Annotated in this window: 203 protein-coding genes and 3 pseudogenes (1 of these 206 cut by a window edge); 96 read left to right on the forward strand and 110 right to left on the reverse strand. The window is 60.3% G+C overall.

Translation table 11 applies throughout. The annotated features are described in order from the left end of the window. The 4 genes from AAE029_RS09885 to AAE029_RS09900 all read left to right on the forward strand — a co-directional run. Positions 1–1215, forward strand: the 3' portion of a protein-coding gene (locus tag AAE029_RS09885; protein ID WP_371072653.1) for an FGGY-family carbohydrate kinase. The gene continues 342 nt to the left of window position 1, outside the view; 1215 of the gene's 1557 nt are visible here — the last part of the coding sequence; the start codon falls outside the window, past its left edge; it ends in the stop codon at positions 1213–1215. Positions 1216–1393: 178 nt separating this feature from the next. Beyond that, positions 1394–2380 carry a substrate-binding domain-containing protein gene (locus AAE029_RS09890; protein ID WP_371072854.1) on the forward strand — a complete coding sequence of 329 codons (987 nt, stop codon included), beginning with the start codon at positions 1394–1396 and terminating at the stop codon, positions 2378–2380. Positions 2381–2617: 237 nt separating this feature from the next. Continuing rightward, the gene (locus AAE029_RS09895) at positions 2618–3604 is read left to right on the forward strand and encodes an ABC transporter permease (protein WP_371072654.1); all 987 of its coding nucleotides are present in this window, start codon (positions 2618–2620) and stop codon (positions 3602–3604) included. Then, entirely contained in the window at positions 3604–4401 is a 798-nt protein-coding gene (locus AAE029_RS09900; RefSeq protein ID WP_371072655.1) for an ATP-binding cassette domain-containing protein, read from the forward strand. The genes AAE029_RS09895 and AAE029_RS09900 overlap by 1 nt, the downstream gene beginning before the upstream one ends. A 49-nt stretch (positions 4402–4450) precedes the next feature. Here the strand turns inward: AAE029_RS09900 and AAE029_RS09905 are convergent, their stop codons facing one another. The 13 genes from AAE029_RS09905 to AAE029_RS09965 all read right to left on the reverse strand — a co-directional run bounded on the left by AAE029_RS09905 (position 4451) and on the right by AAE029_RS09965 (position 19531). After that, positions 4451–5533, reverse strand: coding sequence for a siderophore-interacting protein (locus AAE029_RS09905; RefSeq protein WP_371072656.1), 1083 nt, complete (start codon positions 5531–5533; stop codon positions 4451–4453). A gap of 138 nt (positions 5534–5671) precedes the next feature. Continuing rightward, positions 5672–6877 carry an ABC transporter substrate-binding protein gene (locus AAE029_RS09910; RefSeq protein WP_371072657.1) on the reverse strand — a complete coding sequence of 402 codons (1206 nt, stop codon included), beginning with the start codon at positions 6875–6877 and terminating at the stop codon, positions 5672–5674. 4 nt (positions 6878–6881) lie between these two features. Then, positions 6882–9323, reverse strand: coding sequence for a TonB-dependent siderophore receptor (locus tag AAE029_RS09915; RefSeq protein ID WP_371072658.1), 2442 nt, complete (start codon positions 9321–9323; stop codon positions 6882–6884). A gap of 168 nt (positions 9324–9491) precedes the next feature. After that, positions 9492–10505 carry a FecR domain-containing protein gene (locus AAE029_RS09920; protein ID WP_371072659.1) on the reverse strand — a complete coding sequence of 338 codons (1014 nt, stop codon included), beginning with the start codon at positions 10503–10505 and terminating at the stop codon, positions 9492–9494. A 167-nt stretch (positions 10506–10672) separates the two neighbouring features. Continuing rightward, positions 10673–11188, reverse strand: a complete 516-nt coding sequence (locus AAE029_RS09925; RefSeq protein ID WP_371072660.1) for an RNA polymerase sigma factor — start codon at positions 11186–11188, stop codon at positions 10673–10675. 369 nt (positions 11189–11557) lie between these two features. Further along, entirely contained in the window at positions 11558–12841 is a 1284-nt protein-coding gene (locus AAE029_RS09930; protein ID WP_371072661.1) for an FtsX-like permease family protein, read from the reverse strand. Beyond that, on the reverse strand, positions 12838–13524 hold the full coding sequence (locus tag AAE029_RS09935) for an ABC transporter ATP-binding protein (protein WP_371072662.1): 687 nt from the start codon (positions 13522–13524) through the stop codon (positions 12838–12840). Before AAE029_RS09935 ends, AAE029_RS09930 begins: the two co-directional genes overlap by 4 nt. Before the next feature lie 3 nt (positions 13525–13527). Continuing rightward, a complete protein-coding gene (locus tag AAE029_RS09940; protein WP_371072663.1) occupies positions 13528–13992 on the reverse strand; it encodes a hypothetical protein in 465 nt (154 codons plus the stop codon). A 158-nt stretch (positions 13993–14150) separates the two neighbouring features. Further along, a complete protein-coding gene (locus AAE029_RS09945) occupies positions 14151–15905 on the reverse strand; it encodes an alkaline phosphatase (protein WP_371072664.1) in 1755 nt (584 codons plus the stop codon). 306 nt (positions 15906–16211) lie between these two features. After that, entirely contained in the window at positions 16212–17240 is a 1029-nt protein-coding gene (locus AAE029_RS09950) for an aldo/keto reductase (protein ID WP_371072665.1), read from the reverse strand. 17 nt (positions 17241–17257) lie between these two features. Further along, positions 17258–18016 (reverse strand): 2-keto-4-pentenoate hydratase, encoded by a 759-nt coding sequence (locus AAE029_RS09955; protein WP_371072666.1) that lies wholly within the window; start codon positions 18014–18016, stop codon positions 17258–17260. 197 nt (positions 18017–18213) lie between these two features. After that, on the reverse strand, positions 18214–18465 hold the full coding sequence (locus AAE029_RS09960) for a hypothetical protein (protein WP_371072667.1): 252 nt from the start codon (positions 18463–18465) through the stop codon (positions 18214–18216). Positions 18466–18661: 196 nt separating this feature from the next. Further along, positions 18662–19531, reverse strand: a complete 870-nt coding sequence (locus AAE029_RS09965; protein ID WP_371072668.1) for a helix-turn-helix domain-containing protein — start codon at positions 19529–19531, stop codon at positions 18662–18664. A gap of 173 nt (positions 19532–19704) precedes the next feature. On the opposite strand from AAE029_RS09965, the gene AAE029_RS09970 reads away from it, so the two are divergent. Beyond that, the gene (locus tag AAE029_RS09970; protein ID WP_371072669.1) at positions 19705–20592 is read left to right on the forward strand and encodes a DMT family transporter; all 888 of its coding nucleotides are present in this window, start codon (positions 19705–19707) and stop codon (positions 20590–20592) included. Here the strand turns inward: AAE029_RS09970 and AAE029_RS09975 are convergent. Next, positions 20493–21419, reverse strand: a complete 927-nt coding sequence (locus AAE029_RS09975; protein WP_371072670.1) for a helix-turn-helix domain-containing protein — start codon at positions 21417–21419, stop codon at positions 20493–20495. The two genes, AAE029_RS09970 and AAE029_RS09975, sit on opposite strands and share 100 nt — an antisense overlap. A gap of 98 nt (positions 21420–21517) precedes the next feature. Here AAE029_RS09975 and AAE029_RS09980 point away from each other — a divergent pair, with 98 nt between their 5' ends. Further along, positions 21518–22096: a LysE family translocator gene (locus AAE029_RS09980; RefSeq protein ID WP_371072671.1), complete on the forward strand. Its 579-nt coding sequence runs from the start codon at positions 21518–21520 to the stop codon at positions 22094–22096. A gap of 237 nt (positions 22097–22333) precedes the next feature. Continuing rightward, a complete protein-coding gene (gene dinB / locus AAE029_RS09985) occupies positions 22334–23425 on the forward strand; it encodes a DNA polymerase IV (protein ID WP_371072672.1) in 1092 nt (363 codons plus the stop codon). A 347-nt stretch (positions 23426–23772) separates the two neighbouring features. Here dinB and AAE029_RS09990 read toward each other — a convergent pair whose 3' ends face one another. From AAE029_RS09990 to AAE029_RS10005, 4 genes are all read right to left on the reverse strand, one after another. Beyond that, positions 23773–23919, reverse strand: a complete 147-nt coding sequence (locus tag AAE029_RS09990) for a DUF1127 domain-containing protein (RefSeq protein WP_371072673.1) — start codon at positions 23917–23919, stop codon at positions 23773–23775. A gap of 239 nt (positions 23920–24158) precedes the next feature. Beyond that, positions 24159–25115: an NAD-dependent epimerase/dehydratase family protein gene (locus tag AAE029_RS09995; protein WP_371072674.1), complete on the reverse strand. Its 957-nt coding sequence runs from the start codon at positions 25113–25115 to the stop codon at positions 24159–24161. Positions 25116–25595: 480 nt separating this feature from the next. Next, positions 25596–26063, reverse strand: coding sequence for a phage regulatory CII family protein (locus tag AAE029_RS10000; protein WP_371072675.1), 468 nt, complete (start codon positions 26061–26063; stop codon positions 25596–25598). Between the two features lie 484 nt (positions 26064–26547). Next, positions 26548–27399 (reverse strand): alpha/beta fold hydrolase, encoded by an 852-nt coding sequence (locus AAE029_RS10005; protein ID WP_371072676.1) that lies wholly within the window; start codon positions 27397–27399, stop codon positions 26548–26550. 280 nt (positions 27400–27679) lie between these two features. Here AAE029_RS10005 and AAE029_RS10010 point away from each other — a divergent pair, with 280 nt between their 5' ends. The 5 genes from AAE029_RS10010 to AAE029_RS10030 all read left to right on the forward strand — a co-directional run bounded on the left by AAE029_RS10010 (position 27680) and on the right by AAE029_RS10030 (position 32615). Continuing rightward, a complete protein-coding gene (locus AAE029_RS10010) occupies positions 27680–29620 on the forward strand; it encodes a BTAD domain-containing putative transcriptional regulator (protein WP_371072677.1) in 1941 nt (646 codons plus the stop codon). 92 nt (positions 29621–29712) lie between these two features. Then, entirely contained in the window at positions 29713–29874 is a 162-nt protein-coding gene (locus AAE029_RS10015; protein WP_371072678.1) for a hypothetical protein, read from the forward strand. A gap of 458 nt (positions 29875–30332) precedes the next feature. Continuing rightward, positions 30333–31619, forward strand: a complete 1287-nt coding sequence (locus AAE029_RS10020; RefSeq protein ID WP_371072855.1) for a YcaO-like family protein — start codon at positions 30333–30335, stop codon at positions 31617–31619. Further along, complete coding sequence (locus AAE029_RS10025; RefSeq protein WP_371072679.1) at positions 31616–32365, forward strand: TfuA-like protein; 750 nt, start codon at positions 31616–31618, stop codon at positions 32363–32365. Before AAE029_RS10020 ends, AAE029_RS10025 begins: the two co-directional genes overlap by 4 nt. Next, complete coding sequence (locus AAE029_RS10030; RefSeq protein WP_371072680.1) at positions 32352–32615, forward strand: hypothetical protein; 264 nt, start codon at positions 32352–32354, stop codon at positions 32613–32615. Before AAE029_RS10025 ends, AAE029_RS10030 begins: the two co-directional genes overlap by 14 nt. Here the strand turns inward: AAE029_RS10030 and AAE029_RS10035 are convergent. The 10 genes from AAE029_RS10035 to AAE029_RS10080 form a co-directional block, all read right to left on the reverse strand. After that, a complete protein-coding gene (locus AAE029_RS10035; RefSeq protein WP_371072681.1) occupies positions 32600–33022 on the reverse strand; it encodes a helix-turn-helix domain-containing protein in 423 nt (140 codons plus the stop codon). The two genes, AAE029_RS10030 and AAE029_RS10035, sit on opposite strands and share 16 nt — an antisense overlap. Positions 33023–33411: 389 nt before the next feature. Beyond that, the gene (locus AAE029_RS10040) at positions 33412–34176 is read right to left on the reverse strand and encodes an SDR family NAD(P)-dependent oxidoreductase (protein WP_371072682.1); all 765 of its coding nucleotides are present in this window, start codon (positions 34174–34176) and stop codon (positions 33412–33414) included. Then, positions 34173–35897, reverse strand: a complete 1725-nt coding sequence (locus AAE029_RS10045) for an SMP-30/gluconolactonase/LRE family protein (RefSeq protein WP_371072683.1) — start codon at positions 35895–35897, stop codon at positions 34173–34175. Before AAE029_RS10045 ends, AAE029_RS10040 begins: the two co-directional genes overlap by 4 nt. Next, the gene (locus tag AAE029_RS10050) at positions 35876–36856 is read right to left on the reverse strand and encodes an NAD-dependent epimerase/dehydratase family protein (protein ID WP_371072684.1); all 981 of its coding nucleotides are present in this window, start codon (positions 36854–36856) and stop codon (positions 35876–35878) included. Before AAE029_RS10050 ends, AAE029_RS10045 begins: the two co-directional genes overlap by 22 nt. Before the next feature lies 1 nt (position 36857). After that, positions 36858–37976 (reverse strand): ABC transporter ATP-binding protein, encoded by a 1119-nt coding sequence (locus tag AAE029_RS10055; protein ID WP_371072685.1) that lies wholly within the window; start codon positions 37974–37976, stop codon positions 36858–36860. 3 nt (positions 37977–37979) lie between these two features. After that, entirely contained in the window at positions 37980–38810 is an 831-nt protein-coding gene (locus tag AAE029_RS10060) for a carbohydrate ABC transporter permease (RefSeq protein WP_371072686.1), read from the reverse strand. A gap of 10 nt (positions 38811–38820) precedes the next feature. Further along, positions 38821–39729 (reverse strand): carbohydrate ABC transporter permease, encoded by a 909-nt coding sequence (locus tag AAE029_RS10065; RefSeq protein ID WP_371072687.1) that lies wholly within the window; start codon positions 39727–39729, stop codon positions 38821–38823. A gap of 84 nt (positions 39730–39813) precedes the next feature. After that, the gene (locus AAE029_RS10070; protein ID WP_371072688.1) at positions 39814–41085 is read right to left on the reverse strand and encodes a sugar ABC transporter substrate-binding protein; all 1272 of its coding nucleotides are present in this window, start codon (positions 41083–41085) and stop codon (positions 39814–39816) included. Positions 41086–41125: 40 nt separating this feature from the next. After that, positions 41126–42295 carry a mandelate racemase/muconate lactonizing enzyme family protein gene (locus AAE029_RS10075; RefSeq protein WP_371072689.1) on the reverse strand — a complete coding sequence of 390 codons (1170 nt, stop codon included), beginning with the start codon at positions 42293–42295 and terminating at the stop codon, positions 41126–41128. Then, positions 42292–42486 carry a hypothetical protein gene (locus AAE029_RS10080; protein ID WP_371072690.1) on the reverse strand — a complete coding sequence of 65 codons (195 nt, stop codon included), beginning with the start codon at positions 42484–42486 and terminating at the stop codon, positions 42292–42294. Before AAE029_RS10080 ends, AAE029_RS10075 begins: the two co-directional genes overlap by 4 nt. On the opposite strand from AAE029_RS10080, the gene AAE029_RS10085 reads away from it, so the two are divergent. Continuing rightward, on the forward strand, positions 42485–43201 hold the full coding sequence (locus tag AAE029_RS10085) for a 2-dehydro-3-deoxygalactonokinase (RefSeq protein WP_371072691.1): 717 nt from the start codon (positions 42485–42487) through the stop codon (positions 43199–43201). The genes AAE029_RS10080 and AAE029_RS10085 overlap by 2 nt on opposite strands. A gap of 275 nt (positions 43202–43476) precedes the next feature. On the opposite strand, the gene AAE029_RS10090 is transcribed toward AAE029_RS10085, so the two are convergent. Continuing rightward, on the reverse strand, positions 43477–43869 hold the full coding sequence (locus AAE029_RS10090; protein WP_371072692.1) for a hypothetical protein: 393 nt from the start codon (positions 43867–43869) through the stop codon (positions 43477–43479). 442 nt (positions 43870–44311) lie between these two features. Between AAE029_RS10090 and AAE029_RS10095 the strand changes: the two genes are divergently transcribed. The 3 genes from AAE029_RS10095 (at position 44312) to AAE029_RS10105 (ending at position 45806) form a co-directional block, all read left to right on the forward strand. Next, entirely contained in the window at positions 44312–44554 is a 243-nt protein-coding gene (locus AAE029_RS10095; protein ID WP_371072693.1) for a hypothetical protein, read from the forward strand. Positions 44555–44669: 115 nt separating this feature from the next. Further along, entirely contained in the window at positions 44670–44831 is a 162-nt protein-coding gene (locus AAE029_RS10100) for a hypothetical protein (protein WP_371072694.1), read from the forward strand. 36 nt (positions 44832–44867) lie between these two features. Next, a complete protein-coding gene (locus AAE029_RS10105; protein ID WP_371072695.1) occupies positions 44868–45806 on the forward strand; it encodes an NADP-dependent oxidoreductase in 939 nt (312 codons plus the stop codon). Between the two features lie 74 nt (positions 45807–45880). Here the strand turns inward: AAE029_RS10105 and AAE029_RS10110 are convergent, their stop codons facing one another. The 4 genes from AAE029_RS10110 to ltnD are packed head-to-tail and all read right to left on the reverse strand — an operon-like array spanning position 45881 to position 49482. Then, positions 45881–46645: a hydroxypyruvate isomerase family protein gene (locus AAE029_RS10110; RefSeq protein WP_371072696.1), complete on the reverse strand. Its 765-nt coding sequence runs from the start codon at positions 46643–46645 to the stop codon at positions 45881–45883. 1 nt (position 46646) lies between these two features. Next, positions 46647–47297, reverse strand: a complete 651-nt coding sequence (gene otnC / locus AAE029_RS10115; RefSeq protein WP_371072697.1) for a 3-oxo-tetronate 4-phosphate decarboxylase — start codon at positions 47295–47297, stop codon at positions 46647–46649. Beyond that, positions 47294–48568 (reverse strand): 3-oxo-tetronate kinase, encoded by a 1275-nt coding sequence (gene otnK / locus AAE029_RS10120; protein WP_371072698.1) that lies wholly within the window; start codon positions 48566–48568, stop codon positions 47294–47296. Before otnK ends, otnC begins: the two co-directional genes overlap by 4 nt. A gap of 5 nt (positions 48569–48573) precedes the next feature. Beyond that, the gene (ltnD, locus tag AAE029_RS10125; RefSeq protein ID WP_371072699.1) at positions 48574–49482 is read right to left on the reverse strand and encodes an L-threonate dehydrogenase; all 909 of its coding nucleotides are present in this window, start codon (positions 49480–49482) and stop codon (positions 48574–48576) included. A 161-nt stretch (positions 49483–49643) separates the two neighbouring features. Between ltnD and AAE029_RS10130 the strand changes: the two genes are divergently transcribed. After that, positions 49644–50672 carry a LacI family DNA-binding transcriptional regulator gene (locus AAE029_RS10130; RefSeq protein WP_371072700.1) on the forward strand — a complete coding sequence of 343 codons (1029 nt, stop codon included), beginning with the start codon at positions 49644–49646 and terminating at the stop codon, positions 50670–50672. 96 nt (positions 50673–50768) lie between these two features. On the opposite strand, the gene AAE029_RS10135 is transcribed toward AAE029_RS10130, so the two are convergent. Continuing rightward, positions 50769–51443 (reverse strand): GntR family transcriptional regulator, encoded by a 675-nt coding sequence (locus tag AAE029_RS10135; protein ID WP_371072701.1) that lies wholly within the window; start codon positions 51441–51443, stop codon positions 50769–50771. 133 nt (positions 51444–51576) lie between these two features. Between AAE029_RS10135 and AAE029_RS10140 the strand changes: the two genes are divergently transcribed. Genes AAE029_RS10140 through AAE029_RS10160 form a run of 5 tightly spaced genes read left to right on the forward strand, consistent with a single transcriptional unit; the run spans position 51577 to position 57189 of the window. Continuing rightward, positions 51577–52608 carry a 4-hydroxythreonine-4-phosphate dehydrogenase PdxA gene (locus AAE029_RS10140; RefSeq protein WP_371072856.1) on the forward strand — a complete coding sequence of 344 codons (1032 nt, stop codon included), beginning with the start codon at positions 51577–51579 and terminating at the stop codon, positions 52606–52608. Positions 52609–52664: 56 nt separating this feature from the next. After that, positions 52665–53648, forward strand: coding sequence for a Bug family tripartite tricarboxylate transporter substrate binding protein (locus AAE029_RS10145; RefSeq protein ID WP_371072702.1), 984 nt, complete (start codon positions 52665–52667; stop codon positions 53646–53648). 26 nt (positions 53649–53674) lie between these two features. After that, the gene (locus tag AAE029_RS10150) at positions 53675–54175 is read left to right on the forward strand and encodes a tripartite tricarboxylate transporter TctB family protein (protein ID WP_371072703.1); all 501 of its coding nucleotides are present in this window, start codon (positions 53675–53677) and stop codon (positions 54173–54175) included. A gap of 53 nt (positions 54176–54228) precedes the next feature. Continuing rightward, positions 54229–55755: a tripartite tricarboxylate transporter permease gene (locus AAE029_RS10155; RefSeq protein ID WP_371072704.1), complete on the forward strand. Its 1527-nt coding sequence runs from the start codon at positions 54229–54231 to the stop codon at positions 55753–55755. Positions 55756–55767: 12 nt separating this feature from the next. After that, the gene (locus AAE029_RS10160; protein WP_371072705.1) at positions 55768–57189 is read left to right on the forward strand and encodes a flagellar biosynthesis protein FlgA; all 1422 of its coding nucleotides are present in this window, start codon (positions 55768–55770) and stop codon (positions 57187–57189) included. Positions 57190–57355: 166 nt separating this feature from the next. On the opposite strand, the gene AAE029_RS10165 is transcribed toward AAE029_RS10160, so the two are convergent. The 3 genes from AAE029_RS10165 to AAE029_RS10175 form a co-directional block, all read right to left on the reverse strand. Further along, the gene (locus AAE029_RS10165) at positions 57356–58015 is read right to left on the reverse strand and encodes a DUF2161 domain-containing phosphodiesterase (RefSeq protein ID WP_371072706.1); all 660 of its coding nucleotides are present in this window, start codon (positions 58013–58015) and stop codon (positions 57356–57358) included. 156 nt (positions 58016–58171) lie between these two features. Continuing rightward, a complete protein-coding gene (locus AAE029_RS10170; protein ID WP_371072707.1) occupies positions 58172–59137 on the reverse strand; it encodes a DUF4037 domain-containing protein in 966 nt (321 codons plus the stop codon). Positions 59138–59550: 413 nt separating this feature from the next. Next, on the reverse strand, positions 59551–59886 hold the full coding sequence (locus AAE029_RS10175) for a hypothetical protein (protein ID WP_371072708.1): 336 nt from the start codon (positions 59884–59886) through the stop codon (positions 59551–59553). 127 nt (positions 59887–60013) lie between these two features. Between AAE029_RS10175 and AAE029_RS10180 the strand changes: the two genes are divergently transcribed. Both AAE029_RS10180 and AAE029_RS10185 read left to right on the forward strand, forming a co-directional pair. Beyond that, on the forward strand, positions 60014–60436 hold the full coding sequence (locus AAE029_RS10180) for a helix-turn-helix domain-containing protein (protein ID WP_371072709.1): 423 nt from the start codon (positions 60014–60016) through the stop codon (positions 60434–60436). After that, positions 60433–61305, forward strand: a complete 873-nt coding sequence (locus tag AAE029_RS10185; RefSeq protein WP_371072710.1) for an alpha/beta fold hydrolase — start codon at positions 60433–60435, stop codon at positions 61303–61305. The genes AAE029_RS10180 and AAE029_RS10185 overlap by 4 nt, the downstream gene beginning before the upstream one ends. A gap of 160 nt (positions 61306–61465) precedes the next feature. Here AAE029_RS10185 and AAE029_RS10190 read toward each other — a convergent pair whose 3' ends face one another. The 7 genes from AAE029_RS10190 to AAE029_RS10220 form a co-directional block, all read right to left on the reverse strand. Next, the gene (locus AAE029_RS10190; protein WP_371072711.1) at positions 61466–62377 is read right to left on the reverse strand and encodes a nucleoside hydrolase; all 912 of its coding nucleotides are present in this window, start codon (positions 62375–62377) and stop codon (positions 61466–61468) included. 3 nt (positions 62378–62380) lie between these two features. Next, positions 62381–63439 carry an ABC transporter ATP-binding protein gene (locus tag AAE029_RS10195; RefSeq protein WP_371072712.1) on the reverse strand — a complete coding sequence of 353 codons (1059 nt, stop codon included), beginning with the start codon at positions 63437–63439 and terminating at the stop codon, positions 62381–62383. A 49-nt stretch (positions 63440–63488) separates the two neighbouring features. Then, entirely contained in the window at positions 63489–65225 is a 1737-nt protein-coding gene (locus tag AAE029_RS10200) for an ABC transporter permease subunit (RefSeq protein ID WP_371072713.1), read from the reverse strand. 119 nt (positions 65226–65344) lie between these two features. Continuing rightward, a complete protein-coding gene (locus AAE029_RS10205) occupies positions 65345–66415 on the reverse strand; it encodes an ABC transporter substrate-binding protein (RefSeq protein ID WP_371072714.1) in 1071 nt (356 codons plus the stop codon). A 66-nt stretch (positions 66416–66481) separates the two neighbouring features. Continuing rightward, positions 66482–67687: an acetylornithine deacetylase gene (gene argE / locus AAE029_RS10210; protein ID WP_371072715.1), complete on the reverse strand. Its 1206-nt coding sequence runs from the start codon at positions 67685–67687 to the stop codon at positions 66482–66484. Continuing rightward, on the reverse strand, positions 67684–70026 hold the full coding sequence (locus AAE029_RS10215) for a glycoside hydrolase family 3 C-terminal domain-containing protein (protein ID WP_371072716.1): 2343 nt from the start codon (positions 70024–70026) through the stop codon (positions 67684–67686). The genes argE and AAE029_RS10215 overlap by 4 nt, the downstream gene beginning before the upstream one ends. A gap of 274 nt (positions 70027–70300) precedes the next feature. Continuing rightward, a complete protein-coding gene (locus AAE029_RS10220) occupies positions 70301–71254 on the reverse strand; it encodes a LysR family transcriptional regulator (RefSeq protein WP_371072717.1) in 954 nt (317 codons plus the stop codon). Positions 71255–71574: 320 nt separating this feature from the next. Between AAE029_RS10220 and AAE029_RS10225 the strand changes: the two genes are divergently transcribed. From AAE029_RS10225 to AAE029_RS10235, 3 genes are all read left to right on the forward strand, one after another. Next, the gene (locus tag AAE029_RS10225) at positions 71575–72825 is read left to right on the forward strand and encodes a flavin-containing monooxygenase (RefSeq protein ID WP_371072718.1); all 1251 of its coding nucleotides are present in this window, start codon (positions 71575–71577) and stop codon (positions 72823–72825) included. A gap of 58 nt (positions 72826–72883) precedes the next feature. Further along, positions 72884–73297, forward strand: coding sequence for a RidA family protein (locus AAE029_RS10230; protein ID WP_371072719.1), 414 nt, complete (start codon positions 72884–72886; stop codon positions 73295–73297). A 77-nt stretch (positions 73298–73374) separates the two neighbouring features. Next, on the forward strand, positions 73375–74052 hold the full coding sequence (locus AAE029_RS10235; protein ID WP_371072720.1) for a DUF1028 domain-containing protein: 678 nt from the start codon (positions 73375–73377) through the stop codon (positions 74050–74052). 48 nt (positions 74053–74100) lie between these two features. On the opposite strand, the gene AAE029_RS10240 is transcribed toward AAE029_RS10235, so the two are convergent. Together AAE029_RS10240 and AAE029_RS10245 are read right to left on the reverse strand one after the other, a co-directional pair. Next, complete coding sequence (locus tag AAE029_RS10240; RefSeq protein WP_371072863.1) at positions 74101–74250, reverse strand: hypothetical protein; 150 nt, start codon at positions 74248–74250, stop codon at positions 74101–74103. A gap of 49 nt (positions 74251–74299) precedes the next feature. After that, positions 74300–74368: pseudogene (locus AAE029_RS10245) on the reverse strand (hypothetical protein); the annotation flags it as partial. A 192-nt stretch (positions 74369–74560) separates the two neighbouring features. Between AAE029_RS10245 and AAE029_RS10250 the strand changes: the two are divergent. From AAE029_RS10250 to AAE029_RS10280, 7 genes are all read left to right on the forward strand, one after another. Then, the gene (locus AAE029_RS10250) at positions 74561–75622 is read left to right on the forward strand and encodes an ABC transporter ATP-binding protein (RefSeq protein ID WP_371072721.1); all 1062 of its coding nucleotides are present in this window, start codon (positions 74561–74563) and stop codon (positions 75620–75622) included. Positions 75623–75707: 85 nt separating this feature from the next. Next, positions 75708–76754, forward strand: a complete 1047-nt coding sequence (locus tag AAE029_RS10255; protein WP_371072722.1) for an extracellular solute-binding protein — start codon at positions 75708–75710, stop codon at positions 76752–76754. Positions 76755–76760: 6 nt separating this feature from the next. Further along, positions 76761–78485, forward strand: coding sequence for an ABC transporter permease (locus AAE029_RS10260; protein WP_371072723.1), 1725 nt, complete (start codon positions 76761–76763; stop codon positions 78483–78485). Positions 78486–78598: 113 nt separating this feature from the next. Further along, the gene (locus tag AAE029_RS10265; RefSeq protein ID WP_371072724.1) at positions 78599–79312 is read left to right on the forward strand and encodes an FCD domain-containing protein; all 714 of its coding nucleotides are present in this window, start codon (positions 78599–78601) and stop codon (positions 79310–79312) included. Positions 79313–79462: 150 nt separating this feature from the next. Next, positions 79463–80878: an MmgE/PrpD family protein gene (locus tag AAE029_RS10270; protein ID WP_371072725.1), complete on the forward strand. Its 1416-nt coding sequence runs from the start codon at positions 79463–79465 to the stop codon at positions 80876–80878. A gap of 15 nt (positions 80879–80893) precedes the next feature. Next, the gene (locus AAE029_RS10275; RefSeq protein WP_371072726.1) at positions 80894–81991 is read left to right on the forward strand and encodes an AbrB family transcriptional regulator; all 1098 of its coding nucleotides are present in this window, start codon (positions 80894–80896) and stop codon (positions 81989–81991) included. Between the two features lie 44 nt (positions 81992–82035). Further along, positions 82036–83109, forward strand: coding sequence for an isocitrate/isopropylmalate dehydrogenase family protein (locus AAE029_RS10280; protein WP_371072727.1), 1074 nt, complete (start codon positions 82036–82038; stop codon positions 83107–83109). A gap of 45 nt (positions 83110–83154) precedes the next feature. Here AAE029_RS10280 and AAE029_RS10285 read toward each other — a convergent pair whose 3' ends face one another. Beyond that, positions 83155–84114, reverse strand: a complete 960-nt coding sequence (locus AAE029_RS10285; protein ID WP_371072728.1) for an alpha/beta fold hydrolase — start codon at positions 84112–84114, stop codon at positions 83155–83157. 111 nt (positions 84115–84225) lie between these two features. Between AAE029_RS10285 and AAE029_RS10290 the strand changes: the two genes are divergently transcribed. Continuing rightward, complete coding sequence (locus AAE029_RS10290) at positions 84226–85338, forward strand: tartrate dehydrogenase (protein WP_371072729.1); 1113 nt, start codon at positions 84226–84228, stop codon at positions 85336–85338. Further along, complete coding sequence (locus AAE029_RS10295; RefSeq protein WP_371072730.1) at positions 85335–86360, forward strand: PdxA family protein; 1026 nt, start codon at positions 85335–85337, stop codon at positions 86358–86360. Before AAE029_RS10290 ends, AAE029_RS10295 begins: the two co-directional genes overlap by 4 nt. A gap of 113 nt (positions 86361–86473) precedes the next feature. Here AAE029_RS10295 and AAE029_RS10300 read toward each other — a convergent pair whose 3' ends face one another. The 7 genes from AAE029_RS10300 to AAE029_RS10330 form a co-directional block, all read right to left on the reverse strand. Then, positions 86474–87229, reverse strand: coding sequence for an SDR family NAD(P)-dependent oxidoreductase (locus AAE029_RS10300; RefSeq protein WP_371072731.1), 756 nt, complete (start codon positions 87227–87229; stop codon positions 86474–86476). Further along, complete coding sequence (locus AAE029_RS10305) at positions 87226–88611, reverse strand: MmgE/PrpD family protein (protein WP_371072732.1); 1386 nt, start codon at positions 88609–88611, stop codon at positions 87226–87228. The genes AAE029_RS10300 and AAE029_RS10305 overlap by 4 nt, the downstream gene beginning before the upstream one ends. Further along, positions 88608–90104, reverse strand: coding sequence for a tripartite tricarboxylate transporter permease (locus tag AAE029_RS10310; RefSeq protein ID WP_371072733.1), 1497 nt, complete (start codon positions 90102–90104; stop codon positions 88608–88610). Before AAE029_RS10310 ends, AAE029_RS10305 begins: the two co-directional genes overlap by 4 nt. Beyond that, entirely contained in the window at positions 90104–90589 is a 486-nt protein-coding gene (locus AAE029_RS10315; protein WP_371072734.1) for a tripartite tricarboxylate transporter TctB family protein, read from the reverse strand. Before AAE029_RS10315 ends, AAE029_RS10310 begins: the two co-directional genes overlap by 1 nt. 73 nt (positions 90590–90662) lie before the next feature. Continuing rightward, positions 90663–91631: a tripartite tricarboxylate transporter substrate binding protein gene (locus AAE029_RS10320; RefSeq protein WP_371072735.1), complete on the reverse strand. Its 969-nt coding sequence runs from the start codon at positions 91629–91631 to the stop codon at positions 90663–90665. A gap of 55 nt (positions 91632–91686) precedes the next feature. Then, positions 91687–93123: an MmgE/PrpD family protein gene (locus AAE029_RS10325; protein ID WP_371072736.1), complete on the reverse strand. Its 1437-nt coding sequence runs from the start codon at positions 93121–93123 to the stop codon at positions 91687–91689. Positions 93124–93127: 4 nt separating this feature from the next. Continuing rightward, positions 93128–93814 carry an FCD domain-containing protein gene (locus tag AAE029_RS10330; protein WP_371072737.1) on the reverse strand — a complete coding sequence of 229 codons (687 nt, stop codon included), beginning with the start codon at positions 93812–93814 and terminating at the stop codon, positions 93128–93130. A gap of 262 nt (positions 93815–94076) precedes the next feature. On the opposite strand from AAE029_RS10330, the gene AAE029_RS10335 reads away from it, so the two are divergent. Next, positions 94077–94301: a hypothetical protein gene (locus AAE029_RS10335; protein ID WP_371072738.1), complete on the forward strand. Its 225-nt coding sequence runs from the start codon at positions 94077–94079 to the stop codon at positions 94299–94301. Positions 94302–94342: 41 nt separating this feature from the next. On the opposite strand, the gene AAE029_RS10340 is transcribed toward AAE029_RS10335, so the two are convergent. Beyond that, positions 94343–95455, reverse strand: a complete 1113-nt coding sequence (locus tag AAE029_RS10340; protein ID WP_371072739.1) for a glycosyltransferase — start codon at positions 95453–95455, stop codon at positions 94343–94345. A 7-nt stretch (positions 95456–95462) separates the two neighbouring features. After that, a complete protein-coding gene (locus AAE029_RS10345; RefSeq protein ID WP_371072740.1) occupies positions 95463–96980 on the reverse strand; it encodes a GumC family protein in 1518 nt (505 codons plus the stop codon). A 160-nt stretch (positions 96981–97140) separates the two neighbouring features. On the opposite strand from AAE029_RS10345, the gene AAE029_RS10350 reads away from it, so the two are divergent. Continuing rightward, positions 97141–98442: a VpsF family polysaccharide biosynthesis protein gene (locus AAE029_RS10350; protein ID WP_371072741.1), complete on the forward strand. Its 1302-nt coding sequence runs from the start codon at positions 97141–97143 to the stop codon at positions 98440–98442. Positions 98443–98481: 39 nt separating this feature from the next. Here AAE029_RS10350 and AAE029_RS10355 read toward each other — a convergent pair whose 3' ends face one another. After that, positions 98482–99837: a hypothetical protein gene (locus AAE029_RS10355; RefSeq protein ID WP_371072742.1), complete on the reverse strand. Its 1356-nt coding sequence runs from the start codon at positions 99835–99837 to the stop codon at positions 98482–98484. A gap of 291 nt (positions 99838–100128) precedes the next feature. On the opposite strand from AAE029_RS10355, the gene wecB reads away from it, so the two are divergent. From wecB to AAE029_RS10370, 3 genes are read left to right on the forward strand one after another with little or no spacing between them, the layout of a single operon-like run. Next, entirely contained in the window at positions 100129–101283 is a 1155-nt protein-coding gene (wecB, locus tag AAE029_RS10360) for a non-hydrolyzing UDP-N-acetylglucosamine 2-epimerase (protein WP_371072743.1), read from the forward strand. Continuing rightward, complete coding sequence (gene wecC / locus AAE029_RS10365; RefSeq protein WP_371072744.1) at positions 101276–102598, forward strand: UDP-N-acetyl-D-mannosamine dehydrogenase; 1323 nt, start codon at positions 101276–101278, stop codon at positions 102596–102598. The genes wecB and wecC overlap by 8 nt, the downstream gene beginning before the upstream one ends. Further along, the gene (locus tag AAE029_RS10370) at positions 102595–103386 is read left to right on the forward strand and encodes a WecB/TagA/CpsF family glycosyltransferase (RefSeq protein ID WP_371072745.1); all 792 of its coding nucleotides are present in this window, start codon (positions 102595–102597) and stop codon (positions 103384–103386) included. The genes wecC and AAE029_RS10370 overlap by 4 nt, the downstream gene beginning before the upstream one ends. Before the next feature lie 81 nt (positions 103387–103467). On the opposite strand, the gene AAE029_RS10375 is transcribed toward AAE029_RS10370, so the two are convergent. After that, the gene (locus AAE029_RS10375) at positions 103468–104910 is read right to left on the reverse strand and encodes a lipopolysaccharide biosynthesis protein (protein ID WP_371072746.1); all 1443 of its coding nucleotides are present in this window, start codon (positions 104908–104910) and stop codon (positions 103468–103470) included. Between the two features lie 160 nt (positions 104911–105070). Between AAE029_RS10375 and AAE029_RS10380 the strand changes: the two genes are divergently transcribed. After that, on the forward strand, positions 105071–106273 hold the full coding sequence (locus AAE029_RS10380) for a glycosyltransferase family 4 protein (protein WP_371072747.1): 1203 nt from the start codon (positions 105071–105073) through the stop codon (positions 106271–106273). 24 nt (positions 106274–106297) lie between these two features. Further along, positions 106298–107743: a hypothetical protein gene (locus AAE029_RS10385; RefSeq protein WP_371072748.1), complete on the forward strand. Its 1446-nt coding sequence runs from the start codon at positions 106298–106300 to the stop codon at positions 107741–107743. Here AAE029_RS10385 and AAE029_RS10390 read toward each other — a convergent pair. Beyond that, a complete protein-coding gene (locus AAE029_RS10390; protein WP_371072749.1) occupies positions 107682–108962 on the reverse strand; it encodes a glycoside hydrolase family 5 protein in 1281 nt (426 codons plus the stop codon). The two genes, AAE029_RS10385 and AAE029_RS10390, sit on opposite strands and share 62 nt — an antisense overlap. 115 nt (positions 108963–109077) lie before the next feature. Between AAE029_RS10390 and AAE029_RS10395 the strand changes: the two genes are divergently transcribed. The 3 genes from AAE029_RS10395 to AAE029_RS10405 all read left to right on the forward strand — a co-directional run bounded on the left by AAE029_RS10395 (position 109078) and on the right by AAE029_RS10405 (position 113250). Further along, positions 109078–110988, forward strand: a complete 1911-nt coding sequence (locus AAE029_RS10395) for a heparinase II/III-family protein (protein WP_371072750.1) — start codon at positions 109078–109080, stop codon at positions 110986–110988. Between the two features lie 142 nt (positions 110989–111130). Further along, positions 111131–112123: a sterol desaturase family protein gene (locus AAE029_RS10400; protein WP_371072751.1), complete on the forward strand. Its 993-nt coding sequence runs from the start codon at positions 111131–111133 to the stop codon at positions 112121–112123. Then, complete coding sequence (locus AAE029_RS10405) at positions 112120–113250, forward strand: GNAT family N-acetyltransferase (protein ID WP_371072752.1); 1131 nt, start codon at positions 112120–112122, stop codon at positions 113248–113250. The genes AAE029_RS10400 and AAE029_RS10405 overlap by 4 nt, the downstream gene beginning before the upstream one ends. 149 nt (positions 113251–113399) lie before the next feature. Here AAE029_RS10405 and hmpA read toward each other — a convergent pair whose 3' ends face one another. After that, a complete protein-coding gene (gene hmpA, locus AAE029_RS10410) occupies positions 113400–114614 on the reverse strand; it encodes an NO-inducible flavohemoprotein (protein ID WP_371072753.1) in 1215 nt (404 codons plus the stop codon). A gap of 217 nt (positions 114615–114831) precedes the next feature. After that, positions 114832–115302, reverse strand: a complete 471-nt coding sequence (locus AAE029_RS10415; protein WP_371072754.1) for a group III truncated hemoglobin — start codon at positions 115300–115302, stop codon at positions 114832–114834. 120 nt (positions 115303–115422) lie between these two features. Between AAE029_RS10415 and AAE029_RS10420 the strand changes: the two genes are divergently transcribed. After that, on the forward strand, positions 115423–115842 hold the full coding sequence (locus AAE029_RS10420) for an Rrf2 family transcriptional regulator (RefSeq protein ID WP_371072857.1): 420 nt from the start codon (positions 115423–115425) through the stop codon (positions 115840–115842). A gap of 149 nt (positions 115843–115991) precedes the next feature. Here AAE029_RS10420 and AAE029_RS10425 read toward each other — a convergent pair whose 3' ends face one another. After that, the gene (locus AAE029_RS10425) at positions 115992–116678 is read right to left on the reverse strand and encodes a hypothetical protein (protein WP_371072755.1); all 687 of its coding nucleotides are present in this window, start codon (positions 116676–116678) and stop codon (positions 115992–115994) included. Between the two features lie 851 nt (positions 116679–117529). Here AAE029_RS10425 and arr point away from each other — a divergent pair. The 4 genes from arr (at position 117530) to repC (ending at position 123206) form a co-directional block, all read left to right on the forward strand. Continuing rightward, entirely contained in the window at positions 117530–117943 is a 414-nt protein-coding gene (gene arr / locus AAE029_RS10430; protein WP_371072858.1) for an NAD(+)--rifampin ADP-ribosyltransferase, read from the forward strand. A gap of 1555 nt (positions 117944–119498) precedes the next feature. After that, a complete protein-coding gene (repA, locus tag AAE029_RS10435) occupies positions 119499–120716 on the forward strand; it encodes a plasmid partitioning protein RepA (protein WP_371072756.1) in 1218 nt (405 codons plus the stop codon). Beyond that, on the forward strand, positions 120713–121702 hold the full coding sequence (gene repB, locus AAE029_RS10440; protein ID WP_371072757.1) for a plasmid partitioning protein RepB: 990 nt from the start codon (positions 120713–120715) through the stop codon (positions 121700–121702). Before repA ends, repB begins: the two co-directional genes overlap by 4 nt. Before the next feature lie 199 nt (positions 121703–121901). Then, complete coding sequence (repC, locus tag AAE029_RS10445) at positions 121902–123206, forward strand: plasmid replication protein RepC (protein WP_371072758.1); 1305 nt, start codon at positions 121902–121904, stop codon at positions 123204–123206. Between the two features lie 581 nt (positions 123207–123787). On the opposite strand, the gene AAE029_RS10450 is transcribed toward repC, so the two are convergent. Continuing rightward, complete coding sequence (locus tag AAE029_RS10450) at positions 123788–124225, reverse strand: PPC domain-containing DNA-binding protein (protein ID WP_371072759.1); 438 nt, start codon at positions 124223–124225, stop codon at positions 123788–123790. 172 nt (positions 124226–124397) lie between these two features. Here AAE029_RS10450 and AAE029_RS10455 point away from each other — a divergent pair, with 172 nt between their 5' ends. After that, positions 124398–124580, forward strand: coding sequence for a hypothetical protein (locus tag AAE029_RS10455; RefSeq protein WP_371072760.1), 183 nt, complete (start codon positions 124398–124400; stop codon positions 124578–124580). Positions 124581–124673: 93 nt separating this feature from the next. Here the strand turns inward: AAE029_RS10455 and AAE029_RS10460 are convergent, their stop codons facing one another. The 3 genes from AAE029_RS10460 to AAE029_RS10470 form a co-directional block, all read right to left on the reverse strand. After that, positions 124674–125900 carry an RNA polymerase sigma factor gene (locus AAE029_RS10460; protein ID WP_371072761.1) on the reverse strand — a complete coding sequence of 409 codons (1227 nt, stop codon included), beginning with the start codon at positions 125898–125900 and terminating at the stop codon, positions 124674–124676. Between the two features lie 182 nt (positions 125901–126082). Continuing rightward, on the reverse strand, positions 126083–126442 hold the full coding sequence (locus AAE029_RS10465; RefSeq protein WP_371072762.1) for a YciI family protein: 360 nt from the start codon (positions 126440–126442) through the stop codon (positions 126083–126085). A gap of 10 nt (positions 126443–126452) precedes the next feature. Next, positions 126453–126809: a YciI family protein gene (locus AAE029_RS10470; protein WP_371072763.1), complete on the reverse strand. Its 357-nt coding sequence runs from the start codon at positions 126807–126809 to the stop codon at positions 126453–126455. Between the two features lie 153 nt (positions 126810–126962). On the opposite strand from AAE029_RS10470, the gene AAE029_RS10475 reads away from it, so the two are divergent. Next, positions 126963–127136 (forward strand): hypothetical protein, encoded by a 174-nt coding sequence (locus AAE029_RS10475; protein WP_371072764.1) that lies wholly within the window; start codon positions 126963–126965, stop codon positions 127134–127136. Between the two features lie 39 nt (positions 127137–127175). On the opposite strand, the gene AAE029_RS10480 is transcribed toward AAE029_RS10475, so the two are convergent. The 4 genes from AAE029_RS10480 to AAE029_RS10495 form a co-directional block, all read right to left on the reverse strand. Then, positions 127176–127940 carry a FadR/GntR family transcriptional regulator gene (locus AAE029_RS10480; RefSeq protein ID WP_371072859.1) on the reverse strand — a complete coding sequence of 255 codons (765 nt, stop codon included), beginning with the start codon at positions 127938–127940 and terminating at the stop codon, positions 127176–127178. A gap of 91 nt (positions 127941–128031) precedes the next feature. After that, positions 128032–129312, reverse strand: coding sequence for a TRAP transporter large permease (locus tag AAE029_RS10485; RefSeq protein WP_371072765.1), 1281 nt, complete (start codon positions 129310–129312; stop codon positions 128032–128034). A gap of 4 nt (positions 129313–129316) precedes the next feature. Beyond that, positions 129317–129832: a TRAP transporter small permease gene (locus AAE029_RS10490; RefSeq protein ID WP_371072766.1), complete on the reverse strand. Its 516-nt coding sequence runs from the start codon at positions 129830–129832 to the stop codon at positions 129317–129319. Between the two features lie 65 nt (positions 129833–129897). Next, entirely contained in the window at positions 129898–130875 is a 978-nt protein-coding gene (locus tag AAE029_RS10495) for a TRAP transporter substrate-binding protein (RefSeq protein ID WP_371072767.1), read from the reverse strand. A 349-nt stretch (positions 130876–131224) separates the two neighbouring features. Between AAE029_RS10495 and kduI the strand changes: the two genes are divergently transcribed. The 6 genes from kduI to AAE029_RS10525 all read left to right on the forward strand — a co-directional run bounded on the left by kduI (position 131225) and on the right by AAE029_RS10525 (position 135240). Continuing rightward, positions 131225–132067: a 5-dehydro-4-deoxy-D-glucuronate isomerase gene (gene kduI / locus AAE029_RS10500; protein WP_371072768.1), complete on the forward strand. Its 843-nt coding sequence runs from the start codon at positions 131225–131227 to the stop codon at positions 132065–132067. Positions 132068–132077: 10 nt separating this feature from the next. Continuing rightward, positions 132078–132416, forward strand: a complete 339-nt coding sequence (locus AAE029_RS10505; RefSeq protein WP_371072769.1) for a cupin domain-containing protein — start codon at positions 132078–132080, stop codon at positions 132414–132416. Between the two features lie 14 nt (positions 132417–132430). Then, entirely contained in the window at positions 132431–133189 is a 759-nt protein-coding gene (kduD, locus tag AAE029_RS10510) for a 2-dehydro-3-deoxy-D-gluconate 5-dehydrogenase KduD (protein ID WP_371072770.1), read from the forward strand. A gap of 70 nt (positions 133190–133259) precedes the next feature. Continuing rightward, positions 133260–133628 (forward strand): ArsR/SmtB family transcription factor, encoded by a 369-nt coding sequence (locus AAE029_RS10515; RefSeq protein ID WP_371072771.1) that lies wholly within the window; start codon positions 133260–133262, stop codon positions 133626–133628. A gap of 28 nt (positions 133629–133656) precedes the next feature. Beyond that, on the forward strand, positions 133657–134112 hold the full coding sequence (locus AAE029_RS10520) for an SRPBCC domain-containing protein (protein WP_371072772.1): 456 nt from the start codon (positions 133657–133659) through the stop codon (positions 134110–134112). 168 nt (positions 134113–134280) lie between these two features. Further along, positions 134281–135240, forward strand: coding sequence for a GlxA family transcriptional regulator (locus AAE029_RS10525; RefSeq protein ID WP_371072773.1), 960 nt, complete (start codon positions 134281–134283; stop codon positions 135238–135240). Between the two features lie 74 nt (positions 135241–135314). Here the strand turns inward: AAE029_RS10525 and AAE029_RS10530 are convergent, their stop codons facing one another. The 9 genes from AAE029_RS10530 to AAE029_RS10570 all read right to left on the reverse strand — a co-directional run bounded on the left by AAE029_RS10530 (position 135315) and on the right by AAE029_RS10570 (position 146317). Continuing rightward, entirely contained in the window at positions 135315–135965 is a 651-nt protein-coding gene (locus AAE029_RS10530) for an HD domain-containing protein (protein WP_371072774.1), read from the reverse strand. 8 nt (positions 135966–135973) lie between these two features. Further along, positions 135974–137428: a catalase gene (locus AAE029_RS10535; protein ID WP_371072775.1), complete on the reverse strand. Its 1455-nt coding sequence runs from the start codon at positions 137426–137428 to the stop codon at positions 135974–135976. Positions 137429–137705: 277 nt separating this feature from the next. Beyond that, positions 137706–138503: an ABC transporter permease gene (locus AAE029_RS10540; RefSeq protein ID WP_371072860.1), complete on the reverse strand. Its 798-nt coding sequence runs from the start codon at positions 138501–138503 to the stop codon at positions 137706–137708. 110 nt (positions 138504–138613) lie between these two features. Then, positions 138614–139549, reverse strand: a complete 936-nt coding sequence (locus AAE029_RS10545; protein ID WP_371072776.1) for an ABC transporter permease — start codon at positions 139547–139549, stop codon at positions 138614–138616. Between the two features lies 1 nt (position 139550). Continuing rightward, the gene (locus tag AAE029_RS10550; RefSeq protein ID WP_371072777.1) at positions 139551–141041 is read right to left on the reverse strand and encodes a dipeptide ABC transporter ATP-binding protein; all 1491 of its coding nucleotides are present in this window, start codon (positions 141039–141041) and stop codon (positions 139551–139553) included. Between the two features lie 16 nt (positions 141042–141057). Then, positions 141058–141912 (reverse strand): metallophosphoesterase family protein, encoded by an 855-nt coding sequence (locus tag AAE029_RS10555; RefSeq protein ID WP_371072778.1) that lies wholly within the window; start codon positions 141910–141912, stop codon positions 141058–141060. A 55-nt stretch (positions 141913–141967) separates the two neighbouring features. Then, complete coding sequence (locus AAE029_RS10560; RefSeq protein WP_371072779.1) at positions 141968–143614, reverse strand: ABC transporter substrate-binding protein; 1647 nt, start codon at positions 143612–143614, stop codon at positions 141968–141970. Between the two features lie 323 nt (positions 143615–143937). Then, positions 143938–145479, reverse strand: a complete 1542-nt coding sequence (locus AAE029_RS10565; protein WP_371072780.1) for an alkaline phosphatase family protein — start codon at positions 145477–145479, stop codon at positions 143938–143940. Further along, positions 145466–146317 (reverse strand): DeoR/GlpR family DNA-binding transcription regulator, encoded by an 852-nt coding sequence (locus tag AAE029_RS10570; RefSeq protein ID WP_371072781.1) that lies wholly within the window; start codon positions 146315–146317, stop codon positions 145466–145468. Before AAE029_RS10570 ends, AAE029_RS10565 begins: the two co-directional genes overlap by 14 nt. Before the next feature lie 384 nt (positions 146318–146701). On the opposite strand from AAE029_RS10570, the gene AAE029_RS10575 reads away from it, so the two are divergent. The 4 genes from AAE029_RS10575 to AAE029_RS10590 all read left to right on the forward strand — a co-directional run bounded on the left by AAE029_RS10575 (position 146702) and on the right by AAE029_RS10590 (position 150932). After that, positions 146702–147691: an ATP-binding cassette domain-containing protein gene (locus AAE029_RS10575; protein ID WP_371072782.1), complete on the forward strand. Its 990-nt coding sequence runs from the start codon at positions 146702–146704 to the stop codon at positions 147689–147691. 3 nt (positions 147692–147694) lie between these two features. Beyond that, a complete protein-coding gene (locus AAE029_RS10580; protein WP_371072783.1) occupies positions 147695–148483 on the forward strand; it encodes an ABC transporter permease in 789 nt (262 codons plus the stop codon). Continuing rightward, on the forward strand, positions 148484–149287 hold the full coding sequence (locus AAE029_RS10585) for an ABC transporter permease (RefSeq protein ID WP_371072784.1): 804 nt from the start codon (positions 148484–148486) through the stop codon (positions 149285–149287). Between the two features lie 130 nt (positions 149288–149417). Further along, positions 149418–150932 (forward strand): malonyl-CoA synthase, encoded by a 1515-nt coding sequence (locus AAE029_RS10590; RefSeq protein WP_371072785.1) that lies wholly within the window; start codon positions 149418–149420, stop codon positions 150930–150932. A 549-nt stretch (positions 150933–151481) separates the two neighbouring features. On the opposite strand, the gene AAE029_RS10595 is transcribed toward AAE029_RS10590, so the two are convergent. The 3 genes from AAE029_RS10595 to AAE029_RS10605 all read right to left on the reverse strand — a co-directional run bounded on the left by AAE029_RS10595 (position 151482) and on the right by AAE029_RS10605 (position 154521). Further along, positions 151482–152513 (reverse strand): peptidoglycan -binding protein, encoded by a 1032-nt coding sequence (locus AAE029_RS10595; RefSeq protein WP_371072786.1) that lies wholly within the window; start codon positions 152511–152513, stop codon positions 151482–151484. Between the two features lie 3 nt (positions 152514–152516). Next, positions 152517–153575: a flagellar motor protein MotA gene (locus AAE029_RS10600; RefSeq protein ID WP_371072787.1), complete on the reverse strand. Its 1059-nt coding sequence runs from the start codon at positions 153573–153575 to the stop codon at positions 152517–152519. A 145-nt stretch (positions 153576–153720) separates the two neighbouring features. Then, entirely contained in the window at positions 153721–154521 is an 801-nt protein-coding gene (locus tag AAE029_RS10605) for an inositol monophosphatase family protein (RefSeq protein ID WP_371072788.1), read from the reverse strand. A 207-nt stretch (positions 154522–154728) separates the two neighbouring features. Between AAE029_RS10605 and AAE029_RS10610 the strand changes: the two genes are divergently transcribed. Both AAE029_RS10610 and AAE029_RS10615 read left to right on the forward strand, forming a co-directional pair. Then, the gene (locus AAE029_RS10610) at positions 154729–155307 is read left to right on the forward strand and encodes a TetR/AcrR family transcriptional regulator (protein WP_371072789.1); all 579 of its coding nucleotides are present in this window, start codon (positions 154729–154731) and stop codon (positions 155305–155307) included. Between the two features lie 91 nt (positions 155308–155398). Beyond that, positions 155399–156139, forward strand: a complete 741-nt coding sequence (locus tag AAE029_RS10615; RefSeq protein WP_371072790.1) for a 3-oxoacyl-ACP reductase family protein — start codon at positions 155399–155401, stop codon at positions 156137–156139. 61 nt (positions 156140–156200) lie between these two features. Here AAE029_RS10615 and AAE029_RS10620 read toward each other — a convergent pair whose 3' ends face one another. From AAE029_RS10620 to AAE029_RS10665, 10 genes are all read right to left on the reverse strand, one after another. Beyond that, positions 156201–157292 (reverse strand): chemotaxis response regulator protein-glutamate methylesterase, encoded by a 1092-nt coding sequence (locus AAE029_RS10620; protein WP_371072791.1) that lies wholly within the window; start codon positions 157290–157292, stop codon positions 156201–156203. A 117-nt stretch (positions 157293–157409) separates the two neighbouring features. Next, positions 157410–158264 (reverse strand): protein-glutamate O-methyltransferase CheR, encoded by an 855-nt coding sequence (locus tag AAE029_RS10625; protein WP_371072792.1) that lies wholly within the window; start codon positions 158262–158264, stop codon positions 157410–157412. An 18-nt stretch (positions 158265–158282) separates the two neighbouring features. After that, positions 158283–158759 carry a chemotaxis protein CheW gene (locus AAE029_RS10630; protein WP_371072793.1) on the reverse strand — a complete coding sequence of 159 codons (477 nt, stop codon included), beginning with the start codon at positions 158757–158759 and terminating at the stop codon, positions 158283–158285. 3 nt (positions 158760–158762) lie between these two features. Next, entirely contained in the window at positions 158763–160550 is a 1788-nt protein-coding gene (locus AAE029_RS10635; protein WP_371072794.1) for a methyl-accepting chemotaxis protein, read from the reverse strand. Positions 160551–160750: 200 nt separating this feature from the next. After that, a complete protein-coding gene (locus tag AAE029_RS10640; protein ID WP_371072795.1) occupies positions 160751–162673 on the reverse strand; it encodes a methyl-accepting chemotaxis protein in 1923 nt (640 codons plus the stop codon). A gap of 212 nt (positions 162674–162885) precedes the next feature. Then, a complete protein-coding gene (locus AAE029_RS10645; RefSeq protein ID WP_371072796.1) occupies positions 162886–164610 on the reverse strand; it encodes a methyl-accepting chemotaxis protein in 1725 nt (574 codons plus the stop codon). Positions 164611–164636: 26 nt separating this feature from the next. Then, positions 164637–165146 (reverse strand): chemotaxis protein CheW, encoded by a 510-nt coding sequence (locus AAE029_RS10650; protein ID WP_371072797.1) that lies wholly within the window; start codon positions 165144–165146, stop codon positions 164637–164639. Further along, positions 165143–167206 (reverse strand): chemotaxis protein CheA, encoded by a 2064-nt coding sequence (locus AAE029_RS10655; RefSeq protein ID WP_371072798.1) that lies wholly within the window; start codon positions 167204–167206, stop codon positions 165143–165145. The genes AAE029_RS10650 and AAE029_RS10655 overlap by 4 nt, the downstream gene beginning before the upstream one ends. Further along, positions 167203–167571 carry a response regulator gene (locus AAE029_RS10660; protein ID WP_371072799.1) on the reverse strand — a complete coding sequence of 123 codons (369 nt, stop codon included), beginning with the start codon at positions 167569–167571 and terminating at the stop codon, positions 167203–167205. The genes AAE029_RS10655 and AAE029_RS10660 overlap by 4 nt, the downstream gene beginning before the upstream one ends. Beyond that, on the reverse strand, positions 167568–167897 hold the full coding sequence (locus AAE029_RS10665; protein WP_371072800.1) for an STAS domain-containing protein: 330 nt from the start codon (positions 167895–167897) through the stop codon (positions 167568–167570). Before AAE029_RS10665 ends, AAE029_RS10660 begins: the two co-directional genes overlap by 4 nt. Positions 167898–168260: 363 nt before the next feature. Between AAE029_RS10665 and AAE029_RS10670 the strand changes: the two genes are divergently transcribed. Then, a complete protein-coding gene (locus AAE029_RS10670; RefSeq protein WP_371072801.1) occupies positions 168261–169976 on the forward strand; it encodes a chemotaxis protein in 1716 nt (571 codons plus the stop codon). Between the two features lie 61 nt (positions 169977–170037). Here AAE029_RS10670 and AAE029_RS10675 read toward each other — a convergent pair whose 3' ends face one another. The 4 genes from AAE029_RS10675 to AAE029_RS10690 all read right to left on the reverse strand — a co-directional run bounded on the left by AAE029_RS10675 (position 170038) and on the right by AAE029_RS10690 (position 173101). After that, positions 170038–170391, reverse strand: coding sequence for a DUF1428 domain-containing protein (locus tag AAE029_RS10675; protein ID WP_371072802.1), 354 nt, complete (start codon positions 170389–170391; stop codon positions 170038–170040). Between the two features lie 134 nt (positions 170392–170525). Beyond that, positions 170526–171026 carry a YidB family protein gene (locus AAE029_RS10680; RefSeq protein WP_371072803.1) on the reverse strand — a complete coding sequence of 167 codons (501 nt, stop codon included), beginning with the start codon at positions 171024–171026 and terminating at the stop codon, positions 170526–170528. Between the two features lie 271 nt (positions 171027–171297). Beyond that, a complete protein-coding gene (locus tag AAE029_RS10685; RefSeq protein ID WP_371072804.1) occupies positions 171298–172437 on the reverse strand; it encodes a tetratricopeptide repeat protein in 1140 nt (379 codons plus the stop codon). A 10-nt stretch (positions 172438–172447) separates the two neighbouring features. Beyond that, on the reverse strand, positions 172448–173101 hold the full coding sequence (locus AAE029_RS10690; RefSeq protein ID WP_371072805.1) for a thiamine phosphate synthase: 654 nt from the start codon (positions 173099–173101) through the stop codon (positions 172448–172450). Between the two features lie 209 nt (positions 173102–173310). Between AAE029_RS10690 and AAE029_RS10695 the strand changes: the two genes are divergently transcribed. Both AAE029_RS10695 and AAE029_RS10700 read left to right on the forward strand, forming a co-directional pair. Next, positions 173311–174078 (forward strand): sulfite exporter TauE/SafE family protein, encoded by a 768-nt coding sequence (locus AAE029_RS10695; RefSeq protein WP_371072806.1) that lies wholly within the window; start codon positions 173311–173313, stop codon positions 174076–174078. A gap of 202 nt (positions 174079–174280) precedes the next feature. Continuing rightward, on the forward strand, positions 174281–174541 hold the full coding sequence (locus AAE029_RS10700) for an ArsR/SmtB family transcription factor (RefSeq protein ID WP_371072807.1): 261 nt from the start codon (positions 174281–174283) through the stop codon (positions 174539–174541). A 174-nt stretch (positions 174542–174715) separates the two neighbouring features. Here the strand turns inward: AAE029_RS10700 and AAE029_RS10705 are convergent, their stop codons facing one another. Continuing rightward, a complete protein-coding gene (locus AAE029_RS10705; RefSeq protein WP_371072861.1) occupies positions 174716–174883 on the reverse strand; it encodes a YdcH family protein in 168 nt (55 codons plus the stop codon). Here AAE029_RS10705 and AAE029_RS10710 point away from each other — a divergent pair. The 10 genes from AAE029_RS10710 (at position 174817) to AAE029_RS10755 (ending at position 183273) form a co-directional block, all read left to right on the forward strand. Next, positions 174817–174963, forward strand: a complete 147-nt coding sequence (locus tag AAE029_RS10710) for a hypothetical protein (RefSeq protein WP_371072864.1) — start codon at positions 174817–174819, stop codon at positions 174961–174963. The two genes, AAE029_RS10705 and AAE029_RS10710, sit on opposite strands and share 67 nt — an antisense overlap. A gap of 155 nt (positions 174964–175118) precedes the next feature. Beyond that, complete coding sequence (locus AAE029_RS10715) at positions 175119–175322, forward strand: YdcH family protein (RefSeq protein WP_371072808.1); 204 nt, start codon at positions 175119–175121, stop codon at positions 175320–175322. A 23-nt stretch (positions 175323–175345) separates the two neighbouring features. Then, positions 175346–175843: a 5-(carboxyamino)imidazole ribonucleotide mutase gene (gene purE / locus AAE029_RS10720; protein ID WP_371072809.1), complete on the forward strand. Its 498-nt coding sequence runs from the start codon at positions 175346–175348 to the stop codon at positions 175841–175843. Further along, complete coding sequence (locus AAE029_RS10725) at positions 175840–176916, forward strand: 5-(carboxyamino)imidazole ribonucleotide synthase (RefSeq protein ID WP_371072810.1); 1077 nt, start codon at positions 175840–175842, stop codon at positions 176914–176916. The genes purE and AAE029_RS10725 overlap by 4 nt, the downstream gene beginning before the upstream one ends. 200 nt (positions 176917–177116) lie before the next feature. Then, complete coding sequence (gene ykgO / locus AAE029_RS10730) at positions 177117–177242, forward strand: type B 50S ribosomal protein L36 (protein WP_007826467.1); 126 nt, start codon at positions 177117–177119, stop codon at positions 177240–177242. A gap of 111 nt (positions 177243–177353) precedes the next feature. Next, complete coding sequence (locus tag AAE029_RS10735) at positions 177354–177968, forward strand: hypothetical protein (protein ID WP_371072811.1); 615 nt, start codon at positions 177354–177356, stop codon at positions 177966–177968. A gap of 67 nt (positions 177969–178035) precedes the next feature. Further along, on the forward strand, positions 178036–179100 hold the full coding sequence (locus AAE029_RS10740; protein ID WP_371072812.1) for an alpha/beta fold hydrolase: 1065 nt from the start codon (positions 178036–178038) through the stop codon (positions 179098–179100). A 175-nt stretch (positions 179101–179275) separates the two neighbouring features. Continuing rightward, complete coding sequence (gene ggt / locus AAE029_RS10745; RefSeq protein WP_371072813.1) at positions 179276–181021, forward strand: gamma-glutamyltransferase; 1746 nt, start codon at positions 179276–179278, stop codon at positions 181019–181021. 111 nt (positions 181022–181132) lie between these two features. Beyond that, a complete protein-coding gene (locus AAE029_RS10750) occupies positions 181133–182275 on the forward strand; it encodes a helix-turn-helix domain-containing protein (RefSeq protein ID WP_371072814.1) in 1143 nt (380 codons plus the stop codon). Positions 182276–182301: 26 nt separating this feature from the next. Further along, positions 182302–183273 (forward strand): threonine/serine dehydratase, encoded by a 972-nt coding sequence (locus AAE029_RS10755; protein ID WP_371072815.1) that lies wholly within the window; start codon positions 182302–182304, stop codon positions 183271–183273. A gap of 112 nt (positions 183274–183385) precedes the next feature. Here the strand turns inward: AAE029_RS10755 and AAE029_RS10760 are convergent. Further along, a pseudogene (locus AAE029_RS10760) lies at positions 183386–184152 on the reverse strand (alpha/beta hydrolase family protein). Between the two features lie 248 nt (positions 184153–184400). Here AAE029_RS10760 and AAE029_RS10765 point away from each other — a divergent pair. Continuing rightward, complete coding sequence (locus AAE029_RS10765; RefSeq protein ID WP_371072816.1) at positions 184401–184772, forward strand: VOC family protein; 372 nt, start codon at positions 184401–184403, stop codon at positions 184770–184772. An 87-nt stretch (positions 184773–184859) separates the two neighbouring features. Here the strand turns inward: AAE029_RS10765 and AAE029_RS10770 are convergent, their stop codons facing one another. Both AAE029_RS10770 and AAE029_RS10775 read right to left on the reverse strand, forming a co-directional pair. Beyond that, positions 184860–185240 carry a pentapeptide repeat-containing protein gene (locus AAE029_RS10770; RefSeq protein WP_188822279.1) on the reverse strand — a complete coding sequence of 127 codons (381 nt, stop codon included), beginning with the start codon at positions 185238–185240 and terminating at the stop codon, positions 184860–184862. A 251-nt stretch (positions 185241–185491) separates the two neighbouring features. Beyond that, positions 185492–186331 (reverse strand): SDR family NAD(P)-dependent oxidoreductase, encoded by an 840-nt coding sequence (locus tag AAE029_RS10775; RefSeq protein ID WP_371072817.1) that lies wholly within the window; start codon positions 186329–186331, stop codon positions 185492–185494. A gap of 128 nt (positions 186332–186459) precedes the next feature. Here AAE029_RS10775 and AAE029_RS10780 point away from each other — a divergent pair, with 128 nt between their 5' ends. Then, positions 186460–187407, forward strand: coding sequence for a GlxA family transcriptional regulator (locus AAE029_RS10780; RefSeq protein ID WP_371072818.1), 948 nt, complete (start codon positions 186460–186462; stop codon positions 187405–187407). An 834-nt stretch (positions 187408–188241) separates the two neighbouring features. Here the strand turns inward: AAE029_RS10780 and AAE029_RS10785 are convergent. Both AAE029_RS10785 and AAE029_RS10790 read right to left on the reverse strand, forming a co-directional pair. Continuing rightward, positions 188242–189060 (reverse strand): phytanoyl-CoA dioxygenase family protein, encoded by an 819-nt coding sequence (locus AAE029_RS10785; protein WP_371072819.1) that lies wholly within the window; start codon positions 189058–189060, stop codon positions 188242–188244. 254 nt (positions 189061–189314) lie between these two features. Then, entirely contained in the window at positions 189315–190283 is a 969-nt protein-coding gene (locus AAE029_RS10790) for a LysR substrate-binding domain-containing protein (RefSeq protein ID WP_371072820.1), read from the reverse strand. A 118-nt stretch (positions 190284–190401) separates the two neighbouring features. Between AAE029_RS10790 and AAE029_RS10795 the strand changes: the two genes are divergently transcribed. From AAE029_RS10795 to AAE029_RS10805, 3 genes are read left to right on the forward strand one after another with little or no spacing between them, the layout of a single operon-like run. Further along, positions 190402–190818 carry a tautomerase family protein gene (locus AAE029_RS10795; RefSeq protein ID WP_371072821.1) on the forward strand — a complete coding sequence of 139 codons (417 nt, stop codon included), beginning with the start codon at positions 190402–190404 and terminating at the stop codon, positions 190816–190818. Then, positions 190818–191222, forward strand: a complete 405-nt coding sequence (locus AAE029_RS10800) for a cupin domain-containing protein (RefSeq protein ID WP_371072822.1) — start codon at positions 190818–190820, stop codon at positions 191220–191222. Before AAE029_RS10795 ends, AAE029_RS10800 begins: the two co-directional genes overlap by 1 nt. Continuing rightward, complete coding sequence (locus AAE029_RS10805) at positions 191219–191773, forward strand: DUF4865 family protein (RefSeq protein WP_371072823.1); 555 nt, start codon at positions 191219–191221, stop codon at positions 191771–191773. Before AAE029_RS10800 ends, AAE029_RS10805 begins: the two co-directional genes overlap by 4 nt. A 51-nt stretch (positions 191774–191824) precedes the next feature. Here the strand turns inward: AAE029_RS10805 and pyk are convergent, their stop codons facing one another. Continuing rightward, entirely contained in the window at positions 191825–193264 is a 1440-nt protein-coding gene (gene pyk / locus AAE029_RS10810; RefSeq protein WP_371072824.1) for a pyruvate kinase, read from the reverse strand. Further along, positions 193264–193740 (reverse strand): DUF1036 domain-containing protein, encoded by a 477-nt coding sequence (locus AAE029_RS10815; RefSeq protein WP_371072825.1) that lies wholly within the window; start codon positions 193738–193740, stop codon positions 193264–193266. Before AAE029_RS10815 ends, pyk begins: the two co-directional genes overlap by 1 nt. 209 nt (positions 193741–193949) lie before the next feature. Between AAE029_RS10815 and AAE029_RS10820 the strand changes: the two genes are divergently transcribed. The 4 genes from AAE029_RS10820 to AAE029_RS10835 all read left to right on the forward strand — a co-directional run bounded on the left by AAE029_RS10820 (position 193950) and on the right by AAE029_RS10835 (position 196169). Next, positions 193950–194741 (forward strand): N-formylglutamate amidohydrolase, encoded by a 792-nt coding sequence (locus AAE029_RS10820; RefSeq protein WP_371072826.1) that lies wholly within the window; start codon positions 193950–193952, stop codon positions 194739–194741. A 13-nt stretch (positions 194742–194754) separates the two neighbouring features. After that, the gene (locus AAE029_RS10825) at positions 194755–195060 is read left to right on the forward strand and encodes a DUF1244 domain-containing protein (RefSeq protein ID WP_371072827.1); all 306 of its coding nucleotides are present in this window, start codon (positions 194755–194757) and stop codon (positions 195058–195060) included. A 90-nt stretch (positions 195061–195150) separates the two neighbouring features. Next, positions 195151–195417: a DUF2312 domain-containing protein gene (locus AAE029_RS10830; protein ID WP_371072828.1), complete on the forward strand. Its 267-nt coding sequence runs from the start codon at positions 195151–195153 to the stop codon at positions 195415–195417. Between the two features lie 176 nt (positions 195418–195593). Beyond that, a complete protein-coding gene (locus tag AAE029_RS10835; protein WP_371072829.1) occupies positions 195594–196169 on the forward strand; it encodes a GNAT family N-acetyltransferase in 576 nt (191 codons plus the stop codon). A 37-nt stretch (positions 196170–196206) separates the two neighbouring features. Here the strand turns inward: AAE029_RS10835 and AAE029_RS10840 are convergent, their stop codons facing one another. After that, positions 196207–196731 (reverse strand): DinB family protein, encoded by a 525-nt coding sequence (locus AAE029_RS10840; RefSeq protein WP_371072830.1) that lies wholly within the window; start codon positions 196729–196731, stop codon positions 196207–196209. 101 nt (positions 196732–196832) lie between these two features. On the opposite strand from AAE029_RS10840, the gene AAE029_RS10845 reads away from it, so the two are divergent. Continuing rightward, positions 196833–197438 carry a TetR/AcrR family transcriptional regulator gene (locus AAE029_RS10845; RefSeq protein WP_371072831.1) on the forward strand — a complete coding sequence of 202 codons (606 nt, stop codon included), beginning with the start codon at positions 196833–196835 and terminating at the stop codon, positions 197436–197438. Between the two features lie 16 nt (positions 197439–197454). Here the strand turns inward: AAE029_RS10845 and AAE029_RS10850 are convergent. After that, positions 197455–198089, reverse strand: a pseudogene (locus tag AAE029_RS10850) (bleomycin resistance protein). Positions 198090–198325: 236 nt separating this feature from the next. Between AAE029_RS10850 and AAE029_RS10855 the strand changes: the two are divergent. From AAE029_RS10855 to AAE029_RS10870, 4 genes are read left to right on the forward strand one after another with little or no spacing between them, the layout of a single operon-like run. After that, positions 198326–199435 carry an efflux RND transporter periplasmic adaptor subunit gene (locus AAE029_RS10855; RefSeq protein ID WP_371072832.1) on the forward strand — a complete coding sequence of 370 codons (1110 nt, stop codon included), beginning with the start codon at positions 198326–198328 and terminating at the stop codon, positions 199433–199435. After that, positions 199432–200139, forward strand: a complete 708-nt coding sequence (locus AAE029_RS10860; RefSeq protein WP_371072833.1) for an ABC transporter ATP-binding protein — start codon at positions 199432–199434, stop codon at positions 200137–200139. Before AAE029_RS10855 ends, AAE029_RS10860 begins: the two co-directional genes overlap by 4 nt. Continuing rightward, positions 200139–201281 (forward strand): ABC transporter permease, encoded by a 1143-nt coding sequence (locus AAE029_RS10865; RefSeq protein ID WP_371072834.1) that lies wholly within the window; start codon positions 200139–200141, stop codon positions 201279–201281. The genes AAE029_RS10860 and AAE029_RS10865 overlap by 1 nt, the downstream gene beginning before the upstream one ends. Before the next feature lie 4 nt (positions 201282–201285). Continuing rightward, positions 201286–202488 carry an ABC transporter permease gene (locus AAE029_RS10870; RefSeq protein ID WP_371072835.1) on the forward strand — a complete coding sequence of 401 codons (1203 nt, stop codon included), beginning with the start codon at positions 201286–201288 and terminating at the stop codon, positions 202486–202488. A gap of 37 nt (positions 202489–202525) precedes the next feature. Here the strand turns inward: AAE029_RS10870 and AAE029_RS10875 are convergent, their stop codons facing one another. After that, positions 202526–203257, reverse strand: coding sequence for a metallophosphoesterase (locus AAE029_RS10875; RefSeq protein WP_371072836.1), 732 nt, complete (start codon positions 203255–203257; stop codon positions 202526–202528). A gap of 71 nt (positions 203258–203328) precedes the next feature. Beyond that, a complete protein-coding gene (locus AAE029_RS10880; protein ID WP_371072862.1) occupies positions 203329–203736 on the reverse strand; it encodes a VOC family protein in 408 nt (135 codons plus the stop codon). Between the two features lie 241 nt (positions 203737–203977). Between AAE029_RS10880 and AAE029_RS10885 the strand changes: the two genes are divergently transcribed. Together AAE029_RS10885 and AAE029_RS10890 are read left to right on the forward strand one after the other, a co-directional pair. Then, positions 203978–204505, forward strand: a complete 528-nt coding sequence (locus AAE029_RS10885; protein ID WP_371072837.1) for an MOSC domain-containing protein — start codon at positions 203978–203980, stop codon at positions 204503–204505. 522 nt (positions 204506–205027) lie between these two features. After that, positions 205028–206293, forward strand: coding sequence for an adenylate/guanylate cyclase domain-containing protein (locus AAE029_RS10890; protein WP_371072838.1), 1266 nt, complete (start codon positions 205028–205030; stop codon positions 206291–206293). A 228-nt stretch (positions 206294–206521) separates the two neighbouring features. On the opposite strand, the gene AAE029_RS10895 is transcribed toward AAE029_RS10890, so the two are convergent. Beyond that, positions 206522–207262, reverse strand: a complete 741-nt coding sequence (locus AAE029_RS10895) for a metallophosphoesterase (protein ID WP_371072839.1) — start codon at positions 207260–207262, stop codon at positions 206522–206524. A 379-nt stretch (positions 207263–207641) separates the two neighbouring features. Between AAE029_RS10895 and AAE029_RS10900 the strand changes: the two genes are divergently transcribed. Further along, positions 207642–209522, forward strand: coding sequence for an ABC transporter ATP-binding protein (locus tag AAE029_RS10900; protein WP_371072840.1), 1881 nt, complete (start codon positions 207642–207644; stop codon positions 209520–209522). A gap of 15 nt (positions 209523–209537) precedes the next feature. On the opposite strand, the gene AAE029_RS10905 is transcribed toward AAE029_RS10900, so the two are convergent. Then, on the reverse strand, positions 209538–210524 hold the full coding sequence (locus tag AAE029_RS10905) for a phosphotransferase family protein (RefSeq protein ID WP_371072841.1): 987 nt from the start codon (positions 210522–210524) through the stop codon (positions 209538–209540). Positions 210525–210609: 85 nt separating this feature from the next. Between AAE029_RS10905 and AAE029_RS10910 the strand changes: the two genes are divergently transcribed. Beyond that, positions 210610–211041: a nuclear transport factor 2 family protein gene (locus AAE029_RS10910; protein WP_371072842.1), complete on the forward strand. Its 432-nt coding sequence runs from the start codon at positions 210610–210612 to the stop codon at positions 211039–211041. Positions 211042–211271 lie beyond the last annotated feature (230 nt).

Raw genomic sequence — 211271 nt, forward strand, 5'->3', positions numbered from 1 at the left:
AAGCTGTGGAAGCACAATGCACAGGCTTATGCGGACGAGATCAATGCCCGACCACACTCTTTTCTCGACAATTTCGGCGGGCGCGTCTCCGGCGAATGGCTGCTTGCCAAGGCCGCTCAGATCGCCACGGAAGCACCCGCGATCTGGGCCGCGACGGAGCGCTTCATCGAGGGTGGCGACTGGGTGGTCTGGCAACTGACCGGCGCCGAAGCACGGGGGCTGGGTTTCGCAGCCTACAAGGCGCAGTACTTCGCCGCGGCGGGCTATCCCCCGGGGCTGGTCGACGGTCTCGATCGCCGCCTCACGACGCCGATACCGGTCGGTCTGGCGGCCGGCACGCTTTCGCAGGCATGGCGGACGCGGACAGGCATTCAGGGCCAGGCGGCAATCGCCGTCGCAGTAATCGATTCCCATGTCATGCTCCCGGCGATCGGAGCGACGACCGCCGGCTGCTTCGTGGGCGCGCTCGGCACCTCGGCGGCCTACCTTTATCTGAGCGCCGAACATCGGCCTCTTCCACCCGGCATCGAAGGCGTGGCATTCGACGGCTCCATGCGCGGTCTCTGGTGCTACGAGTCCGGCCAGGCAAGCTTTGGGGATACGCTTGCGTGGTTCGTCAGGACCTTCCCGCGCGGCTCAGATACGGCAGAAAGCTTCCGCGCTTACAACGAGGAGGCCGCCAGGCTTGCGCCGGCTTCAGGCCGTCTCGTCGCGCTGGACTGGTGGGGCGGCAACCGCGTTCCGCTCGCCGACGGCAATCTGACCGGGCTTCTGACCGGTCTGACGCGCGAGACCACGGCCGCCGAAATCTACCTCGCGCTCACGGAAGCCCTGTGCTTCGGTACGCGCACGGTGTTCGATCTCTTTCTGGATAACGGTATCGAGCCTGAGCGCGTACTTATGAGCAGTGGTCTCGCGCGGGCCAATCCTCTGGTGATCCAGATCATGGCCGACGTCCTCGACCGTCCGATCGAGGTGCCCGACATTCTGAATGCCACCGCGGTCGGCGCCGCCATTCACGGCGCAGTCGCGAGCGGAATCGTGGCCGATTATACCGAGGGCGCGAGACGGTTCGGTGCACGCAGGATCGAACGCGCGCTCCCACGCCCGGCTCAGGCAGAGGCTTATAGATCCGCCTACGGCATTTATCGCGATCTCTGCCGACAGAAGCCACTCCAGCATGCGATGCACGACTTGCGCCGCCTGGGGAGCTAGCGAGGCATTTTGGACAAAATTATACAAAAGAAACTTTATTATCATTTGACATTATCCAAAAGAGATGACCTAATCCCAGTCGGCCTTTGAGGAGAGGCTGAGCCGCAGCAAGGCAGAAGGCTGCGGTATCGTCGAATTTGGGAGGGTATTCATGTCGTTTCATCGCAATCGCATATCCGTGCGCTCCATCAGTCTAAATGCCGGCATCAGCGCGCTCGGCCTCATGCTTGGCGTCGTCTTCGGCGCCGGCTCCGCTTCGGCGGAAGATGTCATTGTCGGCCTCGTCACCAAGACGGAAGTCAATCCCTTCTTCGTCAAGATGCGCCAGGCCGCCGAAGCCCGTGCCAAGGAAAAGGGCGTGAAGCTGATTGCGCGCGCAGGCAAGTTCGACGGCGACAATGAAGGCCAGGTCGCCGCGATCGAGGACCTGATCAGCGCCGGTGCCAAAGGCATTCTTGTGACGCCGAACAATTCGTCCGGCATGCTCGACATCATCAAGAAGGCCCGTGAGGGGGGCGTTCTGGTCATCGCCCTCGATACGGCGACAGATCCAGCCGATGCCGTCGACGCGACCTTTGCGACGGACAATTTCGAAGCCGGCGTCAAGCAGGGCGCCTATGCCCGCAAGGCCATGGGTGACAAGAAGGCCGTGATCGCCATGCTCGACGGCACGCCGGGCGGTACGGTCGACACGTTCCGGCACAACGGCTACCTGAAGGGCTTCGGTATTGCCGAGGGTGACCCGTCCATCGCCGGCGCGGCCATCACCAACGGCGCCCAGGACAAGGGCCAGGTCGGCATGGAGAACCTGCTCTCCAAGAACGGCGACATCAACGCCGTCTACACGATCAATGAGCCGGCGGCGGCCGGCGCCTATGCGGCGCTGAAGTCCTTCGGCAAGGAAAGCGACGTCATGCTGACCTCGATCGACGGCGGCTGCGCCGGCGTTCGCGACGTCAAGGATGGCAAGATCGCCGCGACCGTCATGCAGTTCCCCTACAAGATGGCCTCGATGGGCGTCGATGCCGTGGCCGAATACGCCGCCTCCGGCAAGAAACCGAGCGGCTTCGTCAACACGGGCTCGTTCCTGATCACGGACAAGCCGGTGGACGGATTGGAGTCCAAGGACACCGCCTGGGGCCTTGAAAACTGCTGGGGGGACTGATCTCCTACCTCCCGAGCGGGATCATGAACGGCCACGGCATCTTCGCGAAAGCGCAGAGACCGTCCGGACATGATCCCCACCGGGTGCTCCACAGGTCGACACGACCTGTTTTGTGCAGTCCCGGAAGGCAAGATGGCTTTTCGGAACCGTGCTGAGGCACCAAAGATGTTCGTTGGGCTAAACAGTCGGCAGAAGTGACCGGCCGGCCCCGCGGAGACCGTGAGGCATGAGGTTTTCATGAACACAGCGACTGTTTCCTCGCCTCAGGCCTCGCCGAGCCTGAAGGCCCGTATTCTCGGCCCACCGTCCGTCGGACCGTTTCTGGTCCTTATCGGCTTCTGCGTGGTCTTCGCGCTGACCAATCCGCGCTTTCTGGCGACCCAGAATATCTCCATCATCCTGCAACAGACGATCATTGTCGGCACGCTGGCAATCGGTCAGACACTGGTGATCCTGACGGCGGGAATCGACCTCGCCGTCGGTGCCATCTGCGTGCTCGGCACGATCGTCGCCGGCAAGCTCGTCAATCTCGGATACGATCCGGTGCTCTCCATGAGCTTTGCCATCCTGCTGTGCACGTTGTCAGGTCTCGCCGCCGGCGGACTCATCAGCGGGTTGCGCCTGCCTCCCTTCATCGTCACGCTCGGCATTCTCGGCATCCTGACGGCGGCGCTCCGTCTCATTTCGCAAGGCGGCGCCTTCGCGGTTCGCGATCCTTTCCTCGCCTGGACGGGCAATACGATAAGGCTCAGCGGCTTCGTGCTCACCTACGGCGTGCTTATCATGCTCGCGCTCTACGCCATCGTCTGGTATTTCCTGAACCAGACCAAATGGGGGCGCCACGTCTACGCGATCGGTAACAATCCTGAAGCGTCGCGCCTCGTCGGCATTCCGGTCCGCCGCCACCTGCTTTCCGTCTATCTTCTTGCGGGCTTCATCTACGGCATCGCTGCCTGGCTCGCGCTTGGCCGCATTCCGAATGCGGACCCCAATGCGATGCAGACGGCGAACCTCGATTCCATCACGGCCGTCGTCATCGGCGGCACCAGCCTGTTTGGCGGCCGCGGCGGCCTCATCGGCACGCTGATCGGCGCCCTCATCGTCGGCGTGCTGCGCAACGGCCTGACGCTCGCCGGCATCGATCCGCTCTGGCAGGACCTAGTCACCGGTATCCTTGTCATTATCGCCGTCGCCCTCGACCAGTTGTCGCGGAGGAGGAACTGATGTCCGTCGATCGTCATCCGATGCAGACGACCGTCAGTGGCACGTCGCCTGTGGTTCTCGAAGCCCGCAACCTGGTCAAGACCTACGGTCATGTGACAGCTCTCGACGGTGTCGACTTCGAACTGCGCGCCGGTGAGATCCTCGCCGTCGTCGGCGACAATGGCGCGGGAAAAAGCACCCTGATCAAGGCCCTGACCGGGGCGGTGCACCCGACCAGCGGCGAAATCCTGCTCGACGGTGCGCCTGTCCATTTCAAGGGGCCACTCGAGGCTCGCCATGCCGGCATCGAGACGGTCTATCAGGACCTGGCCATGGCGCCTGCCCTCGATATCGCCTCCAACCTCTTCCTCGGCCGCGAGCTGCGATGCGAAGGAATTCTCGGCAGGGTCTTCCGCAGGCTCGACAAGAGGCGGATGCGCAACGAGGCGCAGCGCGCCATGAGCGACTTGAAGTTCCGCCTGCCTTCCATCAGCAACGCCGTCGAAGCGCTCTCAGGCGGCCAGAGGCAGGGCGTCGCCGTCGCCCGCGCGGCGCTCTTCGCCCGCAAGCTCGTTATCATGGATGAGCCGACGGCAGCACTCGGTGTGCGCGAGACCGGGCAGGTGCTGGAGCTCATCCGCTCCATTCGCGACCGGGGCCTCCCCGTCGTGCTGATCAGCCACAATATGCCGAACGTCTTCGAAATCGCCGACCGCATCCATATCATGCGCCTCGGCCGGCGCGCCGCGGTGGTAACACCGCAATCCCACTCGATGAACGACGTCGTCGCCATCATGACGGGCGCAAAAGTGAGCTGAGCCTCTTTGCTCAGAACCGGGCGCGATCCTGTGGTCCGCCAATGCAGCCTCAGTCGTGAAGCCGCTGATGATCGCTCTCGCTGACGCCAAGCTTCCAAAAGCTTACGGCGCGCGTGTTCGCGCGCGATAGGCCCAGATCCTTTCGCCAATAGCTTCGCAAGGCGCGCGCTGTTGCCGCCTCTGCGCCGATCCAGAGGCCAAACGGGACATCATCCGGCGGACGGATTGCCTTTACGGCGCATTCCAGCAGCCGCGACCGACCCGCCGGTACACCGTTGCGATGCAGCCACCTGATCTCGATGCCGGGCAGACATGGAAGCGGCTGTTCATCGGCCCTGTCGGCCACCTCAATCAACACCACACCGCGCGCCGTATCCGACAATACCTCAAGTATGCGAGCGATTGCTGGAATAGCCGTCTCGTCGCCGGCGAGCAGGCACCAGTCCATCGGCGGAATGCTGCCGCCACCGGGCCCCATCATGCCGATCACATCGCCTGGACGCGCCGTTTCGGCCCAGGCACTCGCCACGCCCTGATCGCCATGAAGCACGAAGTCGACGTCGATCTCGCCAGCGGCAACGTCGATGCGCCGGATCGTGTAAGTTCGGGTGGCAGGCCGCTTGCCATAGGGCGGCCATGCGGGGCGACCGTTCGGACCGAGCACCGGCCATTCGGGAACGTCCAGGTCCGACGGCGGAAACAGCAGCCAGATATGCGGATCACCGGTCGTGAACCAGCCGAGGTCCGCGCCTTTCAACGTGATACGGCGCATGCGAGGCGTCAGATCGGCAAGGGCGGCAACTGTCATGATCCGCAGATTGGGGACGACGTTCGTGTCACAGCCGTCGCCCGTCCAACGGATGTCCGGCTTCTCCTTCCAGGCGAACTCTTCGAGATGGCTGGCCAGCACGTCCCGGACGGTGGCAAGCGAGGTGAGATCCGCCGCTTCAGCGCGCAGATGCAGGCCCTGCTCGGTGACCTCCATCACGCCAATGCCCCACGGAAATATGGCTCGACCCGTTCCTTGCGAAAGCGTCGTGGGCACCTCTTCCGCGAAATGTTCGAATATCTGCCCGATATAGTGTTGCGGCATCGACAGGGCGACGTTGGCGAGCGATATCAGTTTTGTCATGAAGCGGCATTTCCTATGATTTATGAACAGACTGGCGATCCCGATAATGGACGGCCACCTGCCCGGGACCGTCCGTCGACCATGATCTGCAGTTATCTCGGCGGACGCCGCGGCCACGGGTTTCGGGGGCCGCCATGGTCATTGAGCTTTTGCATCGCCCGCAGGCGATTCCAGATCGGCCCAATAGGTTCCATCCATCGGAACCGCCAGGAATCTCCGGTTGATCTCCGCGAGCGTGCGCTGCGGATCGAGATCCGCAAAAAGGTCCGGATGAAACCATTTCGCCATCACTTCCGCCGCGACCACATTGGTCGGTGAATGAAAGAAGAAGAGCCACAGGGCATGAGCACGGCCCGAGGCGAAAGCACCGAGTGAACCGATACCCGGCTCATTCCTGGTGCCCTCCAGAGCGGATTGAACCGTCGCCTGCGGAGCGCCGGGCCCGATCGCAAAACCACCGCTGCCGGGAAGGTCCGCGCCGCCAGCGGCGATATAGACGTCGGGGTTCTGCGACAGGACATATTCGAGGCTGACTTGGCCGGTCATGCCTCTGACCACCGGTTTGGCGATGTTTTCGCCACCGGCGAATTCGATGAACTCACCAACGCGACCGCCAGCCGACCAGCAACATTCCCAGCCACCGGCGCGGGCATGCAGGAAAACCCTGGAAGGAGCAACGCTGGCGGCGGTCAGCCGGTCGGCTATGCGCTGCATGTGACTTTCGTAAAAATCGACATAGGCCTCTGCGCGCTCCTCCCGCCCGATCGCCTTGCCCAGCATCCTGATGCTCGGGACGGTGTTCTTCAGCGGATCATTGAAAAAATCGAGATAGGCGACGGCGACGCCAGCGGCGCTCAATTGCGTTTCCAAGCTGCTGGAAACGCCGAACCAGAGCGGGATGATGACGAGGTCCGGTTCAAGGCTCAGCGCTTTTTCGACCGAGAACGTGTCGGCGGTTGTTCCGCCGACACGAGGAATGTCTTCGATGGCGGGGAAACGCTGCCTGTATTGATCGTAAGTTGCCGGATCGTACCGCAACAGGTTCTCGGCCCAGCCGACAACCTGTTCAGTGGGATCCGGCTCCAGGAGGCTCAGTGCCGTGATCAGCTGCCCGTCGGCCAGAACAATGCGGCGGGCCGGACGAGGCAAGTCCACCTGACGTCCCGCGATGTCGGTGAAGGTCACGGCCTGGGCATTTACCGCGGGCGCAGCGAAAAAGATCGGCGCCAGGCTCGCAAGGATCAGCATGCAGCGCGCGGCGTAAAGTACGACGATCGACGCGAGACGGCAGCACCACGAACCGTGGATCGTGCTTGCCCCAAACAGGAAGCCTAAGCCGAACAAGGCGCTACCACTGGTACTTGAGCGTACCCGTTATGGTGCGCCCGTTGCCGTAGAAGCATGAATTCTCGTTCCAGCAGGATGAGACATACTTCTTGTCGAAGAGATTGATCGCATTGAGCGACAGCTGCAGTCCCTTCATGTCGGGATTCACCTTGCCGAAATCATAACGCAACGCCGCGTCGACAAGCGTGTAGGATGGAACCTTCAGCGAATTGGCGGCATCTCCATAGGACGATCCGACATAGCGCACGCCGCCGCCAAGGCTGAGGCCATCCAGCGGACCATCGTCGAATTCATAGTTTGCCCACAAAGATGCGAGTTGGCTCGGCACGCCATAGGGCCGCTTGCCTTGGAAGTTCGTATCCCTCGTATTTTCGATGTCGACGTAGGAATAGGAGCCGGTCAGGCTGAAATTGTCGGTGAGGTTTACGTGGGCCTCCAGTTCGACACCTCGCGACCGTACCTCGCCGGTCTGGACGGAGGCATAGGGATGCGACGTGTCGGGGTCCGCTGTCTTGACGTTCTGCTGGGTGATGTCGAACAAGGATGCCGTGACAAAGCTTCTCCAGCCATCCGGCTGATACTTGATGCCGACTTCGTACTGCTCGCCCTTCGTCGGTTTGAACGGGTTTCCGAACCAGTCCGTACCAAGCACCGGCTCGAAGGACGTCGAGTAGCTCGCATAGGGGGCGAGGCCGTTGTCGAAATTATACATGAGCGCGGCACGCCAGGAGAAAGCCTTGTCCGATTGCGGGACAAATTCCGGAGCGTAGTTGTTGCGCGTTTCGGCATCGACCCAGTCGCCCCGAATGCCTGTCAGCAGCGACAGTCCGCCCCATTTCATCTGGTCCTGCAGGTAGACACCGACCTGGCTAAGCTTCTGGTCGGTCGCATAGTCCAGGCTCGGCGAAGCGATATTCTGGTAGTAGACGGGATTGAGCACGTCCAGCGGATCGACGGCGCCATAGCCCATCAGCACGTCGGCACTGTTGTGACGGTAGTCCACTCCAAACAACGCCGTGTGCTCGACCTCTCCGGTCCCAAATTCCGCCTGCGCCTGATTGTCGACGGCAAAACCGTCAAAGGACTCGATCGACTGGATCGACTGTCTGGAAAGTTCCGTCGGCGTCAGCCAGCCGTTCTGGAAAACCGATTTGTAGTCGTAGTCGGCGTGCATGAAGCGCAGGTTCTGCCGCACCGTCCAGATATCGTTGAAACGATGTTCGAACTCGTAGCCCAGTGCGTATTGCTCGCGCCTCGACTCGTCGAAATTCGGATCGGCCTCGGTAAAATGGCGAGGCAATTTACCCCAGGATGCGTCGACGACCGTGCCGACATAGGGCAGATAGTTGAAATTGCCGGCGTTCGGGTCGCGTTGGGCATTGCTCAGGATGGTAAGCTTGGTATCGGCATCCGGCTGCCAGGTCAGTGCAGGAGAAATCGAGAGCCGCTGATCTTCGGCGAAATCGACCTGCGAATTGGCATCGCGTCCGACTCCGGTGAGACGGTAGAGCAGCGTGTCGTCCTCGTTGAGCGGACCGCTGAAGTCGAAACCAACCTGCTTGCGCTCGAACGTACCATACTGGACCTCGATCTCGTGCAGCGGTTCACTGGTCGGTCGCTTGCTCCAGAGGTTCACGACCCCTCCAGGATTGACGGCGCCATAGAGGATCGACGAGGGGCCTTTCAGAACTTCCACCCTCTCGAGCATATAGGGGTCGATTGACGGCGCTATGTAGTATATGCCGCGGGGCATGCGCAGCCCGTCCATCAATCCGATCCAGTTTGCTTCCGAGCCGCCGGGCGAACCGAAGCCGCGGATATTCGGATAATCGTATCGTCCCGTGCGCGTTTCGGCGGCGACACCCGGCGTATAGCGCAGCGCCTCGGAAATCGTCTTGGAATTCTGGTCTTCGATCTGCTTGCGCGTGATGACGGAGACGGATTGCGGTGTCTCGATCAGCGGCGTCCCGGTCTTGGTGGCGGTTTGCGAATCCGCTGCGATATAGCCATCGGTCGGCCCGAATGGAGACTGCGATCCTTCGATGGTGATGGGAGCGAGCATGGTCGAGCCATCACTTGCAGCGTCTACGCTTGCAGTCGGTGGATCCACCAAAGCCGCGCTCGTTGGTCCGGTGATACGAATATGTATGCCGGTTCCAGCAAGCATCGCCTGAAGGGCCTGGCTTGGCGACATTGTGCCCGACACCGCTTTTGTGCTGGTCGAGCGCGCCAGCTGCGACGAGTAGCCCACCTGCCATCCTGTTACGCGGCTGAAGGCATCGACGGCCGAGGCAAGCGATTGCGCGGGAATAGAGAACCGAAGGGATTGGCTGGCGCTCGCCGGCTCTGACGTCTGAGCCATCGCAATCGGAGGAGCCATGAGTGCGGCACAGCCCAGGATCGACGAACTCAGCAGTGCCGACGCCAGGTGTTGTCTTGTCACTTTCCTCTTGCGCGCGACCGCAGCCCCGTTACCACGCGCCTTCCCCAACCCTGCCATGCGATTAAGCCCTCACGTCCGATTAGAGGACTGCCATCGCACCGTGCGAGAACTCTGCCCTCGACAGCAATGACGATGACGGGTGGTAGTCGTCACAAAAAAAGTTGATTTTTACCGCAAGATTAGGAGGCCACCCGGCAGACGGGTTACGGCAGCGCCGGCGGAAGTCGCCAAGGTGCGGATCGCGGCTTCCGGATCGTCAATGCGATAATTGCCGCTGACCATCCGATTGCCGACGCGATTCGTCATCACGACAACGGAGCCGGCGTAATAACGCTTGAGATCGGCAAGCGCCGTGCGGAACGGTCTGTCGTGAAAGACGATGCGGCCGTCGCGCCAAGCGAGAGATTGCGCGGGATCTGCATCGCGGACCGGCGAAAGGCCGACCGCGGTGGCGACAACCATCTGGCTGGGTTTTAGCAAGGCGAGATCGGCTTTGTTCGCCGTACGACGCACCTCGATACTGCCACGTTCGAGAACGACCAGATCCTCCTGGTCGTCGGTCCGGACACCGAACGCGGTGCCCTTGACTTCGACCTCGGAGAAATGCCCCGCCACGACGAAGGGGTGAGCTGCGTCGTGGCGAACGTCAAAAAACGCTTCGCCTTCCAGGAGAGAGACACGACGACGGCCGCCCTCGAAGTCGATGGCGATGGCGGAAGCCGTATTCAGGGTGACAGCCGAGCCATCAGGAAGGGAGACCGTCTGACGTTCGCCGGTCGTGGTCATGTAGTCAGAGCGCCAGTGGAGCATCAGCGTCGGATATTGCTGCCATCCCACCGCAACCAGCAACGCGGCGGCGATCGCAGACAAGCCCGAGACCCACCTCCGCGCATACCTGCGCCGCGGCGGCAAGGCAACAACCACCTGAGAGTTGGCTCTAAGGCCCAACCGTTCCGCATCCTTTTCGGTTGCTTTGCGCAGGGACGGCATCGCGTGCAACTGGGAAAGTCTTGCGAAGGCTTCGCCCCTGTCGGGGTCGCCCTCCCTCCAGCGATCGAACTCCGCCATAGTAGCGGCGTCATTGTCTTCGCGCAGGCGCATGAACCAGTCCAGCGCCTCGTCCGTTGCCGGATCGGGATGCTTGTAACCAGGTCTGGAATCCCCTGCTCGTTCGTGTCCCACTCAGGCCATCCGCCGGTCGTTAATTCGGGCGCTCTTGCTCGTGAGACGTTTGACGGGCGCCGCCGTCACAAAAATCGCCTCCGCGGCCGCTGAACCAGCCGTTCGAGAAGGTCCGTATACTCCCTGAAAGGACGCCACGACACTCGGCTCCCTATCGGCAAAAGGCATCAGCTTCGGTCCAGGCGGGCAAGCACATCGTGGCAATGTCCCATGATAAGTTTGATGTCGTTATAGACGGTATTACGCGAAACGCCGAGATGTTCGGCAATCCGCGCGTAAGTCCAGCCTTCAAGCTGGGAGAGCGCCCAGGCTTTACGCGCCCTTTCAGGCAGGCCTCGCAGGGCTTCGTCGAACAGACGAAGCTGTTCCCGCTCGATCATCGCCTCTTCGGCGGAAGGCGCCTCGAAGGCCACGTTCTCGATCTCGTTTCCGCTGACGCCGATCTCTTCATATCGCTCGCGAACTTTGCGTCGGCGTTGATGATCAAGCGCCAGATTTCGGGCCGTCTGGTAGAGGAACCCTTCGAGATGGTCGATCCTGTTCGTCTCAAGGGCCTTGCATGCCCTGAGATAAGCTTCCTGCGCCAGATCCTCCGCTGTTTGCCTGTCACGCACGATCTTGAGGACAGAACCGACCAGCGAGCTTCTGTTCAGCAGAAAGATGTTGCTCAGGGCTGCCAGCATCCCGCCCGCTCTGACGTTGCCTCGCCGCGGTCCAGATGAACGGGAGACATGACTGCCCAAAACAACCGCGAGGAATCCAGCTCGTTTCGATTGAATATTTTCTTCCCAATGAGCCAGCTAAATCCCACGATCGATATGTACCCGTATTCCAATCGCCCAATAATATGCTCAACGGAATAAAATCTGGTGGATTATTGTCAAGTTATTAAATCATCGATTGCCGGCCTCTCGGTATGGAACCAAAAGAAAGCTGCTCGACAGCATCGGGCTAGATGTCTGACCCCAGGCCTTGATAGTCCATCCTCGTCTGCCGCTTCAAAGGATGCGCTGCGGCCAGGTTCGTCATGGCAACGCCCTGCACTCAACGGATCATGAACGCAGCGCCGCGGCGGGGCTCGTTCTGAGTGCGGCCAGCGCGGGCACGAGCGAGACTACGGCGGCGGTGATGACGAAACCCACCGCAAATCGCATGTCCTCCACCGAGAACTCCACCGGCAGCCTCACCGCGGTCGCCGCCGTCAGCCGCGCCGAGACCACTTCGGCGACGATAAAGCCGAGACCGCCGCCGAGAATGATGCCGGCTAGAAACAACAGGAACAGTTCACCCCAGACCAGCCAGACCACCGCACGCATCGGTGCACCGAGCGCCCGAAGCGCCCCGATCTGCCGCCGCCGCGAGCCGATATGCATGATCGCGACCAACAGGATCGCCGCAACGACGATGCCCTGCGTGCCGATGGCGATCGCGAGCAACAGGCTGCGCGCATCGCCGAGCGTCCCGTAAAGCCGCGTCAGCACTTCGGCCGGAAAGACGGCGAGCGTCGTTTCCGTCCGGTATTCCTGCCGCAGCCGGTAGGCGTCGGCGATCGTTTTCGGTTTGACGAGAACAGCCGGCACGCCCGGCGTGTCCTCAGTGAAATGCTCGTCAAGCGCAGCATCGGGATCGACGTGGCCGTGATGATGCTCGCGCTCCCGCGCACCGGCTTCTGGCGCGTGGTCACCATCCGCGTGGTCTTCTTCGCCGTGCTCATGCGCGTGTTCTTCCGCGCCACCCATACCGTGAAGCTCCCAGACGGTGCGGATCGGCACGAGGATCGCCCGGTCCCAGGCTGTGCCCGTCGGCGTCATCCTGCCCGTCACCCGGTAGACGACCTCCGTGTGAGTCTCGCCGCCCGTCTCGATCGTGCCATGCATCGGCTTTAGCTCCGCGCCAGGCGACATCGGCACATCCGCGCCGACCACCGCCTCGCCCAACCGCGCAAACGGGACGCCCTCTGCAAGCGCTGGCGAAAGTGCCGAAACGAGCGCCGTCGTCGTCCCCACGATCGGAAAACCGAAGGAGGAATCGCCGAAGCCGACAGGTGCGGCAAGCGCCACGCGCGGATCGCCGGAAAGCTTCTCCAGCACCTTGCCGGACATGAGTGGCAGCGGCGCGGGCTGCAGGAACACCGCCGAGAGCGCAAGCTGCGTCTCGCTGCCGGAAGCGCCGACCAGAAGATCGAATTTTTCTGCCGCCCGGGCGCTACCAAGTCGCACCGCCCGCTCCTGTAGCGTCACGACCACGGAAAGCGCGACAGAGAGGGCGATCAGCACGACCACGGCGACTGCCCCTCCCTTGAACCGTCTGAGATCGGCGAGAATGAAGGCGATCATGCCGCTTGAGCCTCCCCGCTATCTTCCGCGATCACGCCACCGACAAGACGAATGCGCCGGTCGAGCCGTTCGGTGAGCGCCGGATCGTGAGTGACGATGATGAGGGTTGCGCCCTCCTCCCGCGAAAGCCTGACCAGGAGATCCGCCACCTCCTCGCCAGTGCGGCGGTCGAGGCTCGCGGTCGGCTCGTCGGCGACAACCACGCCCGGCTTGGAAAGCAGCGCGCGGGCGACGGCGACGCGCTGCATCTCGCCGCGCGAAAGCGTCTCGATTTTCTGGTCCGGCCGGGCAATGCCGGTGGCGTCGAGAAGGGCGCGGGCGCGCTCCGCCTCCTCGCGCCTCAACCGGCGCGCCAGCCTGATCGGCAAGACGACATTGTCGAAGGCCGAGAGGCCGGGAAAGAGATGGAAATCCTGCATCACCAAGCCGATATGTCCGGCGCGGTAAGCGTCGCGGCGAATGGCGGAAAGGCGGGTAATGTCCGTGCCGTTCCAGGATACGGAGCCCCGTGTCACGCGCTCCAGCCCGGTGATGGCGTTGACCAGCGTGCTCTTGCCCGACCCGGACGCGCCGGTGACGGCAAGCCGCCCGCCGGTCGGAAGATGAAAGCGGTCGATGGAAAGAACCGGGTCGGCGAGACCGGGAAAGCGCAACTCCAGGCCGGAAATGTCGAGTGAAAGCATGCGTTACACCGTCTCAAACGAGGCGTCGCGCAGGCGCAACTGGCTGACGAACCCGGTTTCCGGATCGACCCAGGATCCGAACTCGAGCATGCCGCGCGCGGTGATCGGAGCATTGAACTGCACGAAGGTCTGCTTACGCGCCAGATAGACGACCACGATGTTGTCCGGCCAGTCGGCGTCGGAAGAGCAGAACGGGCAGAGCGACATCGGAATTTCGGTAAGCACGAAGAAGGCGGCTTCCGCCTTGAGCGGCGGCGCCATGAACCCATTGACCGCGACCTCCCGCCCCTTCAGCTGCTTCACTTTGTCGGAGAATTCCAGGCCGAGAACACCGAAGCTCTTGTAGAGCTCGTTGAAACCGAGCCTTTCTTCGGCGAGGACCCGTCGCACAGGCAAAACCGCAAGTGAGGCCACCAACGCGCCGAGCATCTGCCGCCTCTTCATCGGGCCAAAGGTTTTTTCCGTCATCGCCAGATTCCTTGCCTCGTCATACCACGCCCACGACCTCATCCTTCACGGGGAAAGGCAGGGCTGCGGGCGGGAAACCGCACACGCTTCCTCGTCCCGCCGCAATAACACGAACAGGCGGCACACGGCCGCCTGCCCATTGTGTGGGACAAAAGCCCTTAGTTCGTGGCTGCGCCCAACGCGAAGGCATCGACCAGCACGCGGTAGACGTCGCTCTGTTCCATGTAGCCGCGGAAGCCTTCAGCGCCCGGGCCGACAGCCTGCAGAACCACGTCGTCCACGGAGTGGACGCCACTGTCGCCTTCCTTCGGAATGTTGCCCTGCACGAAGACCGCGCCGGGGACGTTCTTGTAGGCTTCGTTGGCGACATATTCCTTCTTCTCGTTCTGTACGGCCGGAACGAACGGACCATCGAGCTTCGGACGGAAGGTTTCATAGTGGTCCGGGCCGTTGTTGGCGGCCATGAACAGGCGGCGAGAAACATCGACGCGATCCGGATAGCCGTCGCCGTCCTTGTCTTCATAGTTCGGGAAGCCGGCGTCGTCGTAGGTGCCGACCTTCTCGCGCATTTCCTCGCCTGGCTTGTCGTCGTCGACAGTGCCGATGATCCCGACGCCGTGGGTATGGTCACCGGTGACCACGATCAGCGTGTCGGGGTTCTTGGCCTGGAATTCACGGGCGACGGCAATGGCTTTGTCGAACTCGATCGTGTCGACCACCGAGCGCTCCCAGTCGAGGGGATGGCTGGCCTTGTCGATGGACGAGCCTTCAACCATCAGGAAGAAGCCTTCGGGATTCTTAGAGAGCTTGTCGAGGGCGGCCTTGGTCATGTCCACGAGACCAGGCTGGTTCGGGAACTTGTCGACCGTGCCCTTCTTGAGCTGCATGCGGTCCAGCGCGAAGTCCAGGTTGCCGGTGTGGAACAGGCCGAGCAGCCTCTCCTGGTTCGAGCCGGCGGCAGCGGCAAGGTCCGTCTTGTCGGTTGCCAGCGCATAGCCGGCATCCTTGAACAGGGCGATGTAATCCTTGTCGTCCTTGCGCTTGGAACCAGGGACGTCCTTGGCGAGGAAATAGGCCGAGCCGCCGCCAAGCAGCACGTCAGGCTTCACCTTGTAGAACATACCGACGATATCGGCCTTGTCGTTGCGGCTGCGGGTGTGGGAAACGAGAGCCGATGGCGTCGCATCCTCCACTTCGGAGGTGGCGACGATGCCGAGCGACTTCTTCGTGGTGCGGCGCAGCGCTTCGCCCATGGTCTCGACCTTCGGGTCGTCCAGGGTGGCCGGCGTGCGATCGGCATAGACGCCGAGCGCGTTCACGCGCGCCTTGTGGCCGGTCATGTAGGCCGACATGGTGTTGGCGCTGTCGGTGGCGATCGCATGGGTCGAGGACGTGCCGATGAAGGCAACCGGCGGAACATCGTCCATGGCGAGGCGACCATTGGCCTTGCCCTCGGTCATGCCCTTGGACATGATGCGAGCAGCCGTGCGATGGGCGACCGACAGACCGTCGCCGAGCAGGAAGATGATGTTCTTGGCCTTGGGCTGGGCGGCAGTCGCGTAGACATCCCAGTTTACCGTCTTTGTCTCGTCGCCGGCCGAAACCTCGATCTTGTAGGCGCCGGCCTTGGCGATGGTCAGATCGCGCAGGATCAGGGCGGAGCCGAGAATCTTGTCTTCCTTGCCCTTTTCCTCGGCGATGAAGTCAGCCTTCTTGCCGAACACGGCGTCATAGGCTTCCCCGTTCACCGTGACCTTGACGTCTTCCGGCTTCACGACCTTGGAGAATTCGACCTTGAAATCAAAAGGCGAGCCGGCGAGCACGGTGGCGCGATCGAGCGGATAGACAGTGGCGGCATTGGCTGCGCCGACGAGCATCGTCGCCGATGCCAGGGCAAGAAGGAGTTTACGCATGGTCGGACCTCGCTGTTGCGGTTCTTCGAGAACCACTCCTTAGGAAGTCCACGTGACATTGATATTACAGAAGTTGAAGATCAGGATGTATACCCGTCCTTCGGCATAAAAAATTGATTGTAATCGGATACTTTTATCTTCGAATGATCCGGTGATGATCGCTCTGCGCTTCCGGCAAGACTCAGTTCACCAAAAGCGAGAGATTTTCCAGCTATTTATACCCCCTCTGCGAAGGAGGCTGCAATGCGCGATCATATCGAATGATCGCGCAAGCGCTTCGCGGCAAAGCCTATCGGTCAGCGGGCGTTAGCTCCGCGGTTCGGGCAGACGACGGCCGCGCGTAGCGGCGTCGCCCGGCGCGATATAGGCCGGTGCGAAGCGAGCCTGATAGGGCTCTTCGAGGCTCGCTACTTCCTCGGTTGAGAGGCTCAGACCGAGTGCGGCGATCGCGTCGTCGACATGCGAAAGCTTGCTGGCGCCGACGATCGGCGCGGTGATTTCACTCTTTTGCAGGGTCCAGGCGAGCGCGATCTGCGCCATCGGCACACCGCGCTTCTGCGACAGGGACTGCACGGCGGCAACGACGTCCATCGCTCCGCCTTCCGTCCTTTCATACATGGTCTTGTTGAAGCGGTCCGTCTGGTTGCGTTTGGTAACCTCGCCCCACGGTCGGGCGAGCTTGCCGCCGCCAAGAGGGCTCCACGGGATGACGCCTACTCCCTGGTCGGCGCAGAGCGGCAGCATCTCACGCTCTTCCTCGCGAAACAGCAGGTTCACCTCGTTCTGCATCGAGACGAAGCGCGTCCAGCCGTTGAGATCTGCCGTATAGAGTGCCTTTGCAAATTGCCAGGCATACATCGACGAGGCGCCGATATAGCGCACCTTGCCGGCTTTGACGAGGTCGTGCAGCGCTTCCAGGGTCTCCTCGATCGGCGTGAAATAGTCCCAGCGATGGATCTGATAGAGATCGACATAATCGGTCTGCAATCGGCGCAGGCTGTTGTCGATCTCGGCAAAGATCGATTTACGGCTGAGACCCGCTCCGTTCGGCCCTTCCGACATGCGGTTGAATACCTTTGTTGCGAGTACGAAACTGTCGCGGCTGCCGAGCTTCTTCAGCATGCGGCCCGTCAGTTCCTCGCTGGTCCCGGCAGCATAGATATTGGCCGTGTCGTAGAAATTGATGCCGGCCTCGAAGGCGCGCTTGAACAGCGGCCAGGCCTCTTCGTCCTGCAGGATCCAGGGACGACTGTCATCCGGTATGCCGAAAGACATACAGCCTAAGCATAGCCGGCTAACTTCTAGGCCGGTCTTTCCAAGTCGCGTATAGTCCATGATCACTCCTCCGACGATTAGATAAGGCTTATCGCGATCGTGCCGAGCGCTCCGAAATCCGCGGTGATCCGATCGCCCGGCTGACCGATCGGCAAGTTGACACGAGAGCCGGTGATAATGATCTGGCCGGCCTTCAATCCGCCATGGCGCCGGGCACGAGTATTTGCGAGCCATGTCAAGGCGGTGACTATCTCCGTCTTCGACGCTCCGCGATCGACCTCAAGCACCCTGTCTCCGCCTATGCCTAGGCGAATGGGAAGCGTCGAGAAGTCGATCTTGCGCCAATCCTTGTCTTCAGGACCGGCGACAACAGCGGAGTTGTTCTGCAGATCGGCCACCGCCAGCAACGGCGGTATAACGAAACTTCTGTTGAAGCGGGTGCCCAGGACTTCCAGCGCGGGGCGGGCCGCGGCGATCGCGGCTTCGATCTCCTCATCGGTATAATTTCTGTCACGCGGCGGCAGATCGCTGCCGATGCTCACGGCGACTTCCGCCTCGACGATCGTCGCCATCGTGCGCTCCATGCCAAGTGGTTCGTCGGGCAATCGATAGGCGGAGGCAAGCAGAGGCGAGCAGAGTGGATCAGGACCGGCATCGGCCGCAATCTTCCAGCCGCCGATCTCCTCACCGCTCTGCGCGATCAGCGCGTCCTGGATCGCAAAGGCGGTCTCGCGATCCGCAGGAATATACTCGCTAGAAAGTCCTTCCAGACGGAAGCCATTCCTGCGCGCATCAAGCAGATGCTTCGCGGCCGCGTCGATACGGTTGCTGGTCACGATTGTCCTCCGCGGCTGGCACCTGCTCGATCAAGGTGGACTTGACGTCCACTCCTCCGACCTGCAGGCGAGCGTGGAAATCCGATTGGATATGGGATTTTTGAAGTATGCGAGGGCTTGCGCTTGAGGTCAAGCGGCAAAAGTGGGCATCACCCGTCCGAGCAGGTGCGGCGCGAAAAATTGGCTCCAAAGGCTCCTTATCCTCCGAGGACATCGGCGCTGATATCATCAGCCTCTTCGATGGGAGCTGAAGCGGAAGTTACTCGACCGGACGATCGCTCCCGTAGCAGCGCAGCATATAGCTGGCGAATGTCGGCCATTTCAAGCTCCCCGGCGATCCACTGCTCGATCCACCTGAGAAATCGCGGATCCTGCTCGAGCGGCAGCTCCGCATTGCGGATACGGTCGAGAGCTTTTTGCATGGCTAGACGGCGGTGTTCGATGATCATGGCGACGCTCTTAGCCGATTCGAGAAGGCGCGCATGTGGATTTTATGCGAATGATCATACGGTCAGTACGTCAGACACAGATTTTCAATGGACTGCTCCGGGTCCCCGCCAGCCGGATGGAGATATGCGGTGGACGTCGGCGTCAGCAGAAGGGATGAGTGCAAGGAGCAGCGCGGCCCCTCAACTCGGCCTGCACTCAGCTATAGAGGTTCCGCCATTCGCCCGGCGTAATTCCGGTGGCTGACCTGAACGCTTTCGTGAAATGGCTTTGTGACGCATAGCCGCAGGCCAGCGCCACCTGCACAAGCTCGATGCTTCCTGAGCGCAATAGGTTCCTGGCCCTCTCGACGCGGCGCTCGGCCAGGTAACGGTGTGGCGGCATCCCGAAGCTGATGCGAAACATCTTGGCGAAATGGAAGGTGCTCAGCCCAGCCTCGGACGCGAGTTGGTCGAGCGTCAACGCTTGCTCCAGATGCGCCTCGATATGGTCGACGATCCTGCGACGGACCGATGGCGAAAGACCGCCGCGGACGATCTCCCGTTCCGCCCGCCTGATATGGCGCCTGAGCGTATGATGGATCAGAAGATGGCAGGCCAAGTCGAGCGCCACACGGTCGCTCCTCTCGTTCCAATCGAGCGGCAGGACACCACCGCGCACGATCATCGACATGGCCGGATCATCCACAAAGGTGAGATCCATGAGATCGACATGCCGCGGATCGACGTCAAAGGCCGTGAGCGCCTGATAGGCCAGAACCTCCGGATCGATGTAGAGGTGGAACATTCTGATCGGGCCGCCGATAAGCCATCGGCTTTCGTGTCCTGCCGGGAGCAGGCACAGCTTGTCCGGTGCGCCGCCGGAAATCTGCCCGTCCTCGCGAACGACCCTTTCCCCGCCGGAGAGATAGATGCTGAGCGTGTGGTGGCCGGGCCGATCGTAGCAGGCGCGGTTGTCGCGGTTGCTCCATTCGGCGACCGACAGGCCGCGACCGGCCGACCCCGCACGCTCAAGATGTGCGCCGGTTCTGGCGAGAGCTTCGCTGACGCTCGGGCTATTCTTCTCCATTCTCCACCAATGCGAACTCTGTTCGGGAATCTCAAGGCCGATCGCGCTTTGTGCAGTGCCCCAGCCTGAAAAAGCCCAAGAATGTGCAATGGCACCCCAAAGCCTGAGCAGACAAGGGCTCATTATCCGGGCACTGGGTCATCATATTTCAAGCAACCACCGGAAAATGACCCGTGATCACCTTCTATTATGCCTTGACCGTCTTCATCTGGGGAACCACCTGGATCGCCATCAAGAACCAGCTCGGCGCGGTACCGATCGAGGCATCGATCGCCTACCGCTTCGCGCTCGCCGCAGCGGTGCTGTTCCTCGTCCTCAAACTGACGCGCAGGCTTCATCCCATTCCCGCCCGGCACCAGCCCTATGTCATCCTGCAGGCCCTTTGCCTGTTCTCTTGCAACTTTATCTGCTTTTACATCGCCACGAACTACATTCCGAGCGGCATCGTCTCGGTGGTCTTCTCCGCGGCTACGATCTTCAATCTGATCAATGCATTCCTGGTCCACGGCAGGCGTCCCGCGCCGCGGATTCTTGCCGGCGCCGCAATCGGCGTGGCGGGCATAACCTGCCTGTTTTGGGAGACGGTGGCAGGCGCAGCTCTGGACCACGAAACGGCCATCGGCCTGGCGCTTGCGCTGCTCGGAACATGGTTTTTCTCCGCGGGCAATCTCGTGGCCGCGCGCAATCAGAGCCACGGCCTGCCCGTGGCATCGGTCAATGCCTGGGCGATGCTCTATGGAGCTACAATCGTTTCCCTTTTCGCCCTGGCGCGAGGCGTTCCCTTCACCTTCGATCTTTCACCCGTCTATGTCGGCTCGCTGCTCTATCTCGCCATTCCCGGTTCAGTCATCGGTTTTACGACCTATCTCACCGTGGTGCACAGGCTAGGGCCGGAAAGGGCGGCTTACATGACAGTGCTCTTTCCGGTCGTGGCGCTTACGGTCTCCATGCTCCTCGAGGGCTATCGCATGACACCGCTTGCGGGGGTCGGGCTTGCGGCCGTGCTGCTGGGCAACTTGCTGGTCCTCGCCCGAAAGCCGGCTTCACCAAAGACCGCCTGAAAGTCCCGCTGCAGCGCATCGTGCTCCCGATCCGCCGCCCTTGCGAAATTGACCCATCGTCCCGGCGTCAGACCGTAAGCCTGCCTGAACGCTCTCGTCATGTGCGCCTGGTCAGTGAAGCCACATGCAAGGGCCGCCTCTACGATGGTATTGCCGCTCTGGATCAGATGTTGGGCCTGCTCCAGGCGGCGCAAGAGATTGAACCGCGCCAGGCTGACTCCGAAGTGCATGCGGAACTGCCGCGCAAGTTCCCATCGCGACAAGCCGACGTGATGTTCGAGTTCGGCCATGGAAACGCGCCTGTCGCGTGGCTCGTGCAATAAAGCTTCCGCGCGTCGCAGGGCGGCTTGATCGAGGCGGAGCGAGTGCATGCCTTGATCCCCGCTCAGGTCCCGCATGGCAAGCGCCAAGGCGGAGATCGCGGAAACTGAACCGATCTCTGGATCAACGGGAGCCAGCATCAGCAAGTCTCGGATAGCGGTAACTAACCGAGGATCGGATGAGACCGGATCACGAACGAACGGCAATGCCGCTCCTTCGAGCGCATCCCGAACGAGTCCGGGGCTTACATAGGCGATGGAATATCCGAAACCGGCATCGGTGCCCGCACGCCCGTCATGTCGCTCGTCGGGATGCAGGACGAAGCCGAATCCGCACCCGCTTCCATGGGAGACGCCGCGATAGTCGAAGGCTTGGACACCATGCGTCGTGATGCCTACGGCGTAGGTATCATGTCTGTGCGGTGAGAACGTGAACCCCTGGAACCGCGCCTGCATCCGCGCGATCCCGGGCAATGCCTCAGTGTGATTGACGAGCCATTCGGCCATGTTCGCACAGAAATACAATACTTGGGGTAGTTCCGACCTTAAAGGCTAGCTGAGTATTCAACAACGTCATGAGAACGGGCATGGATACGGCCCAAGCATTGGCATTCCTGTTGTTTGCTTTCATCGCGGCGGTGACGCCCGGCCCCAGTAACACGATGATCCTGTCCACGGGTGCCGCTGTCGGCACGTTGCGAGGGCTTGCCTGTCCAATCGGCGCCTCGCTCGGGATGGGTTCGATGATTGTGCTCAGCGCCTTTGGCGTCGGAGAAATCGTTGCCGCCGCGCCGGTGATCGTGGTTGCAATGAAGATAGCCGGCTCGCTCTTCCTGCTTTGGCTTGCCTGGAGGATCGTCAATGCGGGAACGTTGGAGGATGGCACACAGGCAAGAGCGACGGGATTTGTGAATGCATTCCTTTTCCAATGGTTGAATCCGAAGGGCTGGCTCGTCGCCCTGAGTGCCGGCAGTACCTATTTTACTCCCACGCTACAGGGTGAATTCCACGCGGCGCTCCAGATGGGGGTGCTTTTCGCCGCCGCAGCTCTTCCCGCAGGCATGATCTGGCTTGGAATGGGGGCATTGATCGCGCGTTTTCTCAGCAATCAAGATTCGGCGAAAATCTTCAACATCGCTATGGCTTCACTGCTGGCTGCGTCGGTGATCTTAGTCTGGCGATAGGGCGACCCCGATCGTCTTCCATCTCCGTGAAGGTCTTTACGGGATGGTATCTGCTTGAGGGAAACGAATTTGTTCTATATTCGTTCACAATACATTGGTGAGCCAGTCTGCATGTTCTGACCTGAGGGGCGCATGGCGATCGGTTGCTAAAGAATGAGCACGCGGATAGCGGACAGATGCGATGCATATTTCCCATGTCTGGCCGAGGGCATATCATCGTCCGGTGGAAGCTGAGATATGAATGGCGACAATCCGGCTGCGCGGCGACGGAAGATAATCCATATCGACATGGATGCCTTCTACGCGTCGGTCGAGCAGCGCGACAATCCTGAGCTTCGTGGAATGCCGGTCGCCGTCGGCGGCTCGGCGGCGCGTGGCGTCGTCGCCGCGGCCAGCTATGAGGCGCGTAAGTTCGGCGTCCACTCCGCCATGCCGTCGGTGACCGCAAAGCGCAAATGTCCCGATCTGATCTTTGTAAGACCCCGATTCGATGTCTATCGGGCAGTGTCGCTGCAAATCCGCGAGATCTTCGCCGAATACACGCCGATGGTCGAGCCGCTATCGCTCGATGAAGCCTATCTCGACGTCACCGAGAACCTGAAAGGCATGGAAATTGCCACCGAGATCGCCGCGGAAATCCGGGCAAAGATCAAGGCTGCGACAGGGCTGACGGCATCGGCCGGCGTCAGCTACAATAAGTTCCTGGCCAAGATGGCAAGCGATCAGCGCAAACCGGACGGCCTCTTCGTTATCACGCCGAAGACCGGTCCGCTCTTCGTCGAGGCACTGCCCGTAAAGAAATTCCATGGCGTCGGGCCGGCAACAGCCGAAAAGATGCATCGGTTCGGCATCGAGACGGGAGCCGACCTGAAGACGAAGGAACTTGATTTTCTGATCGAGCATTTCGGCAAATCGGGACCTTACTTTTACGGGATTGCCAGGGGGATCGACAATCGCGAGGTCAAGCCGAACCGTGTGCGCAAATCCATCGGCGCCGAGGATACATTCGCCGAAGATCTTCAGCGCTACGAGCCGGCTCGCGAAGGAATCCAGCCGCTGATCGAAAAGGTCTGGAGCTATTGCGACGCCAACGACATTGCGGCCAAGACGGTGACACTGAAGGTCAAATATTCCGATTTCCGGCAGATTACCCGCAGCAAGACCGTATCCGCGCCGCTTGCCTCCATGTCCGAGCTGGAGGAGATCATCAGCTTTTTGCTGCAGCCGATATTTCCGCTCCGCAAGGGCATTCGGCTTCTGGGTGTTACTCTCTCCTCCCTTGAGCGGCAGGTCCGGCAAGTGGCACCCCAGCTTGCTCTTCCGCTCTGAATAGTAGCGGAAAACAAAAAGCCTGCCGCGGGAGGAGGTGCGGCAGGCTTTCCAAAATAACCGAACAGCGGCTCGGGAGGAGGAAGAACCACTGTTCCGCAGGAAGCCCTGGGAGGAGGAGTAGGCCGCCTGCATGTTCGAAACGATGTGGGAGGAGGTACATCGCTTCGACGCGTGGAGATATAGCTGGATTTTTGCTTAGCATTTCTTTGCAGGCCAGGCATGCGCTATGCGAAGATCGGGAAGCTCATGACCGCGGATCCCTCTCGAAATCACAAAACAAAAGCGCCCGCTCGTAACGAGGCAGGCGCTTGGCGACATCGGATATTGGGTGGCGCGAGCAGACGTTAGCGAGCAACGGCGGCCCGGGCGACGGAGCGGATTTCGCTGCGGTCGATACCGAGGTCATTGAGCTCGCGGGTCGACATGCGACCAAGTTCCGCAACGGTTTGACGATACTTGCGCCAGTTGTTGAAGGAGCGTGCTACGTTCATGATGATCCCCTTTCCTTGGGCTTCGAAGCCAGCTGCCAGTCCGTGGCGCTTCGTTTGCTTCGATGACCCTCATATAAGCGGCACCTGCTCAAAATTGCAGCGCCAAGGCATCACCTCAGCCATGCGCAAAGCGCATAACTATGACTTCGTATGTTTTTAATGTGCCGTTTCGCAAAGCGCCGCCTTCAATAGGGAAACGGACTGAAATTCCGGCGGATGTCCCGCACTGACTGCTTTGCTCAGAGGTGCAGTCGCCCATTGGCGATCAGCCATTCCACCGCCTCCTGCACTGCCTGCAGCGATGTATAGCGTGGCGTGAAGCCAAGCAGGCGCTTGGACTTTTCCATCGAACAGTTCGGGCTGCGGCTGATGTGTTCCCACGTGGCCCTCGCCTCTTCCGGTGGCCGGCTTTCCGCCCATCGGTCGTAGGACAAGAATTCCAGCTTCGGCTCCTGACCGAACCAGCGTGCCATGGCCTCGGCATAGCCACGGAGCGTCAGCGCCTTTTCCGACACGGCATGGAAGCTTTCGCCGACCGAGGCGTTCCAATTCGCGATAGCGCTCATGAAGAGGCTGGCGACGTCATCGGCGTGGACGTGGTGCACCGTCTCCAGGCCGAAATTTGGTAGCTCCAATGTCTCACCGCGTGCGAGCGTGGAAAAAACCGCGGGGTTGAAGTGGCCGGCGGGATTCAACGGGTTCCACCCAGGTCCAACGATATGGCCGGGATGGATCAGGGTCGCCGGAAACTTCTCCAGCCGCGCCTTCTCCAGAAGATAGGCCTCGATTGCGGCCTTCTTTTCTCCATAGTCGCCGAAGGGCTTCTTCGGCGCGTCTTCTGGCGTCGGTACCGTTACGGAAAAGCCATGCGTCCAGATGGTGCCGGTATGAAGAAAATGGCTGACCCGGCCGGCAAGCGCCTCGACAAGCTGCCTGGCGCTTTCCAGCGTGAAGCAGATCATGTCGATGACGATCTCACCCTTCAGCGCCTGGATCTCCTTGCCGAACTTGCCGTCCTCCTCGAGTGCGGCCCTGTCCATCTGCAGGCGTTCGACGCTTTGCCAGGCCCGGTGCGGCCGGTAGGGCTCGGCCTGACCGCGGCTGATGGCAGTCACCCGGTGTCCTGCCTCGACGAGCCGCGGCACCAGATAAGTGCCCACATGTCCTGTTGCTCCAATGACGATCACGCGTGCCATACAGGTTCCTCCAGGTTTGAAAAATGATCGCCCGCAAGATCTGTAGCGGCTCCCGACATCGGCAATTGCCACTTCGGATGGAACGATGCCCCGAGCTGCGAAAATTCCGCTGAATGGTCCGCTGTCAAAATCCAGGAGCGCGTTTTGATGTGCTCGCGCAGGTCGCGACGGTATGAGAACGGGCCCTTCAGCCGTGTTTGTCCCTTGCATGCCACCCGTATCCACAGCCCTCCGCGAGTACATGCGGGTCGTTCGCGAATTAAACGCCAGCAAGCTGCTGCTTCTTTCCATCGAAAAAAGGCTGCGTGCGGCCGGCAGCCCCGCACACAAGGCACGGCTGAAACAGCGCAGACGCGCGGTCGAAGATCGAATGCGACTTCTTCGCCAGGAAGGCGAGGACTGGCTCCGGCGGCTTCGGGGGGAGGGCCGAAGCGACTAGAGCGGGATGCCGAAAACCGCGCACGTTTTCAGCATCCCGCTCTAGCGCGAGCCTCCGTTGATCTGCAGGCGAAGCGAGGCCAGTGCGCGCTCCGTGTCGTCGATCTCGTTGAGCACGAGAGCGTCCTTCTGATGATCGAGGCCCCCTCCGGCAAGGGCCGCGTCAACAAGCTCGAGAACATCGGTCGCTTCCACGACTACACGGGTGGCGCCCCGCTGGATGGCATACGAACTCGCGTCCTGGTGACGTGCCTGCCCATCCAAAACGAGGCGCTCGGCCGCGACAAAGCGTGTCCCGTCGAGAAGGTAGGACACAAGCCTCGGATCGGGGACCACCCTGATCAGTCCGCGGATCTCCTCGGCCGAGAAGCAGGTGCGGCCGACCAGCCGCGAATGAAGGGCTGCATAACCCATGCCCATAGCGGCGGCTGCCGCTTCGAGCGTAGGCTTCTTCTCTACGACGAGGATTGTATAGGCGATATTTGCAAAGTCGCGTCCCCGGTCGGTCATGGATCCCTCCTTCGATGAACTCCTGGGTGGTCCACATCTCAGCAGGATACGGGGAAGTTGCGCCTTGGGGAAGTACAAGAGAAAGACGTCAAAACCGATGGCTCATTTTGATGGCGGGCGGACAAGGACGAGGGTAGTTGCTATCGGCCGTGGGCAGCCACCCCTCGCTTGCGGTGGAAAGGCTGTCATGTCCGTGCTTCGGGCAGGCAGCCGGACCGCAATGATGAGCAAGAAGCAAATAACGGGGCTGCCCGACCTCAGAGCGGGATGCCGAAAACTATGCGCGTTTTCAGACGACATCCCGCTCTATCTTTTGATCTAGAAACGAATTCAGATTCAGGTCGATTCAACCTGAAATCATCCGGCTCTGATGCGGGACCGCCGTCCAGCCTCGACGACAAGTGCATGCGCCAGGTGGGGCCGCCGAGGTGACGTTACCCAGTACCAGATGGCCGGGATGGCCGGCCACAATTGCCGGCCTCCATCACTTCCCGGCCATGGCGTCCCGGATCATCGCATCATATCCTGCAGGATCCTGCAGCATGGCAAAATGGCTGGCATCCTTGAGGATGACGAGCTTCGCCCCGGGGATTTCCCTGGCCATCATCTCCGTATGGTCGAGCTTGACCGCCTCGTCGTGATCACCAATCGCAAGCGTCACTGGAACGGTGATCTTGGCGAGATCTGTCGCCGTCCATGCCGGCTGGCTTGCCCACATCGCCGAAATCTGGTTGACGAAGGCGTCGTATTCGTTCGGCGTTGACGAGAGCTTCCTATAATATTCGCCGGCGACGTTGATGTAGTCGTTGAAGGTCTTGTTGTTCATGACGTCGGGCTTCACGCCGTCCACAGTCACATTGGCGGCCTGGGCAATGACGCGTGCCAGCTTCTCGGGATGCTTCATCGCCATGTCGATACCGATGATCCCGCCATCCGACCATCCGACCAGAGTCACCTTGCCGATCTTCAGATGGTCGAGCAAGGTCACATAGTCCGAGGTCATGAGATCGTAGCCGAAGGGCTCGGCGTTCCGGGTCGAGCGCCCGTGTCCGCGACTGTCGGCGACGATCACCAGATGGTCCTTGGCGAAATCTGCCACCTGGTGGCCCCAGACGTCGGCATTACCGAGACCGCCATGGATGAACAGGATTGGATCGCCGGCGCCGTATTCGGCATAGTACATCTTGATGCCGTTGACCTCGGCCATGCCACTGGTCTTGGCCACCGGCATCGGAGGAAAAGCGGGCAGTTCAGCCCAGCGTTCGGCCGAGCCGGCATCTGCTGCCGAGAGGATCGTCGATGCGAAAACGGCTATCGCGAGTGCTAAAGAACGCATGGCTTTTTCCTGGCTTCGGCGGCCCTTTCGCCGCGGGTAGAAAAACATAGCGTAACACCGGCAATCGACAATCGTCTGCCCTTCGTAAAGACCTGGGCGGCCGCAAGGACGATATGAACGACACGAGCCGGAACCTGCCTCCACAGAAGTACCCCTTGGCTGCCTGAAACAGCCCCTTTTCCGAAGGCGAACGATGGGGCATCAAAATGATACAGACACCTTGCGCTTGGCAGTATAGTATCCGCACGAAGTATACTTTAACAAACAGCACAGCCCACCTATGACGTCGACGAAAACGCGCAGGCTACGGCTGTTCGGCCCGCCTTCGCTCGAGATCGACGGCGTTTTGCTGAACCTGCCGGAGAAAACCTACTTCCTTCTGGCCGTGCTGGTTGCCTCGCCAGCATCGATGATCGACCGCAACACGGCGCGGGTGCTTCTCTGGCCGTCGCAATCGCCGGAGAAAAGGGCAAACAGCCTTCGTCAGTTGTTGGCCAGAATCTTCAAATCACTGGGCCCGGACTTGCATGCGCTGCTGACCGTCAACCAGGACCGCATCATTCTCGACAGGACCCTCTGCGAAATCGATCTTGCCGATCTCTTGAATAGTGTCGGACAGGAGGTGCGCCCACAATGGAGCCTGCTCGACGGCGAGCTCCTCGAGGGCATGCCTTCACCAACGGGTGAAGCAGAGGAGTGGCTGTCGGATATGCGCCAGCGCATTGCCGACTGGCGAATCCGTCATCTCGAAACGCTTCTCGAAAATCCCGACATCATCGGCTCTTCGAACCTGCCCTCGCTTGCCGAGCGATTGATCATGCTCGATCAGACCAATGAAAGCGCTTCGCGGGCACTCATGCGCCATTATAATGAAAGGGGCGATCTTGCATCCATGCGGCGGGCCTACTTCACGTGCAGGAACCGTCTGAGGGTTGAAATTGGGGCCGATCCCGAGCAAGCGACCACCCAGCTTGCCAGGGATCTTGGTATTCTCGGCGACGATCCGTTGCACCGGACCGAGCCAGTCATCCGCAAAAGCGACAAGATCGCCTCTGAGCAGCCGCGCGTCGTGATCCTTCCTCCCGAGGCGATCGTCAGCGATCCGCTGATCCAGCGGCTCGGACGGGTTTTGCTCGAAGACGTCACGATCAGCCTCAGCCACCAGCGCGTTTTCAAGATCATCGCTGCGCATACGAGTTTCGCACTGATCGACCAGTCGATCGGAGGCGATCATCTGCGGTCGGCGGTTCGCGAACTCGACTTTGACTATTCGGTCTATGTCACTATTCAGGGAGACGGTGAGGCGCTGTTAGCCACTTGCCGATTAACGAAGGTAGGCACCGGCGAGGTACTCTGGGCGATCGACTTGCCCCTCGACCTGCAGAAACTGAGTGCTTCGTTTTCGACCCTTGCGCGACGCATATCGTCCTCGCTGACGGACGTGATCGAACGCGAGGAACTGGCGACGTCGCTCGATGATGTCGATCCCTCGGCCTATCGGCTCTATCTCGAGGGCAAGCGCCATCTCGCCGGCACAGACCTCCAGGCCCTGCGACAAGCTCGAAAATGGTTCAAGTCGGCCGTCAGACGCTGCGACGCGTTTTCGCCGGCGCATGCCGGGATTTCCCGTTCCCTTGGAATGGAATGGCTTGTCAGGGGCATGAAGGACAATGAACTCCTCGGCGATGCCAACCAATATGCCCGCGCCTCGCGCGATCGCGACCCCGGCAGCGGCCGAGCGTATCGTGAACTCGGCTTCATCGCACTCTACCGCCGTCGATTTGACGAAAGCCTGGAACTCTTCGAGCAGGCCCAAAGTCTCAATCCGAGCGACGCCGACGTCCTGGTGGACTTTTCCGATGCCCTTTCCCACGCGGGCGATCTCGACAAAGCGCTGGAACTCGGCCTGTCCGCCTTCCGGCTGAACCCACTTCCGCCCGATTATTACTATTGGATTTTGGGCTCCACCTATTACGTGCGGCAGGAATATGAAAAGGCGATCAAGACGATCGAGCCTGTCAAGGAAAAGCTCGCAACCGCCCGCCTGCTTGCGGCCTGTCACGCCATGGCCGGCAACATCTCCGAGGCACGCCGCTATGCGGGCGTCGTCCTGGAGAATTTTCCGGATTTTCGCAGCGAGGACATCCGCCATTTTGTCCCCGACCGCAACCCTGAGCATGCTGATCTTTTGATCCGGGGCCTCCAACTGGCCGGCCTTTAGTAGAACACCTCAAATTCGGTCACGGTGAAGTCACACCCTGTGTAGTGCTCTTCTTCGCGCAACGCAGCGCACGCTGCGCAACAGTGGAGGAAATGATGAAAACCAAGCTTAAATCAGTGGAGACTGTCAACGACGTCGCGTCTGTTGCAACGATCCGGCTGTCGCCTGCGGCAAAGGCCTTGGCTGAACGCAAACAGATTGATCTGGCACCGAACGCCCTGAGCCAGATCACACATGCTATGCGCTTCCGCTAGAGGCGGATGATTTCGGGTCGAATCAACCTGAAATCTGAATCCGCCTCCAATCAAAAATCAGTAGCGGGATGTCGCCCGAGAGCCACACACTTTTCGGCATCCCGCTCTGATGCATGTCGCGCAAAAGTGTGCAGCGGTTTAGCGGCAACGACATGCATGAAAACAGCAGCCTAAAGCTGTTGCGTGAACCTACCTTCACGCGACCGGTTTTAGCCCTGCTCGCCCGAGGCCTGCTGATGGCGGTCTCGGGTCGCCTTGCCATGGCGCGCTTTTTTCCCGAAGGCAAATCGAGCGCCTTCCGCCGCCTGTCACGCCTGCGTCACGCTGACTCTGCTCTTATCATCGAGGACGGGCTTCGCACGACCGAAGCAGGGTGGAAAAGAGTATTGACGATCATGCACACAGCAGAGAATTCGCCGACGGGGCTATCCGTAAGAGCCGCTGCTATATCCTACCATATGCGGCTTGAAGCCGCTTTTGAGCAGACCCTGCCCGAACCGGTCCAGCGCCTGGCCGATGCAATAGCCAGGCGGGAGCATAGTTTCAGCAGCTATCACGATCGGAAGATCCCGCCGGCAGAAACCCTGGAGGCAATCACGCCCTTCTTCGGCGACCTCGGGATCACGCGCATCGGCACGCTGACAGGCCTTGACACTCTCGGCATTCCCGTTGCCTTCGCGACCAGGCCCAACAGCTACAGCCTCTCCGTCTTTCAGGGAAAGGGTGTCGACCAGGATGCGGCGATGGCGTCGGCTGCCATGGAAGCGCTTGAAACGCGTATTGCCGAAATTGCGCCTGCTTCGCCGATCTGGGCAACGGTCGACGAGGTCCGATCAAGTAACACGCCCATGATCGATTTGGCTTCCACTGCGCGATGCGTACCCTCGATGATCTCGACTGGCCCAATCCCCTGGGTCAGCGGCCTGGACGTCGTGTCCGGCAATTCGGTTCTGGTGCCATGGTGGCTTGCCGGAATGGATCACCGCGGCGAAAGCCCGGCCGGCTTCGAGTTATCAAGCGATGGATTGGCGTCCGGAAACACGGCGGCGGAGGCCTTTCTGCACGGTCTGTGCGAGCTCGTCGAAAGAGATGCCTGGACACTTTTGCAATTGAAGGCCGATCATGAACTCGAGGCCCATCTCGTGGATCCGGCTGGCATCGATGATGCCGTCGTGGCCATCATGCTTGGCCGCATCAAGGCCGCGAAGATGCAGCTGGCTCTCCTTGACATGACGACAGACATCCGCATTCCCGCCTTTCTCGCCCTGCTGGTACCATCGACCGCGGCTCGGCGCTCCGACGTGCGCTGGAGCGAGATATGCGGCGGTTGCGGCTGCCACCCCGATCCAGTACGCGCTGTTCTTCGCGCAATCACCGAAGCGGCCCAGAGCCGGCTGACGGCGATTGCCGGAAGCCGGGACGATTTTTTGCCAAGGATCTATCAGCAGGTCGGTCGCGATCATGCATTGATGCGGCTGACGAAGCTGTCCCTGCATAGGGCCGGGACATTCTCACCCGGCGATGCGAGCCTTGAATCTGCGTCCATCAACGAAACCATCGGTCATGTGCTGACACGTCTGCGGAATGTCGGTGTCACGCAGGCGATCGCTGTGCCAATGCAGGATCAGGGATTGCCCGTGTCGGTTCTGCGCGTGCTCGTGCCTGGCCTGGAGGTCGAACTCACCGGTTCGAATATCCAGCTTGGTGTGCGAGCCGTCGAGGCACTTGGGAGACTGAGACAGTGAAGATCGTTTTCGCCGGCCCGAGTCTTGCGGGCGCCTGGAACTGCGTCAGGCATCACTATCCGTCCATAGCATTTAGACCTCCCGCCCGTCGCGGGGATATTCTGAGGGCGGTCGTCGACGGCGCCACAGCCATCGGCCTGATCGACGGGCATTTTGGCGAGGCCGCATCCGTCTGGCATAAGGAGATCCTTTATGCGCTGAGTTGCAATGTCGCCATTTGCGGCGGCGCGAGCATGGGAGCACTTAGAGCAGCCGAGTGCCAGGTCTTTGGAATGGTGGGAGTAGGCCGGATCTTTGCCGCCTATGCTTCTGGCCGGCTGCTCGACGACGAGGCCGTGGCCCTCATTCACGGCCCCGAAGAGCTTGAATGGATGCCGCTTTCAATTCCGAGGGTCGACTACGAAGCCACGATGGAGAAGCTCACCGCTCTCGGCCTCATATCCGCTGCCGAGCGAGACAAGTTCCTGCTCAATGCCGGCTTTCTGCATTACTCGCAAAGGACGTATCGCTCCATGGTGGAGAGTTGTTCTTTTCTCAGCCCGGAGCGACAGCAAAGGCTGCTCGAGGAAATAGCGCTCCACAAACAGGACGTAAAACGCGAGGACGCGCAAGCCGTGCTCGCCTGGATCGCGGATCATCGTTCCGTAAGCCGGGATCCGGACTGGACATTTTCCCATACAACCCATTGGCAACAGCTGCGGCGCGAGATCGTCCCGGCAGATGGAAATGCTCATGATCGAGAATGAAGACAAGATTGACGCTGACGCTTATGCCAGACTTTTTCGAATGCTTTCAGCCGTTAACAAAGAAGCGGAATACCTGCAATTGTCCACGGTCGTGCACCTGACGAACATGGCGCTTCTGCAGTTGAGCCTTGATTGGGAGGGGAGCGATCCGGAGGAACGCAGCGCAAAGCTCTATGCGATATTGCGTAGCAAGATCAAACTTGCGCTGAAGGAGCCGAAGCGCTCGTGTGACGTTCAGTCATCGACATGATGCGCAGGTGCGGAGCGGGCCGTGTCGGCATCCTGCCGCGCGATGGTCTGGACCAGTTCGAGGAGGGCGATACGAAGGCCCGGTTCAGCAATGCTCATGAATGCCGTCGTCATTTGCAAGGCCTCGTGGGTGAACTCGAATGCCGGGCTTGCCGCCAGATTGTCGTTTGATGCTTCCGCCGGACAAATTCTGTCGAAGAATGCGCCAACCTCCACCTGGAGCACGGTTGCGATTTCAACGAGCTTGCTCGCGGTTACGCGATTGACGCCCTTTTCATATTTCTGAAGCTGCTGGGCTGTTATCCCGATGCCCTGTGCCAATCGCGGCAGTGTCAGTCTGCGTTGGCGTCGGCAGGCGCGAATGCGCTTGCCGACCTCGACATCAATTGCGCTCGGCGATTTCTTCATTATTGATGCAACCTGTCGTTCCCCGCGCATTTTAATCGCTATGCATGGTTAGCGCCATACGCTACCGAGCAAGAAAGCAAATTGGCTCTAAAGCCAGTCGCGTGAAGGTCGGCTCACCCGACAGGCTTTAGCTTGTTGTTTTCATGCATGTCGTTGCCGAAAAAACCGCTGCACACTTTTGCGCGACATGCATTCGCGCAAGCGACACAATCCAGGGAAAGCCATCGGTTCGTCAGCGCCGGATTGAGCGACAAGCAACGGTACGACCGAGTCCTCTCAACGACTGCCCGGTTGGACTATGCTTCAGTTTGCTCAAGAATGTTGATGCGGCAAGGTGTGACCGAATGCTCTTGCAAGCGGCTTGATAGCGTGCAGCAAACGTCCGCGAGTCAGTAGCCGCCCGTCACGAAGATCGTTTCGCCCGTCATGAAGCTGCAGGCATTGGAAGACAGGAACACGGCTGCCCCTACCATCTCGTCCACATGGCCTGCCCGGCCCATCCAGTTCAGGTTCCGCACATAAGCGGCCCAGCCTTCCGCATCCTGGTTTCGGCGGGCGGCATTTCGCTCGGTATCGACAAGGCCTGGCGCCAGAGTGTTGAGAAGCACTCCTTGCGGCGCATATTGCCGTGCCAGTGACTGGATGAGATTGTGCTGGGCCGCCTTCGTTGCGGCATAGATCGTCACGACTGGCTTCGGCCGCAGCTGATTGATGGAACCGATGCTGACAACGCGTCCCCAACCGCGTTCGGCCATCTTTGGCAGGCAGGCTTGCAGCATGTCGACGGTCGAGCGCAAGTTGACTGCTATGTGCTCGTCGAAATTGTCATTTGTGATCGTCTCGATTTCGCCGTTGATCTGCGCGGAAGCATTGATGACGAGGATGTCGATTGGACCAACCATCTCGATGAGCCCGCGGCCCGCTCCCGGTGCTGACAGATCCGATCCGACTGCCCTGCATAGTCCGGCAGCGGCTTTGATCGTATCGCAGGTCTGACGGGCGGCCTCTTCCGTCATGTCATGAACAACGACCTCGGCTCCAAAGCCGGCAAGGCCCTTTGCGATCGCCGCCCCGATACCCCGGCCCGCGCCGGTGACGAGGGCCCGCTTGTCCTCAAGTGAGAAGAGGTTTTGAGCAAACGTCGATAACGTCATCCGGATAGATCACGAGGTTGGAAAAGATGGATCGGAAGTCCGCTTTGCCTGGGCTTGCAGGAGAAGAGACCGCCGGAAAGCGGAGCCTCGGCCAGTGTGGATGCCGGAAGCCGTGTGCGCGCTGTCGTGATGAAAAGCGTCTCAAGACCGGCCCCGCCGAAAGCGACGCTTGTCGGCCGCGGGACCGGCATTGGGATCGACAGATCGAGCTTGCCGTTCGGCAGATAGCGATCGACCCGCCACCCGTCCCAAATCGCGCACCAAACCCCTCCTTCCGCATCAACTGTAAGGCCATCCGGGCGACCACTGGCTTCCGGGATTTGCGCGAATACCCGCCGGTTGAGGAGTTCCCCATCGGCCACGTCATAGGCGAGGATCACCCCAGGCACGGTGTCCACGAAATAAAACACCGAACCGTCTGGGCTCCAACCCATGCCATTGGAAACGGTGATGCCGGTTTCCATACGCCGCACTGAGGTCCGACTGGCGATCCGGTAAAGGCTGCCGCCCGGGCGGCTGGCGTCCAGTCGCATGGACCCGACCCAGATTGCACCGCTGGCATCGACCTTAGCGTCGTTCAATCTATTTTCGGAAAGATCGGCCTCAGGATTGACGTAGGCCTCAAATTGCCCGGACTCGAACGTCAGCATCTCGATGCCATCTTGGGAAGCGACAAACAAACTTCCGTCCTTCGCCGGAAGGATGGCGCTGACAAGCTTGCTTGCCGTGCAGGTTTCATTGCGCCCGGTCGCCGGATCGAAGCGGTGGACGGCAGGTTCGAGAATATCGACCCAATAGAGCCGCTGCTGCTTCTCGAGCCAGACCGGCGCCTCGCCAAGCTGCGCTCCCCAGGGCAAAACGCAGGAAACATTGATGGCGCGGCCGGACTTCGGCTGCGAGCGCGGCCGCGGTCCCGAGCTGATAGCGACGGTCCCCGCCGAGCCCGTGATCCGCCGCGCCGCCGCCATCAGTTCGCGCCCGATCGGATGAATGCGCTCACGATCGAGGCGCAGCGACGGTCCAAGTGCGACGATGGCTCCGAGCGGGGCGCCGTCACGTCCAGGGAGTGCGGCTGCCACGGAATTGACGCCCTTCAGATGCTCCTCGTAGGAAACCGCATATCCCCTCGCCTGCGTCAGCGTGATCTCCGCCGCCAGCTGCGACAGATCGGTAATGGTGCTGTCGGTGTGTCTGTCGAGCGTCAGCTTGGACATTAGCGCCCGTTGAAGCGCAGGCTCCAGTGCTGACAGCAACGCCTTGCCGGCAGCCGTGCAATGGAGCGGCACGCGCCGGCCCTGGTCAACCCGCACACCGAGGCCGTCGCCAGAGCGTTCCTCCATGTAGAGAGCCTGATCGCCGTCCAGGCGGCATAAGGCAACGGTCTCGCCCAGCTCGGCAGACAGCCGCTCGAGTTCCGGAATTGCGGCCGATGCAAGATCGAAGGTGTCCCAGACCCGGTGCGACAGCTCCACGAAACGGTGGCCGAGCGTATAGGTGCCCGTGGCCTGGTCCTGGCGTACCAGCCGAAATGCAATCAGCGTGCGCAAGATGCGCGAGAAGGTCGGCTTCGGCAGACCAGAGGCCCGCATCATGTCGGCAAAACGCAGCGGTGTCCTGGCATCGGCGATCAGATCGAGCAGGCTCAGACCTTTCGCAAGCGCTGCCGTGCCGGCAGGAACGTCGCTCTCCTCACGTTCGCTTATCCGGTCCTGTTGCGCCATGCCAGTGCGGCCTCCTCCAACATGCGGTTTATTGTCCATTGCGGTTCGAACCCAAGATGTCGTCGGATCTTCTCATTCGAAGTGTGATACCACACCCCCGCTCCCGGCAGATCGACTGTGACGAGCGGAAGCCCGGTTATCTCGGCCATGTCCTTCAGAAGCGCAGGAAAATCAACTGCCTCAGTGGCGCCCAGGTTAAAGATTTCGCCCGCCGCCTCCTTGCGGTCGAGCGCCAGAAGGATGCCGGTCATCATATCGCGCGTGTCCGTGATGTGCATCTTGTATGGCCGGCCGTTCTCATTGCGGGCAAGAATATGGGCCTCGCGCCCGGGATCTGCGGCTTTCAGGACGGCAACGGCGGCGTGGTTGCCGAAGCCCTCCTGCTGGCGGATGCGCGGACGCAGGAAAAAGCGCGGCCCCGAAAAGAAGCTCTCCGGATCAAGCAGCTCGCGTGCATCCTGCGTATGGGAAAAGCGCAGGATCACTGTTTCCATCTTGGTGGTGCGGCCATGAAAGCGGACGAGTTCCTCGCCAAGCAGCTTGGTCATGCCATAGGCCGAATTCGCCTTCAAAGGGTGCTGCTCCGTGACGGGCAGGAACTCCGGAACGTTTTCGGGATAGACCTCCCCGGAGGATGCGAACACGAAGCGATGAACGCCCGCCGACGCTGATGCCTCCAGCAGGCGCCGGGTACCCTCGACGTTGGCTGAAAATAGCCCGTCGCGATCCTCGGGCCTCCACGACATGAAGGCGCCGAGATGCAATACGGCGGATGCCCCGGCAACAGCCTCCTCGCATTTTTCGCGATCGTCGAACGTGCCGGTGACCTCGCTGTAATTCGCGTCCTGTCGACTGCTCGCACGCAGGTCGAAACCGCGCACTTTCTCGCCTCTGCCAAGAAGCGCCATGACAACCGCAGAACCGATGCGGCCCGCCGAACCTGTAACGAGGATGATCATGTCAGCGCAGCGCCTTTCCGCTTTGAGCATCGAAAAGATGGATCTGTGCAGGATCGATCGACAGCGTCACCGGATCGCCGGCGCGCAGGTGCGATGCCTCGGGCAGACGCGCGATCAGCCCTTTGCGGCTTTCTTCCTCGGAACGGAACCTCTGCGGTACGCCGTGCTCTCCCGCGTCAAAATAGACATATTGCTCCGATCCCAGGCTCTCTACGAGCGTCGGTCGGACCTCGAAGGAAAGCGGGCCTTCTCCGAGGCGGATGTATTCCGGGCGGACGCCCGCAACAAGCCCCTCCGCCGCCTTCGAACCGGCAAGCTTTGCCGGACTGATATCGACCGGAACGGTCTTTCCCATGATCCGGATCGAGGCCGTGCCGTCGACTGGCTCGGCAGCGACGAAATTCATGCCGGGCGATCCGATGAAACCGGCTACGAAGAGGTTCGCCGGTTTGCGGAACATGGTGTCGGGATCGGCAATCTGCTGGATTGAACCATCCTTCATGATGACGACCCGGTCGGCCATCGTCATTGCCTCGATCTGGTCGTGCGTGACATAGATGGTGGTAACCCCGATGCGTTGATGCAGCGCGCTGATTTCGGCACGCATATGCACCCTGAGCTTGGCGTCGAGGTTGGACAGCGGTTCGTCCATCAAGAAGGCCTGTGGCTCCCGCACGATCGCCCGGCCCAATGCGACGCGCTGGCGCTGGCCGCCCGAAAGCTCCTTCGGCCGCCGTCCCAGCAGGTGCTCGATGGCGAGAATCTTTGCCGCATCCAGGACGCGTCCGGCAATCTCGTCCTTGGGAGTCTTTCGCATCTTCAGGCCAAAGCCGATGTTCTCGGCCACGGTGAGATGGGGATAAAGCGCATAGTTCTGGAACACCATGGCGATATCGCGGTCACCGGGGGCAAGGTCGGTCACCTCACGGCCGCCGATGACGATTTTGCCGCCGGAGGCTGCCTCGAGGCCAGCCAATATCTTCAGCATCGTCGACTTCCCGCAGCCCGATGGTCCGACGAGAACGACAAACTCGCCGTCGGCGATCTCGAGCGAGAATTCCTTGAGGACGTTGAGAGCTCCATAGTTCTTGTAGACGTTTTGGATGGAAATACTGGCCATGTTCTATTTCTCCGCACCGGCGGTGAGACCACCGACAAGGTAGCGCTCGAGGAAGAGGTAGATGACGATGATCGGCAGAGCGATGAACACCGCTGCGGCCGAGACCTCGTTCCAGTCGGTGACGTATTCGCCCTTCAGCGTCGTGATGCCGAGATTGGCAGTCCAGGCGTTCTGCTGATTGGTGAGAAAGGTCCGTGCGTAGGCATAGTCGGACCATGACAGAACGAAGGCATAGAGGGCCGTTGCGGCAAGCCCGGGGGCCGAGATTGGCAGGATCACACGGACCATCGCCGACAGCGGCGAGCAGCCGTCCACCATGGCCGCCTGTTCGAGCTCACGCGGAATCGTGTCGAAATAACCCTTCAACATCCAGGTGCTGAAGGGGATGATCAGCGTTGAATGGGCGATCACCAGCGACCACAGGCTGCCGATGAGCCCGACCTGACGGAAAATGCCGAACAGCGGTATCACCAGAAGTGTTGCAGGAAGCATCTTCGCCGTCAGGATGAAGAGCCCGAGCGAATGGCCGCCCCGCGGCGAAAATCGTGACAGGCTGTAGCCTGCAAGGACTGAGACCACCATCGACAGGGATACCGAGCCGAGCGCTGCCAGTGTCGAATTCCAAAGCCAGAGCGGGATAGGCCGCTCGGCAAAAACCTTGGCGAACGTCGTCCATTGCGGCGTCTGCGGCCAGAAGGTTGGAGGCAGCTGCTTGAGTTCAAGACTGGTCGACAGGGCCGTGACCACGAGCCAGTAAACGGGAAACAGCAGAATGGCGCAGGTCAGCAGGACCGTTGCGTAAAGCCAGATGCGTTGGATTGCGGTGCGTTGCATGACGTTCTCCTCAGTACATCGCCTTGGGTTCGCGCCCCAGCATCAGCATGCTCGCGACGACACAGATGACGAGCGTCATGACGCCAACTGCTGACGCGTAGCCGAAGTTGAAGAAGCCGAAAGCCTCATTGTAAGTCATGATCGAAAGCGTCTGGGTGGTCTTCAGCGGTCCGCCATCGGTCAGCACCTTGACGATCGAAAAGTCGCGAAACACCCACAGGATGACGAGCACCAACGTCACTCCGAGCAGAGGCATGAGGGCTGGCAGGGTGATGTAGCGGAAGCGCTGAAAGACGTTGGCGCCGTCCACCTTGGCAGCGTTATAGAAGTCGCCGGGGATCGACTGAAGCCCTGCAAGCATCATGATCGAAACGAAAGGATAGCCTTTCCAGATCATGGTGATCGCCACGACCCAGAAGGCCGCGGTCGGGTCCGAGAACCAGCTGATCATGCCGTTTGAGAGGCCAAGCGATACGAAAAGCCAGTTCATCAGTCCAAAGGCACTGTCGAATATCCACGCGAAGATGACTGTTGCGATCACCTCCGGCACCGCCCAAGGCAGTGCCACCGCCAGTCGGGCGATGTTGCGGCCCGTGAAACGATTGTTGACGAGAAGTGCCGTTGCCAGTCCGATCACCAGGCAGAAGAATGTCACGACGATCGTGAGTTTCAGCGTAACCCAGCACGCCATCCAGAAGTCCGGCGATGTGAACAGCCGCTGATAGTTGATCAGGGTGAAGGCTTTGCGGGGCGCATCGAGCCGCACGAGCTTGACCTGCTGGAATGACAGGTCGAGCGAGATGATCAGCGGATAGACGATGATGAGTGCTATGAGCAGCACGGCAGGCGCCAGCAGCAAGTAGCCCAGCCAATGCTGGCGACTGGGTCGCGCCAAATCAAGCGACGGGAATTTAGGCACAGGATCGGATCTCCGGTTCAGTTTGCCCATCGGCATGCGTCGATGCAAAAACGGCGGCGCTTTCGCGCGCCGCCGCCATTCCTGCTACGGCGCCTGAATGGCTTCGGCCTTTTCCTGCATGGTCTTTGCAACCTCCGCCGGATCGAGATTTTCGATGATCATGCGCTGGGACTCCTCCATCACCATCTTGGCAAATTCGTTGAAGTTGATTTCCAGCCCCTTCGGAATGCGGTCCACCCCTGCTTCGGCGGCAGCCTTTTGCGTTTCAAGAAGCAGCGGGAAATGCGGCACATTCTTCTCCGCGCCGGCGATGTCGGTGTTGGGACGCGGCGGAGTCGAATTTGCTATGGTTGCAAACTTCGTCTGCAGTTCAGGCGACATCGCCGTCGCTATGAAATCCCAGACGAGCGCCTTTTCCGTGTCAGGAATCTCGCTCGCCATCGCGAGCACATTGGAGGTGCCGCCGTTCGGAGGATTGAGAGGCGGCTTCGTCAGCCTCAGATCCTTGAAAGCCGCGCCCTGCTGCATGATCGGATAGATCCAGGGACCTTCGAGCTTCAGCGCAATCTTGCCGTCGGCAAAGAGCTTGCGGACGTCTCCGGAGGTCATGTCGCGCGGACTGAGATTTTCCGAGATAACGGTCTTCCAGCGTTTGAGCCCCTCGATCATCTCCGGCGTGTCGATCGTCACCTTACCGTCGTCATTCGTCCAGCGGCCGCCGGCGTCAAGAATGTAATTCAACATCTCGGTGAGATACTGGCCGCCGCTGCCGCGCGTTTCATGGCCGGTGCCGTACTGGTCGATGATTCCGTCGCCGTTGAGGTCTTTCGTGCTCTTGCGCAGCACGTTGAGGTACTCATCCCAGTTGGTCGGTACTTTCAAGCCTTCCTTGTCGAGGATTTGCTGATTGTAGCCCATCACGAAGCCGTAATAGAGCATCATGATGCAGGCCGTTTGCCCGTTCCATTTGCATTTGTCCTGGCCCGCCCAGCCGGTCATGTCGATACCGGCTTTCTCTATCCACGGGTCGAGATTTTCCAGCCAGCCATTTTCAGCGAAGGCCTGAAATTCAAAAGAGGCCAAGTGGACGATCTGCGGCGGCTGACCGCCGGCAAACAGGGTCGTCATCGTGTCCGCATATGCGGTTCGCTCGACCTTGGTCCATTCGATCGTCACGCCAGGGTGTTTGGCCTCGAAGGTCTTGATGACCTCGGCCCACCAGTCGCCATAGCCCTTTTCGTCCTTCTGCCAGGACACGAATTTCAATGTCTCTGCAAAGGCGGGCGCTGTGAAGCTTGTCGTGCAAAGCGCAGCCAGCATCATCGCACCCAGGGTGTTTTTAACGGTATTCTTCATCGTCTCCTCCACTTGATGAAAATGCTCTTGCCAGCAGTATCTAATGATGTTTCAGCAGTGAAATCGCCTCCTGCGACGGCTCGACGCCAAGGCCCGGCCCGCTGGGGAGCCGGTACGCGCCTTCGCGGCAATCCATATCTCCCTTGAGCAGACGGCGGTTCGGCTCGAATATCGAATGCTGGAATTCGTGCGCGGTGACGTTCGGCAGGGCAAAACTTGCCTGCAGGCTGGCGGCAAGGAAAATCCCTGCCCCGATCGTCGCATGCGGAATGACTTCGAGATGATGCACATGGGCAAGCTGTCCGATGCGCATGAATTCGGTAATGCCCTTGTGACCCATCTCCGGCTGAACGATCGAGATATCCGCGCGTTCCAGCCGAAGCTGCATGTCATGGACGGTCCGCCATTCCTCGCCGACCGCGATAGCCGTCTTCACCGTGGATGCGACACGCGCCAGTCCGGCAAGGTCCTCCGTTCGCACTGGCGCTTCTGCGAACCAAAGGCCGTGCGGCTCCATGGCGCCGATGAGGGCGATCGCCTCATGGGCGGTATGGTTCCAGTGCATGTCGCATGCGATGCGGGTATTTGCACCGAGCCTGTCGCGCAGGCTTTCCATCTCCGCGGCGACACCGTCGTCGGCGACCGGAGAGGCGAACTTGAAGCTGTCGAAGCCCTTGTCCTGCCAGCGAAGGGCCAGATCCGCGCGCTCCGCTCTGGTCTTTTCCGGCAGACCGGAAACATAGGCAGGCAAGGTCTGTTGCCTCTGCCCCCCGAGCATCTTTGCGATCGGCAAGCCTGCGATGCGACCGGCAATATCCCACAGCGCAATGTCGATCGCCGCCAAGGCATCAAGATAGAAGCCGCCGGTATATCCGCGCACGCGCATCAGGTCGTAGAGGTCGTCATGGATGACTGCGGGATCGAGCGGATCGCGGCCGATCGTAAAATCCGCCACGAGGTCCTCGATCAGAGCCAGCACGGCACCCGGGGCGATGATGCCGTATGTCTCGCCCCAGCCGACGACACCATTGGCGGTCTCGATGCGCACGAGAATGCTGCGATCGAAGATCGGATAGACCGTCTTGTTGCTCTGGCGGACGAGATATCCTCTTGAATTGGGCTCCTCTCCTGGCCTCGATGCACCGAGATAGGGCGTGTCGCGCGGAATGGTCAACGTGAAAGCTTTGACTGTTTTGACGCGGTCGCTCATCGCAGTGTCCCCATCAGCACCTTTTGTCCACCGCCGCCTTCGGTCGCCGCCAAAGCCCGGGCAAGACACATATCGATATCCGCAATCGCGGCATCATCGAGTTCCGGTGTCTGGGCGCGCACGCCGACATGATCCAGCACTCCCTGGCGAAGAAGGGCGTGCTTGGTATTGCCGGTCCTGGCGATCGGCATGATCACCAGCCGAAACGGCTGGTTGGAAGTTCCATATGTCGATACCCCTGCCGGCATTGCGGAGCTCGCGGCCGGAACCCGGCACTTGACCCTGAAAAACGGTGCTGCCCTGACCTTTCTTCCAGGCCTTCGCGATCCCTCGGCACATCCCTTTCCGGACGTGATGCGCGGTGAGGAAACCCAAATCGTCGGCTACGGCCTCGCGCAGGATCGCACTCTGGTCCTTCCCGGCAGTCACAGCAAATGGGCGCGCATCGAACATGGCCGCATTGCCCGTTTCCAGACCTACGTGACCGGCGAGATCTATGCGCTCCTGGCGAAGCATTCCTTCATCGCCAAAGCGGCGCGCCCGCAGCAGGATGTCGGTACCGACTGGAGCGCCTTCGACCGCGGTGCATCCTTTGCGGCGAGCGACGCAAAAAGCGCAGATGCCTTTCTTGCCGCGATCTTCAGCGCCCGTACCGGAATGCTGGACGGTAAGCTCGCCCCAGCGGAAATCAACGACTATGTCTGCGGCCTCGTCATCGGCTCCGAGTTCCGTCAGGCGCGCGCTGCGGGCTGGTTTAAAAGCGGCGATACGATCGCCATCGTCGGCAATGATGGGCTGAACGACCGCTACTGCCGCATTGCTCTACCCTTCGGCCTGACCGTTGATGAGGGGCCTGAGGATGCCGCCAAGCGTGGCGTGCTGCTTATTTCGCAGCCGTCGAGATAACCCGTGCGGCCTCACCAAGACGGTTCCAAGGCTGCGCCGTACGTCATGTTTGGTAAATTCGTTCTGCTGCCCGCAGCTCGATATATTTTATAGATTTTATTTTTTTATAAAAGCGACATTGAGGGGAATCCATTCGCCAGAGAGCGAGGGATAACGAAATTGTTGTCTACGCTGGTAACGATTCCTTTTGAGTGGGATCCGCTAAGATCATGATCGGGAATGATCTACCTGGATCATGGCAGGGCGGCCGATAAGCGCCGCCCTGCCATGTTGATTTACGGCTTGGCAACGTGCCAGACACCCTCAGCGCCGTCACCTCTGACGTCGCCACGCTTGCTATCGAAGCGGTAGGTGTAAAGCGGGGAGCCGTTATAGGCCCACTGGCTTACACCGCTCGGGCGCCGGACCAGGCTCCATTTACCGTGCGCCGTTGCACCCACGGGGGCGATGAATGGCGGCCAGGCGACGGCGCAAAGGAGCGTGCACGCAGACTTGCCGGGGTGATCCTTGTCAAAGGTGTAGAGCGACCGACCGTCGCCGTCGGCCAGGATCTTCGCCCGTCCGCTCATGACGACACTAGCGGGCGACACGGTCTTTGCCTCTGCCACTGAAGACGCCCCTAGAGCGAGGGAGAGAGTGAGCAAGGATGCGGCGATCAATCGAGACATTTTGGTCCTTTCTGCCGCTGCCTTTCGCCTGAGCAGGGAAACGCGCAAATGGCACAAGCGGCATTGAATACACGGGTTTCACCAATGATCGTCGGTCTGTACATGACGTGAATACAGATCGAGCGAGCAGGTCAAATGATCGGATATCCAGGAAATGCGGTGAATCGCCTCTACGTATATCCCGGATACACCTAGGTATAGGTTGGTCGACGACCTCCTGGATTTTCAATCGTTCTCATGCCGTCCTCGTCGAACGATCGCCGAAGACACCCGCTGACGTCTTCATGGCGCATTTGTGAAGCGGAGTCCGATCCCCGCTCCAAAGCGATCATAGTGCACCTGCGTGCAGCCGCGGACAGGCTTCTCACCAAATCGTATGTCCTGGGAACTTTAGCAGTCGCCTCATGTTGGGGATTGAATCCCAACATGCGGAGGTTTGGCTATGACCGGAAAGAAAACTCACGAACAGCAAATGCGCGTGATCGAGAAGCGCGAGAATACGGCCAATGCGGATGCTGATTTTGATCCGCGCACCGATCTTAAGAAGTCTTCGACCGAACGTGCCAGGGAGCGCCAGGGTCAGGATCTGCACGCGCATGATCCCGTTCAAGGTGAGGATCGATCTATCCTCAAAGGCGCCAACCAGGAAAGCGAGCATCACAAGAAGGGCAAAGCAAAGTCTTGAGACGGCGGAACAAGTGCAGCGACGGTCTGTTCCGTCAGTGATCAAGCCGGATGCGGGTTCGCTTGGATCACGGTGGAACCAAAACGAAAGCGGATTGAACGACGGAGATGACACCATGGCGAAGGAACATAAAGGCGATAGCGCCCCACGGCTGGACGAGAAGTCAAAGAGTGAACATGGCGGCAATCGCGGCGGCAGCCATGACAAGCCCTCCACAAGTCGAAAGAGCAGTCAGGCCGCAGGAAAAGATCCGCATCGCGGGCAATCGCAATCTTGACCATAACGCGGCGATCCGCGCTTGAGGAGCGGAAAAATGTCTACGATGAAGGCAGTTCGAATCCATGCGTACGGCGGACCGGAGGTCCTGTCGATCGATGATGTGAACCGGCCACAGCCACAGGACGACGAAGTCTTGCTGAGGGTCATCGCTACAAGCGTCAATCCCGTCGATTACAAGATCAGATCGGGGACGTATGGGAAGCAGGAAGATTTGCCTGTCGCCCTTGGACGTGATGTCTCCGGCGTGGTCGAGCTTTGCGGCACGCGTGCGCATTCTCTGAAGAAAGGTGATCCAATCTATGCGATGCTTGGCAATGATCGCGGCGCACATGCCGAATTCGTCATAGTCAAGGCAACGGAGATGGCTGCCAAGCCGAACGGACTTGATCATACAACGGCAGCTTCCGTGCCGCTCTCGGGACTGACCGCCTGGCAGGCGCTCTTCGACCATGGCCGCCTGTCACCCGGCCAAAGAGTGCTGATCCATGGAGGGGCCGGCGGTGTCGGGCATTTCGCAGTTCAGTTCGCCAAGGCAAAGGGCGCCTGGGTTGCCACGACCGTTTCAAGAGATGATCTCGATTTCGCCCATTCGCTCGGTGCCGACCAGGTGGTGGATTATAAAAATGAGCGCTTCGAGGATGTCGTGGAGCCAGTTGATCTGGTCATAGATTTGGTCGCCGGCGAGACGCAAGATCGTTCTTGGGCCGTTGTGAAGACCGGCGGCACGATCGTATCGACGCTCTCGAAGCCCGACGATGAAGAGGCCCGCGAGCATCAGGTGCAGGGGATCTACTTCATGGCCGGGCCGAACGGCGCGCAGCTCCTGGAAATCGGCAGATTGATTTCGGAAGGCAAAGTGCGACCACATGTCGATGCCGTGTTCAATCTCGAAGACGTCGCAAAGGCCGAGGATCAGCTCGAAAATGAACACGTCCGCGGCAAAATCGTGCTGCAGGTGTCACCACTGCGATGATGCAGGAGCGCTTTTCGTCACGTAGGTGACCGTATTTGGCGCTTGTCACGCCGGCAAGATGTGTATTGTCACCCTCATCGATAGGCCTTGAGCCAGCCCAAACCCGCCTCCGTCGAAGCCAACGGCCGATATTCAGCTCCAATCGGGCGATCATAGCCCAGCTTTTCCAAGAAGCGCAGGATGTAGCCGTAGTCGAGTTCTCCATGGTCCGGTTCACCGCGATCCGGAACGGCTGCAATCTGGATATGACCTATGGAATTCAGACAGGCTTGCATTCTGTGAATCAAGTCACCTTGCGTAATCTGCAGATGATAGCAATCGAACATGAGTTTGATGTTCTGAGCTCCGACAGCAGAGATGATCTCCAGCGCCTGTTCCGCCGTCCGAAGGAAATATCCGGGTGCATCCCGATGGTTGAGCGGTTCGATCAGCACGGTCAGCCCTGCCCGGCCGGCCAGTTCGCAGGCATGCTGCAAGTTGGAAATGAAAGTGGACCGGGCTTCGTCACCCACCGCCTTGCCGGCCATCACATGAATATTCAGCGTGCCCGTCGCAGCCGCATAGTCGACCGCCTGCTCGATTGCCCGACGGGCCTCAATTTCGCGACCCGGCAAGGCGGCAAGCCCGTTATCACCTGCCTCGACATTGCCGCGGATGGTGTTGAGGCCGAGCATGGTCAACCCGGTCTCCTGAAGCGCCCGACGCACGTCCTCGACCGGGACGGCAAAGGGGTAATGGCATTCTACGGCATCGAAGCCGGCGATCTTGGCAGCCCGGATCGCATCGGGAAGCGAAAGTTCCTGCCACAGGAAACCAAGATTGGCCGAGAAGCGCAGCATGCTAGTCCCACTCCACATCGTAGGTCCTGACGAGAGCGGAAATCTCAGCTTCGCTGAGCAGGGAGGGATTGGCGCCCCTCGTCAGCATCGTGAGCTTTGCCGTCTCCTCCAGTTCTTCGATGGCATTGACCGCCGCTTCAAGGTCCTTTGCCGCGACGACCGGCCCATGGGCGGCCAGCATAACGGCGCTGCGCTTGCCGGCCAGTCCGCGGATCGCGTCGCCCATGGCCGCATCACCGGGCATGAAATATGGCAGCAGCTTCACCTTGCCGAGCTTCATGATGGAATAGGCCGTCAGCGGCGGCAGTATGTTGTCCGGGTCAATCCCCGGCAACAGGGACAGCGCGACCGAATGACAGGAGTGGAGATGCACCACGGCCCCCGTCTTTGCCGGACGGGTCTCATAGAAGGCCGCATGCAGCGGCATTTCCTTGGTCGGCTTGTCGCCGCCCGTCAGGCGGCCGTTGCGATCGAAGCAGGAGAGCCGGGCAGGATCCAGCCGGCCGAAAGAGCTCCCCGTCGGGGTCACCAGCAGGCGCCCGTCGCTGAGGCGCGCTGAAATATTGCCGGACGAGCCTGCCGTCAGCCCCCGGTCATAGAGGGATTTTGCCATAAGGCATATCTCCTCCCGCATTCGCGTTTCCTCGCTCATATCGCCTCCAGCAGCTTGAATGCATCCTCGAAGAAGGCTTCCCCGCCGAAATTGCCGGACTTCAGGGCAAGCGCGACCCGCTCGCCCTCCACATCGGCAAAGGTCCAGGGAACGCCCGGAGCAATTTCCGGTCCGATCGTCAGGCGCGTAATGCCGAGAGCCTGCGTGATCGCACCCGATGTCTCGCCGCCGGCGGCAACGAAACGGCGTATGCCGAGCCGGAAGGCTTCCCGCGCCAGGTCCGCCAATGCATCCTCCACCACCCGGCTCGCCTTCTCCAAGCCCAGTCTTTCCTGAGCCTGCCGCACCTCGTCGGGTTCGGCCGTGGCAAAAATAAGCTTCGGCTCGTCGGACGATTGTCGTCGCAGCCATTCGCGCGCCGGCCCGACACCCTCGCCGGCTAGCGCGACCGGATCGAGCCGCAGGCTGACGCTGCGCCCCGCATAGCGAGAGACCTGCTTGCGCGTCATGGCTGAGCAACTGCCCGAAAGGACAAGCTGTCCACCCTTTGGAGCAGCCATGGACTGACTGACGGCGGGCGGGGCGAGGAGGGCCTGTTGGACGTAGAAGCGCGGAAGCTGGCTGGCGAGCGCGCTGCCACCTGTGACGAGGGGCATATCCGCCGTGGCAGCAGCGATCGTCCGGAGGTCTTCGTCGGAAACAGCATCGACAATGACATGCCGGACGCGATCCTCGGAAAGGCTTCGCAACCTGGCTTTCAGCGCGTCCGGACCCTGCGAAACCGCATGACGGCTTGCAAGGCCGACTTTGCCGCGCACCTGCGGCGCAAGAAGACGGACAAGGCTGGAATCGCGCATCGGGGTTAGCGGGTGGTCCCTCATCGGGCTTTCCGAGAGCAGCTGCTCTCCGACAAAGAGATGGCCCATGAAGATGCTACGGCCGTTTTCCGGAAAGGCCGGACAATAGATGGTCTGCTCAGCGCCGAGCTCCGACATCAGCATTTCGGCGACCGGGCCTATATTGCCCTCGGCGGTGCTGTCGAAGGTCGAGCAATATTTGAAGAAAAATCGAATCGCACCGGCTCGTTTCAGCCATGCGAAGGCGCGACGGGCCTCACTGACCGCGTCCTGCACGGGCGCCGTGCGGCTCTTAAGGGCGATGACCTCGAAGGCCGCAGCATCGGTGCCATCCTGTTCCTCGGACGGCACGCCGATGCGCAGCGATACCGGCAGCCCGCTGCGCGCCAGAAGCGCCGCAAGGTCTGTCGCACCGGTAAAATCATCCGCAATGCAGCCAAGCACGGTTCCCATCGCGATCAACCCTCCATGCCAGGCAAAACGGCGCCGCTCTTGCGGGCCAGGACTTTCGCTACTGCGGCGTCATCCTCCAGGCCGAGCCCCTCCTCAGCAGCCTCGACGAAGAGATGCATTGCTGCCGTGGCCAGAGGCGTAACTACACCTGTTTTCTGCGCCTCGGATGTGACGATGCCGAGGTCCTTGACGAAGATGTTGACAGCCGAGCGCGGAGTGTAGTCACCCGCAACGATATGCTCGCCTCGGTTCTCGAACATCCACGACGATCCGGCAGAAACCCGCAGCACATCATAAAGGGTTTTCAGATCGATCCCATTCTTTGCAGCAAGGGTCATGGCTTCGGCCGTTGCGGCTATATGGACTCCCGCCAGCAGCTGGTTGATCATCTTGACTTTAGAACCAAGCCCCACGCGATCTCCAAGCCGGAAAACCTTGGCAGACACGGCATCAAGAGCATTGGACGCACGCGAAATTGCTTCATCAGAGCCGGATGCCATAACGGTGATCTCACCCGACAGCGCTCGCAGGTGCCCGCCGGAAACGGGAGCATCGACGACCAGCATGCCGGCTGCCTTAAGCCTCTCGGCAATCGCCAGGCAAGCACTCGGCGCCATTGTGGTGCATAGCAGAAAGACCGTGGACGGCCGCGCGGTTTCAAGCGCGCCCTGCGGCCCGAAGAGCACGTCTTCCACCTGTTTGCTGTTGACGACATAGACGAAGACAATATCGGCGGTTGCCGCCACGGCAGCCGGTGTCGTGCAGGCCCGGCCCCCAGCCTCAGCGAAGCGCTCCAGCACATCAACACGCACATCGCATCCGTTGACTGCAAAGGCTGATCTCAGCAGGGACAGGGCAGCCCCCCAACCCATTGAGCCCAGTCCTATGACGCCTGCTCTCCTCAGCTCCTCCATCGATCTTCCTTCCTGCAGAATATTATGTTACCGATACCGGTATCGATAACAGAGCTTCTTTTGCAGGTAAATGTCAAGGCAGTTTCCGTTCGGCCGCAATCGTCCTATGACATGCGCGGCGCCGTCGGGGGCGCTGCCCCTCATCAAGGAATTCCTTGCGGATGCGTAAACCCACTCTGGAAGAAGTTGCCACTGCTGCCGGCGTCAGCAAGATGACGGCGTCGCGGGCGCTGCGCGGCGTCGGCGACGTTTCGAAGGAAACTCGCGACAGGGTGCTCACGGTGGCGGAACGGCTGAGCTATGTCGGCAATCGGCTGGCGCTGTCCCTTTCCTCGCAACGAACGAACCTGGTCGCCGTCGTGGTGCCCAGCATGTCCAATATCGTGTTTCCCGAAGTGCTGGCGGGTATTTCCGCCGGGCTGGAGGGATCGGGCATGCAGGCCGTGTTCGGCATATCCGACTACGACGTTGCAAAAGAGCACGCCATCATCCGCGACATGCTCTCCTGGCAGCCGTCCGCCATCATCGTCACTGGTTTGGACCAGCCGGAAGAAACAGTCAGGATGCTCCAGAATGCGGCCATTCCTGTCATCCAGATCATGGATCTTGACGGAACGCCGATAGATTTCAACGTCGGGCTCTCGCACGGCAAAGCGGGGGAAGACATGGCACGGGCACTGCTCGAGGCGGGACGCAGCCGGTTCGGCTATGTCGGAAGTGCCCTGCACAGGGATCTGCGCGCTGCCAAGCGCAAAGCGGGTTTCGTGCGCGTGTTGCGTGACCACAGCCTGCATTTCGTCGAGCAGAGGCTGGACGACGCCTTCTCTTCCATTGCGCTTGGAAAGCATCTCACGAAAGACTTGCTGGCAGCCGTCCCGGATGTCGACTGCATCTATTATTCCAACGACGACATGGCGACTGGCGGGCTGTTCGCTTGCATGGAGCTCGGCATTCCGGTTCCCGAAAATATCCTGATCGCCGGCTTCAACGGACTGGATCTCGCCTACGCACTGCCCGTCAGGATTGCCACCTCGAAATCACCCCGCCGCACGATCGGCGAGACTGCAGGAAGGCTGGCGCGGCAGGCTGTGACAGCCGAAACGTCATCCCACCAAAAGGTATTTTCCTTTCTTCCCGAGATTACGGGCGTATCCGCTTCGCATTTCTCGTTGCCGAGGCAGAACGATTGACCTGGCGGCGACGTAGCATCATCTGTGTTCGTGCCCGTTCGTTGTCTCATGGAACGATAAGCTGCAGCGTTCAGCCGCACGGCAGCGGCAATATGCTCAGACGGCGTCCCGTACACGAAGCCAGGCATTGTGCAGGTGTTTGCCGATGATTTCGACGAGAACCTCCGCGTCGCGTCGCTCCAGCGCCGTGACGATGCCCTCGTGCTCGGCCATGGCAGCGGCCCACCGCTCCGCACCCTCATGGCCAATGAAGCGCACGCGCTTCAGTCGCGCCTGGAGCGTGGCATGGAACGCCGCCAGATGCGGGTTGTCCGCCAAGGCGACAAGCGAAGTGTGGATCTGCTGGTTGAGCTTGTAGTACTCCATCCGCTCGCCGGCTTTGTAATGTGCCCTCATCCGGTCGTGGAGTTCGCGGACCCGCCCGATATCCTCGTCGCTTGCCACCTCGCAGGCGAGGCGCGCCGCCAGTTCCTCCATTGCCCGGATCAGCACCAACATGTCGTGCACATCCTTGCGCGTGAACTGCCGCACCACCGCGCCGCGGCCTGGCACGAGTTCGACCAGCCCCTCCCCGGCCAGGGACTTCAACGCTTCACGCAGTGGCGTGCGGGACACGCCGAGTGATTCGCCAAGCTGGATCTCGTAGAGACGCTCTCCGGGTTGCAGTTCCCCCTCGATGATCATGTCGCGCAGGCGGTTGACGATCTCCTGGTGAAGCGACTGCCTTTCGATAATTCCCCGCCCTGTTGTTCTCTCGGCCGTGCCGTCCACTGTGTGACCCTCGGTTGAATTTCCTCAAATCATCTTACGCCATCACAGGGGGTCTTCACAATGCACGCATAATCCTGTATACAAAATACAAAATACGCTGAGGGTAAAAAGGGAGGCGAATATAGTCGACGCACTGAATATCGAAGCTCGGTCTGCCGCGCGGCCGACACTTGCGCTGGCGATCGGCGATCCTGCTGGAATCAGTCCGGAATTGACGGCCCGTCTCTTGGCGCTGCCCGAATTGCGCGACGTCTGCCACTTCATCGCCATCGGCGACGCGCGTGTGCTTGATAAAGGCGCCGAAGTCGCAGGCGTTGAGCTCGACCTGCAGACCACGTCTCGAGACAAGATTCCTGACGGGCCAGTCGGCAAGGCGGTTTTCGTCGATCTCGGAAATCTTGATCCTGCCGATGTGGCACTTTCCGAGGCCACGCATGCCGGCGGGCAGTTCGCCATCGAAAATTTTCGCATCGCTCTTAAGCTCGCCGATCGCGGGCGCGTGGATGGCGTGTGTTTCACGCCGTTCAACAAGAAAGCAATGCGCTATGCCTATCCGGGCTATGACGACGAGATCCGCTTCGTATCGGACGTCTTGGGTTACAGCGGCAAGATGCGCGAGTTCAATGTGCTCGAGCGCATATGGAACGCGCGCGTCACGTCCCACATTCCGCTTGCCGCGGTCGCGTCACACCTTTCTGAAGAAGCGATCCTTGCCGAGTTGAACCTGACGGCACAATGCCTGCGACAGGCGGGCTTCGATCGGCCACGCATCGCTGTCGCGGGCCTTAATCCACATGCCGGCGATGGCGGCAGCTTCGGCATGGAGGAGATCGAGATCATCGAGCCGGCCGTGAAAGCTGCCCGGAACCTTGGCATGGACGTGGAGGGCCCCTTCCCCGCCGATACGGTCTTTCTGCGCGGTCTCAAGGAAGGCTTTCAGGCAGTTCTGACCATGTATCACGACCAGGGTCAGATCGCGATGAAGATGATGGGCTTCGACAAGGGCGTCACCATGATCGGCGGACTGCCGTTTCCACTGTGCACGCCCGCGCACGGAACCGCTTACGACATCGCCGGCCGCGGCATCGCCGATGTCGGCGCTTCGCGGGAGGCGGTGCTTCTTGCTGCAAGAATGGCGGAGCGGCGGCGAGCGCCGGCGCCGTAAAAGAAAGATCTTGGAGGCGCGGGAGGGCGCCAATGTTGCAAAAGGGAGGAAATGACATGCTGAAATATCTCTCCGTGATGGCTTTGGCCGCTGCAGTGGCCACGCCGGCGCTGGCGTTCGAACCGAAGCGACCGGTGGAATTCGTCGTCACCTCGGGGCCCGGGGGTGGCACCGACACCTTCGCCAGGACGGTTCAGTCGATCGTCGCCAAGCATAAGCTGATGGGCGCCTCGATCGTTGTGACCAACAAGGGAGGCGGCAGCGGCGCGGAAGGCTTCGTCTATGCCGCAAGCTATAAGGGTGATCCCTACAAGCTGACCTTCGGCACCAATAATGAATATCTGCTGCCGAGCGTGGCAGCTGTTCCCTATAAACCGGAAGACCTCACACCCGTTGCCGCCATGGCGCTCGACGAGTTCCTGATCTGGGTCAACGGCAAGTCCGACTTCAATGACGCCGCGTCGTTCGTGCGGGAGGCGAAGGCCAAGCCAGGGTCCATCCAGTTCGGCGGTAGCCAGTCGAAAGACACCGACCAAATCCTGGTCTCGTCTCTTGCCGAAGCGGTGGGTACCGAGTTCCGCTACATTCCCTTCAAGAGCGGCGGCGAGGCGACGACCCAGCTTGCCGGCGGCCATATCGATGCCAATGTGAACAATCCGAATGAGAATCGCGGGCAGTGGCAGGCCGGCATGGTCAAGCCGCTCTGCGTCTTCCGCCCGGAACGCTTCCCGAAAAGCGAGGCCGTCCATGACGGCAAGGGCTGGCATGACATCCAGACCTGCAAGGAAGCCGGCATCCCGCTGGAGAACTACCGCATGCCGCGCACCGTCTGGCTGCCGTCCGGCGTCGATGACGATGTGGTCGCATTCTATCGCGACCTGCTGCAGAAGGTCAGCGAAACGCCCGAATGGCAGGAATATCTCGCAAAGACCTCCCAGACCAAGCAACTGATGGTCGGCGAGGAGTTCCAGGGCTACATCCAGAAGGACAAGGCAGCGGTCACCAAGGTGCTCGATCGCGAAGGCTGGCTGATCAAGTAATCCGTCCAATCTTATGGAGCCCCGTCATGTCTGAAGAAAGCAAAAGGCAGCTGAACCGCCGGACGATGGAGATTGCGACCGCGATTGCCACCGCGGCGGCCGGCGGCGCGGTGTGTTACGGTGCCGTCGAAATCGGTACGGGATGGACCGAAACCGGCCCGGCGCCCGGCTATTTCCCCTTCTATATCGGGCTGCTCATCATCGTGGGCAGCCTTGCCAACCTGATACGGGCGATCGTCATCAGGGACTGGGGCGCTGAGATCTTTCTGGACATCGATCGCGCCAGGCCGGTTCTGGCTTTCGCCCTGCCTCTTATCGGCTTCGTGATCGCCGCCCTCTTGCTCGGCCTTTATGTCGCAACATTGCTCTACGTTTCCGGAGCCATGATCTGGCAGGGCGGCTATCGCTGGTGGGCCGCAGTCCTCGGCGGCGCGGCGGTTACGGCCGCGTTCTACTGCGTCTTCGAGATCGCTTTCCAAGTGCCTCTGCTTAAGGGCCCGATCGAAGGCTGGCTCGGCATCTACTGAGCAGGCCGGGCCGTTTCAAGACGGCCCGGCGAAATCGTCTGGGAGGAAGTTTCATGGAGAATTTCGGCCATCTGCTCGATGGATTCGCCACTGTCGTCAGCGGCTACCATCTTGCCATCATGGTGGTAGGCGTGATGCTCGGCATCCTTGTCGGCGTCCTGCCCGGCCTGGGGGCGCCCAATGGCGTGTCGCTCCTTTTGCCGCTCACCTTCACCATGGATCCGGTATCGGCAATCATCCTCCTGTCCTGCATGTACTGGGGCGCGCTTTTCGGCGGCTCGACGACCTCGATCTTGTTCAACATTCCCGGCGAGCCGTCCTCGGTCGCCACGACTTTTGACGGCTACCCGATGGCCCGCGGCGGCCAGGCGACGCGTGCACTCACCTTGGCTTTCATCTCCGCCGGCATCGGGGCGATCGCCGGCGTGGTGATGATCACGCTGCTCTCGGGCTGGGTCGCGCGATTTGCGCTGCAATTCTCCTCTCCGGAATTCTTCGCCGTCTATTTCCTGGCATTCGCAAGCTTCATCGGCATGGGCGCAAACGCGCCGGCAAAGACACTGGTCTCCATGATGCTCGGCTTTGCGCTGGCCACCGTCGGAATGGACACGATCTCCGGCGGGCTCCGCCTCACCTTCGGGGTTCCGGATCTCATCAAAGGCATATCCTTCCTGGTGGCGGTGATGGGGCTGTTCGGCATCGGCGAACTTCTGCTGACCACCGAGGAAGGGCTTCGCTTCGAGGGCATCAAGGCCCGCATTTCGCCTCTCGATGTGCTGCGGACACTGGCCGAGATCCCTCGGCATGCGGTGGCGATCGGCCGCTCCATGCTGATCGGGATATGGATGGGCATCACGCCCGCCGGGCCGACCGCGGCCTCCTTCATGGCCTATGGCATCACCCGCCGCTTCGCCCGGGATCCGTCCCAATTCGGCAAGGGCGACCCGCGCGGCATCGTCAGCCCCGAGACGGCTGATCATTCGGCTGGCACTTCCGCCTTGCTGCCGATGCTGGCCCTCGGCGTGCCGGGCTCGGCCACCGCGGCGGTGATGATGGGCGGGCTGATGATCTGGGGACTGACGCCGGGCCCGATGCTGTTCATCGACCGACCGGATTTTGTCTGGGGTCTGGTCGCCTCGATGTATTTGGGCAATGTTGTCGCCGTCCTGCTCGTGCTCAGCACGGTGCCGCTCTATGCCGCCATTCTTCGCGTTCCCTTTGCCATCATCGGGCCGATCATCGTTGCCGTCATCTTCTCCGGCGCTTATCAGATCGCCAATTCCACCTTCGATATGTGGCTCGTCCTGATCTTCAGCCTCGCCGGATACGTATTCAAGAAACTCGACTATCCAATCGCGCCACTGGTGCTCGCCATGGTGCTGGGCGACAAGGCAGAGGATGCGTTCCGCCAGTCCATGCTGATGTCGAACGGGTCCCTTTCGATCTTCTGGTCCAACCCGCTCGTCGCCAGCATCATGGGCCTTGGGATCCTGCTGCTGGCCTGGCCGCTGATCGGCAAGATGATGGGCTTGCGCAGCCTGATCCGGCGCGGCCGGCAAAACCCCTCCAACGCAAACTGAACGAGCCACCACATGTATCGTCATATCCTCTATAGCGCTTCTGCCGGCAAGGCATCGGTATGTCTGGTCGGCACAGGCGCCTTCGGCCGCAGCCTGCTTGCCCATCGCGTTCCCCGGATGGATATTCGGATCGCCGTCGACATGGATGCGGCCCGGGCTGCTGCGGCGCTTCGCGCGGCAAGAATAGCCGACACCCGCATAGCGATCTGCCCGGATGCGCAAACGGCGGCGCAGGCTTTCGCCGCCGGCCACTTCATCGCCGCCGGCGATCTCGCCCATGTCATCGATTTGCCTTTCGATTTGCTTGTAGAGGCCACCGGCGACCCCGAGGCAGGGGCCCGCCATGCCGACATGGCCGTGTCGAGCGGCCGCCACGTCGCCCTGGTCAGCAAGGAGGTCGACAGCGTGGTTGGGCCTGGCCTTGCCCATCTCGCGGCAGAGCGAAGGGCCGTCGTCACACCCGTCGACGGCGACCAGCCGAGTCTCCTGATCGATCTCGTAACCTGGGCGGAACTGCTCGGCTTCGAAATCGTCGCGGCCGGCAAGGCCAGCGAATACGACTTCGTCTTCGATCCCGAAACGACGACCTTGACGAGCGGCGGCGTGGCCGTTCGGGTTCCCGAATTTGCGGCACTGCTGGATATCGGCGACGCAAGGGCGGCAGACGTGATCGCCGACCGCGCCAGGGCGGCTGCCGCATTGCCGCAGCGCGCTGTTCCTGATCTTTGCGAGATGGGCGTCGTCAGCCACTCGGTCGACCTTGTCCCCGACCGGCCCGATTTTCATTGCCCGCTTGCCCGCATCGTCGAGGTGCCGACGATCTTCTCCACGCGCAACGAGGGCGGCATCCTCACCGGGGATCGCCGCCTCGACGTTTTCCATTGCCTGCGCCTGCCCGGCGAAGTCAGCTTCGCCGGCGGAGTCTTTGTCGTGGTGCGCTGCCGCGATGGTGAGAGTTGGAAGATGCTGGCCGAAAAGGGCCACATTCTCAGCCGTACCGGCGACACCGCGATGATCTATCTTCCGCGCCATCTTCTGGGTCTCGAGGCCGCGACTAGCATCCTCGACGCAGTCCTGCTGAAGCGTTCGAGCGGCGCACCGGATCCGAAGCCGCGTCTGGACCTCATCGCCATTGCAGAGAAGGATCTGCCGGCCGGAGCGCTGCTTTCCGCTACCGGCCATCATCATGCAATCCAAAATGTCGGATCGGCGCTCGTTCCGGCAGCGCCGCTCGCGACCGACAGGCCCGCGCCGTTCTATCTCGCGGCCAACCGCAGGTTGGAAAAGCCCGTCCGCTGTGGCGATCCCGTCATGCTCGGCGATCTTGAACTTGATCCGGCTTCCCATCTCCTAAGGCTGCGCAGGCAGCAGGACGCGATCTTTTTCGGCCGGGAGGCGACCCTCGGAGCCGTTATTGCCACTGTGGCGCAATGATGATGATGTGGCTGCCAGGTTGAGATGGCCGCCATCAGGTTAAGATGACCGGCGCAAAGCTGGCCCGCCAGAGCACTTTTTTACAGCGACAGTGCAAAGAACTTTATCACCGCGATCCACGAAAGAGGTTCCACCTGCGAGGCTGTCGCACTATCTGATCATCCGATCAGAGGCCGCCAGCGGTTGGCCATCGCTGCAATGCTTCCCGTCCGGCGTCTGTCAAGCCGTAGACGCCTCTGTCGAGCCGTTCAAACCAGCCATAGACATTCGAAAGCAAAATCTTTCCGGCATCCGGTACGCTGGACCTGATGTCACGCACGCGCCGCGGTCCTGACGCCAGCGCTACCGCACAGCCGAGCGCCTGCTGGCGATACGCCGTCATGACCGGCACGCGTGTGCTCCCGCCAAGTGCCGGATCGCCGCGTCGTCTCTGGTGCTCGCGCATGAGCCTCGAACGCCGTTTCGGATTGGTTCGCGGCATCGGCGATACGGAGCCGACGATGATGCTGACGTCGCCGGCATCGGAAATGCCGAGCATGCCAATGCCGAGCCTGCGGCAGAGATCGCGGTAGCGCTTGTCGGCTTCGCGGCCTTTGCCCTTGGCTGAGATTCGCGCCGCGATCCAGACCTCATCTGAGACAGCTGCGCGGTCGACGGCCTGCAGGATGAGTTCAAGATTGAAGCTCGTCTTCAGTTCGCAGACCACGACCACAGGCGGATCGTCATCGCTCAAGCCGACGAGATCGCAGCCGCCAACTTCGCCCTTGACGACGTAACCTGCCTTTTCGAGAAAGCCTTTGACGGGCAGATAAAGCGAGGTTTCCATATGCCTGCAGAGCGAATCGAAGAATCGTTCGATAACCTACATCGATCCACCCGTGTGGGACACCGCGCCTATCGCCACCGGCGCGATTATGCGGCATGGGCCGTGGAATAAGAAGTCGGTCCGGCGATCATGTGCGAAATGACAGCTTCTAGTTCCCTATAAGGTTTCCGGATGAAAAAGGAAATCTCGATAGATTGCGGCCATTCGCTGTGGCCATGGAGTGAAGTTGGTGAGCGCGTCGTCGCCATGGGTGAGTTGATCGAAGGTCCCGACGGTCACGAGCCGGCGAAGTGCGTCGTCCTTGATTGCCGCTTTGCAGGCGTCCACGAACGCCCCAGCGTTCATAACGCGATAAGGCCGGACTGCTTCGTTGATACCCACTTGGAAAGCGGCGATCACCGGTTCCACACGCGATGTTACGCCGAGGCTGTTATGCTGATCCGCCAGCACGCGCAACGCGGCGTGGACAGCGGCGATCCGATCTGCTGCATCGCAAGCCGCAAGCATTGCATCCAAATGCGGTCCCAGCCTCGGTGCGATTTCAAGGCGTGAAAACGCAGTCCCGAACCACTTCTCATAAGGCCAGTATCGACGCTCCTGTAGGAAACTCAATTCCATCAGCAACCGCGTGATCCGTGCAACAATCAGAGCCGATCCACGCGCATCGCCAGCTTCCAAAGTTCGACCTATCCGTGGCTCGGCGTTACCGATCAAATGCCATTGCGATGCCATGGCCCATAACCGCACATCGTCTGGATACCATGCAAGCATCTGGCGAAGACGGCGAAGCTCGCCCAAATCGTCGTGAAACATCTCGCCAGCTGTCATCTGCAGGAGTTTCTGCTGTGGAAGCGCGAGCCAGTGCGGGACTGTCAATTCGTTCGCCAGTGGATCGACCCCGAGCTGCGCCGTCGCCCAAGCATCAAGCGTCACGACATCGACATGGTGTCGAACCGTATTCGTTTGCCAGGAGTAGAACCTGACAGGCCAGCCTCTGAACTCGGGAGGCAGGTGCGCATCAATCTCTCGCAGCACGTCATTCACCTGTTGGGGCTCAACGAACACCAGCAGGCGGGGCCCCCACGCATGATCCGTCGAGCGAGGCTGGTCGAAGCCTAGCACTTCCGATCCCTCACCGAGCAACGCAGCCGCATGTGGAACCGAAACGACCTCACGGACGATCTCGACATAGAAATCTCGAGCAAGTTTCAGACCGGAAACGAAATCAGGCAACGTCTTCAGCTCCTCCAGATGGGCAATCATCCCAGAACCTTCGCACGAGGGGAGCACCGATCTCGGATCGAGCGGCCATGAAATACTCGGCGATGCTATCACGACCTTCAGAATGATCGATGTTCACGCGAAGGATCTCAAAGAACTCTATCAGTGGTGGCGATCTGAAAAGCTGAGTCTGCAGCTCCGGATCGCTTGCCGCCATAACGCAACATCAGCCAATATATCAGCGCATCAGAGCATTCGCGCTCCCGCCACCAACACCCCCGCACTTCTGCGCTGATTCTTGGTTCGGCGTATATCTATTCCTCGATATAGCGCCTTGACAACAGAACTTCTGTGCGCAACGCGTCGGCCCCCTCCGCTTCGCCCAAGCGGCCAAATTCGGCAGCCGCCTGCTCGCGCTTTTCGATCTCTCTCAAAAGAAGGTCGCGCACCTGATCCTTGCTCAGGAAAAGCCTTTCCACTTCCGCTGACCCACTGGAGAAGTCATGACGAACAAGAGATGCCCGTTCTGCGCGGCCAGGCGCCGCCTCCGCATTGTCGATAGCAGCGATCAATTCTCGAATGAGAGCAGCTTCGCGTTTCCTGCCGGCCTTCATGGCCGCTCTTAAATCCGCACGGAGCCGATATTTCATTGGTGTTCCGCCGTCTTCCAACATCTACCCGCACTCTTCCAATACCTCAAACCGAGGGATATTCTCTATTGATCCATATTATACTATATCATATCATTTAAAGGGAAGTTTATGGAGCATTTTGGCTGTGTCAGATATCCTCATGACCGTCGAACAGGCCGCCAGGCAGTTGAAGCTGCACCCCAAGACCGTGCTCCGGCACATCCGCAACGGGCGCCTGCCGGCGACACGGATTGGAAAGTCCTATCGCATCGACCGGGCCAAGCTCGACGCATTTGCCGGTGTGGCAGGTGGCTACGCGGATCCAGCAAACGATGTGCGCGCGACGTGCATCGTCGACATTCCTCGCATGACGCCGGAGGGTGCGGAGCGGGTAGCGACATTCCTCAACGCCGTAGCGATGACGGGTAACGCCAGGACGTCGCCGCTGCACCTCAACACGGCTTTCGATCCATCCGCCGGGAGCCTAAAAGTGGTTGTGATCGGCAGTCCGTCCGACGCAGCCAGATTGTTGGAGATGGTGCAACTGCAGCTCGGGCGGCGCTCGTGAAAGACGTAGTTTTTCGAAGCGAGAGAGCAGCTACGCAGGTCGAGGCCCAATATCGGCAGGTTCTGTGCCAATGGCCGGTGCCGAAAACCGACCTGCGCATCCCGACATGCCAGGGTTCGACATTCGTCGTGGCCTGCGGGCGGGAAGAGGCACCCCCGGTTGTGTTGCTGCATGGTTCGCAGGCCAATTCCGCGGCCTGGATGCCTGATGTCACGCTGTGGTCGTCCAAGTTTCGGCTGTTCGCGGTCGACATGATCGGAGAAGCTGGGCTGAGCGCACGGGTGAGACCGGATCTTACCGGAGATGCACACGCCTTGTGGCTCGACGACGTCTTCAAAGGCTTGAGCATCCAGACTGCCAGCCTTGTCGGCACGTCCCTCGGCGGATGGCTTGCGCTCGACTATGCGAGCAAAAGACCCGCGGCGGTGCAGGCGCTCAGTTTGATCTGCCCGGCCGGCATCGGCCGGCAGAAGAATTTCCTGCTCGCGGTGGCGCCGCTCCTGCTTCTCGGCCCGTGGGGGAAGCGCAGGATCCGGGAGAAGGTTTTCGGTCCTGCTCCAAAGGAGCTTCCTGCCGAAATGCTAGGGATGGCTGACCTTATGGAGACTATTGGTCGAGCGATCAAACCGCGGGTGGTGAAGATCCCGCAACTGACGGACGAACAGCTACGCCAACTCGATATGCCGATTCTCGCTGTTGTCGGCGGGCGGGATGCCCTGCTCAACTCCCGCGATACGAGGGCCAGGCTGGAAGGGGCCGTTCCGCATGCGGAGATATACTTTATCGAAGACGGGTACCATTTTCTCCCGAACCAGTCGCGACGCATCATGGAATTTCTGGAGCGGAACATTCAGCCTGCCAAAGGGTGATGTCGCGGCCGCATATCACTCGCAGGCAACCAGGTATCCCACGGGAAAATCGGACCGTTCGTGCCACATTCGGCGCGGCTGTCTTGTCATGCTTTCGAACGGGAACGAGAAAATTGTCGCCGTTTATGTGACGCGCAACCCACAGAAATTGAGAGATCTGTCAGCGTAGCGCATCGACGAAAAGCCCTGCGAATGCGTCGGCATCGACACCTGTGACGATCGTGCAGTTCGGACTACGTCCCGCCAGATGCCTTTCGCTCACGGCGGCGACGACCTGGCCTATGGCCGGTCCGCTGTCGGTGCAGATCGAGACATGGCCCGCAACCGACTTGAAGATCTCGGGTGCCAGCATCCAGGCGATCGCGCTCGGATCGTGCAGGCACGGGTCCTTCGCACCGTAGTGGACAAGCAGCCGTGCCGCCTCCAGTGCCACGGGCGTGCCGATCGTCTGAGCCTCCCGGATCATATAGTCGGTGACGACCGCCTGGCGCGTCACGTCGAGGCCCAGCATGGTCAATGGAATACCGCTGTCGAAGACGATCGCGGCAGCATGGGCGTCGACTGCGAAGTTGAATTCGGAAAGCGGCGTCGTGTTGCCGGGGCAGAAGGCTGCGCCGCCCATCAGCGTGATGGCGCTGACATATTGCGGCAACTCCGGATCCAAAAGCAGCGCCAGGGCCAGGTTGGTGAGCGGGCCCGTGGCGCAGATGTGGAGCTTTCCTTCGGCCCGCGCAATGCGCGAGATCTCGGTGGCGGCATGGCCGGGGCTCAGCGGCATAGTCGGCACAGGCAGTGGGCTGTCGGCCAGCCCGTCCAAACCGTGCATGATCGAGACCCGCCCCCGTGCAGCCATGATCGGCCGCGCCGCGCCGGCATAGACGGGGGTATCCTGCCGTCCGGCAAGCTCCAGGATGCGGCGGGCGTTGTTGAGGACCGGCTCCAGTCCGACATTGCCGGCCACGCAGGTCACCGCGATCATTTCCAGCGCATCACGGCGGCCGAGCGCGAAGAGCATAGCCAACGCATCGTCCGCGCCCGGATCGCAATCGTAGAGGAAGCGGAGGGCGGTCATGGCTCAATCCTTGTCGGCCAGGAAACGCACGGCTTGGGGCGCCCAGCCGAAGCGAACGGACGCGCCCACCTCCACGTCGCCTGCCTGGGCAGGCGCGCGCGCGATGATCTCCTGCTCGCCGGCATCGATGATGACGCGCAGGTCGGAGCCGCCGTATACCGTCTCACGCACCCGGCCCTCGCAGAGTCCTTCGCCGAGGGTGATCGCCTCGGGACGGACCACGATGGCGCCCCTCGTACCATCGGCCGGAGCAGCTCCGCCGATCGGCAGAGCGCCGAGCGCGGTCTGAAGCCCCCCGCCCTCCACCGTGCCGCGGATGATCGAGGAAACGCCGATAAAGTCGGCTACGAAAAGGTTTTCGGGTTCTTCGTACATCTGCCGCGGGGTCCCGAGCTGGGCGATCTTGCCGTTGTTCATCAGGCAGATGCGGTCGGAAAGCGCCAGCGCTTCCTGCTGGTCATGGGTTACGAAGATGATCGTGGCTCCGGTCTCGCGGTGAATGCGCTTGATCTCGATCTGCATGATTTCGCGCAACTTGGCGTCCAACGCACCGAGCGGCTCGTCCATCAGGATGATGGCCGGATCGTAGACGAGGCACCGCGCCAGCGCGACCCGCTGCTGCTGGCCGCCGGAAAGCTGGGAGGGGAAGCGGTCGGCCGCATGGGCGAGACCCACGGTCTCCAGCACCCGGGCAACCTTGGCGTTGATCTCGGCCTTCGGCAGGCTCCGCATCTTCAAGGCAAAGCCGATGTTCTCGGCAACGGACATGTGCGGGAAAAGCGCATAGTTCTGGAACACGACGCCGATGTCGCGCTTGTTCACCGGTGCATGAGTCTGATCCTTGCCATCGATGATAACGGTGCCCGCGCTGGGTTCCTGCAGGCCGCAGATCAACTGCAGAAGGGTGGTCTTGCCCGAACCGGAGGGGCCGAGAAGCGTCAGCAGCTCTCCCTTGCGGACTTCGAGACCGACATGATCGAGTGCGATAGTGTGGCCGTAGATCTTGGCCAAGCCCTGAACCTGGAGCTTGATTTCCGGCGAGGTGGCAGAAGCGGCAGACATGTCGACAGGGGTTCCTTTGGTGTTCAGGGGAGAGACGGGCGCGCTCATGTCAACGCGGCCTTGCCCTTTCGGCGATGACGAAGAGCACGGTCACCACCGCCACGATGAATACCGAGGCCGCAGCCAGGGTCGGGGAAATGCTGAGGATGATGTCGTCCCACATCTGCTTCGGCAGGGTCTGCTTAACCCCCGCGCCCACGAAAAGCGCAATGGTCAGTTCTTCGAAGGAATGCAGGAGACCGAAGAGGAAGGCCGCGACGGCACCTCCCTTGACCAGCGGCAGGAGGATGAGACGGATCTGTTGCCAGCGGCTGGCGCCCAACGTTTCGGCCGCCTGAAGCAAGCGCCAGTCGACGCCGCGAAAGGTCGTGAGCAGGATCACGAAGACGACCGGGATGGCCGAAAGCGTGTGGCCGAGAACAATGCCCAGATCGCTGGCGATCAGGCCGACCTTGGCGAGGATGTAGAAAAGCGACACGCCGATCACGATGTTCGGCACGACCATCGGGAGCATGAAGGAAAGAAAGACCAGTCCGCCCGCCTTGCCGCGAGAGCGTGCCAGCCCATAGGCAGCCAGTCCGGAAATGATCGTGGCGAGAACGCCCGTCGCAACTGCAATGATCGCCGAGCGCATGGTCGCGCCCATCCACTGGTTAGAGCCGATATAGGCTTCGAACCATTTCAGCGAGAAGCTCCTGGGCGGGAATTCGAGGAAGCTCGAGCCCGAGAAGGCCATGGGCGGGAAGGCGAGGACCGGCACGATCAGCACGGCGATCACCACCCAGACGAACACGGTGAAAGCGCCGCGGCCGAGACGCCGAGGCAGGAGGCGGGCGATGACATCGCTGATCGCCGCGCCGATTTCGATGATCCAGCCGCCGAGGGCGCCGACGACGCTTCTGCGACGCACCGCAGCGCTGTTACCGGATACGGCCGACATGCCGAAAAACCGGTCGTAGACGGCGATGGTGATCAGCGTGACGGCCAATAGGAGAGCAGCCAGCGCTCCGGCGAGGCGCAGGTTGAAAAGCTTCTGCACCTGCGTGATCATCATCTGGCCGATTACGGTCTCATTGGGTGATCCGAGCAGTGCCGGCGTGATGAAGAAGCCGAGTCCCATGACGAAGATCAGAAGTCCGGCCGCCGCCACGCCCGGCATGGAGAGCGGCACGAAAATGCGCCAGAAGGACTGGCTGCGGCTTGCGCCCATGGTCATAGCCGCGGGCATGAGGCGGCTGTCGATGGAAAGCATCGTGGGCAGCATGGTCAGTATGGCGATCGGCAGCATGGCATGGGCCATGCCGAAGACTACGGCCCCGCGCCCGTAAAGCAGATTTAGCTCGGTGTCGAAACCCATGCCGGTGAGAAGTTGCGCGACGATGCCCTTGCGCGCCAGCAGGACGATCCAGGCGAAGTTCTTCAGAAGCGGGCTGACCCAGAACGGCAGCAGGATCAGCCACATCGCCATGCGCCGCCGCCGCTCTTCCATGCCCGCGAGCCAGAGCGCGATGGGATAGGCGATCAGAAGGCAGACGACCGTGACCTGCGCGGCGATGGCGAAGGTATTGGCCAGAACCTTCACATAGACACCCGCCGAAAACATCTGCTGGTAGACCGACAGATCGAAGGCGCCGGACTTGGGGTCGATGAAGGATTGCCAGATCAGCGCGCCGGCCGGAAAGATCAGCAGCAGCGCCATGTAGACGAGCCCTGGTGTGGAAAGCCATAGGCTGTCGAGCCTGAAGCGCTGCCTTGCAAAGGTGTTTTTGGCGGAGAGTTCAGCCATGGATGTCCCGTTCGTTGAAATGGCCCGTTCCTCCATCGGGGAAACCGGGCCACCCACCGTCAGTAGCATACCCCGCCGGCGGCGGGGTTGGAGGATCAGGTAGACTATCTGGCCGAAAATCAGCCGAGAATCCACTGCTCGAAGCGCTGGGTCAGCGCGTCCTGGTTCTCCGCCCAGAACTTGGCGTTCAGGATCGTCAGACCCTTGATGTTATCAGGAGCGGTCGGCAAGAGAGCCGCCTTTTCCTTGCTCAGATGCTCGTAGGCCTTCATGTTGGTCGGGCCGCAGGCCAGAGCTTCGGTGTAGGCCGCCTGCCGCTTGCCATCCAGGCACCACTCGATGAACTTGCGGGCGAGGTCCGCCTTCTCGGTATTGCCGGCGATCGTCCAGCCGTCGATGTTGAATAGGCCGCCGTTCCACATGATGCCGGCCGGCGCGCCCGCATCGATGGCGGCCTGCGCACGCGTCGACCAAGTGGACATGAGGTCGAGTTCGCCATCCTTCAGGAGTTGGGTCGCGTGGGCGCCCGAGGTCCACCAGATGTCGATATGGGATTTGATCTTGTCGAGGCTCGCGAAGGCGCGGTCAACGTCGAGCGGATAAAGTTTGTCGAGCGGCACGCCGTCGGCAAGCAGGGCCATTTCCAGCGTCGTCACCGGGCTGCGCCACAGGCCGCGGCGCCCCTTGAATGCCTCGACGTTCCAGAAATCAGCCCAGCTGGTGGGGACCGTCTTCACCGTATCGGTGCGGTAGCCCATAGCCAGGGCGTAGATTGCCACACCGATGAAGTCCGGCTCGAAATTGTTTGGCGTGAAATCACCCGGATTCGAAACCTCGACGTTGATAGGCAGCATATATTGGTCGCCGAGCTGGCGTAGGCGCAGCACATGCTCGGGCGTCATCAGCGCCACGTCGAAAAGCTTGGTGTCGGTATCGACCGCCATCTTGTATTGCGGGATCGGGTCGGGCTCGTTCGTATTGGTCTGAATGACGACGCCGGTTTCGGCAGTAAAGGTGTCATAGAAGCCGACCTTAAAGCCTTCGTAAAAGGCGCCGCCCATGTCGCGTACGACCAGTGTTTCACCGGCGAAGACCCGCGAGCCTTTTAGAATTGTCGGTGCCGCCAATGCGACTGCGGCCAGCCCCGTCGTCCTCTTCAGAAAGTGACGGCGCGAAAAACTCTTGTTCATTCTGCCCTCCGGCTGTTGTTTGACTGTTTATCGCCGTACATTTGACATTCGTTTAGTTTCGGTAAATTACAATTTTCCGTGCATCTGCTTTGGGACATTCGAAGCAATGTTGCGGGAAGCGCGGCAGAACCGATCCACAGCGGCGACAAGCAAGCTGTCGCAGGCGGCAAGCTGGCTTTCGGCGATGAATTCATCGGGGCGATGGCCCTGTTCCATATTGCCGGGCCCGCAGATAACGACCGGCGAATCAAGCGCTTGAGCGAACAGCCCCCCTTCGGTGCCGAAGCTGACGCGGCATTCCACCGTGCCTTTCGGCAGGCAGGCAGCAAAGGCCTGCACCGCGGGATGGCCCGCATCGGTGGCAAGGCCCGGATAGCGTCCGGTTTCCTCGATCTCAAGAGCAGCCTCAGCAAAGCGGGCCTGATGAGGCGCGAGAGCCGAAGCGCCAACATTGAGGATGCGCTCGGCGAGGGCTGCGGAATCGTCCGCGGCCATCATGCGGCATTCCATCAGGAGTTCCGCGCGGTCCGGCACCAGATTGACGGCGGTCCCGCCGGAAAGCTTGCCGACATGCACCGTGGCATATGGCACGGAATAACCCGCCTCGCGCGGACCATTGACCGCAATCTCGTCCTGCAACCCCCGCAGGCCGGCAATGAAATCCGCCGCCAGGTGCAGGGCATTGAGCGCGAGCGGCGCTTCGGCCGAATGGCGCGGAACGCCCCTGGCCGTCACGCGAAAGGCCATTTTGCCCTTGTGCCCCAATCCGAGCTGCATCGAAGTCGGTTCTCCTACCACGACCAACCCAGGTCGGATGCCGCGTGCCGCGATCGCCTCGATCATCGGGCGCACGCCGATGCATCCGATCTCCTCGTCATAGGAAATGGCGAGCCAGAGCGGCCGGATCAGGCTCACTAGATCCAGCCCCTCCGCGAGCGCCATGACCGAGGCCATGAAACCCTTCATGTCCGCACTGCCGCGCCCGTAAAGCCGTCCGTTTTGGCGCGTTATCGCAAAAGGAGGCACCGTCCAGTCCTGCCCTGCCGCCGGCACGACATCCACATGGCCCGACAACATCAGCCCGCCGGGTACGTCCGGGCCCAGCCGCGCGAGCAGCGCGGCTTTCTTCCCGGTCGCATCGGGAAAGCGCTCGCAGACAGCACCCGCCTTCGTCAGCGCGGCCTCGATCTCGTGGATCAGCGGAAGGTTCGTCTCTGCGCTGACGGTGGGATGCGCGATCAGGCGTTCCAACCAGCGTTCGGTCGGCGTCACAGCTCAGCCTCGGCCGCATCCATGGCGTCGTTGATCTCTCGGATCAGGTCGGCGACATCCGCTTCAGGAATCGAAAGCCGCAGCCGCCGTTCGAGAGACGAGAACACGCCGATGAAGGAATTTGAGCAGTGCTCCAGCATCCGCATGGCATCCGCGGCCGAAATGTCGCAGCGATCTGCCAGATAGGCGCAGATCCGGTCGCGCGCCATCGGGTTCGGCAGCACAAAGATCGGCTGGGTGTCGTAGGCCAGTCGGCGATAAGGCAGGACCGAGGACTTCAGCCTGAGATCGCCCACGAGCTTCGGATCGCGTGACGAGGCGCCGACGACCAGCCGTGCGTCGACACCTTCGAGCACCCAGCGGCCGAGCCCCGGATCCCAGATCGCCAGATCGGAACCCCTGAGCACGATATCGACACGCTTGCTTTCGCCGGGCTGCAGCATGGGCTTTGCAAAGCCCTTCAACTCCTGCGGCGAGCGTCTGAGCCGCTTGCCTAAGGCCTGCAGATAGACCTGTGCCACCTCCGCTCCAGCGCGCTCGCCGGTGTTCGTGACAGTAAAGGACACGGTAATCTGTTCGCGAAGGCCGATTTCGGGCGCGGAGAGCGTCAGGTCGGAATAGGTGAACTGCGTGTAGCTTAGGCCATGACCGAAAGGAAAAAGCGGCTCGATCTCGCGCAGGTCGTAGCTGCGATAGCCGACATGGATGCCTTCCCCATAGACATGGCGGCCGTTTTCGCCCGGATAGTGCAGGAAGCCCGGTACGTCGGCCAGTCGCCTGGGGAAGGTGACGGAGAGTTTGCCCGATGGGTTGACCGCCCCGGTTAACAGGTCGGCGACGGCCCCGCCCATCGCCTGGCCCGAATAGAAGGTGACGAGCACGGCCTTGACTTTGTCGATCCAGGGCATCTCCACCGCGTCCGGGCAGGCGATGACAACGGCCACCTTATCCGAGACGGCGGCAAGCGCCGCGATCATCTCGTCCTGGCCCGGTCCGAGCGCCAGCGTTGTCCGGTCGGATCCCTCGCCGTCATAGGCACCCTCGGTCGAGGTATAGACCAGCACCAGATCCGCCCCGGCGGCCAGTTCGAGCGTCCTAGCATCGGCTTCCGGGCGGAAGGTCAGGTCGTGATCCTGGCCGAGCGCCTCCTGCAGCTGTTCCAAGGGTTGATCCACCATGGTAGGGGTGGTCGTGGCGCAGCCGGAGCCCTGTATCACCGGCGTTCCGGCATCGCGTCCGACCACGAGAATCCGTCGTATTGCGGGACGGATCGGCAAAAGCCCTTCGTTGCGCACGAGAACCATGGAGGCTGCCGCCATGGCACGGGCCTCGCCGTGATGCTCCTCGGCAGTGTAGGCCGGCACGGGACCCTCGGCACCCTTGAGACAACGTTCGATCAGGTCCAGCACGCGTGCGCAGGAACGGTCTGCCACTTCGGCCGGCACCGTTCCGGCATTCAGGGCTGCCAGCAGATCCGCCTTGCGGCGCGGGCTTTCGGGCATGTCCAGGTCGCCGCCCGCCATCAGCGAGGCGGGACGATCCTTGATGCCATGCCAGTCCGAGACCACGATGCCTTCGTAACCCCATTCCTTGCACAGCACCTGGTCGAGAAGCCAGGGATCCTGTGAGGCCTGAACACCGTTCAGCCGGTTGTAGGAGGACATGACCGTCCACGGCCGAGCCTGCCTGATCGCGATCTCGAACCCCTTGAGATAGATCTCGCGCAGGGCACGCTCCTCCACGACGCTGTCCATCGTGGTCCGCTCGACCTCGGAATTATTGCAGGCGAAATGCTTGAGCGAGGTGCCTACCCCTTGCGACTGGATACCCTCGATCACGGCCGCCGAGAGCTTGCCCGTCACCACCGGATCCTCCGAGTAGTATTCGTAAGACCGTCCGGCCAGCGGCGTCCGGCGCAGGTTAATGCCAGGCCCCAGAAGCAGGTGCACGCCCATCGCGCGGCATTCTCTGCCGAGCAGCGTGCCCAGGCGGCGCATCAGCGTCTCGTCCCAGCTGTTGCCCATAGCCGAGCCGTTGGGGAAGCAGGTTGCAGGCTTCATTTCGCCCCAGGCGACGGCCACGTCGCTGGCGCGCTGGTTGACCACGGACAGGAACGCGTCAAGGTCCATGCCGCCGCGCTGGTCGCCGTCGATCTGTGGAATGGAGTAACGCACGCCGTAGGTGCCGTCGGTCATAACGATCGGCTTGACTCCATGGGCGGGAATCGGCGCCGTCTTCCACATCCCGAAGCCGGACAGGAGATCGACCTTCTCGTCGTTTGTCATCGCCTGGATGACGGGATTGGACTGATGATCGGCGGATGCGGTCTGATCGAGCAAGAAAACCTCCATGTACTGCTGCCGGATGCTGCGGCTGCACCCTGATGACGAGCGGACACAGTCTCATCCGCCGGCAAAAAAGAAAAATAGGATGTTCGGAACTGATGCTTAGAAAAAAACGAGCCTACAGCGCCGTGCGTCTTAATAAGACGCACAAAGGTCGCTGTAGCACTTTGAACTGCTGCATGTTTTTATCCTTAAATCGGCTCCGATTTAAGGAAACATGCAGTAGCGGGATGCCGAAAAGTGTGCGGTATTCGCGGGGCATCAGGCTCTAACTCTGCGTGCTGCGGCGCAGATTGAGAGCCGGTGCTTCCATACCGGGGACATAACTGTCGGAAATAAGATTGCGGCAATGCTCCTCGAAAGAGCGCACCAAGCGGGTGGCGACCTGCTGACCGACCCGAAAAAGGCCGATGCGCATGGGTTTGTGATCGCCGGCCAGACGCAGTGCAACCAGGCGCCGTCCGTCCAGTGCCGCCTTGTTTTTTGGGCGGACGTTGGCCAGCGTATAGCCGTAGCGGTTGCCGACCATGGTGCGGATCACTTCCTGATGCTGGATCTGGGCGACAATGTTAGGTGTAACACCGGCGGCTGCGAATAGCCCGAGAAAGTAGTCTCGCGAAAGCGGCAGATCGAGCAGGATAAATTCCCGCTCGGCCAGTTCGGCCAGTGTGACGGCGGAACGTTCGGCGAGCGGATCGGTTTCAGCCACCTGAACATAGGGCGGCAACTCCGCCAGGGGCTTGAACTCGAAGCCTTCCGGAATCGCCAGATCATAAGAGAGCGCGACATCCAGTTCCGCCCGTTCCAGCTTTGTCAGAAGCACGCTGTGATCCCCAACGGTCGGCCGCACGGTCGCGCCGGGATAGGCGGCGTTGAAGCTGTGGCTGACTTCGGGAAGCAGCATCGGCGCAAAGGTCAGAAGGCAGCCGAGCGAAAGCGTGCCGCGCACCTGGTCCATGGCTTCGGAGGCGGCAGTGTAGAGGCTCTGCGCCTGCTCGATTACTGCCTTGGCCTGCACAAGAATCTTCTGTCCTGCCGGTGTCAGCGAAAGTCCCTGCGCATGACGCCTCAGGAAAAGCTGCGTGCCGAGTTCGATCTCGAGCTGTGAGATCGCTGTCGAGATGGAGGGTTGCGAGACCCGGATACGATCGGATGCCAGGGTGATGGAGCCAGCCTCGGCCGTCGCAATGAAATATTCGAGCTGCCGAAGCGTAAAGCGCATGAATGAGACCTGATGCAGCGCGTCATCCCTTCGCCTCGGCGCCGAGCGCGGAAAGCCTTTGCCAAAGGGAGAAGACGTCAATTGCCGATTTAATAATCGTCAATTCCTGAAGTGTAAACGCCCACAGCCTCGCATGTCCTTGCCGGCCCGCCCGTGCTCGCCTGCCGTTTTGGTCGGCGCGACGCCCCGATCTGCTTTCGACGATCCTAACCAATGCTGCAGGAATTCGTAATTTTCTGAAACCAAGGGCTTCGATAGAGCGGAATCCAGGCAGTCGCCAGCGACCGGCGGGATCCGGCGAAACAGAAAAGGACGAACGCATGTCTGTCGAAAAGATCCACACGCTTGTCGTCGGGGCGGGCCAGGCCGGTGTCGCCATGAGCGAGCATCTCAGCAGAAACGGCGTGGAGCACCTCGTTCTCGAGCGGGGCCGGATCGCCGAGCGCTGGCGCTCCAAACGCTGGGATTCTCTGGTGGCCAACGGCCCCGCCTGGCATGACCGTTTCCCCAACATGAAATTTCCTGGTGATCCGGACTCTTTCGTGCCCAAAGAGCAGGTCGCCGACTACTTTGAAGATTATGCCAAGATGCATGATGCGCCCATCCGCTGCGGGGTCGAGGTAACCGGCGTCGAGCGTCTCGAAGATCGCCCGGGCTTTCGCATCGAAACCTCCGGCGGCGTCATCGAAGCCCGCAATGTTGTGGCGGCGACCGGCCCTTTCCAGCAGCCGAACATCCCGCCACTCGTACCAGCCGACGCGGGCATCTGTCAGCTGCATTCCAGTGACTATCGCAATCCCGAACAGCTGCCGGAGGGTGCGGTGCTGGTGGTCGGCGCGGGTTCGTCCGGCGTCCAGATCGCCGATGAGCTGATGCATGCCGGCCGCAAAGTCTATCTTTCGGTCGGTCCCCATGACCGTCCGCCGCGCGCCTATCGCGGTCGGGACTTCGTCTGGTGGCTCGGCGTCCTCGGGAAATGGGATGCTCAGGCGCAGGCTCCCGGCACTGAACATGTCACCATTGCCGTAAGCGGCGCACGTGGCGGCAAAACCATCGATTTCCGCCGCCTCGCATCGCTCGGCATGGTTCTCGTGGGGATGACGACCACTTTCAAGGACGGCAAGCTCACCTTCGGCAACGATCTGGCGCGCAACCTGGACCGCGGCGACCAAAACTATCTCTCGCTGCTTGACGAGGCCGATGCCTTCGTTGCGCGCAACGGCCTCAATCTCCCGGAGGAGCCCGAGGCTCGCGTTCTCGGTCCTGAGGTGGACTGCGTCATCAATCCGTTGCGGGAACTCGCTCTGGCAGAAGCCGGCGTGAGCTCGATCATCTGGGCCACCGGCTTTAGCGCTGATTACAGCTGGCTCAAGGTCAATGCCTTCGATGAAATGGGCCGCCCGAAGCACCAGCGCGGCGTCTCGTCCGAGAAAGGTATCTACTTCCTCGGCCTGCCATGGCTCTCGGGTCGCGGTTCCAGCTTCATTTGGGGCGTATGGCACGACGCCAAGTACCTGGCTGACCACATCGTCATACAGAACCAATACCTGGCCTATCCCGAAGAGGGCTGAAGTTGCCCCGCCGATCGACCCACGTCACCATGCTTGCCTGCCCCCGATGGAGAAGAGAATGGCACACACCCGCATTCGCAAATTCAACACCAAGGACACCTACCCCGAGCAGCGGCTCGACAACGACCTCTGCCAGGCCGTGGTCGCTCGTGGCACGGTCATCTTCCTGCGCGGTCAGTGCCCGCAGGATCTCGACACGGCGATGAACATCGACAGCCATGACCCGGTCGAACAGACTCACAAAGTGATGCAGAACATCCGCCAGTTGGTGGAAGAAGCCGGCGGCAAGATGGAGCACGTCACCAAGCTCGTGGTCTACCTGACCGATGTCCGTCACCGCGAAGCGGTCTATCGAACCATGGGTGAATACATCAAAGGCGTATATCCGGTGTGCACAGGCCTTGTCGTCGTGGCGCTGGCCCGCCCCGATTGGCTGGTCGAAATCGACGCCACGGCCGTCATTCCCGACTGACCGTAAGAAACGTCAACGGAGGGGTCGCTCGGAACGGCGGTCGTCTCATTCCCGCTTTCAAGACAGGAGAGTTCCGCATGACCTTTTCCATCGTGGCGCGCTGCGCAAAGACCGGCCAATTCGGCGTAGCAATTTCCTCCTCGTCTCCGGCGGTCGCCGCCCGCTGTGCCTGGGCACGTGCCGGTGTCGGCGCAGTCGCCACGCAGAACGTGACCAACCCGGCTCTCGGCCCGTACATGCTGGATGAGCTAGCAAAGGGAGCAGGCGCCGTCGAAGCCGTCTCGGCGGCCCGGCAAAGGGACTCATTCCCAGACTATCGCCAGCTTCTGGCGGTGGACGTCAAAGGTGAAACCGCGGTCCATTCCGGCGCCAAGGCGCTCGGCATCTGGACCTCCGTCTCAGGCCTGAATTGTGTAGCCGGCGGAAATTTGCTGGCGAACGACAGCGTGCCAAGCGCCATGGTCCGTGCGTTCGAGGCAGCCGAGGGCTTGCTCGGCGACAGGCTGATCGCCGCGCTGACGGCAGCCGTCCGGGCGGGCGGCGAGGCCGGACCTGTCCATTCTGCCGGCCTGTTGATCGTCGATCGCGAGAGCTGGCCCTATGCCGAACTCCGCGTCGACTGGCTGGACGAAGGCTGCCCGGTCGCAGCCGTCGCTCGCGCCTGGGAAGTATATCGTGGCCAGGCCGATGATTACGTCACTCGTGCCCTCGAACCCTCCGTCTCGCCATCTTACGGCGTTCCTGGGAACGAGTGATCGGCGTTGCCGCCTCGAATCGCGCAGCCTATCCGGCGGCGATTTGGTTCACGGCGCCCGGGTTGCCATCACTGCCTTGAAGTGACGATGAAAGGTGGAGACGCTCAGTGCCGCCATGTCCGCCAGTGCCTCTACGCGAAGCGGTTTCGCGAAATCCTTGATCCATTGGATGGCAATGCCGACCGTGCTCTGAAGCATGAACGGAGCCGACCGCAGGCAGGTCGACCGACATCATGAAGTAGGTCGCCGGATCATAGCGGAAGGTCCGGTCGCCCACGGACATGGTCTTCGATCCTCTCAGGATCTTGTTGACCATGAGTTCGTAGACAGCGCGAGCCGGTGCTCGGGGATTTCGCCCTGCACCACGGCGACCCGCGAAATGCCTATCTCGGGTCGATGGTTCTCTGCGCACGACAATCGGTGGCTATTGCAAATGGTCATCTGTTGACAATTTTCAATTTACTCCTTAGCTTTGCCAGAACGTGAAAGACAATCAATGGGAGGTTGAATGTCATTTCTCGAATTATCCGGGCTTGTTAAGAACTACGGTTCACTGACCGTAATCAAGGATCTCAACCTTTCCGTCGACAAGGGCAAACTCGTGTGCCTTCTCGGGCCCTCGGGCTGCGGCAAGACCACAACGCTCCGGCTGGTGGCGGGTTTCGTTTCGGCCAATGGCGGCGAAATCAGGGTCGGCGGAAAGGTCGTCTCTTCCGCCCATGGCACAGTGCCGCCCGAAGGCAGGAACATGTCGATGATCTTCCAGAGCTATGCGCTCTGGCCGCACATGACTGTCTTCGAAAACGTCGCTTATGGCCTGCGGCTACGCAGAATGCCGGCGGAAGAAATCACCGCCCGCGTGCGTGCGATCCTTGCGGTGACCAAGCTGGAACCGCTCGAGAGCCGCTATCCAGGCGAGCTTTCCGGAGGCCAGCAGCAGCGTGTCTCGCTTGCAAGGGCCCTCGTCGTGAAGCCGGAGATCCTTCTTCTGGACGAGCCGCTTTCCAACCTCGACGCCAATCTTCGCGAAGAGATGCGCTTCGAAATCCGGCGGCTCCACGACGAATTCCGCTACACCACCGTCTATGTGACGCACGATCAGGCGGAAGCCATGACGACGGCCGACATCATCGTCGTGATGAATAACGGGCATATCGAACAGGCCGGCTCTCCGGAGGATATCTATGCACGACCGGAAACGGAATTCGTGGCGCGCTTCATCGGGGGAACGAACATCTTCACCGGCAGGAAGGTTGCCGAAGACACCGTGCTGTGCCCGGGCGACTTCACGCTGAAATGCGCAAGCGGATCGCTGCCCGCAAACGGCAGCGGCGCGGTTTCCGTCCGGCATCACGACATATCGCTGTCACCGCAGCGTTTGTCGGAGGCGAATTCTGTGTTGGGCAAGGTGGAGCGTCAGATCTACCTCGGCTCCCATCGCGACTATCTCGTCGCCATTCCAGGCGGCGAAACGGTGCGCGCAGTTGCACCGGTTAACGTGGAAATGTCGGCCGGCAGCGATGTCTGGCTGCATTTCCCGCCGGAGCATTGCCGCGCGCTCGCTCAATAGAGGGAGGATCATTTACCGGCGCCTCCTTTGGAGCAGCGGCCGGCCTCAGCAATTTTCAACATGTGGAAACGGGAGGAACGCACATATGTGGAAAAGAGCATTCGCAGCAACAGTGGTCATCGCAGGCCTGGCGATGACGTCTCACGCTCAGGCAGAGGCGCCGGCGCCCTACGCCATAACGCCGGAGCTTGTTTCGGCGGCCCAGAAAGAAGGAAAGCTCGTTTTCTACACCGCCACGGACGTTGCGGTCGCGGAGAAGCTCGCCGAACTCTTCGAGAAGACTTATTCTGGAATCGACGTACAGGTAGAGCGTGCCGGCTCGGAACGAGTTTTCCAGCGCATTGGTCAGGAAATATCGTCGGGCATCTATAACGCCGATGTGGTCGAGACGTCGGATGCCGTCCATTTCGAATATTTCAAGCGCCAGGGCTGGCTGGTCCCGATGGTGCCGGAAGAGGTGGCCAAGAAATGGCCGGCCGATGAAAAGGACCCGGACGGCAATTTCGCGGCCTATCGCGCCCATCTGTCGGTGATCGCCTATCGCTCGGACCTGCTTCCCGAAGCGGACGCTCCGAAGACCTGGACCGACCTTCTCGATCCAAAATACAAGGGCAAGATGGTCAAGGCGCATCCGGGCTACAGTGGCACGGTGATGACCGCGACCTTCGTCCTGCAGGATCTTCTCGGATGGGAATTCTTCGAAAAGCTCGGCCAGCAGCAGGTCATGCAGGTCCAGTCGTCGACCGAACCACCGAAGAAGCTCGCCCAAGGCGAACGGGCACTGGAGATCGATGGCAACGAATACAACATCTTCCGCCTGCAGGAAGAAGGCGTGCCGATCAAGATCGTCTACCCGGCAGAAGGCACGCCGCTTGCCGTCGGCAACGCCGCCGTTCTGGCCAACTCGCCTCACCCGGAGGCAGCCAAACTCTTTTATGCCTTCCTGTTCTCGCTCGAGGCGCAGCAGCTCAACAGCGATGTCGGCGGCCTGAGATCCTTCCATCCTGACGTGAAGGAAAAGTCGACGCGGACACCGCTGTCCCAGATCAAGGTCCTGCATCTTGACCCGGCTAAGCTCGAGCCGATGATCAAGGAGATCAAGTCCAACTACGAGAAATATTTCGGGACCTGATTGACGATGACAGATATCGCTTCGACCGCCTGGGAGGGTCGACGCCGCGGCGTCGACCTGTCGATCCCCACTTTCACGCTGCTGGCGCTGCTCCTGAGCGTGCTCGTGGTCCTGCCGCTGTTCTGGATCTTGTATTATGCTTTTAAAAGCGACGAGACCGGCGCTTTCACGCTGAGAAATTTCGCAGCACTCGTCACCGATCCGACGCTGTTGCGCGCCTATGGGCTTGCCATCGGTATGGCGTTTGCAGTCGGCATTCTGTCATGCGCCATCGCAACGCCAATGGCTTGGCTCGTGGCGCGCACCGATCTCCCCGGACGCAAATTTATCCGGGTGCTCGTGACGGCATCTTTCGTGACGCCACCGTTCCTCGGTGCGATTGCCTACGAAATCCTGGCTGCACCCAACAGTGGCATGGTCAATGTCCTTTACCGCAAGCTTTTTTCGCTGGATTCGTCGGCGGTGCTGGTCAACATATACACCATGCCCGGCCTGATCTTCGCGATCGCCTGCTTTACCTTCCCCTACGTCTTTACGCTTGTCGCCAACGCGCTCGACAAGGTCCCCTCGGACCTGGAGGACGCTTCCGCCATTCTCGGGGGCAAAGCGCTGACGACCCTGCGGAAGGTGACTTTTCCTCTGGTTCTGCCGGCGATGCTGGCCGGCACCCTGATTGCCATCCTGCAATCACTGACGATGTTCGGTTCCCCCGCAATCCTGGCACTGCCGGCCGGTTTTCACGTTATTACGACCAAGATCTGGAGCCTGTTCCAATTCCCGCCGCAACTTGGATTGGCGGCAGCAGCAGCCATTCCGCTGCTCATCATTACCGTCATCCTGCTGCGCGCGCAGAAGATGGTGCTGGGCCGCAAGGGATATACCGTGCTTGGCGGCAAGAGCGGATCGCCCCGTATCATCAAGCTCGGCAAATGGAAGTGGGCCGCAGGCCTGTTCGTTCTAGCAGTCCTTTCGCTGACGATCTTCCTGCCCTATGGCGCGATCTTCAAGACGGCGTTCACCAACACCGCCGGTGATCCGCTCACCTGGCAGACGATCACGCTCAAGCACTGGAACTTTGTTCTCTTCGATTTCTCAGCGACACAGCTTGCGCTGCGCAACACCTTCCTGCTCGGCGTGCTCACGGCAACTGCCGTGACGGTCATCGCGCTGATCACGGCCTATCTCGTGACCCGACGTTCGATCCCCGGCTCAAACTACCTCGGCCTGCTCGCCACGGCTCCGATCGCAATCCCCGGGATTGTGCTGGGCGTCGGCCTGTTCCTAAGCTATGCCAACCCAACGTTCCAGCTCTACGGCACGATCTGGATATTGCTGATCGCCTTCATGACGATCGAGCTGCCTGCAGGTTATCAGCAGATGTCGTCCTCCTTCGCCGGCATTCACCCCGAATTGGAGGAAGCCGGCAGAATCATGGGTGCCTCACGGCTTCGCACCCTTTGGGACATTACTGCGCCACTGCTGAGAACGAGCGTGATCGCCGCATGGTGCTTCGTTTTTGTCGGCACGATCCGCGAACTCTCGGCGACGATCCTGCTGACGACCGCCAATACGAAGCTCGTTTCCGTCATCATCTACGACCTTAACGAGAGCGGGGACCTCGGCGCCATTTGCGTGCTTGGCATCATTCTCCTGATCGCATCGTTCGCCGTCGTCTACGTGGCGAACAATGTTCCGGTCCTCGGACGCTCACCCGAAACGCCGAGAGGTTGATGTCCAAGGCACCAGTATCTCATGGTGTATGAGTGAGATAGCATGACAGAACGACAATTGGTATGAACGGCCCAGGGGCGGCCAGGTGGCCGCCCGCCAGCCCGCAGGACAGGATGCACGACGACAAGATGGCGAAAGTACCGGAACAGACACAAGCCCTCGCTGCTATCGACTTTCTGCGCACCCGCTCGCTGAGCAATGTCGTGCAAGCCGAGATCGAGCGCATGATCATCGAAGGCGAACTGAAGCCCAACGAAAGGATCAACGAGAACGCCCTTTCGCAGCGCCTTGGTGTCAGCCGCGGCCCGATTCGCGAAGCCTGCAGCGCCATAGCCGCGATGGGCCTCATCGAGATCATTCCCAACCGGGGCTTTTTCGTCCGGGCGCTAACCAATGACGAGGCGCAGGATCTGTCCGAGGCGCGAGCCGGCGTCTTTGCCTGCATGGCGATGATGCTCGCCGAGAAAATCACGGACGGGCAACTGAAGATTCTAGCCGGTCTGCTCAAGAAAATGGACGCCGTTGTGGAAACCGGTGTCGTCCACGACTATTATCCGATCAACCTCGAGTTTCACCGGCAGATCGCGCATATGGCCGCCAACAACCGCCTGGAATCCATCTACCAGAGCTTCGTACGGGAACTTCACATCCAGCGGTATAGGGCGCTTTCGAGCCCTGACGTCCTCAGCGTATCGAATGCCGAGCACCGGGCAATCTACAAAGCGTTGGAGGCGCGCGACCCGTTGCAGGCTTTTATTGCGGCCCGTGCGCACATCACCAATGGCATAGTTCGGACGCGGATCGCGGGAGAGCCGGACACGGCCTGACCACTCAAATTCAGCAACATGTCGACGAGGCATTGAGACGTGCATCAACGTGCACTCCGGCCCAACTAGACAACAAAAAACTGTTGACAATTTACAATCATTTGGACGTTATAAGGTCTGTCATTGATCTTTGGGAGAGAGGAAGAGGACATGAACCAGAGCGCCAAAGTCGACGGCGAACTGACAAAATATGTGGCGGAATTCATCGCGAGCGCCCGCCCGGACGATCTGTCGAGGGAGGTGGTGGAAATCGGAAAGAAGTCGATCCTGGATGGTTTAGGCTTGGCGGCTTCAGGTTCCGTTGCCAAGAGTGGCGAGCTCGTTCGGCAGCACCTTTCAGATCTCAACCTTGGAGACGGCCCTGCAACCGTGATAGGCGGTGGACGACGCGTTTCTCCCCGCTTCGCCGCCTTTGCGAATGGCGTTGGCATTCATGCGGACGACTATGACGATACCCAGCTTGCTGTCGCCAAGGACCGGGTCTACGGCCTTCTGACGCATCCGACCGCACCGGCCCTGCCCGCCGCCTTTGCCGTTTCCGAAATGGTCAAGGCGAATGGCCGCGACTTTATGCTTGCCTACCATCTGGGTGTCGAGGTGGAGTGCAAGATCGCCGAGGCGATCAACCCGCGCCACTACCAGACCGGTTTCCATGCGACGGCGACCTGCGGAACCTTCGCCGCTGCCGCGGCCGCGTCAAAGCTTCTTGGCTTCGATGTGCCGACGACCTTGCGGGCACTGTCGATTGCGGGCAGCCAGTCGGCGGGGCTGCGCGAGAACTTCGGCACCATGACCAAACCCTTCCACGCCGGCCGATCCTCAGAAAGCGGTGTGGCTGCCGCGCAGTTCGCGTCCTACGGATGGACTGCTACGCCGAAGATCCTGGAAGCCCCACGCGGCTTCTTCAGCGCAGCGGGCGGAGGCTACGACGTTAACGCGATCCTTGGAAAGCTCGGAGCGCCTTGGACCTTTGCCGACCCCGGCGTGTCCATCAAGCCACATCCCTCGGGCTCGCTTACCCACCCCGGCATGACGGAAATGCTGCGCCTCATCAAGGAACACAACATTCGGGCCGACGACGTGAAGCATGTTCGCGTCGGCACCAATTCCAACATGCCCAACGCGCTGATCCACCATCGGCCGAAGGACGAACTGCAGGCGAAGTTCTCCATGGAGTTCTGCATGGCGATCCTTCTCCTGGAAGGTCGGGCCGGTCTTGCAGAATTCACCGACGAAGTCGTGGTTCGCGAGGACGTCAAGGCGATGATCGAAAAGGTCGATTTTGTCGTCGACGACGTCGCAGAGGCCGCCGGATATCATCTGATGACGACGATCATCGATATCGAACTCAAGGACGGGCGCAAGATTTCCGGCCGCGCCGACTTCGGCAAGGGATCTCCCGCATTCCCGATGACCTATGACGAGGTCGCCGGCAAATTCCGCGAGAATGTCTCCTTTGCCGGCATGTCGGCATCCCGCGCCGACGAGATCATCGAGCTGGTTCGCAATGTCGAGGAGCTTCCCTCGCTCGACCGACTGTCCGAATTGCTGGTCACGATCGCCTAAGCCGGGACCGGTCGCATGCACGCCCCGGTTCCAGGACAGCATGGAACGTCAGATGCTGGTTGGCGCCAACTGCCGAAGATGGCGCTGACGCTCGCAGCCGGATGCCTTGGCGCGGCGCTCGCCTATGGCGCGGCAATGCCCCTGCCCTTTCTCCTTGGGCCCCTGATGCTCACGGCCGTGGCCACGATGCTCGGCCTGCCCGTCAGGACCCTTCCGTTCGGACGGGAACTCGGCCAGGTCGTTGTCGGGGTGTCAATCGGCCTGCGCTTCGTTCCGGATGTCGCCATCGCGACCTTACGGCTGATCCCGGTGATGTTCGCCTCGACGCTGCTCGTCATTGTTGCCACCTCTGCGGCAGCAATCCTGCTCGAAAAGCTCGCTGGCATCGACCGGCGAACGGCGTTCTTCGCCACAGCGGCCGCCGGTCTCGCAGAAATGGCCGTGATCGCACACCAGAAAGGCGCCGACGCCGATACAGTCGCCATCGTGCATCTGATCCGGGTGACGGCGATTGTCACGACGGTGCCCTTCCTGCTCGCCATATTTGGTGAAACGGGTCAGGTGCCAGAGAAGGTCGTCAATCTGGCAGCGGAACTTCTGCCACTTGCCGCCTTGCTGGCGGGCGCGGCGGTCCTGGCCTATCTCCTCCTGCCGATGCGCATGCCGAACACATGGCTCCTTGCGCCGGCGCTCCTCGGCGCAACGATCGCCTGCATGGGATATGGTCCCTTCGCGGTGCCGCGTGTGCTGCTCAACATCGCGCAGATCGTGATCGGCACCTGGATCGGCTGCCGCTTCAGGCGCGAGATTGTCGGACGGCTTCCCCGCGTCACGCTCGCCGCCGTCGGAACCACCGCATTCCTGCTCGCCGCGGCTGCCCTGATCGCCTCGCTCGTCGGACATGTTGCCGGGTTGCCGTTCAGCACCGGACTTCTCGCGGTGGCACCGGCCGGCGTGACCGAAATGGTGCTGACGGCGACCGCGATGCACCTGGATGCAACGACGGTGACCGGCTTCCAGATCATGCGGATCGCGCTGGTCATGACGACAATTCCGCTCGTTTTCAGAGCCTTCGACTACTGCTCGCGCTTTCTTCCGAACGGAAAGTCCTGAGCCGGCCCGCACTGAGCGCACTCACTAAGCTTAAGGAGACAAACATGACGGATCACTTGATCCTGGGAATACTGAACGGCGACGATATCGGGCACGAGATCGTCCCGGCTGCCGTTGCGGTGACCAAAGCCGCCGCCGCGCGGTCCGGATTGCGGATCGATTGGCGGCCGATGCCGATCGGGAGGTCGGCGCTCGACACAGAGGGATCCACCTTTCCAGAGGGCACGATCGAAGCGCTGATGAAGATGGACGGCTTCATCCTAGGCCCGATCGGCCATCAGGCCTATCCGAAAGTCCCGGGCGCGATCAATCCGCACCCCATTTTGCGCAAGCGCTTCAATCTCTTCGCCAACGTGCGGCCGACACGTTCCTATCCAGGACTTGGCGCGATCCATGACGACATCGACCTGGTCATCGTGCGGGAAAACAACGAGGGCTTCCAGCCGGACCGCAATGTGGTCGCGGGTTCCGGCGAGTTCCGCCCCACCGAAGACATGACGATTTCCGTCCGGGTCATTACCCGGCTTGGCTCCTCCCGCGTGGCGCGGGCCGCGTTCGAGATCGCCCAGCAGCGCAAGAGGCGCCTGACGGTTGTTCACAAGAACACCGTGTTCAAGCTGGGCTGCGGCATGTTTGTCGAGGAATGCCATCGCGTCGCCAAGGAGTTTCCAGATGTAACCGTTAACGAGGTCATCGTCGACACGATGGCGATGCGGCTGATCCGCGATCCGCAGAGCTTCGACGTCATCGTCACCACGAACATGTTCGGCGATATCCTCACAGACGAAGCCGCGGGCCTCGTCGGCGGGCTCGGCATGGCGCCGGGCCTCTGCATCGGCGAAGGCGCAATCGCCATGGCGCAGGCTACCCACGGGTCGGCCCCGGACATCGCCGGAAAGGGCATCGCCAATCCCTTCGCGATGATCGAATCCGCGCGCATGATGGTCGAATGGCTGGGCCATAATCGAAAGCTGCCCCAGGCCGTCGAGGCTGCGGCCATCATGGAAAAGGCGATCACGGCAGCGCTCGCAGATCCCGCCACCCGCACGAAGGATATTCGCGGCACGGGTGGCACCAGTGACATGACGAACGGTATCCTGCGCCACATCGGCGCTTGAGGACCGGGCCGGAGGAAGGGCGGCCACCTCCTCCGGTTCCGTCATTCACGCTCTCGACGCGTGCGTTTCGTCGGTGCCCGACCAAGGCGTCGGCTCCCGGCCAGAGAAGAAATCGAGGAAAGGCTCCGCGATAACCTCCGGCCGCTCTTCCGCCGGATAATGCCCTGTTGGCACGGACCAACCGCGGAGATCATCGGCCCATGACGCCCATGCTTCCATCGGTTGGAAATGGCGGCCGCAATGGCTGTTCGATCCCCAGATCACGAGGACCGGGCAAGCGATCTTCTTCTGGCCGAAGTCCGCCGTATCCATTGCAAGATCGAGCGAGACGGTCGCACGGTAATCTTCGCAGACCGCGTGGATCTGCTCCGGCGTCGTGCAGCGCTTGTATTCGGCCATGGCCTCCGGATGGAAGATCGACAGACCGACGCCTTTCTTGTTCAGCTTGTAATCGATGTAATAGGCGAGGTCGCCGCAGATGAGACGTTCCGGAAACGGCGCCTTCTGCGCCATGAAAAACCAGTGATAGGCCTCCAGCCCCCATCCGAGGCTCACATGGGTCAAGGCGTGGTGAGTGGGGACAATGTCCAGCGCAGCGATCCGCTTTACCCGATCCGGATGGTCGAGCCCCATGCGAAACGCCACGCGCGCACCCCGGTCGTGACCGGCAACGTCGAACCGGCGAAAGCCGAGATGTTCCATAAGCTGTACATTGTCGTCGGCCATTGCTCGAAAGGTGTATCCGCTGTGATCCTCGCCGCCGTCCGGCTTCGAACTGTCGCCATAACCTCGCAGGTCGGGTGCGACGACGGTGAAGTGCTCGACGAGTGTCGGCACGACCTTGTGCCAGCTCACATGGGTCAGCGGATTGCCGTGAAGCAGGAGAAGGGGTGGACCGTCGCCGCCGATCGCGACGTTGATCTCTGCGCCATCGGCGGCGATCCGCTCATAACGGAAACCACGCATCAACGTTCTATTAGGTTCTGATAAAGCTCTTTCAGCCATTGGGCATCTCCTCCTCAGTCCAAGCCGTAGTAAATTGTCAACAGTTTATAATTGACAATTTTTTCTTCATGCGGCAAGACACGATGTCGTGGGCGATGAGGGAGGAAAGTCATGTCGGGAAACCTTCTCAAGATTGCGGTCATTCCCGGTGACGGCATCGGGACGGAAGTCGTGCCGGAAGGGCTGAAGGTATTGGAGGCGGCAGCGCAGATTTTTGACGTGCCGTTGCATTTCGATCGTTTCGACTTCGCCTCCTGCGACTATTATCTGGAGCACGGTCGCATGATGCCGGAGGATTGGAAGGCGCAGATCGGCAGCCACGACGCCATCTTCTTCGGCGCGGTCGGCTGGCCGGACAAGGTTCCCGATCACATCTCGCTATGGGGTTCCCTTCTTCAGTTCCGCCGCGAATTCGACCAGTATGTGAACCTGAGGCCCGTGCGGTTGATGCAGGGCGTCCGGTCGCCTCTTGCCGGGCGCAATCCCGGCGACATCGATTTCTACATTGTCCGAGAGAACACCGAGGGAGAATACTCTTCCGTCGGCGGCAAAATGTACGTCGGAACCGAACGGGAAATCGTCATCCAGGAGACTGTCATGAGCAGGACGGGGATCGATCGCGTCCTGAAATTCGCTTTCGAGCTGGCAAGCCGCCGCGAAGCAAAACATGTGACTTCAGCCACGAAGTCCAACGGCATCTCGATCACGATGCCCTATTGGGACGAGCGGACGGAATTGATGGCTGGCCGCTATCCCGACATCCGTTGCGACAAGTATCATATCGATATTCTCTGCGCCCATTTCGTTCTCAATCCGGACCGGTTTGATGTGGTCGTCGCCTCGAACCTGTTCGGCGACATTCTTTCGGATCTCGGCCCCGCTTGCACCGGAACGATCGGCATAGCCCCCTCGGGCAACATCAATCCGGAGCGTGACTTCCCTTCGCTCTTTGAGCCGGTGCATGGATCGGCACCCGATATAGCCGGCAAGGGCATTGCAAATCCCATCGGGCAGATCTGGGCAGGCGCCATGATGCTGGAGCATCTCGGCTATCCGGCGGCAGCGGCCGGCATCGTGAAGGCGATTGAAAAGGTCATTGCCGATGCTGCAACGCGCACGCGTGACCTTGGCGGGCAGGCGTCCACAATCGAATGCGGTGATGCCGTTGTGGCGGCACTGCGCGCGGCGGTCCCAGCCGAAACAGGCAACGGGAGGATTTCATGACCGCGGTCCATCGCCCCATCATCGCGCTCACTCCCGGCGACTGCACCGGGATCGGCCCGGAACAGACGGCCAGGATTCTGAGCGACGGAGGGCTGAATGACGTTGCGCGGATCGTCGTCGTCGGCGACCGGCGGGTGCTTGAGCTTGGAGCAAGCCAGGCCGGCGTGAAGCTCGATCTGCACATCTATGACCGCCCGTCTGCCATCGATTGGACACGCGCCGAAATCCCGCTGGTCGACCTCGGCAATACGGATCCGTCGCGCTATCCGCCCGGTCGGGCAAGCTCTGAGTCCGGTCACGCGACCGGCGAGACGCTAGCCAAGGCGGTCGAATTCGCCAAGGCGGGCGAGGTCGAGGCTATTTCCTTCGCACCGCTCAACAAGAGGGCGATGTATGACGGAGGCTGGAAGTTTCCGGACGAGCACAAGATGTTCGCGCATCTTCTCGGCCACATCGCCTATTTCAGCGAAATGAACGTGCTCGATGGCCAATGGATGTCGCGTGTCACGAGCCATGTCTCCTTACGCGAAGCGCTCGACCAGATCACCGAGCAGTCAATCAGCGCCGCCATCGTGCTGGCAACGGAAACGATGAAGAAGGCGGGGATTGCTCGTCCGCGCCTCGCCGTCGCGGCATTGAACCCGCATGCCGGCGAGAACGGCCTTTTCGGGCGCGAGGAAATCGACCTCATCCGCCCCGTTGTCGAAAGAATGGCTGCACGCGGCTATGACTGCAAAGGCCCGTTTCCGTCAGACACAGTCTACATAAGGGCGTTTAACGACGAGTTCGACGGCGTTGTCGCCATGTATCACGACCAGGGACAGATCGCCACAAAACTGCGCGGCTTCAACCGCGGTGTGACGGTAACGGCTGGGCTGGATATCGTCTTCACCACTCCGGCCCACGGCACCGCCTTCGACATCGTCGGTAAGGGCATTGCTGATACCGGTGCCTTCGAGGCTGCCATCAGGCTCGCCGCTGCCTTGGCCAGTGCCAACAGCCAAGCAGCCTCCGTAACCTGACCAGGAATTCATGGGTTCGAGAGCAATCTCCAGAGCCGGCCGCTACATCAAGACGTTGGAGCGGGATGTCGCCGAAATCCGCGCATTTTTTCGGGCATCCCGCTCTATAGTCGTCAAGGAAGAAACGCCCCACCGTTGACATGCAGAGTCTGGCCGGTTGTGAAGCGAGCCTGGGCGCTGGCGAGATAGACCACGGCTGCCGCCACTTCCTCCGGCGTCCCACGACGACCCACCAGCGTGCGGGTGGTCTTGTGATGGGCGGGCTCGCCGGCCATCGTGTGTTGCCGGTTCGTATTTATCATTCCGGGAGAGATGAGATTGACGGTAATGCCTTGCGAGCCCAGTTCGTGGGCAAGTGCCTTTGTCAGGCCGTCCAACCCCGCCTTTGCCGCAACGACGTGAACGCGATGGATCGCGCCCGTGTAGGCCGTAAGACCACCGATATTGACGATCGCGCCCTGACCGCTGGCTTTCAAATGCGGGATCGCGGCCCGGCTCATCAGGAAAGCGCCGTCGAGCGTTACCGCCATGACATCACGCCAGTCTTGGAAGGACAGCGCCTCGACCGGTGCTTCGCGGCGGATGGCGGCATTGTTGACAAGAATGTCGAGCCGACCCAGCCTTTCGATGCTCTCCCTTACGAGGCGGGCAGCATCTTCTTCCCGCCCGACGTCGCCGAACAGCACGGCAGCCGCACCTCCTCTCGCTTCGACTTCGCCCGCAACGGCCTGCGCGGCGTCCCTGTCCGAACGAGCAACGATAGCGACCGACGCACCGGCGTCGGCGAGCGCCAGCGCGATAGAGCGACCGATATTGCGGGATGCGCCCGTGACGAGCGCTACGCGACCCTTGAGACCCAAATCGATCATTTCACCTCCGCCTGCGATCTCGCTGCAGAAAGATCGACGTGGCCGCCATCCGCGATCCGATCCAGTCCTGCACGCAACGCATTGATCCTTTCGGCAGTCAAGCCTCCGAACCGCAGATTCGCCTCGAACTTGGCCTGCAGCTCAACATCCGGCAACGGCTCATGTGCACCGCCACGCATATGTGGCTGGCGGAATTCGCAAACCGATCCGTCCTTCAGCACTGCCCTGATATGGCCGGTGAAGCTGCGGGGATAGGGATCGTTCGGATCGATCTCGTAGGAGATCTTCGCTGCCAGTGTCCTGAGCGCCGGATCGAGTACCCGTTCGTCAGTGAACTGACCGAGACCCGCTTCGCCGTCGGTGAAGCCAACCGCAATGCAGTAGGGTGTCGAGAACTTGCCGGCATAGCCGTTCGGCGGACGGTGTTTTTCGGCAAGCGGTTCCCAGAGGCGATGCACGGTTCCCTCGCCGACATTGCAGGTGATGGCAACGATATCGTCGGCCTTCACGCCGGCTTTGGCAAGCATCCTGGCGCAATCGATGAAGGGTTGCGTCATCGTCCCGCAGGCATAGGGCTTGAAGGCGAGCGTCTCCAGAATCCATTCCTTGCCAAGCCCGTCGACCAGATGGCTGAAATCGGCCGCCTTGGATGGGGCGAAGGCCTTGTACATGCCGTTCGTGCCGTCGAAGACGGTAAGCGGTCCCATGAACCCTCCTTCTGCCAGTAGCGCGGCCCGAAGCCCCGCCTGGGCAGCGGCGCCGGCGTGAAGCCGTTTCGTCGAACTGCCGTCGGCGAGATATTCAATAATGCCGGAAGCGAGGCTGCCGGAGATGCCGAGCGCGCGGGCGATCCGGCCACTATCGAGCCCGAGTGCGGTGCCGACCGCCGCCGCCGCCGCCGGGGCACCGAAGATCGCAGTCGGATGAAAGCTCGCCTTGTGCGTCGCCTGCGGCGCAACGAGGCTCATGCGGCACATGAGTTCCGTTCCGACGGCTATGCCGCGCATGACCGCGCGACCATCCAGCTTGCGCTTCTCGGCGATCGCCATCACGGCCGAAACGATCACCGCCCCTGCATGGATAGGCCCGCCCTCGAACGTATCATCATAATCCTCGCCATGGGCCGCGGTTCCGTTGACGAGTGCGGCATCATAGAGACCAAGCGTTCTTTCGTGTCCGAAGGCGGTGCACGGACCATCATCGACAGCGCTTCCCAGAACCGCCTGGACATAGTCCGTGTTGCGGGCGGCTATGGCGAGAGCGATGATGTCGAAGAGCAGACGGCGGCAGACGGCAGTTGCCGCAGCCGAGGGCAATGCCTCGGCTGCGAACGCTGCCAGCCTGGTCGCGACCGGCGACGATGTGGAAACGGCAACATTCATGAATGAGCTTCCTCCAGCTTGACTTTGCGGGCATCGCGGATTTCGCGCGCGAGCGAGACGACGATGAAGATGAGGGCGAGGGACAGCAGGCAGAGCGCGATCGGATCCTGCAGAAAGATCATCAGATCACCGCCGGAGAGCACCAGTGAACGTCGGTAGCTGGATTCGACCATGTGCCCGAGAACGACGCCCAGGATCATCGGCAGGACCGGGAAACGAGTAAGGCGCATCAGATAGCCGACCAGCCCGAGTCCCAGGGCGACGCCCAGATCGAACAGGCTGTTGTTGAGTGTATAGATACCCGACAGGATCAGCGCGAAGATGAAGCCGGCTCGATAGTGCCTCGGCCGGTTCACCAGCCAGATGCAGGCCGGCAGAATGAGGATGCCGATACCGATCTGGGCGATGATCGCGATGAAGGAGCCGACATAGATACTGTCGATAACCTGACCGCTCTGCTCGAAAAGACGAGGGCCGGGAATGAGGCCGTGCATCAGCAACCCGCCGAGGAGCACCGCAGTCGAGTTCGAGCTTGGAATACCAAAGCTCAAGAGCGGTATCATGGCGGTACTCGCAACCGTGTTGTTCGCCGCTTCAGGCGCGGCCACGCCCTCTTCCGATCCCTTGCCGAACAGCTGCGGCGTTTTCGACCAGCGCCGTGCCTCGTTGTAGGACATGAAGGCCGCGATCGACCCTCCGCCGCCCGGCGTCAGGCCCTCGAAAAGGCCCAGGATGCAGCCGATGAGCTGGGAGCGTTTCAGCCTGTTCATCATCGCAAGGCTCGGCAGGCGGATACGGATGCTGGCATTCAGCTTGGCCATGTTCGGAGAGCCTGACTGGCTCATCAGTTCGGTCAGGGCAAAGAGGCCAACCATGACGAGGACGGGCTCGATGCCGCCCAACAGATCCGGTATTTCGAAGGTGAAGCGCGTGACCCCCGAAATTGGGTCGGTGCCGACTGTAGAGATCATCAGGCCGACTGTCGCAGCGGCCAGACCTTTGATCAGCGAGCCGCCACTCATCGACGCGATGACGCTGAGGCCGAGAATGCCGAGCCCGAAATAGGATGCCGGCGTAAAGGCAAGCGCCAGCCAGGAAAGCGGCTCGGTCAACAGGATGAGCATGGCGAGCCCGAACAGGCTGCCAACGACACCGGACATCAGCGAAATGCCGAGCGCTTCGCCGGCGCGGCCCTGGCGATTGAGCTCATATCCGTCGATCACGGTCGCCGCGGAGGAATTGGTGCCGGGCGTACGGATCAGGATCGCCGGGATCGATCCGCCATATTCGGCCCCGATATAGACGCAGGCGAGCAGCGCGATCGCCTGTGCCGGGTCCATTGTGTAGGTGAAGGGAAGGACGAGCGCCATGGTGATCGAGGCCGAGATGCCTGGCAAGGCTCCGCCGAGAATTCCCCAAGTGAGGCCGGCGATCGCGACAAAAACGATCGGTGTCTCCACCAAAAGGTGCAAGATATCCCAGAACGTCGCCATCAGAATAGCCCCTGAAAGACCGAACCCATGGGCTGATTGACGCCGAGCAGCTTGACGAAAATGGCCCAGTAGAACAGACCACCGCCGACAGCGGCGGCGAGCACGACCCAGCTGCGCGGTGCACCCTCGTACAGCGCGAGCGCGCCGATCAAGAGGGCGGTCGCGACGATGTAGCCGACGAAAGGAAGCAGGAAGACATAGGCTGCACCGAAAAGAAGCAGGCCCACTGCGCGCGGCAGTGGCGCATTCTCATCTTCCTCGCCGTCGGCCACTTTAGCCGCCGTCGCCCGACGAAGCCGGGTGGCGAGCAATGTGCGCGCAATGAGACTGAGGGCCAGGATGGCCAGGATAACCGAAAGGACCTTTGGCAGACCGCCTGCGCCGATTTCATCGGACAAGGTGCTGTCGGCAATCTGGGTTGACCAGGTGTAGTAAGTGCCAGCGACGGCAAGAAGCACCACGCCGCTGAGAAGATCTCTGTTCATGAGAGTGCCCTCATGGTGAAGAAAGGGTTTTTCGGGACCGCGCCCACGCGGTCCCGAAGCTGAATCGGTCCTGTTACTTGATTGCGCCTGTCGACTTCAGGAACTCTTCCGTCGTCGACGCGAAATTGTTTACGAAAGTCGGATATTCCTTGTGGCCGATCGGCTTTGGCACCAGCACCTCGGCGGCGTAGGCCTTCTTGTAGTCCGGGTCCTCGAGGATCTTCTTGACAGCCTCGTCCCAGATCGCCGCCGTGGTATCGGGAATGCCTTTAGGGCCGGCAAGACCACGGAATTTTACCAGCGCCACGTCATAGCCGAGTTCCCTGACAGTCGGGACATCAGGCTTGTCGGCAATCCGTTCGGGGTTGAAAGTGGCAAGCAGCTTGATCTTGCCGGCATCCAGTTGCGAGCGCACCTCCTGAATTTCTCCAATGCCGATGTCGAGCGTGCCGTTCAGCACGTTGAGCATCATATCGCCGCCGCCCTCGTGGGTTACGATAGCGGGTTTTACGCCGGCGGCTCGTTTCAGCTGCTCCGCGGCCTGACGCTCAAGCGAAGCGGGATTGGCAGCACCCCAGCGGCCGCGCTCGTTCTTGGCATGGTCGATGACGTCCTTGAGTGTCTTGTAGGGACCGTCGGCGCGCGTATAGATCACCTCGCTGTCGAGGAAGAAGTTCACGACCGGCTGCATGTCCTTGTAGGTGCTCTGCGGCTTGCTCATCAGGGACGTGTAGATGTAGGTCGGCGTGGTTGCGTAGAACACGCTGCCATCTGCGGGTGCGGAGGCGACGCGCGCCATTGCCTTCGCGCCGCTGCCACCCTGCACGTTTTCGACGACGAAGGTCGCGTCGATATATTTGCCCAGATATTTTGACATTTCGCGCAGGAAGACGTCGCTGCCGCCACCCGGGCTCGAGTGCGTGACGAGCGTCACGACCTTGACCGGGTAGGCTGCCGGGTCGGCAAGGGCCGGCGCGGCGGAAAGCAGTGCCAACGCCGCAAGCCCGGAGGCTGCTTTCCCAATTGTTTTGATCATGCTCATATTCTCTCTCCCGTTAAATTCACTGCTTCTCCCCAAGCAGTGTTGCCATGATGGACTATTCGGCTGCGATCTCCTCGCCGGCATGTTCGTCGGCTCCGCTGATCAGGGCCACAAGACGCTTGATGTCGGAACCCCTGTCAATGCCGCGGACCAGTGCGAGAAGCTCTTCCTGGCAGACGTCATCGATGACGCCTTCGGCGCACATGCGGAATTTGGCATCCAGCCCTTCGTCGCTGATCGGGTTGGACGGTCCGCCGCGGTAGCGTTCGTCGGCCCACTCCACCAATGTGCGGCCATCCTTGACAAGGACTTCGATGCGTGAACGGATCTTGTCATAACCCTGCGCGTCGATCTCCGGATCGTTGATGATCTCGGTGCGCGCCTGCAGATCCTGCATTGCCGGTCCTGCGACGAAGGCATCCTCGAATTCGTGATGGCTGGCCCGGCGGCACAGCACGATCATCGACAGCAGTGCCGGCATCGAGAACTTTGCCTGCAGGTGGTTGCGGGCGATTGGATACCGGATCGGCTCGATAATGTTCTTGCCGGCGAAGAAGCGGATGCGCTCGACGTCTTCGGCTTTGAGATCGTGATCCAGCACCAGCTTGAGCATGGCATCCATGGACTGGTGCGTAAGGATGCCCGAAGGGTATGGCTTGACGCTGACGCCTGGCGAGACGATCGTCAGCGGAGAACCGAAGCCCGCCTCCGTCTTTTCTTCGTCGAACCCCTCGCCCATGACCGAGAAGAAGCCCCAGGCGCCATCGAGCGCCGACGGATCCGCATCGAAACCGCGGGCCGCCAGAAGCGCTGCGGTGATGCCGTTCTCGCAGGCGCGGCCGACGTGCAGCGGCTTTGTCATCGTGCCGAAGTTGACGCGGATACCGGCTGCGAAGCTTGCCGCGAGCCCCAGCGCATGCGCGAGCTTTTCCCCCTTCAGACCCAGCAGCTTGGCAGCCGCGGCAGTGGCGCCGAACGTACCGACTGTTCCGCTGCTGTGGTGACCGCGGCGGTAATGGCGCGGCTTCATCCATTCGGAGATCTTGCACTCGACTTCGAAGCCCACCTGGAAGGCGAGCATGATGTCGCGTCCGTCGACATTGCCGAGCTGGCTGCCGATGATCAGCGCCGCCGTGAGCGGCGGTACGGACGGATGGGTCAGCAATCCATAGACATGGCCCGGATCGTGGGAGACCTGCGTGTCGTCCCAGTCATGCGCGTGACCGGCCGTTCCCCAGACGCGGCCGGCAAGTGCAGCCGGCACTTTCTTCGGGCCTGCCCCCGGCAGCGGTGCGTCGCCACGGCCGCCTTGCGCGAGCGCGTCTTTGATGAGGATCCGAACCGAAGTCTCCTGGCTGCCGGCGAGGTAAAGGCCGACAGTGTCGACCATGCAGCGTCGGCCGATCGCCAAAGCTTCATCCGGCAGGTCGGCATAGGTCGTCCGCTCGATAAAACGTATGGCCTGGGCCGTGATGTCGGATACGGTATTCACGCGTTCAATCTCCCTGTTTTGACTTGAGGCTCGCGACGGTCGACATGAGCCGTTCCTTCGCCGCTTCGACGTGATGAGTATGAGTGGCGAGTGCGCTTGCCGGATCACGGCGGATCAGAGCGTCGGCCATCGCATGGTGCTCCAGATGCGAGGCATGCATGGAACCGCCGAGCATCAGGTTGCGGGCGCGATAAAGGCGAAGCTGCTTGACCAAACTCAGATATTGCTGCGCGAGCGTCGCATTGCCCGCACTGACGACGATAAATTCGTGGAAGGCGAAGTTGACTTTGAGGTAGCGCTCGGAATCTTCCGCTGCGATCGCCTCATCCATCTCGGCGATGAAGTCCTTGAGACGCTCAATCTTCTGGTCGGTGATCCGTTCGGCAAGAAGCTTCCCGGCAAGGCCGAAAAGGGCGGCGCGCACATCGTAGACGTCGAAAGCCTGCTCTGCGCTCAGCTGGCGGACGAAAAAGCCACGGTTCGGAATCTGCTCGACAAGGCCGGACGAATCCAAAGAGCGCAGCGCTTCCCGAACCGGCCCTCGACTAATGCCGAAGCGCAGCGACAGCTCCTTTTCGTTGATGTGGTCGCCCGGCGCGAACTCGCCACCCAAGATGACGCGCTCAATCTCCTGCTCAAGCAGCATCGGCAGCGACTGCGACCGCAGAATTTCAACAGCATCCAACACCATTTGGCCTCCTCCTTCTTTCACTTTTCACATGCAGAATGCAGATTGTCAACAATCTGCATATCAATTTGGTGCCCATCGCAGCCCATGGGCAAGGCAGATAGCCTTTGCCCAACAAGCTTTTCCTGTCACTTCAGAAGGTGGCTGTTGGCTGGACTTCCGGAAATCATCCCTCCGATTTGGAGGCAAGGCCAGAAATTTCTCGCGGACCTTTTCAATAAAAATCTAGGCGCTATAGTAACGCAAAATTAACGATTTGATCGCGATGAAATTTTTTGCTCATCACTGTTTTGCATTGCTGATTTCACTTGCCTTCCTCGGGGCAATATTCGTACTGCCTTTCATTTCGGCCGGTTCAATTGTGTTTTCCATTATCACAGGAACCTGGCACATTTGGCATGTCTTGCCGATGCTGCACATGATGCTGATTGCATTGGCGCTGCATTTCATAGGTCCTGCATTTGATCGGGTCCAGAAGATCAGCCGTTGAGTTCCAACGCGCCAGCGTCTTTTGGTAAGAAGTCGCCGGCTTCAGATGTCAAGCAAAGCCTCGTAGTGATTGCCGATCTTTCGCACGCCGAAGTCGGCAGCGCGGCCCTTCAGGACCTCTGCCGGCGTGGGTTCGTCCAAGATTGCGTCAATAGCCGCCGCCAGTGCGCAAGCGTCGCCCACCGGGACGAGCGGGCCAAATTCACCTCCGGACAATATTTCCCGCGGACCGTGGGCAGCATCGGTGGAGACTACCGGAACGCCTGCGGCCATTGCCTCGATCAACACGTTGCCGAAACCCTCGCTGGTCGAAGACAAAACAACGACATCGGCGATGGCATAACAGGCTGCGGGGTCATTGACGTAGCCGGCAAATAGCACGCGCTCTCCAACGCCGAGTTCACCTGCCAAGGCTCGCAACTCTTGTTCAAGAGGACCCTCGCCAAAGATGACCAGCCGCGCCGGACGTCGATCACATAGCGCGGCAAAAGCCTTGAGCAGTGTCTTATGATCCTTGACAGGAACCAGCCTGCCGGCGGTGACGATAACCGGACTGTCACCCATCGCCGCAAGAGCCGACTGCCAGGAGTAGGCTCCCGCTGCCGAAGCAATTCCGGATGGCAGGGGATTGTTGATGACAACAGTCTTGCCGGGCGGAAAGCCGCGACCGATGAGATCCCGGCGCACGCCTTGGGAAACTGCAATTGCCTTTGTTGCGCGCCTCGCCACGATAGCGGAGAGCATTACGGCAAGCCAAGCGCCGCTAGTCTTGTTTGGCAGTGATGCGGCGGCATGGAAGCTTGGGAAAAACTTGGCCTTGGAGCCAGCCAGGAGCAGCGAGAAAGCCATGGCGAGGTTGGCGAACTCCGGGGCGCTATAGACCGCGTCGGGGCGATTACGCCTGAAAAACAAAGCGCTCGCGACGATTGCCTTTATGGTTGCCGGTTTGCCATATCCTTCATTGCGGATCGGAATTGCGAGATCCATGAGCCGAACCCTGGAAGAGACAAGCGCGGCATTCGGTCCCTGGGCATTCCATGTAAACAGGGTTACGTCGTAGCCACGGCTCGCCAACTCGTTCGCCATCAGCACGAAGACACGCTCTGCTCCCCCACCCCTCAAACTCGCGATATGGAAGACGATACGTCTGGCCACGAAGCCCTCAGCGTGCGGAAAGCGCCGAGGTGGACGGCGAACGCAAGTCGTACCAGATGCCCCTGGCAAGGGCGACGAAGAGACCAATTGCAAAGCCGGCGAAGGCGCCAAGAATCACCATCAGGCTCGTTCTCGGAGGCCATGAGCGCCCCGCCGGTGGAGTCGCGGTCGAGATTACGCGCACGTTCGTGGTATCCACATGCTCGCGCTGGCCGATCTGTCTGGAGCGGGACAGGAAGCTCTCATAGACGGCTCTCTTCGCCGCTGCGTCCCGTTCCAATTCACGCAGGGCGATTTCCGACTCGTTGTCGCTGAAGACGCTGCCCTTGATCTCGTCCATCTTGGCCGTCAGGGCATTCAGCGATGCCGTCGCCTTATCAAGATTTGCCTTTGCCGAGTTGATGCTGCGGTCGAGCTCCGCTTGGATCTGGCTATTGATGGCAGCGAGTTCAGCCTTAAGTCTCACGATCGTCGGATGTCTAGGGCCATAGATCCTCGATTGGGTGTCAAACTGCTGTTCCAGGTTTCCGGCGCGGTTGATAAGGGTTGCCAGTGCTGCTGAGGCGGGGGAATCTGTGCTGCTCGCCTTGGCGCCGCTATTGACCAGGGCATCGTAATTGGCCTTGGCGGCAACGACCTGAGATTGGGCCGCAACGATCTCGCTGTTGAGCTGCGTCATCGTCTGTGAATTGACAAGCTGGCCGTTGCTGGAGGAAAGACTGTGCACTCGCTTATAATCTTCCACACTTTTCTCGGCTAAAAGGACCTCGCCCTTCAGCTCGTCAAGTCGGTCATCGAGCGCGGCCGCCGCTCGGCCGGCCCCTTCGGCATCGGCCTCGGCAAGTTCGTCCTGGAAAGACGCAATGATTGCCTTCGAAAGGCTTATCGCCTTCTCCACCGTTTGCGCGGAAACCTTCAGCGTAGCGACGAAAGACTTCTCGTCGGCAGTGGTGCTGACATGCTCCATGAGGTTTTTCAAAGCCACGACTTTGGGATCGGGGGCGGCTGCTTCATTGCCGCCGAAAAGGCCCGATAGAGAGAAGGCGGGCGTCGGATCGAAAAATTCCGGATCGTTTGCAAGACCAGTCTCGTCCACAACACGGGCAAGTACATTGCCGGATGTCATGACACGCAGTTTGCTTCCCGCATTGAGTAACTGGCCGTCGATCTGACCCGGCTGCGTATAGACGTCATTGGCAACGACCTGAAGTGCGGGATCAATGAGAACGTCTGTGCTGACGGTATAGCGCGGTTTGGCGAGAACCGCGTAGGCCCCGCCAATGATTGCCCCACTCAAGGCAAGTACAGCCGCAACCTTAAGACCGGCGCCCAGCCATTGGAACAGTCGGCGAAAATCGAGCTCGAGAAAGTCCCCGACCTTTTCAACGGTGACCGGCTCGGCCGGTTCGGGGGCGCGCGCGAACCGGGCGGGGTTTTCCATCTGCCTCGCCAGTTCTTGATCGAGCCGCGCGTACCGCCGATTGCGATAGCTTGCGCCGGACGGTTCACCGGGAAAGCCGGACATGATTGATGCCTCGATTCTGCGCACAAGAAATGATGTACAAGGCTGAAGTTAACGCCTCGTTTTCCTCGAGCGTTTAAACATTCTTTGTTCCGGGTCCTCAACGGGAATAGTGTTACTTGGTTAAGGCGCAGTCTTAACCGCCGCCATTAGCAGGTGATTCATGCGACATTCGGCCGTCGGTTCCGAACAGCTGCCAGGCAGTGAGGCCCGGCGGCATAACGCGATTTCGCTGTTACTTTTTCTTTGCATCGCCTTTGCCCTGCTGTTGCGCTTTACCGTTTCTCCCCAGTTGATGAATATGGTCGTCAACTACACGACCGAAGCCGGCGCGTTCTACGAAAAGCTGCATTTCGGAACTGACGCGATCTTTCTCCTGACGCCGATCGTCCTTTTCAGCCGTCCGATTGTCCTCGTCGGTGGCGAGATCGCGAAGTTCAAGGCACTCCTGCTTTATTCGGCGATAATGCTCCTTCTCGTGCCGTTTCTATTTGCCACCGGTCGTGCAGGCTCTTCAGGTTTCGTCATCGATACCTATCTGGTTGGCGGCGCCGCGGGCCTCGTGACGCTTGCCGTGGGGCCTGATGTGCGGCGCGCGCTTGGCGACATCATTCTGGCAATGCTGATCCTGAGTGCTGCGATCGGCATCGTCGAAGCCCTCACCCACAGCCGGTTGCTGCCCTATCCTCTGACGGAGCTTCAGTTCAGGCCGATCGGACTTTCTGCACACCCGCTGGCGCTTGGCGCGCTTTGTGCGATGGCGTCGGGCTTCGTGACGTTGACGCGCTGGCCGGCATGGGTCAGGGTTTCCTCCATTTTCGTGCTGTTTATCGGTTGCGCCGCTTCAGGCGCGCGAACCGCCCTTTTGCTCCACACTGCCGAAATATTGGCCTTGCTCCTGTTCACACGATGGCCACAGCTGTCACCCAGACACGAGCGGCAGGCAAAGCTGATTACGCTCGCAGCAACCGCTATCGGCGGTGCGGCTCTGATCGCTGGGCTCTTTTCCCTTGGTCTTCTCAGCCGCTTCAACAACACGATATTCGATGAGAATTTCATGGCCCGCGTGACGATCTATCAGGTGTTTTCCTATGTCAGCTGGGGGGACATCCTGTTCGGCATGAACGCCAATGACCTCTTGGCCATCGTCAATCAGAAACTGCACTTGCCCTACATCGAGAGTGCCCCGGTGGTTATCATCCTGCTGTTTGGCCTTCCGATCGCCCTGTTGTTCACGGTCGTGGTATTCTGGCTTCCCGCCCGCCTTCTGGCGGGTACGCCGTTGCAGGCGAAACTGGCAACCATCACTTTACTGCTGGCAGCCCTTTCCAACAACACGATGTCGTCAAAGACACCCGAGATGACGATGATCGTCGTCTTGCTCTTGGCCTACGGCACTCCGGCACATCCACATCAACAGCGTTACGGAAGCAGCGCCGCCTCTGCGCGACCAATTGAGGCATGAGCTTCCGCTGATGCAGCAGCAGGATCCCGTGACATCGTGTCAGCCGGCGCTGTCAATGACTTCGACCCGACCGGAGCGATTCAAGGTGTGAATGCCACGCCTTGGCCAAGCCGGACCAACCTCGATGGGCTGGACGGATCCGAACACCACCTCGTCCAAATCCAGTCGAAGCAGTTCGATCAAGCCCAATCCGCCACCATAGGCGCGGGACCCGTCCTGAACGGGCAGGAAGAGGCGCTTCCCGCGGCGGATGAATGCACCGCCTGGCCTTGCTGCTGAACGGTTGATGGTGATGGGATTGAGCGGGTGTGGCTCATACGGTCCACGAAGCGAAGGGGCAGAATAGACCGACATCGTATCCGAGGCGCTGCCATAGCCGAAGCGTTCTGTGCCGAAGAGCCAGAAGCGACCGCCTGATTGAAGCAGCGTCGCATCATTGAAGTCCACGGCGGATAAAAGCACCGTGTCATGGATCCACCGGCCCGGAAACTCTTCCGCACGGTAGAGCACCAGCTCACGCGCTGCACTGCTTTCCGGAATCATGAAGATTTCGCCCGAGACCTCAAAGACTTGAGGATATGACAGATGGTGTGGTTCTTCGAGAACGGCCTTCGGCACGGAAAAGCTGCCGTCCTCCAGAAGTTCGGCAACGGAAATGATGCCGCGGCCCGTCTCATAGGGAAATTCCTCGACGAAGAGATAGTGACGGTTCCTGTATTCGAATAAGAACGGATCGGCATAAAAACGTCTGCCGTCATCGCTGAGTGTCGTGAACGGTTCGCCTTCCACGCTTCCCGCTTCCGCGACACCGGATCCGGCGATCTGCCGATAGGCGACCTGCCAATAGAAGGGTCGTCGCCCGCGTCTGATTTTTTCCACGAAGCGCGAGACGGCACCCACCGTTGCCGAGCGGGCATACGCGCTAAGGAACGAACGGTGCGCCTCCTTTGCAATCGCGTCGTCCAGTGGCTTGAGCTTGCCGGCAAAATAGCGCGCGACGCCTTGCAAAATCAGCGATATGGCGCCCGATAGCAAACTGTCGCAGGCGCGCGATAACCAAATGGGGTCGCCCGGCATGGGCAGGCCCCGTCCGACGGCCACGCCGTCTAGGCGAGTGATGAGAACTGCAGCCTGGCGGTTGGCCAGCATCCCTGCCACACCTTGAGATAGCCTCGTTTGCCCGCAGATGTCGATGGTCAGGACCGGAGCGTCCTGCGGCCCGGCACCGCCCATCAGATCAATGACAAGGTCGGCGTCCCCGGAGCCGGTTTCACACAGCGGCGTTGTGCGGCTTGCCAGCGAAGTACCAAATCGCAACGATTCGATATCCAATATCGCATCGAAGGCGCTCCTTCCCTCCTTGGTGCCACTGCCGTGTCGAATTGAAACGGCCATCCTCCTTGAGATGAGGCGATCAACAAGAACCTTTTCCCAAAGTCGTGTCACTTCGGGACGAGATATGATTAAAATATTTATCAAATCAGAACGTCTCATATCAGAACACATTACTTACAATTTCCCAGAAGCGGCATGTAATGGAGCACATCTATGCCATTTTGATCATGGAATTTTAGCATTAATCATAACGCTAGTTTCCAATACACTTAACGAAATCCGCCGCTAGTATCAGGACAACGCTACAATTGAGTCAATGGACCGTAAACCTCCAGGCTGGCCAGGCAGGAAATGAATATTTACGCAAATATGCCGCTTCCGCCGAAACGGCGCTTATTGATCGTCTTCGGGACCCGTCCGGAGGCGCTCAAGTGCTTTCCGGTTGCCAAGGCCGCCCTTGCCCACCCGGGGCTTGCCGTCGAGATCTGTGTTACGGCACAGCACCGGGAAATGGTTGATCAGGTCATCGGTTTGACGGGCCTGCCGGTCCATTACGATCTGAACATCATGCAGCCGGGCCAAACGCTGTTCGATGTCACCGCCCGTGTGCTGCTTGGCATGGCAGATGTCCTGGAGGCGGCAAAACCCGACATCGTCATGGTGCAGGGCGATACGACAACGGCGATGGCGGCGGCGCTGGCAGCCTTCTATCGGCGCATCCCGGTTGCGCACATCGAAGCCGGGCTTCGAAGCCATGACATTGCTTCGCCTTTCCCCGAGGAATTGAACCGCAAGATTGCAGGCGAGATTGCCACCTGGCACTTCGCGCCGACGCTTGAGGCACGCGACAACCTGCTCGCCGAAGGCAAGCCGGCTCGCAACATATTCGTCACCGGCAATACCGCCATCGATACCTTGCTGCATTTTTCTGCGGCGATGGACGCCGATGCGGCCCTTGCCGGCAAGTTTTCGGAGCGTTTTCCGTTCCTGGATAAACGCCGAAAGCTCATCCTGGTTACAGGCCATCGCCGCGAGAATTTCGATGGCGGGATCGACCGGATCTGTACCGCACTCACGACGCTTGCGGCGCGTGGTGACGTGCAGATCGTCTATGCCGTTCATCCCAATCCGAACGTTCGCTCGATCGTCACCGAAAAGCTCAGCGATGTTCCGAATATCCACCTGATCGAGCCGCAGGAGTATCTGCCCTTCCTGTATCTGCAAAAGCAGAGCCATCTCGTGCTGACGGACAGTGGTGGCATTCAGGAAGAGGCTCCATCGCTTGGCAAACCGGTCCTTGTGATGCGCGAGAACACCGAGCGCCCGGAAGGGATTGCGGCAGGCACCGCCCGGTTGGTCGGAACCGATATCAATACAATCCTGTCGAATGCTAGCCGGCTATTGGATGACGAAGCCGTCTATGGCGGCATGGCCGCGCGGCACAATCCCTATGGCGACGGCAAAGCGGGTACACGCATCATCGAGGAGTTGCTGCGACATGTCTGAAATTAGAAGCGTCTGCGTCATCGGTATGGGTTACATCGGCCTACCCACCTGCGCCATTTTTGCAAGCCGCGGCTTCGATGTCACGGGGGTCGATGTCAATGAAGCGGTCGTCGAGAAGGTCAACCGGGGTGAAATCCATATCGTCGAGCCCGATCTGGATGGCCTGATACAAAAGGTGGTCGCAACCGGAAGGCTCAAAGCCCGTACCAGCCCGCAATCGGCCGATGCCTATGTTATCGCGGTTCCCACTCCCCTCGGCGACGACCGCAAACCGGATGTCAGCTATGTCTTCGCTGCCGCACGAAGTATTGCCCCGGTTCTCAGGAAAGGCGACCTGGTGGTGTTGGAATCGACCTCGCCCGTCGGCACGACCCGTGCCATGACGAGCCTGCTCGCCGAGTTGCGGCCCGATCTTACATTCCCGTTGGTCGATGGGGATGAGGCGGACGTTATGGTTGCCTATTCGCCTGAACGGGTCTTGCCGGGCAAGGTCCTGACAGAACTTGTCAATAATGATCGATCGATCGGCGGACTATCGCGGGCATCCTCGAGGCGGGCCGTTGCGCTCTACGGAAGTTTTGTCGCCGGCGATCTGTTCATAACCGAAGCCGAGAGCGCCGAACTGGTCAAGCTTACGGAAAATGCCTTTCGCGACGTCAATATTGCCTTTGCCAACGAGCTTGCCGCCGTCTGCCAGACATTGTCGCTGAATGTCTGGGAGGTGATCGAACTTGCCAACCGGCACCCGCGGGTCAACATTCTGCAGCCTGGCCCAGGCGTCGGCGGCCACTGCATCGCGGTTGATCCCTATTTCATCATCGATGCCGCACCGGACAGCACATCCTTGATGCAAGCCGCTCGGCGCATAAATTCGGATCGTCCCTCCTCGGTCGTGCGGGACATCGAAGCTATCGTCGACCATACCGGCAAGAACAAGGTTGCCTGTCTTGGTCTCAGCTTCAAGCCGAATATCGACGATATGCGTGAAAGTCCTGCGGTCGAGGTCGTCAAGCGTCTGGCTGAAAGATCCGATCTCAAGCTTCTCGCCGTCGAGCCGAATGTGCGGCAATTGCCCGACGAGCTGAAGAACAAAGGCATTGTCTTCACCGATGCGCTTTCTGCAATAGACGAAGCGGATATCGTCGTGCTGCTCGTTGATCACCGACAATTCAATTTCATCGATCCGCAAGCCCTGCAAGACAAGGCGCTCGTCGATACACGCGGCCTGTGGACCTGGCGCAAGGCACGCAAACCGGATGCGCGCATTGAAGGCAAGGCAACGCGCGATATGGGAGACAGGGAGCTGGCGGCATGAACGCGCATGATGGCGACTGGTCGCAACATCCATTGCTGGCCAGCCGGCGCCGCGAATTTCTGGGAACACCGTTACACGCCCTGACAATGCAGGAAACGCTTGCCATTGCCGACGAGGCGATGGCAAGCGGTCATCGCCTCCACCATATCGTGGTGAACGTTTCCAAGCTCGTCAACATGCGAAGGAATGCCGAGCTGCACGAGGATGTCGTCACGGCCGACGTCGTCAATGTCGATGGCAAGGGTGTCCTTTGGGGCGCCCGGCTCTTCGGGCACTCATTGCCCGAAAGGGTTACCGGCATCGATGTCATGACAAATCTGTTTAGCCTTTGCGAGAAGCGCGGCTATCGGCCCTTCCTGCTTGGCGCCGAAGGCGATGTGCTTGACGCCGTTCTGCAGCGGCTTGCCAAAGCTCATCCTCATCTCTCGGTCGCCGGCGCGCAGGACGGTTATTTCCGGGACGACCAGGAGGCGGCGATTGTCGATGCGATCAACGCGTCGGGCGCCGACTGCCTCTTCGTGGCCATGCCGACGCCGCGCAAGGAGCGGTTCTTGAAGAAATATCGCGCGGCTCTGAAGCCGAGTTTCGTCATGGGCGTCGGCGGCAGTTTTGACGTCTATGGCGGCAAGGTGGCGCGGGCGCCGAAGATCATCCAGGCAATTGGCCTCGAATGGCTTTTTCGCGTCGGACAGGAGCCGAAGCGGCTCTGGCGCCGCTATTACGACACCAACACAGCCTACGCCGTCCTCTTATGGCAGGAATTTTGGGGTCACAGAAGCCGAAGGTAGTGGTCTCCTACCTTTGGCGCTAGCACGCTTCCGGTCCGTTGGACCTTCTCCCATTTATGCCTTCAAGCCCTCGATGCCAGGTCAGGAGGCATGAACAATCCGCGACCGCAGCCGTCGCAGAAGACCAAGCGTCGCGTTTGGATAAAGCATGGCATTGAGCGCCAGGAAAAGACCGCCACCGGAAAGACCGCCGGCGCAGAGCCGGACCAGCGATGGCGCTTGCGACAGCGCCGCACCGGCAAGCCACGTTACGAGGCCGACAGCGATCGCGACAAGGCAGGACATGCCGATGTCCCGCCAGGGAACCGGCACTGGCATCAATCGCTCGCTGATTGCGACGCAAGTGAGCAGCCCCAGGAGCGAGCCGGCAGCAAGCGCCAAGGCAGCCCCAAACGCTCCCATCGGCGGTATGAGCAGGAATGAGCAGGTGATGGTTGCGAGCGACCCCACCGCGTTGGCAATGCTCAGGAGCCAGGGACGCTTGTGTGCGTGAACCACGACACCATAGACGAAGCTAGTGAGATTGGCGCAAAGAACGCTGAAGGCAATGATCGGAAAGAGCGCGCCGCCTTGACCATGATAGTTGCCTGGAAGCAGCAGTCCCGTGATGTCGTTGCGAAGCACGATCAGCATTGCGGCAACCGGAAGACACAAACGCATCATCAGCGCCAGCAAGCGCGAGAGAACTAACCTGGCGGCCGATGGTCCGTCATCGTCGAAGCGGCTGACGACCTCCGGAAAGGCGCCCATATTGATGGCGTTCGCAACCATGTCGATCGGTTGACGCGCAAGAGCATAGGCAGCGGCAAAAATGGCAACTGCGCCGGCATCGTAATAGACCTTGAGAAACAGGCGCTCGGCATTGTTAAGGCCAAAACCCAACAACGCCATCACGATAAGCGGCAGGCCGAGGCCAAAGAATTCGCCAACCGTAAAACGTGGCGGCCCGGCAACGACCCGACGCCACGCCACCATCCAGGCAACCAGTCCGGCGACGAACGCGCCGAGGCTTGAAGCGAGCGACAGCGACAAAAACGAAGCGTTGACGACGGCGAGGGAGACAAGGGGCAAGGCGAGTTGCAGGACGGCACGCACAAACTCAAGCATGGAGTAGCTCGAATGACGCTGCTGCATCTGCAGCACGGTAAGCGCGAGACGTCCTGTCGCGCCGGCAATGATATAGGCGCAGACAGCCAGCGAAAACGCCACCGCCCGCTCCGGCACAAGAAATTTCGAGGCAACCGTCGAGACACAGAGCGCGAGTGCTGTCGTGACGACCAGAACCTTTGCCGCCAGCTTGATGCTGCCGCGGCTGATAGCTCCCTTGCCGCCCAACCTGAGCAAGGAAATCCGCAGCCAGTTGGTGATAGCGAGATCGGTCATCTCGCCCAGTGTCACGACAAGGGTCAAAAGACCGTATTCGGTCTGGTCGACCAACCGCGTTGCCAAGACGAGCAGCAGCAACGCGGAAATGCGCGTCAAAAGAATTGCCGGGGCATATATCAGCGTCGATCGAAGCAGCAAGGAACCATCCTTTGGAAGCCTCCCGTATTTAACCGGGCCGATGGTAGGAGCCTAACGAAATGTCTGGACAAGGTGAATCTCGGGTTTGGTCGAGTGATCGCATAAACCTTAACGACAAGCTTTGCTTTGCGGGATCGTCACCCCATGCTAGCCAAGCGGCATGACCAAGCGCCCTGATCTCGACAGACCCTTGCACGTGCTTGTTGCAACGCCCGCGGGCCTCGCCGGCCAGGGCGGGATCGATCGAATTATGAGTACGCTGAGAGCCGAGCTCGCACGCCAGGCAAGAGACGACATCAGCGTCCGGTTTCGCGCAAGCCGTGGTTCCGGCTCTGTCCTTCTGTCAGTCTTCTATATGCTTGGCTTCTGTTTCGAGATGACGGTGGCGCACCTATTCAGGCGCTGTGATATCGTGCACATCAACCTGTCGAGCTTCGGCAGCACCTACAGGAAGATGATCATTGCGAGATGGGCGCGCCTCCTTGGCATCGCCTATGTGCTGCATTTGCACGGAGCAGAATATCAGACATTCTGGACGGCTAACGAGAGCCTGCTTGCGACCCATATTCGCGCCATGTTCGAGAATGCCGGCGGGATCGTGGTGCTCGGAAGGGTATGGGCCGATTTCGTTGCAAAACAAGCACCAGCGTCTGCCGGCCGCATCCTCATCATCCCCAATGCGGCTGCGGCTCCTTCGACAAAGCATGTCGGCGGCGGCGACAAGGTTCATATTCTCTTTCTCGGCCGAGTTGGGAAACGGAAAGGGGTACCCCAACTGATCGCGGCCCTTGAACATATGAGGGATCTGCCAGGTTGGCGCGCAACCATCGCCGGCGACGGCGAAGTCGAAGAGGCGCGTGCGGAGATTTCCCGGCTCGGGCTTGCCGATCGTGTCGAGATCCCTGGCTGGGTTGGCGCCGACGATGTGGCAAATCTGATCGCCACGGCCGACATCCTCACCCTCCCCTCCTTTGCCGAAAATCTACCTGTTTCCGTCATCGAAGGCATGGCAGCCGGGCTCGCGGTTGTCACCACCCCTGTCGGGGCGGTCAGCGACATCGTTCGGAATGGCGAAAGTGGGCTGTTGATCGAGCCGGGCGACGTCGAGGCACTGTCGGCCGCACTCACGACGCTGACGAAGGATGAGCATTTGCGCAAGAAGCTTGGGGAGGCTGCACAGCAGGTCCACCGGGAAAAGCTCGATTCCGAGCCTTTCGCCGCCGCGTTGATCAACTGCTGGAAGTCCGCTAGCCAGGGCATCTCGCCTGCCGTTGCAGCTCATGAAGATGACGAGGCTGCGGGAATTCCGCCAAGCCATCGACAAACGGCTCAGAGCTGGAACTTGAGAGAGCATGACAGCTAGCCTATGCCGGCTGGGGGAGACGGAATGCAGATATTGGATGTGGCGCGTAGCGCATATATACGAAGCCCGGCAATCGTGCGCCACTCGTTGGCTCCGTTGGTGTCGCTGCTGCCAACGCAGATGAAGTTCGGCAAGACCTATCGTGCCTGGAGAACTCGTATTTCCAGGGCCGCGGCGGACCCGATCTATTCCAACGACGAGCATCTGGCGGCCCTTAGATCATTGGTGGGCAAAGCCCATGCCGGAAGCCCTTTTTATCATGATCTGATCGATCGCGCCTTCGGCCCCGATTTCGACTCGGCAAAACTGGAACCTGAAAGCCTTCGGCAATTACCCATTCTCGGCAAGGCCGAGCTTCGAACCGCCGGTGAAGCCGCGCTTTGCGTTCCGAGATATCTGCTGGACAAGGTCGCGACCAGTGGCTCCAACAGCGAGCCGCCTTTCAGCTTCTATCTCGACAAGGATCGCAGCGCCCGCGAGATGGCTTTCGTCTATGATGTCTGGTCGCGGATCGGCTTCACCGAAGATCAGGCGAGGGTGTGCTTGCGCGGGTTCAGCCTGGATGAAAAGGGGCACCAGAAGTACCGATGGGACCCGGCACTCAAGGAGCTCCGGCTCGCCGTCTTCCCGATGACGGAAGACGACGCGTCGTTCTATCTCGATCTCATCGATCGCTATCGGGTGGAGTTTCTTTATGGCTATGGGTCGGCAATCGAGCTGCTATGCCGCCATATGCGCAGCCTCGGCCGCCGGCCTCAAAGGCCGGTGCGCGGTATCATGCCGATCTCCGAACCGCTCTTCGATCATCAACGCGCGCTGATCAGATCGGTCCTTGGCGACGTCCGGTTTTCCGCCTTTTATGGCTTGAGCGAAAAGGTCCTGTTTGCTGCCCCCGTACCGGGCGAGGAGGACGTGTACGAATTCAACCCGCTTTACGGACTCGCCGAACTCGTCGATGAGGAAGGCAATATGGTGACGAAGCCCGGCGAGGCAGGCCGCATCATCGGCACCGGCTTCCTGTCGACCGGGATGCCCTTCATCCGCTACGACACCGGCGATTGCGCAGAATTGGTGTCCGTCGCCAGCCACGAAAATGGCCAGCGCCTGCGCGTGCGGGCACTGACGCCTCGCCGAAAGCCAGGCTATCTGATCGCATCCGACGGCAGTCGTGTCGTCCCCGTCGATATGACGGAGGCCGACGAGGATCTCTTCAGCGGTATCGCGGAATTTCAATTTTTCCAGGAAAGGCCGGGATTTGTCGTCATCCGCTACATCCTTGCGGATGGCGGCACGCCCGATGACGCCGCAAGGCTTGCCGCTCGCTTGCAGCAACGCGCTCAGAATCGCCTGATCTTCACGACCGAAGCGGTCACAAAGATTGCCTGTGGCCGCCACGGCAAACGCAGCTTCATCGATCAGCGTGTTGATTGGGCACGCTCGAAGCCGGCGTACCAAGCCCCAGAACCTTGAGGAGAGCCTGATCGGCAATGGCCGGGCCATTCGGAAGGATGAGGCTCATGCCGTATGGATTGGAATACTCCCACACTGACCAGGGGATATGGAGCCGGTCGGCTTCCTGCCTCAGCGCCGCCATATAGCGCAACCGGTCGATATCGTATGCGCCGGAGCGCCCATCATCGGTCAGGAGGATGACGCCAAATTCACCCATGAACAAGCGATCGGGCGGGATCTGGTGAGCTTTTGCCCAATCAACGGCCTCGCCAAGTCGGGCCTGCATCTGCGGCAGTCCCCAACTCTCGGTGAAATAATTCCGGATGGCTTTGCGCATCCCGGCAACAACGACAGCTTGCCTGATGCCATTCAGCCCGGCAGCGCGCATATGCGCCTTCAGGTTTTCGATTACCTTGTCGGGCGAACCGCTAGCGGCAGGCCACGGCAGACCAGAACTGAACGTGCTCGGATCATCCGGGCGCTGATGCGTAAAGCTGTGCGGCTCGTACATATGAAAACTATAATAGATGCTCGGGTCATCAAAATCAGGATCGAGATCCGTCAGGCCGGTGATGCTGCCGCCGCAAGCGCCGGTCGCGATAATGGTGAGATCGGCGCTCACCGCCCGTATGTCGGCAACGGTCGCGGCCATGATCCTTTGCCAGTCCTCGGTGCCCGTGCGATCGCAGGGATAGAAAGCGGGCTCGTTGTAGGGCTCAAGCGCGACCGCGCCGGAACCGACCCTGGCCAGCATGCCGGCCACCGCCTTGACCATCTCGCGATAGTGCGCGACGCCCGGACTGTCGGCGCCGTCATAAAGCATCGTAATGTCATAGGCCGGCACCTGGCTGACGCTATGCAGATTGAAGACAACTTTGAGATCCGCATCCGTGACCTGCCGGACGGCGGCTTCGAGTATATCGAGCGCCTGCTCGCGGCGTGGGCCGCTGCTTGCAAGCAGAGGCCCGGGATCGACGCTCAATCGGACGAAGTCGAAGCCCATGGATCTTATGCGACGAAACTCGTTGCCATCAGGCCAGTCGCTGAGCGGCCGGGAACCTGAACGCCATTCCTGCTGGGTGCGATAGGGAGGCCAGCGATAGGACCCGTCGGTTTCAAGCGGCGACCAATTCAGCCATTCGTGCACACCGACGCCGCGCGACAGGATAAGCGGCGTCGCACGACCTGCCGTCACCAGGCAAAGCGTAAGCAGGACCGCCCCCAATACTCTCTTCATAGCCGTCTCCGATCTCGTCCTGATGACGTTAACCGAAGCAGTCGAAAAAGAGATTGAAGGCCGCTGAGCTTTCGGTCGGCATGGTATATCAAGATTGAATGTCGACGGAGGGCCAATGACGCTCGGCTGGTATATCAATCGCTTGCGCAGCATGGAACCTGCGGAGGTCGCGCATAGGCTGCGTGAACATTACTGCAAATCGGCCTCGCGTGGGCGCGACGAAAGCTGGGCGTCTTATCCAGGACAAGAGCTCCATCCGGTTCTGCCGCGGTTGCGGGACCAGGTCCTCGCGGCAACGCCAGCCCAACGGCAGGCGATCGCGGCCGCAGCGTGCGAAACGCTTTCCGGAAGATTTTCAGCACTCGGCAGGGAATGGCCGGAGCGTGCCCCGTCGGCTCTCTTTCCAGACGATCTGTGGCGGCTCGATCCGGTGACCGGCAAAAACTGGCCGGGCGGGGATACCTATTGCTTCGACATCAACTTCCGGCGCGATGGACAACACGGGGACATTAAATATGCCTGGGAGATCAACAGGCTGCAGATGCTGCCGCCGCTCGGCGCCTACCTGCTTCTCGACGGCGATAACCGGGCGCGTGACGCCATCGAGACGGCGATTGCAAGCTGGCATCGGGCCAATCCTCCGTTTCGCGGCATTGGCTGGGCCTCAGGCATCGAAGTGGCGCTGCGCGCCATCAGTTTGATTGTCACCCTCGCCATTGCCGGCGAGCGTCTCGGCGACGGCGTGGTCAAGCTTGCCGGCGAAATTCTTGCGGCAAGCGCCTATTGGCTGAAACGGTTTCCCTCAAAATTTTCCTCTGCCAACAATCATCGGATCGCCGAATTGGCCGGCCTGTATCTGATTGGCCGCGCATTCGGAAATCCCGCCGTGAGCGCGCGCATCGAGATTGCCGAGGAGGCATCGAAGCAGCTCCACGAAGACGGAACAGGGGCCGAACAGAGCCCGACCTATGCCGCCTTCAGCGCCGAACTGCTTCTGTTATGCGCTCTGGCCGCCCGTGATGCAGGCGATGCTTTTCCGGCTACCTTCGACAAGCGGCTCCTGGCCTTTGCCGATTTCATCAACTGGATCTATCCGACGAGCTCGGGATTTGGCGACGACGACGAGGGCCGCGTGTTGACGCTTGGTGGCGAGCGGGACTATTGCGCTTCCGTCGCATCCGCCATCCGGGGCTTTTTCGGCGCACCGGGCATTATCCCTCCGCCTGACGATTTCCGCACGCTGGTCTTTGGCGCGCCATCGGTGCCAATTGCTCGACCGCGGGGCCTGAAGTCGTTTCTGCAAGGCGGGCTCAGTGTATGGCATGGAGTCATCAACGAAAGACAGATCGACCTGAGGTTTGATCATGGACCGCTCGGCTATCTGTCGATCGCAGCCCATGGACATGCCGACGCCCTGTCGCTGACCCTTGATGTCGACGGCCAGCCGGTACTTGTCGATCCCGGCACTTGGCTTTACGGCTCCGGGGGGGCGTGGCGGAACTGGTTCCGATCAACGCCGGCGCACAACACCCTGAACATCAACAGTGAGAGCCAAAGCGTCATTTCGGGCGCGTTCAACTGGTCGCACAAGGCGCGAACGAAACTCACCGGGCGAACTGACCAACCGGATTGGTCGCTGACGGCCCGCCATGACGGATATCTCCGGCGCTTCGGTGTGTTTCATGAAAGGCGCATCATGCACCAGCATGGCGGGATCCGCATCGAGGACCGGTTGATCGGCGCCAACCGGGACGCCGAGATCGTCTTTCAACTGGCACCCGGTCTTGGCGCAAGCAGAGATCACCAGACGATTACGATATCGCACGGCACTGATGCATTGCTGGCCATCCAATTTCCCGACGGCATGATTTCCACCTCAATCGGTGGAGACACCCCGGGCAAAGGAGGCTGGGTATCCCCGAATTTCGGGTCGAGATTGCCCGCCGGGCGCATTTCCTGGCGCGGCCCTGTCGGCGAGAGCGGCATCGTGATCACGCTCGCCCCGATCCCCCGCCATCAGCGTTAAGGACGTTTTAATATTTCATCCGCCGGCCGGAACTGATCTGCTATGAAGCCAGCGGCCGGAAAGCCGGTGCCGCCTCCTTGGCCGACAAGAGTGTGACGCAGAAACAGGACGTTTGCCGCATACAAGCAGGAATCATGCAGCCATGTTTTCGGAAATTATCAGCAAGATCGCGAATAAGCTTTCAGGCGATAATCTGCTCACTCTGAGCCTGCTTCTGGCCACAGCCTTGGGCAGCGCGCTCATCGTTTACTGGAGAACAGTCGAGCGCAAGTCTTTCAGGGATTTTTTCGACTTTGCATTCCCGCCAGAGATCCTCTGGCATCCTTCGGCCCGGGCTGATGCGCTCTTCTGGGTCACCAAACGGTTGATCATGCCATTCCTGTTCATTCCGGCCGGTATTACCTTTGTCGTCGGCATGGGTTATGCAACGCATCAGTTGCTCGGCTGGCTCTTCAATATCCACGAACCAATCATCAGTGACGCGGGTCCCCTGACGATCGTCATCTTCACCGCGACGATGTTGCTGGCGTATGACATATCCTACTATCTCTACCATTATGCCCAGCATCGTTTTCCGTTCCTGTGGGAATTGCACAAGGTGCATCATTCGGCCGAGGTGATGGTCGGCATCACCAAGGACCGCGTCCATCCGCTTGACGATCTGATGAACCGGGCCTGGGATGGCGTAATCGCGGGAACATGTTTCGGCATATGGTCGCTGATCGCGCTTGATCCGGTCGAAGTCACGGTTTTCGGGATCAACGTCTACGTCATCCGCAATATTCTGATGATGGACTTCGTGCGTCACACACACTTGAAGATTTCATTCGGCCCGTTGAACCACATCATTCTTTGCCCGCATTGGCACCAGCTGCATCACAGTGTCGATCCACGCCATTACGACAAGAATTTCGGGCTGCTGTTTTCATTCTGGGACCGGCTGTTCCGGACCCAATACGTTCCCGAGCCAAACGAGGATTTCAAGTTCGGTCTGATGGACCGCGATGCGCGGGACTATCAGTCACTGCCGGGCCTCTACATACTGCCGCTGAAAAAGATGTGGAGGCATTTGAGTTCCTTCGTACGCAAACACCGGAACCGCGTCGCTCCGCTTCAGGATGGCTCGCAATCATGACGATGGGTGTGGAAAGATTTGAAGTCGTCACCTCAAATGCGCGGCTTGAGGAGATCGCCAAGCCCTGGATGGATCTCTGGCGCGATGTCGATGGATTGATCTTCCAAAGTCATGCGTGGATTTCCGGCTGGTGGCAGGCGACCCCGGATTCACACCGCCGCAAGCTGCGTATCGGTCTGATATGGCAGGGCGACAAACTGCTTGCCGTGTTGCCGCTGGCAATCAACCGCCGCAAGGGGTTGCGCTTTCTGGAATGGGCAGCAAACAGCTACGCCGACTATGGGGACATTCTTGCAGCGCCTGAATGTCCAACGACCGCGCTCGCGCGTCTATGGAGGATGACGTCGGCGATGGGTGGCTACGATATAGCTTTCCTCAACCGTCTGCAGCCGGATGCTATAGCCCACAGATTGATCGCCCCCGCCATTGAAGCGGCAAGACTTCGCCCCAATCATCGCACTGAGGCGAGCTACCGCGTGGCCGGAGACTGGGCGAATGGGACGGCATGGCTCAATGCCCAGTCGAAGAAGACACGTCAGAACTATCGTCGCTCCATCAAAATCCTGCAGGAATCCGGCGAGATCCGGTTTCGTCTGGTGGGCGACGGCGAGCCAGTTCAGCCGATCCTCGACCGATTGGCGATCCTGAAACGCAAATGGCTTGCCACGCACGCGCGCCAATCACAGCTGTTCGACGAGGGAGCGCCGATACTGGCAGCCCTGGTCCAAGCGCTTGCAGACCAGGGCCTTCTGCGCATCTTCGTCCTGGAATGCAATGACGTGGTGATTGCCGTCTCCGTCAATTTTGTCCAGCGCAACACGATGATGGCCTTCGTCACGACCTACGACCCGGATTTCTCCAGAGGCTCGCCCGGTATGGTCCTGATGATGGATTACATCATGTGGTCTATCGATCAGGGTTTGTCGACCGTGGATTTCCTATGCGGTGCGGAGGCGTTCAAGGAGCGTTTTGCTACGCACTCGCTCAGGCTGAGCTCTGCAAGTGGCGCGAGAACGTTGACAGGCGCTGCATTGTCACTGGCCGATAGCCTGCGCCACAAATTCCGCAATGCCAAGCCGAAGAAGCCGGCCACGGCGTCGGTTCCGGACGAACAGGCAATGGGATGAGGCGGCGATCCGCACAGATAATCGCTGTCACGCTTTCAAGCCGTACCCGGACCTACCAGTGATTGGCTCGCTCTTCTCAACGGCGACTTTGGTGTGAACCATAGTGACGCTTGAAAGCCGGGACGAATCGATCGTCCCGGCGATATTCTTCACGCGGCGAGAAGTTCATCCGCGGGGCCAAAGAACTCGTAGTGAATGCGGTCCTGCGGTACACCAGCGTGGGCGAGGCCACCCACCAATGCGCCCAGGAAGGGCTTGGGGCCGCACAGATAGAAGTCGGCAGACTGGAACGGCGTGTTATCCTGGAGCCATCCAACCGTGACAAAACCGTCATGGTCATGCGAATAGCCGGCAGCATCGGAAGCGGTGGGTTCGCTATAGAATGTGCGAACGGCAACGCGCCCGTGCGTCTTTGCCAGCGATCTCACGTGGCGATCCATCGCGTGAGTGGAGCTGTTGAGCGCCCCGTGCACAAAGTGCGCTTCCAGATCGGGATATTCGGAAGCGATCGCTTCGAGCATACTGACCATGGGCGTGAGGCCTACACCGCCCGACAACAGAACGATGGGACGCTCCGGTTCCTCAGGAAGGAAGAAATCGCCTGCCGGCGGCGTGGCTTCCAGCGTGCTGCCCACCGTCACACGATCATGCAGATAGATCGATCCGCCTTGCCCGGTAGCCTCGCGTTTTACCGAAATCCGATAGTGCTCGTCATTTGGACCGCACGAGATCGAGTAATTCCGCTTGATCTGCGTACCATCTTCAAGCCTGAGGCGGAACGTGAGGTATTGGCCGGGCCTGTGCCTTATGACAGCACCACCATCTGTTGGCCGCAAAATGAAGGAGGTGACGACATCACTTTCCTTCAGCTTCTCGGTGACCGTGAACGAGCGCCATCCGTTCCATCCTCCGGTCGTTGCCTCGAGCTCGGAACGGATCTGCAATTCACGTTCCTTGAGCACATCGGCCAGAAACCAGTAGGCCTCGCCCCAGGCGCTCAGCAGTTCCGGGGTCGCAGCTTCGCCGAGCACGTCGGCGATCGCGGCAAGCAGCGCCTTTGCAACAAAGGGGTAATGTTCTGGCAGGATGTGATAGCCGATGTGCTTATGGGCGATCCGCTCCACGACAGGTCCGAGCACGCCCAGGTTATCGATGTTTTGGGCATAGCCCAGGATTGCCGCCGCGAGCGCCTTGACCTGAGAACCGCCCTCGCCCTGATTGGCATGATTGAACAATTCACGAATGTGATCGTCCTGGAACAAGATTGCATACATGCGCTTGGTAATCGCTGTCCCGTTGGCTGCGAGCGCCGGAACACTTTGCTTAACAAGCTCGACAGTGCGTGGTGAAAGTGGTTTTGGCAAAGCAATGTCCTTTCATTGAGTTATTGTAAATCTGCTGGCCTGCTTCCGTAGAACTCGATGTGTAGAGCCACAGGACCGAGAAGCTCGAGGTGATGCGGAATTTCCGGCGCGACCAGCCCCGGATTTTCCGTGTCGAGAAATGATCCCCTCCGTGGACGACTGTTCAAGGTAACGAACTGCCCCATGCTTGATGCGGATCACGCCCCAGGTGTTGGCCTTAAAGGGTGTGGAAACGAAGCAGTGCCGGAGGGATGGTGCTTTCGTTGAATTCGGCAGTGATCTTGTAAGGGCGCTCTTTTGCGTCCTCGACAGATGCCGGCCTGGGTTTGGATTCGGAAACGCGGCCATGGATTGCCGCTGAAAGGCGCCCGCCTATACGCGTAGCCTTCGCCTGCATTGCGAGAGCTGATTGCGAAGGCAGGATCTCGTCGGTGGTTATCCGCCAGAGCTCAAGCCACCGGCTGAACATCTCGGGCCGGATGCGCGGCGCGTGCATCAGATGCATCGAGACAGGGTTTCCCTTGTAACGCCCGCTCATCAACATGACCGATGACCAGAATTCACCGAGGCGCTCGAGATGCTCATCCCAGTCTTCAACTACGGCGAACACGGGACCGATCTGATCGTCCTTGCGGACGCGGTCGTAAAATTTGCGCAGGACCTCAGAGATCTGCTCTTCTGTAGGCATCCCCAACTGCATCACCCAAACTCCATAAACATGCATCTGGGATACATCTATTGGGGTTCCGAAAAACATGCTATCTAAATGCATCTTTTCCGGAACGGTCTTTTTGACGCAGGGGTGATGATGCGATTGACCCGCTACACTGACTACGCGATCCGTGTGCTGATTTACCTCGGTGCGCGCGAGGATGAGCTTTGCTCGATCCGAGAAATCGCTCGAACATTTGCGATATCTCAGAACCATCTTATGAAAGTAGTTCAGGATCTTGCGAACGCCGGCTTCATCAAATCCGTGCGTGGTCGGAGTGGAGGAATCCGGCTGAACGGACCTGCCGAGCGCATCAACATGGGCGCGCTGTTGCGCCACACCGAGGGACTTACGGATCTGATTGCATGTTCAGAGTGCATGATCGCACCTGCGTGCGGAATGCCGCCGATCCTCTCAGAGGCAACCAAGGCTTTCGTGGCCGTATTCGACAAATATAGCGTGGCCGACCTGGTGCGGCGTAAGGCCGATCTCCGCGTATTGTTGCAAGCGGCATGAGCCGACGCCACCTCTTTGGTGCTCTCGGGTTGGTCAGTCTTGGGCTTGCTCGAGCCATCGGTGATGCTTCACACCGTCAAAGTGCTGACATCACGGCCTCTGATTGTCAGACGCCAAGCCTTGGGGCACGCTCTGCCTGCCTATCACGGTTAATTCCGAACTCTGCCAACGGCCAGCCGACCCGTGCTCCCATCGGACAGCTTCACCCTTCCCCACGCTGACATGAGATCCGGCGCTCTCGTGACCTCCGCTTGCCCAGTGCGACCGTCCGAGCACTTCACCGGAAGAGTAACTGTCGGGCGTCGATCCTTCAGGTCGTAGGTGCCGAAACATTTCACCGAATGCCGTGACGATTGGACCGAGAAGCGGCCTCGGCCGCGCGACGCTACGGTGGAGCCTTCGAACGTCTCACCGGAGTCCATTTTCACTGAGACGGGAAGAACAATGCTACGTTGTTCACGACCCGGCGACTTCAGTGGGCTTGCATCCGCGCTTCTCAAAGCTTTGGAAATGCTTGGAGCCATAACGTGGTTTTCGGCAAGCTGGACATAGTCCTCGTAGGGAATGGCACCTTTCGCGTAAGCGGTGAGGATCCGGCGGCAAAACTCAAGACGGACATTGGCCTCTGGAACGCCCATGAACTTTGCAAGTCTCTCTTGCACTTCCTGTTTGATGCCACCGCGGCGGCATGCCTCGATACTCCTGTTGAGAACCGAGGCATCGCTCAGTCGATTCCTATCATATTCATACCCGCCCCTGCTCGTGACGGATGCGGCGTTCGCCGACACAGAAAGGGTCGCCATAGTAACGGCCACCAAAATCTTAAACTTTTTCATTCTGACTCTTTTTCTTAGTATGCCTAGCGCTCGTGCATCGCCTCGATGAGTTTTTAGCGATGAGCAAAAACAGATATTGCAGAATTCGACGCCTGCCGGTCCCCAACTTCCACTGTGGCCGCCACCATTTCCTTCAAATTGTTTTCATTTCAACCCTGCGTCGTCCATTTTTATCTTCTCGTCTATCTATTATTTTCCGGAGTTGTTTGAACTTATCGGCTCACCAGCAACCATCTGCCGCCAGCGTGCCTCGAAAAGTGCGGTTTTCCTAGAAGTCGGCCCAAAGGCCCAATCCACCGCCCCTTTTTGCACCACGGACCTAAAAGGCGGTTTCTGGACGCACCAGGGGATTCACGTATCTGATTGTTTAGACACTGTTGCGTTAACTTATACGGAAGTTATATCGGCAATAGCTTCCCTTGCCGCAGCATCGACCACATGGCAGGTAACGACAGTTATGGATTCGCGGCCGCAAATTACCTATCTCGGTCTTCCTGGATGAGTGAACTCGCCGGAGAGACAGGCTTTCAGGCCCTTCACCCAAGGTTGGGCAAACTTTTCTCCGTAGATGCGTGGAATGGTATCCCCCGTCTTCCCGTGCGCCACTGCAAGCGCCTTCGATTGGCGGGCCATGGCAGCGGTGCCGCAGGACGGCGAAAAGCAACCAAAGTGACTTTGGCCATCTAGTCGGAAGTCGAGCTGCTGGCATTCTGGTGGAAACTTCGCTTGGCGTCAAAACGGTGCGCAAGAGAGCGAGATAATTTTTCTGCCCTAGGGCGCACAAGGGGCTTGCTTCAAGACCTTCGCATACCCGTATAACGCCCCCCGAAGTCAAACGGAGGAGTGAATGACTGACGGCCACCGACAATAATATCCCGCAGCGTCTCTACCATGGCACGCGGGCTGATTTGAAACCGGGGGATCTGATCGCGGTTGGCTACAACTCCAACTTCGGTACAAGGAAGCCGAAGTCCTGGGTCTATCTTACTGGCACGCTGGATGCCGCTATCTGGGGCGCTGAGTTGGCCGTCGGCGACGAACGGGAAAGGATCTACATCGTCGAACCGACCGGCCCGATCGTGGATGCCCCCAAGCTGACCGACAAGAAATTCCCTGGCAACCCGACGCAGTCCTACCGCTCCCGCGAGCCGCTCCGGATCATCGGCGAGGTTACGGGGTGGCAAGGCCACTCCACCGAACGGCCGAAAGAAATGAAGGACCATCTCCAGCGCTTGAAGGCGCAAGGTGTCGAAGCTATCGACTAATGCGACTAAGCCGCCCTCCGATTGCGGGCGACCTACTGCATGTTTCTTTAAATCGGAACCGATTTAAGGATAAACACATGCCGCAATTCAAAGTGCTACAACAACCTTTGTGCGTCTGATAAAACACACGGCGCTGTAGCCGGATATCTGCAAAAGCTCGTCGATCGGGACAAATGCCTGCTTTAGCCGCCGTTGAAGAGATGTCTGCTGCGGCAGGATCCGCGGTTTGCCCGAGTCCGCAGCTAAGCGAGATTTCGCAAAGTCCCGATTAGTGCAACAATTCTTGATCTGATTTTTGCATCGTAGCACGTCGCCTGCGCCGATACCGGTCAGGGGTGCAGGGTCGCCACTTTCGTACTCTCTTGATGGCATACCGAGGCGCTCGGCCGCTTCGATCTTGCCGATCCCTTGGCTCTCGACTGGGAGATCTCCGGGGAGATGGCCACGATCTTCATCTATCTCACATGAAAGCAAGACTTTCTATCCCACCGCCCATCGCGCCGGGATCGGCGAGATCGTTGCCTTTGGAAATAACCTGTGAGCATGTCACCACACTCCCTCACTTGGTCAAACCTGGCATACGTGAGACTAACCGGAGAGCGCTTGCCTCCGGCTCCCCCTCCCGCCGAGGCCGGCGGCGATCCGAAATTGCCGGTCTGGGTGTCGCGGCATCTGACCGACCGGAGCCGGTTCATGCTGGCCCGAAGACCGAAACTCTCCCTCCTACTCAGTCTGATGACCGCCTCGGACGGACGAAGCGCTCACAGAGCGATGACGGCAAGACCTTTTTGAGCATCCTCGGGTCACAGCGCCCAAGGGATGCCTCCATACACGGCGACATCGCCAGCGGTACAGCGTTTCGAAGATCGATCAGTGGGAACAATGCTTACACCACAATCAGTCTGATGCTCACGTCCCGTCCGATCCGGCGGCTACTGTGTGCTATGGTCGTCCGCGTTTGAAGGAGCGGTACACCTTACGCTTTCAGAACCCCGAGAGCCCGCGCGTTCCACATCTTCCGGAGTATCAGTCGATACCGATCGGCTCATGCATGTGGACTATCCGGAGGCCGTGGAGGCGCGCTGAGGGGGATCGATACCTCAGACCGGTCGACGACGACTAACTAACCAGCCAATCCCCGCGACGTGAACTCGCTTGCCAATGAGGCGTCACCAGGCCCCTCAGGACTGCCGCGTCGCGTTAACCAGAGGCTACGAGGTGGAAGCGGAGGGCAGACGTCGGCATCATTCCGGCTAATTTCTTACCGCTGACCCCACCAATCGCGGCAGCACCTGAAAGACATCACGCTTCCTGCGTGTTAGATAGGCACATGGCCTCGCCGATTCGGCAATGGGGCGCCCGTCGCGAGGTCCGCCGTGAGTTTGGTTACGCGTGGTCGTTGTCAGCTGACAATTCCGCTAAAGCCCGGATTTTCAAGGCAAACTTTTTGAGATACCGCCGGTATTAATTTCCTCTTAACCAAAAATGGCTTGACGGAATCGAAAGACTCACGATCATTTGCGCAGATTTATCCGATTTTCAGGGATTTGCGTGAATGTCTACCAACCCCGCGATTGTTGAGAAACCCAAAAAGGCAAATCAGGTTTCAATCGACGAAACCATCCGGCATGATTCCAGCATGCTCAGTAGCCAGCTACAGGTTCTCTTCGAGAAGCTGTTTTCGCCTGATGCCCGCAAGTCCTTGCGGAGGTTCAGCAGCATCGAAGCTGCCCGCTTGCTTGGCGTGACAGACAGCTATGTCCGCCATCTGGCTGCGCAGGTCGAAACCATCAATCCCGAAAAGACCGCAGCGGGCCGGCGGGCGTTCTCGCTCGAAGAAATCCACGAGATGCGGCATTACCTCGGGCGCACGAAACCGGCCTATTTGCCAATGCGGCGTGAGGGCGATCATCTGCAGGTGATCGCGGTGACCAATTTCAAGGGCGGATCCGGCAAAACGACTACCTCCGTTCATCTCGCCCAGTTTCTCGCAATGCGCGGCTATCGCGTCCTTGCCGTAGATCTCGATCCTCAGGCCTCGATGTCGGCGATGCTCGGCTATCAGCCGGAGTTCGACGTCGGCGAAGACGAGACGCTCTATGGCGCCATCAAGTATGATGAGACCCGCCGTGACGTGGCCGAGGTCGTGCGGGAGACCTATTTCCCCGGGCTCGATCTCATTCCCGGAAACCTGGAACTCCACGAATTCGAGCATGATACTCCCCGTGCGCTCGCCGATGCGGAGCGTGACGATGGCAACATGTTCTTCATGCGCGTCGGAAACGCTCTGCAGTCGCTGCAGGATCGATATGACGTCGTCGTTATCGATTGCCCGCCAACCCTTGGCTTCCTGACCTTGTCGGCACTCTGCGCGGCAACAGCCGTCCTCATCACGGTTCATCCTCAGATGCTCGACGTTGCTTCGATGAACCAGTTCCTGACGATGACATCGGACCTGCTTTCCGTCGTGAAGGAGGCAGGCGGCAATCTCGAATATGACTGGATGCGCTATCTGGTCACCCGCTATGAGCCCAATGACGGCCCGCAGGCGCAGATCGTCGCCTTCCTGCGCAGCCTTTTCGGCGATCGGGTCCTGACATCGATGATGGTGAAATCGACGGCAGTCTCGGACGCCGGCCTTTCCAAGCAGACCATCTACGAGGCGGGCCGGGAGACGATGCACCGGCAAACCTACGACCGCGGCGTCGAAGCGATGGACGCCGTCAATTCGGAGATCGAACAACTCGTTCGCAATGCATGGAGCAGAGCATGAGCCCCAAAGGTCGCGATATTCTGAAAAGCATGGTTGGATCCACGGATCCGGGTAAGCAAGAGACGCCGAGCCTGAGCCAGACCCACCGGCCTTCCGGATCGGTCAAGGCCATGAGCCTTTCGCTTGGGCGCCTTGGAGAAGAGGCGGCCGCCGCCAGAGCGCTGAGGGAATCGCTTGCATCCGGCGAGAAGGTTCTCGATCTTGACCCGTCCACGGTGGCGACCTCCTTCATCCGCGATCGCATCCCGATCGAGCAGGATCCCGAATTCGAGACCTTGAAGCAGTCGATCAAGGAAAGCGGCCAGCAGGTTCCGATCCTTGTGCGGCCAGATCCGGCAAGATCGGGCCACTACCAGGCCGCCTACGGCCATAGACGTCTTCGCGCCGCCGCCGAAATCGGAGTGCCGGTCAGGGCGATCGCGCGCAAGCTTTCCGATGAAGAGCTGATCCTTGCTCAAGGCCAGGAGAACGGCGCACGTGTCGACCTCACCTTCATCGAGCGCGCCCTGTTTGCGCAGCGCATGGAGGAGCATGGCTTCAACCGCGACACGATCTCCAAGGCGCTGGCGACCGACAAGCCCGAAACATCTCGCTTGCTTCAGGTGGCCCAGGCCGTCAATTCGGAGATCATTCTGGCCATAGGGCCAGCTCCGAAGGTCGGTCGTCCGCGCTGGCTGGCTCTTGCCGACAAGCTCAAGAATGCTTCGCTTGCAGGAAAGGCGCGCGCCGCGGTCAACGCCACTGGTTTTTCGGCACTCGACAGTAACAAGCGTTTCGAGGCACTGTGGAAAACACTTGAGAGCAAGCAGGAAGACGGGGGAGGGGAGGAGACGGTGCGCAGCCGCAAAGGCTTGCCGCTGGCCTCCGTTGCCCGCTCTGGCAAGTCTCTGAAGATCACAGTGAAATCACCGTCCTTTTCCGACTTCATAACACGCCGGCTGCCTGAACTGGTGGCCGAGTTCGAAGCGGAAAACGATGAAAATTAAAGTAATTAGCCCTATTGTCAGCTGACAATCCAACAAGGAGATTAACCGCAAAAGAAAAAAGCCCCCGAACGTCACCGTTACGGAAGCTTCTCTCATAGTCTGGCAACTCTGAGAATCGCATTTCCGGGAATCGCTGTCAAGAGTCTTGGCGCCGTTTCGGCGAGCAGATTTCTTTTGCCTTGAAGAAGGTGAAAGACAAATGGAGTTACCTTGTGTGACGACGCCCTTTGGGCGGCGGCCGATGACGTTTGGCATGCTCGCAAGCCAGATCGTCTCGCGCAGTGTTGAACCAGACCGGTCCATCGACAAGTGGAAATTATACCGTGCGCTCTGCGAAGCCAGGCCGCTGCTTGGCGTTACCGACAGGGCGCTCGCCGTGCTAAATGCACTCTTGAGCTTCTACCCGAAAAATGAGCTGTCGAAGGAGCATGGACTAATCGTCTTTCCTTCCAACCATCAGCTGTCGCTCCGGGCCCACGGCATGGCTGAGCAGACGATACGGCGCCATCTGGCAGCGCTCGTCGAGGCTGGCCTTCTCATCCGCAAGGACAGCCCGAACGGCAAACGCTATGCTCGCAGGAACAGGGCAGGGGAGGTCAACGAGGCGTTCGGCTTCTCGCTTGCACCTCTTCTTGCCCGCGCTGAGGAAATCGAACACCTGGCCGCGAGGGTCGTCGCAGAACGGCTCTATCTGCAGAGCCTGCGCGAACGCGTCAGTCTTTGCCGGCGCGACATCGCAAAACTGATCGACGTTGCCCATAGCGAAGAACTCGCAGGCGATTGGGAAAGTGCTCATGACCTTTTCCGCGCTCTCATCGACAGTCTCCCGCGCTCGCCGGACGCCGTCCAGCTCGCCACCTTGCTCGACAAGCTGGAACTTCTACGTGCCGAGATAGTCAACCAGCTGGAAAATCAAACGAAAGCTCGAAAACAGAGCGGCAATCACTATCAAAATGAGCGCCACATACAGAATTCACATCCAGATTCCTCATTTGAATCTGAAATCCACCAGCGAACTGAAACGCGACCTCTCGACCAAAAACAGCTCCGATCCGCCAGCCCTCAACTCGATTCACAGGACGAGGACGCCGAGGTCACAGCAGGCGGGGCTCCTTCAGCGAGCAGTTATCACAAGGGCGAGAGCCTCAAGCAGCACCCACTCAGCCTGGTCCTACGGGCATGCCCCGAAGTCCGGCCCTATGGACCGGGCGGTAGCGTCTCCAACTGGCGTGATCTGATGTCTGCAGCCGTCGTGATAAGGTCGATGCTCGGCGTCAGCCCCTCAGCCTATGGCGAGGCCTGCGCCGTCATGGGTCCGCAAAACGCGGCCATCGTCATGGCCTGCATGCTGGAGCGGGGCGAACATATCAACTGCGCCGGTGGTTATCTGCGCGAACTCACCCGCCGCTGTGAGCGTGGTGAATTCACCATTGAGCCCATGCTGATGGCTTTAGCGCGGAGCAATAACCGAAAAGAGAAAGGCCCGACTATGATGGAGCACTAATCGAGGCAGATCCTCGTCCACACACCAGTGTAGCGCTCAGCCGTGATCATCAGGCAAGGACGGCGCGGGTCTATACCATGGTGGCATCCATGAAATTTCCGGTGAAGACGCGCGCCGGCTATAGCTCTTGAACCGCGTCTGTGCTATCAAGGACGTCAACTGAGCAGGGCATCGACGGCAGAGACGGCCACCACCTGTGTAGCCCATCGGTACCCACAAACGTCCTTCCATAATGGGTAAGTAGTCGCGGAAGCTAGAGGCGAACTAGCTTCCGTATGGATCATATTGCCCATGGAAATCAATCTTCTTGCGACACCGGAAATTGCCCTAGCCTAACCCCATAGGATTGATGCTGGACGTAGCTGGAGCGAGTGTGAAATATTCGCGGTTGCTCGATGGCGGGCTCGGCGTACCCGACCCGGGCGAGGAGAAGCGACCGGACAGTCCGCTGGCGCTATTTCCACGATAACCGACAATACGCATTAAGTCCCACTTAATAAAGCAATGAACGGCAACCGTCTCCGACGGAGAGGTGACGTAAAGGCCTATCTGACTCCAAGCTGATGACGCGCGGCGAACTCTCAAGGATCAAGCAAGGCGATACCTAGATCCGATTTCTTTCTGCGACACATGTTCGTTGCCGCCTCCCGCACGACCACCTCCAATGTCGGATGCACGGTGCCTTCCATAAAGTGCCCGCCGCGCGTCGATCCATCCGAAAGTCCCAGAACGGCGTGAAGATGCAGGCTAGGCTGACCGTCATCACCGATTGCAATATCGCCGATGCCGCTTAAAACTTCGCATTGTTCCAGGATCGGGATTTTCCTGTAGGTCTTTGTCTCGAAATCAAAGAAGCCGACGACAGCATTGCTGAACGCTCCGATGGCGTTCAATGAGGCTCCGCCGATCTGTTCCGTGGCTGCGAAGCGGGAAATCGCGTCGAATGCTTCTTCGCCATCTTCAAGCACCAGGATGAATGTGCGTTCTCCATTGTCCTTCGAAAGCAACTTCTTCTTCATGCGGATGATCTCACTGATTGGGACGACTTGTACCGGGTTAGAGCAGACCAATGCACTGGTGTGCTTGATCTAGAACGGTCGATGGGAACAGCGGTTCCCCAATCTGTGTCGAACTGTCAGAAGAGCCGAAGCTAATCGACAGCCGAAAAGGGGTCTATCAGGTCAAAAGACCATGGAGGGTGATGACAGCGAAGAAAGCGGCTACGATGAGCAGGGCAATCAGCCTGGCCTGACGATCGGCCCTTTCGACCACGCGAAAATGTGCCCCTCGCTTCGGGCGAAGGCCATGCTGTCGAATATGGTCGACGTTAGAACCGACGCGGTTCTTTTTCCCGGACGTCTCAGCCTCCCATGAAAACATGTCGGCTGAAGTCACCAAGCCGACACCCGATCCTAATCCTCTCAGACGATTTTGGCGATGACCTTCCTTTTGAGCCACACGAGCATTCTATCTAAGGCTTGATACCCGCTTCTCAAGGAAAGCCTGTTCCGGTCCCTGTTTGCAGAGGTCGAGTGCCCGCTCATAGGCGGCGATTGCTTCATCTCGGCGGCCGAGCTGGCGGAGGAAGTCAGCGCGGGCCGAATGGGCAAGGTGGTAGCTGCCGAGATCTCCGGCCGCGAGAATGGCATCGATGAGCGCAAGGCCTTTTTCCGGCCCTTCCGTCATGGCGACCGCGACCGCCCGGTTGAGCTCGACAATCGACGATGGCCGTGCCGAGACCAGCAGATCATAATAGAAGGCGATTCGCCGCCAGTCGGTCTCTTCGCTGCTTGCCGCCTTGGCATGTTCCGCGGCGATCGCAGCCTGCAGAGTGTAAATGCCGACCTCGCGGTCCTTCATCGCCAGGTCCAGCAGCTTCAGTCCTTCCGCAATCCTGTCACGATCCCATAGCCTGCGATCCTGGTCGGCAAGAAGGATTAGCTCCCCATCGTCGCCGCGGCGTGCCAGCCGCCGGGAATCCTGCAGCAGAAGCAGCGAAAGTAGCCCCCAGACTTCAGGCTGAGGCAGAAGGCTGGCCACAAGACGCGCCAGCCGGATTGCTTCCGTCGTCAGATCGGCCCGGATCATCTCTGCGCCCGACGAGGCGGAATAGCCTTCGTTGAAGACGAGATAGATGACGTGCAGGACGCGGTCCAGCCGTTCCGGCATCTCGTCCTGATCAGGCACTTCGTAGGGAATATGCGCCATGCGGATCCTGTTTTTTGCCCGCACGATGCGCTGTGCCATGGTCGGCGCCGGCACCAGGAAGGCATGGGCGATCTCCTCGGTCGTCAGTCCGCAGATCTCGCGCAACGCCATTGCCATTTGAGCATCCGGTGGAATGACGGGATGGCAGCAGGTGAAGATCAACCGTAGCATATCGTCCTCGATCAGCTTCATATCGCCAATCTCCGATGTCTCGTCCGTCGAATAGAGGCTCTCCTCGATGTCGCGGATATTCGCATCGAAGCGTGTCCGGCGCCGGATCTGGTCGATGGCTCGGAAGCGGCCAGCCGAGACCAGCCAGGCAACGGGATTGCCTGGCACGCCATTGGCGGGCCAGGACCGCGCCGCTGCAGCAAAAGCATCGTGCAACGCCTCCTCCGCCCGGTCGAAATCGCCGAGCAGGCGGATCAGCGTCGCCAGCAACTGGCGCGATTGCGTCCGGTAGATTTCCTCGATTATCGCTTCCACGCGCGGCTCCTACTCCGGCAGGCCACCTTCACAGGCCGCAATTCGACGGCGCCGATTCGCGCTGAAGGGACGCGTCCGCCAATCGGCTTTGCGGCCTCGAAGTCCGCCTAATGACGTGGCAATCTGGCTGAGTCTGCCATCCGCATCGGCGGAATTGTAGATAGGGCAGGGATAACACATCTCTATCTCCCGTCCTTGATCGAATAGGCCGGCCGCACCTCGATCGAGGCATATTTGAGGATCGGAAAAGTCGAGACGATCTCACGCGCTTCCTCGATATCGCCTGCCTCCAGGAGTACGAAGCCGCCGAGATGTTCCTTGATCTCAGCAAAGGGCCCGTCCGTGGCGGAGACCTGGCCGTCGCGGGTGCGCAGGGTGATCGCTTTCTCCGGCTCGTAGAGGGCAAGCGCGGTGAGAAGATGGCCGCGGTCGCGCCAGAGATCATCGCTGACGATGCATTCCTTGGTCACGGCCGCCCACTCGGCCTCGCTGACTGCCTTGCTCTTCTCCGTATCGAACCAGACCTGGCAGAGATATTTCATGGCATCCTCCTTACGCATTTCCGAATTCATGGATGGGTCGGATCTCGATCGAGCCGATCCTCGCCAGCGGAATGCCGGCCGCGATCCTGATCGCGTCGTTGAGATCCTTGGCATTAACAAGAATGAAGCCACCGAGCGCCTCCTTCGTCTCAATGAAAAGACCGTCCGTCACCGACATCTCACCGTTTCTGACCTTGACAGTCACCGCCGAGGTCGGCGGCTGCAGCGCCTCCGCGACGATCAGTTCCCCGCGCTTGTCGAGGTTCTCGTCATAGCCAAGCGAATTTCTATCGAGCTCAGCCTTTTCCTGTGGCGACATGGCATCCAGTATGCTGCCGTCGAACCACACCTGGCAGAGATATTCCATCGAATGTCCTCCTTGCCGTCGTTCTGACAGCCCTTGGACGAACAGCCTAAGCACCTTTCGACAGACGAAGAAAATTTCTTTGTTTGTCCACTCCTGTCGAAATCAAAGGAGTGCGCTCGACTAGCCTCCATCAAGCAAGCCATTGGGGGAAAGATGAACATTCTCGAAATTGCAATGGTGAACGGGATTCGTTCCCGGCCGGACAAGAGGCGAAATGTCGGCTTTCATGAGGCATACGCGATGCAAGTATTGCTGCGCGACGCGCTGGCTCTTGGCGTCTTTACGGTCTCTCTGGCGCTGCTCTCGGCTGCCGGTCTGACTGGGTGATGTGTCTACTGCTTTCCGTCACCCTCACGCTGGAAGCCGCTAGCCAGGAATGTCCTGTTCCTCGTATTGCGCCCGGCGATCGCGCAGCCTTTCGCGATATCGTTGCTGGCTCGCTGCCAGGTGCGTACGCATGGCAAGCCGTGCCGCTTCGGGATCACCCGCCGATATGGCGTTGAGGATAACGAGATGCTCCTTCTGCAGACCGGCCTGATAGCTGTAGGAGAGTACTTCCTCGGTCGCATAGGGCGAAGTGACGTCGCAGGGGATTGTCCGCGCGCCGAGGGCGTCCAGTACCTCGACATAGAAGGGATTGTTGGTGGCTTCGGCAATGGAGCGATGGAAGGCAAAATCGGCTTTGCCGGTGGGTTGGCCAAGCTTCAGCAGCCGGTCGAATTCGAAGAATTTCTCCTGGATCTGCGCTTCTTGAGAGGAACTGCGGCGTACGGCGGCGAGTGCCGCACTTTCCATTTCGAGTGCGATACGCACTTCCAGCACGTTCAGGGCATGCGAGATATTCTTGGACACATCCGATTTGAGCACGGGAAAAGCCGAAGTCGCCGGTTGCTCGAGCACGAAGATGCCGGCGCCCTGGCGCGTTTCGACGAGACCATCCGCGGCAAGTGCTGCGACTGCCTCCCGGATGACCGTGCGGCTGACATCGAAAGCTTCGGCAAGCTGGCTTTCGGTCGGCAGCTTCTGACCGACCGCGACCTGGCCGGAAAGAAATTCCTGCCGCAACGCGATAACGATCCGCTCCGACAGTTTCTGCCGGCGGTACATCTTCAACTCATCGGGAACGGGCATGGTGGTCAAGGGCGTCGTCTTCATGTCGGAGCATGAGTGTTAAAGGATACAGCGGGCGCAGAATAGAGACAATGATTCTGCGCCCGCCATCTTATTTGAACAGGCCCGGAAGCCAGAGCGAAATCGCCGGTATGTAAGTGACTAGCATCAGCACCGAAATCGCCGCGGCATAGAACGGCCATATGGTGCGTACCGCGGTCCAGATCGAAATCTTGCCGACTGCGCAACCGACGAAAAGTACCGCGCCGACAGGCGGCGTGCAGAGACCGATGCCGAGGTTAAGGATCATGATCACACCAAAGTGAACCGGATCCATGCCGAAGGCGGTGACGACCGGCAGAAAGATCGGCGTCGTAATGATGATAAGCGGGGACATATCCATGAAGGTCCCAAGGAAGAGCAACAGCAGATTGATCAACAGGAAGATCAAAATCGGCTGGTCGGTGAGCGACCGCATGAAAGCGATCATCGATGCCGGAACTTTCAGGAAGGCCAGCAGCCAACCGAAGGCAGCCGCCGTTCCGATGATCATCAACACCATCGCCGTCGTGCGCACGGCGCCAAGGGTCGCGTCTACGAAGGCTTCCCAGGTGAGCGAACGATAGATGATTGCCGTTACCAGTGCGGCGTAGACGATGGCGATGCAGGAGCTTTCCGTCGCCGTGAAGACACCGGAGCGTACGCCGCCGAAGATGATGCCGATGAGAATGAGGCCAGGAATGGCCGAAATCGCCATTCGGCCGATCGCGGCAAGCCCCGGGAAGACGCCCGTCGGATAATTTCGTCGCTTTGCCACGAAGTACGCGGCGAGCATCAGGGCGATAGCGAGCAACAGCCCAGGAATAACACCCGCGGTGAAAAGATCGGCGATCGAGATCCGGCCGCCGCCGGAAATCGAATAGATGATCATGTTGTGCGACGGCGGAATCAGAAGCGCAATGATGGCGCCAACCGAAGTGACGTTGACGGCATAATCGACGTCATAGCCACGCGCCTTCATCTGCGGGATCATCAGGCCGCCGATGGCCGAGGCGTCGGCAATGGCCGAGCCGGAAATGCCCCCAAACATGGTGGAGGCGGCGATATTTACCTGGCCGAGACCGCCGCGCAGGTGTCCGACGAGCGAGCCAGCCAGCGCCACGAGCCGTGAGGCAATGCCGCCTCGCACCATAAGGTCGCCCGCGAAGATGAAGAAGGGGATGGCCATCAGCGATGAAATCGTGACACCGGCCGTCAGCCGCTGAAAGACGACTACCGGCGGAAGGCCCATGTATAGGATCGCCGCAAAGGTGGAAACACCGATGCAGAAGGCGATTGGTGTACCGATTGCCAGTAAGACGACGAAGGTCAGGAAGAGTACGAGCAGCTCCACGGCGCTACACCTCGGATGTTTCGGTGTCGGGTTCGAGGCCGCTGAAGCGCTGCAACAGGCGCTCGAGCGTGAAGAGGCAAATCAGAGCGCCACCGCAGACGACGGGCAGATAGGTGACGCCGCCGGGCAGTTCGAGCGCCGGAATCGTCGTGTTCCATGTACCGACGACAAGTTGGACGCCGTAGAAGACCATACCGAAGCCGAAGGCGAATACCACGAGGTCTGAAATCGTCCGCATGACAGCTCGCGTGCGAATATCGACGACGAGAAGCAGCACATCGAAGCCTAGATGATAACGCTCGCGCACGCCGACGGCGGCACCAAGGAAGATGAACCACGTCATCAGCATTGTCGCCGCCGCATCGGTCCAACTGGGGCTGTTGTTCATCACGTAGCGCATGAAGACCTGATAGGCGATGAATGCCGTCATCAGCACAAGGCCGATGCCGGCCAACCAAAGTGCGGTACGGCTGACAATGTTCAAAAAACGGGTAGCGGGGGCAAAGGCTATGGCCGTCATGAAACTCCCTTTTTCAAAATGACGGGAGGCGCGGCTGAGCCCTCGCCTCACCAACAAAGCGGAATTTACTGAACGGCCTGGATGCGGTCGTAGAGCGACTTTGTGGTCGGGTCCTTGAGATATTTCTCGTAAACCGGCTTCATCGCATCGATGAAAGGCTGCTTATCGACCTGAACAACCTCCGTTCCGGCCGTTTCGACTTTCTGGCGCGAGATTTTCTCGGCCGCCTCCCAGAGTTCGCGCTCCTTGGTGACGCTCTCTTTCGCGGCCTGCCGGAAGATCTGCTGGTCTTCCGGGCTCATCTTCTCCCAGGTCGCCTTGGAAACGGCGAGGATTTCCGGAACGATCAGATGTTCGTCGAGTGAGTAATACTTCGCTACTTCCGAATGCTTCGAGGATTCATAGCTCGGCCAGTTGTTTTCGGCGCCGTCAATTACACCGGTCTGGAGCGAAGAATAGACCTCGCCATAGGGCATCGGAGTGGCATTGGCGCCGAGCGCGTTGACCATATCGACGAAGATGTTCGATTGGATAACGCGCAGCTTCAAGCCCTTGAGGTCGGCAGGCGATTTCACCGGATGCTTGCTGTTGTAGAACGAGCGGGCGCCGGAATCATAGAAGGCGAGCGCCACGAGATTATGCTTCTCGAATGCTTTCAGGATCTCGTCGCCGATCTCTCCATCAAGTGCGTGGCGCATGTGTTCAGTCGAGCGGAAAACGTAAGGCAGCGAGGGAACGATCGTTTCCGGAACGATATTGTTGAACGGCCCCATGGAGACGCGGATCATGTCGATCACGCCGAATTGCGCCTGCTCGATGACGTCCTTTTCCTCGCCGAGCTGGCCGGAATGGAACACATCTATCGAATAGGCGCCGTTCGTGCGCTCCTTGACGAGCTGGCTCATATATTTGACCGCCTCGACGGTCGGATAGCCATCTGGATGTGTGTCCGACGAGCGAAGGACGGTTTCGGCCTGTGCCGCCGACAGCATAAGTCCCGTGGCGAGCGCGATGGCCGCGCCCAGTTTGAAATTCCTGAACATGAAATCCTCCCAATGATTTCCGAGATCATCCCGACTTCGGCCCGCCCGCCAATCCTCCAGGGCGACCTGCAAGATAGAGGTAGCAAAATGCTGCGCGCCTCATCCTGTGATTAGGTAAAGGTAAGGAGCGTTTTTTGTCAACGAAATTTGTGTTTTTGCGAACCAATATTATCATACAAATTTTCGCAAACCGAGCGGAATAATGGTGAGCTGGCTTCCATGAACACGATAACGGAATTGCTGTTCAGCTTGTTTGGCGGAAACTTGCCTTGATTTAATCCAGCAAAATGGATTGCCCAATGCGGACTCATATGTATGATGAGTTTAGAACAAGTTTGTGAGGAGAGATATGGGCCACACCGATTATACCAACCGTTTCGCCATCGATCCCAGCACCGCGGCCGGCTTCAATACCGCGCAGCTGCGCGAGAATTTCCTGCTGCCGCCGCTCTTCGTGCCGGGGCGCATTCAGCTTCACTACACCAATTACGACCGCATGATCGTCGGCGGCGCCATGCCGGTCGAGGGTTCGCTGGAGCTCGAAACGATCAAGCCCGCGGGCACGGATAAGCTCCTTGCTCGACGTGAACTCATTGCGGTCAATATCGGCGGCGCGGGCGTGGTGACGGTCGACGGCGAAGGATTTTCGGCCGGTACACGCGACATGGTCTATGCCGGGATGGGATCGTCCGTGACGTTCGAGTCGGTGTCGGCCGATGCGCCGGCGAAATTCTATCTGCTGAGCGCGCCTGCGCATGCCCGTCACCCTTCGAAGCGTATCGGGATTGGTGACGCCAAGCGGATCGATCTCGGCTCGCAGGCAACAAGCAACGAGCGCTCGATCTTCCAGTTCATCCATCCGGAGGGCGCCCGGACCTGCCAGCTCGTCGTCGGCATGACGACGCTGGCGGAAGGCTCCGTCTGGAATACCATGCCTTGCCATGTTCACGATCGGCGGATGGAGGCCTATCTCTATTTCGATCTGCCGGAAAAGGCGCGTGTTATCCATCTGATGGGCGAACCGCGGGAGACGCGCCACCTGATCGTCAAGAACGAGGAAGCCATCCTCTCGCCGGGCTGGTCGATTCATTCCGGTGCCGGGACATCGAGCTACACGTTCATCTGGGCGATGGCTGGCGACAATGTCGACTATACGGATGTCGATGCCGTCGCGATCGAAGATCTGAAGTGAGGAGGTGGAAATGACATCGAGCGGACTGTTCGTATCGGCGGAAGGCGCTGAATGGACGAGCCCGGAGCCGGGCGTCACAAGGCGTATCATGGTCTATCTGCCGGAAATGATGATGGTCGAGGTCGCCTTCGAAAAGGATGCGGTCGGAGCACAGCATTCGCATCCGCATATCCAGGCAAGCTATGTCGCGGAAGGCCGCTTCGCGGTGACGATCGATGGTAAGACGGAAGTTCTGGAACAGGGTGGCAGCTTCATCGTGCCCTCGAATCTGGTCCATGGCGTCAAGGCGCTGGAAAAGGGGCGGCTGATCGACACCTTCACGCCGCATCGCGCAGAATTCCTGAAATGACGGGCAGCGGACCAATGGCCTACACTATGTTCGATCTTACCGGCCGCATCGCGGTCGTGACCGGCGCCAATACGGGCATCGGCCAGGGCATTGCCGTGGCGCTCGCCCAAGCGGGTGCTGCGATCGTCGCCGTCGGTCGCTCGTCCGTGGAAGAGACCGAGGCACGGGTGAAAGCGGCCGGCAGCCGCTTCCATGCGATCAAGGCCGATCTCAGCGCCATCGAACCGGTGAAGGCCATCGTCGCGGAGACCCTCGACGTCTTCGGCGGTCTCGACATTCTCGTCAACAATGCCGGCATCATCCGCCGCGCCGATGCGGTCGACTTCACCGAGGAAGACTGGGATGCCGTGATGGATGTTAATCTGAAGACGGCCTTCTTCCTGTCGCAGGCGGCAGGCCGTCATATGATTGCGAAGGGCCGGGGCAAGATCATCAACATCGCCTCGATGCTGTCCTTCCAGGGCGGCATTCGCATCCCGTCCTATACCGCCTCGAAGAGCGGGCTTGCGGGGCTCACGCGCCTGCTGGCCTGCGAGTGGGCAGGCAAGGGCGTCAACGTCAATGCGATCGCGCCGGGCTATTTCGTGACCAACAACACGACCGCCTTGCGGGAGGATCCGGAGCGTAATGCCGCCATTCTCGCGCGCATTCCGGCCGGGCGCTGGGGGGAGCCTTCCGATATCGGTGGCGCAGCGGTGTTCCTGGCTTCGTCCGCATCCGATTACGTGCACGGCACGATTCTGCCGGTCGACGGCGGCTGGCTGGCGCGTTAGGCGGTCGACGCTCCGGCTCCGCCGATTGACAGAAGCTAAGGCATATCGCATCATTCACCCAAAAGGATGAATGATGCGATATCATGGTGAGACTGCGAACCTCGACCGAACTCTGATTGCGCTCGCCGACCCGACCCGTCGACGCATCCTCGAGCGAGTGGCAGGGCACGAGGCCCGGGTTACCGATATCGCGGCGGAATTTCCGATCTCGCTGAATTCGGTCAGCAAACATATCCGCATCCTTGAACGCGCCAAGCTGCTTGAACGCCGTGTCGTGGGGCGGGAGCACATCCTGCGTTTCCGGCCGGAGCCGCTTTCGGCCGCACAGCAATGGATCACGGGGCACCAGAATTTCTGGGCAAGCCGCCTACAAGCAATAGACGATCTGCTGACCGCCGAAGACGCCGACGCGCCTTCCGAAGTCAGCCCCGGCGCATGAGCCAACTTGGGCAATAAGAGGAGAGTTGATGATGGACAGGACTATCGAAGCGAGGGTGACGCACAGGTTCAAGGCATCGGCCGAACGTGTGTTCGACGCCTGGCTGAAGCCGGAAATGGTCAGGGCATGGATGCAGCGGCCTTCTCCGGTCATGGGACCGATGGATGTGCGCCGGGTCGAGATCGACCCGCAGGTCGGCGGCAAGTTCACGTTTTCGGATATGCGTGCTGAGGGCGAAGCGGTTCACTGGGGCTATTACATCGAAATCGACCGCCCCCGGAAGCTGGTCTTCAGCTGGTTCACGTCCGAGGAAGAGGAGCAGGAAAACAACTCCATAGTGACCCTGACGATAGAGCCGCTCAACGAAGGCTGCGAAGCAACGATCGTCCACCGCATGGACGCGAAATGGGCAGACTATGTCCAGCGGACCGAAAAGGGCTGGGGCATGATGCTCGGCAAGATCGACGGCTACCTCCGTGCATGAGCTGACTGATCGACGAAGTGCCAGACTGGAAGGAGATAGGAGACCTCGTCGAGAGAGACTGCGCAAGTTGGAGGAAGCGATTGGCATAGTCCTTAGCTGAAGCTTTCGTAAATCGAAGCATCCTGGAAGGAAGTCGTGCTACGGAGGATCTGAAGATGGAGGATGTGTATGCTGTCGGTTGCAATGATCGTCTTTCCAAAGGTTCAGGCGCTCGACGTCTCGGGCCCGATGGACGTGTTCGAGGAGGCGAACGGCTTTCTCCCGTCGATGCAGCATTACCGCGTGACGATGATCGGCCCGTCGGAACAGCTCTTCACGGCGTCGAACGGAATGCTGATGGCGGCTCACAAAGCCTATGACGACGTCGCGGATGGATTCGACCTCGTCCTGGTGGCAGGGGGCCCGTCGCTTCCGGACGAGCGGCCCGAACCGGAGTTGCTGTCCTGTATCCGCAGACTGTCGAGGACGGCGAGGCGGTACGGTTCCGTCTGTACGGGCGCCTTCGTTCTCGGTCATGCGGGCCTTCTGGACGGGCGGCGCGTGACGACCCATTGGCAGAACGCGGAGGCCCTTGCTGTTCAGTTCCCGCTCGCGCAAGTCGACCGTGACAGGATCTATATTAGGGACGGATCGCTGCTGACGTCTGCCGGCGTGACGGCGGGCATCGACCTTGCTCTGTCGATTGTCAACGAAGACCATGGCGGCGCCGTCGCCCTTGCTGTCGCGAAGCGTCTCGTCGTCGTGGCCCAGCGGCAGGGTGGCCAGTCCCAATTCAGTCCGTACATCGCGGCGCCGTCCGAAGATGGATCGCCTCTCGGCAATATCTATCGCTTCGTGATGGCGAACCTTAAGGGAAAGCTCTCTGTCGGCGATCTCGCTGCGCAGGTGGGTATGAGCCGAAGGAACTTCGCCAGGTTCTTCCTGCAGCAAACCAAGACGACCCCTGGCGAATTCGTCGAACAGGCGAGGGTAGATGCAGCGAGAAACCTCCTCGAAGGCAGCTCGCTCGCGCTGAAGGCGATCGCGTTCGAATGCGGGTTTGGATCGCCGCACCGGATGCGGCAGGTGTTTGCGAAAAGGCTCGGGGTGACGCCTGGTCAGTATAGGTCGAGTTTCAGGAGGGAGTAGCGCGGACCGATGTTCCGTCGCAGCCAGCGGCTCCAATCAGATCGGGGCCGCTGGCCGCATGAGCAAGGAAGCCGTCAGCTATCCCATTTCGATCCCATGATCATTTCGGCGAAATCGACCCGCTTGTACGTCGGGTCCATTCTGGAAAGGACGTCTGCCTTCACGTTCCCGAAGGTCGTTTCGGGCTTCTTGATGGTCCCGTAGCAGAATGCCGAGAGGATGCCGTGCTTGAACCTGAGGCCGCGCGGGTGGCATTTGCAGACTTCGTGACGCTGCTCGGGCGTGAAATCGTCATAGGCAATTCCGAGCACGTCCATTTCAACGCCGGCGGTCACGAGAGCAACAGTCGGCCGCTTGTGTTGCGGAATGCCCGGTGTCGTGTGGAGCGCGATCGAATCCCATACGTCGTCGACGTCGCGCTCGGAGACGTCGTAGGACTTGAGGAAAGCCCTCGCGGCGTTTGCGCCATCGACTTCGAAGCGTTCCGTCTCGCTCGCGTAGGAGTCCATCAGCCCCATGTCGTGGAACATCGACCCGACATAGAGAAGTTCGGGATCATACTTCAGTCCTTTCCGTTCGCCCGTCAACGCACCAAAGAGGAACACGCGCCGGGAGTGGTGGTAGAGAAGGTCGGTCTCGGTGTCCCTGACGAGCTCGGTTGCGGCCTTTGCCATCTGGCTATCTGGGATCGCGATCCCAGCGATCACTTCTGCAGTCTTCGACATGTGAGCTCCTATTCTGCTGCCTGGTTGAGAGAAATCCCGAGCGCCCTGGCGACGCCTGCTCCGTAGGCCGGATCCGCCTTGAGGCAATGAGCGACGTGACGCTGCTGGATGGAAAGCGAGACCCCCGCAAGGGCGCGCGCGGTGTTGTCGAACAGCGTCTGCTGCTGCTCGGGCGTCATCAGCCGGAACAGGTTGCCGGGCTGTTCGAAATGGTCTTCGTCGACGCGATGGTCCCAGTGATCGGCCGAGCCCTCGATCGCAAGCGGCGGCTCCCGAAAGTCTGGCTGGTCGGCCCATTCGTCGCGGGAGTTTGGAGCATAGGTCGTCCGGGCGCCGTGGTTTCCGTCGACACGCATAGCGCCGTCACGATGGTAGGAATGGTAGGGGCATCTCGGCGCGTTGACCGGGATCTGATGGTGGTTGACCCCAAGGCGGTACCGTGCGGCGTCGCCGTAGGAGAAGAGACGAGCCTGCAGCATCTTGTCCGGCGAAAAGCCGATGCCGGGAATGACGCTGGCCGGAGTGAAGGACGCCTGCTCGACTTCGGCGAAGACGTTGTCGGGATTGCGATTGAGCTCCATCACGCCCACCTCGATCAGCGGATAGTCCTTATGGGGCCAGATCTTCGTCAGGTCGAAGGGATTGACGGGATGTAAGGCGGCTGCCTTCTCGGGCATGATCTGGACGTATAGCGTCCAGCGCGGGAAGTCACCGCGCTCGATGCTCTCGAAGAGATCGCGCTGATGACTCTCGCGGTCCTCGCCGACAAGCGCCTTCGCCTCGGCGTCCGTGAGGTTCTGGATACCCTGCTGGGTCTTGAATGTGAACTTGACCCAGAAGCGTTCATTGCCGGCATTGATGAAGCTGTAGGTATGGCTTCCGAACCCGTGCATATGGCGGTAGCTCTTTGGGATGCCGCGGTCGCTCATCACGATGGTGACCTGGTGGAGCGCCTCCGGCAGCAATGTCCAGAAGTCCCAGTTGTTTTCCGCACTTCTCATTCCGGTCCGGGGGTCGCGTTTGATGGCATGGTTCAGATCAGGAAAGCGAAGAGGGTCGCGGAAGAAAAAGACCGGGGTGTTGTTCCCAACGAGATCCCAATTGCCCTGCTCGGTGTAGAACTTAAGGGCGAACCCGCGGATGTCGCGCTCGGCGTCGGCAGCGCCACGTTCGCCGGCCACCGTTGAGAAGCGTGCGAACATGTCAGTCTTCTTTCCGACCTCGGAGAAGATCGCGGCCTTCGTGTAGCGGGTGATGTCGTGCGTGACCGTGAAGGTTCCATACGCGCCGGACCCCTTCGCATGCATGCGCCGTTCCGGAATGACCTCGCGGTCGAAGTGCGCAAGCTTCTCGATAAGCCAGACGTCTTGGAGAAGGGCAGGGCCCCTCGGCCCGGCGGTCTGGATATTGTAGTTGTCGACGACGGGCGCCCCCGCCGCAGTGGTCAACTTGCGGTCAGTCATTTTTGCATCTCCAAAAGAAGAGTGTGGAGACGAGCGGTCGGTTTCCAACCGTTGGAAACGGTCTCCGGCCAGCCCGTCTGGACCGGCCCGATAATCGCGGATTAGGTTGGAGGCTTCAAACCAAACGAAGGTTCGATTGATGCCAAGGTTGATACGAATGCGGCCATCATCAGGTTCCCGCCTCGCAACTGCTCTTTTCCAGCCCTAACATGCTGTTGGTGACAACCGCCGCTTTTTAGTTTGGAACTTTGCGGGCTGTTTTGGCGATCTCGGGCTCTCAGCGCAACGTCGGATCGAGGCGGTCGCGCAGCCAATCACCCATGACCGAAACCGAGAGCGTGGTGACGACGATGATCACGGCCGGCATCAGCATGATCCATGGTGCCGACTGGATATAGTCGCGGCCGTAGCCGACCATGTTGCCGAGGCTCGTCTGCGGCGGCTGCAGGCCGATGCCGAGGAAAGAGAGGCTTGATTCCAGCAGGATGACGCCGGGAATGTTCAAGGTCATGGCGACGACGATCGTCGCGGAGATGTTGGGCAGGATGTGCCTCAGATAGATGCGCCAGGGCGAAGAGCCGATATCACGGGCGGCAGCGGCATAGCCCTGAGTATTGGCGGAGATGGCAAGACCCCGTGCGATACGGGTGACCTGTTCCCAGCCGTTGAGGCCGAGGAGGATGACAAAGATGACCAGCGAGTTGCCGAAGAAGGCGAGCACGGCGATGGCGATGATCATGAACGGCATCGCAAGCTGCGCGTCGACGATCATCAGGATGATCTGGTCGATCCAGCCGCGGAAATAGGCGGCGACGAAGCCGAGCGTGACGCCGATCGCGGTGGAGAGCAACGTGGCGCAGATGGCGATGGTGATAGAGATGCGGATGGAAGTGATGGCTCGCGAGAGCACATCGCGTCCGAGCTGGTCCGTTCCGAGCAGATGGCTGGCGTCGCCGCCGAACAGGAATGGAGGCTTCAGGCGGGCGTGCACGTCCGTGGCCATGAAATCATAAGGCGTGATCAATGGCGCGAGCAAGGAAATCAGCACCATCAGCGCGAGCCAGATGAGCGACATGAGGACGGCCGGTGGCCAGGCCTCCAGAAAGGCTGTCAGGCGTCCCTTTTGCTCGACAACGCTGCCGCCGATGGCGGTTCGGTCTTGTTCGATTGCCATTGTCGAAATCCCTATGCTTCTTGCGCGCGGCTCGTACGCATGCGCGGATCGATGAGCCCGTAGAGCAGGTCGATGAGGAGATTGGATGCCACCATCATGGCGCCGATCAGGAGCAGGATGACCTGCACCACGGCAAGGTCACGTGCGGTAACCGAGGCGACCAGAAGCCGGCCGATGCCGGGCCAGGAAAAGACGCTTTCCACCACGACCGCGCCACCGACCAGATTGCCCATCATGAAGCCGAAGATGGTGACGATCGGCACTGCCGCGTTCGGCAGGACATGGCGGGTGACGACCTCCGAGGAGGGCACGCCCTTGGCGGCGGCGGTGCGCACGAAGGGCCTACCGAGCACTTCCACCATCGCCGAGCGGGTGTAGCGCGCAATAATGGCGGCACCGGCAAAACTCAGCGTGGCGATCGGCAGGATCATGTGCCAGGGGGTGGAATAGCCCCCGGAAGGCAGCCAGCGCAATTGCACGGCAAAAATCAGCGCCAGGACGAGGGCGAGTACGAAAGAAGGTACGGTAAAGCCGAGCACCGAGGCCGACATGATCAGTCGATCGAAGACGGAATTGCGGTGGAGCGCGGCGAGCACACCCGCGGAAATGCCGAGTATGGTCTTGATGATCAGCGTCGGCACCATGATTGCGAGCGTTGCGGGAAGCTTGTCGAGCACGGTCTCGACCGCCGAGCGGTTCTCGCGCATGGAATTGCCGAGATCGCCGTGGAATACGGCGATGATATATTTATAGAACTGTACCCAGACCGGCTGGTCCAGCCCCCATTGCGCGCGGAAGGCGGCGATGACTTCCGGAGGCGTGGTGGAGGCATCGAAGAAGCGCAGCGCTGGATCGCCCGACAGGCGCAGGACGAAAAAAGCGAATGTGACGATGATGAAGAGCGTCACGACCGCGCGCAGCAGACGCGTAAGCACGAATTGCAGCATGTCAGGCGGCCTCCCCGCCGGCAAAAGAGGGATTGTTGACGAGGTGACAGGCGACCGTCCTGTCGCCGGTCGCCAAAAGTTCGGGCTTCAAGGATCGACAGACGGATTTCGCTTCAGCGCAGCGGGTGTGGAAGGGGCAGCCGCTGGGAACATTCGTCGGACTCGGCGGATCGCCGGAAAGCACGATGCGGCTGCGCGACAGGCGCCCCGGTCGCGGAACCGCCGACACCAGCGCCTTGGTATAGGGGTGGGCCGGCTCCAGGAAGACATCTTCGGGCTTGCCCATCTCGACGATCGCGCCGAGATACATGACCGCGACCCGGTCTGCGATCTGGCGGACGACCTTGAGATCATGGCTGATGAAGACGCCGGTAAATCCGGTCTTGTCTCGGATATCCTGGAAGACGTTGAGCACCTGCGCCTGCACGGAGACATCAAGAGCGGAAACCGGCTCGTCGCAGACGAGCAGTTCCGGCTCGAGCGCGAGGGCCCTGGCGATGATCACGCGCTGACGTTGGCCGCCGGACAACTCATGCGGATAGCGGGTGCCATGATGGCCGAGAAGGCCGACATCGGCCATGACCTCGGCGACCCGGCTTTTACGATCCGCGGCTGCCAGTTCAGGAAAGGTGCAGCCGGGCGGCAGGTTACTCGGCGGCGGAACCGTGCCGGGAATGGCGGTAAGCCGTTGACGGCGTTCATCGAGCGAAGGAAGTGCGGCGATCAGGCCACGTGTATAGGGATGCTGCGGGTTGTCGAAGAGATCTGCAGTCGGGCTGTCCTCGACGATGCGGCCGCAATACATGACCACGACGCGCTCGGTCATTTCGGACACCATCGCGAGATCGTGCGAGATCAGCACCAGTGCCATGCCGCGCTCGCGACGCAGGTCGTCGAGCAGATCGAGGATCTGCGCCTGAATGGTGGCATCGAGTGCCGTCGTCGGCTCGTCGGCCACCAGGAGATCGGGATTGCCGGCAAGTGCCATGGCGATCATGACGCGCTGGTTCATGCCTCCGGAGAACTCGTGCGGATATTCGCGAAAACGCTGCCGGGCATTGGCGATGCCGACGCGATCGATCAGGCGCTCGGCCTCCTTGCGGGCGGCTTCTCCGTGCAGATTCTGGTGCAGCCTCAAGGCTTCCGTCAGCTGCCAGCCGATCTTGTGAAGTGGGTTGAGCGAACTCGAGGGATCCTGGAAGATCATCGCGACGCGGCCGCCGCGGAGCCGGTTGAGCCTTTCTTCATCAGCGCCAAGGATTTCCTCGCCGTCTAGCCTGGCGGAACCGGCCACACGGGCATTCTTGCCGAGCAGCCCGAGGGTCGCCATCCACGTGATGGACTTGCCGCAACCGGATTCACCGACGATGCCCAGCGCCTCGCCGCGATCAAGGGTCAGATCGATGCCGTGCAGGGCTCGGGTGAACTGGCGTCGCCCTTCGAAATCAACCGAGAGATTGCGGATTTCAACCAGCCTGGCGGGCATGCTCATTCTCGCGCCTCCATGGTTAGATCTTGGCCATCGATAGTTCTGGACCGGCAGCTTTGACGGTGTTTCCGACCTGCAGCAGATGCCGCTCCGTCCCTTCGAGGATCACGCAGCTCAGCACCTGCTGGACGTATGCGCCCGTATCCACATTGATCCGGTTCGGCAGGCTCTCGACGCTCTCGCGGTGGCTGTGGCCGTGCACGACGACCTTCCCGAAATTCTTTCGCGAGAGCAGAAACTTGTCGCGTATCCATGTCAGGTCCTCGCGCCTTTGATCGGCGAGCGGGCGGTCCGGATCGATGCCGGCATGGGCGAAGAAGTAATCCCCTTCGCTGTGAGACAATGGCAACGCCTGCATGAATGCCTGATGACGCTCAGGCAGCAATTTCATGAACCGCTGCCTCACTTTTTCGGCAACGGCGACGTCGCTCGCTCCCGCCAGCACGTCCTCGGCCACAAGACCATAGGAGACGAGGGTTTCCAGCCCTCCCTTCGCCGCCCAGACGGAGAGAATGGCGGCGTCCTCGAGGAAACTGATGAGCCACTGATCGTGATTGCCTCTCAGGCACGCAACATTAATGCCAGCGCGGCGATCGCTCTGGCTGTCAATGATAGCCTGCACCACATCTGCCGAGTGCGGCCCGCGATCGATGAGATCGCCGAGATAGAGGACGAGCGCCTTTTCGACCGGATAACGGTCGAGATCGGCGGCAATGGCTTCCTGCATCGCAAAGAGAAGCTCGAGGTGGCCGTGAATATCGCCGACGGCATAGACTCGCCGGGCTCCAATACTGACAGCGGGGGCGCCCTCGAACTCATGCCACGCTTCGCCATCGGCATTGATGGGAAGAAGGCGGCGGCAAACGGCAGTCATCAGATATATCCTTGAAATGAAGGGCGGGGTGCCGAAGCACCCCGCAGGAATAGGCTTACTTCTTGATCGAGAAGGAGCCGGGAGCAAAATCCATGGCGAACATCGCCGAGGGCTTCCATTCGATATTGGCGCGCTTGCCGTAGAGGATGGCGTTCTGGTGCAGGACGATCATGCCCGGATCTTCGACCTCGATGATTTCGAGGGCGCGCTTGAAGGCGGTCTTGACCTCGGCCTTGTCGGTGGAGGTGTTCAGAACGTCGCAGAGCTTATCGAACTCCTCGTTGCTCCACATGCCCGTCTTCGGGTTTGTCTTGGTGTTGTACTGGCCGTTCGGGCAATTGTTGGCGAGCAGCGCAATCGGGAAGGGGAAGTAGGCGGTATTGGAAAGATCGCTCATCATGCGATCTTCGCTCGGGTCGGTCGGGTTGTCGGCGACCGCAAAGTCGATGTTGAAGCCGATCTTGCGCAGGTTCTCGAGGTCGAACTGGGCGACCGTCAGCTCGTTGGGATAGTAATCGTTGTGAACACGGTAGGTGATCGGTTCGCCATTGTAGCCTGCCTGGGCGAGCAGCTTCTTGGCCAGTTCCGGATCATAGGCCGGGGACTTGAAGTCCTTGAGGAAGAGGTCGCCGAAGCTTTCGTGCTGGAAGCCCTGCGCCTGGGCGGTAAGGCCGCTCCAGAGCGTATCGACGATCGTCTGGCGGTCGATGGAATGCGACAGGGCCTGACGGATCAGCGGGTTCTTGAGGGGGCCGTGCGTTTCGTCGAGCGCGATGAAGCGGATATTGGCGACCGGACCGCCGACGACCTCGAAATCCGGCGAAGCCTTGATCAGCGGAACCTGGTCGGGACCGACGTCGGAAACGATGTCGTATTCGCCCGACATCAGGCCGTTGATGCGGCTGGCCCCTTCAGGAACAACGAGGAAGTTGAGCGCTGCGATCGGCGGCTTGCCGCCCCAGTAGTCATCATTGGAAACGAGACGGATGGCCGACCCCTGATCGACGCTTACAACCTTGTAAGGGCCTGTGGCGATCGGATGGAGGGCGAAATCCTGCCAGGACTTCGCGCTCTGGAAGGCGCGCTTGGAAATGATGGCGGCATAGTTGACGCGGGCAAGGCGCGCTTCGGTGTCGAGCGTCGGCTTTTTCATGATGAAGCGGACGGTATAGTCATCGACCTTCTCGACATGGTCGAGCAGCGGCCATTCGGAGATCCGGTTGGCGGCGGTGATGGCCGGCGGGACGATCCCGGTGGTGCCGTCGGCGCGGGTGAAGATGGGCTTTCCGGCATCGCGGGCAGCCTTCTGCTCGGGCAGCAGGCCATAGCGCTCGTCGGAGAAGGAGAAGACGACATCATCGGCGGTCATGGTGTCGCCGTTGTGGAACTTGACGCCCTGGCGCAGCTTCAATTCCAGCACCGTCGGATTGACCCAGTGCCATTCCGTGGCAAGGCCCGGCTTGGCGGAAAGCTGCGGATCGGTCAGGTTGAGGGCGATGAGCTGCTCGAAGATCGAATTCTGGAACTTGCGGCCGGCGGTGCCGCCATTATCGCTGGTATCGAGCGAGCCCGCCGTCCCGACGCTTTGGAGCGCGACGTTGATGGTGGGGCGCTCCTGCGCGACAGCCATCTGGCTGAAGCCGAGCATGGTGCTGGTCAACAATGCGGTGGTCAGTGCAAAACGCCTTAAATGGATGTTCATCTTGATCTCTCCGGAAAATTGGCACCGCCTGCCGGCGGCATGGCTTCGCCGTTCGCCTGCCGGGTCTTCGCCAGCCTGCGCTCGGTATCTCGCGATCGGGCGGCACGAGCATTCTCGCGGCGCGTTCATTTGGAATTTCGTGGAGCGCGCCGCGCGTCCGACAGGACGCGCTAGGGACGCTCCATCATTGAACCGACGCGTTATTCTTTGCGCCAGTCGGCCTAGAGCAATTCCAGGAAAAGTGCGTAGCGGTTTTCCGTCCGGAATTGCGTAAAAACAAAAGGTTAGAGTGGTTCCGCGTTTCTATGAAACGCTGAAACGCTCTAGAGCGCGGCCACCTTGAGGTCCTCACGGCGGATGGGCGCTACCTCCGAATGCCCTTCGATCAGGACATCCGCTTCGTCGAGGTAGCGGTTGCCTCCCACCTCTCCCACCGTGAGGCGGGAAACTTTGCCGCCGATCGCAGCCTTGAATTCCGTCACGACAGGCTCAGACACGGCGTCGCCGTTTTCGAAGAGCTCATGCATGACGCGCCCGCTCATGCTGGTCGGGGCCTCGACGCCGAGCAGGTGCAGGATCGTGGGCGCGATATCGTAGATCCCGGTGCGGGAAGCAACGATCCGGCCGCCGCGATGCAGGCCGGTGCCGTCGCCGATCAGCACCGCTGCAAGTTCGGTTGCGTGCATGCCGCCATGGGTGCCGCCGGCGAGCGGAGTGCCGTAGCCTCCGGAGTCGACGTGCGATGTGCCCGGAACGTGATGGGCGTTGCTGTCGTTGTCGCCCTTGAGGTTGAGGTAGAGGTCTGGAGCGCGGCGATGGGCAGCACCCGTGAGCTCGATCGCGAGCGTACCCGGAATGATGCCTTGCGTGGCGCCAGGCTCGATCGCGGGGCTGAAGCATGCGCCATACCAGTCCTGCGCGAGCAATGCATCGAAGGCGTCCTGCAGCAGGCTCTGGTCGAATTTCCTGAGCCAGAGGCCGGGCGTGCGGCCGCGACGATAGAGGATATCGATGCCGTCTTCGAATTGGCGGCTGGCGGAGATGCCAGCTTCCTTCAGGACATCGCCGACGGAGACGTGCTTGGCGGACGTGGAATGACCGTGGTCCGAGGTGACGAAGATGACGATGCCGTCGCGCTCCGGCTGCCTGTCGCGCCACTCCAGAAGATCGCCGATGGCGGCGTCGCAGTCGCGCATCGAAGCGAGCATGCCTTCAGCGCCCAGCCCATAGCGGTGCGAAGCGCTGTCGACTTCGGTCAGCCAGATGATCGCGGCATCGGGCTTGCGGGCCGGCCAGATGGTCTTGGTGAAGACCGCAAGCGCCTGCTTTTCCGCGCCCCGGTCGAAACCGCCCGCCGGAACCGAATGCGCTTCGGCGATGGTGACCGCGAGGTCGTGCGGGAAAGCGATCGCCGGATGGCGGACGTTGAAGCCGGTCTGGCCCAGATCCGCACCCTTCCAGTTCAGTGCCGTAAAGGACCCCTGGCCGCTCGACGTCACCACCGCAAGCGAGCGGCCGTTCTTGGCGAGCGTTTCCGAAAGGCTCGTCGCCGTGACCATGCCACCGATCAGGCGCTTTTCGCCGGCGCGCCAGTCATGGATGGTGTCGGTGCCGGTCAGGCGTCCGGAGCCGTCGCGGGAGAAGAATTCATTGCCGAGGATGCCGGTCGTCTCCGGCCGCGCGCCGCTCGCAAGCGCCGTCAGCGCGCCGCGGGTCTCGGTCGGAAACACGGAGCGGTGATCCTTGCTCGAAACGCCTTTGTCGCGCATCGCTGCAAGATTGGGCATGGTCTCGGCATTGATCATGTCCGGTCTGAGCCCATCGATGCCCAGGACGATGACATGGCGAACATCAGTCATTTTCATGTGCTTTCTCTTCGATTGTGTCGTCTTCGATTTGCTGGCGCCGGCCGGCCTCGCCGCCCGTCCTGTCTGTGAATTGCTCGGGATAAAGCACGCTGGCGCCCGCCTCGGTCAGAAGCCGCGCGAAGGGTTCCTCCAGAGGCTTGTCCGTCACGAAGGTCTCGATGTCGGCGAACGGGATGCTGCGATAGCGCCCGAAGGCTCCGATCTTTGTGTGGTCGGCCACATAGATGCTGGCGCGGCTTTGCGCGGCGAGCCGGTTCTTGAGCTTCATATTCTGCTTCGTGCGCTCGACGAGACCGTAATCAGCGTCAAGGCCATAGACCCCGATGATCGAGAGATCAAAGCTGCAATTCTTGATCGCTTCCAGCACCTCCTCGCCGAGCAACGTCTTGCCGACCGAGTCATACTCGCCGCCCGTCAGATAAACCTTGTGGCGCGAGCCCGCCTGCAGTGCATCTCCGATCGCCGGCATGTTGGTCATCACGGACACCGGAGGGCCGTTGCGCATGGCCTGGGCGACGGCGAGAACCGAGCTGCCGCCGGTCATGAACATCCATTGATCCGGCTGGATCATCGCCGCGACGAGATTGCCGATCGCCTGCTTTTCGGCGCGCTCCATGTTCACGCGTTCGTCGAGCGCAGCTTCCCGGCCGGACGGAATGGCGCCCCCATAGACGCGCTGCAGCGAGCCGCCGCGCTCCAGCGCCACGAGATCGCGCCGGATGGTTTCCGTGGAAACGCCGAAAGTCTCGGCAATGGCGCTGATCGACATGCCGCTTCCGCCGTTGATCAGGCGGATGATGGTCTGGTGACGGCTTGCAGCGGGAAGCTTGGACATAGAATTGCTCGCCTTGGTGACGAGCACTTTCTACTCAGCCAATATTGCACTGCCGTGACACTTTTTTGATGTTTTTGTTTTCATCCATAAACTCACACAAACTCCCACAAATGCGGGAATAGAATCTGTTGCAGTTCTTGAGCGGTAATCAGCCGGCTATCAGAGGAAAGCAAGGGCAAGCCTGGCGTTGGTGCAGCAAGCGCCTGATCCGTTCCGGTGTCGTCTGCATGTCGAGGTGTAGCTCGCGTTTTCGAAATGGCATCGAGGAGCGCGGGGGTGTTCTTCATCCATAGCCTTGGATGGTACTCTCAAAAATACAACCGTCGCGAGATTGTTACACTTGGCCTATATCGGTCGGGGTTTCGATTCTCCAGGTGCGCCGCCATGCCTCCCATCATTCAAGCAGACGAAGCAACGAAATGGTTCTCCCAGAAGGTCCGCCTGTCGGGTGTCGTAGGCACGCTTCGAAACTATGTTGCTCCCGCCACAAAAAAGGTGAGGGCGGTTGAGAAAATATCGTTCTCGATCGCGGCCGGAGAGGCGGTCGGCTATCTCGGGCCAAACGGCGCCGGCAAGTCGACCATGATCAAGATGCTGACCGGAATCCTGGTGCCATCTTCGGGGTCCGTGCGTGTGCTTGATCGTATACCGCATGCCGAGCGGGTAACCAACGCACGCGAGCTCGGCGTGGTTTTCGGCCAGCGCAGTCAGCTCTGGTGGGATCTTCCGCTCTCCGACAGCTTCGATCTGCATCGACGCATCTACCGTGTGGAGAAAGCGCGTTTCGACAAAACGCAGGCAGAACTTGTCGAGATGCTGCAGATTGCGCCGTTCATCGACAGGCCGGTCAGGCAGCTGAGCCTTGGACAGCGCATGCGCGCCGAAATCGCCATGGCGCTGATGCATGAGCCGAAGATCCTCTTTCTCGACGAGCCGACGATCGGCCTCGACGTGGTGGCAAAGGATGTCGTGCGAAAGTTTCTCGCCATGATCAATCGCGAGCGTGGCGTCACGATCATTCTGACGACGCACGACCTGCGCGATCTCGAAGAAATCTGTCCGCGCCTGATCATGGTTGACGGCGGCAAGCTGCTGTTCGACGGACCGCTCGCTAGACTGAACGCCACCTTCGGCGCCCGGAAAAAGCTTACCCTTGAATTCGCGTCCGATCCGGGAGTGGTAACACTTGCTGGCGCGGAACCAGCCGGTGGCCAGGGGCTCATGCGAGAGTTCCTGCTCGCGGACGACCGACGCTCGCTGGTCGAGATCATGGCCGCGCTTGACGCCGGTGCTGATCTCGTCGACGTCAGGCTGCACGAGCCGGATATCGAGGAGGTGATCCGCAACCATTATCAGGCTCAGATGGCGGGGTAGGGGATGTTTCTGGCTTTTGCGGAGTCCGCATTTCGGGTCCAGGCGAGCTTCCGGGCCCAGCTCTGGGCGATGATGTTCGGTACTGCACTCCACGTCTTCGCCCGCGTCTCGATCTGGCAGTCAGTATTCGGTCACCAGACGACGGTGAGCGGCGTGGCGCTGCCGCAGATGGTGACCTACGCAATTATCGCAACGACATTGCTTTCGACGTGGGACGCCAGCCAGATGGTGCGCGACATCGGCGCCGATATCCGAAGCGGCGACGTCGTCAATCAACTCCTGCGTCCCTACAATTACCCCGCTTCCTTGTTTGCCCGTCAGTTCGGCGTGCGGTCTTACGAGATGCTTGCGATCGGGCTGCCGGTCATCGCCTTCACCGGTATCTTCTACGGACTGCAGCCGCCGGCGACTGCCGGCCATGCGCTGCTCTTTCTCTTTTATGTCGCCTTGTCACTTTTCATCCTGTTCGCACTGGCGACGATTTTCGGCCTCCTATGCTTCTGGGTGCTCGATGCATTGGCGCTCGATTGGCTTCTAGGCGGCATGCTCGCGCTTCTTTCCGGCCGCCTGGTGCCACTATGGTTTTTCCCGGCCTCACTTGCCGAGATCGCACGCTTCCTGCCGTTCTCCTGGATCACCTTCTATCCGATGGCGACATATCTGGGACAGATGGACCTTGCGACGAGCGGGCTTTACCTGTTGTTCGGCCTTGGCTGGGCGATCGTGCTTGCCGGGATTATCGGTTTGCTGTGGTCCCGCGCCCGCCACCGGCTGATGGTGCAAGGATGCTGAATGCAGATGGAGACGCTATCCCTCTACTGGCATCTCGTACGGCTACAGATCCGCACACGCATGGAGTATCGCGCGAACCTGGTGATTGGCTGGTTCGCTCAGGCCTTCGCCTATGCGAGCGCCTACGGTGCCATCTGGGTCATAGCCAGCCGATTTCAGATGATCGGCGGCTGGACCTGGCCGGAGATTGCGCTGCTGCTCGGTTTCCATGTGCTTGGCTATTCGCTCGGCGCCGCTTTCACCTTTGTGCAACTTCGTCGCATGGAGGAACTCGTCAGGCTTGGCACCTTCGATACGTTGCTGGTACGGCCGATGAACCCGTGGGCCTTTCTTGTCTTCTCCGGTGTCAACATCGAGTATGCCGGACATGTCTCGCTCGGCGCAGGGCTGATCGTCTGGGCCTTGCCGCGCGTAGAGGTCGACTGGTCTGTGCTGGCCAACCTGCAGCTGTTCGCCAGTCTGCTGAGCGCTGCGCTTCTGACCGGTGCGCTCGTCACCATCATCAGTGCCTTCGCGCTCATTCTCACCCGCTCGCGCTACATATTCGGCCTCTACTTCGATTTCTGGGAGATGGCGCGCTACCCATTGACGATCTTCGCCTGGCCGATACAGCTCGTCATGCTCACCGTGATGCCGCTGGGGTTCATGGCCTATGTGCCCGTTGCCTCCCTTCTCGGCAAGCCCGTGCCAATCATTGGCGAGTATGCGGGGATTGCGAGCATTATTGCAGGTCCCGTGGCAGTCGTGATCGCGGTCCTGTTCTGGCAATACTGCTTGAGGCGATATCAGGGAGCGGGCGGCTGATATTTCCAATGCTGTGCTGAAGAGGCGTCTTTTGACGGTTGGCCAAACAATGAAGCCGCCATTGCTTCGGCGGCAACCACGCGGCAGTATGCGAATGCGATCCAGGGCGCGCAGTGGGGGAGGTCCGGGCGTGTCTGAAAACTTGTTCACCGTGCTCAGCCGAAACTTTCCGACCGATAGAGCGAAGGTTTTTCTGACGCAACCGGGACATGCACCGGTGAGCTATGCCGACCTTCTGGCCCGGTCGGGAAAACTGGCGAATTGTCTGGTCGACCTCGGAGTGGCACCCGGAGACCGCGTGGCGGTGCACGTGGAAAAGAGCGTGGATGCACTGATCCTTTATCTCGCCGCACTGAGGGTCGGCGCCATCTACCTGCCGCTGAACCCTGCCTATACCGTCGGCGAGCTACGTCATTTCCTGAGCGATGCCGAGCCGCGGCTGGTTGTCTGCCGGCCCGCGTCGAAAGAGGATGTCGCGCAGGTCGCGGCGGAGACGGGCGTCGCCATTGTCGAGACTCTTGGCGAGCGCGGCGGCAGTCTGATCGACAGGGCGGCATTGCAGGATATCGATTTCGCGGACGTCTCCCGTGCATCCGATGATATAGCCGCCATCCTCTATACTTCCGGCACGACCGGCAAATCAAAGGGCGCCATGCTCACGCACGGCAATCTTGCTTCGAATGTGGAAGCCTTGCTGGAGGCCTGGCAATTCACCGCCAGTGACCGGCTGTTGCACGCGCTGCCGATCTTTCATACGCACGGTCTGTTCGTGGCGACCAACCTGACGCTCCGGTCCGGCAGCTCGATGATCTTCCTGCCGTCCTTCGATGCGGATGAGATCCTGCGGTTGATGCCAGAAGCGACGGTCCTTATGGGAGTGCCGACATTCTATACGCGGCTGCTCGCTCGTCCCGAACTCAACCGCGAGCTGACGGCCCATATGCGGCTCTTCATTTCGGGATCGGCGCCGCTTTCGGCGGAAGTCCACCGGGAATTTGCCGCCCGCACCGGGCATGCGATCCTGGAACGTTACGGCATGACCGAGACGAACATGAACACCTCCAATCCCTATGTGGGCAAGCGCGTGCCGGGCAGTGTCGGCCTTCCGCTTCCCGGCGTGGAGGTCCGCATTGCGGATCTGCAATCGGGCGCTCCTGTCGCCCGCGGCGAGGCCGGCGGCATCGAGATCCGCGGTCCGAACGTGTTCAAGGGCTATTGGCGCATGCCGGAAAAGACGAAGGAGGAATTCCGCGAGGACGGGTTCTTTAAATCCGGCGATGTCGGGTACATGGACGAAGACGGCTATGTCTGGATCGCCGGCCGCAGCAAGGACCTCATCATTACGGGCGGATTGAATGTTTATCCGGCAGAGGTCGAGGCAGTTTTGGACGCGATCCCCGGCGTTGCCGAAAGCGCCGTCATCGGCGCGCCCCATGCCGACTTCGGCGAGGGGGTGGTCGCAGTCGTTGCTTGCCGCAATGGTGCGAACCTGGACGAGGAGGCGATCCAGGCAGCGCTTCGCCATCAACTGGCAAGATTCAAGCAGCCGAAAAGGATCTTCATCGTCGGAGATCTTCCGCGCAACGTCATGGGAAAGATCCAGAAGAACGTGCTGAGGGAGAGGTTTGGTCGCACTTTCGAATAGAGAAGCGTGCGTTCTTCTCTTTTGTTGCTCGGGACGTTTCAGGAGTTGCCAAAGCAGGAGAATATTCGAAGCTCATTATCATGCGGTGATAGGGTCCTCAGCCGGAACAGGTTTGAGGGGTGGCCTTCAGGGCAATCCCACCATTTCCAGGATCGTTGGTTGTTTGGCGCTGCCGTCACCCCACCTTTCCCTCATCAAGTCAGTTTATGCTGGGTGAGAGCCGCCCGTGCTCCGATTACCGCTTGGTCTCTTGGAAACGGCAGAACCTTTATCGAGCCACCCGTATTTCAGAGGCAGTTGTTTGACGGGAAAGCCTCCCCGACCTCCCTCTTCCCTGTGCTCGTCACAGGGATCCAGCCGCCGTGCGTCGGCACGGCGAAAAGACTCCTGCGGGTGCCAATTGTACGAAGACTCATCTTCCGCCACTCTTCAACATGAAGAGTTACGTCTACATCCTTGCCTCGAAGAAGCGAGTCATTCGCGCCGTGGACACGGCGCGGCTGGATCCCTGTGACGAGCACAGGGATGAGGGCGGAGAGAGGCGGCGCTCTATTTCTCGGTAAGCTTGAGCTCAATGCGACGGTTTGTGGCGCGCGCCTCCGGCGTGTCGCCGGGCGCGATCGGCTGGAATTCGCCGAAGCCTGCCGCAACCAGCCGGTCGGCGGGAACGCCCTGCCCGATCAGGAATTTGACGACGGAGATCGCACGTGCCGAGGAAAGCGCCCAGTTGTCGGGATAGCGGCCAATGCCCGAGAGTGGCACGTTGTCCGTATGGCCGTCGACGCGCAGAACCCAGTTGATCTCCGGCGGAATTTCCTTGGCGAGATCGATGAGCGCGGCGGCGAGCTTGCTCATTTCCGCCTGACCCTCGGGATTGAGGTCCGCGGCTCCCGACGGAAACAGGACTTCGGACTGGAAGACGAAGCGGTCGCCGACAATGCGAATGTTTTCGCGGTCGGAGAGAATTTCCCGCAGCCGGCCGAAGAAATCGGATCGGTAGCGATTGAGTTCCTGGACGCGCTGGGCAAGGGCGACATTCAGCCGCCGGCCGAGATCGGCGATCTTCGCCTGCGAGGTCTGGTCCCGGGATTCGGAGGCCTGCAGGGCCGCTTCGACGGCCGCGATCTGACTGCGGAGTGCTGCGATCTGCTGGTTCAGGAGCTCAACCTGGCTCAATGCGCGCTCGCTCACCTGCTTCTGTTCATCGAGCTCCTGGGTCAGGCCGCCGATGCGCTGCTGGGCTGCCTGGCTATTGCCCGTGCCGGTATTGAGCAGGGCCTGCAGCCGCGAGCGCTCGCTTTCCGAACTGGCGAGCGACGCCTGCAGGTTGGCAACGGAATCCTCGAGATCCTGTTTGTTGCCCTTTTCGAGAGCCAGAAGCTGCGTCAGCTCGTTGATCTGGCTGTTCAGCCGGTTCATTACCTCATCCCTGCCGCTGATCTCCCGGCTGAGGATGAATTGGCCGACGACGAAGACCGTCAACAGGAACATGATGGCGATGAGCAGGGTCGAAAGCGCATCGACGAAGCCCGGCCAATACTCCACGGTGCGTTGCAGGCGGCGATTCCGCGTAAGCGCCATGGCTTACTTGCTCCCGCTCTTCTCGTGGCTCGCCCTCTCGTGGCTGCCCATCCTCTCGGCGAGGCGGTCGAGCGTCCGGCGCATGGCTTTGGTCTCGTCCTGCTGCGCTTCGATCCAGTCCCGCATCATCTGCTGCTCGTTGCGCATGTTCTTCACAAGACCTTGTATGCCTTCGGCAAGGCTCGCCATGGCGGCGACCGAGCGCTGGCTGCCGCCGCCTTCTTCCGCGATCTTGCGCAGATAATCCGAAAGCGCGCGCACATCCTCCGATGAGGCGCCGGAGACATTCGCGATCGCCGGCGCCAGATCCGAGCCGACATCGGTCACCGACGAGAGCCAGTTTTCGAGTTCCGTGTAGAAGCGGTTCTGTGCACGGCCCGCCTGCAGGTCCAGGAAACCGAGGATCAGCGAACCGGAGAGTCCGAGCAGCGACGAGGAGAATGCCGTGCCCATGCCCGCCAGCGGGCCGGAAAGTCCCTCCTTCAGGGCGCTCAGCACGTCGCTGCTGTCACCGGAGCCGACGTCGAGGGATTGTATGACGGCACTGATCGAGCCGATCGTGCCGATAAGGCCCCAGAAGGTGCCGAGAAGACCGAGGAAGACCAAAAGGCCGATGAGATAGCGCGATGTGTCGCGCGACTCGTCGAGGCGCGTGGCAATGGAATCGAGAATGGAACGGAATGCCGTGGCCGACAGCGCCATGGACTTGCGCCCGCCGATGAGCGTGCGCATCGGCGCAAGCAGCCTCGGATTGCGGCTGACCTTTTCGGCAGTGCCGACGGCACGGAAGGAATTGAACCAGCGCACCTCCGGGCGAAGAGCGAGCACGTGGCTGAACACCAGGATGATACCGACGGCAAGCACGCCGAGGATCAGCCCGTTCAAACCCGGATTGTGCATGAAGGCCGTCTGCGCCTGACGGAATAGGATCGCTGATATGAAGGCGACAATGATCAGGAAGATGACCATCGTCCAGAAGAATGGCATCGGGCTGGAAAGCCTGTAATTGTACTCTGCAGAGTTCCCGGCCGAACCAAGGTCCTCCAACTTCACATTTTCCATAGATTCCGCAGCCTCCGGATTCGTCGCAGCCGGAGACTAGAGCAACATTGTGCCGAATTGAAGTACGAAGACGTACAAAACGATGGCTTTGCACGAGCTACCTTCAGCCCCCGGAGCGGGCATGCCGGTTAGCGGAAGAAATGCCTTACTTTACCGGCACCGGGCGCTTGACGACTTCCATCAGCGCCTTGTGGATGTGCTCGTTTCCGGCGATGACGGCGCCACTGTCGAGGAGGCTCGCGCCTCCGTCCCAGTCCGTGGCATAGCCGCCCGCCTCGCGAATGAGCAGGATGCCGGCGGCCATGTCCCATGGAGAAAGCCCATTCTCCCAGAAGCCATCGAAACGACCGGCTGCGACATAGGCAAGGTCGAGCGCTGCCGAACCCATGCGGCGCACGCCAGCGACCTCGCCCATGACGTGACGCAGCTCGACCAGGAATTTTCCGTGATTGCCGCCGCCGAGATGCGGAATGCCGCAGCCGATGACCGCATCGGAAAGAACCCGGCGCGAGGCGACGCGCAGGCGACGGTCGTTGAGGAAGGCGCCCCCGCCACGTTCCGCGGTGTAGAGTTCATCGGTCGCCGGATTGAAGACGACAGCCGCGACGATTTCGCCGCTGCGCTCCAGCGCGATAGAGACGGCAAATTGCGGTATGCCGTGCAGGAAATTCGTTGTGCCGTCGAGCGGATCGACGATCCAGCGATGGGCCCCGTCCGTTCCCTTGATCTCTTCACTCTCCTCGCCAATGAAGCCGTAGGTCGGCCGGGCCTTCAGAAGCTCGTCCTTGACGATCTTCTCGGCTTTGCGATCGGCGTTGGAGACGAAATCGCCCGGTCCCTTCACGGAAACCTGCAGGTTCTGCACCTCGCCGAAATCACGCCCCAGCGACTTGCCTGCCTTGAGGGCAGCCTGAACCATGACATTGAGAAGAGCTGAACGGGCCATGTGGACATTTTTCCTTGGGGTATAAGGGACGCGCTGTCAGGGCGGGAAAGGTCCCTGAACGCCGAAAATGGCAGCGCTGCATAGATTGGCGGCCTCAAGACCACAAAATCGCGAAAATTTCAAGGGGAGAGCCGCATGGCTGGTTTGCACCATCGCGAGTGCGGATTTTTCTGGACAGATCAGTCCAGAAACTCTAAAGGACGATTCATGGCAAGACATAAGGAATTCGACCGGGATCAGGCGCTCGCCGCCGCCATCGACGTGTTCGCCCAACACGGCTACGAAGGCACGTCCACGGATGCGCTGCTGGCCGCGATGAAGATCAGCCGCCAGAGCATGTACGACACCTTCGGCGACAAGCGCAGTCTCTACCTCGAAGCGCTTGCGCGCTACAATGCCGAAAGCATTGCGACCATCGTCGCCGACCTTCGTCGCGAAGGCTCGCCCCTTGCCGCGCTGGAAGGGGCGCTGCTCACCTTTGCCTCCCGCTCCTCCTCCGACGCAAGGCGATGCTGCCTCGGCGTCAGCGCCATCTGCGAGTTTGGCCGCATGGATGCCGATATCGCCAAGCTGACGGATCGTGCCGGTAACGCGCTCCACTCCGCTTTCGAAGGCTTGCTTTTCGATGCCCGCCAGGCAGGCGAGATCGACCAAGGTATCGAAATCGGCGCCGCGGTCCAGTTTCTTGCCGCGACACTTGCCGGAATGAAGGTCAGTGCCCGTAACGGCGCGGGACCGGAGAACCTCTCCGCCATAGCCCGTATGGCAATCAGAAGCCTTCGATAGGAGTTGGTCACCAACCGACGGCTTTTTTTGCGCCTAATTCTAGACTGAACGATCCAGAAAATATCAACGCCTCAAGATGAAAGGAAAATGCATGTCCCAGCCACTCTCCGGAAAAATCGCCCTTGTCACCGGCGGGTCGCGCGGCATCGGCGCCGCGATCGTCCGCCGCCTGAGCGCCGAAGGAGCCACCGTCGCCTTCACCTATTCGAATTCCGAGGACAAGGCGGTGGCAATTGCCGGAGATATCGCCGCATCCGGCGGCAAAGCCCTTGCGATCAGGGCCGACAGCGCCGATCCAAAGGCCGTCCCGGACGCGGTCGCACAAACCGTCGAAACCTTCGGCGGCCTCGATATCCTGGTCAACAGCGCGGGCATCCTTATCCTGAAAACGCTGGACGATTTCGATCTTTCCGATTTCGATCGCATGTTCGCAGTCAATGTCCGCGCCGTCTTCGCCGGCACACAGGCGGCAGCACGGTATATGAAGGAGGGCGGCCGGATCATCACCATCGGCAGCGTTGCCGCCGACCGCAGCGGCTTCCCCATGTCTGCCGTCTATAGCATGACGAAGGGGGCGATCGCCGCCATGACCCGTGGACTGGCGCGCGATCTCGGCCCGCGCGGCATCACCGTAAACAACATTCAGCCAGGACCGACGGCGACGGACATGAACGCGCATGAGGGCACCCAAGAGATGCTGAAGCCGCTGATGGCGCTCGGCCGAATGGGAGAGGATCGTGAGATTGCCAGCCTTGCCGCCTATCTCGCAAGTCCGGAATCGTCATTCATCACTGGGGCGAGTCTGACGATCGACGGCGGCTACACCGCTTGATGCATTCTTGGGAAGCCGGCGGCGCGCTCTTGCTCGCCGGCTTCACGAAATTCGAGGCGCTTCAAAATTTCGATTGCGCCACCAGCACCTCGCGAGCGATCTGGTCAAGCGGCAGGATGCGGTCGACGCCGCCGCGGGTGATCGCTTCCTTCGGCATGCCGAAAACGACCGAACTCGCCTCGTCCTGGGCGACCGTGTAGGCGCCGGCCTGCTTCATCTCCAGCATGCCGCGGGCACCGTCGTCGCCCATCCCGGTCATGATGATGCCCATCGCGTTGGATCCGGCCGAGCGCGCGGCCGAGCGGAAGAGCACATCGACCGACGGGCGATGGCGCGAGACCAGCGGGCCGGTCTTGACCGAGACGTAGTAGCGCGCGCCCTGGCGCTCCAGCAGCATATGCCTGTCGCCGGGCGCGATCAGCACATGGCCGCGCAACACCGGATCGCCGTCCACCGCCTCCTTGACCTCTACGTCACAGAGCCCGTTCAGCCGCTTGGCGAAGGCGGCGGTGAATTTCTCCGGCATGTGCTGGACGATCACCATGCCCGGCGAATTAGCGGGAAGCGCTTCCAGCACTTCGCGCAGCGCTTCGGTTCCGCCCGTGGAAGCGCCAATACAGACGACCATCTCGGTTGTCTTAGCCATGGCGCGTCCCGTCGGCGGCGGCAGCATCACGTCCGCCGTCAGCTTCTTGGCGGGTCCGCTCGCCGACGCCGATCGCGCCTCCGACCGCCGTATGGCGGGAAGCCGCGCATGGGACGCGCTTTTCACCACTTCGCGGATCCGTACCGCATCGTCCGCCAGACCGTCCGCCGCGCCGATCTTCGATTTCAGGATGACATCGACAGCGCCGGCTTCGAGCGCCTGCAGCAATGTCTCCGACCCCTGCTCGGTCAGCGACGAGCACATCACCACTGGGATCGGCCGCTGCGACATCAGCTTCCGCAGGAAGGTGATTCCGTCCATTCGCGGCATCTCGACATCAAGCGTGATAACATCGGGGATTTCCTCCTGGATCTTCCTTGCCGCCACGAAAGGATCGGATGCGACGCCCATGATCTCGATGTCCGGATCCTGTTCCAGGACCGCTGCCAGGGTCTGGCGGACGCTTGCCGAGTCATCGATGATGAGAACGCGGATTTTCTTTCCCATGGCTGGCCGTCTGTTAGAGCAATTCCAGGAAAAGTGCGGAACGCGGTTTTCCGTTCGGAATTGCGTAAAAACAAGGAGTTAGAGCGGTTCTGCAATTCAATGAAAAGCCGAACCGCTCTAGATGCGCTGAAATACCGTATTGGACACCTGCCGCAGCGGCAAATCGAATCCGCTGATCGATTCCGAATGTCCGATGAACATGTAACCGCCCACGGCAAGGCAGTCGCAAAGACGCGACAGAACCCCGGCCTGCGTCTGCTTGTCGAAGTAGATCAAAACGTTCCGGCAGAAGATAAGGTGCATCGGATCGCCGATCGGATATTTTTCGTCCATCAGGTTCATCCTCGCGAAACCGATCTTGGCGCGCAGGCGCGGCGAGATCCGGACATCGCGACGGCCGGCCTGCTTTGCAACCATCACATATTTGTGCTGCAACTCCTTCGGCACCGGTGCAATCACGTCCTCCGTATAGATGCCGCGCCGGGCCGCCTGCAGCACATCGGTGCTGAGGTCGGTCGCCAGAATCGTGTATTGCATGTCGCTCCGGCTTTCGGTGAATTCGGCAAGGACCATCGCCATCGTGTAGGGTTCCGCGCCGGTCGAGCAGGCCGCACTCCATGTCCGGATCGTGCGGATGCCGCGGTCGGCGAGTGCCGGCAGGGCCCGGGATTGCATAAATTCAAAATGCTTCGCCTCGCGGAAGAAGTCCGTCTTGTTGGTCGTTACCGCATCGATCAGATGCACGACCTCGTGCTCGAGATTGTTCTCGCTGAAGAGAAAATCGCAGTAAGCGTCGAAGCTCGAAATATTCGTCGCACGAAGGCGACGCCGCAGCCGTCCTTCGAGCATGGTGAGCTTCGTCGGCGGCATCTTGATGCCGCTGTAGTCGTAAATGAACCGGGCAAGGCGATCGAAGTTCCGCTTACTGATCCGATCGCCCAGAACAGGGGTTTCCTGGGCAGGCATACTCATACGCAATGGCTCCAGGACTTACGCGGCAGGCTGCAGAAAGGTCGCGTCTTCCCGCGAAAGCAGGCGCGCGAGATCGACGATGACCACGAAGCCGTTTTCGCGGCGGACGACGCCTGCGATATAGTCGGACCGCCAGCGCACACCGATATCGGGTGCAGCCTCGATCTGGTCACGCCGGAACGGCGTGACCTCGAAGACGCGGTCGGCCACGAGGCCGAGCGTCAGGATGCGGTTCTCCATCGGGATATCGAGGACCAGGACCCGCGTATGCGGAGTCGGCACGGTCTTGGAAAGGCCGAGCTTCAGCCGAAGATCGATGGTCGGCACGCCCTGGCCGCGAACATCCCGAAGCCCGAGCAGGTAATCGGGACCATTCGGGATCTTGAAGGCTTCCGCATAATCCAGGATCTCCCGGACCACCTCCACCGGCACGGCGAAGATTTCTTCGCCGAGGCTGAACGTCACGAACTGTGATTCCAGAGAGCTTGTTGCCATGGTTTAAGCGCTTTCCTTGAATTCGGCATCGCCTTCATCGGCTCCGCCCATTGAAAGATTGAGAGCATAGCCTTTCACGCGCGCCTGCTGGGCCGAGACCGTGTTGGCCTGCGGCTTGCCGGCGGCCGGACGCACCGTCTTCTTCACTCCGTCGCGCTGTGTCGCGCGGCCTGCGGATGCGGCCTTCTCGATCCGGAAGAAGGCAATCGAAGCCTGGAGCTCTTCCGCCTGGGCGGCAAGTTCCTCTGACGTCGCGGCCATCTCTTCCGATGCGCCGGCGTTCTGCTGCGTCACCTTGTCGAGCTGCTGGATTGCCTCGTTGATCTGGGCAGCACCGATATCCTGCTCGCGGCAGGCAGCACTGATTTCGGAGACCAGTTCGGCCGTCTTGCGGATGTCCGGAACCAGGCGGCCCAGCATCTCGCCGGCCTGCTGTGCAGCCTTGACCGTATCGCCGGACATGGCGCTGATCTCGGCGGCGGCCGACTGGCTGCGTTCGGCGAGCTTGCGCACTTCCGAGGCGACGACTGCAAAGCCCTTGCCGTGCTCGCCGGCACGGGCAGCCTCGACGGCGGCGTTCAAGGCGAGAAGGTCGGTCTGGCGGGCGATCTCCTGGACGATGCCGATCTTCTCGGCAATCGTGCGCATCGCATCGACGGCGCGGGAGACCGCGTCGCCGCTTGCTTCCGCATCCTTGGCCGACTGGCGGGCGATCTTTTCGGTCTGGGCGGCATTGTCCGCGTTCTGCTTGATGTTGGCCGCCATCTCCTCCATCGAGGAGGAGGCTTGCTCGGCCGAGGCCGCCTGTTCCGTTGCGCCCTGGGAGACCTGCTCCGAGCTTGCCGAGAGCTCCTGGCTGCCTGAGGACACGTTATCGGCGGCAGAGAGAGCGTCGGCGACGACACCGCGCAGGCGCTCGACCATCTGCTCGAGAGCGGTACCGAGCGTGTCCTTGTCCGAGAGCGGCTTCGGCGAAACGGTCAGGTCGCCATTGGCGATCTTGTCGGCAATTTCCGCCGTATTGCGAAGATTTGCCGTCATGATGTTGATCGTGTCGACCAGATCCTTGATTTCGTCATTCGTCTTGATCTCGACCTTCTGGTTCAGGTCGCCGATCGCCACCGCATTTGCGACGCCCGCGATCTTTCGCAGGCCATTGTTGATCCCAAGCGCAATCCATGTGGCCGCGACAATCGCAACGAGCGTTGCGCCGATGGCAAGAGCAATGAGCAGGTTGCTCGTCGTGCCGTAGAGAGCTTCGGTGTCGGTATCCGCCTGTGTCATCCCGGCCTGCTGCGCTGCGACGAGCGACTGGAAGACCTCTTCCAGTTCCGTGACGATGTTGCGAACTTCACCTCCCGAAAGAGCGTTCGCCGCCGTCCTGTCGCCACCGTTCTGGAGGGAGGCCACTCTGTTGGATCCATCGATGAAGCGCTTGCTCAACTCGACGAGCTTATCCCACGTGGGCCTGCCGTCGGCAGTTGAGAGCTGTTGTCCGTTCGTTGCAAAGGCGAGCATGTCATCCATGCTCTTTGCTGAATTTTCGTAATATTTCCTGGCCAGTTCCGTATCCATCTCCAACAGGGCGTTCTTCTGCCAGCGGATGCCATCGAGCTCGGCCGCCTTTGCTTCCAGAGCGAGTTCCAGTCGCTTTGCCGGACCCTCGATGAGATCGGTTACGGCGTTGTTCAAGGAACTCAGGCTCATGATGCCATAGCTCGCGCTGCCCACGAGCAATATGATGATGAAACCAAACGCTGCGGCTAGTTTCAGTTTGATTGTGATGCGCATCTCGATCTCTCCTGTAAGATCAAATAGTAGCAGGCTAATAACTAGCACGATCCTGAGTTGAACCTCGCAAAGCCCCACAGGCGCCCGAGTGGATGGCGGACAGTGCCTGAAGGACCTGCATGTTCAACCCAATGCGTTGGGATTATCTTGCTCGCGGGCCGCTGTTGCGGCCGCCCACGAGCTCAGCGAAGGGAACCGCCTTATGCGCTTTCCCGAAAGTCGTCGTCCGCCGTGTCCGGACCACCCATCGAAAGGTCGAGGGCAAAGCCCTTGGCCCGCGCTTGCTGGGCCGCAACCGTATTCGCCGGGCCCTTGGAACCCGGTTTGCGCGTGGCGGCCGGAGCCTGGCGGCGGACTGTCACCTTGGCGCTCGGCGTGCGGCTCTGCCGATTGCCGGCCATGTCGACCTTGAAGAAGGCGATCGAGGTCTGCAGCTCCTCAGCCTGGGTCGTAAGCTCTTCAGAAGTCGCCGACATCTGCTCGGAAGCCCCGGCGTTCTGCTGCGTCACCTTGTCAAGCTGCTGGATCGCCTCGTTGATCTGGGCAGCACCGATATCCTGCTCGCGGCAGGCGGCGCTGATCTCTGCGACGAGTTCCGCCGTCTTGCGGATATCGGGAACCAGACGGGCGAGCATTTCGCCGGCATCCTGCGCGGCCATGACTGTATCGCTTGACATCGCACTGATCTCGGCGGCGGCCGATTGGCTGCGCTCGGCGAGCTTGCGCACTTCCGAGGCAACGACGGCGAAGCCCTTGCCATGCTCGCCGGCACGGGCGGCTTCGACGGCCGCATTCAGGGCGAGAAGGTCGGTCTGGCGGGCGATCTCCTGGACGATGCCGATCTTCTCGGCGATCGTGCGCATCGCCTGTACCGCGCGAGTGACCGCGTCGCCGCTCGCTTCCGCATCCTTGGCGGACTGACGGGCGATCTTCTCGGTTTGGGCGGCGTTATCGGCATTCTGCTTGATGTTGGCGGCCATCTCCTCCATCGAAGAGGAGGCTTGTTCGGCCGAGGCCGCCTGTTCGGTCGCACCTTGGGAGACCTGCTCGGAGCTTGCGGAAAGTTCCTGGCTACCGGAGGAGACATTCTCGGCGGCGGAGATCGCATCGGCGACGACGCCGCGCAGGCGCTCGACCATCTGCTCCAGTGCGATGCCGAGCACGTCCTTGTCGGAAAGCGGCTTCGGCGAGACGGTCAGGTCACCGTTGGAGATCTGATCGGCGATATGAGCGGTCGCGCGGAGATTTGCGACCATGCTCTGCATGGCTATGCCGAGCACATCCTTCTCCGACAGCGGCTTGGCGTCGACCGAAAGGTCACCGATCGCGATTTTGTCGGCAAGAGCCGCCGTGCTGCGAAGATTGGCGGTCATGACGTTGACTGTGTCGATCAGGTCCTTGATCTCGTCATTGCTGCGCACGTCGACCTTCTGGTCGAGATCGCCGATCGAAACGGCCGTGGCGACGGTGGCGATTTTCCTGAGGCCGCTATTGATGCCGAGCGTGATCCAGAGCGCAGCACCAAGCGCGATAAGGACGGCAACACCGGAAGCGACGCCGAGGATCAGCTTGGTGGCGTTGTAGAGGTCGGTGTTCGATTGGTCAGTCGCCTTCATGCCCTTGCGCTGGATCTCGATCAACGCGGCGATCGCATCGCCCATATCGCCCGTCATGCTACGCAGTTCGCCCATGGAAAGCGCCATTGCGCCGGCCTTGTCGCCCTTCGCATCGAGCTGCTGCAGCTCGGCCGATTTCTCGCGGAATTTCTCACCGATCGCCCGCAGCTTCTCCCAGTAGGGCTTGCCTTCCGGCGAGGCGATCGCGTAGCCGTCGCCGACGGCGTCGAACATCTTCTGCAGGTTATCATCGGCTTCCTGATAGAAGCGGGCGGCGTCCTCCTGCGAGGCGGCAAGCAGCGCATTCTTCTGGGCGCGAATGGTATCGACTTCGGCGACATTGGTGGTCAGCGCCAGTTCCAGGCGGCGCACCGGGCCGTTGATCATATCGCCGCTGGCATCGTTCAAGGTGCCGAGGCTCATGCTGCCGTAAAAGGCAATGCCGATAAGCAGGAGGGTCATGACGCCGAAGGCGAGACCCAGTTTGAGCTTGATTGTAAAACGCATAGCTATCCTCTCCCCTGTGGGCGGACGAAATTTGATTGATGACGCGTCCCGTCGCCGGGGCGTCCACTATGAAAATTGATGAGTCTGAAAAGGGGGAGAGCGATCGCATTCACTTCCCGGCAGTCGGACATCGATCGATCACGACTCCAACGCATACACACGCTGGGGATATTCGGCTCCGGGCCGCTTTCCGCGGCCCGGAGCATTCTTGTTCAGGCGCTTTCGCGGAAATCCTCGTCGCCGGCGTCCGGACCGCCCATCGACATGTCGAGGGCAAAGCCCTTTGCCCTGGCCTGCTGGGCTGCGACCGTCTGAGCGTGACCGGCGCCATGGGAGCCAGCCGATGCGGGCTTGCTGCGCGAGGCGACCGGAGCCTTGGCGACCTTGGCGGGAGTCTTGGCTACCGCTTTCTGAGTCCTCTGGACGCCAGCCTTCATGTTGCCGGCCGTGTCGACCTTGAAGAAGGCGATTGAAGCCTGCAATTCCTCGGCCTGGGCGGCAAGCTCTTCCGAGGTTGCCGACATTTCTTCCGAGGCGCCGGCATTCTGCTGCGTCACCTTGTCGAGCTGCTGGATCGCCTCGTTGATCTGGGCGGCACCGATGTCCTGCTCGCGGCAGGCGGCACTGATTTCGGAGACCAGTTCCGCGGTCTTGCGGATATCCGGAACCAGGCGGCCGAGCATTTCGCCGGCGTCCTGCGCGGCCTTGACCGTATCGCTCGACATGGCGCTGATTTCGGCCGCTGCCGACTGGCTGCGTTCGGCGAGCTTGCGCACTTCCGAGGCGACCACCGCAAAGCCCTTGCCATGCTCGCCGGCACGGGCCGCTTCGACAGCGGCGTTGAGGGCGAGAAGGTCGGTCTGGCGAGCGATCTCCTGGACGATGCCGATCTTCTCGGCAATGGTCCGCATCGCATCGACCGCGCGGGTCACCGCGTCACCGCTTGCCTCAGCATCCTTGGCCGACTGACGGGCGATCTTCTCGGTCTGAGCGGCATTGTCTGCGTTCTGCTTGATGTTGGCGGCCATCTGCTCCATCGAAGCGGAAGCCTCCTCGGCCGACGCGGCCTGCTCGGTCGCGCCCTGCGAGACCTGTTCGGAACTCGCCGACAGTTCCTGGCTGCCCGAGGAAACGTTGTCGGCGGCAGAAAGTGCGTCGGCGACGACGCCGCGCAGGCGCTCGATCATGACGTTGACGTTGCCGAGCAGTTCGGCGATCTCGTCATGCGTGGTAATTTCCGCCATCTTCGTCAGATCGCCTTCGGCGACTTCGCGGACTGCCGTATTGGCGCGATGCAGGCCCTTGCTGATCGTATTGGCGATCCAGAAGGCGGTGATAGCAGCGATCGCAAGCGCAACGCCCGCAATCGCGATCATCGTCGTGCGGGTGCTCGAATACTGCTGTTCCGCACTGTTGTCAGCATCCTTCATGCGCTGCTTTTCGAGCGAGAGAATTTCGTCGAGCGTTGCATCGATATCGTTGGCTGCCTGACGTGCGGTCGTGACCGAGATGTTGTTGGCCGCATCCATGTTGCCGGCCTTGATGAATTCACGGATCTGATCGTCGGCGGTATTGAAGGCCTTGGAAAGCTCTGCCACACGTGCCCAGCGTGCCTTGCCTTCTTCGGTTGCAAGCTTCTGCACCTCGGTGAAGGCTTCGTTGAAATCGCCGCGAGCCTGGTTGCCCAGGTTGATCGCTTTGGCTGCTTCATCGGCGTCGCGCGCCGTCATGAGGTTTTTCTGCTGGCGGATCGCTTCGAGCTGGGCGATGTTGATCTGTTGCGAAAGATCGAGGCGTGCTGCCGGACCGGCGAGAAGATTGCCCAGCGTGTCGTTCAGAGAGCCGAGGCTCATGATGCCATAGGCCGCCGTGCCTACCAGCATCAGGATGATGAACGCAAAGGCGCTCACCAATTTCGTCTTGATTGTCAGTCGCATCGTTCTAACCCCTTTTTGATTTCATCCTACGAGCCGACGGCTCCCGTCGCATCGTGCCGGGACGAAAAGATTGCCTGCAGATTTGGGAGGATGATGAATTCGCCACCCCTCTTTACCAGGCAGTTGATATAGTCCGCGCGCCACCGCATGCCGACGCTCGGAGGCGCTTCGCTCGCGGCCTTTGCAAGCGTGGTTACCTCATTGACCTTGTCGGTCCTCAGACCGACGAGCGTCGCCTCTCCGTTGAGGTCGACTTCGATGACGATGATGCGGCTGTCGATCGTCGCTTCCGTCGCCTCCATTCCGAAGGCGAGACGCAGGTCGGCAAGCGGAATGACCTTGCCGCGGAAATTGATGACGCTGGCGACAAAGGGCTGGCTGCCCGGCACTGCCGTTTCCGGAAGCAGATCCAGGATTTCCTGGACGATGACCGCTTCCAACGCAAAGGTTTCGCCGTTCATGTCAAAGGTCAGTACCTCGACTTCCTCGGCATAACCCCAATGATGGTCAATTCTTTCTGCCATTGCTGCGCTCATCCTGCTGCCCGCAATTGCGCCTCCTGTTGCTGACCCGCGGCAACGAGATGCGCGACGTCAAGAATGAGGGCGACGCTGCCGTCGCCGAGAATGGTGGCGCCCGAGAAGGTCGCCACGTCGTGATGCAGTTTCGACATCGACTTGATGACGGTCTGGTGGTCCCCGATGATCTGATCGACGACGAGCCCGACACGTTCGGTTCCCGTCGAAATGACGACCACCTTCTGGTGGACATCGGGCTTGGTGCCGGTGCGGAAGAGTTCACGCAGGCGCAGGAACGGAACCAGGCTGTCGCGCAGCGAGATGAAGCTACGGCCGCGCGAGCGGAGATCCTCCTCGAGCGACAGTTCCAGGCACTCCTCGACCGCCGATAGCGGAATGACGTAGCGTCCCGAACCGACCCGCACGAGCAGGCCGTCGATGATGGCGAGCGTCAGCGGAATGCGCAGCGAAACTTCCGATCCCTGGCCGGGAACGCTGACGATATCGATCGAACCGCGAAGCGCCTCGACTGTCTTCTTGACGACATCCATGCCGACGCCGCGTCCCGAAAGACTGGTGATCTGCGCCGCCGTCGAAAAGCCCGGCGCGAAGATGAGCTGCAGCAGTTCTGGGTCCGACAACGGCTGGCCGGGTTGGATAAGGCCCGACGATTCCGCCTTGGCGCGAACACGGTCGCGGTTGATGCCGCGACCGTCATCGATGATCGAGATGATGACTTCGCCGCCCGCCTGTCGGGCGGAGAGCGTCACTGTACCGGCCTCGCTCTTGCCGGCGGCAAGGCGTTCCTCCGGATTTTCGAGACCATGATCGATCGAGTTGCGCACCAGATGAACCAGCGGATCGGCAAGGCGCTCGATGACCGTCTTGTCGACTTCCGTCGTTTCACCCTCGGTTATCAGCTCGATGACCTTACCGGTCTCGCGTGCAAGATCGTGGACAAGGCGGCGGAAACGGGAGAAGAGCGTTGCGACGGGAACCATGCGCAGCACCATCATCGTGTCGCGCAACTCGCCCGAAAGACGTTCTATTTCCTCCGAAACCGACCGGAGTGCGATGTCGGTGCTGGCGCTCGCAAGCTGGCTGAGGCGCGATTGTGCGATAACCAGCTCGCCGACACGGTCCATCAGCTCATCCAAGCGTTCAGCCGGCACGCGGACGTTTTCCGCGGCCTTTGCCTGTCGTGGATCTACGGCCGCCGGTGTCGAGCCTTCGCGCCTGGCCGGCACAGCTTCGACGGGAGCCGCCTCCGTCGCAACCGGCGCAACGGCCTGGGTTGCGATCGGTGCAACTGGGGCCGACGCGGCGACAGGCGTCGCCGACACCTTCTCGGCCGTGGCTTCGGCGGAAATCTCGCGCACTTCGAGCTGCATGTCGTCCATGACGAAGATGAACACGTCATCTATGGCGGACCGCGGCTGCTCGGTCGTCAGCTTCACGTTCCAGGAAAGATGCAGCTCGGTCGGCACCAGCTCTTCGAGTGGCGGCAGAGTGGTGGTGTCGGCGGTAATCGCGCATTCGCCGAGATCGCGTAGCTCGTCCAGCAGCCCCAAAGGATTGGTGCCGTTGATCATCGCGTTTTCGGGCAGGCTGAAGCGGATCAGCCAGGTCTTCGCCTTCCCCGGCGTGGAAGCAGCGGCCACAACAGGCACGGCAGCCGGCTCGGGAGCCCGCACGGGCTCACTTCTGCCGCTGACCGCTTTCTGCAATTGGGCAAGAAGGCGGTCGCTGGTCGCCTTGTGATCACCGGTTGGATCCTCGACGAGCGCGCGCATGTGATCCTGGGCGTCGAGCACGGCGGCCACCAGTTCGCTGGTGGCGGGCACCTCGCCCTTGCGCACGCGGTCGAAGGCGGTTTCGCAATGATGCGTGAAGGCGGCAAGCGCGTCGAAGCCGAACATCGCTCCCGAGCCCTTCAACGTGTGAAGGCCGCGGAAGACGGCGTCGATCAGGCTTTTGTCGTCAAGCTGGTGCGTCAGGTCGAGCAGGCCGGCCTCAATCTGCTCCAGGCATTCGGCTGCTTCGGTACGGAAGACGGCTATCGGATCGGGGGAGCTCATCTTCCAAGAACCTTCTTGACGATCTTGACGAGATTTTCGGGATCGAACGGCTTGGTGAGCCAGCCGGTCGCGCCGGCCGCCTTGGCGCGCGCCTTTAGATCGGCGTCGGATTCGGTTGTCAGGAAGATGATCGGCACGCCCATATGCGTGGGCAGCTTGCGCAGTTCCTCGATCATCGTGAGGCCGTCCATGATTGGCATGTTCAGATCGGTGACAATCAGATCGAAATGCCCCTGCTTCGCCTTTTCCAGACCTTCGGCACCATTGGTTGCCTCGACGATCTCATAACCGGCATTCGTCAGCGTCACCTTGGTCGTCAGCCGGATGCTGGCGGAGTCGTCGACGGTCAAAATCTTTCCACTCATTGTGTCACCTCTTGATGGAGCCAGAACCGGGCGTCTTCCGCCGAAAAGGCTTCGACAAAGCCGCCTCTTTCCAAAACCCGAAGAACAGAACCGCTTGCGGGAGCGGAGAGAGCGACAGATTTTCCCGATGCTTTCGCTTGTTTGCGGGTGGCTTCGATCAATTGGACAAAACTAAGGTCCGCGTCCGCCTCGCCCGGTATCTCAAATATAACGTTGTCGTTGTCGCGAAGTTTTTCTATGAATAACTTATGAAGATCGGAAACATTCCTAATGCTCAATGCATTGGGAAGAGATATGGATTCGCAATATTTTGCCCCGGCTTCCAATTTCAGCCCCCTGAAAAAACCTTTACTTACACAGGTTCAAGGATTCTCATGCCATCCTTAACGGGGCGTAAAGAGCGGTTGTAACTGCTTGCAATTGGAACGAGTCTGGCGCGACTATTTTTTACCCGATAAAAATTGTAGCGAAATTGTGGCTTTTGCCGAAATATTATTCGTTTTCAATTACTTGAAAGGCCAGATTCCGTCGAGTCTTGCCACAATGTGACATTTGTTAACCCTTCTCTCCAATCCAGTGTCCACAACGCAGACGAGTCTGGTTCGGTTTACCGGAATTTTCCACCCTGCGATTAAAGGTAGAGTCAAAATGCCTTCACTCTAAGTAAAGGAACAAAAGTGAAAAACAGGATGGCAGTAGCGCACGCCTATGGGGCGAATATAAGCAACACCCTGGAGGCGGCCCGCACCCAGGTGGAAAAACGCTTTCTCGATGGCGGCGCCGTCCTGCTCTCCGTCATGGAGGTTCTGAACCGCCTTCTGACGTCCCTGGATCAGTTGACCGGGGCGCTCGACAACAATGACGGCGCCGATGCAGGCGCTGAACTGCGCGCGACGGTGCTGAGCCTCAGCGAATTGCCAGCTCTTGAAGACAGGCGCCAGGAGGATTTGAGCCTGTTGGCCGGCGCCGCCTCCAAGCTGCGCATCCATGTCAGCGACATGCAGGAGACCATGCGCTATCTCAGGACTTTCGCTGTGACGGCCAAGATCACGGGGGCCGGAATGGCTGAGTTCGCGGGCTTCGCAGAGGAAATACTGGAGCGCATCCATTCAGGTACGAAGGAAGTCAACAATTTTGCCGATCAGCTCGATATCCTCCAAAAGGACGTCAAGATCGCGCTCACCTTCGGCGCCAACCTTTCCAGATCCTATGCCGAGACCGTACCTGCCGTCGCCGAAGCGCTGCAGGGGGACGCACGCAAGATCGCCGAACATCGAAGGGCGCTTGCCGCCATCGCGCAGGAGGCCGGTACAATTGCGAAGGATGTGCAGAACAAGGTGGCGATGACGCTCTCGGCATTGCAGATCGGCGACATCACCCGCCAGCGCATCGAACATGTCCAAAGCGCATTGGCCTATCTCGACGAATTTCTGGCAGCAGACGGCAATCGCGCGCTCGACGCCCGAACTCGCGACCGGATACGCAATGTCATCCATCATCTGACCGCGGCACAAATGAATGACATGTGCGGGGATTTCGAACGCGAGTCCCAGAACGTCGTGAAGACCATCGCCAGCTTCAGCTATGACACGCAGGAGATCCTTCGGCTGCGCGATTCCATGGGCCGCGGACATGACGACAGCGGCGGCAATTCTATCCGGGCATTGGAGGAAAGCGTCTCGGCCGCCCACACGATCGTCAAGCAGGTGGAGGAAGCCCGCCAGCAGGCCGATCGGGTCAGCCAGTCGACGCTCGCAACCGCAGGCCGTCTGCTGCAGGCCGTCGAAAACATCCGCGCCGTCAAGACCGACATCAATTACATGGCGCTGAACACCAATCTGCGCTGCAGCCGCATGGGCGAGGAAGGCCGCTCGATCAACGTCGTCACGGCCGAGCTCAGGATTTTCGCCGCCAAGCTCGATGAATCCGCCGATGCCCTCGTCACCGGCCTTGCGGAACTGGAAAAGGCCGCTGGGCGCATCGCTCCCGTTCAGGAAGCCAATGCCAAAGGCCTCGACGAGCGGCTGAGCTTCGCCATCGACAATATCCGCTCGGCCGCCAACACGACCGAAGAGGAACTGGCCGTGCTCTCCGAACACGGCCGGGAGGTCGCAAGCAAGATCGGTCTCTCCATCAGCAAGCTGGATTTCCAGCATGACCTCGGCGACGTTCTGGCGCGCTGCGCCGATGAACTGAACGACCTCGCCGGTCCCGACTTTGCCGATATCTCGGATCTTGCCGACCATCTCGGACCGCTCGACCAGAAGATCTTCAAGCTTTACACGATGGTGCAGGAGCGCAATGTCCATCGCGGCATCCTGGCGGCCGGCGAGGAAAGCGTCGTCGCGGCGGAGCCCACCAAATCCGACGATGATGAGGATCTTTTCGCCGACGCACTTTTCTGAGTAGGCAGGAGGGCTGGTGACCAGCCCAACTCTTTGTCGTCAGTATCGCTTCAATGGCGGCTCAAAGATGCAGCAGCTCTTCGAAGCCGCCATAGATCATTCGCTTGCCGTCGAACGGCATCTGCCATTTGTCTTCCTTCAGCCGCGGGTCCGACATCACCTTCGAATTGACCTCGTCGCGCTGCTGCCGCGAGCCGTAAACGATCCAGGAAAATACGACGACTTCGTCCTCCTTCGCCTGCACCGCACGGGGAAACGAGGTCAATTCGCCATAGGGCACATCGTCACCGACGCACTCGACATATTCGAGGGCGCCATGTTCCTTCCAGATCGAACCCGCGTACAGCGAGAACTCCTTGTAAGCTTCGATGTTCGCCTTCGGGACTGCGACGATGAATCCATCGATATAGGGCATTTCCGTCTCCTTCGTTCCTGATTGCGTTTCAAAGGACGAACGGGCACACGCAATCCCGACATCAGGTTCTGGTTTTTCGACCAGGACCTGATGCGACACTGAAATCCAAATTATCTTCGATTGCTACGACGCGCCTATGCCGACCGGCCAGGAAGGAATCCGTTCGGTGTCAGATCGTCGACTGCCTTCGGCAGATCACGCGTCAGCCGGTTGAGGATCTCATCCTGGCTGAGACCTGTCTTGGCAGCAAGTTCCTGAAGCACGTCCGGACCAAGAGCCTGCGACAACTGCCCGCCGTCAATCTCCTTGTTTGGGCCCGTCGATACCCAGGAATCCACAGCCTCACCCTGACCGTTCTGCTGGAACTGATCCAGGAGATCGCCGAGGCCACCGCCAAGGATACCTCCCGCCGAGCCGCCCTTGAGCAGATCGCCGAACCCACCGCCCTGCGTCAGCCTTCCAAACAATCCGCCGAGTCCATCGGCCTGACCGCCCGGAGCAGCCGCAGTCCCATCGCCAGGCGCGCCCTGGCCGCCTTGCGTCAGTTGCTTGAGAGCGTCAGCGATCTTGTCACGATTTTGGTAGCCGGCGACCGCCAAGACCCCTAGCAGGGCCATCATCTGTCCACGTTGCATCTTAATTCTCCTGATCGAGATTGGGTATGCAAGATCATTCGATAGTTAAGGCTGCGGCCGGCCAGGCTGGACACGTATCTGTCAATTCCATTGGCACAGGCGAAGTGAAGGGCCTGTGCTCTCATTTCCATCGGATCCGATTGGCACAGCCGCACGTCAGTACTGAATTTCCGATGAGCGCAGTAGTTTTACACCGATGATGAAGCCGCGCAAAGAGAGTTGCATGAGAAAACGTCCGGCTTCATCCAAGTTGCACAGACGCCGAAAGTCGTCACTGCTTCCGGCGGAATCTGTTGGCGGCTTCGATGGCCGCCTTCTGCTGGTCTTCATTGATGCCGAGATAGAAATCCTCGAGCGCCGGATCGGCGAGCCCGGCGCGGCGTGACAGCACGTACCACTTGGCGGCTTCGACCGGATCGGGGCCGGTGCCGATCGCGTTGATGTAAAGATGCGCGAGCTTGTTCTGCGCCACCACATTGCCGCGATTGGCGGCGATGCGCAGCCATTCGAATCCCGTCTTGTAGTCCGGCTTGCCACCGATGCCGTTGATCAGCCAGACACCGATATCGAGCTCGGCCGTATCGAAACCGGCATGCGCAGCCCGGATGAGCCAGGCACGCGCCAAATTCTTCTTTTCCTGCGGCAGATCCGGGAGGGTGACATAGAGCTGGGCGACGGCATATTGCGCATCCGCAATGCCCTGCTCGGCCGATTTTTCGTAATAGGGCAAGGCGAGCTCCAACCCTTTCCTGCCCGGATTGTCAGCGATCAGGATCTGTGCCCAGTTGAACTGCGCCGAAGCCTGACCGGCATCGGCCGCCTTGCGCATGTATTCGTCGGCCTTGGCCTTGTCCTGCTTGACGTCGCGACCCTCCATCAGGATTAGGGCATATTTAAACATGGCGGTCGGATCGCCGCCTTCGGCTGCCTTGCCGTACCAGAAAGCAGCGTTCTTCGTATCGCGCTTGACGCCGAGGCCCTGCGACATGATTTCGGCGATCAGGGTCTGGGCGGCGGGATCGCCAAGCTGGGCGCGCGGAAGCGCCTTGTCCATCGCCGTCAGATAGTAGCCCTGCTGAAACGCGCCATAGGCCTCGTCGACCGGCCCCTTATAGTCTTTCTCCGGCGGCAGGTCGGGCAGGCTCGCGCCCATGCGGTCGAGAACGCCAACGCCCGTCGACGGTTCTTCTCCGTCCTGCGGCTTCTCCGTCGAGTCCTGGGGGCGATCCGTCTTGAACTGCCCCGTACCGGCCTCGGGCGGACGCGTCAGCACGTTTTCCGATGGCGGTTGCTGCGCAGCGGTTTCCGGCGGCGGCGGTTCCTGCGCGAGGACAGGAAGCGGGCAGACGGCAAGGAGCACGGCAATGCCGGCCAATCCGAGCGAGTTGCGATGATAGGGTTTGAACCACATGGTGGCGATATCAATCCTCAAACCGTGGCGCTTTTTCGTCAAGCATGGCGTTGACTTCGGCAACGATCGAGGGCGCTGCGGCAGGCGTGGAAAAGACCGCCATCCTCAGCGCCACGAACTCCGCGCCGGTCTCGGCAACAGCAAGGGCCGAAGCCGGATCCGTGCCGCCCATGACGATGCAGGGTATCTCGATCATCGAGGCCCACCATTCGCCAAGCGCCAGGTTCTTCGGATGAGCCTCCGGCTTGATGTCCCCATCGAGCTTGCCGAAGAAGATATAATCCGGACGCACCTCGCCGATCTCGAGCGCGTGGTGACGGTCGCTGGCGCCCCCGGCGCCAACGATCAGCTTGGGCGCATATTTGTCGATCGCCTCCTCGAGCTCCTGAGGATTGCCCTCCAGATGCAGCCCGTCCGCCTTCGCACGGCCGGCCACCCGGCTATCGCCGGCGATCAGGGCCGCCGCACCGGCCTTCTGGATCATCGGCACAAGGCGTTCAGCATGCGACTGGAAGGTCACATCGTCCAGCGCGTATTGCGGCACGATGACGGAGGCAACGTCTCCGCCTCTCAGCGCATCGGCAACGATCCTGCCTCTTTCGTCGGCGTCCGCGATGTCGGGCGCAACAAGGACGAGGCGGCAGCGGTTTTCTGGTTCGGTCATGCGGGCCTTCCAATTTGATGCATGTCGGTAAAGTGCTGAGCGGTCTTGCGGCACGACATGCACGAAAACAACAATCTAAAGCCTGTCACACGATTCTCTCTTCGTGCGACCGGCTTTAGGCATCTTCCCGTGGAGCAAGGGAAAACGCACTCGTTTTGTGTGAGTAATTCCGTTAGAGGGGACTGACAAGGGGAGGATCGTCAAAACCTATGCCGCAGGATCTTTCGTTCTATGCCGCCGCCATTCCCGCCGTCGTTCTTGTCGGCCTGACCAAGGGAGGCATGGGCGATGCGCTTTCGCTGATGGGCGTTCCGATCCTCGCGCTGGTGGTATCGCCGGTGCAGGCAGCGGCGATCCTTCTGCCCATCCTGATCGCGATGGATCTGATCTCGCTCTGGATCTGGCGGCAGCACGGGGACGCATCGACACTGAAGATCATGCTGCCCGGCGCCGTCTTCGGCATCGCGCTCGGCTGGGCGACGTCCGCCGTCGTGCCGGGCAATGTCATGCGGCTGGTGATCGGCACCGTCACGATCCTGTTCGTGCTGCGCTATTTCTATAATAATTTCGGCCCTGGCCGGCGCCGCCTCCTGCCGCCGAAGGGACAACGGCCCGCCGCGGCAGGCCTCTGGGGAACCCTTTCCGGCTACGGCAGCTTCGTCGCCCATGCCGGCGGCGCGCCCTTCCAGATCTATGCGCTGCCGCTCAAACTGCATCCACGCGAATATACCGGGACCAGCGTTCGCTTCTTCGCCATCCTGAACGCGATCAAGCTAGTTCCCTATTTCGCGCTCGGTCAGCTGGATACGGCAAACCTCCTGACTTCGGCGAGCCTCCTGCCCTTTGCGCCGCTGGCAACCGTCGCGGGCGCCTGGGTCATCCGCCGGATGAAGCCTGAGACCTTCTATCCCTTCATGTATGGAATGGCGCTGATCGCCGCCGGTCTTATTGTCCGCGAGGGGCTGGAGTTTCAATAATTCTAACAGTCTTCGCACTACAGCGCCGTGCGTCTTTTCAGACGCACAAAGGTCGCTGTAGCACTTTAAATTGCTGCATGTTTCTATCCTTAAGTCGGCTCTGACTTAAGGAAACATGCAGTATGCTTGATAAATGGCTGTTTCATTACGTCGCAGCATTTTAGACTTGCTGCAATTGAAGCTTTGACGTAGCTTTTCTTCCATGTCGAACATGGACCCCTTCGCCGCCATTGCCGACCCTCACCGGCGATTTTTGCTGGAGGAGCTGCGGCGCTCGCCGAAAACCGTGAACGAACTCGCGCTTGGGCTTCCGATCAGTCGGCCGGCAGTGTCCCAGCATCTCAAAGCACTACTCGACAGCAATCTTGTCTCCGTGACTGCGGAAGGCACGAAGCGCATCTATGCCGTCAACAATCGCGGCTTCGATGGCCTGAATCTCTGGCTGGATCAGTTCTGGGCCTGAATAGGGCGGGCTCCCGATAATTGCGGGAGCACACCCAGGTTGCGCCAACTTCAATCTCAACCGATGAAGCTGGCGCGGTTGCGGTGGATCACCGAATCTTGCTCGAAATTTTAAGGATTATGTCTCGACCCTCTTCTGTCGCAAGATCGCCCAGCGATCCGAAGAAGAATGAAATTAGTGGACGGATGATTTGAGACGTTGGATTTCGTCCTTGATACGCAATTTCCTACGTTTGATTTCTGCTATTTCTCTGTCATCGATAGAGGGAGATGTCATTGCAGTATGAAGCTCCTCCTCAAGAGCAACGTGCTTTTTCTGAAGCGATTCAAGATGAGCTTGAATTGTCATTTGACCCTTCCTTCCTCTTACCCATCCCCAGCCATCCATCGCTGGGGCTCAAGGTGTCAACCTTTAAAGTGTGACACAATTTTGAAGGCTTGTCGAAGGCCAAAACATGGTTTGTCGGAGGCAAATTCATGATCAAGACTAACTTCCCGTTATCGCTATTTGGTGATAGGAGCTTGCGGAATTCATCGGCAGACCGGACAAGATCCGAAGGCGATAACGAGGACATGAAATGGCCGATCAGGAACAGGCGGAAATCAGGCTGATGGTGGCGCGCCTGCGGCAGGAACATGAAGATTATGACGTCGCGATCAATGCCATGATTCAGACCGGTTGCGACGCGCTTCGCATCCAGCGCATGAAAAAGAAAAAGCTCGTCATCAAGGATAAGCTCACCAAGCTGGAAGACCAGATCATTCCGGATATCATTGCTTGAGCTTTCAAGGAGCCTTCGTGACGATGACAGACAGACCACTTGTTGCCATCATCATGGGAAGCCAGTCGGACTGGGAGACCATGAAGAATGCCGCCGACACGTTGGAAGCATTGGACATTGAATATGACGCCCGCATCATCTCCGCGCACCGTACGCCGGAGCGGCTGGTGAATTTTGCGAAGGGCGCCCGCGACGAGGGCTTCAAGGTGATCATAGCCGGCGCCGGCGGCGCCGCACACCTTCCGGGCATGGCCGCATCGATGACGCCTTTGCCGGTCTTCGGCGTGCCGGTCCAGTCCAAGGCGCTTTCGGGTCAGGACAGTCTTCTCTCCATCGTTCAGATGCCGGCGGGCATTCCGGTTGGTACGCTCGCCATCGGCAAGGCGGGCGCTGTCAACGCGGCGCTGCTTGCCGCTGCCGTCCTGGCGCTGAGCGACGAGGATCTTGCCGACCGCCTGGATGAATGGCGGGCACGCCAGAGTGCCGCGGTTGCCGAATATCCGATGGACGAGGCTCCATGACGGTGAGGACGATCGGCATCATCGGCGGCGGCCAGCTCGGCCGCATGCTGGCCATGGCCGCCGCGAGACTGAACTTCCGCACCGTGATTCTCGAACCGCAGCCGGACTGTCCTGCAGCCCAGCTTGCCAACGCCCAGATCATCGCGGACTATGACGATGCGGCAGCGCTTGGCGAGCTGGCGAAGCGTTGCGACGTCGTCACCTACGAGTTCGAGAATGTGCCGGTCGCAGCCGCCGAGGCGCTCGCGAAGACGATTCCCGTCTATCCGCCGCCCAAGGCGCTCGAGGTCGCGCAGGACCGGCTTGTGGAAAAACGCTTCATCAACGAATGCGGCATTCCGACTGCGGACTTCCGTTCCGTCGACAGCGACGCCGACCTCACCGCCGCGCTCGAGGAATTCGGCTGCCGAGCCGTGCTTAAGACGCGCAGGCTTGGCTATGACGGCAAGGGTCAGAAGGTTTTTCGCTCCGCCGCCGATAGTCCGGAAGGCAGCTATGCCGCGCTCGGTGGCGTACCGCTCATTCTGGAGAGCTTCGTCGCCTTCGAACGCGAGATCTCCATCATCGCCGCCCGCGCCACCGACGGCGCCATCGTCTGTTACGATCCCGCCGAGAACGTCCACCGCAACGGCATTCTCCACACCTCCACCGTTCCGGCGCGGATATCCGCTGCAACAGTGGATGCCGCGCGCGAGGCCGCCGGAAAGATCCTTTCGGCTCTCGACTATGTCGGCGTTATTGGCATCGAATTCTTCGTCCTGCCGAACGGCGGGCTGATTGCCAACGAGATGGCGCCGCGCGTTCATAATTCCGGTCATTGGACAGAAGCCGCCTGCGTCGTCTCGCAGTTCGAACAGCATATCCGCGCCGTCGCCGGTCTTGTGCTTGGCAGTGCCGACCGGCATTCCGACTGCGTCATGCAGAACCTGATCGGCGATGACATATTCGCGCTGCCCGACTGGCTGGCGCGAGAAAACACGCTCGTCCATCTCTACGGAAAGACGGAATCACGTCCGGGACGCAAGATGGGGCATGTGACGACCCTGACGGCTAAATCTCCGGCTTCACTCTGATCGCCTGGCGTTTCATGAGCATCCCTGTCGATTTGACTGTGGCCAGGATTTGCCCCATGAAAAAGCCCTTCACGTGGTTGACATGGAAAGGGCGACAGGTTATCTGCTCCCAACCTGAAGAGCGCGCCCCGAGGCGCGCTTTTGATTGTTAAAGATATGGGCGAATGTGAATTCCCCCTCAAACAACGCGGATCAGAAAAATGAAGATCAAGAATTCGCTCAAGTCGCTCAAGGCTCGCCATCGCGATAACCGCCTGGTTCGCCGTAAGGGCCGCATCTACATCATCAACAAGCAGAACCCGCGCTACAAGGCTCGTCAGGGCTGATTGCGCATTTGCAGTTTCGTGATGCCGACCGTCGCGCACGGTCGCCACGAACTGCGGGTTGCTTGCAGATCACATCAAATTTTCTTTGATCTTCGGCGCTGGCGGGCTACTATGCCCGCCATGCGCTTTTTTGCTTTGACCTATGCGGCGCTGCCGCTTGCCCTCGCCCTTCTCTCCTTTTCTCTTCCCGCTACCGCTGCGGAAAAGGACGTCATTGTCGAGCAGAATACCGGCGACGCCTCGCCGAAACAGCGGCTTGACACCCTGTTTTCGGAACTGAAGCGCGAACGCGATCCCGACAAGGCGCAGGGCATCGCCACTCAGATCCGCATGGAATGGAACGACTCCGGCAGCGCCACGATCAACCTCTTGATGCAATGGGCTGAAAAAGCGGTCGAGGAGAAGCGGAATGCCGCGGCACTCGATTTCCTCGACCAGGCAATCGCGCTCAAGCCGGATTATGCGGAAAGCTGGAATCGCCGCGCCACGCTGAATTACGCCATGGGCAACTACCGCAAATCCATGGCCGACATCAACCAGGTGCTGCGGCTGGAACCGCGCCATTTCGGCGCTCTCGCAGGCATGGCGGCAATCCTCGGCGAATCAGGCAACGACCAGCTGACCTTGAAGGCCTGGGAGCGATTCCTGGAGATCTATCCGGCCGAACGCACGGCGCAGGAGCAAGTGAATACGCTCTCTGAGAAGCTCGCCGGCAGCCGGACGTGATCTTGACGGAAAATTCGAGAGAGCTAATCTAACAGGATAGGTTGTAATCGTTCAGACGGTCACGAGCATGATCGCCGAAGTGTCCACTTTTCTCATCCCTGTCATTGCTGCCATCGGCTATTCCTCCTACAAAGCGCGAAGCTTCGAGCGCACCTTTCCCAATATCGGCGAATTGACTGACATCGGCGGCTACCGCCTGAATGCGGTCCATGTCCCCCGCCCGCAGAGCGCTGACCTGCCACCGCTCGTCTTCATTCATGGCGCCAGCGGCAACCTCCTCGACCAGTTCGGCGCCTTCCGCAACGCGCTGGAAGGCAGAGCGGAGATGCTCTTCATCGACCGGCCGGGGCACGGCTATTCCGAGCGCGGCGGACCGGAAAACGCCTATCCCTCCGGCCAGGCGGATGCCATCGCCAAACTCATGGAAAAACGGGGAATTGAGAGGGCGATCATCGTCGGCCACTCCTTCGGCGGCGCGATCGCCGCCGCCTTCGGCGTGCGTCATCCGGAAAAGACCGCCGGCCTCCTCTTCCTCGCACCCGCCACGCATCCCTGGCCGGGAGGGATCGACTGGTATTATCACGTCGCCACCGCTCCGGTCCTTGGTTGGCTCTTCAGCCACGCAGTCGTCGTCCCGCTGGGGCTGCGGCGGCTGGAAAGCGTCACGCTTGGAGTCTTTCACCCGAACCCGCGCCCTGTCGACTATATCGCCACGACAGGCCCTTCACTGGTTCTGAGACCGAGGACCTTCCGCAACAATGCCATCGATGTCACGAAACTATTCGCTTATCTGAAAGCACACTCGCCCAATTACGGGCAGATCACGGCGCCGACCATCATCATCACCGGCGACTGCGACGATATCGTCTGGGAACATGTGCATTCGCGCGGCCTTGCCCGCGATATTTCCGGCTCCGAGCTCGTCACAGTAAAGGGCGTCGGCCACAAGCCTGATTATCTCGCGACCGATCTCGCTATTGCCGCCATGGAAAAGATCGCGGGAGCGCCGCGTGACCTGCAGGCAATCGCCGGCCAAGTCGAGGAGCGGATCAAGGTCGAGAATATGCCGGGGCTCAACCGATCACCTCCTCCGGCGATCGAACCGGAACGCCAAGCCGCCGGAAATGCCTGAGATTGCTGATTGCGACGAGTTCCTTCCCGGCGATGATGGCATCTGCCATTGCAGTATTGTGATCCTCACTCACGGCCTTCGCTTCGATCTCCTCGGCTGAACCTGCAAATTCACATTGCCTGACGCAGGAGTTGCATAATATCTTTTCTCCTTGCCATTCCGGGAGGGGAAAATCATGGACCGTCTGCGTAGCCAAGCCGTTTCCTTCATCGCTGCCTTCACGCTTGCGCTCGCGGCGCTGGCGCCTGCCTTTGCCGCTTCGCCGGCGCCGGTCGAGGCCCAGCATGGCATGGTCGTCACCGCGCAACATCTGGCGAGCGATGTCGGCGTCGACGTGCTGAAGAGCGGCGGCAACGCCGTCGATGCCGCAGTCGCCGTCGGCTATGCGCTGGCGGTCGTCTATCCGGCGGCCGGCAATCTCGGCGGCGGCGGCTTCATGACGATCCGGTTCGCGGACGGCAGGACGACCTTCCTTGATTTCCGCGAGCGCGCGCCGCTTGCGGCCACCAAGACCATGTACCTGGACGCCAAGGGCGACATCGTTCCTCGTGCCAGCCTCGATGGCTATCTTGCCGTCGGCGTTCCGGGATCCGTCATGGGCTTCGAGACCGCGCGCGAGAAATATGGCACCAAATCCCGCGAGGAACTGATTGCCCCGGCCATCCGCTTCGCCAAGGAAGGCTTCACGCTCGGGCAAGGCGACGCCGCAATGTTCGCCTCGGCCGCCAGTCGCCTTGCGAAGGACGAGACCGCCAAAAAGACTTTTCTGAAGGAAGATGGCAAACCCTATGCCTCCGGCGAAAAGCTGATGCAGCCGGAACTCGCAACGGTTCTGACCGGCATTTCCGAGAAAGGGCCGGACGCTTTTTACAAAGGGGCGCCCGCCGAGGCTATCGTCAAGGCGAGCCAGTCCAGGGGCGGCATCCTCGCCAAGGAGGACTTCGAGCAATATGCCGTACGCGAGCTGAAGCCGATCGAGTGCAATTATCGCGGCTATGACATCGTCTCCTCGCCGCCACCGTCATCCGGCGGCGTCATCATCTGCGAAATCCTGAACGTGCTGGAGGGGTATCCGCTTTCCTATCTCGGTTACGGCTCCGCCGCGACCGTGCAGGTCATGGTCGAGGCCATGCGCCACGCCTATGTCGACCGCAACGCGGCCCTCGGCGATCCGGATTTCATCGAAAACCCGGTCTCGAAGCTGCTCGACAAGGGCTATGCCCAGGACATTCGCGAGAAGATCGACCCCTATCGAGCCGGCGTTTCAGCCAACCTGAAGCCGCTCGGCGGCAAGGAGAGCACTGAGACGACGCATTATTCGATCATCGATGATACCGGCAACGCCGTCGCCGTCACCTACACGCTGAACAGCTACTTCGGCGCCGGCGTCGTTGCACCCGGCACCGGCATTCTGCTTAACAACGAGATGGACGACTTCACCTCCAAGCCCGGCGTTCCGAACCTCTTCGGCCTGGTCCAGGGCGAAGCCAACGCCATCGCCCCCAAGAAGACGCCCCTCTCCTCCATGAGCCCGACGATCATATCGAAGGACGGCAAGCCGTTCATGGTCATCGGCAGTCCCGGCGGCTCGCGCATCATCACCATTACGCTCGAGGCGATCATTAACGTCATCGACTTCGGCATGGACATCAGCCAAGCCATCAATGCTCCGCGCGTTCACCATCAATGGCAGCCGGACAAGGTCTATCTCGAGCCCTATGCGCTCTCGCCCGACACCGAAAAGGCGCTCGCCGCCATGGGCTACAACTTCGACGGCGGTAATGACGGCCCGCCCTGGGGCCAGGCTGCCGGCATCCTTGTTGGCGGCAAAAGCCTGGGCGCGATCGAGAAGGGCGGCGGTGCGCGCTACAACGGCGCCATGGACAGCCGCGCAACGGAGGGAGCGGCGCGCGGTTATTGACCGCATCGGTGGCAAAGCGCCATTCTCACGACCTCAATCATGAATCAGGTCGACCGTGATCGCGATTGGGTCCATTCTGACGCCTGATATCGTCGCTTGCCGGGCCCATTCATGATCTTCATACCTTTGCCCTTCGTCGTCGCCTTGCTGCTCTTCATCCTGCTGATCCGCATGTTTCGGCAGCGGGAGGACAGCCTCGTCGAGAAACGCCCCTTTCTTTTCCTGATTGCCGTCTATGCGCTGCAATCGGTGTTGATCGGCGTTCGCTGGGGCTATGACGTCCTGGAAATGATGCCGGCCCAGGCGACATTGGCAGCGTTGATCCCCGCACTTGCCTGGGTGAGCTTCAAGGGCTTGGCGGCGGAAGAGCCACCCGCATCGCTGGCCGGATCCTGGCCGCATCTGCTACCGGCCGTGCTGGTGCTGGTGCTTTTGGCAATCTGGCGGGATTCGCTTAGCCTCACCCTCATTCTCATCGCCCTTGCCTATGGCGGCGCGCTCCTGTGGCTGGCCCGGAACGGGCCGGATGCGCTGGTCTCGTCGCGTCTCGATGGTGCGCTCCTTTCCTATCGCGCACTTCAGATCACCGGATTGGCGGTCACAGCCTCCGCCATATCGGACATCATCATCAGCCTCGATTTCGCCTGGACGGGCGGCACCCATGCCAGTGGCATCATCACGCTAGGAAATGTCATTGCCCTGCTGATCCTCGGCGGCGCGGCTTCCGTGGCAAGCGCCAGCCGATCGCGGGAAAACCAGCCGCAGGAGAGCCAATCACAGGAAAGCCGGCCACCCGAGCCAACGCCGCCCTCCCCGTCCCCGGCAACCGAGGAAGATGGCGCCGTCGCCGCCTTGCTCGATGAGCTGATGCTGTCGAGCCAGATCTATCGCGATCCTGACCTCAATCTCGGCCGTATTGCGCGGCGGATGAAGTTAGCCGCCCGGCGGGTCTCCACCGCCGTCAATCGCACCCATGGCATGAGCGTTTCGAACTATGTCAACGATTTTCGCATCCGCGCGGCATGCGATCAGTTGCTGGCGACCGATGATCCCGTCACGCGTGTGATGTTCGATTCCGGCTTCATCAGCAAATCGAATTTCAACCGCGAATTCCTGCGTGTGACGGGCAACAGCCCGACCGACTTCAGGCGGCGCAATGCCCGTCCAGAGAGCGTTGTTTCCCTCCAGGACGCCCCATCCTGTCACCGAGACAATATCGCTGTTTCATCGACGCCTGATCCGTCCTATGGATAGGCGTCAGGCATCAATAGAGTCCTCCCATGGTCGATATCGCAATGATCGAAGCCGCCCGTGCTCGCCTCGACGGGCACGCAAGGCGCACGCCGCTTCTCTCCTCCCCTTTCCTCGACGAGATCGCCGGCCGGCGCCTCTTCGTCAAGGCGGAGTGCCTGCAGCATTCGGGTTCCTTCAAGTTTCGCGGTGGTTGGTCGGCGGTCTCGGCGCTGGAGCCTGCTGTCGGGGCCAGGGGCGTCATCGCCTTTTCATCGGGCAATCACGCCCAGGGTGTGGCACTTGCCGCGAAGCTGCACGGCGTCCCCGCCGTTATCGTCATGCCAACCGATGCGCCGAAGCTGAAGATCGACAACACCCGTGCCTTCGGCGCCGAGGTGGTGCTTTACGACCGCGTGAAGGAAGACCGGGACGAGATCGGTGCGCGGCTTTCGAACGAACGCGGCCTCACGCTGATCAAGCCCTTTGACGAGCCACAGGTGATCGCAGGCCAAGGCACGTCAGGTCTTGAAATCGCCGAGCAGGCAGCCGAAGCCGGTATCGGCGCGGCCGAGGTCCTGGTGCCTTGCGGCGGTGGCGGATTGAGCTCGGGCATAGCGCTTGCCCTGGAGGCGAAGGCGCCTTTGATGCGGGTGCGGCCCTGTGAACCCGAAGGCTTTGACGACACCACGCGCTCGCTCGCCTCCGGCAAGATCGAACGCAATGCAGCCATGTCCGGCTCGATCTGCGATGCCATCGTCACGCCGCAGCCGGGTAACATCACCTTTCCGATCCTGAAGCGGCTCTGCGGCCCTGGCATCGTCGTTAGCGACGAGGAGGCCCTTCACGCCATGGCGCTTGCCTTCAAGCGTCTGAAGATCGTCGTCGAACCCGGCGGCGCCGTCGCACTCGCGGCAGCACTCTTCCACGGCGACGCGCTCGAAGGCGATACCGTGATCGCCGTCACGTCAGGCGGCAATGTCGACACCGACATCTTCGAAACGGCATTGAAGTATAATTGAGCTGCGGCCGGGGCGTCACCCGCGCAAAAGTGTACAGCGGTTTTGCGGCAACGACATGCATGAAACAATAGCCTAAAGCCTGTCGCGTGAATCTCTTTTCACGCGACGGGCTTTAGTGGTACGTCACGACGGGATTGAACATCCTCGGCAGGAAGGGACCGAGAGCTGTCTGCGTGTGGCTCCTTGGAATTTGATGTCCACACTCAAAGACGTGAAGCGTAACCGGGACTCCGCGTCGGACAGAGCTTTTGAGAAGAATTCGGCTTGGGCAACAGGAGCGCGGTCGTCATGCTTTCCATGCAGCAACATTGTCTCCGACCGAATTTCAGGTGCGTGATGCAGCGCAGAGCGAACCAGAAAGGCTTCTCTCGATAGGCCCGCCTCCTTCTCGATCGCCCATCGCAAACCGTGTGAACTCTCGTGATAAGCAACTTCAAGATCGTAGACGCCGCCAGATAGAATGACTGCTCGCAGATCAGAAATCTGAGTGGCGACCATTGCCGACGCAACGGCTCCGCGACTGTTGCCATAGAGAACAATACGGCCAGGATCGACGGAAGGTTGTTCCCTCAGAAAGGCGAGAGCAGCTATAATCGCTTGCTGGGTTTTTGGACCGCAGAAATCTGGAGGGCCATCTGAAGCCCCAAAGCCGGGCTGTGAGATCGCCGCCGCAGTGATATTCAAACCAGAACAGAATCGAAGCAGCGCGCCATTATTGATCGCCTCTACCGCTCCCAGGAGACGGCCACCCTGATTGCCGTGGACAAAGAGAATTGCTCCTGCGGGCGTTTCGCTCGGAGCCTGAGCTTGAAAAAGCTCGACTGCGGCTCCGTCACCCCGGTCGATTAGATGTCGAGTCACTACCGGCATAGTCACCATCAGGTTTTGGCGTACAGGGCAGACAGTACTTCAACTTGAGGCATTGGCAACATCCACTGTCGGTGCATTCTGGTGGACTTGTCGCACAATTGCTAAGACCGGTTACGTCAGTGGTTTTTGGCGCAAAACGTATCTCAGTTTTCGGAATTTTAGCGACAGCGCTATGTAGTTTTAGTTCGCAGAAACCATTCCGTATTGCCAAGGGCAAGGCGGCCACAAATAAATCCCGAGGTGCCGGAGTTTTCAGAATGATAAAAATCGGCTCGATCGTGATCCATTGCTACGAATTTGAGCGCATGGTCGCGTTTTGGCAGGAAGCCCTGCACTATGTACCGCGTGCGCCTGCAAGCAGTGACTGGATTGTGCTTTGTGATCCTGAAGGTCGTGGCCCAAATATTTCCTTTCAGGCCCGCGATCGCCGTGGCTGGCGGAGAAGCTGGCTGCACCTGGACCTTTATACCGACTGTCAGGAGGAGGAGGTTCGTCGTTTGATGACGATCGGAGCGAAGCAATATCCGTGGCGCTATCCGCAGGGTGCTGACTACGTGGTCTTGCAAGACCCAGACGGCAATCTTTTCTGTGTCGTGCAAAAGACGCAGATTTCCTGCAGACCGTCCTAAAACGTCCAGGAGCACAAGCCGCCACCGTTTTCGGACGGTCTGTAGGATTTCTGCGGCGTTGTGCATTGTCTTGGAAGCAAATGGCCTTCAGGTTTTCGCCTTTTCATAGGCCATGAATAGATCGGTTACGAGAACGCCATTGATCCGCATCCCAGTCAAATCGGCATCTTTGATGTCTGAATCTGCCAACGTGACCCCGCTTATGGTCAATCGCGATAGGTTTGCATTCGTGATGGCGGCTCCGGACAGATTGACGTTGTTAAAGCGCGCATCTGCAAGGCTGATATCGTCAAAAACCGCTTCGCTTAAATTGGTGTCGGTGAATTTTGCCTTAGTCAAAACAGCGTAAAACCGTGCGTCTGCGAGGTTTACGCCATCGAAATTAGCGCCTGACATATCGGCCCGCTCGTAATGCATTCCCTGCATCTGAGGGCCATCAAATGGGTTGTGTTCTTGGTGATCGCTCATTGTCGTTTCCTAAGGTCAATCATGATTGCGACCCAAAGGATGCCAGATTGCGCAATCATTTGCGACCGTCGAATCTGAAATCGAAACGAGCCCGCGCCAATTCTGGCCGTGCCGTTTGTCGCGAAAATCCCTGACATTTGCGATAAAATCGCCTCGCCTCCTTGAATTCTGCGGAGAATTTCTGTCGCAAAAGTCGGTCGCATGATTTCGAATTTTGCAGACGACTTTCGCGACAGAAAGTATTGGTCATTTCAGATAAGGGTTGGCGTCAAAGCCCGCCCTGGGTTTTCCCGATCTGCGACCTGATAGCGTGCCGCCGGGGTGGAGCGCGAAAGGTTCGGCGCCAGCGCCTGGCGGGCCTTTTCATAGTTGTTGAGCAGGCTGGCGTCGGCCAAAGATGGGATCGTCACGAACTCGCCCTGATCGAAGCCGGCAAGCGCAGCATCGACCATATCGTCCGCGGACATGACGATCTCCGTCGGCAGATGCTCGACCGGCGTGCCGGCGATGCCCCAGAATTCGGTCGCGGTAGCGCCCGGAATGACGACATGCACGCGAATATTTTTGTCATGTAGCTCATGCTTGAGCGACTGGCTGAAGGCGAGCACGAAGGCCTTGCTGCCACCATAGACTCCATTGAGGACCTCAGGCGCGATGGCGACGATCGAGGCGATGTTGATGATCGCACCGCCGCCGCGGGCGGCAAAACCCGGCACGACCGCATAAGTCAGCCGCGTCAAGGCCGTGACGTTGAGCTCGATCATGTCTTGCATCTTGCCGACATCAGCCGAAAGCAACGGAGCCGTTGCACCGACGCCGGCATTGTTGACGAGCAGCGTGATGGTTTGATCGGCCCTCAGCACATCTTCGACCCGGGCGAGATCGGCCCTGTTGCCGAGGTCGGCCACCAGCGTTTCCACTGTCCTGCCGGTTTCTTCCGTCAGACCGCTCGCAAGCGCCTGAAGCCGTTCGCCATTGCGGGCAACGAGAATGAGGTCGTAGCCGCGTTTTGCCAGTCTGTGGGCGTAGACAGCGCCGATACCGGAAGAGGCGCCGGTAATCAGTGCTTTGCCCTTATGTTCCTGTGTCATGATCCAATCTCCTTTTCGCGACGGGCGTCTGCCGCGTTGAGAAGAGTCTTACGCCGGATTGCTTGCGGCATGAATGTCATATATACCACCTTTTAGGACAGATGATTTAGCGACAGAAGGAGATTGCCATGCAGCGCGTTGCCTATCTGCTTTTTCCGGGCTTTCAGACCATGAGCCTGGCGGCTGTATCGGTTTTCGAATTCGCCAATATCCATCTCGGAGACAAGGCATATGAAGTCCTTTATCTCTCGGAGGAAGGCGGGCCGATCGCCAGCTCCTCCTTCGGAATGACGATCGATACCAGGCCATTCGGCGACCCGGGCTTCGACACGTTGATCGTCTCGGGGGCGCCGGATATCCGGCTGCCCACAAAAGGCGAAAGCGCCTTTATCCGCCAATCTCTTTCGACGTCGCGCCGGGTTGCTGCAATCTGCACCGGTGCAATCATGCTCGCGGATTCCGGAGTACTCGATGGCCGCCGCGCGACGACGCATTGGTATATCGCGCGGGAATTGCAGGCGCGCTATCCCAAAGTCAGGGTGGAGGAAGACCGTATCTTCATCGTCGACGGATCCGTCTGGACTTCGGCGGGCATGACCGCGGGCGTCGATCTCGCGCTTGCCATGCTCGAAAAGGACCATGGCGCTGAGGTCGCCCGCGCGGTCGCACGCAAGCTCGTCGTCTATCATCGCCGTGCGGGCGGTCAGTCGCAATTCTCCAGCCTGCTCGAACTGGAGCCGAAATCCGACCGCATCCAACGTGCGCTTGCCTATGCCAGAAGCAATCTGAAAGCGCCGCTTTCGGTCGAGGAACTCGCCGAAGCCGCAAATCTCAGCCCGCGCCAGTTCAGCCGCGCCTTCCGCGCCGAAACCGGTCAATCACCGGCAAAGGCAGTCGAAAATCTGCGCGTGGAGGCCGCCCGTCTGATGATGGAACAGGGCCGCCATTCGATCGACGTCGTCGCTACGGAAACCGGCTTTGCCGACCGCGAGCGGATGCGCCGCGCCTTTCTGCGTGCCTTCGGCCAGCCGCCACAGGCGATCCGCCGCAATGTCCAGCGCGAGTATGCGGCGTAGGGCGGGATGCAGAAAAGTGCGCGCGGTTTTCCGTTCGGAATTGCGTAAGACTTTCCGTAAATCGGAACCGATCTAAACATGCAGCACTTCAAAGTGCTACAGCGTCCTTTGTGCGTCTGAAAAGACGCACGGCGCTGTAGATGTGAGCTTTCACCAGATTGCCTGTTTGATGAGGGGCGGCATAGCAAGCCCGGCCATGATTTTATGGCCGTTCTCTGGGGCAGTTATCTGGCGCGAACGCCTCCCCGCTCTCCCTCTTTCCTGTGCTTGTCACAGGAATCCAGCCGCCGTGCGTCCGCACGGCGAAAAGACTCCTGTCGGATGTCGTCAGAAGTCTCGTTTGGCACACGGCTCCCCCACACTCCGTCATCCTCGGGCCTTGGCCCCGAGGATCCATACATAAGCTGCCATGGAAATGGATCCTCGCCTCATCCCTAGGCTTAACCCGACGACCAAGGACGACGGAGAGGGCGAGGCAAAGGCGACATACTCGTCCCTTGTCAATGTGATGGAACAGAGCAAGACATCTCTGCTCCCGCTGGCGTTGAAAAACGAGTCCCTCGCGCCGCGGACACGGCGCGGCTGGATCCCTGTGACGAGCACAGGGAAGAGGGCGTGTGGCGAAGCGTCAACACCAGACAACAATCCCCGAGATCCGTTGCTAGCAACACTTTCCGATCGAATCTCTACGGCGCGGACGCCGTCCGCTGGACTGACTTGGTGAGGCAGAACGAGGCGCACTCGTGGGAGCAGGAGGCCGAAAAGGGTGCACGGCTTTCCGGCGGCACCCGCTCCAACTTTCTATTGAGAGACGGATCCAGAAATCATCCGGCTCTAACGCATGCGATCGCTTAAAGCCTGCCGGATCGCGACCTCGACCGGCGAATAGGCACCGTCCTCCCGATGCAGCTGATAGGGTTCCGCCAGACCGAGGGGCGGCTGTGCCATGAACCGCGGCGTCGATCCTCGATGCTGCTGCGCCGCATGAACGAGGAAAGGATGGCACAGATAGACAGTGCCCGCTTCCCCGGTCGCCAGCGCTTCGGGGCGATCAGCGCCCATCTTTTCGAGCCGCATGTGCGACCGGCCCGCCTCGCCGGCAGGTTCGAGGAACCTTGCCATGTCGATATGCGAGCCGACCCTGATCCGCGTCGGCGCATCCTCCGTTCCCACGTCAGAAAAGAGGAAGAGCATCAGCAGCGCCCGGCCGCGAGACGTCACGTTCACGCGCCAGGACGAGAAGTCGCGCTGCTCGTTCGGATCGCAATCGTCACCTGGAAAGCTCAGATCGACGTGCCAGCCGGTGCCGCCGGGCTCGTCCGGATGCGGAAACCGCACGACGAAGGCTCCAAGACCGTCGCGAGGCAGCCAACGCCCTCTGCCGACGAGTTGATCGAAAGCCGCGCGGAGAATGGGCGTATTGGCTGCCGTATTGAATGGCTCACCGCCATATCCAGGCAGCCAGACGACCGGCTTTGCCCATGTCGCCGGATCGTCCGGATCGAAGGGAATATCGCGCCACATGATGGCGCGGCCCTCTTCGGCCAGTTCTCGGGGAAAGGCTCGGTCTATCCGGACGAACCCGTCTCGAATGAATTGCCGAACCTGCGCATCGCTGAGCGCAGGCGCACCTGGATATGCATCATTTGTCATGAGATCTCTCAATTGTTGAACCCGTTACCCAGCGACGCGGGCAGGGAAAGGTTTGCTTCGGTCAAGACCAAAGCCACAGCGAAAAGCTGTCATAGGCCCGTGTCTTCATTCGCCGGCGGCGACGCCTCAGCGGCTTATGAAGAAGACCGACGCGATATTGAGAGTAAGGATCATCATGGCGGCAAACTAACCTTGACCGAAGGCAGGGTCAACGGTGAACGGAAAGCTGCTGCGCACCCAGATGCTGACGCGTCTCACTGTACTGCGCTCTCGACAACGTCCTTGGCTGTCGACGTCCGCGAATAGCGGCCGCCTCCCGTGATCGCCCGAGGTAGCACTTTGCGTACCGCTTCATGGACGGATTGCAAGAGGATCTGAGCCAACCTCGCCGTCGCAGGTTCGGGCTCCGCTTCGGCGCGATGCAGGACAAGGCCAAGTTTCGGCAGATCCGGCAGGCCGGCTTCGCGCGGGATCAGCGGCTTGACCTTGGCAGGCAGCCCGATCGGCGTACGGACGGTCAGACCCAATCCGGCGGCTGTCGCCGCCCACAATCCCCCGAGACTGGGGCTGACGAAGGCAAGCCGCCAGGAGAGATCGGCCGCGTCCAGTGCCCTGGTCGCCGCCGTTCGCATCAGGCAAGGCGCCTCCAGCGAAGCGAGCGGCACCGGCTCACCGCGCTCCGCCTGCCAGGCATTTGCACCGGCTGCCGGGCCGACCCAGCACATCGGCACCTCGGCAATATGCTCGTAGTGCGGCGTCAACGCACCGTCGCTCCAGGCGAGCGCGAGATCGAGCTTGCCTGTCGTCACCCGCTCGAGCAATTCGACATTGCGCACGACGCGCGCCTCGATCCTGACCTTCGGGTGTGCGCGCGCAAAGCGGCCAAGCACCTCCGGCAACAGGGTCTCGCCGAAATCCTCCTGCAGCCCGAGCCGCACCCAGCCTTCGAGTTCGACGCTGTGAACGGCCGCTGCCGCCTCATCGTTGAGATCCAGCAGCCGGCGGGCATAACCGAGCATGGTCTCGCCGGCTTCCGTCAACGCGAGGCCGCGCCCCGCTTTGCGAAAAATTGGCGTGCCCGCCTGCTCTTCCAGTTTCTTGAGCTGCGCGCTCACGGCCGAGGTCGATCGGCCGAGCCTGTCGGCCGCCTTGGCAAAGCTGCCCAGTTCCACGCCGGTCGCGAATGTGCGCAGCACATCCAGATCGAAGATCGTCCGTCGCATCTCAATAGTCCTGTTTTTATGGACGATATGTCCGATAAATTCTGATTTTTCGCATTATCGTGACGTGCGATAGACTTGGTGTCAAGATGACCCAGGTTAAACTATCAGGAGAAAGCCCATGCCGTTCGCCCGTATCTCCCTTCTGAAGGGCAAGTCCGCGGACTATCTGCGCGCAATATCCGACAATGTGCATCGCGCGATCGTCGAGAGCTTCAACGTTCCCCCGAACGATCGCTTTCAGGCCATTCATCAGCATGATCCGGAAGAGCTGATTTTCGATCGCAACTATCTTGCCGGACCGCGCTCGGACGATTTCGTGCTGATCGCGCTTTCCACCGGCAGGCCGCGCACGACGGAGGTCAAAAAGGCATTTTACAGGCGCCTCGTCGAACTGCTGGCGCAATCGCCCGGCCTGCGGCCCGAGGACGTGATGGTCATCATCAGCACGAGCACAGCCGACGAATGGTCGTTCGGCAATGGCGAGGCGCAGATGACGGAAGCTGGTTGGGAAACCCGCGCGACTGGAGGAAAGTGATGACCGGCATCAATCCGACGCGCATGACCATCCGCCGCCCGGGCCATGCGACCCACGCGCCGGAGGGCGTTTCGACCGCACCCTTCTGGGTCGAAATGCTGCTCGACGGCAGCGCTGACGGTGAAAATACGGCGATGCGGGCCACGCTCGATCCCGGCACGCTTACGCATTGGCATACCCATCCGCGCGGCCAATGGCTCTATGTCCTCTCCGGTATCGGACTGGCCCAGCGCGACGGCGGTCCGGCCGAGGAGATCCGCGCCGGCGACGCCGTCTGGTTCGCCGCCGGTGAGCGGCATTGGCATGGCGCTGCCGCCGACAGTCCCTTCAGCTATATCAGTGTCCAGCCGATGGAGGGTGGGCGCTTCGTCGACTGGCTGGAACCGGTGGAGGAAGAACGATGATCGCCATGCAATACAGCTTCACCCTGCCCGCGGACTATGACATGGACATCATCGACCGCCGCATCCGCGAAAAGGGACCGATACTCGACGGCTTTCCGAACCTTGCCTTCAAGACCTATCTCAGCGCGCGCCGGGACGAGTTCGATTCCCGGGAAAATCTCTATGCACCCTTCTATCTCTGGCAGAAGCCGGAAGGCGCAAGCGATTTTCTCTGTGGTCCAGGCTTCGAGGGATTGACCCGATCCTTCGGCTGGCCCGGCGTGAGGACATGGATCGTTTGGCAGGCGGAAGTAACATCGCATGTCGGCCGCTCGGCATTCGCCACGCGGGAAATTCTGGAGACGGAACCCTATGCCCCGCTCGCCGATATCCGCCGACGGGAAAGCGAGGATGCCATCACCGATGTCGAGCGGTACAGCGCGCTTGCCTCCGTCTCCGGCTTCGAGCCGACGACCTGGACGCGGGTGCGATTCAGACTATGGCGCGAACCGCCGCAATCCGGCAGCGGTGTGCAGATCTATCGTGTCGGGCACATGTCGCTGGCAGCATAAAAAAGCCCGCCGCGTCGTGGGACGGGCGGGCTGCCAATCACGTGGTCCGGATCAGACGCCGCTGAGGCCGTCCGAGCCGATATAGGCGATGCGCAGCATGTTGGTCGCGCCCGGCGTTCCGAGCGGCACGCCGGCGGAGATGATGATACGGTCACCCGGCTTGCCGAAGCTTTCCGAGGCGACGATGCGGCAGGCATTGTTGACCATGTCGTCGAGGTCCGTTGCGTCATGGGTGACGACGCAGTGCAGGCCCCAGACGACGGAAAGGCGGCGCGCCGTCTGAATGATCGGCGAGAGCGCGATGATCGGCACCTGCGGACGTTCGCGGGAAGCGCGAAGACCTGTCGTGCCTGACGAGGTGTAACAGACGATCGCGGAGAGCTTCAGCGTCTCGGCGATCTGCCGGGCTGCAAGCGAGATCGCGTCGGCGCCGGTTGCTTCTGGCTGCGCGCGCTGCGCATAGATGATGCCCGGATAATGCGGCTCGCGCTCGATCGTGCTCGCGATCGATGCCATGGTGGTGACGGCCTCGACCGGATAGTCGCCGGAGGCGGATTCGGCAGAAAGCATGACGGCGTCGGCGCCTTCGAAGACGGCGGTCGCGACGTCGGAAACCTCGGCGCGTGTCGGTACCGGCGAGGAGATCATCGATTCCAGCATCTGCGTGGCGACGACCACCGGCTTGCCGGAGCGACGGCAGGCACGGATGAGCTGCTTCTGGAGACCCGGAACGGATTCGAGCGGCATTTCGACGCCGAGGTCGCCGCGGGCAACCATCAAGGCGTCGGAAAGCTCAATGATCTCTTCGATGCGCTCGATCGCCTGCGGCTTTTCGATCTTCGACATCAGGCCGACACGGCCGCGCGCGATCTTGCGAACTTCCGCCAGATCGTCCGGCCGCTGGATGAAGGAAAGCGCGACCCAGTCGACTTCTCCCGTCGCGAGCACGGCATCGAGGTCGATGCGATCCTTCTCCGTGAGCGCGCCGACGCCCAGCAGCGTATCCGGCAGGCTTACGCCCTTGCGATCGGAAATCTTGGTTCCGGAAACAACCGTCGTCACGATGCTCTTGCCATCGCATTTCTCGGCGCGCAGCATCAACTTGCCGTCATCAATCAGCAGGCGGTGACCAGGCTGGACCGCTTCGAGGATCTCCGGATGCGGCAGGAAGACGCGTGTATTGTCGCCGGGTATATCCTTGTCATCCAGCGTGAAGGTCTGGCCCGGCTTCAGGTCGACCTTGCTGTCGGCGAACTTGCCGACACGCAGCTTCGGGCCCTGCAGATCGGCCAGAATGCCGATCGGCCGACCGGAACGCTGCTCGACCGAGCGGATGCGCCCGATGAGCGTGCGCATCAGGTCGTGGCTGGCATGGCTCATGTTGATGCGGAAAAGGTCGGCTCCCGCCGCGTGGAGCTTCTCGATGACGGCCTCGTCCGAGGAGGCGGGTCCGAGCGTGGCGAGGATCTTAACTTTACGGTTACGCTTCATCAATTTTGGCTTTCCTGTGCACCGGGAGTATCGGAGAGCTGAACCATCCAGCTGCCCTGGCGGCCCGTGTCATATTCCTTGAAGCCCATCTTCTGGTGACCGCGCGCGTAGCAGTCCTGCACGCCGACGATCTTAAACTCATTTTCCGCCACGCACATCTGGATGTCACCCGTCCAGCGGCCGCCACGGGCCGCATCCTCGGCGTAGAGGTAATAATAACGTGATTGCAGTTCACCCTCGATCAGAGTTGCGCAGGTCGTCGCCGGAACCTGCCACCAGCCTTCGGTGGTCCAGCCCTCCTTGGCGCGATAGCCGATGGCCACGCCGACAAGGTTCTGAGTGCCGTTGCAGACGCGGAAATCCGCGCGCGCGGTATTCGTCAGGAAGAAGAAAGGCGCAGCGGAGGCGAGGATGAATAAGGCTAGGCGGGCAGGCGTCCCGAAGCGCGAAACGAAACTAGGCGCGACTTGGCTCAACACGGTTTCCAATGGGCTCCACGGTTATTCGCTATTCTTGTCTTCTTGCGCTGACGCCAAACGAAAGTCAACGCAACTCTAATCGATTAAATTTCAAAACGGTACGCCCGCCTCCCGCACCCGGCTCCTGCCGGATTGGCTGCTTGCGCCTCCCGCCGGGGCATGCGATCAAGCAAATGCTCTTCCGCAAAGGCACTGACAATTTCTTCATGACCGACTTTCAACCTTTCGAAACCATATCCGGCGAACATGACAAAGGCATGGTCATCCTGGCCGATCACGCCATGAACCGCCTGCCGGAGCGCTACGGGCGTCTTGGCTTGCCCGAGAGTGCCTTTTCCCGCCATATCGCCTTCGATATCGGCATCGAAGGACTGACCCGGAGCCTTGCCGCGACGCTCGGCGTTCCTGCCGTTCTCGGTGGCTTCTCCCGCCTGCTGATCGATCCCAATCGCGGCGAGGACGATCCGACGCTGATCATGAAGATTTCAGATGGCGCAATCGTTCCGGGCAACCATCCGATCAGCGACGAGGAGTGGAACTATCGGCTGGAGACCTACCATCGCCCCTATCACCGCGCGGTCGCGGAGACGATCGATGCTGTCGCCAACCGGACGGGCAAGGCCCCGCTCGTGCTTTCCCTTCATTCCTTCACGCCCGCCTGGAAGAAAATTCCGCGGCCTTGGCAGGCAGGCGTCCTGTGGGACAACGATCCCCGTGCCGTCGTCCCGCTTCTTGCGATGCTGCGGAACGATCCCCATCTCATCGTCGGCGACAACGAACCCTATGACGGGGCGCTCAAAGGCGATACCATGTATCGGCATTGCATGATGACAGGCATTCCGCATGCGCTTCTCGAAGTGCGCCAGGATCTGATCAGCGATGCCGCTGGAATCGAGGGATGGGCCGAGCGGCTGGCGCCGATATTCTCGGCCCTGAACGCAGATCCGGCTCTGCACGAATATGAGGTTCACGCCTCGCGCACCGGACCCTACGAGTAAGAGGAGAGCGAAGATGACCGGCCTTAGCAAGGAACAGCAGACCGAATTCGAAGCCGCGGCATTCCGACGCCTCGTTGCGCATTTGCGCGAACGCACCGATGTCCAGAATATCGACATGATGAATCTGGCGGGCTTCTGCCGCAACTGCCTCTCCAACTGGTATCGCGAAGCCGCCGAACAATCGGGCGTCGAAATCTCCAAGGACGAATCGCGCGAGATCGTCTACGGCATGCCCTATGAACAGTGGAAAGATATCCACCAGAAACAGGCTTCAGATGTGCAAAAGGCCGCATTTGAGCTGAACAAACCCCACGAATAAGCCTTCCCTCTCCGAATCGGCTTGACCTTCGCGACGCTTCGCGGCAGGTCACTGCGTCGAATTTCAAATCCACGAAATCAGGAGAACAGGATGTCTGATGCTCATGGCGTCGCCCGCGATCAGCTTCGCGCTTTTGTCGAGCGCATTGAACGGCTGGAAGAAGAAAAGAAGACCATCGCCGACGATATCAAGGACGTCTATGGCGAAGCCAAGGGAATGGGCTTCGACACCAAGATCCTGAAAAAGGTCGTGGCCCTGCGCAAGAAGGACGAGCAGGAACGCATGGAGGAAGATGCGATCCTCGACACCTATCTTCATGCGCTCGGAATGATCGAAAGCGCACCGGAAGAAGCCTGAGCGCTCCGCAATCCCATTGCATAACTAGTTCGCCGCAACGGTGGCGAGTCTTGACCAATATTGTGAGATGCTTACGGTCGCAAAAGTCGGCAGCAGAATTCCGGCTTTTGCGGCTATTTTCCTGCAGCGGAATTTTGCCAAGAAATTCAGCGTTATCCTTTCGAGTTTAATAGCTAATGCATCTCTGCAAGCTCGATCTTCCGCTTAAAACCAGGCGTCTTGCCCTCCGTTCTTTCTCTGCCGGCGATTTCGAGCCCTACGCGGCCTATCACTCGCTTCCGGAGGTTTACCGGTATCTATATGCAGCAACACCCGACGCGGCCGATCTGGAACGGCGGTTCTCGAAAATCCTGAAAGCCCCTTTCCAGGGCGATGGCGACGTGTTCAGGCTTGCAGTTATCCGTCGCGATGACGATGCAATTTTAGGTGAGGTGTTGCTGAGGGTAGCCAGCAAGTCAGCATTACAAGCGGAAGTCGGTTACGTCTTCAACCCTGCCTTTTCCGGAAAGGGCTACGCGACGGAAGCGGTGGCAAAGATGATCGACACCGGATTTTCCGATTTCGGGTTCCACAGGATTTTTGCCCGGCTCGATACCGAGAATGCGGGGTCCGTGGGTGTTGTCGAGCGTCTCGGGCTGCGCCGGGAAGCGCACCTGAGACAGAATGACAGGTTCAATGGCAAATGGGGTGACGAGTACATCTATGCTGTTCTGGCCGTGGAATGGAGCCAATCACCCCACGCTTACCGATAAGCTGTCGAGGAGTGCCGACTTAGCCTTCCGGGTCCTTTCAAACCGGAACGGAGTATTTGCCGCCCTGTAGCCTCCGCGCGGGCTCCGTTTGATGAAGATAGACAGCAAAGGTGTCCCACGGAGGGCTGACGGAAAGCTGCCAGAGTATCCGACCGATCTCCCCACGGTGATAACCTCCATGCAGCGCGACATGGGTAAGCATTTCTTCCCTGGTCATATAGCCCCTGTCGCCATCGGTGAAGGCAAATGCGATAGCTTCGGAGAGATCCGCAGGCGAGACGTTCCGAATGTAGTCCAGATACCATTGATCGGAGGACCTTACGGCAGCACGCAGTTCGTCCAATGTTGGCGTCTCTGCCGTGTTGTCGAAAGTATAGTCATGCTGCACGCCGCTTAGATGGGCGGCGAAGATCTGGGCCACCACTTGGTAATGGCTGATCAGCCGCAAGGCAGTGTGCAGTTCGGCCTTATGCTGCTCCTGATCCAGAGTTTCCAATTTATCGAACAGGTCATTATTGGCCCAGGCATGATAGCCGTAGAGTCCCTGAAGCAAGGTGCTCATTGCGGTCGGTCCTTCCGAATTGTACAAAATGTGAGCAAGTTATTCATATTCTCTACGAGGGAGCTCCGTTGTCTACTCGCATTGCAAAGCAGCAACCGGCGATGAGGAAGGAGCCTCGCCAGGCCCGCTCCCGCGCGACGGTAGAAACAATTGTCCAGGCCGGTGCTCGCATTTTAAGCGACCAAGGCTGGGCCGGGTTCACGACCAACAAGGTTGCCGACCTGGCCGGAGTGAGCATTGGCTCGCTCTACCAGTATTTTCCGGATAAGCTCTCACTGGTCGATGCTATCCGCCGTCGCCATCTCGAAGACTGTCTTGCCGTCATGCAGAGGTCCCAGACCGAAGGGCTGTCACCGGAGCAATTCGTGGCAAGCCTCGTTCGCGACATGATCGCCGCCCATAGCATCTGCCCGGGACTGCATAGGGTGTTGCTCGATGAAGCTCCCAGTTCTGACGACTACCGGAATCCCAACAGCGAATTTGAGATCGAATATCTCGCCTATTATGCACGGGCAGTCGCTACCTATCGGAAACGCCAACCCAATGCGGCCGACCACCTGGCCGCGCTGGTCATTTCGGACGCCATTGACGGGGTAATCCATAACGCCGCGCGCCGCGGTAGATTAGGAGACCCGGCACTGCAGAACGAACTCATCCGACTGGTCAGCCCGTATCTCTCAGCCACAGGCGAATCAGCAACAACTTAGAGGCAGACCCCGACCTCTACCCTCCTGCAAATGCGATCAGGTTCCCATCCGGGTCCTGCACAATGAAGGTGCGAGCTCCCCATGGCTCGGTCCTCAAAGCCTGGTGAAAAGTGATGCCCGCGCTCTGATATTCCAGGAAAAGCGGTTTGGGATCGTCGAGCGTGAACGTTGCGGAAAGGGCATCGCGTTCCCTGGCCCGAAAACCGCTGTCGAACACGGGACCGGAGACCTTTCGCAGGTTCAAGCGGCCGCCGTCGCGAAACACCTGGGCATAGAATGGCGGCTCCCCGTAGGAGAACGCGATCCTGAAGCCGAGCTTTTCGACGTAAAATCGGCACGCCACCTCGATGTCGAAAACGAAGAGCTGAGGTCGGCTGACATGATGACGGAGGCATTGCTGGTGGAGGCTGCTGATGTTTCCATGGTTTCGATTCCCTTGATCAGCGCCGGCCAACTTTCGAACCCGTGTCTTCTGGCGACAAGCTCCTGCGCATCACTCAATTTGAAGCCTGGCTCGAGGACTTCCCTGTCGGGCAAGTCCCGGAAGCGGGCAAGAGACGACCTGATCTGCGCCGCGACAGGGTAATACCGTTCACGGTGCCATCGCAGGTATAGCTTGGCTTGCTTTCTGAGGTTTTCGATATTTGGCATGGGCGCGCACTACGGTTGGACTTTGGTGTAGGCGGGCAATGCCCCTCCGGCTCGCAAGCCGACGCGCCCTACAGCAGCACCATCGACGCTAGTCTGGCCGACTATTTGCGTCAAGGGACGAGGCGGCGGTGAATGTTGCATCACAAACTGGATGCACCAGGTACGAAATCGCGATCGAGTACGGCCTGAAATGCGTTCCAGGTCGAGTTTCCCGTCGAGCCGGGCATCCTGCCGGCATGAGCACAATCACCGAACACGACCGCAAACTGGCCGAAACACTCAAGCTGCTTTCCCTTGAGCCCGTTCCCCCAATCGATCCGCCGCGCAAGACTGCCCGGATTGCCCTTTCCTCCGGCCTGCTTGCCCTAAGCACCGTGGTCCTTGCAGCCTTTTTCGGACCGCCGGCATCAGACCGCGTCAAGGCCCTGTTCCCAGACCCTCCGGATAGCGTGCGCCAGATCCTGCCCGAACCGGAAGCAAAGCGCAGCATACCGTCCGAACGGGTAACGGAACGGAACGACGAGATATCCACCAACCGGAGGGCACCTGCAGCAATCCAAGAGGTGACCGGCTCGGGCTATGTGATCGCACCACGCTCCACGACTGTTTTTTCCAAATATCAGGGCCAGATTACGAATATCGCCGTGGAAGCGGGCGATCGCGTCGATGTCGGTCAGGTGCTGGTCACCCTCGACGATGTCAACGCCCGTTTTTCCCTCGAGCAGGCGAAAGCCGCCCGCGCTTCGGCCGAGCTTGTTCTTGCCTCCAGACGCATTGCCCTCGAACAGGCGCAATCCTCGCTCCGACGCAACGAGGCGCTGGCCCGCATCATCCCCAGGCAGCAACTCGAAGACGCGCGAGCCGGCCGGGAGAGTGCTGAGAACAATGTCGCGCAGGCCGAGCAGGAGCTGGATAAGGCGGAACTTAGCATCCGCATCGCCGAAGAGCAGCTCGACGCTCTGACTGTCCGCGCCCCGATCGCGGGGGTCGTGACGCGGCTAAGCGCCCATGTCGGCGACACGGTGCCTGACCGCGCCGATAGCGTGCAGGAGGGCCAAAGCCTGCTGACGATCGCCGATACGAAAAGCATGGTGATCGATGCCGACGTCGCCGAAACGACCATCGCCTCGCTCCTGCCCCGTCTTCGCGGCGAGGCGGTGCTCGACGGCTTTCCCGATCGGCCATTTGCCGTCGAAATTTCACGGCTCGCGCCGGTGGTCTCATCGGACAAGGGCACGATTACCCTTCGCCTCTCCTTTATCGCCCCGCCGGCCGGCATCCGCCCGGGCATGGCCGCGCGCATCCGCATCACCGCCGATAGTCAAGCTGGAGCAATCGAGAAATGACGAGAGAATTCAATGAAGAGCCCTATATCGCCGTGAAAGACGTCAGGAAGGGCTACAGGATCGGGAAAGAGAGTATCCCGATCTTCTCCGGCCTCGATCTCGCCATTGCGCGCGGCGACTTCGTCGCCATCATGGGGCCTTCCGGATCGGGAAAATCGACGCTGCTCAACATGCTTGCCGGCATCGACAGCCCGGATGCCGGTGAACTGCGCATCGGCGGCAACCGGCTGGACCATATGGGAGAGGCCGCCCGATCCCTATGGCGCGCGCACAACCTCGGAATTGTCTTCCAGTTCTACAACTTGCTGCCGATGCTGAACGCGGCGGAGAATGTGGGCCTGCCGCTCCTCCTCAAGCCGCTTTCGACGAGGGAGCGACGCGTCCGGGTCGAGAAGGTGCTCGACCTGGTCGGGCTCGCCGGTCGCGAAAGGCAATACCCGGCCTTGATGTCCGGCGGCGAGCAGCAGCGCGTCGGTATCGCTCGTGCCATCGTCACCGATCCCGGCCTTCTGCTCTGCGATGAACCGACCGGCGATCTCGATCGCAAGTCCGCCGACGAGATTTTGCGGATGCTGGGCTTCCTCAACAGGGAGTTGGGAAAGACGATCGTCATGGTGACGCACGACCCGCAAGCCGCTCGGCAAGCCCGGCGCATCCTGCATCTCGACAAGGGGCATTTCATCGAAGAAAGAGGAGCGGCCTGATGACCTTCCTTCGACTTGTCGCAAAAAGCGCCTGGCGCAAGCCACTCCGCACCTTGCTCCTAATGGTCTGCATCGCCGTCGCCTTCCTGATCTATGGACTGACGGCAAGCTTCATCAATGGTTCTCAGGGATCGGCTGGTGCAAGCGATGACATCCTTGGCGTGATGAGCGCTGCCGGCCGCATGCACCCCCTGCCGATCGCTCAAATGTCGCGAATTGCGACCGAGCCGGGCGTCGCGGCCGTGGCCTATATGGCGCGCCTGCGGGGTTTCGCAGGGGTGGAAAAGAATGTCGTCGCCGTCAGTGCCGCCGATCCGAGCGCGCTGATGACCGTCAACGGCAAGGAGCTCGGCCTGACGCCTGACCTGATTGATGCGATCGGAGCGGGGCGCGACACCGTTCTCGTTGGCCGCACACTGGCGGAAGCTCAGCGCTGGTCCGTCGGCCAGCGCATCACCGTCACCGCCTTCGAAACAGCCAGGGAAGATGGCGGCCGCGACTGGCGCTTTCAGATCGCCGGCATTTTCGAGGGAGAGAATGCGAATACCGACACCTATTTCATGATCGCCCGCTACGACTATTTCAACGCCGCGCGCGCGAAGAGCAAGGATACGGTGGACGCCTTCATCGTCCGTCCGCACGAAGGAGTATCGGCGGGAGAGCTCGCCGCGCGGATTGACACACTGTTTGCCAATTCGGCCTTCCCGACGCGGACCCAATCGGAAAAGCAGTTTCTCGAAGCCTTTCTGCGCCAATATGCCGATGTCGGCCTCATCGTCGATCTCGTCATCGGCGCGAGTTTCGTTACCCTGCTGATGATCGTCGTCAACACCATGATCTTCGCCGTACGCGAACGGACCTTCGAGATCGGAGTCCTGAAAACGCTGGGTTTTTCGCGGCGACATATCCTGGTACTTGTCCTCGGCGAGACGCTCTTCGTCTTCCTTATCGGAGGAACCGCCGGCCTCGCCCTCGCAAAGCTTGCGGCCGAATTCACGGGCCCCGCACTTGGCCTCGTCTTCTCCGCCTCCGTCCTCGCCAGGGCCACAGCCTGCATTCTCGCCCTCGGCCTTGCGACCGGCGCGCTGCCGGCCATAAACGCCATGCGCATACCTATCACCGCAGCTTTCAGAACGAGGTGACCTCATGTCTTCCACAGCAAGACAAACGCTCGTGATGATACGGGCCAATCTCCTCAGCCTGCCGCGCCGTCTTGCGATATCTCTTTCGATGGCGCTGTCGGTCGCGCTCGTTGTCTCGGTCCTCGTCGGCTTTCTTTCCATGGCGAAAGGCTTCGAAAGGGCGTTGAAAGGGGCAGGCTCGCCATCGGTCGCCGTCATCCTTGGCGGCGGCACCAATCAGGAAACCGGCTCAGATATCCCGCAGGATACGGTCCGCACGATCGAGGCGATGCGCGGCGATTTCGGGGTCTCCCGCGATGCGGCCGGCAACCTCGTCTCGTCGCGCGAAATCGTCGTGCCGATGGATATCAGGCAAAATGAGGAGGGTACCGGGCAGACACTGGCGATACGCGGCATGGACCTGTCCGGCCCCTCGCTCCGCGACAATGTAACCCTCTCGGCGGGGCGCTTCTTTGCGCCGGGCGCCCGCGAGATCGTCATCGGAGATCGCCTCGCCGCGAGGTTTCCCGGCTTTGGCATCGGTGACAAGCTCCGGCTCGGCGCGGTGGATTGGACGGTGACGGGGCATTTTTCCGCCAACGGCGGCGCCTTCGAATCCGAAATCTGGGCCGATCTTGATGCCGTTCGCTCCGGCTTCGATCGGCAGGGAGAAATCCAGACCCTGCGCCTTCGGCTCAAAGATCCTGGATCGATCGAGATCCTGAAAGGGAAACTCTCGACCGTGACAGGAACCCCGTTGATTGCAATGTCCGAAGCTGATCTCTATGCGGCCCAATCGGGGCGCACCGCCAGCCTCATCCGATTGTTCGGTTGGCCGATCGCGCTTCTGATGGCGCTTGGGGCGACTGCCGGCGCGCTCAACACGATGATGAGCTCGGTCTCCGACCGGACAATCGAGATCGCCACCGTGCGCGCCTTAGGTTTCAGCCGCCTGTCGGCATTCAGCGCGACCTGGATCGAGGCAATAATCCTTGCTGCGGCTGGTGCCATTTTTGGCATCGCGGCGTCGTGGCTGGCCTTCAACGGCTGGCAGGCAAGCACCATCGGGGCAAACAATGCCCGCATGGCATTCCAGCTAAGCGTGACCGGAGATATCATGGTGACTGCCGGTCTCCTGGGGTTGGCGATCGGCATCATTGGCGGCGCGCTGCCGGCTTTCGCCGCGACGCGGCTTCCCCTCACGGCGGCACTGCGGGCACGCAGTTGATATTCAAACCCGGTGCCGGAGCTAAAAAGGAGACTGCCTAAACGGAAATATGACTGCTGACGAGGTGTCCGTTCCTCAGGTCGTGGATCATGAGAGCGGGCGGATCGGTGACAGGTGGTTCACGCGATGGTTCGAGTAGCAGCGGATTGGCGGGGCAGATCGAGCCGCATGTGTAGGCTGGAATCCCCGCTATCATGCTCGCCATCGGCCGATGCACGTGACCGCTGCAGATGGCGATGGGAGGCCGGGCCGTGCTCGATAACAGCTCCGCCAAGGCGTCTGCACCTTTGCACATGACATCGTCCATAGGCGATATGCCGCTTCGAAAGACGTGGTGATGCGTGAATAACAGGGGAATGCCCGGCAAGCCGCCAGCCAGCGTCTGCCGCAACCACGGTAAATGCTCGGTCATGTCGCCACGGGCGCTTGCGTCGACACATGTGTCGATCCCGATGATGAGAGCATCGCCATAACACTCGGCAAAATGCATTCTGGCTTGATCGAACCAATAATCTATCTCAGGCATGGCCGCGCGCATCACGCTTTTGTCGTCCGCATTGCCGGGGAGGATCATTGAGCGACATGGGAGAGACTGCAATGCAGTGGCTATCAACCGATAGCCCTCCGCCCAGCCACCATTCACAAGATCTCCCGATAACACCAGAAAGTCTGGTTGGACTGTCGCCAGCCAGGAAACTGCCCTTTCCAACCGGGCAAGACCATCATTGTCGAAGCTGGCATGGATATCGCTAATTTGGGCAATGAGCATGGCTGGCCGTTCCTTATTTGCCGTTCTGAAGCGACGTGACTTGTCGGAAAATCAGGAGTTTTTCGATCTAGCTACGCCGCGGAGTTGCAGACAGCTTCGATGTGGTGCCCGTCCGGATCAACGACGAAGGCTGCAAAGTAGTTTGGTCCGTAATGGGACCGCAGGCCAGGAGCACCGTTATCCAAACCACCTTGGGCCAATGCTGCCTCATGGAAAAAGGCGACAGCCTGTCTGTTCGGCGAAGCGAAAGCGAGGTGGAAGCCTGGTCCGGGCGAACGACATGCCTCGCCGCTGAGCTTGATCGCGAATTTGTCTCCGCCTCCAGGGAGGCCATAACCGATCGCCTGATCAGGATCATCAGGATCATCAGGATTTAGATCCTCCCAGACCCTGATATAGCCGAGCGGAGCAAGCGCTGCATCGTAGAAGGCTGCCGACCGCTTGATATCTGAAACCCCGAAAGAGACATGGTGCAGCACGCTATTTGCTCCCTGTGTGAACATGATTGTCTATGCGCGTGTCGCAAAACTTCGATTTTTTGCAGCGTTGCGGTTGACACGACTAACTTGTTATTAAGCCGATTGGATCGATATTAAGCCATGGCGCAGGAGCGCCTCGCTCTTGGAAACCAGGCCAATCGTCCTGATCGCATTGGCGGCAGTTGCGACCAAGTTGCGGAAAGTTACCATGACGGAAAATGTCGGAGAACCTTGAATCAGCATGCCTTCGGTTATCTCAGTTTCCCGCCGCCAGACACACGAGTTTTCAAAGACCGTCGTCGATACCATCAACATTATCGAGAACTTCGGCGTGGAGGGGGATGCGCATGCCGGCGTTACGGTGAAGCATCGGTCTCGCGTCGCCGTCGACCCGACCCAGCCGAATCTGAGGCAGGTTCACCTGCTCCACGCTGAACTGTTCGACGAACTGCTCGCAAGCGGATTCGTGGTGCAGCCCGGCGATCTGGGCGAGAACATCGTGACGGAAGGCATCGCGCTCCTGGATCTGCCGGCCAAGATAGGCGAGCAGGTTGTCCTGCGGGTTACGGGTCTGCGAAATCCTTGCGGTCAGATCGACAATTTCCAGCAGGGCCTGCTGAAAGCGGTATTGGGACGGGATGAGGATGGAAATCTGGTCAGGAAAGCCGGCATCATGTCGGTGGTCCTTCAAGGCGGTACGGTTCGGCCGGGCGATCGGATCGAAGTGGTTCTGCCTGCCCTGCCTCACGAGCGGCTTGAGCGGGTGTAGGTAACCGGGGTCGGGCGCCGGAGCCGGCGATACCGCTGATCAGTATGATCGTCTTGGCGTATTGAACCATGCAGTTGGTCCGAAACTTGGAGCGTATGACCACGACGTCACCAGTTTTTGTCGGATCGCCAATCAACACAGCGGCTTGAGCCCCTTTCGGCAAGCCGGGATCACCCTTCCATCCCAGCTTGTCACGCGTGAGCGTCACATCCTTGTGTTACCCGAATGTCAATTCGATCAAGCGGGCGGCCCGTGTGTTTCGCAGCTTCGCTTGGATAGCCACCGGCTTCATTGATTAAGTGAAATAGCGAGAGTAAATTTGGGGTGGCAGTAGGTGTCGGAGGGGTGGCGTGAGCTGCTTCGCTAGAGCAGGATCAGGAGAAGCGTATTCGATTTTCCGCCCGCATCTCGCTCTAACCGATCAGAATTGATCACGTCATGACTTTGGGTCGATTCGGGAGCCTCCCCCGTCCGATCTGAACGGGCGGACCACTTGGGCTTCGCACAATGGAGGGCGCCAGCATGGACTTCCCCGTACCCGACAACGAGGCTGAACGCCTGGCCGCCGTAAAGGCCTATGACGTTTACGGCACCGATCCGGAAGCCGGTTTCGACGACCTCACCGATCTCGCCGCCCTGATTGCCAATGTCCCGATCGCGTTGGTCAACATCGTCGGCGACACCAAGATATGGCTCAAATCCCGTCATGGCGTTCCTCCCGATATCGAAGAAGTGCCCCGTGGCGGCGTCTGCTGCGCCCATGCGCTCTGCCGTAGCGACCTGCTGGTGGTTCCCGACACCCACGCAGACGATCGCTTCAAGGCGATGCCCTTCATCGCGACTGAACCCTTTTTCGGCTTTTATGCAGGCATGCCGCTGATCGATTCGGGCGGCCGTGCGCTGGGCACGCTCTGCATCATGGATCTCACCCCACGCGAGCTCCCCTTCGAGGCTGCCGAAGGCATCCGACGCCTCGCGCGCCAAACCATCGCCCAGCTCGAACTTCGCCTGAAGCTTACCGAGGTTTTACGCTCGCAGCAGGAATTGGCCGCTGAGAAGCAGCGCTCGGACAGCCTGCTCCTCAACATCCTACCCCTCAAGATAGCCGCGGAATTGACGGAGAAGGGCCGAGTCGAACCCCGCTACCACCCTTCCACGACGATCCTCTTCACGGACTTCGTCGGCTTTACCAAGTCCGCCGCTGAACTCTCCCCTCGGGAGTTGATCGACGACCTCGACATGTACTTCTCCGAATTCGACAGCATCGTCGCGCGGCATGGACTGGAGAAGCTCAAGACTATCGGTGACTCCTACATGTGCGCCGGCGGTCTGATGCTGGGCCGTAAGGACCACGCGGTCCGCAGCTGCCTTGCGGCTCTGGAGATTCGGCGCCTTGTCGTGGCGTCGAACCAGCACTGGGCTGCGATGGGGCAGCGGCCCTGGCACCTCCGTGTCGGCCTGCACAGCGGCAGTGTGATGTCGGGCGTCGTTGGCCGGAAGAAGTTCACCTACGACGTCTGGGGCGACACGGTGAATATCGCAGCTCGCATGGAGAGCGCGGACGAAGCGGACCAGGTGAACATCTCCGAAAGCACCTACCAGCACGTAAAGTCATATTTCGACTGCACCCCGCGAGGTCCCCTTGACGTGAAAAACAAGGGCAAGATGACGATGTATTTCCTCAACCGGCTGAAACCGGAATATGCGGCGGATGCCGAGGGCGTGGAGGCGAACGAGCATCTGAGGAAAACTCTCGCCGGCAGCTCGGTCACCTGGTCCCTGCGCTGACAGACCGTGCTCCGGACCAGGCGGCGTCGAAGTCCATCGGCGGAATGCAAGGATGCGCGAAAGAGACGTCGCCTGGTGGCGACTTTTTGGCCCAAACCGGACTTTGAGATGTCGCAAAATCCTTCGCGAATAGCTGACCTCTGCTGATGACATTTGCGACAGAATTTGTTCCTGGGTCTCAACGCGAACAAAATGGTGGCAGACGTCAGGAGTCCCGCGACATCAAAATCATGCGGAAGGCATCCGTCCTGTACGCAGAGAGTACGCGACAGCGTCTCGACCTGCCTGTTCCGCCTGACGCGCAGCCGCCTCAAAATCATACGGAACGGCGCGAAGCTCAGCCGCCCAGCCGGATGACAGTTTTTCCACAATTGCATATCGAGCATGCGGAGCGCCAGCTTCCATGACATGGGGAACAGGTGTCATGGCGCGATATCCCGGCATTCCTATACTGCCGGGATTTACAACCAATATACCGCCTACAGCTACGATGCGGGGTATGTGGGTGTGCCCGCATAAAACTACGCGAGCGTCGCCGATACCCGCAAGCCGTGGAAGAATAGATTCCTCGGTGTCCACCATCGGCCGACCGGAGCTCACATCTTCAAGCAGGTATTCCAAATCCCCGCCAGCGGGACTCCCATGACAGGCAAATATCTCTCCGTCGGTGAGCGCTAAAGTCTTTGGCAGGCCTGCAATCCAATCCATGTGCGTTTTTGTAAGGCGAGGTCTCGCAAAGGCATCGAGGAAGCCTGTGCCGCCTTCGAGCAATTGCCGCTCGTGGTTGCCCGCGATCGTCGGACAACCAAGGTCCATCTGCGCATCGGCACTACCGGCGGGATCAAATGGGCCGGAAACAAGATCGCCAAGATTGACGATGATATCAGGAGCAGCGGCGCGTAAGTGAGCCAACACGGCATCAAGCGCTATCAGATTTCCATGAACATCAGCAATGGCAGCTATCCGCATCAAAATCTCCAAACTCAAATTTAGACGCTCGGGGAGATTGGTCGCGCGACACCAGTTCAACTTCTCGCGAAACTCCAATCAAAGAAACGATTTCGCGCCTAACATTTGCGACATCGTAGAATAGGGAGATTTGCAACTATCGCAATGTCCGCTTATGGGGTTCCCGGATATGACGGCCGCGGACCAGGCTTTCGCGGCACCTCCCCTTGCTTATATTTTCTGAAATTTCTAATTGAGATTGCATCTGGAAGATGATCCTATACCGCGTAGCCGACTTCCTGGAGCGGGATGCCGAAAGGTGTGCGCGGTTTTCGGGCAACATCCCGCTCAGGCTTTTTGATTGAAAGCCCTCCTTTCGATTTTTGACCCGAGAAGTCCCATGTCGATTTCAGATGCGATCTACCGTCCCTTCGAGAGCTTGATCCGGCCACTTGAGATCCCGTACCGGCCGCTGCCTTCCAAGGGGCCCGTGACGGTGCTTCTGCACTTCATCTCGATGTTTCGCGGCGTACTGATTGCGCTGGCGCTTTGCACCATGGCGAACGAGGTCATGAGTCTGACCATTGTCTGGGGACTCTCGATCATCGTCGATGGCGTTACGCAACTGGGTGCATCCGCCTTTCTGCAGAGCGAATGGCCACTATTGACATTTCTCGGCCTGCTGCTCTTTCCGGGCATACCGGTCACCTCGTTCCTCGTAAACACGCTGACCTCGCATACGCTCGGCATCGGCATGCCGACTGCCATCCAGTGGCAGGGGCACAAAGCAGTGGAGCGCCAGGATCTCGCCTTTTTCCATGATCTCTATGCCGGTCAGGTCGCCGCACGCCTGTCGCAGGTGGCCTCATCCGTCCAGCAGCAGATCATTTCGGCTTTCCAGTCCGTCCCCCGCTTCCTGATGCAGATGGTAGGCTCCGTGATCCTGCTCTCGAGCCTCTCTTGGCAGCTCGCTGTGCCGACCGTCATCTGGATCACGCTCAACGTCCTGCTCGCCATCAGGCTGGCGCCGGTCTTTACCGAGCGTTCGCGCCGTTCCGCCAAGCAGCGCAGCCTGATCTCCGGCGCGATCACCGATCTCTACGCCAACATGCAGATGATCAAACAGTTCGCCGCCGAAGACAGCGAGGCCGGCGCCATCCGCGGCATTATGGAGAAGGCGGTCAAGACGCAGCAGAGCGAACAGCGCATCTACCGCACGGCGGAATTGACCGTCGTGGTCCTCAACATGTTGCACTGGCTGTCGGTCCTGTCGATCGGCTTTACAGGCCTCGTCGAGGGTTTCGTCACGATCGGCGAATTCACTGGTGCTGTCTATGTCCTCACGCGGCTGTCCGGCCACACCTTCACCTTCCTGCAGATGGGCGAGCAGATCTTCCGGGCAATCGGCACCATCAAGGATGCAATGCCCGTCATGACGACGCCGCCCACCATCACCGACCGGCCGAACGCGAAGGACCTCATGGTCGAGAGCGGCGAAATCCGTTTCGAGCATGTCCGCTTCGCCTACAAATCCGGCAGGTCCGTCATCGACGATCTGTCACTGACGGTCCGACCGGGCGAAAAGGTCGGGCTCGTCGGCCTCTCGGGTGCGGGCAAAACGACGCTCGCAAACCTGCTTCTGCGCTTCTACGACATCAAGGATGGCGCGATCCTCGTCGACGGGCAGGATATCCGCGCCGTCACCCAGTCAAGCCTGCGCCGCGCCATCGGCGTCATCGCCCAGGATGTCGCGCTGCTGCACCGCTCGGTCGGTGATAACATCCGCTACGGTCGCCCTGAAGCCACACAGGAGCAGATCGAGGACGTGGCAAGGATGGCAAAAGCCGATGTGTTCATCGCCGATCTCACCGATAGCGAAGGTCGCAAAGGCTACGAGGCCTTCGTCGGCGACCGCGGCATCAAACTCTCGGGCGGTCAGCGCCAGCGCGTTGCCATTGCCCGCGTGCTCCTGAAGAACGCGCCGATCCTGGTGCTGGACGAGGCAACCTCGGCGCTGGATAGCGAATCGGAAGCCGCCATCCAGGAACGGCTGAACTTCGTGATGGAAGGCAAGACCGTCGTCGCCATTGCCCACCGTCTCTCTACCATCGCCAGCATGGACCGTATCGTCGTGCTCGATCACGGCCGCATCATCGAAGAAGGCAGGCCGGAAGAACTGGTCGAAAAGGATGGCCTGTTTGCCCGCCTATGGAAACGCCAGACCGGCGGCTTTATTCCTGAGGAAATCAACGAACCTTTGCCGGGATTGCCTACGACCTGACCGACTGGATAATCGCTATGGCAGCCTCGGAAAAGCTGTACGGTTCGCTTTCCGGCCCGTATCGGCCATCTCACGCAGATCTCGAACAAGACCGCCGGGGCCATTCTCGGCTGCCGCATCCGCACCCAACGTCGCCAGCCAGCACCACATGCTGAGCCGATGGAAAAGCGTGTAGAGCCAAAGCGCGCTTTCGCTGTCTGGGTGATCGACTGCGCCATATCCTTCAAGAATGGGCCGATGGCTGCGCGGGTCTTCGTGCGAAGAACAGAACAAGGCCTTGGCCAGGTCGAAGAGCTTGTCCCCTGCGCGCGCGTTTCCGAAATCGACAAGCCCGCTCAATTCAAGTCTACCCGTGCTGGCGCGCAGCGCCAGCACATTGCCTTGATGGAAATCGTCGTGGCAGAGGACTGGACCGTCGCTCTCGTTCAGAAGTTCGAAGCTTCCTTCAGCAAGCTGTTGCAGACGGCGCCCCAGGTCGGCATCGCCGCCAAGATCGCGAAAACGGCGAAACACGTCTTCAAATGCCGCCGTCATGTAATCCGCGTTTGTGTATTTCGGCTTATCGATCCCGTGGCCGCGCACATAGCCATAGGCAGACATCGGCTCCGCGTGAATGCGCCTCAGAAGCTCCCCCATCTGGCGATAGGCCTGCTCGATATCAGGCTCGGCCATCCAATGGCGAAGCGAGCGGCCGGGCAGCAGCGTCAGCAAGGCGTAGCGCAGCGGCAGAAAGGCCCGCGATTCATCGACGCACAGCCACCTGGGAACCGGCGGCGTCAGACCCTTAAGCCAGCCCGCCACGAGCGCCTCTTTCGACGGCCCCCATTCGGGCTCGTCCGGATAGATCTTGAGGACCAGCGGCCCGCTGTCGGAACCCGGAAGATCGATCCTGTAGACCTCTGTGCTGCCGCCCTCCAGCCGAGCAAAGCTGCTGGCGACCAAGGCAGGATCGAAGCTCTCGACGAGCCGCTGAACGGTTTCGATGTCCAGTTCCAAAGTCATTTTTCGTTGCGGCGCCATTTGGCCTCTCTCGCCAACGCGGTCATACTAACCCCATAAGCCCAGACCTCATTCAGGAGAGCATCTGATGGAAACAGTCGTAAGGGACCTATTTACGCGATACGGGCGCTTTTTCAGGCAGTCTCTCGCAGGAGAGATCGACATCGATGAGGTCGCATCATTGTATGCCTCAGACTTCATCGCCGCCTCGCCTGCCGGGGTCATGTCCGGCAAGAACGACCATCAGTTCAGGCAGGTTATGGCGCAAGGATATGCGCACTATCGGGCCATAGGTACCAAAGCGATGCGGCTTCGGCATGTCCGCCTTTCTGCGATAGACGACTGCCATTGTGTCGCTCATGTCGCCTGGACGGCGACTTATACCCGCAAGGATCAGCCAGACACGGCAATAGATTTCGATGTCCACTACCTTGTCCAGATCCTGGACGGAGAAGCGAAAGTCTTCGGCTGGATTTCCGGCGACGAGCAGGCGCTCTTGAAGCAGCACGGTATTGTCTGACGTCCGCTCTGGGACCATGGCGGGATGTCGCCCGAAATCGCGCGCACTTTTCGGCGTCCCGCTCTAGATGTGTGAGCTCAGAAGATTGTCCGAGTTGAAGCGCGAGATAGCGGTTGTCTGGCGCGGACGCCTCACCAACCTCCCTCACATGAGGAGTTTGTGGTCAAGGGTTATGAAGGTGGCATTGAGTCTTTCCTCGTTCGGTATCCAAGGTCTGAGCCCGATCGTAT

The sequence above is a fragment of the Sinorhizobium sp. CB7 genome, from assembly GCF_041357635.1.
Taxonomy (GTDB): Bacteria; Pseudomonadota; Alphaproteobacteria; order Rhizobiales; family Rhizobiaceae; genus Rhizobium.

Excerpts from the sequence above, each read along its gene's own strand:
- dinB (WP_371072672.1), top strand. The coding sequence starts at position 22,334 with ATGAATGGCGACAATCCGGCTGCGCGGCGACGGAAGATAATCCATATC.
- AAE029_RS10200 (WP_371072713.1), bottom strand. The coding sequence starts at position 65,225 with ATGGCTGAACTCTCCGCCAAAAACACCTTTGCAAGGCAGCGCTTCAGG.
- AAE029_RS10550 (WP_371072777.1), bottom strand. The coding sequence starts at position 141,041 with ATGAGCATGCCCGCCAGGCTGGTTGAAATCCGCAATCTCTCGGTTGAT.
- AAE029_RS10830 (WP_371072828.1), top strand. The coding sequence starts at position 195,151 with ATGTCTGATGCTCATGGCGTCGCCCGCGATCAGCTTCGCGCTTTTGTC.
- AAE029_RS10715 (WP_371072808.1), top strand. The coding sequence starts at position 175,119 with ATGGCCGATCAGGAACAGGCGGAAATCAGGCTGATGGTGGCGCGCCTG.
- AAE029_RS10160 (WP_371072705.1), top strand. The coding sequence starts at position 55,768 with ATGTATCGTCATATCCTCTATAGCGCTTCTGCCGGCAAGGCATCGGTA.
- AAE029_RS10145 (WP_371072702.1), top strand. The coding sequence starts at position 52,665 with ATGCTGAAATATCTCTCCGTGATGGCTTTGGCCGCTGCAGTGGCCACG.
- AAE029_RS10740 (WP_371072812.1), top strand. The coding sequence starts at position 178,036 with ATGATCGCCGAAGTGTCCACTTTTCTCATCCCTGTCATTGCTGCCATC.
- AAE029_RS10870 (WP_371072835.1), top strand. The coding sequence starts at position 201,286 with ATGTCTTCCACAGCAAGACAAACGCTCGTGATGATACGGGCCAATCTC.
- AAE029_RS10650 (WP_371072797.1), bottom strand. The coding sequence starts at position 165,146 with ATGAGCGCAGCAATGGCAGAAAGAATTGACCATCATTGGGGTTATGCC.
- AAE029_RS10450 (WP_371072759.1), bottom strand. The coding sequence starts at position 124,225 with ATGAAGAAGAAGTTGCTTTCGAAGGACAATGGAGAACGCACATTCATC.
- AAE029_RS10040 (WP_371072682.1), bottom strand. The coding sequence starts at position 34,176 with ATGACGTTATCGACGTTTGCTCAAAACCTCTTCTCACTTGAGGACAAG.
- AAE029_RS10070 (WP_371072688.1), bottom strand. The coding sequence starts at position 41,085 with ATGAAGAATACCGTTAAAAACACCCTGGGTGCGATGATGCTGGCTGCG.
- AAE029_RS10630 (WP_371072793.1), bottom strand. The coding sequence starts at position 158,759 with ATGGCAACAAGCTCTCTGGAATCACAGTTCGTGACGTTCAGCCTCGGC.
- AAE029_RS10030 (WP_371072680.1), top strand. The coding sequence starts at position 32,352 with ATGATCGAGAATGAAGACAAGATTGACGCTGACGCTTATGCCAGACTT.
- otnC (WP_371072697.1), bottom strand. The coding sequence starts at position 47,297 with ATGAGCGAGGAAACGCGAATGCGGGAGGAGATATGCCTTATGGCAAAA.
- AAE029_RS10020 (WP_371072855.1), top strand. The coding sequence starts at position 30,333 with ATGCGGCTTGAAGCCGCTTTTGAGCAGACCCTGCCCGAACCGGTCCAG.
- AAE029_RS10585 (WP_371072784.1), top strand. The coding sequence starts at position 148,484 with ATGCAGATGGAGACGCTATCCCTCTACTGGCATCTCGTACGGCTACAG.
- AAE029_RS10605 (WP_371072788.1), bottom strand. The coding sequence starts at position 154,521 with ATGGCCCGTTCAGCTCTTCTCAATGTCATGGTTCAGGCTGCCCTCAAG.
- AAE029_RS10690 (WP_371072805.1), bottom strand. The coding sequence starts at position 173,101 with ATGACCGAACCAGAAAACCGCTGCCGCCTCGTCCTTGTTGCGCCCGAC.
- AAE029_RS10840 (WP_371072830.1), bottom strand. The coding sequence starts at position 196,731 with ATGAGCACCTTGCTTCAGGGACTCTACGGCTATCATGCCTGGGCCAAT.
- AAE029_RS10305 (WP_371072732.1), bottom strand. The coding sequence starts at position 88,611 with ATGAATGTTGCCGTTTCCACATCGTCGCCGGTCGCGACCAGGCTGGCA.
- kduD (WP_371072770.1), top strand. The coding sequence starts at position 132,431 with ATGGCCTACACTATGTTCGATCTTACCGGCCGCATCGCGGTCGTGACC.
- AAE029_RS10190 (WP_371072711.1), bottom strand. The coding sequence starts at position 62,377 with ATGACCGCCCTCCGCTTCCTCTACGATTGCGATCCGGGCGCGGACGAT.
- AAE029_RS10775 (WP_371072817.1), bottom strand. The coding sequence starts at position 186,331 with ATGACACAGGAACATAAGGGCAAAGCACTGATTACCGGCGCCTCTTCC.
- AAE029_RS10700 (WP_371072807.1), top strand. The coding sequence starts at position 174,281 with ATGTCGAACATGGACCCCTTCGCCGCCATTGCCGACCCTCACCGGCGA.
- AAE029_RS10905 (WP_371072841.1), bottom strand. The coding sequence starts at position 210,524 with ATGACTTTGGAACTGGACATCGAAACCGTTCAGCGGCTCGTCGAGAGC.
- AAE029_RS10845 (WP_371072831.1), top strand. The coding sequence starts at position 196,833 with ATGAGGAAGGAGCCTCGCCAGGCCCGCTCCCGCGCGACGGTAGAAACA.
- AAE029_RS10220 (WP_371072717.1), bottom strand. The coding sequence starts at position 71,254 with ATGCGCTTTACGCTTCGGCAGCTCGAATATTTCATTGCGACGGCCGAG.
- AAE029_RS10625 (WP_371072792.1), bottom strand. The coding sequence starts at position 158,264 with ATGAGTATGCCTGCCCAGGAAACCCCTGTTCTGGGCGATCGGATCAGT.
- AAE029_RS10480 (WP_371072859.1), bottom strand. The coding sequence starts at position 127,940 with ATGCCCGTTCCCGATGAGTTGAAGATGTACCGCCGGCAGAAACTGTCG.
- AAE029_RS10370 (WP_371072745.1), top strand. The coding sequence starts at position 102,595 with ATGAACGCGCATGATGGCGACTGGTCGCAACATCCATTGCTGGCCAGC.
- AAE029_RS10780 (WP_371072818.1), top strand. The coding sequence starts at position 186,460 with ATGCAGCGCGTTGCCTATCTGCTTTTTCCGGGCTTTCAGACCATGAGC.
- AAE029_RS10000 (WP_371072675.1), bottom strand. The coding sequence starts at position 26,063 with ATGACCGACCGGGGACGCGACTTTGCAAATATCGCCTATACAATCCTC.
- AAE029_RS10865 (WP_371072834.1), top strand. The coding sequence starts at position 200,139 with ATGACCTTCCTTCGACTTGTCGCAAAAAGCGCCTGGCGCAAGCCACTC.
- otnK (WP_371072698.1), bottom strand. The coding sequence starts at position 48,568 with ATGGGAACCGTGCTTGGCTGCATTGCGGATGATTTTACCGGTGCGACA.
- AAE029_RS10010 (WP_371072677.1), top strand. The coding sequence starts at position 27,680 with ATGACGTCGACGAAAACGCGCAGGCTACGGCTGTTCGGCCCGCCTTCG.
- AAE029_RS10470 (WP_371072763.1), bottom strand. The coding sequence starts at position 126,809 with ATGGAATATCTCTGCCAGGTGTGGTTCGACGGCAGCATACTGGATGCC.
- AAE029_RS10155 (WP_371072704.1), top strand. The coding sequence starts at position 54,229 with ATGGAGAATTTCGGCCATCTGCTCGATGGATTCGCCACTGTCGTCAGC.
- AAE029_RS10515 (WP_371072771.1), top strand. The coding sequence starts at position 133,260 with ATGATGCGATATCATGGTGAGACTGCGAACCTCGACCGAACTCTGATT.
- AAE029_RS10520 (WP_371072772.1), top strand. The coding sequence starts at position 133,657 with ATGATGGACAGGACTATCGAAGCGAGGGTGACGCACAGGTTCAAGGCA.
- AAE029_RS10675 (WP_371072802.1), bottom strand. The coding sequence starts at position 170,391 with ATGCCCTATATCGATGGATTCATCGTCGCAGTCCCGAAGGCGAACATC.
- AAE029_RS10385 (WP_371072748.1), top strand. The coding sequence starts at position 106,298 with ATGCAGATATTGGATGTGGCGCGTAGCGCATATATACGAAGCCCGGCA.
- AAE029_RS09995 (WP_371072674.1), bottom strand. The coding sequence starts at position 25,115 with ATGGCACGCGTGATCGTCATTGGAGCAACAGGACATGTGGGCACTTAT.
- AAE029_RS10655 (WP_371072798.1), bottom strand. The coding sequence starts at position 167,206 with ATGAGCTCCCCCGATCCGATAGCCGTCTTCCGTACCGAAGCAGCCGAA.
- AAE029_RS10320 (WP_371072735.1), bottom strand. The coding sequence starts at position 91,631 with ATGAGCATGATCAAAACAATTGGGAAAGCAGCCTCCGGGCTTGCGGCG.
- AAE029_RS09990 (WP_371072673.1), bottom strand. The coding sequence starts at position 23,919 with ATGAACGTAGCACGCTCCTTCAACAACTGGCGCAAGTATCGTCAAACC.
- AAE029_RS09945 (WP_371072664.1), bottom strand. The coding sequence starts at position 15,905 with ATGCGTAAACTCCTTCTTGCCCTGGCATCGGCGACGATGCTCGTCGGC.
- AAE029_RS09905 (WP_371072656.1), bottom strand. The coding sequence starts at position 5,533 with ATGACAAAACTGATATCGCTCGCCAACGTCGCCCTGTCGATGCCGCAA.
- AAE029_RS10255 (WP_371072722.1), top strand. The coding sequence starts at position 75,708 with ATGTGGAAAAGAGCATTCGCAGCAACAGTGGTCATCGCAGGCCTGGCG.
- AAE029_RS09940 (WP_371072663.1), bottom strand. The coding sequence starts at position 13,992 with ATGACGGAAAAAACCTTTGGCCCGATGAAGAGGCGGCAGATGCTCGGC.
- AAE029_RS10885 (WP_371072837.1), top strand. The coding sequence starts at position 203,978 with ATGCCTTCGGTTATCTCAGTTTCCCGCCGCCAGACACACGAGTTTTCA.
- AAE029_RS10620 (WP_371072791.1), bottom strand. The coding sequence starts at position 157,292 with ATGGGAAAGAAAATCCGCGTTCTCATCATCGATGACTCGGCAAGCGTC.
- ggt (WP_371072813.1), top strand. The coding sequence starts at position 179,276 with ATGGACCGTCTGCGTAGCCAAGCCGTTTCCTTCATCGCTGCCTTCACG.
- AAE029_RS10860 (WP_371072833.1), top strand. The coding sequence starts at position 199,432 with ATGACGAGAGAATTCAATGAAGAGCCCTATATCGCCGTGAAAGACGTC.
- AAE029_RS09965 (WP_371072668.1), bottom strand. The coding sequence starts at position 19,531 with ATGGAGAAGAATAGCCCGAGCGTCAGCGAAGCTCTCGCCAGAACCGGC.
- AAE029_RS10345 (WP_371072740.1), bottom strand. The coding sequence starts at position 96,980 with ATGTCCGGCTTTCCCGGTGAACCGTCCGGCGCAAGCTATCGCAATCGG.
- ltnD (WP_371072699.1), bottom strand. The coding sequence starts at position 49,482 with ATGGAGGAGCTGAGGAGAGCAGGCGTCATAGGACTGGGCTCAATGGGT.
- AAE029_RS10105 (WP_371072695.1), top strand. The coding sequence starts at position 44,868 with ATGTCTACGATGAAGGCAGTTCGAATCCATGCGTACGGCGGACCGGAG.
- AAE029_RS10100 (WP_371072694.1), top strand. The coding sequence starts at position 44,670 with ATGGCGAAGGAACATAAAGGCGATAGCGCCCCACGGCTGGACGAGAAG.
- AAE029_RS10820 (WP_371072826.1), top strand. The coding sequence starts at position 193,950 with ATGACCGACTTTCAACCTTTCGAAACCATATCCGGCGAACATGACAAA.
- AAE029_RS10670 (WP_371072801.1), top strand. The coding sequence starts at position 168,261 with ATGGCAGTAGCGCACGCCTATGGGGCGAATATAAGCAACACCCTGGAG.
- AAE029_RS10060 (WP_371072686.1), bottom strand. The coding sequence starts at position 38,810 with ATGCAACGCACCGCAATCCAACGCATCTGGCTTTACGCAACGGTCCTG.
- AAE029_RS10270 (WP_371072725.1), top strand. The coding sequence starts at position 79,463 with ATGAACCAGAGCGCCAAAGTCGACGGCGAACTGACAAAATATGTGGCG.
- repC (WP_371072758.1), top strand. The coding sequence starts at position 121,902 with ATGGAGTTACCTTGTGTGACGACGCCCTTTGGGCGGCGGCCGATGACG.
- AAE029_RS10225 (WP_371072718.1), top strand. The coding sequence starts at position 71,575 with ATGTCTGTCGAAAAGATCCACACGCTTGTCGTCGGGGCGGGCCAGGCC.
- AAE029_RS10075 (WP_371072689.1), bottom strand. The coding sequence starts at position 42,295 with ATGAGCGACCGCGTCAAAACAGTCAAAGCTTTCACGTTGACCATTCCG.
- AAE029_RS10330 (WP_371072737.1), bottom strand. The coding sequence starts at position 93,814 with ATGGTGTTGGATGCTGTTGAAATTCTGCGGTCGCAGTCGCTGCCGATG.
- AAE029_RS10080 (WP_371072690.1), bottom strand. The coding sequence starts at position 42,486 with ATGCCGATCGCCAGGACCGGCAATACCAAGCACGCCCTTCTTCGCCAG.
- AAE029_RS10395 (WP_371072750.1), top strand. The coding sequence starts at position 109,078 with ATGACGCTCGGCTGGTATATCAATCGCTTGCGCAGCATGGAACCTGCG.
- AAE029_RS10890 (WP_371072838.1), top strand. The coding sequence starts at position 205,028 with ATGGACTTCCCCGTACCCGACAACGAGGCTGAACGCCTGGCCGCCGTA.
- wecB (WP_371072743.1), top strand. The coding sequence starts at position 100,129 with ATGAATATTTACGCAAATATGCCGCTTCCGCCGAAACGGCGCTTATTG.
- AAE029_RS10680 (WP_371072803.1), bottom strand. The coding sequence starts at position 171,026 with ATGCAACGTGGACAGATGATGGCCCTGCTAGGGGTCTTGGCGGTCGCC.
- AAE029_RS10335 (WP_371072738.1), top strand. The coding sequence starts at position 94,077 with ATGAAATTTTTTGCTCATCACTGTTTTGCATTGCTGATTTCACTTGCC.
- AAE029_RS10415 (WP_371072754.1), bottom strand. The coding sequence starts at position 115,302 with ATGCCTACAGAAGAGCAGATCTCTGAGGTCCTGCGCAAATTTTACGAC.
- AAE029_RS10540 (WP_371072860.1), bottom strand. The coding sequence starts at position 138,503 with ATGTCGCTCATCTGGCTCGCGCTGATGGTGCTGATTTCCTTGCTCGCG.
- AAE029_RS10800 (WP_371072822.1), top strand. The coding sequence starts at position 190,818 with ATGACCGGCATCAATCCGACGCGCATGACCATCCGCCGCCCGGGCCAT.
- AAE029_RS10130 (WP_371072700.1), top strand. The coding sequence starts at position 49,644 with ATGCGTAAACCCACTCTGGAAGAAGTTGCCACTGCTGCCGGCGTCAGC.
- AAE029_RS10770 (WP_188822279.1), bottom strand. The coding sequence starts at position 185,240 with ATGAGCGATCACCAAGAACACAACCCATTTGATGGCCCTCAGATGCAG.
- AAE029_RS10825 (WP_371072827.1), top strand. The coding sequence starts at position 194,755 with ATGACCGGCCTTAGCAAGGAACAGCAGACCGAATTCGAAGCCGCGGCA.
- AAE029_RS10600 (WP_371072787.1), bottom strand. The coding sequence starts at position 153,575 with ATGGAAAATGTGAAGTTGGAGGACCTTGGTTCGGCCGGGAACTCTGCA.
- AAE029_RS10260 (WP_371072723.1), top strand. The coding sequence starts at position 76,761 with ATGACAGATATCGCTTCGACCGCCTGGGAGGGTCGACGCCGCGGCGTC.
- AAE029_RS10805 (WP_371072823.1), top strand. The coding sequence starts at position 191,219 with ATGATCGCCATGCAATACAGCTTCACCCTGCCCGCGGACTATGACATG.
- AAE029_RS10290 (WP_371072729.1), top strand. The coding sequence starts at position 84,226 with ATGTCGGGAAACCTTCTCAAGATTGCGGTCATTCCCGGTGACGGCATC.
- AAE029_RS10640 (WP_371072795.1), bottom strand. The coding sequence starts at position 162,673 with ATGCGTTTTACAATCAAGCTCAAACTGGGTCTCGCCTTCGGCGTCATG.
- AAE029_RS10535 (WP_371072775.1), bottom strand. The coding sequence starts at position 137,428 with ATGACTGACCGCAAGTTGACCACTGCGGCGGGGGCGCCCGTCGTCGAC.
- AAE029_RS10490 (WP_371072766.1), bottom strand. The coding sequence starts at position 129,832 with ATGACGGCCATAGCCTTTGCCCCCGCTACCCGTTTTTTGAACATTGTC.
- AAE029_RS09935 (WP_371072662.1), bottom strand. The coding sequence starts at position 13,524 with ATGCTTTCACTCGACATTTCCGGCCTGGAGTTGCGCTTTCCCGGTCTC.
- AAE029_RS10565 (WP_371072780.1), bottom strand. The coding sequence starts at position 145,479 with ATGAAAATGACTGATGTTCGCCATGTCATCGTCCTGGGCATCGATGGG.
- AAE029_RS10570 (WP_371072781.1), bottom strand. The coding sequence starts at position 146,317 with ATGTCCAAGCTTCCCGCTGCAAGCCGTCACCAGACCATCATCCGCCTG.
- AAE029_RS10610 (WP_371072789.1), top strand. The coding sequence starts at position 154,729 with ATGGCAAGACATAAGGAATTCGACCGGGATCAGGCGCTCGCCGCCGCC.
- AAE029_RS10015 (WP_371072678.1), top strand. The coding sequence starts at position 29,713 with ATGATGAAAACCAAGCTTAAATCAGTGGAGACTGTCAACGACGTCGCG.
- AAE029_RS10895 (WP_371072839.1), bottom strand. The coding sequence starts at position 207,262 with ATGCGGATAGCTGCCATTGCTGATGTTCATGGAAATCTGATAGCGCTT.
- AAE029_RS10230 (WP_371072719.1), top strand. The coding sequence starts at position 72,884 with ATGGCACACACCCGCATTCGCAAATTCAACACCAAGGACACCTACCCC.
- AAE029_RS10205 (WP_371072714.1), bottom strand. The coding sequence starts at position 66,415 with ATGAACAAGAGTTTTTCGCGCCGTCACTTTCTGAAGAGGACGACGGGG.
- AAE029_RS10635 (WP_371072794.1), bottom strand. The coding sequence starts at position 160,550 with ATGCGCATCACAATCAAACTGAAACTAGCCGCAGCGTTTGGTTTCATC.
- AAE029_RS10195 (WP_371072712.1), bottom strand. The coding sequence starts at position 63,439 with ATGTCTGCCGCTTCTGCCACCTCGCCGGAAATCAAGCTCCAGGTTCAG.
- pyk (WP_371072824.1), bottom strand. The coding sequence starts at position 193,264 with ATGAAGCGTAACCGTAAAGTTAAGATCCTCGCCACGCTCGGACCCGCC.
- AAE029_RS10875 (WP_371072836.1), bottom strand. The coding sequence starts at position 203,257 with ATGCTCATTGCCCAAATTAGCGATATCCATGCCAGCTTCGACAATGAT.
- AAE029_RS10150 (WP_371072703.1), top strand. The coding sequence starts at position 53,675 with ATGTCTGAAGAAAGCAAAAGGCAGCTGAACCGCCGGACGATGGAGATT.
- AAE029_RS10750 (WP_371072814.1), top strand. The coding sequence starts at position 181,133 with ATGATCTTCATACCTTTGCCCTTCGTCGTCGCCTTGCTGCTCTTCATC.
- AAE029_RS10555 (WP_371072778.1), bottom strand. The coding sequence starts at position 141,912 with ATGACTGCCGTTTGCCGCCGCCTTCTTCCCATCAATGCCGATGGCGAA.
- AAE029_RS10615 (WP_371072790.1), top strand. The coding sequence starts at position 155,399 with ATGTCCCAGCCACTCTCCGGAAAAATCGCCCTTGTCACCGGCGGGTCG.
- AAE029_RS10475 (WP_371072764.1), top strand. The coding sequence starts at position 126,963 with ATGAACATTCTCGAAATTGCAATGGTGAACGGGATTCGTTCCCGGCCG.
- AAE029_RS10695 (WP_371072806.1), top strand. The coding sequence starts at position 173,311 with ATGCCGCAGGATCTTTCGTTCTATGCCGCCGCCATTCCCGCCGTCGTT.
- AAE029_RS10580 (WP_371072783.1), top strand. The coding sequence starts at position 147,695 with ATGTTTCTGGCTTTTGCGGAGTCCGCATTTCGGGTCCAGGCGAGCTTC.
- AAE029_RS10380 (WP_371072747.1), top strand. The coding sequence starts at position 105,071 with ATGACCAAGCGCCCTGATCTCGACAGACCCTTGCACGTGCTTGTTGCA.
- AAE029_RS10280 (WP_371072727.1), top strand. The coding sequence starts at position 82,036 with ATGACGGATCACTTGATCCTGGGAATACTGAACGGCGACGATATCGGG.
- AAE029_RS10785 (WP_371072819.1), bottom strand. The coding sequence starts at position 189,060 with ATGACAAATGATGCATATCCAGGTGCGCCTGCGCTCAGCGATGCGCAG.
- purE (WP_371072809.1), top strand. The coding sequence starts at position 175,346 with ATGACAGACAGACCACTTGTTGCCATCATCATGGGAAGCCAGTCGGAC.
- AAE029_RS10755 (WP_371072815.1), top strand. The coding sequence starts at position 182,302 with ATGGTCGATATCGCAATGATCGAAGCCGCCCGTGCTCGCCTCGACGGG.
- AAE029_RS10420 (WP_371072857.1), top strand. The coding sequence starts at position 115,423 with ATGCGATTGACCCGCTACACTGACTACGCGATCCGTGTGCTGATTTAC.
- AAE029_RS10355 (WP_371072742.1), bottom strand. The coding sequence starts at position 99,837 with ATGGCCGTTTCAATTCGACACGGCAGTGGCACCAAGGAGGGAAGGAGC.
- AAE029_RS10910 (WP_371072842.1), top strand. The coding sequence starts at position 210,610 with ATGGAAACAGTCGTAAGGGACCTATTTACGCGATACGGGCGCTTTTTC.
- AAE029_RS10455 (WP_371072760.1), top strand. The coding sequence starts at position 124,398 with ATGGAGGGTGATGACAGCGAAGAAAGCGGCTACGATGAGCAGGGCAAT.
- AAE029_RS10835 (WP_371072829.1), top strand. The coding sequence starts at position 195,594 with ATGCATCTCTGCAAGCTCGATCTTCCGCTTAAAACCAGGCGTCTTGCC.
- AAE029_RS09950 (WP_371072665.1), bottom strand. The coding sequence starts at position 17,240 with ATGGACTATACGCGACTTGGAAAGACCGGCCTAGAAGTTAGCCGGCTA.
- AAE029_RS10090 (WP_371072692.1), bottom strand. The coding sequence starts at position 43,869 with ATGTCTCGATTGATCGCCGCATCCTTGCTCACTCTCTCCCTCGCTCTA.
- AAE029_RS10110 (WP_371072696.1), bottom strand. The coding sequence starts at position 46,645 with ATGCTGCGCTTCTCGGCCAATCTTGGTTTCCTGTGGCAGGAACTTTCG.
- AAE029_RS10295 (WP_371072730.1), top strand. The coding sequence starts at position 85,335 with ATGACCGCGGTCCATCGCCCCATCATCGCGCTCACTCCCGGCGACTGC.
- AAE029_RS10560 (WP_371072779.1), bottom strand. The coding sequence starts at position 143,614 with ATGAACATCCATTTAAGGCGTTTTGCACTGACCACCGCATTGTTGACC.
- AAE029_RS10425 (WP_371072755.1), bottom strand. The coding sequence starts at position 116,678 with ATGAAAAAGTTTAAGATTTTGGTGGCCGTTACTATGGCGACCCTTTCT.
- AAE029_RS10795 (WP_371072821.1), top strand. The coding sequence starts at position 190,402 with ATGCCGTTCGCCCGTATCTCCCTTCTGAAGGGCAAGTCCGCGGACTAT.
- AAE029_RS10530 (WP_371072774.1), bottom strand. The coding sequence starts at position 135,965 with ATGTCGAAGACTGCAGAAGTGATCGCTGGGATCGCGATCCCAGATAGC.
- AAE029_RS10400 (WP_371072751.1), top strand. The coding sequence starts at position 111,131 with ATGTTTTCGGAAATTATCAGCAAGATCGCGAATAAGCTTTCAGGCGAT.
- AAE029_RS10005 (WP_371072676.1), bottom strand. The coding sequence starts at position 27,399 with ATGCGTTCTTTAGCACTCGCGATAGCCGTTTTCGCATCGACGATCCTC.
- repB (WP_371072757.1), top strand. The coding sequence starts at position 120,713 with ATGAGCCCCAAAGGTCGCGATATTCTGAAAAGCATGGTTGGATCCACG.
- AAE029_RS09930 (WP_371072661.1), bottom strand. The coding sequence starts at position 12,841 with ATGATCGCCTTCATTCTCGCCGATCTCAGACGGTTCAAGGGAGGGGCA.
- AAE029_RS10285 (WP_371072728.1), bottom strand. The coding sequence starts at position 84,114 with ATGGCTGAAAGAGCTTTATCAGAACCTAATAGAACGTTGATGCGTGGT.
- AAE029_RS10310 (WP_371072733.1), bottom strand. The coding sequence starts at position 90,104 with ATGGCGACGTTCTGGGATATCTTGCACCTTTTGGTGGAGACACCGATC.
- AAE029_RS10050 (WP_371072684.1), bottom strand. The coding sequence starts at position 36,856 with ATGATCATCCTCGTTACAGGTTCGGCGGGCCGCATCGGTTCTGCGGTT.
- AAE029_RS10405 (WP_371072752.1), top strand. The coding sequence starts at position 112,120 with ATGACGATGGGTGTGGAAAGATTTGAAGTCGTCACCTCAAATGCGCGG.
- kduI (WP_371072768.1), top strand. The coding sequence starts at position 131,225 with ATGGGCCACACCGATTATACCAACCGTTTCGCCATCGATCCCAGCACC.
- AAE029_RS10545 (WP_371072776.1), bottom strand. The coding sequence starts at position 139,549 with ATGCTGCAATTCGTGCTTACGCGTCTGCTGCGCGCGGTCGTGACGCTC.
- AAE029_RS09900 (WP_371072655.1), top strand. The coding sequence starts at position 3,604 with ATGTCCGTCGATCGTCATCCGATGCAGACGACCGTCAGTGGCACGTCG.
- AAE029_RS10240 (WP_371072863.1), bottom strand. The coding sequence starts at position 74,250 with ATGCTTCAGAGCACGGTCGGCATTGCCATCCAATGGATCAAGGATTTC.
- AAE029_RS10055 (WP_371072685.1), bottom strand. The coding sequence starts at position 37,976 with ATGGCCAGTATTTCCATCCAAAACGTCTACAAGAACTATGGAGCTCTC.
- AAE029_RS10250 (WP_371072721.1), top strand. The coding sequence starts at position 74,561 with ATGTCATTTCTCGAATTATCCGGGCTTGTTAAGAACTACGGTTCACTG.
- AAE029_RS10300 (WP_371072731.1), bottom strand. The coding sequence starts at position 87,229 with ATGATCGATTTGGGTCTCAAGGGTCGCGTAGCGCTCGTCACGGGCGCA.
- AAE029_RS10045 (WP_371072683.1), bottom strand. The coding sequence starts at position 35,897 with ATGGCGCAACAGGACCGGATAAGCGAACGTGAGGAGAGCGACGTTCCT.
- AAE029_RS10095 (WP_371072693.1), top strand. The coding sequence starts at position 44,312 with ATGACCGGAAAGAAAACTCACGAACAGCAAATGCGCGTGATCGAGAAG.
- AAE029_RS10685 (WP_371072804.1), bottom strand. The coding sequence starts at position 172,437 with ATGTGGTTCAAACCCTATCATCGCAACTCGCTCGGATTGGCCGGCATT.
- AAE029_RS10390 (WP_371072749.1), bottom strand. The coding sequence starts at position 108,962 with ATGAAGAGAGTATTGGGGGCGGTCCTGCTTACGCTTTGCCTGGTGACG.
- AAE029_RS09925 (WP_371072660.1), bottom strand. The coding sequence starts at position 11,188 with ATGCTGGCAGCCCTGAGCAACATCTTTCTGCTGAACAGAAGCTCGCTG.
- AAE029_RS10175 (WP_371072708.1), bottom strand. The coding sequence starts at position 59,886 with ATGAAATATCGGCTCCGTGCGGATTTAAGAGCGGCCATGAAGGCCGGC.
- AAE029_RS10790 (WP_371072820.1), bottom strand. The coding sequence starts at position 190,283 with ATGCGACGGACGATCTTCGATCTGGATGTGCTGCGCACATTCGCGACC.
- AAE029_RS09895 (WP_371072654.1), top strand. The coding sequence starts at position 2,618 with ATGAACACAGCGACTGTTTCCTCGCCTCAGGCCTCGCCGAGCCTGAAG.
- AAE029_RS10660 (WP_371072799.1), bottom strand. The coding sequence starts at position 167,571 with ATGAGTGGAAAGATTTTGACCGTCGACGACTCCGCCAGCATCCGGCTG.
- AAE029_RS10765 (WP_371072816.1), top strand. The coding sequence starts at position 184,401 with ATGATAAAAATCGGCTCGATCGTGATCCATTGCTACGAATTTGAGCGC.
- repA (WP_371072756.1), top strand. The coding sequence starts at position 119,499 with ATGTCTACCAACCCCGCGATTGTTGAGAAACCCAAAAAGGCAAATCAG.
- AAE029_RS10235 (WP_371072720.1), top strand. The coding sequence starts at position 73,375 with ATGACCTTTTCCATCGTGGCGCGCTGCGCAAAGACCGGCCAATTCGGC.
- AAE029_RS10725 (WP_371072810.1), top strand. The coding sequence starts at position 175,840 with ATGACGGTGAGGACGATCGGCATCATCGGCGGCGGCCAGCTCGGCCGC.
- AAE029_RS09960 (WP_371072667.1), bottom strand. The coding sequence starts at position 18,465 with ATGATCATCGAACACCGCCGTCTAGCCATGCAAAAAGCTCTCGACCGT.
- AAE029_RS10855 (WP_371072832.1), top strand. The coding sequence starts at position 198,326 with ATGAGCACAATCACCGAACACGACCGCAAACTGGCCGAAACACTCAAG.
- AAE029_RS10525 (WP_371072773.1), top strand. The coding sequence starts at position 134,281 with ATGCTGTCGGTTGCAATGATCGTCTTTCCAAAGGTTCAGGCGCTCGAC.
- wecC (WP_371072744.1), top strand. The coding sequence starts at position 101,276 with ATGTCTGAAATTAGAAGCGTCTGCGTCATCGGTATGGGTTACATCGGC.
- AAE029_RS09975 (WP_371072670.1), bottom strand. The coding sequence starts at position 21,419 with ATGGCCGAATGGCTCGTCAATCACACTGAGGCATTGCCCGGGATCGCG.
- AAE029_RS10035 (WP_371072681.1), bottom strand. The coding sequence starts at position 33,022 with ATGAAGAAATCGCCGAGCGCAATTGATGTCGAGGTCGGCAAGCGCATT.
- AAE029_RS10165 (WP_371072706.1), bottom strand. The coding sequence starts at position 58,015 with ATGGAAACCTCGCTTTATCTGCCCGTCAAAGGCTTTCTCGAAAAGGCA.
- AAE029_RS10465 (WP_371072762.1), bottom strand. The coding sequence starts at position 126,442 with ATGAAATATCTCTGCCAGGTCTGGTTCGATACGGAGAAGAGCAAGGCA.
- AAE029_RS10645 (WP_371072796.1), bottom strand. The coding sequence starts at position 164,610 with ATGCGACTGACAATCAAGACGAAATTGGTGAGCGCCTTTGCGTTCATC.
- AAE029_RS10265 (WP_371072724.1), top strand. The coding sequence starts at position 78,599 with ATGCACGACGACAAGATGGCGAAAGTACCGGAACAGACACAAGCCCTC.
- AAE029_RS10315 (WP_371072734.1), bottom strand. The coding sequence starts at position 90,589 with ATGAACAGAGATCTTCTCAGCGGCGTGGTGCTTCTTGCCGTCGCTGGC.
- AAE029_RS10275 (WP_371072726.1), top strand. The coding sequence starts at position 80,894 with ATGCACGCCCCGGTTCCAGGACAGCATGGAACGTCAGATGCTGGTTGG.
- ykgO (WP_007826467.1), top strand. The coding sequence starts at position 177,117 with ATGAAGATCAAGAATTCGCTCAAGTCGCTCAAGGCTCGCCATCGCGAT.
- AAE029_RS10350 (WP_371072741.1), top strand. The coding sequence starts at position 97,141 with ATGCGACATTCGGCCGTCGGTTCCGAACAGCTGCCAGGCAGTGAGGCC.
- AAE029_RS10900 (WP_371072840.1), top strand. The coding sequence starts at position 207,642 with ATGTCGATTTCAGATGCGATCTACCGTCCCTTCGAGAGCTTGATCCGG.
- AAE029_RS10495 (WP_371072767.1), bottom strand. The coding sequence starts at position 130,875 with ATGTTCAGGAATTTCAAACTGGGCGCGGCCATCGCGCTCGCCACGGGA.
- AAE029_RS10735 (WP_371072811.1), top strand. The coding sequence starts at position 177,354 with ATGCCCGCCATGCGCTTTTTTGCTTTGACCTATGCGGCGCTGCCGCTT.
- AAE029_RS10505 (WP_371072769.1), top strand. The coding sequence starts at position 132,078 with ATGACATCGAGCGGACTGTTCGTATCGGCGGAAGGCGCTGAATGGACG.
- AAE029_RS10085 (WP_371072691.1), top strand. The coding sequence starts at position 42,485 with ATGATCACCAGCCGAAACGGCTGGTTGGAAGTTCCATATGTCGATACC.
- AAE029_RS10595 (WP_371072786.1), bottom strand. The coding sequence starts at position 152,513 with ATGGCGCTTACGCGGAATCGCCGCCTGCAACGCACCGTGGAGTATTGG.
- AAE029_RS10575 (WP_371072782.1), top strand. The coding sequence starts at position 146,702 with ATGCCTCCCATCATTCAAGCAGACGAAGCAACGAAATGGTTCTCCCAG.